This window comes from Arthrobacter sp. G119Y2, assembly GCF_038069765.1.
In the GTDB taxonomy this organism is placed as follows: domain Bacteria; phylum Actinomycetota; class Actinomycetes; order Actinomycetales; family Micrococcaceae; genus Arthrobacter_B.
Window position 1 is genome coordinate 568,276 of the sequence record NZ_JBBPFS010000001.1, and the last position, 211,897, is coordinate 780,172.

Here is a 211,897-nt window from a genome sequence, read left to right on the forward strand (position 1 = left end):
GGCAACGCTCTCCCTAGTGGCATTGGCACTGCTGATCGCGGTGGTGATCGGAGTCGCTCTCGCTGTCGCCGCTGCTGCCCGGCCGCACGGTCTGCTCGACCGGTTCGTCAGCGCAGCTTCAGCGCTGGCGATCGCGATGCCAACCTTCTGGCTTGGCCTGCTTCTCGTCTCGCTCCTGGCCATCCAGATCCCGCTCTTTCCGAGTTTTGGCTATGTTCCGCCGGGGGAGGGTATCGGCCCCTGGTTGGCACACCTTTTCCTGCCGGCGCTGGCTCTCAGCGTGCTCCCCGCCGCCGAACTGGTCATGCAGCTTCGGTCGTCACTACTGAACGCCATGACAACCGACTATGTCCTGAATGCCCGCGCCAAAGGGCTGTCATCGTTGAGTGTGATGTTCAAGCACGGCATGAAAAACGCACTCGTGCCCGTGGTCACCGTGTTCGGATTCCGGGTTGCTGAGATCTTGGGCGGCACTGTGGCAATCGAGTTCATTTTCAACATATCGGGGCTTGGCCGCCTGGCACTCGACGCCGTACAGGCCCGGGACATCCCTGTCGTGCTTGGCTTCGTGCTCTTCACGACCCTCGTTGTCGTCGTAGTGAACTTCCTCGTCGACCTTTCCTATGGATTCCTGAGCCCAAAGGTGCGCGCATGACAAATCCCGTCAAGTTGATGCCAGCTTCCTCTACCGATCCGGAGCCGGAGGCAGCGACTCCCCGGGTCCGGTCGGGAGGTGTGGGATGGCTGTGGAAGAAACCCGCGACATTGCTGAGCACCTTGTTTATCCTGCTGCTGATCACTGTGGCCGTCCTGGCACCCGTTATCAGTCCGTTTGCTCCCGATGCCCAGAACCTCATGGAACGGCTGGCTCCGCCGTCTTCGAAGCACTGGCTCGGCACAGACGAATACGGGCGCGACGCGCTCAGCAGACTTATTTTCGGTGCGCGGGTCTCGCTCCTTGCTGCCGTACAGGCTGTATCGATCACGCTCGTCCTCGGACTGCCGCTGGGGATCATCGCAGGGTATGTCGGCGGGTGGTTCGACACGGTAATGAACCGGGTCATGGATGTGCTCATGAGCGTCCCCTCACTCGTGCTTGCCCTCACCATTGTGGCCGTGCTCGGTCCGGGTATCACCGAGGCAATGCTGGCAATCGGCATTGTGCTGACTCCACGCACCTTCCGGGTCGCCCGGGCAAGCACACTTGAAGTCCGGAATGACACCTACATTGAAGCGGCGCGGGCCGTCGGCGCATCAACAGGGCGAATCATCGTGCGCAATATTCTTCCGAACGTGACGCCTCCGATCATCCTGGTCTCAGCGGTCTCCCTCGGAACGGCAGTTGCAGCGGAAGCCAGTTTGAGCTTCCTCGGGCTGGGAGTGCGGCCGCCCACCGCGAGCTGGGGGTCGATGCTCGACAACGCTGCCTCCACCATGGGCATTGCACCTCTCCACGTGTGGCCTCCCGGCATCGCCATCTTCCTCACGGTGCTGGCCTTTACCTACCTCGGTGAGGGGATGCGCGCTGCGCTCATCCGAACCCGTTCGAACGGAGCCAAATCATGACCGAACCGCACCGCCAGGACTTCGGCGCCAACGCCAGGGCCGCCGCCGGCAATCTACTCGAAGTTGAAGGCCTCTCCATAGACGTCGCCGGTACGCAAAGCGGGCATATGCGAATTGTCGAGGATGTCAGCTTTTCAGTGGCTCGAGGGTCCAGTGTGGCTCTGGTTGGTGAATCCGGCTCCGGCAAGACCGTCACTTCCCTATCGATTATGGGGCTCAATGCGGCGACGGGCACCACCGTGGCAGCTGGATCGATCCAGTTCGATGGAACGGACGTGGTGACGGCATCGGAACGATCCATGCGCTCCATCCGGGGTGCCCGGATCGGCATGATCTTCCAGCAGCCAACCCGCAGCCTAAACCCGGCATATTCCGTAGGCGACCAGATCGCCGAATCAGCGCGGCGCCACCTCGGCCTTACCCGAAGGGAAGCGTGGAAGCGGGCAGTCCAGATGCTTGACCACGTGGGGATCCCGAACGCAGCCGCTCGGGCCAGGGAGTATCCGCATGCCTTCAGCGGAGGAATGTGTCAGCGGGTCATGATTGCAATGGCCATGGTCTGCGAACCTGAGCTGCTCATCGCAGACGAGCCCACGACTGCACTGGACGTAACCGTTCAGCGGAAGATTTTGGACCTCATCGCCGATATTCAGCAGGAGACCGGGGTCTCGGTGCTGTTTGTTTCCCACGACCTCGCCGTCGTGGCCGAGTTTTGCCAGCGGGTGGTGGTGATGTACGCGGGAAACGTCGTGGAGCACGGCCCGGTCGACGATGTCTTTTTCCGGCCGGCGCATCCCTACACCTCCGGACTGCTGGGAGCGATCCCGCGGCCGGCGGTGGATACGGGCGGGCGCATGCTGGCTATACCAGGTCAGCTGCCTGCAGTCGGGACACACTTTCCCGGATGCCGGTTCGCACCGCGCTGCGATTTCGCCCTTGACGAGGTATGCAACCGCGCGGTGCCGTCGATGCTGCAGGTCAGTGCGGCTCAGGAGGCTGAGCACGCGGCAAGGTGCGCCAGGACCGCCGAGTTGGCTCTCGCGGGGGTTGTCGCATGAGTCTGCTTGAGGTTGAACACCTGTCCAAAACCTTTACCCGGCGCAGGAAGCTGTTCGGGCGCCAGGGTCCGGCCGCTCCTGCTGTCGATGACGTCAGCTTTACGGTTGAGGAAGGCGAATGCCTGGCCGTTGTCGGGGAGTCCGGCGCCGGCAAGTCCACGCTCGGCCGTCTTGTCATCCGACTCATTGAGCCGGATGAAGGCGCAGTCCGCCTGGCCGGAATGGACATTCGTTCCTTGAATCCGCGGGAACTCCGTACCGCGCGCGAGCACATGCAGATGGTTTTCCAGGATCCGTACAGCTCCCTGGACCCCCGGATGACAATTCGAGCCTGCGTGGCCGAGCCGTTGCTGGCGCACACCCCTATGTCTCGGACGGAACGGGACCGGCGGGCAGCAGAGCTCATCGATACCGTCGGCCTCAGCTCCCGGTACCTGGACCGGTATCCGGTTGAACTCTCGGGCGGGCAGCTCCAGCGGGTTTCCATTGCCCGGGCAATCGCCCTAAAGCCGAAACTCATCGTCTGTGACGAGCCCGTTACCGCCCTGGACGTGTCGGTCCGTGCCCAGATCATCAACCTGCTCCAGGACCTTCGGTCGGAGTTCAATCTGACCTACCTCTTTGTGAGCCACGATCTTGCTCTGGTTGAAATCATCGCCGACCGGGTACTCGTCATGCGCGGCGGACGGGTGGTCGAGACCGCGCCTGCCGCCTCTATATTCAGGGACCCCCAGGACGCCTACACGCGCGAACTGATAAGTGCCACCCCCAATCCGATCCCTCCCCGCCGGGGACAGAACTAACCCTCGACACCGTGCGGAGGACATTGCCTCCGCCGCAACCTCGGCCCTTCCTGAGCCGTTATGACGAAAGGAATCAGATGTCACCTCAGCGCAGACGCGGCATTCACATGATCGCCCCCATTGCAGTCATCGGCCTGGCACTGGCAGGCTGTGCCGGCAACGGAGGATCAGCTGCACCCGCCGGAGACGGCGCTGTGGCGGAAGCCGACCCCTCGGCCGTACTCCGGGTCGTCACGCCGATGCCCTCGCGGTCGCTCGACCCCATCATGCAGACGAGCGCGGGCGAGCAGTCTTTTACGAGTCTGCTGTACGACCGTCTCCTGGTGGTTGATTCCAACGACGTGATCCTGCCAGGCCTTGCAACGGCGTGGTCATTTGCTGATGACGGCAGCTATCTCGAACTCCAACTTCGCGACGATGTTATGTTCCACGACGGCACGAAGCTGGACGCGCAGGCAGTCAAAATCAACCTTGACCGCGGCAGGGACACTCCTGACAGTTCGGTTCGGCAGTACCTCACGGACATTACCTCGGTGGACGCCGTGGACGCTGACACCGTCCGCATCAATCTCGTGGAGGGGCGCGGTGCCGGGCTTCCCGGTGTATTGACCACGAACGTCGGCATGATTGTGAGCCCCGCCGCGATAGCCGGATCGGTCGGTGACATTGCGACGGGCAAGGTCGACGCCGGCTCGGGCCCATACGTTGTTGACAGCTTCGTGGCGAACGAAAAGTCGGTCTTCACAGCGTCGGAGGGCTACTGGGATGATTCCGTCGGCCAGCTTGCGGGCATACAGATCGAGAACGTGCCCGATGCGATTACCCGCCTTAACGCTGTGAGGACAGGTGCCGCGGATTTCGCCTCGATCAGTTCGCCCACCGATATTCTCCAGGCGGAGCAGCTTGCCAAGACCGGGGAGGTCCGAACAACCGATGTCCGGTTCCGTGCTTCGCTCGGACTGATGATCAATTCCTCCAAAGGCGACATGGCCCAGCCGGAGGCGCGTCAGGCTGTTGCCCACGCCATTGATCCGGCCGGGATCAACGGGCTTTTCAGTGACCGCTGCACGCCGCGGAGCCAGTTCTACCCGGACTCGGAGTGGCCGGCAATCCAGGACTGGAACGGCGCGTACCCTTACGACCCGGAGAAGGCCAAGGAGCTCGTTTCGAAGCTGGGATCGGTGTCAATTGAGATCACAACCCCCGCCGGCTCCAATGCGGACCAGGCCGGAAATGCCATCCAGGCACAGCTGACTGAAGCCGGGATCAACGCAGAGCTCAGCCCGGTCCCGGTCAGCGAGGGCACCTCGCGCTACATCGCGGGTGACCTGCAATCATTCGTCCATGCAGCCGTTGCTCCTCATGCGGACCCCGCCGGGACAGTGAACTCATACATCACGTCCTCATACAAGCTGGCGGCCCTGCCGGAACAGCTTGCAGAAGTCTCACCGCTTGCGGACCAGGCCGCCAATCCGCTGCTTAGTCAGGAAGAGCGGGCCGGACTTTACCAGCAGATCTGGAAGGCCGCCCTCGACGGCGCGTGGTACGTGCCCATCTGTTCGATCGAGGCCATGTATGTCCACTCGGACAAACTCATGAACCCCGAAAACATTCCATGGGGCAACGCGGGCATTCAGGACTTCCGGTTCCTCGAGCTGGCCAAGTAGGCACTTTGCCGCACCCGGCTTCACCAGCGAATCTGGTGCGAATTCTCCCGTGAGCCGTGCATAACATCTCAGCCCACGGGTAACAAACCTAGCGTTTGCTTGGTACAGTGTGAACCATTCGCGCCGTCGCGAAGAAAGGACAGGGAACCGATGTCGATAACTATCGATCTCACAGACTGGGTTGTACTCGTCACGGGAGGCGCACGCGGTGTGGGTGCCGGCATTGTCGAGGCGTTCGTTGACGCCGGCGCCGTCGTCGAAATCTGCGGCCGGACAGAACCGGAACCGGCAGCCGGAACCGCAGTGCAGGGGGTGAACTTCAGCGCCGTGGACGTGCGCGATGATGCGCAGGTGCGCGCCTGGGTGGCCGACGTCGTGCAGCGCCGCGGACGGATCGACGTGGTGGTCAACAATGCCGGAGGTTCACCGTTCGGGCGCTTTGAAGCCGGTTCGGCCCGCTACCAGCGCGCGATAACGGAGCTGAATTTCCTTTCTGCGGCACAGCTGGCCAACGCAGTGCACCCGGTCATGATGGCGCAGGAGCAGGGCGGATCCATCATCAACATCACGTCGATCAGCGCCCGCCGCCCGAGTCCGGGCACCGCGGTCTACGGGGCAGCCAAGGCCGCCCTCGAAAGCCTGACCGGCAGCCTGGCTGTTGAGTGGGCGCCGCGGATCCGGATCAATGCCGTGAGCTGCGGCCTGGTGGCCACCGAGGGCGCGGCAGATCATTACGGGGACGCCGACAGCTACGCCCGCGTGGCAGCCACCATTCCCCGCGGACAGCTGGCCCTGCCCGGCGAGATCGGTGCGGCCTGCGTCATGCTGGCCTCGCCGCTGGCCAGCCACATTACCGGGGCAGTGCTCGACGTCGACGGCGGCGGCGAATGGCCCGCCTTCCTGGCGCACACCCCGCACGCCGACATTCTCAAACCTCATGAAGTAGAAGGAGCACACTGATGACCGAAGCGGTAATTGTTTCTGCGGTACGTTCACCCATTGGCCGGGCGAATAAGGGTTCACTGCGCGGGATGCGCGGCGACGACCTCGCGGCGCAGATGGTGCGGGCTGCCCTTGACGCCGTGCCCGGCCTCGACCCTTCCACCATCGATGACCTGATGATGGGCTGTGCCCAGCCGGCGGGGGAACAGGGCTACAACATTGCCCGCATGGTGGCCATGCAGCTCGCCCTGGATTCCGTTCCGGGGACCACGGTGCACCGCTACTGTTCCTCGTCCCTGCAGACCAGCAGGATGGCACTGCACGCGATCAAGGCGGGCGAAGGCGACGTGTTCATTTCAGCCGGCGTAGAGACCGTTTCACGCTTCGGCTTCGGCAAGTCCGACGGCATGCCCGATACGAAGAACCCCGCATACTTCGAGGGCATGGAGCGCACCAAGGCCATGGCCAAGGACCCCGAGGCCCGCTGGAGTGATCCGCGGGAACGCGGAGAACACCCCGACATCTACATTGCCATGGGCGACACCGCCGAGAACGTGGCACAGCTGCGCGGTGTCTCCCGTGCGGCGCAGGATGAGTGGGCGGTGCGAAGCCAGAACCTCGCCGAGGCCGCCGCGGTCCGCGGTTTCTGGAAAACCGACATCACCCCGGTCACCCTGTCCGACGGAACCGTTGTCTCCACTGATGACGGCCCGCGCGCAGGCGTCACGCTCGAGAAACTCTCGACACTGCAGCCGGTGTTCCGCGAACACGGCACCGTCACGGCGGCCAACTGCTGCCCGCTGAACGACGGCGCCGCCGCCCTGGTCATCATGAGTGACCGCCGCGCGGCCGAACTGGGCCTGACGCCGCTGGCCCGGATCGTTTCGACCGGCGTCGCAGCCATGACGCCGGAGCTGATGGGGCTGGGCCCCGTCGACGCCGTGGGCAAGGCACTGGCCAACGCCCGGATGTCCATCGGCGACATGGACATTATGGAGCTCAATGAAGCCTTCGCCGCCCAGGTGCTGCCCTCCATTGACGACATCGGCATCGACCCGGACAAGGTCAACGTCAACGGCGGGGCCATTGCCCTGGGTCACCCCTTCGGCATGACAGGGGCACGCATGACCACGACGGCGATCCACGCGCTGCAGGAGCGCGACGAGCAGTTCGCCGTCGAAACCATGTGCGTCGCAGGCGGCCAGGGCATGGCCATGATCCTGGAGCGGCTGAGCTAGCTGCTGCCTCGACCGGCTGCAGTGACGCGAAAGGGCGGTTGCGGGAACTCCCCGCAACCGCCCTTTAGCGTGTGCTGACGATCAGTGCCGGGTTATCGGCTCACAGCTTTGACTTCAGAACCTTGCCGGTGCTGTTGCGCGGAAAATCGTTGACGATGACGAAGCTGCGGGGCACTTTGTAATTGGCCAGCCTGGTCTTGCAGAAGGCCGCCAGGTCATCAGCCGACGGCATCGGATCGGCGTCGTGCAGCAGGGCAACGTAAGCCCTGCCCACCGACCCCATCAGTTCGTCGTCAACGCCAACCACGGCGGATTCGTTGACGGCGGGGTGCTGCCGCAGGACGTTCTCAATTTCCGCCGGGTAGACGTTGAAGCCGCCCACAATGAACATGTCCTTCAAACGGTCCGTGATCTTCAGGCACCCGTGCTCGTCCAGCCGGCCGATGTCGCCGGTGTGGAACCAGCCCCCGGCGTCCACGGCATTAGCAGTGGCCTCCGGGTCATCGAAGTATCCCAGCATCACGTTGTCGCCGCGCAGCAGGATCTCGCCGTCTTCACCGACGGGGAGATCGTTTCCGGCTGCATCGACAACGCGGATCTCGACGCCTTCAACTGCGGGGCCCGTGGTCTGCTTGGCGTGCTCCAGGGATTCACCGGGCCGGGACAGCGTGGCCACCACACATTCGGTCATGCCGTACGCCTGTGCCACGGTTCGGAAGCCGAGCACCTCCGACATGTCCCGGAACAGTGTTTCCGGGGCAGTTGCGGCGCCGGCAATGGCGAAGCGCAGGGACGAGGTGTCATAGCTCTTCAGATCCGGGTGGTTCAGCAGCGAGGTGAAGATGGTGGGCACGCCGGGCAGGACGCTGATGCGTTCTTTCTGGACCAGGTCCAGCAGTGCGGAAGCATCAAAGATTTCCACCGGATAGATGGTGGCCCCGGCCAGGAGCGCTGCAATTACTCCGGCTTTGTAGCCGAAACCGTGGAAGAACGGATTGACCACGGCGTAGCGGTCCCCGGCGGACAGCTCAGCGCCCGCAGCCCAGGCCCGGGCCACGCCCAGTGTCTGCCGGTGCGCACTCATGACGCCTTTGGGAAGGCCTGTGGTTCCGGAGGTGTACAGGATGTCGACGACGTCGTCGGGCTGTACCGCGGCGGCCGCCGCAGCGAAAGGCGCCTCCTGGCCTGCGCCGTCCGCGAGGAAGGACTTCCAGCTGCTCTCCCCGTGTTCGTCCGCCGGACCGTCCAGCCGGACAACAAGCCGCACCTTCGGCAGACCCGGCACCGGAACTGCATCACCCGGCTCCACAGCGCCGTCACCGAGGGCCTCCGCAGCCGCTGCACGCAGCGTTTCCAGCGGCCGGCGGCCGAGGAAATCGTCGGCAACCACCAGGACAGACGCACCGGAGCGCCGCAGGATCATGGCGGCTTCGTGGCCGGTGTACCGGGTGTTCAGGGGCACCACCGCCGCACCGACTGACTGTGCACCCAGCATGGCCAGGATGAAGTCCAGCCGGTTCGGGGCCCACAGGCCCACCCGGTCACCCGGCCTCACCCCCTGGGCCAGGTAGGCGCGCCCGGCCTCCGCGATGCGTTCACCGAGTTCGCGGTAAGAGACGGCAGCGCCCGCGGCGACGACGGCGGGGTGGTCACCGAGCCGCGCCATGCCGGCAAGCAGCTGGGGAATGGTCCGTGCGTCGGAGAGATGCATCGAGGAATCCTTTCATTCCGTGTGACAAAAAACGCAATGGCGCGGCTAATACAGTAACGTGCCTAAAATACGGGAGAATTGAGCAAATGCTTGGGTGAATTTATATACGAGGAGAAATGATGGCAACGCGCAAAAAGACGGAACCAGCGGCCGGCGAGCAGGGGTCCGACCGCCGGGAACAGCTGCTGGCGATTTCCGCCCGCCTGATCGCCACCCGCGGATACTCCGCGACGACGGTGCGCGACATTGCCGACGAAGCGGGTATTCTCTCCGGCAGCCTCTACCATCACTTCTCCTCCAAGGAAGCGATCCTTGAGGAAATCCTGCGGTCCTTCCAGGGCGGACTGCGGCAGCGGTCGGAGGAGATTGCCGCCGCCGGAGGCGGGCCGCGGCATGTCTTTGACGAACTCGTCCGGACCGCCTTTGTCACCATCGAGAAGCAACCGGACGCCGTTGGCATTTACCAGAATGAGGCAGCGTTTCTGGCCAATCTCCCCGGCTTTGAATTCGTGGCCGAAGAAGGTGCCCGCATTGAATCCATCTGGCAGGAAGTGATTCAGGAAGGCCAGCGCGAGGGAGTCTTCCGCGCGGACCTGGATTCCGCCATGACGTACCGGTTCATCCGTGACGCCGTCTGGTCCACGGTGCGCTGGTTCCGCCCGGGCGGCCGGCACTCCGCCGAGAGCGCCGGCCGCCACTTCCTGGAGTTGATCCACTCAGGCCTCCTGCAGGACTAATCCGCGTCAGGAGCCGGTCTAGTTCGGGACTTCCCGGGACCGGCTCCCGCGCGGATCCAGCACCTCGCGGATCAGGTGCAGCTCCTCGTCGGTGGGAACACGGGTCAGCGGAGCACCCTCCGCCTCGAGGGCAAAGCCGGTGTTGTCGATGACCTCCTGAGGATCGACCCCGGGGTGGACGGAGAGAACCGTGACCCGGCCGCCGTCGTCGTAACCCAGGACGGCCAGATTGGTGACAATCACGCCCAGATGGTGGAACCGCATCGAGGTGCCGGCCGCACGCGCACGGTCGTTTCCGACACCCGAAACCATGTCCACCGATTCGACGAACAGACGCGCGCTGTGCCGGGACACCCAGTAATCCACCCGGTGGTTGGCAGTGTTGCCCGGAGCTCCCCGCACGCCAATGAGCTGGCGCTTGGGCTTGTTCCAGTCGCCGATCAGGGAAATGTTCTGGTTTCCGAAGCGGTCAATCTGGCTGGCACCCATCATGCTCTGCCGCCGTCCGCTGGCCACAATGTCAAAGATGCGGCGGAACGGGGCCCACCCCTCGATGACTCCTCCGCCGGCCGCCGTTTTGCCCAGCGGCGGCGGTTCGCTCATCATGAAGGCCTCCCCGTCGCTGAGGACCAGGTCGGGGGAGTGGGTGACCTTGGCGAGCCTGGCTCCGATGGTCGGAATGGTGCCGACGGCATGCGCAAGGATCTCGCCGGATTCACGGTAGGTGTCGGAACACGCCGCAATGCAGATTTCGGCGATGGTGGCGTCTGCGGTCATTACTTCTTCTCCTGTACTGCGTGGAAGCGGGCAACCGCCTCGTGGTAGGCGGCTTCGTCGCCGCCGAGGAACTCGGCAACGAAGGCGCGCCAGCTTTCAGGGTCTTTGGCGGAGGCGGCATAGTGCTTCTGGAACGCCTCGTCGCGGCCGTAGTCCGGCTCGCAGGTGGTGAAGTGCGCCCCGCGGGGCGTCTCGATGACGCCGGTGACGTACATGCGGCTGAGCATCAGGGTGTGGAAGGAGCCCTCATCCAGCAGGTCCTCCGTTTCCACGATTCGCTCGGTGGTGACGAAGGTGCGTGCTGCCGCCATGGCAAACAGGTCATCGAAATACGGATCCGGGCCCAGGAACTGGGCGTTGCCGCCGCTGTCGGAGCGGTTCACGTGGATCAGGGCCACGTCCAGCGGCGTCGCCGGCACAGCAACATACTCGTCGTCGGAGTAGGGGGATCCCACGGTCCTCAGATGCGGATTAGCCGCCATGACATCGGAGCCGATGCCGGCCAGCGTCGGCAGGAAGGACAGCCGCGAGGCTGCGGCGCGCAGCCCGGTGACGAACATGCCTTCGTCATATTCATTGATCTCCAGCTCGCCGCGTTCACGGGCTGCGGTAAACAGCGGGTCCAGGGCGATGCTGTCCAGCGACACGAAGCCGTAGATGAGCTTGCGGACCTTGCCGGCGGCAACCAGCAGGCCGACGTCGGGACCGCCAAAGGCGACGACGGTCAGGTCCGTCACGTCACTGCGCAGCAGCTCGCGGACCGCAGCCATGGGCTTGCGCCGGGAACCCCACCCCCCGATGCCAACGGTCATTCCTGACTCAATGGACGAAACCGCCTCACTCAGGCCAATCCTCTTATCGGGCATCCGGTCCTCATTTCCCGCATCATTGCGAAACCTAGCGCTTGTTTGGTAGTCAGACTAGCACGGCGCCCAGGCGTCGCCCCGGAGCCGTGCGGGGGTCACAGCACAGCGGAAACCCGTTCCCTCTGTTCCGGCGCTGCACCGGCGGGCTGCGGCATGATGCCCAGCAGCACACCCAGACGGCGGCGGTGCTCGCGCGCCTGTCCGAACAGTTGGCCGGTGGCATGGGCCCGCTTGAAGACAAGCTGCGCGTCATGCTCCCAGGTGATCGCGATACCGCCGTGAAGCTGCACGGTTTCCGACGCCACGTGATCGAGCGCGTCCGAGCACCAGGCAGCTGCGGCGGCGGCCCGCTCCGGCAGGTCGGCAGCTTCCGTTCCCGCCGACCAGGCCGCGGCCCATGCAGTGGTTCGCGCCGTTTCCACCTGCAGGAGCATGTCCGCCATCCGGTGCTTCAGTGCCTGGAAGGAACCGATGGGCCGGCCGAACTGTACGCGCTGCTTGGAGTACTCCACGCTCATGTCCAGGCCGCGCTGGGCGGTACCGACCTGCAGGCAGCTCACGGCAACCACGGCGATGTCGCGGATCTTTTCCAGCGCTGCTGCGGCGTCCGGCAAAAGCGCACGCGCCGGAACTCCGGAGAACGTCATAGTGGTGAAGTTCAGCGTGGTGTCCACCGCCGGTGTGTTGACCCGCTGGACCGAACCGGCGTCGAGCACCTCGAACAGTCCGACGCCGTCCGGCGTCACCGCCACCGCGATGAGGGTGTCGGCGCTGCCGCCGTCGAGTACGAGGGTTGCCGTTCCGGTGAGGGTCCACTGTTCTGCGGCGGCGTCACCGCCGGGGTTTCCGGCGGCGTCTGCGGCCGAGGCTGTGATGCCCGAACCGGAGGTGCTCCAGGTACCGCGGCCGTCCGCCCAGGCCAGCGCGGCGATCCTGCTGCCTTCGGCGATTCCGGGCAGGAGCCGCTGCTTGGCCTCCTCGTTGCCGGACTCAAGGATCGCGGAGGCGGCCAGCACGGCGGAGGCCAGCAGCGGGCTGGGCGCCAAATAGTACCCGAGGGCCTCCAGGGCGAGGCCGGTTTCAAACCAGCTCACTCCGGCTCCGCCGTACTCTTCGGGAATTGCCAGTGAAGCGACCCCCACCTCTTCAGTCAGGACCCGCCAGAGCCCGGGGTCGAATCCGGGTTCAGAGTCCGCAGCGCCGCGGACAGCAGCGGAGGTCGCATGGCGGCTGAGCACCGCACGCAGTGTCTTTACGAGGTCGTTCTGTTCGTCAGTCAGCGAGAAATCCATGGTGTCCTCAGTGGTTCTGTGAGCCGGCGGGGGAGAGCAGCAGTGACGCGATCCGGGTGTAGTGGTGGCGCGGGGTTCCCCATACGCCCAAGAGGGCACGGACGCGCGTGATCCACAGGCCCAGGTCGTGCTCTTCGGTGTACCCGATGGCCCCGTGGACCTGCAGGGCGACCCGGGCGGCGAGGTCTGCTGCTTCACCGCTGGAAACCTTGGCCGCCGAGACGCTGCGGGCGCCGTTGGGGCCGCCGAGGTCAAGCGCCGCCCCATAAATGAGCGGGCGCGCGAAGGTGAGCGCTATCCGCACGTCGGCGAGCTGATGTTTGAGCGCCTGGTATTCGCCGATCGCGCGGCCAAACTGTTCGCGGATCTTGGCATAGGAAACTGCCTCCGCCAGTAACCGCTCACCTGCACCCAGGAGCATCGCCGAGCAGGCGAGCGTTGCCCGGTCGACAGCCAGGGACACTGCAGCGGGATCCAGGGCGGTAGCCTCGCCGACGGCGGTCAGCTCGCTGAGCGTGCGCGTCCTGTCGATCGAGGCAGTGCCGGGTCCGGCCGACGCCGCGGAGAGGGACGCCGTGTCGACGACAAAATGGTGGCTGCTTGCAGCGGCGTCGAGGGCGTAGGGGACCATCCCGGGGACCGAGGCGGTGGCGATGATCGAACCCGCAACGATGCCGCTGCGCACGTCTCCATCCACCAGGTCGGGCAGCAGCGCCGCGGACTCGATGAACGGCCCCGGGACCGCGTGGTAGCCCAGCCGTTCGAAGGCAACGGCGAGGTCGACGGCGGTGCCGCCCATTCCGCCGTTCTCCTCGGACACGCACAGCCCCAGCAGGCCGAGCTCGGCCAGCTGCGCCCAGAGGGCCCGGCCGGATGCGGTGTCACCGGCCGCCCAGGTACGTGCGGGCTTTGTTCCGCCGGCGCTTTCGATAACCTCATCCACGGCTTCCGCCAGCGCCTGCTGTTCTTCGGTCAAGGCAAACTTCATGACACTCTCCTGCCGTCGCCGCCGCGGGGGAGGCCAAGTAGACGTTCTGCAATGATGTTGCGCTGGATCTCGTTCGTGCCGGCGTAAATGGGTCCGGCAATCGAGAAGAGATAGTCATCCGCCCAGCGTCCGCCGGCAATCCCGGCGGCGCCGCGCAGTTCGGCCTCAGGCCCCAGGAGCGACAGCGCCGTCTCATGGAGGGAAATGTCGAGCTCGGACCAAAAGACCTTGTTCACGCTGCCCTCGGCGCCGATGTCTCCGCCCTCCTGCAGCGTGCTGACGGTACCCCAGGTGTAGAGCCGGTAGGCCTCGGACTTGATCCAGGCGTCGACGACGGCGTCCTGCGCGAAGGGGTCCTCGTGCTGCCGCGTGTTCCACAGGTCGATGAGGCGGTCGGAGGCTGCGCAGAAACGGCCGGGGGCGCGCAGCGAGAGTCCGCGCTCATTGCCGGCGGTGCTCATGGCCACCCGCCATCCGTCCCCCGGAGCCCCGAGGACGTCTTCATCCGGAACAAACACGTCTTCAAAGAACAGTTCAGCGAAGCCCGTTGACCCGTCAAGCTGTGCGATGGGACGCACAGTGAGTCCCGGGGCATCCATCGGGAAGAGGAAGTAGGTCAGGCCCCGGTGCCGGTCCGCAGCGGGGTCGCTGCGGAAAAGCCCGAAGCCCCGGTCGGCCCACACTGCGCGCGAGCTCCAGGTCTTCTGGCCGCTGAGCAGCCAGCCGCCCCGTGCCTCGTCGCGGCGGGCGGTGCTGCGGATGGCCGCCAGATCGCTGCCCGCGCCGGGCTCGGACCAGGCCTGGGCCCAGATCAGCGAACCGTCTGTCATGGGGCGGAGGTAGCGCGAGCGCTGGTCATCGGTGCCGTGTTCAAACAGGATCGGGGCCAGCAGTGAGATGCCGTTCTGGGCTACCCGCGTGGGGGCACCGGAGCGGTAGTACTCCTCCTCGAAGATGACCCACTCCACGAGTCCTGCGCTGCGGCCACCGAACTCCTCCGGCCAAGCCACTGCCGACCAGCGTCCTTCGGCCAGGGTTGCCTCCCACTTCCGGTGCGCGGCAAAGCCCTCGGCCGTATCCATGGACGGCAGGGGCTGCGCCGGTACGTGTTCCTTGAGCCAGGCGCGTGCCTCGGCGGCAAAGGCCTGCTGCTCGTCGCTGAGATCGAGGTTCACTTAGTCACCGCCGCGTCCCGCATGCTCCTGGCTCCCATTCCGGCCAGCGAGTCGGCGCCAACCTCCGCATTGTGTGCATGTGCCGCATGGTGCAGCCCGAAGACGGAGTCCATGCCGGCGCGGAGCCCCTGCAGGTCTTCGGACTGGTTAACTGCCTTCTTGGCCAGGGCGAGCCCCAGCCGAGGCATGGCGCTGATGCGTTCGGCCATGGCCATGACCGTGTCCTCCAGGTCCTCCCGCGGAACTACATGGTTCACCATTCCCAGCTCGCGGGCACGCTGGGCCGTGAAGCGGTCGCCGGTAAAGAGGAACTCCTTGGCGGCCCGGGGGTTCATGACCCAGGGGTGGGCGAAGTACTCCACCCCCGGGATCCCCATCCGGACGACGGGATCGGAGAAGAAGGCGTCCTCGCTGGCCACGATGAAGTCGCACGACCAGGCCAGCATCAGTCCGCCGGCGATGCAGGCGCCCTGCACCATGGCGATCATGGGCTTGGGGATCTCCCGCCAGCGCCGGCACATGCCGAGGTAGACCTCGGACTCCCTCGCAAAACGGGAGTCGACACCCGCGGTGCCCACGTGGTCCCACCACATCACTGCCTTGCGCTCGAAGCTCTGGTCCACGTCACGGCCCGGGGTGCCGATGTCATGCCCGGCGGAGAAATGCTTCCCGTTGCCCGCGAGCACAATGACCTTCACGGCATCGTCCTCAACGGCGGCAGTGAAGGCTGCGTCCAGCGCATACGTAACCTTCGAGTTTTGCGCATTGCGGTATTCGGGCCGGTTCAGCCGGACGACGGCCACGGATCCGCGCACCTCGTACGTTACAACCTCGCCGGAATCGTCATTCTTCATGGTGGCTCCTCTCTGAGACACTCACCGCTGTGATGTGGTTCACCAAACAAGTGCTTGGTTTGCTAGCATAGGCGAAGCTCGACTTTATGACCAATGGCGGTGGGCGATGAAAGGTGTTTCGTGGACCTGAACTATTCAGCGGAAGACGACGAGTTTCGTCGGGAAATCCGGGACTGGCTGGAATCCAATCTTGTGGGCAGGTTTGCGAACCTTAAAGGCCTGGGCGGCTCCGGCCGGGAACATGAGGCCTTTGAGGAACGCCTCGAGTGGAACCGCCACCTCGCGGAGCACGGCTGGAGCTGTGTCAGCTGGCCCAAGGAACACGGCGGGCGGGGCCTGAGCCTGCTCCAGCAGGTGATTTTTCACGAGGAGTACGCCAGGGCTGATGCTCCGGCGCGGGTGAACCACTTCGGTGAAGAGCTGCTCGGCCCCACACTGATCGCCTTTGGCACCCCGGAGCAGCAGGCGCGCTTCCTTCCCCGCATCGTGGCGGTCGAGGAACTGTGGTGCCAGGGCTACTCGGAACCCGGAGCCGGCTCGGACCTGGCCGCCGTATCCACCAAGGCCGGGTTGGACAACGGCCAGTGGGTCATCGACGGACAGAAGGTCTGGACCTCGCTGGCACACCACGCCGACTGGTGTTTTGTCATTGCACGCACCGGTTCCGGGCCGCGCAAGCATGACGGCCTGTCTTACCTGCTGGTGCCGATGAATCAGCCGGGCGTCGAGATCCGGCCCATCCTGCAGCTGACGGGCACCTCTGAATTTAATGAAGTGTTCTTCGACGGTGCCGTCACGGCCGAGGACCTGGTGGTTGGTGCGCCGGGAGCCGGCTGGTCGGTGGCGATGGGGACCCTCGGCTTTGAGCGGGGCGTCTCCACCCTGGCCCAGCAGATCGCGTTCCAGCGCGAGCTCGGCGCCGTCGTCGACCTGGCCCGCAGCAACGGCACCATCAACGATCCGATCATCCAGGACAAGCTGGTGTCGGCCCACATGGGGCTGGAGATGCTCCGGCTCCACGGCCTGCGCACCCTCAGCGGCGAGCAGGGCATCGAAGCCTCCATCACCAAGCTGCTCTGGGCTCCCTGGCACCGCTCGCTGGGTGAACTGGCCATGGCCGTGGCCGGAGCGGCCGGGCTCACCGCAGCCGAGGCCCCGTACGAGCTTGACGCCCTGCAGACCCTCTTCCTGTTCAGCCGCGCGGACACGCTCTACGGCGGCTCGGACGAAATCCAACGCAATGTCATCGCCGAGCGTGTGCTCGGCCTGCCCAAGGAGGCACGCGCATGATCGAAGCACGCACTGTACAGCCCGTTCCCGCCTACGTTCCCGCCCACGGACTGCTCACGGGACGGCGCGTCGTTGTGACCGCGGCCGCCGGTGCCGGCATCGGTGCTGCGGCAGCACGGCGCTGCCTGGAGGAAGGCGCGGCCCTGGTGGTCCTTGGTGACACCCACGCCGGACGGCTGGAAACTTCCGCCGCGGAACTCGGCGCGGAATTTGGGGCCGAGCGGGTCCGCTGGGCGGTCTGCGACGTCACCGTCGAGGAGCAGATCGAAGCGCTTCTCGACGTTGCCGAGGAAGCGGGCGGCGTCGACGTCATGATCAACAATGCCGGCTTGGGCGGAACCGTCTCCATCCTGGAGATGACCGATGAGCAGTGGTCCAAAGTCCTTGACGTGACGCTCACCGGAACCTTCCGCAGCGTGCGCGGCGCGGCGCGGCGCATGGTCCGCAACGAGACAAAAGGCGTCATCATCAACAACGCCTCGGTCATTGGCTGGCGTGCCCAGGAGGGGCAGGCACACTATGCCGCCGCCAAGGCAGGAGTCATGGCGCTGACGCGTTCAACGGCGCTCGACGTCGCTCCGTACGGAATCAGGGTCAACGCCGTGTCACCGAGCCTGGCCATGCACCCGTTCCTGGCCAAGGTCACCTCGGACGAACTGCTTGAGCAGCTCACCTCGCGGGAGGCTTTCGGCCGCGCCGCCGAGCCCTGGGAAATCGCCAACGTCATGGTGTTTCTCGCCAGCGGCTACTCGTCCTATATGACCGGCGAAGTCGTGTCGGTAAGCAGCCAGCAGGCCTGAGAGGACATCCCCATGACTACTGCATACATTGTCGACGCCGTACGGACTCCCGGAGGGCGCCGCGGAGGCTCGCTTGCCGGCATCCACTCGGCAGATCTCGGCGCCCATGTGATTTCCGCGCTCGTCGAACGCACCGGGATTGACCCCGGAGCGGTGGACGACGTCATCTTCGGATGCACCGACACGCTCGGTTCCCAGGCAGGGGACATTGCCCGGACCGCCTGGCTGGTTGCCGGGATGCCGGACCATGTTCCGGGCGTGACGATAGACCGGCAGTGCGGATCGAGCCAGCAGGCCGTGCACTTTGCCGCCCAGGGCGTGATGTCCGGAACGGCCGACCTCATTGTGGCCGGCGGCGTCCAGAACATGTCGGCGATTCCGATTTCGGCAGCCATGACGCTCGGGGAACAGTACGGATTTACCACCCCCTTTGCCCAGTCGCCTGGCTGGCTGGCCCGATACGGGGACCAGGAAGTTTCACAGTTCCGCTCGGCCGAAATGATTGCGGAAAAGTGGAACATTTCGCGCGGAGACATGGAGGAGTTTGCTCTGGAGAGCCACCGCAGGGCGATTCTGGCCACCGATGAAGGACGATTTGCGGGGGAGATCGTGCCGATCGCCGGATTGAGCCGGGATGAAGGGCCCCGGCGGGGTACGTCACTGGAAAAGATGTCTTCACTTCAGCCGCTCACGGAGGGCGGCCGCATAACTGCAGCTATGGCCTCACAGATCACCGACGCTTCCAGCGCGCTCCTGATTGCCTCGGAAAGTGCCCTGGCCACGCACTCCCTGACACCGCGTGCGCGCATCCACCACATTTCCGTCCGTGCCGATGATCCGGTCTGGATGCTCACCGGACCGATCCGCGCCACCGGATATGCACTCGAACGCGCAGGAATGACCGTGGACGACATCGACCTCTTCGAGTGCAACGAGGCCTTCGCCTCCGTAGTGCTCGCCTGGGCGCAGGAATTGGGTGTTGATCGGGAGAAAATCAACGTCAACGGAGGAGGAATTGCCCTGGGCCATCCGATCGGTGCGACCGGAACCCGCATCATGGCAACCCTGCTGAACGAACTCGAACGCAGCGGCGGACGGTACGGGCTGCAGGTGATGTGCGAGGGCGGCGGCCAGGCCAACGTCACCATCATCGAGCGCCTCTGACGCACCCGGCCCCGGGTACGGGAACGTGCCGGCCCCGGGAGCCCAAAAGGCGGGACGCGTCTCCGGACGCGTGCCGCCTTTTGGGTGTTGAGGCTAGCGGGCTGGTTGGGCCGTACTGCCGCACGCCGCCCCGGAAGCCTTCAGCCGCAGGACCGCCTCGTCGATGATGCGGTCAACCAGCACTTCGCAGGACGGTAGCTCATTGATCACGCCAACCACCTGGCCGGCAGCCAGCATGCCCGCAGAGGTGTCGCCGTCAACGAGGCCTGCCTTCAGGAGCATGGGCGTGTTGGCGGCCAGCATCATCTGGCTCCAGCTCCTGCCCGTGCTGCGCTTCATCGACAGGCCGTCCCGTGCCATCTCCAGCCAGGACTGCCCGGAGAGTTCCTTGAACTGCAGGGACCGGCGCAGGGTCGGCAGCAGCTGCCGCAGCCGCCCCGCTTCCTCGAGGGAATTCACAAATTCGGTGCGGAGCAGCCGATGCGGCATGCCGTCCGCTTTGGTGGTCACCACGGTGCCGTCCAAACCGAAGGAAAGGTAACGCTGCTTGATGTCTTCGGGCACCGAGCTGTCGGAGGTGAGCAGGAACCTGGTGCCCATGCCGATGCCTACGGCGCCGTAGGCCAGCGCAGCAGCCAGGCCGCGGCCGTCAAAAAAGCCTCCTGCCGCTATGACGGGAGTGTCGACGGCATCGACGACGGTCGGCAGCAGCAGCGTCGTGGGGATGGCACCCGTGTGCCCGCCGCCTTCCCCGCCCTGGATCATGACCGCGTCCGCACCCCAGGCTGCCACCTTTTCAGCGTGCCGGGCGGCGCCAACCGAAGGAATCACGACGACGCCGTGTTCCTTGAGCTTGTCGATCAGCTCACGCTTCGGCGCCAGCGCAAAGGAGGCAACCTTGACCCCGTGTTTGATCAGCAGCTTGGCCCGCGCAGGCGCATCGGCGGCATCGGCGCGGAGATTGACGCCGAAGGGCTTTTCTGTGCGGCTCTTGACCTCGACGATGGCGTTTTCGAGCTGGGGGAGCGTCATCGTCGCTGACGCCAGGATTCCCAGCGCTCCTGCCTCCGCCGTGGCGCTCACGAGCCTGGGTCCGGCCACCCACCCCATGCCCGTCTGAACAATGGGATGGTCGACGCCGGTAAGCGTGGTCAGAGGGGTGGAGATGCGGTTGGCGGTACTCATGCTGGGACCTCGTGTTCTCTGAGCGTACGGGGGTCGAGCACCTCCCGGATGAGCTGCAGTTCGCGCTCGTCCGGCAGGCGGGTGGTGCGGATGGGAGCGGTCAGATGAAGCGGGAAGCCGGTCGCGTCCCGGACTTCGTCGAGCGCAACTCCGGGGTGCAGCGATACCAGCGCCATGCTGGAATCCGGACCGCTGAAATCGAAGACTCCCAGGTTGGTCACCACCCGGTGCAGGCGGTGGAAGGGGAAGGCTCCGGGTCCGGCGGCGCGGACCCGGTCCCGGCCGACGCCGCTCACGAAGTCCACCTTGGCGACAAAGGTGCGCCGGGTGTGGCGCGGGATCCAGTAACTCGTCATGTGGTTGACGGTATTGGTGGCGGCGGCTCGGGTGCCCAGCAGCTGCCGGGCGGGCCGGGTATGGTCGCCAATGGCTGAGAGGTTCTGGTTGCCGAAGCGGTCGATCTGGGCTCCGCCCATGACGACGTGGCGGCGTCCGGAGGCAATCAGTTCGAACAGCTCTCGGTACGGGAGGTACCCGGCGGAGACGGTGCTTGGTCGGTCCACCGCCGGCACGTCGCCGAGAATCGTTGACTCGCCGTCGCTGATCATCAGATCCGGGGCATGGGTCAGCAGTGCCAGGCGAACTCCGATGGCGGGCACCAGCCCCGCGGGGCTGGCCAGTATCTCGCGCTGGCCGCGGAACAGGTCGCTGCACGCAGTGACAGCGACTTCTGCGCGCGTAATTCCGTTCACTGCACCCACCGCACCCATTGCACTCACTGCACACCTGCCGGGGTCGCCCGGTAGGCGCCGTCGTCCACGTCCAGATAGCGCGCACGGAAGCTTCTCCACGCATCGGGCGAAGCTGCCGCCTGCGCATATTCGCGCTGGAATTCCTCGTCCCGGCCGTAGTCCGGCAGGCAGGACGTGAAGCGGGCACCCAGCGGAGACTCCACCACATGATCGACCATGGTTCGGTTCAACAGCAGGGTGGAGGGGTGGGCATTGCGGGTGAGCTCGGCCGTGGGAACGATGTGCTCGGCACTGAGAATGGTCTTGGCCGCAGCTCGGGCAAACAGATCGTCGAAATACGGATCGGGGCCCAGGCACTGGGCATTGCCCAGCTCGTCCGCACGGTTCAGGTGCACCAGGGCCAGATCGAGGGGGATCGCCGGCATCGCGACGAGCACTTCGCCGTCGTCGTAGGGTGAGGTGATAGTGCGGATGGCGGGATTTGCCGCAAGCGTGTCCGCGCCCAGGCCGGAGCGGGTCGCTTCGAAAGGCAGCCGCCGTCCAGCCGCACGGAGGCCGGAGACCAGCATGGATTCGTCGAGCTCCGTGACGTCGACCGCCCCGGATTGGCGGGCCGCGGCAAAGTGCGGTTCGACCGAGATCGAATCCAGGGTCACGAACCCGTACACCACCCGCTTCACCTGCCCGGTGGCACAGAGGACGCCGACATCGGGACCGCCGAAACTCACCACTGTCAGGTCACGAACGCCCGAGCGCACGAGCGCCCGCACCAGGGCCATGGGCTTGCGCCGGGATCCCCAGCCGCCAATACCGATGGTCATTCCATCGGTGAACTGATCGATGACCGCATGGGCATCGAGGACCTTGCCGGTCATTTGGCCGAGGAAGGTCCGGCGGCGACAAATTCGTCACGCAGGTCGTCGGCGACACCGCCCAGGTTGAGTTCAAAGGTGAAGCCCTGTTCGAAGCGGTAACTCTTCACGACGTCGACGGGGTCAATGCCGTTCAGGGCTTCCTTGGCAGCGCGGACGACGCGGGTGTCCTTGGCCGCGATCTCATCCGCAAGCGCGAAGGCCGCCTCGTCGAGCCGGTCGACGGGGACAACCTCGGCCACGCTTCCCAGCTCGGCCAGGCGCTGCGCGGTAATCGTCCGGCTGGTGTAGTACAGGGTGCGCAGCAGGTGTGCCGGCACCAGGCGGGAGAGGTGGGTTGCTGCACCCAGCGCTCCGCGGTCCACCTCCGGGACGCCAAAGTACGCGTCCTCGCTCGCCACAATGATGTCCGCGCTTCCCGCCAGCCCGACTCCGCCGCCCAGGCAGAAACCGTTCACGGCGGCAATGACAGGCACCGGGCATTCGTAGATCGATTTAAACGCGAGATAGCAGCCGCGGTTGGCGCCGAGAATGGCGCTGAAACCGTCGGTTGCCTGCATTTCCTTGATGTCGACGCCTGCATTGAAGCCGCGCCCCTCCGCCCGCAGGACGACAACGCGGGTGTCCGGGTCCTGTCCGGCCTCGTTCAGGGCGTCGCTGATGGCGAACCAGCCTGCAACCGGCAGTGCATTGACCGACGGATAGTCCATAGTTACCGCACGCACGCCGTCGTGGTGCATCTTCGATGTAATTGCCATAATGTGACCCTACCTAACGTTTGCTTGATACCCTAGCATTTGCTTGGTAGACGGTACACTGCAGAACATTGCAGTCAACTCAAAGGAGAGAAACGACATGACCGGCATCTGTGAAGGACGAGTCGCCATCGTGACCGGGGCAGGTCGCGGACTGGGGCGCGAACACGCGCTTGAGCTGGCGCGGCAGGGTGCAAAGGTGGTTGTCAATGATCTCGGAACCACACTCAACGGCGTGGCCGAGGCCTCGGGTCCCGCCCATGACGTCGTGGAGCTGATCCGTGCAGAGGGCGGAGAAGCAGTGGCCAACGGAGCGGACGTGGCCGACTTTGAACAGGCTGCCGGGCTTGTCCGGCAGGCCATCGACACCTTCGGCCGACTCGATGTCCTGGTGAATAATGCCGGTTTCGTCCGGGACCGCATGCTGGTGAACACCTCGGAAGAGGAGTGGGATGCAGTGATCCGGGTACATCTCAAGGGGCACTTCGCGCCGCTCCGTCATGCCAGCGAGTACTGGCGCTCCGAGGCCAAGGCCGGCCGCACACACGACGCCCGCGTCATCAACACCTCCTCGGGCGCCGGCCTGCAGGGCAGCGTCGGCCAGGCGACCTACTCGGCGGCCAAGGCAGGCATCGCCGCACTGACCCTGGTCGCAGCCCAGGAACTGGGCCGTTACGGCGTGACGGCTAATGCCATTGCTCCCTCTGCCCGCACCCGCATGACAGAGGGGGCATTTGCCGCCGCAATGGCTGTTCCCGAGAGCGGCTTCGATGCCATGGATCCGGCCAATGTTTCGCCCATCGTTGCCTGGCTCGCCAGCGGCTCCTCCGCTGCAGTGACCGGCCGCGTGATCGAGATTGAAGGCGGGCGCATCTGCATAGAGGAGGGCTGGAACCACGGTCCGGCCGAAGATGCCGGCAGGCGCTGGGAGGCTGCTGCAGCGGGAGAAGCAATTCAGCAGCTGCTCGCCAAGGCTGCTGCTCCTGAGCCGGTGTACGGCATATGAGCCGGACAGTGACGGGGGCCGCCGGGGGAACCGGAATGGAGGACACCGGTGCAGACCGAACCGGGATGGAGGGCGCAGGAGCCTGGGCCGGCCGGGCTCTGGGGGAGCGCACCGTCGGCTACAGCGAGACGGATGCCATCCTTTATGCCCTGGCCATCGGTGCTCCGGCAAACAACCTGGACCTCGTCTTCGAAGACCGGCTGCGCGTACTTCCTTCCTTTGGTCTGACACTGGCACAGTGGGCCCCCGACGTCCTTGCGGAACAGGGCGCCTTCGATAACCGGGCCGTGCACGGATCCCAGGAGCTGACGGTCCTGAAGCCGCTGCCGCGTGCCGGAGAGATCCGCCTGAGTGCCCGCGTTGGAGAGGTCTGGGACAAGGGCGCTGCCGCTGTGTTCAACGTCATTGTCGAGTGTGAGTATTTCATTGCGACGTGGAGCCTTTTCGCCCCCGGTTACGGCGGCTTCGGCGGCAGCCGCGGTCCGTCCCGGCCGGTGCCGGAGAGCGGGCAGCCTGACGGCACCGTCAGCGTCCAGACGCTGCAAAACCAGGCCGTCCTGTACCGCCTGCTTGGCGACCGGCACCACATACATGTGGACCCGGAGGCAGCCCGCCGTATCGGGCAGGACCGGCCCATTCTGCACGGACTGGCTTCGCTGACTTCCGCCACTCTGCCGCTGGCAGACCTGGCCGGCGCGCATCCTGCGGACCTGGTGCAGCTTGAGGGCCGCTTCGCCGGCGTCGTGTTTCCCGGAGACCTGATCTCCGTGCGGGCCTGGCAAGGCGGGCGCTTCGACGCCACCGTGGCGGGCCGGCCCGTGATCACCGAGGGGCTGGCGGTATTCCAATGACCGTCCGTACTTCAATGAACCCGGTATTTCACCGAACATCCGGTCAGGACGGAGCAGCGGCATTCCGGTTCCCGGAGCCCGATCGGCACGGGGGTTATGAGATGAATCACAACGAATCGGCCGGTCTGCGATACGATCGCGGCGAGGTCCGCCGAGCCGTGACCGAGGTCGTGAAGACCATCACCACAGAGTCTTTGACGACAACAAGAGAGGGCAGAAGATGAAAATCGTTGTATTGATGAAAGAGGTCCCGGATACCTGGGGCGACCGCACGCTGGATTTGGAAACCGGTCTGTTGAACCGGGCCGGAACTGATCTCGTGCTCGACGAGATTACCGAACGTGCCCTCGAGGTAGCGCTGACGCACCGTGACAGCCACTCGGATACCGAGGTTGTCCTGCTCGCCGTCGGCCCCTCCACCGTGCCGAACAGCCTGCGGAAGGGCCTGGCCATGGGTGCGGACCGCGCAGTACACGTCGAAGATGACGCACTGCTTGGCGCTGACATGACGCTGACGGCCGAAGTCCTCGCCGCGGCCCTTCGTTCCATCGGTTTTGACCTCGTCATAGCCGGCAATCTGTCCACAGACGGGGGAGGCGGAGTCCTTCCTTCCATGCTCGCCGAATTGCTGGGTGTTGCCGGAGCAAGTTCGCTGAGCACCGTCGAGATCACGGACTCCGCAGTCTCGGGACGCCGCAACACCGAGTCGGGAGCCTACGAGTTGAGCGCGGCCCTGCCTGCCGTCATCTCGATTACCGAAGCGCTTCCCGATGCGCGCTTCTCAAACTTCAAGGGCATCATGGCGGCCAAGAAAAAGCCGTTCGAAACCCTGTCCCTGGCGGACCTCGGAATTACCGTTGACGAGTCGACCGGCCGGTCCATTGTGATCGCAGTTGCACAGCGCCCCGCTCGCACCGCGGGCATCCGCATTGAGGACGACGGCGACGCCGGCCAGCAGATCGCCGACTTCCTCATCCAGAACCAACTCATTAAAGGACGTTCATAATGACCGCCTACCCTTCGAACCCCATTCTCGTGCTCGTCGATGTTTCACCGTCGGGCCAGCTTCGCTCCAGCGCTGCAGAAGTAATCGGCGCGGCTTCTGCGGTGGGTACGCCCGTGGCCCTCGCCGTTGCCGCTCCGGGTCACGCGGACCGGCTCAGTGCTGAGCTGGCAGCGCTCGGAGCAGGCTTTGTCATGGTCAGTGAATCGGACGAGCTGGCTGAGTTGTCGGTTTCACCGGTCGTGGACGCCCTCAGTGCAGCCGCCGCAGCGCTTTCGCCCGAAGCAGTGCTCGTCTCGAACTCCGTCCAGGGCAGGGACGCCGCAGGGCGTTTTGCGGCCCGCTCCGGCTCACCGATCGCTGCAGACGCCGTAGGTGTTTCCCGTGATGAAGAGGGCATTGTTGCCCATCACTCGGTGTACGGCGGTGCGTACAACGTCGATTCCGCCGCTTCCACCGGCACACTTGTCATCACGCTGCGCCAGGGCTCCTCGAGTATCCGGGCCGAGGCGCAGAACGGCGGCTTCGAGCTGCTGGCAGTTGCTTCGTCCGGTACGCCCGACGCGCAGATCACCCATTACGAGGAGACGGTCGCGGCCTCGCTGCGGCCTGAACTGCGCGGCGCCGAGGTAGTCGTTGCCGGCGGGCGCGGCGTGGGGTCGGGCGAAAACTTCGTCCTCGTGGAGAATCTCGCTGACGCGCTCGGCGGAGCAATCGGAGCATCCCGTGCAGCAGTGGACGCCGGATATGTGCCGCAGGCGATGCAGGTCGGCCAGACCGGCGTGACCGTCGCTCCGCAGCTCTACATTGCGCTCGGCATTTCCGGTGCCATCCAGCACCGCGCCGGCATGCAGACCGCCAAGACCATCATCGCGATCAACAAGGACGCCGATGCGCCCATCTTTGAAATTGCGGACTTCGGCGTCGTAGGCGACCTGTTCACCGTAGTGCCCCAGCTGGTCAGCGCGATCGAAGCGAAGCGGGGGTAGTTCCATGGTGAGAAAGGGGCTGCCCCGGGTTCCCGGCGGTGCCGGTGATGTCGGTACCCCGGACGCGGGTGCCGCAGACCTGACAAGGGAAGTAAGACAGGACGCCCAGGCAGCGACCGCATCGCCGGCTGCCGCTGAAGCTGCACCGCCGGCTGCCGCTCCTGCCGCTCCTGCCGCGCCTGCCGGCCGGCGTCAGGGGCTTCCCCGGCCAACCGCCGGCGGCGCCGTTCCGCCTGCTGCCCCAGCTGCACAGGCTCCTGCTCCGGGGTCCGGTGCTGCTTCAGCGCCGGTTGCTTCAGCGCAGGCTGCAGCAGCACCGGTTGCATCAGCTCCGGCTGCTTCAGCTCCGGCCGGCCGGCGTCGCGGTCTGCCGCGCCCGTCCGCAGACGGCAGTGCCGCGCCGGCTGCTGCTTCGGAGTCCGCTGCTGCACCTGCCGCGTCCGCAGGACGGCGCCAGGGGATGCCGCGGCCGGCGGCCGGCGGCGGGGCTCCGGCTGCTCCCGAAGCTGCCGCCTCCCCGCGAGCAGCTGCTTCCCCACAAGCGGCCGCCGTATCGGTTCCGGCGTCCGGCGTCCGGAGCCCGTCTCAGACCGGACGGACTGCACCGCTGAAAACTGCAGCAAAACCCGCAGGGAAGCCGGCTGGAACGGCGCCAGGTGCCGGTCCCGGCCGCAGCCGCCTGGCGCGGGCCGGAATGGTGGCCGCCGTGCTTCTGGCGCTCATGGCGGTTGTCGTGCTGGCGGCACGGTGGCTGGTCACGCTTGAATCAGTGCAGGGCTTTATCAGCGAGTATCCGGGCGAGAGCCATCTGCCGGAAGGCGCCCCCGTGGGTTTGCCCGGCTGGCTCGGCTGGCAGCACTTCTTCAACGCGTTCTTCATGGTGCTCATCATTCGCTCGGGCTGGCAGGTCCGCACGCAGCGTAAGCCTCCGGCGTCCTGGACGCCGCGCTGGGGCAAAAATCCCAAGAAGATCAGCATCACCCTGTGGCTGCATCAGTCGCTGGACCTGCTGTGGCTGGTCAACGGTGCGCTCTTTGTCGTCCTGCTCGCGTTCACGGGCCAGTGGATGCGGGTTGTCCCCACCAGCTGGGATGTTTTCCCGAATGCCCTGTCCGCTGCCCTGCAGTACGCGTCACTGGACTGGCCCACGGAGAACGGGTGGGTCAACTACAACAGCCTGCAGGTGCTCGCCTACTTCGTGACGATCTTCGTCGCGGCTCCGCTCGCGGCTGCAAGCGGGTTCCGGATGTCGGACCTGTGGCCCTCAAAGGCCAAACGGCTCAGTGCCGCCTATCCCATCGAAGTGGCGCGGGCGATCCACCTGCCCGTGATGTTCTATTTTGTCGGCTTCATCATCGTGCACGTCGCCCTGGTGTTGTCCACCGGTGCGCTGCGTAACCTGAACCACATGTACGGCGGACAGGATGCAGTGAACTGGTTTGGCTTCTGGGTCTTCTTCGTCTCACTGCTCGTGATGGCCGGTGCCTGGTTTGCGGCCCGCCCGCTGATCCTGGCTCCCATCGCCTCGCTGTTCGGCAAGGTGGGGCGCTAGCAGGATTAGCAGGAGCGCCCAGTGAAAAGCACTCCGGACAGCAGCCGCTGTCCGGAGTGCTTTTGCATGTGCGGGAAGGGCGTTTGAATCCCGGAGCCCGAGGTTTCTGGGCCCGAGTTCCTAGATCCGGGTCCTTAGGCCTGCTGGCTTTCCTTCACGGCCAGGACGTCGAGGATTTCTTCCTCGCGCCATTTCTTCAGCAGACGGTGGAACGCCACCGGTCCGGGTCCGTAGGAAAAGCTGACGGGCGGCGGGTTGCCTTCCCGGTTGTAGTAGCCGGGGGTGCATTCAGCCTGGAACTGCTTGTTGTCGTTTGACGTTTCCTGGATGGTCCGGCACCACTGGGCTTCGGCCTCCGCGGTCGGTTCAATGTAATCCGCCCCGGCCTGCCGCCCCTTGGCGATGACCGCCGCAATGTGGTTGGCCTGTTCAAGCAGGATGTGCACAAAGTTCACTGAGTTCGCATTCTGCAACGGACCCAGGTGGAAGAGGTTCGGGAAGCCGTTGGTGTAGAAGCCGTGAAGAGTCCTCGGTCCCCGGCTCCAGGCCTCGAGCAGCGTGCGTCCGCCGGCCCGTGACGGGCATCGCACCGGAGGTCACGCCGGAGACGCCCACCTCGAACCCGGTCGCGAAAATGACGCAGTCCACCTCGTATTCGACGTCGCCCACCACAATGGACGTCTCGGTCATGCGGGTGATGCCGCCGAAGTCCGCCGTGTCGACCAGCGTGACGTTCGGGCGGTTGAATGGTTCCAGATAGAAGTCGCTGAAGGTGGGCCGCTTGCACATGTAGCGGTACCAGGGCTGAAGGACTTCCGCCGTTGCCGGATCGGACACCACTGCAGCAATCCGGGCCCGGATCTCGTTCATCTTGGCAAAGTCGACCAGCTCGTCAATCCGCTCCCGCTCCTCCGGCGAAACAGTCGTATCGACGGCGCCGCTGATCATCTTGCGCTGGAGCTGCGCCGTGGAGGTCCAGCCGTCTCCGACCAGGTCTTCCTCCACAGGTTCCCCGGCGAGAACAGCGAGGAAGTTGTCCATGCGTTCCTGCTGCCAGCCCGGCTGCAGGGACGCGGCCCATTCCGGGTCGGTGGGACGGTTGTTCCGAACGTCCACCGAGGAAGGGGTGCGCTGGAAGACCAGGAGCTGCTCGGCGTCGCGCGCCACCATGGGGATAACCTGGATGCCCGTGGCTCCGGTGCCAACCACGGCCACCTTTTTGTCGGCCAGCTTTGAAAGCCCGCCAAACTGGTCCCCGCCCGTGTAGCCGTAGTCCCAGCGGCTGGTATGGAAGGTGTGTCCCTTGAAGGAATCAATGCCGGGAATGCCGGGAAGCTTGGGCTGCGTCAGGGTGCCCGAGGACGTGATGACCTGCCGGGCACGCATGCGGTCTCCGCGATCCGTCTCCACGACCCACTCCAGTGCCCCTTCATCCCAAACCATGCCGGTAACCCGGGTATGGAAGACGGCGTCGCGGTAGAGATCGAAGGTTTTCGCTATCGCGACCGCATGCTGACGGATTTCCTCGCCCGGTGCATAGCGTTCACTGGGCATGCCGCCAACCTCTTCGAGCAGCGGCAGGTAGAGGTAAGACTCAATGTCGCAGCGGATGCCGGGGTAGCGGTTCCAGTACCAGGTGCCGCCGAAATCGCCGGCTTCATCCATCATGCGGATATTCTCGATGCCGGCCTGCCGCAGCCGGGCGCCCGTGACGAGCCCGCCGAATCCGCCGCCGATGACCAGGACCTCAACGGAGTCCGTGAGCGGCTCACGCTCAGTCCGTTCGGTATAAGGGTCAGTGGCGTAATAGCCAAAGGTTCCGGTTGCCGGCTGGTACTGGGTGGCGCCGTCGGGCCGGATCCGCCGGTCCCGCTCCGCCTTGTACTTTGCCCTCAACGCTTCAACATCAATATCGGTGTCAAGACCACCGCCAAGACCACCGTCAAGGGTAGGTTCGCTGTGCCCGCCGGAGGTTGCGGATGCACGGTTATTGCTCATCTGTAGTTCCTTACTTCGCGCGAAAAGCGCCCCGGCGAGTCCCCCCACTTTCCGGTCACCGGGATGCCTGTGGATCCAACCATTCGAAAATAGTTAACCTCAGGCTAACTAACTCGTCTGTATGTTTCCTGATTGATGTGGGGCAACTACGGTGAGGACATGACCGATGGAGCCGATGAGCAGCAGGAACGCGACAAAATACTACGAAGCCTGGAATCACTGGCGGATTCCTATCAGGCCACCACACTCCCGGTTCTCCTTGATTCGCTCCTGACGACGGAACTGACCATCCAGCAGTTGAAGGTATTGGCAGTGCTGGCGACAACCGAGGACGGTGCAACCGGCCGCGGGCTGGCGGACTCCTTTGGGGTTTCACTGGCCTCGATGTCCGGGCTCATCGACAGGCTTGTGGCGCAGGGTGCAGCTACCCGGTCCCAGGATGAGAGGGACGGGCGGGTGCGGCGGGTCCGCGCTACTCCGCTGGGCAGGGCGCTGGTCCGGCGCCTCGTGGCGGACCGTCCGGAACTGAACGCCGAACTGCTGCGGCGGCTGCCGCTGGCAGACCTGCGGGCACTGAACCAGGGGCTTCGGGCAGTCCATGCCGAGGTCGCCCGCAAGCCGTGAAAGCCCGGATGCGGTAATAGCAGAAGAAAATGAGAAGATAAGAGAGTCCAAAGGTTTTGGACGACTCCGCCCGTGTGGGCTCATCACTGCTTTGCATCCAACGGCGATCAAAGCGGCGGCAGCCCTGCGGCCCAGGATGCGCGTATCTGCGCGCGGGCCCGGGGGAGTCGACCCCAGAGCGGACCACTGACCTCCTGGTGCCGCGGCGAAGCGCTGCAGCACCCCCGTAGTAACCCCGTACCCGACGAAAGAAACTTCATCCGTGAATAGAACAGCTGCCGCACTGAAAGCCCCCCGGGAACTCGCCAAAGGAACCATGCGCATTGTTGCGCTGGGCGGCATCGGCGAAATCGGCAGAAACATGACCGTATTCGAATTCGACGGCAAGCTGCTGATCGTTGACTGCGGTGTCCTTTTCCCCGAGGAAATCCACCCCGGCGTCAACCTGATCCTGCCTGACTTCTCCTACATCCGGGACCGCCTGCAGGACGTCGCCGGTGTTGTGCTGACCCACGGCCACGAGGACCACATTGGCGGCATCCCCTACCTGCTGCGCGAACGCGCGGACATTCCCCTGATTGGTTCCAAGCTGACGCTCGCGTTTGTTGAAGCCAAGCTCAAGGAACACCGCATCACCCCGAAGCTGATCCAGGTCAAGGAAGGCGACCGCCGGACCATGGGCGGTTTCGACCTCGAGTTCGTGGCCGTCAACCACTCCATCCCTGACAGCCTTGCCGTTGCCATCCGCACCGAGGCCGGAATGATCCTGCACACCGGTGACTTCAAGATGGACCAGTTCCCCCTGGACCGCCGCATCACCGACCTGGCCGGTTTCGCCCGCCTCGGCGCCGAAGGCGTGGACCTGTTCCTGACGGACTCCACCAACGCCGACGTTCCGGGCTTCATGGCGTCCGAAAAGGAACTTGCTCCCGCCATCGACACGGTGTTCCGCACCGCGCCGCGCCGGATCATTGTTTCCAGCTTCGCCAGCCACATCCACCGCATCCAGCAGGTCATCGACGCCGCCGACCGCTACAAGCGCAAGGTCGCCTTCGTGGGCCGGTCGATGATCCGGAACATGACCATCGCCGAGGAACTGGGCTACCTGAACATCCCCAAGGGCATCCTGGTGGACTTCAAGGCGCTCCAGCGCTCCGATGACCCCAAGGTGGTGCTGATCTGCACCGGTTCGCAGGGCGAGCCGCTGGCCGCGCTGTCCCGCATGGCCAACAAGGACCACCCGATCCGCATCCAGGAGAATGACACCGTTCTGCTGGCCAGCTCGCTGATCCCGGGCAATGAGAACGCCATCTACGGCGTCATCAACTCCCTGACCCAGCTCGGCGCCAACGTGGTCCACAAGGGCAACGCCAAGGTGCACGTCTCGGGTCACGCCAGTGCCGGCGAGCTCGCGTACTGCTACAACATCGTCAAGCCGCGCAACGTCATGCCGGTCCACGGCGAATGGCGCCACCTGAAGGCCAACGCAGCCATCGCCGTCGCCACCGGCATGGATCCCCGCGACGTCGTCATTGCAGAAGACGGCGTGACGGTTGACCTGCGCCGCGGCCGCGCCTCGATTTCGGGCAAGGTTCCCGTTGGCCTGGTGTTTGTGGACGGCGACAGCGTCGGACACACCACCGAGGACGACCTCAAGGAGCGCATGCAGCTCTCCGAGCAGGGCTCGGTGACCGTCCTGGCGCTTATCGATCCCGATACCGGCACCGTGGCTGAGCCGCCGGAGTTCTTCATCAAGGGCTTCGCCTGCACGCCGGGCGACGTCAAGAAGGCTGAAGCTGCCGTTGAGAAGGCCATCAACGATGCCGCCGGCCGCGGCCGCGGCGGACGCAACGAGGACCCGGAGGCCGTCATCGAACGCGCCACCGCCAACTGGATGCGCCGTTTCTACAACCGCACTCCGGCGATCACCGCCATTGTTGTGGATGCCTAAAGCACCCGTGCCTGCCTAAAGCAGCAGCTGGGGGCACAAGAGGAGGAGCCGGCGTCGGAAATACGACGCCGGCTCCTCCTCTTTTTGCCGGTACTACCGGGATTGTGGACGAGGTCTTCTCACCGGGTCGAGCCCGTGGTGGCCGACGTGACCGGCAAACTGCCCGGCGGCATGGACCTGCCGGCCAGAATCTGTTCCCGCAGAATATCCGCGTGTCCGCAGTGCTGGGCGAGCTCGCGGAGCATGTGAAGGTAGATCCAGCGCATCGGCACCGGACCCCGCCTGTTACCCGTCACGACGTCGTCAAGGTCCAGCAGAGCAGACGCGGCCCGTGATTCCTCACAGATCCGGCGATGGGCGTCCTGCACGGACTGGATGGTGTCCGCCGTGTAGAGCTGAAAGGACTCATCGGGACCCGGAGGACACCCGATGTCTTCCCGGGAGCGGCACGTGACGGCTTCGTTGAACCACACCTGCTCCACGAAGGAGGCGTGCTTGACCAGCCCCAGCAGCGTTGTTCCGGATGGAACGAGCCGTGTGCGGACCTCCGCTTCCGTGAGCCCCTCCAGACTGTCCCGAATGAATGCTCGATGCTCGTCGAGGAACAGCTGGAATTGCCTAGCCAGCGGTGCTGCGAAAGCGGAGGCATCCTGAGCTGATGAAGTGATCACGAACGAGACACTACCGTCAGTGGAGCATCACCGTGCGAGGGCAGCCGCACTGTGATGCTTCACCGCTTCAGCTAACGCTATGCCGGCTCTCCATCTGCTGGCCGGCCGTTCCGCCGTCCTCCGGAGCGGCCGGCCAGGAGGTCGGCTTCGCGGTCCCTGCTCCAGGTCCGGGCGAACAACCCGAGAGCGGCTTGATCCAAAAGGGTGATGCCCAGGCGATTGAGCAACTGACTGGTCTGGTACATGGTGAGATGGAGGGCGCTGCGGCTGACTTTTTCCTTGTCAGCGCGGTACAAGTAGGAGTCGATGGCTTTGGACCAGCGCCTGCGCCAGTTGGCTACTGCGGGCTCCGAGGCTGTTGCTGCCATGAGCCGGTGTGCAGGCGGTACCCGGGGTGCCAGCTGACCTGTCAGAAGGTCGCGCCGGCGTGCTGCTTCGCTGCCCAGGGACGCGGTGCAGCTGCGCAGATGCGCGTCCCAGTAAAAGTCCCAGGAGACGGCCCGACGGTCGGGCCAGGTGGAAGACCGTGGTCCGCGCATCATCGCATGGCAGGAATCATGCAGAAGTAAGGCTGCAAGGGGGGACCGGCTGTTTGCCCCGGGGAATCGGGCAACCGCCCACACGGCGAGGTCAGAGCCCAGTTCGGAGACCTCAGCCGCGAGGGCGATACCCTCCAGCCCGCCAAATTTAGCCAGGGCCGCTTCAACGTAGGCTGGAACCGGTTCCGTATTCCAGCGTGTGGGCACAGGACCGGACCCGCTGATGCTGATTTCCACTTCGCCCAGATGGGGGGCAGAGAGCTGTACCAGTGCCAGTGCAAAAGACTGCAGCCGTTCAAAAACGCCCGGCGACGCGAGGACCCGGACCTGAACGGAGGGATTGGTTGGGGCGAGGTGACGGCTGTACGTCCACCGTTCCGCCCCCCATATTCTGGCCTGCGCGGCAAAGGGTGTCACAATGTGACCAATAACCGCGTCAGTAAAGTCCTTCCTTGTAGGTTGAATTGTCAGTGTCCACCACACGACGTCGTTATTTAGCGGATTTGCTGCACCAGCCGTACTCACTTGGCTCATTCTTCCCCCAGAAACATGTCAGTGCACCGGCCGTGCGAATGGGGGCCGGGTTCCCAAAGCAGTTATGATTCCACCTAACCAACCGGCCCGGTTGATTCAGGACAGCAATTCCTCACAGATTGTGGATGAACTTGCTAAATATGCTTGCCTATGCCCATCGGGTGACGCCGTCGGGGAGTACAGCCGGCTATCCGGCAGGTGCCCCATGAGCGGCGCCATAGCCGGGAAAGTTGCCGAATGCCTCCGCCACGAACTCCGCAGCTACTTTGGCGGCGTTGCGTTCCAGGTAACCCCGGAAACGGGCTACGGCACTTCCATCATTGAGGTCGCCTGGGCAGACGGTCCGCCGCTGTATGCCGCCGACGTCGTCGTGCGGCAAACGATGCGCCGGCTTAGGGAGGAAATCGGCCACGGACAGGAACTCTCCTCCTGCCGGATCTCCAAGCGGAGAACCATGAGCCCCGACGCAGAGGAGAAGATCCTCGGCCTGCTCGGTTCCGCCCTGGGGATCGAAGAATTCGACATGGACGCAATCCTCCCCACTCCGCCGCTGCTTGCCCGGCCGGAAGGGCGTTTTACCGAGGGGACTATTCCCGAATTCCTGGACCTGTTATTCGAGAAGCTGTCATTTTGCCGTGAATGTCCGGCTCCGGCCTCGGGCGGGGACCTGCCCTGCCCGTGCATCATTGTGTGCCCCGACCGCTGAATTTCCGTTATGGTCCTGCCCGGGTCCGTTAGGAATCCGTAAGGAAACGTAAATACCCCCGGGGACGGGCATCTAATCGTTGAGGCGCCTTTACGCCTCCGCCGGCTGCTGTGTTGGTGGAAGAAAACGATCTGATCCCTGGGGGTCCCCTTGCTAGACGCAGTTATTGTGCTGGGCATTGCGGCGTTTTTTGCCGCCCTGTTCCTGAGCATCCGGGCGGTGGAGAAGCTGTGATCTTCTTTGACGTCCTGTCCCTGGTCCTGGCTGCTGCCGCAGCGGTTTATCTGCTGGCCGCACTGATCCGGCCGGAGCGGTTCTAATGGGTGTCTGGCCGGCTGTCGCCTCGTTCCTCCTGGTGGCACTGCTGCTCGCCGCACTCTACCGTCCACTGGGCGACTACATGGCCCGGTTCTACACCTCCACTAAGAATCTTGCGGTTGAACGCGGCTTTTACCGCCTGATCGGGGTCGACTCCGCTGCCCGGCAATCCTGGCAGTCATATCTGCGCAGTGTCCTGGCGTTTTCGGCCATTGGCATGCTGTTCCTCTACGTGCTGCAGCGCACCCAGCATCTGCTGCCGGGATCCCTCGGGCTGCCCCCTGTGCCGGAAGGCCTCGCCTTCAACACTGCGGCGTCCTTTGTAGCCAATACCAACTGGCAGTCCTATTCGCCGGAAGTGACCATGGGCTATGCGGTCCAGCTCACCGGACTTGCCGTGCAGAACTTCCTCTCCGCCGCCGTCGGCCTGGCAGTTGCCGTGGCCCTGGTCCGTGCCTTCGCTTCCCGTAAAGAAGACACCATCGGCAATTTCTGGACCGATATGACCCGCTCCGTCCTGCGCCTGCTGCTTCCCGGCGCCTTCCTCGGCGCGCTGGTGCTGCTGGCTGGAGGCGTGATCCAGAACTTCAACGGCTTCACCGACGCAGCGACACTCAGTGGCGGCACCCAGAGCATTCCGGGCGGCCCGGTGGCCTCGCAGGAGGCCATCAAGCTCCTGGGAACCAACGGCGGCGGTTTCTTCAACGCCAACTCATCCCATCCGTTCGAGAATCCCTCGGCCTGGACCAATCTGGTCCAGATTGTGCTGATGCTCGCCATTCCCTTCAGCCTTCCCCGCACTTTCGGCACCATACTGGGCGACCGGAAGCAGGGCTACGCGATCCTCGCGGCAATGGCGGGAATCTTCACCGTTTCAGCAGCTGCCATGACGGCACTCGAGTTCTCCGCGGCCTCGGGGGAGGCCGGTTCCATGGAAGGGAAGGAACAGCGCTTCGGCATTGCAGCGTCGACCCTGTTCGGCACCACCAGCACGGCCACTTCCACCGGCGCGGTGAACTCCATGCATGACAGCTTCAGCCCGCTGGGCGGCATGATGGCCATGCTGAACATGATGCTCGGCGAGGTGGCACCGGGCGGTGTCGGATCGGGCCTGTACGGGATGCTGATCCTGGCCCTGGTGACCTCCTTCATCGCCGGCCTGCTCGTGGGCCGCACCCCTGAATATCTCGGCAAGAAGATCGGCCCGCGCGAAATCAAGCTGGCCAGCCTCTACCTGCTGACCATGCCCACCGTCGTCCTGGCCGGCACGGCACTGAGCTTCGCCGTCCCGGGCATCCGCGAGGATGTGCAGGACACCTCGATCCTCAACCCCGGACTGCACGGCTTCAGCGAGGTTCTCTACGCCTTCACATCCGCCGCGAACAACAACGGTTCCGCATTTGCCGGGCTCACGGCCAACACTCCGTGGCTGAACACAGCCCTGGGCCTGGCTATGCTGCTGGGCCGGTTCCTGCCAATGCTCTTTGTCCTGGCACTGGCCGGTTCCCTCGCTGCACAGGACCGGGTGCCGGTATCCGCCGGAACCCTGCCCACCCACCGACCCCAGGCAGTGGTGATGCTGTGCGGCGTCACCGTCATCGTGACCGCACTGACCTTCTTTCCCGTACTCGCGCTGGGTCCCCTGGCGGAAGGGTTGCTCTGACCATGACCACCTTGACGAAAAACTCCAGTACCCATCAGCCCGGGTCAGATCCCGGCTCCGCTGCGGACAGCCCGGCAGCGGCCTCCGGAAGCAAAAGCGGCCAGGGAAGCGGTTTCTCCGTAGCCCAGCTTGCCGCTGCCTTTCCGGGGGCCCTGCGCAAGCTGGATCCGCGGATCATGTGGCATACGCCGGTGATGTTCATCGTGGAGGCGGGCGCCGCGCTGATTACCGTCATTGCAGTGGCGGAGTCCGTCACCGGCAGTGCCGGCGCCTCCGGGGGCAGCGCGGTTCCGGGCAGCTTCACCTGGCTGATTGCGGCCTGGCTCTGGCTAACCGTCATCTTCGCCAACCTCGCCGAATCCGTGGCCGAGGGCAGGGGCAAGGCCCAGGCGGCGTCGCTGCGCGCCACCCGCACCACCACTCCTGCACAGCGGGTCTCCGGCTACGATCCCTCCGGTGATCCGTCCGCGTCCCGCACTTCGGTGGAGGAGGTTGCCTCCGCCGATCTGGTGCTCGACGACGTCGTGGTGGTCACCGCGGGCGGAATCATCCCCGGTGACGGCGACATCGTTGACGGCATCGCGTCGGTGGACGAATCCGCGATTACGGGTGAATCCGCTCCCGTGGTCCGGGAGTCCGGCGGCGACCGTTCAGCGGTTACCGGCGGCACCCGGGTCCTCTCGGACCGGATCGTCGTGCGGATTACCAGCAAGCCGGGGGAGACCTTTGTGGACCGAATGATCCGCCTGGTGGAAGGGGCAGCCCGGCAGAAAACGCCGAACGAGATCGCCCTGGACATCCTGCTGGCCACCCTGTCCCTGATCTTCCTGGTGGTGGTGGTGACGCTGAACCCGCTCGCCGGGTATGCCGGTGCCGCCGTGAGTATTCCGGTGCTGGTGGCGCTGCTGGTCTGTTTGATCCCCACCACCATTGGTGCGCTGCTCTCCGCCATCGGCATCGCCGGCATGGACCGGCTGGTCCAGCACAATGTGCTGGCCATGTCCGGTCGCGCCGTTGAGGCCGCCGGTGACGTCACCACGCTGCTGCTGGATAAAACCGGCACCATTACCTACGGCAACCGGCAGGCCGCGGGCTTCATCCCGGTGGCCGGGGCTGACCGGGACGAACTTATTCGTGCCGCCGTCCTGTCCTCGGCGGAAGACCCGACGCCGGAAGGCAAATCGATCGTGGACCTGGCAGCAGGCATGGGCATGACATATGTCAAAGACGCCGACGCCGTCAGCGTTCCCTTCACCGCCCAGACCCGGATGAGCGGCCTGGACAGTGCCGACGGAACCCGGATCCGCAAGGGTGCAGGCTCGGCCGTCATGGACTGGGCGGCGGAGTCCGGCGGCATCGAGGTTGAGGTGCTCTCGGATCTGACGTACCAGGTGGACAAGATCTCCTCGGGCGGCGGCACGCCGCTGGTGGTGGCGGTCCGCGATGCCGACAGCAGCGCCAGGATTCTCGGCGTCGTGCACCTGAAGGACGTGGTCAAGGACGGCCTGCGGGAACGTTTCGCCCAGCTGCGCACCATGGGCATCCGCACGGTCATGATCACGGGCGACAATCCCCGCACCGCTAAGGCGATTGCCGCCGAGGCCGGGGTGGATGACTTCCTGGCCGAAGCCACCCCGGAGGACAAAATGGCACTGATCCGCAGGGAACAGGCCAAAGGCCAGCTGGTGGCCATGACCGGGGACGGCACCAATGATGCCCCGGCACTGGCCCAGGCCGACGTCGGTGTGGCCATGAATACCGGAACGTCGGCTGCGAAGGAGGCCGGCAACATGGTGGACCTGGACTCGGATCCGACCAAGCTGATCGATATTGTCCGGATCGGCAAGCAGCTGCTGATCACCCGCGGAGCCCTGACCACGTTCTCGATCGCCAATGACGTGGCCAAGTACTTTGCGATCATTCCCGCCATGTTCATGGGGGTGTTCCCGGGACTGGCCGTCCTGAACGTCATGAACCTGCACTCGCCCTCCTCAGCGATCCTCTCCGCCGTCATCTTCAATGCGGTGGTGATCATCGCCCTGATTCCGCTGGCACTGCGCGGCGTGAAATACCGTGCCGCCAACGCCTCGGGGATCCTGACCCGCAACCTGCTGGTCTTCGGCGTCGGCGGGGTGGTGGCACCCTTCATCGGGATCAAGCTCATCGATCTGGCCGTCAGCCTGATTCCGGGGTTCTGATGCGGCAGGTGCGGGCAGCACACCCGGACAGACAAAACACCACAACTTATCCCCAGGGAGCATCATGAGTACCGCACGCACGTCCGCCCGGCAGCTGGGAGTGGCCCTTCGGGCCGTCGCTGTCCTAACCCTCGCACTGGGCCTCGTCTATCCGCTGGTGGTCACCGGCCTAGGCCAGGCGGTGGCCGGCAACCGGGCCAACGGTTCCCCGGTTACCGTGGACGGCACAACAGTGGGTTCCGAGCTGATCGGCCAGTCCTTTACGGACGAAAACGGTGCAGCCCTGCCGCAGTGGTTCCAGTCCCGGCCGTCGGCTGCCGGAGACGGGTACGACGGCGGGGCCTCCGGCGGCTCGAACCTGGGCCCCACCAACCCGGATCTGGCAGCAGCAATCCGGGAACGGCGCACCGCCGTCGCCGAGCTGGAGGGAGTGGACCCGGATGACGTGCCGGCGGACGCCCTGACGGCGTCGTCGTCGGGCCTGGATCCCCACATCAGCCCCGAATACGCGCTGTTGCAGGCGGATAGGGTCGCTGCCGAACGCGGCCTGGGTACCGGCGAAGTGCGGGCGCTGGTCGAGGCTGCGGTGGAGGGCAGGCAGGCAGGAGTGCTGGGTCAGGGCCGGGTCAACGTGTTGAAGCTGAACATCGCGCTCTCGGAGCTGGACACTTAGAACATGACACGAGGACAACTCCGGGTATTCCTGGGCGCTGCGCCCGGAGTGGGCAAGACCTACACCATGCTTGAAGAGGGTCGGCGGCTGTCCGGCGAGGGCAGGGACGTGGCGGTGGCGGTGGTGGAAACCCACGGCCGCGCCGCCACGGCCGCCATGGCCGAAGGCCTCGAAACGGTCCCGCCCGTCATGGTTAACCACCGGGGACTGGTGCTCTCCGAGCTGGACCTGGGCGGGGTCCTGACCCGCCGGCCGGACTATGCGCTGGTGGACGAGCTCGCCCACACGAACGCCCCCGGCCTGGAGCACGCCAAGCGCTGGCAGGATGTCCAGGCCCTGCTCGACGCCGGGATCAACGTCCTGTCCACCGTGAACATCCAGCACATCGAGTCCCTGAACGACGTCATCGAGCAGATCACCGGTACCGTGCAGCGCGAGACGGTGCCGGATTCGGTGCTGCGGGCGGCGGACCAGGTGGAGCTGGTGGACATCGCTCCGCAACTGCTGCGCGGCCGGCTCTCCTCCGGCATCATTTACCCCTCCGGCCGGGTGGATGCGGCGCTGTCCAACTACTTCCGGCTCGGCAACCTCACCGCGCTTCGCGAGCTGGCGCTGCTGTGGCTGGCGGACGAAGTGGACAGCGCCCTGAAGCGCTACCGGGCGGAGAACGGCATCCGCAACAAATGGGAGGCACGGGAACGGGTGGTGGTGGCCCTGACCGGCGGCCCCGAGGGGCAGACACTGCTGCGCCGCGGAGCCCGGATTGCCGCCCGTTCCGCCGGCGGTGAGCTGCTGGCCGTGCACATCACCAGTCCCGACGGGCTGCGGGAAGCCCACCCGGGTGAACTCGCAGCCCAGCGGGGACTCGTGGAAAAACTGGGCGGCACCTTCCACCAGGTGATCGGCACCGAGGTTCCGCAGGCCCTGGTGGAATTTGCCCGCGGCGTGAACGCCACCCAGCTGGTGATCGGAGTGAGCCGCCGCCCGCGCATCTGGGCGCTGCTCACCGGCCCCGGCATCGGTGCGACCGTGGTGCGCGAGTCGGGGGACATCGACGTGCACATCGTGAACCACCCGGCAGCTGGCGGACGGCCGGTCCTGCCGCGGCTCGGCGGAGCACTGACGGTTCGACGGCGGTTGTCCGGCCTGGCCCTGGCGCTGGCCGGCGGGCCCCTGCTGACCTGGCTGCTGGTGGCCATGAGCACTCCCGCCTCGATCACCGGCGATGTCCTCAGCTACCAGCTGCTGGTCATCCTGGTGGCGCTGACCGGCGGCATCTGGCCGGCGATGTTTGCTGCACTGCTCTCCGGCATCACCCTGGACTATTTCTTTATCCAGCCCCTCTACACAGTCACCGTTGCCACCCCGGAACATGTCCTCGCCCTGGTCCTGTACGTCGTCAACGCCGTTTTGGTCAGCTATGTCGTAGACCGCGCCGCCCGGCGTTCGCGCACGGCACGCCGCGCCGCAGCCGAATCGGAGCTGCTGGCCTCAGTGGCCGGAAGCGTCCTGCGCGGTGAGGACGCCCTGGGTGCACTGGTCAACCGCACCCGGGAGGCCTTCAACCTCCGGTGCGTCCGGTTGCTGGCCGACGGCGCCGAGCTGGCCGCCGCCGGGCTGGCGTCCGGAAGTACGGCTGCCACGCAGCTCCCGGTGGGGGAGCGGGCGGTGCTGGAACTGTACGGGCGGGATCTGGAGGCGTCGGACCGCAGGCTGCTGGCCGTTATCACTGCCCAGCTGGAGGCCGCCCTGGACTTTGGCGACCTGGCCCAGACCGCTGAGGGACTGGGTTCACTGGCAGCGGCGGACAAGGTCCGTACTGCGCTGCTCGCCGCCGTCGGGCACGATCTCCGACGCCCGCTGACCGCAGCCACCGCCGCTGTCACCGGCCTGCGGGCACCGGATGTGCAGTGGAGCGAGTCGGACCGCGCGGAGCTGCTCGCCACGGCGGAGGAATCCCTGGCCACGCTCTCCGACCTGGTCACGAGCCTGCTGGACGTCAGCAGGCTGCAGGCCGGCGTCCTCGGTGTGAGCCTGGCACCGCTGGAGATTGCGGAAGCTGTGCTGCCGGCGCTGGAGGAGCTGGCTCTTGGTCCGGCCGAAGTCGAGCTGGAGCTTCCCGCGGACCTGCCGCCGGTGCTCGCCGATTCGGTGCTGCTCCAGCGCGTCCTGGTAAACCTGCTGGCCAACGCCGTGCGGTTTGCTCCGGCCGGCAGCAAAGTGGTGCTGGCGGGGAGCGCATTTGCCGGACGTGTGGAAGTGCGGGTCATAGACTGTGGGCCGGGAATCCCGGCGGAACGCCTCGAAGATGTGTTTGTGCCGTTCCAGCGGCTCGGGGATACCGATAATCTGACCGGTCTTGGTCTGGGACTTGCCCTGGCCAAGGGTTTCATGGAGGGCATGATGGGAACGCTGGAAACCGAGGACACACCCGGAGGCGGGCTGACCATGGTGTTGTCCCTGCCTGCCGCAGAAGTACCCGTTCCGGCTGAAGCACCGGGTGTCCGGTGAAGGTCCTCATTGCCGACGATGACGTCCAGATTCTCCGTGCCCTCCGGATCACCCTGTCCGCCTACGGCTACGAGGTGGCCACTGCCGCCGACGGCGCTGCCGCGGTCCGCAAGGCCGTGGAGGAACACCCCGACCTCATTGTCCTGGATTTGGGCATGCCCCGGCTCAGCGGTATGGAGGTCATCGAGGCGGTGCGGGGCTGGAGCCGTGCGCCGATCCTGGTCATCTCCGGCCGAACGGACTCGGCCGACAAGGTCCGCGCCCTCGACCTCGGGGCCGACGACTACGTCACCAAGCCCTTTTCCACCGAAGAACTAATGGCCCGGATCCGTGCCCTGACCCGCCGCACGCCGGCAGCTCCGGAACAGTCCGAAGTGGTGTTCGGGGACGTCCGGGTGGATTTGGCGGCGAAGGCTGTGGTCCGCATCCCGGACGGTTCCTCCATCCACCTGACCCCCACTGAGTGGCGGCTGCTGGAGGCTCTGGTCCAGCACCCGGGCAGGCTGATCAGCCAGCCCACCCTGCTCAACGACGTCTGGGGTCCAGGAACCACCGATACGGGCTATCTCCGCCTCTACATGGGACAGCTGCGCCGCAAGCTCGAAACCGATCCGGCGGTGCCGGTGCACTTCGTGACCGAACACGGCATGGGATACCGCTTTGTTCCTGCCGGTTCGGCACCCCCGCCCGGGAGCTAGGGGTTGCTGCCTTCCGCAGGTCCCGCACCGGCCGGTTCGCCGCGGCTGAACATTCCGTAGTACTCCTCCACAACCCGCCGGGTGGCGGTACCAATGGCGCGGTACTCATGATCCGTGAGGTTGGCCAGCGACACCCGTGCGGAGGGGACACTGACATCGAACCCGCTGCCCGGCAACAAAACCACGCCCGTTTCTGCAGCCAGCCGCAGCAGGAAGTGCAGGCCCAGATCCGTCCGGGAAGCAAGCCAGTTCCGGAACTGCGGGCCGTACAGCCTTCCGCCCAGTTCTTCCAGGTCAATCACGCTGTAGTACCCGACGTCGTCGGGCCCGCGGACCGATGGAACCCCCATGCTCCGGTACAGGGTGTCGTATCTGCCGCGGATCAGGTCTTTTGCCGCATCCTGGTACCGGTGCAGACGGTCCATGAGTCCGTGCAGGGCAAAGAGCACCATTTGCAGCTGCTGCGGACCCGAGAGACCCGCCGTGTGGTTCAAAGCCACCGTCCTGCTGTCAGCCACCAGCCGGTCCATGAACGCCAGATCCCCGGCATCGGTCGTCAGGGAGGCGTACCGCGCGTCCAGACGCTGCTTCTCATCCGGGGGCAGGTCCTGAAGCAGGGCATCAATCACGTTCTCCCGGTGCAGGGCGACGGTTCCAAGCCGCCAACCGGTGGCTCCGAAGTACTTCGAAAAGGAATACACGCACACGGTGTTGCGCGGGCAGGCGGCAAAGACCGAGACATAGTTGTCCGCGAACGTGCCGTAGACATCGTCGGTGATGATGATCAGATCCCGGCGTTCCTCCGCTACCAGGCGGGCGAGCCGGTCCAGCACCTCCCCGGGCTGCCGGGACGACGGCGGATTGCTGGGATTGACGAGGCAGAACACCTTAATCGCCGGATCGAGGAGCTTGTCCAGTTCGGAGTCCGGAAGCCGCCAGTCCTCCGCCTCGTCCATCCGCAGCAGCACTGTTTCCAGCCCGTACTCCGGCAGCACCGGGATCTCCAGGTACGGAGAGAAGATCGGTGCCGCGAGCGCGATTCGGTCTCCCGGAGCTATGAGTCCGTTGGCAGCCAGGCTGGAGAAGAGGTAGGTCATGGCGGCTGTGCCGCCCTCGGTGGGAAACACGTCAAAGGTTCCGGCAGAGGTCCGGGGTCCGAACAGCTCCTGGGTCAGATAGGCCCGCAGTACCTCCTCTGTGCGGGGAAGCACCCGAGGGGGTGTGGGATAGAAGCAGCCCAGGAAGGCGGTGACCATTTCCGCCAGGAACTGCTCCCGGTCCAGTCCGAGTTGGTCATGGACATAGCTGAGTGCCGACCGGAGGAAGGACAGACCACCACGCTGCGGATCCTGAACGACAAAGGCATTAAACCGTCCAAGCATTCCGTCCCGCTCCGGCAGGCCGCCGAAGCCGCTGTCCAGATAGGAGTACGAGCGCTCCGACTCGGAGACGGCAAAGTCTCCAAGGGCCAGGAACGCCCGCCGTGGAAGGGTTGCCAGAAAGTTCGGGTTTCCCCTGCCGGCATTCAGCATCAACCGGTCCCGCTCAGAGGAGGCAAGACTGATCAGCCGGTCCTTCAGCTCGAACGGGCTCAGTCCGGCCAGGGCAGCCGGATCCGGGGTGTTCGCGTTCCCTTCCACGGGGCTCCTATCCGGCTCCGGAGATGTGGGCTCAGTCTAAGAACGGCTGTAGGCCCTCGGCAGCTTCAAACCGCGCTCCTCCATGACTGAACGCAGCAGAGTTGGATAATCGGTGATGAGTCCGTCCACCCCCAGGTCCATCAGGGCGTTCATGGCCTCCGCGGTGTTGACCGTCCACGGGATGACTGGAAGGCCGGCGTCATGTGCCTCCCGGATCATCTGCGCTGTGACTGTGGTTGCGAGAGGGGAGAGGACGTCGTATCCCGCCGCAGCCGCAGCCAACGCCGGCGATCCGTTGTAGTCGTCGATATCTAGCCCGCCCAGCTGCGGTGCTGCGCCGGGCTGGCCCACCTGCAGGGCAACGGCGTCTTCGGCCAGGGCCACAAGCTTTAGGTCCGGAGCGATTGCGGCCACCAGGTTCAGGGCAGACCAGTCAAAGGACTGAATTGTGGTGCGGCGTTCCCGGCCCGAGGCTTCAACCTCCTCGACGACGGCACGTGCCAGGGCTTCCATTCCCGGACCGCCTTCCAGTCCCTCTTCAACCTTGGTCTCAACATTGAAGCGGATTTTCCGGGCATCGTAAGCGTCGGCCAGGGCGTAGACGTCGCGCAGTTCCGCAATGCGGTTGCCCTGCACCACCTCCTGCTCCGGGTAACCCGGCAGCTGCTGGAAGCCGCAGTCAAGGGTTTTGATCTGTGCCAGATCCAGGAGCGCGACGCGGTCACCCACATACGGGAATTCGGGATCCGCGGGCCGGGCCGGTGCGGTGTCGCGGCACTTCTCCGGCATGATGACGTCGTCATGCCAGACAATCACCTTGCCGTCTTCGGTCAGGTGGGTATCCAGTTCCAGGGTGCTGACTCCCAGTTCCAGCGAGTGCGCAAAGGCAGTGAGGGATTCCTCCGTGTATTCGCCCCGCCCGCCGCGGTGGGACTGCAGGTCGAAGCGGCCTTTGGGATGGTGCCAGCCCGGGGGAGGGGTGCCGCCGCCGTTGTCGCCGTCGCCCGCCCCGGCACGCATCACCTCGACCATGACGTCGAAGATGCGTGTGTTTTCATAGACTCCGGTCAGAAGCTCCGATCCCGGTCCCATTGCGGTCAGCGGAACGTCCAGGGCGGTGTGGCCGTCCGTGGTCCAGTCCACCATGAACTGCTGTTCGGAGTTGGCCACCGGCAGCGGGCCGTCTTCTGCTGAAAGGCCGTCTCCGGACTCGTCCGGTTCCTCTCCGGGCTCGGGCACATCGACGGCTTCAATGGTCATGCCGCCGGTCTGGTGGTCACCCACCACAATCAGCAGGGTGTCTCCGTCCTGCTCCGCGAAGTCCTTCGCCAGGGCGACGGAGCGGTCAAACTCAATTCCAGAGTCGATGGTAAGTTCGGCGTCATTGACATGGCTGAAGGAATCGATGCCTTCTTCCTCCACCATGAGGAAGAAGCCGGCGTCTTCGTTGCTGCCGCCGCCTCCGCCGCCTTTACCTCCACCGCCCTTGCCGCCGCCCCCTTTGCCCCCTTGGGCTTCGCTGCCGCCGGCTTGGGCTTTACCGGCGCCGCCGTTGCCGTAGCCGTCGCCGGTCCCGCCGGAGGTGAGCACCTCGAGCGCCTTCGCTGTCATCTCTGTCAGCGGCACCGTCGGCTCATACAGTTCCTCGACGTCTTCGCCATACTGGAACATTTCCTCATTTGCGAACAGACCCAGCAGCATGGAGGAATCCGCTTCCTGCAGGCCCTCCAGATCCCAGACATATTCGTAACCGAGGGACTGGGCCTCTTCCACCAGGTTCCCTTCGGTTCCGGCGCTCTCCTCTGACGGATCCTCGGGCGGGTTGTCCGGGAACCGTCCAGGATCGCCGGCCGGGTACCAGTGGTCTTCTCCGCCGCCGAGGATGACTTCAGGGCGGCTGCTCTCCAGGAACTGCCGGGCAATGGCACTTTGCTCGTCCCGGTCCAGCACATGGGAGCCGAATGCTGCCGGTGTGGCGTCAGTGACGTTGCTCGTGGTGACCAGTCCGGTGGACTTTCCCAGTTCCTCGGCCACTTCCAGTGCCGTGGTGACCGGCTGCTGGTTCAGGTCCACCCCGATGGCTCCGTTGTAGGTTTTCACCCCGGTGGCCATCGATGTGGCTGCCGCAGCTGAGTCGGTCACAAAAGTCTCCGGATCTGCGGAGTTGGTATGCACCCGTCCGACGGCGGGCATCGAGTCCATTTCCAGTTCACCCGTCAGCCCCACCAGCGCCAGACGGATCGCCTCGCGCTGCCCCGGACCCATGCCGTCCCCCACCATGAGGATCACGTTCTGCGCTGCGGGGGAGCCGTCGTCGCCGTTGCCTCCGCCGCGGCCGTTTCCCTGCATCCCCGGAGCGGGGACGGTTCCTGACAAAACGACGGCGGCAACAGCCGCCGTCGTTATCATCCGTTTTGCGTTTTTTCCTGCATGTGGATACTTCACAGCGGCATTCCTCCCAGAGTGCGGTGGAGGGGCCGGCAGTGTCCCGGCCCTTCTGGTATGCCCCGTGACGTGAGTAGCCTCGCGAGGCGTGTGTTTCCCCCGTGGCGTCCACAGTTCTCACCCACGGGCCGGCAGTCAAGGGAAACTGGTTCAACAGAGCTGATTGCAGAAATTGTGCAGCGGTTTTCCTTTCGACTCTTGCATTTCGAGCCGGAGAGGAGGCGGCACGCCCAGATATCCGAACCAGTGCGGCGGGCACTGGAACCACCCCTGATATGCACGGCTGACGCACCGGAACCGCCTTGAGTTTCACTCTTGCGGAGTTGGAAACTCTGAAATAGGCTTCGGGAACCGGCTTTCGAACTCTGTCAGCTGCTTCGAAAACGTCAGCTGTTTCGGAAAACCACCGGCGGGGGAGATGCCATGAATATCCATGGACCACAGGAGGCCCGGGACGCCCTTCGGAGGGCAAACGAGGCTGTCGAGCAGGGGGCACGCGCCGGCGCACGCCCCTGGTGGTATCCGGTTGGGCTCGGATTGTCTGCCGCGTTTGCCCTGGGCTCATTCGCAGTTCCGTGGCTGACCACTACCGGTGTGGTGCTGGGCGGTATCCTCTTTCCCCTGGCTCTGGAGGCGATGGCGCGCCGCCGTTCCGGTGCCTCTCCCGTAAAAACCTACTGTGCACCCGGATTCCGGGTTCCGTCGGCGGTCTTTGTGGTTCTCGGAGCCGGCCTGTGTGCGTCGGCTCTTATCCTGCTCAAGGCTTCAGGCAATGTGGTTTTCGTTCTCGTTGCTGCTGTTCTGCTGGGGATCGTGACCGCCGCCTGCACCTGGAGCGTCAGCCGCCGCCGTACCGGATACGACGCCGGTGCCGCGCGGTGACCGCGCCGCAGTTCAGCTCCCTGATTCATCCGGAGCAGCGCATGCGGATTTGTGCTTTTCTTCTGCCCAATGATGAGGTCGCCTTCACCGCCCTGCGTGATGCTCTCGCTCTGAGCGAATCCGCCCTAAGCCGCCAACTCAAGGTTCTGGCGGACGCCGGAATCGCCGCCGTCGCCCGAGAGAAGGGTGTGCCGCGCCCGCGTGCCTGGGTAGCCCTGACCCCGGAGGGCCGCGAAGCCGTCCGGGGCCATCTTGCCGCGCTCCGGGACATCGCCGCCCAAGCTGATCCGGGGGCGTCCGATACGGTGGAAGCTGCCGACCGAAAGGCTGCCTTGCGATGACAGACTACTTTGCCGGAGATCCCCGTTCGATGCGGGAGCGGATGGAGGCCGGTGACCTTTATATCGCTGACGATCCGGAACTGGCGCAGCTCAGCATCAGTGCCATCGAGCTGGCCGACCGCTATAACCGAACCTGGGCGCAGGACCGGGGCGGAGCGGCGGAGATCCTTCCCGAGCTGCTGGGCGGTTTGGGTGAGGGGTCGGAAATCCGGCCGCCGATCCATGTGGACTACGGCAGGTACCTGACAATAGGGTCCCGCACCTTCATCAATTACAATTTCACCGCCCTGGACGTTGCTGCGATAACGATCGGCGACGACGTCCAGATCGGTCCCAATGTGCAGCTGCTGACGCCCACGCATCCGGTGGAGCCGGCGCCCCGGAGGGACAAGCTGGAGGCAGCCCAGCCCATTACCATCGGTGACAATGTGTGGATTGGAGGCGGAGCGATTGTTCTTCCCGGAGTTACCGTAGGGGAGAACTCCGTCATTGGTGCCGGTGCCGTAGTCACGCGCGATGTGCCGCCGAATGTGGTTGTTGTCGGCAATCCGGCACGCGTGGTGAAGAGCCTCTAGGCCTTACCGCCCCTGGGGCAGGTCCTTGAGGACCAGAAGCTCTCCGATGGAACAATCCAGTGCCCGGCAGATTGCCGTCAGGGTGGAAAACCGAATGGCCTTGGCCCGGTCATTTTTGAGGACGGAGAGATTTACGATGCTGACGTCTACCCGCTTGCTGAGTTCAGTCAGTGTCAGGTTTCGTGCAGCGAGCAGTTCGTCCAGCCTGCAGTGCACCGAAGAATCAAGATCAACCGGAGGCACTACACAAGCCCTTCGCCGTCGCGCTGGAGCCTGCTGCCGATGTGGAAGGCTGCGGCCAAAAGCGCAAGGAAGATTCCCAGCGCCAAGGTGAGAGCATCACCTGCACCGAGGACGTAGCCTGCCGTGAACGGTGCGTCCGCAAGGGAAATACCTGCGTCAACCAAGATGCGTTCGTTGATGTTCGTCCAGGCCGAAGGCAGAGCCACTGTTCCGATGATCATCACAGCAGATGAAACCGCGAATCCGACCGTCATCAGGCGACCGAACGGCTTTCCCCGGTAGAGGCGGTGGCAGAGGTAATACACAAAGGCAAAGAAAAGGGCAATGGCGGCAAAGCCGACACCCATTAGCGCTGCATACTGCGCCAGCCCTTCGGACTCCACCCCTTCCAGAGTGAGAATGAAACTCTCCGGAGTTCCCGACGTAATCTTCGGGCTGAGTTCGGACCAAGTGCCGTCCGAGACCGGGGCTGCCGGCAGCAACAGCTCCACTTCCCCCTGCAGGGTAAACACGGTGTGGGCAATTCCCACCCCAACGCACAGCAGGATGATCAGTCCGGAAAGAACCATGCTCGTGATCAGTCCTGCTTTCCGGGCAGTTGCGGCGCCCCGGCGGGCTACCGCTGTTGATACATCTGATAGTGCTGCTGTCATGATTCCTCCACGGAGATGCGTCGCTGGTTAACGACTGTCGTTATATCGAATACCGTTAACATAACGGTATTCGATAAACATCGCAAGGCGTTTCCCTGGCGCTGCGAGGCGCCGCGGGTACGGAAGGCGCGGGAGGTACGGGAGGCGCCGCGGGTACGCGAGACGCCCCGGGTACGGGAGGCGCGGAGGAGCGGCAGAAATGGTGGGCCGCCGTGCAGCCCAGGGGCAGCCTGAGCCAGCGAGCAGCCTGAAACTACTTGTCCCCAGCCAGCAGCGCGTGCAGGGTGCGGGCGTTGCGAACGGCGTGCCCCTCGCCGTCGTTGTTGAAGTACATGTAGACATCCCTGTCCGACCGTTCCCATTCCCGTATCCGCTCCGCCCACCAGCGCAAATCAGCATCGCTGTAGGAGCCGGCGTAGAGGTGTTCATGGTCGGGTCCGTGCATGCGTACGTACACGAATGACGCCGTTGCACGCAGGTTACAGGGCAGGCGGGCTCCGCTCATGACGGTGTATGCGGCGTCGTGCCGTGAAAGCAGGCTGTACACGTCTTCGGTTTCCCAGCTGGGATGACGGAACTCAACAGCAGTTTTAATGTCCCCGGGAAGTGCGGACAGGAAGTAGTCCAGCCGGGCGTCGTCGCGCTCCAAGTTGGGCGGCAGCTGCACGATGAGGACACCGGCTTTATCTCCGAGTTCCTTCCAGCAGCGGCTAATGCGCCCGATCCACTCTTCAGGCTCCCGCAGCTTGCGCGCATGCGTCAGCCCGCGCGGTGCTTTGACGGAAAACCGGTAGCCGTCCGGCAGCCGCTCCCGGTAAGCAGCAAACGCGGGTTCGCGCGGCCACCTGTAGAAGCTTCCGTTGTACTCGACGGTGTCGAATTCGGCTGCGTAGGTTTCGAGCCAGCGGCGGTTCGGGAGACCGGGCGGGTACAGCACGTTCCGCCAATGGTTGTAGCTCCAGCCGGAGGTGCCGATGTGCAGTGCCATGTCCCCAGCCTGCCACGGAAGGATGGCTGTGTGCTTATTCGAAGTGCCGGTGCAAAGGAAGTGGCGGCGTGCTTATTCGAAGTGCCGGTGCAAAGGAAGTGGCGGCGTGCCTTACTCGAAACGGGAGGGATCTCCAGTGCCGTGCCGGACAACTTCCGGCTCTCCGCTGGAGAAGTCGACGACAGTGGTGAGGTCCGGCGGGCAGAACCCGGCATCCAGAACAGCGTCTACCTGGTGGTCCAGGCGTTCCTTGATCTCCCAGCCTTCGGTCAGGGGATCCTCTTCGCCGGGCAGCAGCAGGGTGCTGGATATCATCGGCTCTCCCAGTTCTTCCAGCAGTGCCTGCACAACTTTGTTATCCGGGATACGGACGCCTACGGTCTTCTTTTTGGGCTGAGACAACCAGCGCGGCACCTCCTTCACTGCGGGCAGGATGAAGGTGTAGCTGCCCGGGGTGACGGCCTTAATGCTGCGGAAGGTGTCGTTGTCCATCTTTACGAACTGACCGAGCTGCGCGAAGTCCCTGCACATAAGCGTGAAGTGGTGTTTGTCGTCCAGCTGGCGGATCGAGCGGATCCGGTCCAAAGCATCCTTGTTGCTGAGCTGCGCTCCGAGGGCGTAACAGGAGTCCGTCGGGTAGGCGATCAATCCGCCTGACCGCAGGATTGCAACAATCTGACCTATGCTGCGCTGCTGGGGGTTCTCCGGGTGGATGTCAAAGTATCGTGCCATGCCCTGAGCTTACCGCTGATGGTGGAGGCTCCTGCGGCTGAGAGGCTGAAGCCGTTCCTACGCTGATCAGGAGGGCCGGCTGTTCCCACCACTGTTCAGAAGGGCTGGCTGTTGAACTGAGAACTCATTCCGCAGCCCGCAATTCCGCAGCCCCCAGTTCCGCCGCTCTGCTCGTGTCGCAGCCAGCCAGCACGCATGCCAGTCTCAAAGCGCCGCCCGTCCGGCAGCCCCGCTAGAAGGGCGGCGGGTCATCCCCATAATCATCTGGGTCTAGTTCAACTCTTTCAACCTCACTGCCCTCCGCAGCAGTCGTGGCCGTGTCTCTGGCCGTAGACAAGGCCGTAGACAAGGCCGTAGACAAGGCCGTAGTCGCAGATACGGCCGAAGTCGCAGACGTGGGTGTGCTGTCGGACGTGGCTGTGGTCGAAGATGTATCCAGGGTGAGGTCTGGTTTGGTGCGGTACTTTCGTCCTCCCGGTGAGGTCCACTCAATAATCCCGGGACTGGGCTGGCAGGCTTTCCAGAATCCTTTGGTTTTGAACATGTGGTGCCGCCGGCATAAATGTTCCAGGTTGTCGTGATCGGTGGGACCGCCCTGCGCCCAGGGTTTGGTGTGGTCAATCTCGGAGATCACCGCATTGGTCCGGCAGCCCGGGAACCGGCACGTCCCGTCCCGGACCCGCAGCAACTGCTTCAACCCGTCCGGTACTTTCCGCCGCTTACCCACCCGCAGGATCTCCTCAGTCTCCGGGTCCCGCTCCGCCGGCGTCCACTTCGCCGCCTCGCGGGCCATCCGCCGGGCTCTTTCGGGGCTGATCGGCCCATACCCGACCAGTTCCGCAGGCTGGTCATCGGCTCCGAAGAGAGTTTCAGCAGTGATCACCACCAGAATCTCAGTCCGGGCCCTGGAACCATGACCTATACGGCACGACCCGGAACCGGCACCATCCTTTTCACCGGTTCCGGTTCCGGAACCGCTGCCCTTCCGGGCGCCGTTGCCCCCGCCGCCTTCGCCAGCGCCCTTCCCGGCGCCGGTGCCCTTGCTGCTGTCGCAGCCCCCGGAACTGCACCCATGCTCATGACCACCCAAAAGGTCCGCCACGATATCCGCCCGCAACTGATCCACGCTCCGCGTATCTCCGGCCGCCTGCTCACCCCGGGCCGCAACACTGAGCCGGTGATAAATCCCCTGCGCAGTCTCCGCCGGCAGCATCGCCGAAAACCACGACATACCGTCAGGCTCATGACGCACCCACACCGACCGCCGATCAAAAGCCGTCCGCTGCCGCTCAACAATCGTCTGCGGATACTGACTCTCCCTCAACCGCCGAGCCTTCACCCGGAACTGCGCCTTCGTCTGTCCCGCAGCCAAACCCAGCAGCTTCGCCTCAAACACGGGCACATCCGCCGGAGCAATCCCCACACACTGCTCCAGAACCGTCTCGGCATGCCCGTAACTGATCTCCCCGGCCTCCAGACTCCCCAACGTGGCAGTGTTGGCGGTGCACAGATCACCGGCCCGGCTCATCAACGCCGTTCCGGTACCGGTGGGAACCCCCAGAATCGTAGCCGCTTCCTCGGCTGCCAGACTGAAGGCCATCTCGGAATCCGGCCGGCCCGAAACGAACATGCTCTCGGACTCGTAAATGTTCTGCATCCGGGACAGGACCTTCGCCTGCTGCGCCTGAACCCACCGGCCCAGCACATTCAACCGCGACAACACGGCACCGGTTTCTTCCTCGTTCAGGCACTCCACGTTCCGGAAGGCCAGAGCCCCGGTAAACCCGTCCCGGGAGCCAGGCCCCGACGGTTCAAAAGCGCCACCGGGAGCAACAAAACCACTGGGGGAATGGGCTACTGCGGCAACAGCCGGATCAGTTTCACCGGCCCGATCAGAAACCTCCGGACCGGGCCCGGCAACAAAAACCGACAGGCTGCACACTGCTGCCTGTCCGCTGTTAGTGCCGGGTCCGGGGCCCGTCGAAGATCCGTTCTGATCCATGACCTCAGGATTTCACCCGCCACCGACATTTCCAGCTCCACAACAGACCAAAACAGGCCCAAACCGGCCCTATTGTTGACGGTCAAATACCCGTCTTTTGCCAGAGGCTACCTAGTCACCCAAGTCGCCGGTGGCCACTAGTGCAATGCCACTAGTCCAAGCCTGCACAGTCGTGGGCTCAACGACCTCGGGAACCGACACCCCGGCAGCCACTTGGCGTCGCCCGCGCCCCGGCTGTCACTGCCGCGCAACAGCAAGACGCGGACGACAACGGCAGCCGCATCCGCTGCGGCGTCGTAAGCAGCACCTCGGAGGTGCGCTGCCAAACCCGCCACAGCGCTTCCCCGGAGGTGTAACCGCTCTAGTACAGCTTGATGGTGCCGCCGTCGGCCATCAGTGTCTGGCCGGTCAGGTAGCGGGATTCATCGCTGGCAAGGAATGCCACGATCGGTGCGATGTCCGTCTCCGGATCGCCCAGGCGGCCCAGCGGGACGCCGTCGACCACTTCCTGGTACTGCTCCGGGTAAGCCTTGCTCCACTCCACAATTCCCGGAGTCAGCGCGACCGGACTGACGACGTTGGCGCGGATGCCGTCCGCTGCCCACTCGTTTGCCGCCGTACGGGTGATCGCACGGATGGCTTCCTTGGCTGCGGCGTAGGCCACCTGATTTGGCAGGCCCTTGATACCGGCGCCGGAACCGAAGTTGATGATGCTGCCGCGGGTCTTTTTCAGTTCCGGATGGGCCGCCTGCATCAGGTACAGAGTGGCCAGCGTTCCGGTGCCGAAGGACAGGTTCCAGATCTCCGGCGTCGTTTCCAGAATCGGTGCCTGCTTGGATGCGTGCGCGTTGTTGACGAGGATATCCAACTGGCCGAAGCGTGCCACCGTCTCGGCGACAATTTCGGCAGCGCTTTCAGGCAGGGAGATGTCCTTGCAGATGAAAATCAGTTCGCCCAGGCTGCCCAGGTCGGCCACGAGCTTCTCGCCCTGCTCCTGGCTAATGTCCACGACGGCAACCTTGGCGCCCTCGGACAGGAAGTGCCGGACAATACCCTGGCCAATACCGCCGGCGCCGCCGGTGACAATGGCTGTCTTGTTGCTCAGTTTCACTGTTGTTCCTTCTCTAAGCCGGAGTGCTTTTCCTGCCGCATCCGGATGCTTGATGTGATTCGTGCTTCCACGCCGAGGAGAAAACTGCCCACGGCGAAGTCCAGGGACTTCCGTGAGGCGTCGTAGGTAATCCCTCGTCCGCGGAACTTGGCGGTAAGGGAACCGTGAGGGGCGCCGTCACCGGATTCCAGGGGTACGACGGCGTTGGGCCGGGTGGGGCGGTGCCGTCCCGGTCCGGGATTCGCGGCCAGGGCCAGAACTGCAGTCCCGATCACAACACCCGATAGTCCTACGACACAGTCAAAGCAGTCGTCCTCCGGAAGCCCTGCCGCATTGAGCGCCTGAAGGAGCACTTCGAGTTCCTCGGTGGAGGCCATGTCCAGCAGCCGGCTCGGCCCCAGGACAATCTGCAGCAGCCAGGGGTGCTTGTGGAAGTCGTCCCAGAGTGCCGCGGCCATGTGCTGAAGCATCTCCTGCCACGAGGCCGGGGTGGGCGGCAGAAGGACAAACTCACGGCCGGCCTCGGCTGCCATAGCCAGCAGCAGGGCTTCACGGTTTTCCACGTGGCGGTACAACGCCATGGCAGAGACCCCGAGGATGTCGGCAACGTTGCGCATGGAGACCGCTTCGAGACCCTCGCGGTCCGCCAGTTCCAGTGCACATGCCGCGATGGCAGCAGCAGACAGGGGACCGCGGTCAGGATCGGGACGAGAATTCATGTTTACAGCGTATACGCGTCAGGGCTCCACCGAAACCCGGCACGCCGGTGTGATCTTCTTCTCATGGAACAGGGCGGCGGCAGACGGACCAGCCGCAGGAAACCGCCGCCGACGGCGGGATGCGGCTAAGGTTCTACTCGTTGTGACAGAGGCCGTCAAGTATGGCTCCACAGAAACGGGTTGTATCTTAGGCGGATGCGACAAAACAACTCCTCCTTGCTGGGCAGACTCGGCACCTCCGGCCGGCTTGTGTTGTTTTTGGCGGTGAGCGCCCTCTGCGGTGCCCTCGTCGCCGGCATCTTCATTCCCACCACGGCAGTGGCAGCTTCCGGCGCAAACCAGGTCCTCGATTCACTGGAGGACCTGCCGAACGAGCTCGAAACCGGCCCCCTGGACGAGGGTTCCAAGATCTACTCGGCCGACGGCCAGCTGATCGCTTCGTTCTACGCGGAGAACCGGATACCGGTGACGCTGGAGAACATTTCGCCGTCGATGCAGGACGCGATTATTGCCATTGAAGACAACCGCTTTTACGAGCACGGGGGAGTGGACGTCAAAGGCGTGGCCCGTGCAGTGGCATCAAACCTGACGAAGGACAGCACGCAGGGCGCCTCCACGCTGACCATGCAGTACGTGAACAACGTGCTGATCGACCAGGGTGTTGCCGAAGGCAAGAGCGCTGACGAGCTCACGGTCAGCGGAACCAAGAACATTACGGACAAGATCCGGGAGGCGAAGCTGTCCTTCGCCGTCGAAAAGGAATACTCCAAGGAAGAAATTCTTGAAGGTTACCTGAACATCGTCTTGTTCAGCGGCCGCACCTACGGAGTTGAGGCGGCGGCGCAGACCTTCTTCGGCGTCCCCGCAGCCCAGCTGAACGTCCCGCAGTCGGCAATGCTCGCCGGCATGGTGCAGTCCCCGAACAACTTCAATCCGCTGACAAACCCCGAGGGCACGCGCGACCGCCGGGATGCGGTGCTGTCCGCGATGCTTCGCTACGACAAGATTACGCAGCAGGAGTACGACGACGCCGTCGCCTCCGATCTGCAGCTGAACCCCCAGCCCGCGGCCCGCTCCGGCTGCGTGGGTGCCGAGATGGCGGAGTACTTCTGCAGCTACGTGGAGCAGGTAGTGCTGGCCTCCGAGGAGTTCGGCGCCGATGAAACGGCCCGTGCCAAGCTGCTGGCCCGCGGCGGCCTGACTATCACCACCACACTCGATTCCAGGCTCCAGGAGCAGGCCCAGGCCCAGATCGAGGCGCAGGTCCCCACCGGAGACGCCTCTGGAGCAGGTTCGGCAATGGTTTCAGTGGAGCCGGGTACCGGCAAGATCCTGGCCATGGCCCAGAACACGAATTACACGCCGGAAGAAGGCGCCGGCAACACGCAGCTGAACTTCAATGTGGACTCGGAAATGGGCGGAACCGCCTACGGCTTCCAGCCGGGCTCAACCATGAAGCCCTTCACCACCGTGGCGTGGCTCGAGGCCGGAGGAAGCATTGATGATGTCATTGACGCTTCCCGGACCACCTATCCCGCCGGATATGACTGGACTGCCAGCTGCCTGCCCGAAGACGCGTATTTCGACGAGTGGAAATTCAAAAACGCCCAGGAAGGGTACGAGCGCAGGATGACCGTGGGGGACGGGCTGACCTGGTCCGCCAATACGGCCACCGTGGCGCAGGCTTCCCAGCTGGACCTGTGCGACATTCGTGACGCGGCCACCCGCATGGGTGTCCACCGCGCCGTCGACGGCGAACCGCTGGAGGTCAACAACCCCTCCTTCGTGCTGGGCGGCCAGGAAGTGGCGCCCATGACGATGGCAGCAGCGTTCGCGACCTTTGCCAGCGGCGGAGAGTACTGCGAACCCATCGCGCTGACGCAGGTGTCCGATGCCAGGGGCCGGTCCTATTCCGTGCCCGAGGAGCAGTGCTCCCGCGCAATGTCCGAGGAAGTCGCGAAAGAGGTCTCGGAGCCGCTGCAGAAACTCGTGGAGAGCGGTCCCGGAGGCATCTCGCCGCTGGGTGTTCCCGCAGCAGCGAAAACCGGCACTACCGATGTCTCCGAGCAGACCTGGACCGTGGGCTACACGCAGGGCATTTCCACTGCGTCCTGGGTGGGTAACTGGACCTCGTACTCTTCGCTGAACGACCTTCCGATCAACGGCGTGACCCGCAGCTATGTGGACGGCTCCACCATCGCCGGCGCGCAGTGGACCGACTACATGCGCGCCGTCGCACCGCTGTACGCAACCGGTGGCCTGACGGACCCGAACCGGGTACCGTCCCCGTCACCGGTGCCCGAGCAGGACAATGAGCCGGAACCGGAAGCACCCCGGGAGGATCCGACGCCGGAACCCGAGCCTTCATCTGCCCCCGGCGCGGGCGAAGGTGCCGGCGAAGTTCCGGAACCCGCACCGCCGGCAGAGCCCGAGGTTCCCGGGGTCCCCGCGCCGACCGCTCCCGCTCCGGCCCCGGCTCCGACTGCAGTTCCGGTACCCACACAGCCGCCCGCAACAGCCATCCCCGGAGCCCCCGGCGAGTAGCTGTAAACTTGCGGATGTAAAAAATGCTCCCCGACCCCTGACCGGGCCGGGGAGCATTTTTGTCTGTGACGCTTGTGTGTTCGGCGGACTCCCTGCACTCTGGATAGCCGAAGCCGACAGCGGCGGCGGGGCGCACCGGCTTCGCTGCCTTGGCCGAGGTCCGTTATCCGTCCACCATCTGCCGGAGGCTCCCGTGTTCTTGAACAGCCTGATCCATGGTCATGGCCATCGGCATTCCCGGATGCTGGAGCCGCCCGCGCTCAGCGCCAGGACCCTGGCCGTTGGCGCCTTCTCCCTGGGCGCCCTCGCCATGGGTGCGGTGGCTGTTGGTGCACTGGCCATCGGGAGGGTCAGCATCGGCCGCGCCGACATCAAGGAGCTGTATGTGGGGCGCCTGCAGGTGGACGAACTCATCGTCACGGAATCTGCGGGTCCCGAGATTCAGTTATGACTGCGCGGACCCAATGGTAAGCGACCGTCACAGCGTCCGCAGCCGGTATACGAGCAGGGCCACGTGCAGCGATGTCCGGGATTCGGCATCGTCGAGGTTCAGACCCAAAAGGTCTTCGAGACGGCTGAGCCGGGCGTAGAGCGTGGGCCTGCTCAGGTAACTGGTGCGTGCCAGGGCGGTCTTGTTGCCGCCGGATTCCAAAAAATGTCCCAGCAGTTCGAGATGCCCTTCCTCGCCGCGGGCCTCGGCGTCGAGGATCCCGTGCAGCTCGGATTCAACGAACTGCTGCACGCGCGGGTCCTTGCGCAGCAGGGCCAGCAGGCCGCGCAGCCGGATATCGGTGGCCCGGTGGTATTCCCGGCCGTGACCGGGCAGGGTGGCGGCGGCTTCGGCGACGTGGTCGGCTTCGTCAATGCCCGCAGCGGCTTCCAGCAGGGAATCCTGAAGGCGCCCGACGCCGATGGTCCACCGGGCTGCTCCCGGGCCTTCCCGGCCCCCTGAACCATCCGGGCCCGAACCCACCCGACCCAAACCGTCCTTCCGGTCCTCCGCCAGGGCTCCGGCCAAGGCATGAAGCACCCGATCCTCAGCCTGCTTCGACGGGAGGGCCAGGATCATTCCCACCGAGCCGGATTGAATAACGGCGCTGAGGGCAGTGCACGGCAGCGGTTTCAGGGCGCGGGCCAGCTGCTCCAGCAGCATGCGTTCCTCCTGCTGCCCGGCGAGCGGATCGCCGTCGCTGGAGGACACTTCTGTCCGCGGAAAAACGGCCGGTGATCCGCTCCGGAAGACCACCGGAAGGTAGAAGGGCGAGCGTTGCAGGCCCAGGGCGGCCGCTCGGGTCTGCGCTTCGCCCTCACCCAGGCCGCGGGGCTGGCGCAGCGCGTTCAGCAGCCCGGCCTGGGCCTGCTGGTTCAGGTCACGCCGGTCCCGCTCGGCGAGCCGGTTGATGGCAAGTGTCTGGGCGGCCCGTTCCAGCACCATGGCTGCGGCGCCGTCGTCGTCCAGTACCGCAGGGACCACCAGCCGCCCCCACACCTGGCGCCGCACGCCCACCGGTGTCTGGAGCCAGTCTCCGCTGCCCCCGCGGGATGTACCTGTCGTCGAGTGGGTGATCCGGGATCTGCGTTCCCAGTCGTCCAGCAGTACCGCTGTGTCAACGTTGCGCGCAGCGTACGCGAGCACCAGATGGGAGAGGTCCTCCAGCACCACCGGAGCGCCGATCATGGCCGCGGCCTGCTCCACCACCTGCTGAGTTCCGGCACTTTCCAGGCTCAGCATCGTGAAGGCTTCGTGGACGGCCCGGGCGCGTTCCACCCGTTCCAACTGTTCGGCCACAATGAGCCGGTGCACTATTTCGGTGATCTGGACAAAACGCACGCGCCGGCGCACGACGACGACGGGCAGGGCAGCCGCCGATGCAGCCCGGGCCAGCGCCGCGAGGCTCTCCTCCCGGTTGCCGATGACTTCCACGATGAGGCCCGACGCTCCCGCCTCCTCAAGCGACTGGACAAACACGGCCGTCTGGCCGGGGTCCTTTTCCAGTTCCAGGCCGGTGGTCAGCACGAGTTCCCCGCCGGAAAGCAGTCCTGAAACATCGAGGACCTCGCTGACATGAACCCAGCGCACCTGGTGGTCCAGGCCCCCGGCGGAACCCAACAGCGACGGCTCGGCATCACGCAGGACGGGGAGGGCCAGGACGGACCGAACTGTGGGCAGCATTTACACAGGGTAAAGCACCGGCCCCGAGGCCTTACAGACTGTTACTTCTGCGGCAGGTGGAACAGCGGCACACTGGTCCCAGACACTTCGGCCGACTTGAGCCGGACAGGCCAGCCCCGCAAGGAGAAACCGTGGACAACATCAGGCACTGGATCAACGGCCGTTCCGTCCCGGCCGGAGCACGCACCGCTCCGGTGACAAACCCGGCCACGGGCAAGGTGACAGGCCAGGTGTCCCTGGCCACCGAGGATGAGGGCGCGGCGGCCGTCGCTGCGGCTGCTGCCGCCTTCCCTTCATGGCGGGATACGTCCCTTGCCCGGCGGACGCAGATACTCTTCGCTTTCCGCGAGCTGCTCAACGCCCGCAAGGGTGAACTGGCCGCCATCCTCACCGCCGAGCACGGCAAGGTGCTCGACGACGCGCTCGGCGAAGTCAGCCGCGGCCAGGAAGTGGTGGAATTCGCCTGCGGCATACCGCATCTGCTGAAGGGCAGCTTCACCGAAAACGCATCCACCGGCGTGGACGTGCATTCAGTCCGCCAGGCGCTGGGGCCCGTGGCGATCATCAGTCCCTTCAACTTCCCGGCCATGGTCCCGATGTGGTTCTTCCCGATAGCGCTGGCCGCCGGTAACACCGTGGTGCTGAAGCCGAGCGAGAAGGACCCGAGCGCGGCAAACTGGCTGGCGGAGCTGTGGAAGGAAGCCGGCCTGCCCGACGGCGTTTTCAACGTCCTGCACGGGGACAAGGTGGCGGTGGATACGCTCCTGACCCATCCGGATATCAAGGCCGTGTCTTTTGTGGGTTCGACTCCGATCGCCAGGTATGTCTATGAAACGGCAACCGCCCACGGCAAGCGCGTCCAGGCCCTGGGCGGCGCCAAGAACCACATGATCGTGCTGCCCGACGCCGACCTGGACCTGGCCGCCGACGCTGCGGTGAACGCCGGCTTCGGCTCCGCCGGGGAACGCTGCATGGCCATCTCCGCGCTGCTTGCGGTGGGGAACATTGCCGATGAACTGGTGGACAAAATCGCCGAGCGCACCGGAGCGCTGCGTACCGGTGACGGAAGCCGCAGCTGCGACATGGGCCCGCTCGTCACGGCAGCACACCTCACCAGGGTGGCGGGCTATATCGACGCCGGAGAAGCCTCAGGCGCCACAGTGGTCGTGGACGGCCGCACCGTCACACCGGACGCAGAAGGCGACGGATTCTTCGTGGGACCGACCCTGTTCGACAACGTCACAACCGACATGTCGATCTACCAGGACGAAATCTTCGGCCCGGTTCTCTCCGTGGTCCGCGTGGACAGCTACGAGCAGGCCCTGCACCTGATCAACACCAACCCGTACGGCAATGGAACGGCCATTTTCACAAATGACGGCGGCGCGGCGCGGCGCTTTGAAAATGAGGTGGAAGTTGGCATGGTGGGCATCAACGTCCCCGTGCCGGTGCCCATGGCTTACTATTCGTTCGGTGGGTGGAAGAACTCGCTTTTCGGTGACACCCACGCCCACGGAACGGAAGGCGTCGGGTTCTTCACCAGGGGCAAAGTGGTCACCACCCGCTGGCTGGATCCGAGCCACGGGGGAATCAATCTCGGCTTCCCGCAGAACGCCTGACCGGCGCCTCAACTGAAAGGCTATGGATATGACTTCCACAATTGACGGCGGAGCTCCGCCGCTGCTGGACGCCGAGGGTGCACAGCGCGCCTACGACCTGGACCGCAAGCACGTCTTCCACTCCTGGTCCGCGCAGGACCTGCTCGATCCCATGGTCATCAGTGCTGCCCGGGGCTCCTACGTGTGGGACGGGGAGGGCAACAAGTATCTGGACTTCTCCTCACAGCTGGTGAACACCAACATCGGCCACCAGCACCCCGCCGTCGTTGCCGCCATCGCCGAGCAGGCAGCGAAACTCTGCACCATCGCGCCGAGCTACGTCAACGACGCACGGTCCGAAGCGGCCCGGCTCATCAGTGAACGGACGCCGGGGGAGCTGAACAAGATCTTCTTCACCAACGGCGGTGCGGACGCCAACGAGCACGCGGTGCGGATGGCGCGCCTGCACACCGGCCGGCAGAAGGTCCTGTCGGCTTACCGTTCCTACCACGGCGGCACCCAGCTGGCCGTGAACCTCACCGGAGATCCCCGGCGCTGGGCCAACGACACCGCCAGCACCGGCACCGTCCATTTCTTCCCGCCCTACCTTTACCGCACGGCGTTCCACTCAACCACGGAGGAAGAGGAAAGCTCACGGGCGCTGGAACACCTGGAACAGCTGATCGCCTACGAAGGTCCCGGAACCATCGCAGCCATCATCCTCGAATCCATTCCCGGAACGGCCGGCATCTACCTCCCGCCGCCGGGATACCTCCAGGGCGTCCGCGAGCTCTGCAACCGCTACGGCATCGTCCTCATCGCGGACGAGGTGATGTCCGGGTTCGGACGCACCGGCAAGTGGTTCGCCGTCGAACACTTTGACGTAGTGCCGGACCTGCTGACTTTCGCCAAGGGGGTCAACTCCGGCTATGTCCCCATGGGCGGCGTGGCCATCAGCCCGGAGATCGCCGCGACCTTCGGCACCCGGGTCTACCCTGGCGGGTTGACCTATTCCGGCCATCCGCTGGCTGCTGCGGCCGCGGTCGCGACCATCAACGCCATGGAGGACGAAGGTATGGTGGCGCACGCAGCGGAGCTCGGGCGCACGGTCATCGGACCGGCACTGGCAGACTTCGCCGAACGTCATGAGTCGGTGGGCGAAGTCCGGGGCACCGGCGTGTTCTGGGCCATTGAACTGGTGAAGGACCGGGCGACCAGGGAACCGCTGGCACCGTACGGCAGCTCCAGCGGGGAAATGAACCAGCTGCTGGCCGCCTGCAAATCCCGCGGCCTGCTGCCGTTCGCGAACTTCAACCGCATCCACGTCGTCCCGCCGTGCAACACCAGCGCCGCCGACACCGAGGCCGGGCTCGGAATCCTGGATGAAGTGCTCGAGGTTGCCGACGGGCTGGTCCGGGAGCAGTAGCCGGCTTAGGCATGCTGAGCGATAGTTTTCCTCGGTGCCGGCTCCCAAGTTTGGAGCCGGCACCGTGTGCCGGGCAGCCTCCGGTGCCAGAATGGGTGGGGATGTCCGAGGCCGTCGCCTAGAATGATAAGGATGCTTACAACTGTGGACAGCGTCCGCAGCGGAAACCAGCCCCTTCCAGAAGGAGAACACCATGATCGGATTCATCGTTGCGGGACTCGTTATTGGCGCACTGGCCCGCCTGATCAAGCCCGGCAAGCAGAATCTGAGCCTGCTGGCCACGCTCCTGCTCGGACTGGCCGGGTCCGTCGTCGGCGGCGTCATTGCTTCCCTGGTCGGAAGCGGCGACATTTGGGAACTCAACATCTTCGGCTTCATTGTGGCTGTTGTGGCCGCAGTCCTGCTGATTGGCGTGGCTGAAAGCATGTCCGGCCGCGGCAAGGGCCAGGTCCGCCGTTAAGGCGGGGGCGCAGGCCAGAACGGGCTGCGTCGCTGGGATAAGTCGCTGGGATAAGTCGCTGGGATAAGTCGCCGGGACTAGTCCCGGCGACTAATCGTCGGCCAGTGACGCACCCGGGGGAACAGGACGCCCGGCTTTCGCCAGCTCAAGGTCAAAGACCTTCCGTTCAACGGAGTCCAGCCGCCGCTGCAGCGTTTTGTTCGCTTCGACCGCCTGCTGAAGCTCCCGGGAGGCGGCTACCCCCGGAGCCTGTTCACGGTTCACCACCATCCGGACGATCTCCGTGAGCCCGTAAACGGCCATTCCGGCAATAGCAACAAGTGCAAACCAAGGGATATCCATGGGCTGATCCTAGGTGCGAAATGCGGAAAAACACGGTGCGACGCTAAGAATCTTCCGCCGCGGGTGCACCCAGGAGCTGTATCTGCAGAAGATCTCCGGTCCCGCCGCCCGGCCGGGCAGTAATCCGGACCCTGTATGCCCCGTCTCCCGGACGTACAGCGGGAAGCTGGTACTCGTGCGTGGCGTCAGGGACGCTGTCACCCGGCAGGGCGTCGGGGGACGTGTGAACGCCGTTGATTTCCACCCGGGCTCCCTCCGCTGATCCGGGCTGGAAGGTGAGCCGCAGCGTTTGGGCACGGCCGTCCGGATCGGTGAGCAGGTAGGAGAACCAGCCCGAAGCCGACCGCCAGTGCCTTGTGCCGTCGCCGCCGGCGGTTGTTCCTTCGCCGGCAAAACCGTGATCTGCTTCGGGCTGCTGCTCGCCGGCCGCCACTGCGTCAATGACGTTGCATGCTGCAGCCTCTGCGCGGTCGGCGGAAAGAAGCGCGGACCTTATTGCCTGCGGATCAGTCCCGGCCGGAAAGTAGACGGTGTAGCGGTCCTCTGACAGGCCTGCAAAAGGCACCAGTTCCACGGCAACGGACGCGCCGTTGAGCCAGGCGGACAATTCTGCGGTCAGCGGGGAACGCGTCCGGACGACGGCGGCAGCAGCGGGACGGGCTGCGGTAACCACGGGCGTCGATGCCAGAGGCCGTTTCGGGCCGGAAGCTACATGGCCCATCCTCGTGTCCTCCGCATCAAAGGTCAGGGCTTCGGCGGTTCCTGTTTCAGCAGGTGAGTCCGGGACTCGGGCGGCAAGGACCGTGGCCCCGTAGACGAAGGATACCCACGGCGAGCCGTCCGGCAGGTACTCAGCGCGTATTTCGGCAGCGAACCGTACGGTGACAACTGAGGTGCCTGACCATCGGCGGCGAATCCGGACTCCGGGCGCGTCATTGCCGGATCCGGATGCGGGCCCGCAACCAGTCTCGTCCTTAAAAGCCAGGGGAACGCCGTCAATTTCCACCTGCATGTCCGTCGCCCAGCCCGGGCGGCGGAGCCGCAGCATACAGTCCAGGGGTTCGTCCGCATGGACCGTCAGCACAGCCGTGTCCGACTCCATCAAGTCAGCCTCAAGGTGCAGCCGCAGGCCCAGTTCCGTGCACTCCAGTTCCGCGGCGATATAAAGGTTCACCTCCAGCGCTTCCGCCGAACGGCTGAAAATCAGTTCGCCGTAGCGGGAGTGGTTTTCCAGCCCGGACCCCGCGCAGCACCACATCGATTCCTGCGGCTGGGAGTAGACCCGGTAATGGCCCGGCCGCATGGGCGTGAAGTACGCAAAGCCGCCGGTGCCGGGCCGCTGGGAGGACAGGATGTGGTTGTAGAGCGCCCGTTCGTAATAGTCGAGTGCTGCCGGATCTCCCGTCTGCTCGAACCGCAGCTGGGCGAGCTTAAGCATGTTGTAGGTGTTGCAGGTTTCCGGCCCCTGCACATCGGTGACCATAGGGGAGAAATCCCCGGACGGGTGGAAATGTTCCCGGACGCTGTTGCCGCCGATCGAAACCGTGCGCCGGGTGCGGACTGTGGTCCAGAATGTCTCCGCAGCGGCGGCATAGCTCCGGTTTCCCGTGAGTCCGGCGAGCCGCGCATAGCCAACAACCTTGGGAATCTGGGTGTTGGCGTGCAGCCCGTCCAGTTCATCACGGCCGGCCGCCAAGGGCTCCAAAATCCGGCGGTGCGAAAAGCGATGGGCTGCCGTCAGGAAACACGACCGACCGGTGGCCGTATAGAGCAGTGCGAAGGCATCATTCATTCCTCCGTACTCGGTAATCAGGACGGATTCGAAGGCAGCGTCCGGGAGTCCTGAAGTACTGTCCACCCACCACTGGCCCAGGGCGGAAGCCATGGACAAGGCCCGCTGCGAACCAACGTATGCAAAGGCATCGAGGAGCCCGGCCAGTGTCTTGTGCAGGCTGTACAGCGGAACCCAGCGGCCGTTCAGGATAAAAAGATCCGCCTCGATGCGGGCGGCGGCCAGTTCCCTCCCCAGCTGCTGCCCCCGGGGAATGCCGCCCAGGTACCCGTTGCCGGCTGCCCCCTGGCACCGCTCGAAAACGTCAAGGACATGCTCCAGACGGCTGCGGACCCGGCTGTCCCCGGTGGCGGCGAAAAACCTGGCAAGGGAGGACAGGTAGTGGCCGCCCATATGGCCGCCCATGCCGTCCGACTCCCAGCTGCCGTACGGTGCTGCGCCGGGGTCACCAACAGCTCCGGCAAGGCCTGCTTCTGCCAGATAAGGTGCGCAGAGCCGGTCCGCATCCAGAGCCAGCAGGTACTCGAGCGCAGTCTCCTGCGCGCGGGCGAACGGGCCAGACAGCAGGCGCACGTCGTTCAGCGGAAAGGCCGTTCGGCGCACCGGGGAACTTCGGGAACCGGACATCAGCGGGGGGCCGTTGATTCCCGTGCCACAACCCGATATTTCGTTTCCACTTGCTGCGCCCCCGGAGCAGCCGTTCCGTTAATCCGGTCCACGAGGAGCTTCAACGCCGTCCGTGCAATTTCGCCGCGGCCCGGATCCACCGTACTCAGGGTCGGCAGCGTGTAGCGGGTTTCGTCGAGGTCATCGAAGCCGATCACCGCAACGTCGTCGGGCACCCGGCGCCCCGCGTCCTGGAGTACGCGCATGGCGCCCTGGGCAAGGGTGTCGTTAAAGCCGAAGACGGCGTCGAACTCCACGCCCTTCTCCAACAGCTCATGCATAGCCGCTGCTCCGTTGGCCCGGTGCCACATCCACATGTAGGCCACCAAGTCGTCGTCGTACGGCACGCCGTGGCGCCGCAGGGCCTCCCGGTAACCGCGCAGACGCAGGCCTGCGGTTCCAATCTCCTCATTTTCATGGGCACCCACCACGGCAATGCGCCGTCGTCCCTGCGCAAGCAGATGCTCGGTGGCCGCCTGCGCACCCTCCACGTTCTGCATGACCACGTGGTCGCTGCCGGTGGAAAAGACCCGCTCTCCCAGCAGCACCAGCGGCACCGGTGACTTCACCAGCTCGGCATCTTCCTGGCCCATGCCGAGCGGACTGAAAATCAGCCCGTCGGACATCCTCAGCCGCGGACTGGCCAACAGCTCTAGCTCGCGTTCACGCAGGCCGCCGGTCTGCTCAATCAGGACCACCAGGCCCAGATCATCGGCGCAGCTGATGATGGAATCGGCCAGTTCCGCGAAATACGGCAGGCGCAGCTGCGGCACAGCGAGAGTGATCGCTCCCGTGTGTCCCGAACGGAGGCTTCGCGCGGTCAGGTTTGGCCGGTAGCCCAGTTCGCTGATGGCGGTTTCAACTTTTTCCCGGGTTGTCGGACGCACATTTGGATGGCTGTTGATTACGTTGGAGACCGTCTTGAAGGAAACCCCTGCAAGCCGGGCCACATCATGCAGGGTGACTGCCATGTTCTATCGTTCCTCTTTCTTCAAGGCCGGGCCCCGGGCACGGGCCCTAGCCCAGGACCTTCCGGGCCAGGAAGGCGTTGGCGAACTTTCGTTCCGGATCCAGCCGGCGGGCAAGGTCCTGGAAGTCCCCGAAGCGGGGGTACAGCCCCTGCAGCTCGGCCCGCTCCAATGTAAACAGCTTTCCCCAGTGCGGGCGGGGCTTCAGCGCAGCGAGTGCCGCTTCCATCTTCGCCAGCAGAGCCTCGACGTCGGCCTGCAGGGGTTTCCACGTGAAGTGGAACCCGACAGTTTCCTGCCCGTAGCTGCTGCTCAGCCACAGATCATCACGGGCCATCGTCCGGATTTCGCAGACCTGGAGCAGGGGAGCGATGTCCGCCGACATGCCTCGCAGAATTTCCAGCGCTTCAAGGGCCGAGCCGCGTTCCACGAGGTATTCGCTCTGAAGCTCATCGCCGTTGCTCGGCGTGAAGGCCAGCCGGAAGTGCGCGAGCCGGTCCGACCAGGACCCCGGAACACCCATTTGCTGCGAACAGTTCACGGCACTCATGCCCGGCAGCGGGTGCATCGGCTCCGCAGCGGCGGTTCCCCCGAAGAAGGCGCCCGCTCCGGCGTACGGCATCTCCGTGTCGGTCCGGCTCTTGAGCCACACTTGTGACGCCGCCGGGCCGGCCAGGGAGCTGAAGATACTGACACTGTAGGCCGCGGAGGTGATGGCGTCGAAGTTTTCCTCAACGGAAGTCCACGGGACGTCGGTAAACACGTCCTGGCGCACCTCGAAGGCCGGTTCAACCTCCAGGGTGATGCGGGTGAAGATCCCCAGCGCGCCCAGGGAAACCACCATTCCGTTGAAATCGGGGGAGGACCGGTCAACCCGCAGGACTTCGCCGTCTGACGTCATCAGCTCCAAGGCGGCCACGGTGGTGGCCAGGTTCCCGTTGCGGTTCCCTGAGCCGTGGGTGGCGGTGGCAACGGCTCCGGCCACCGAGATATGGGGCAGCGATGCCAGATTGTGCAGCGCGTAGCCGTGCTGCACCAGGAACGCTGCCAGATCACCGTAGCGGGTGCCCGCGGTAACCGTCACCGTCCGGGCGAGCCGGTCCAGGACCGGCTCGCCGTCCAGCTTCTCCAGATTCACCATCAGCCCGCCGGAATCGGCGATGTCGTTGAACGAGTGCCTCGTGCCGACGGCGCGAACGGACCCGGCCGACGTCACCAGGGATGACAGCTCGTCCAGGGTGGACGGCTGCGCCACGTCCGTGGCGGAGTAGCGCAGGTTGCCGGCCCAGTTGTATTCCTCGAGCACGTTGTAGCCCCTTCAGGTGAGGTGGTCGGATCGGGTTCAATCCGGAGAGTGCAGGGGCTAGAAGCCCTGTGCCAGCCGATAATACGCGGAGTTCAGCTTCAGCTCGTTAACGAACGACGCAGTGGTGGTGGCGCCGTCGATCAGTGCCAGTTCCACTCCGGCGATGCGGGCAAAGTCCTCCCAGACGTCACGTCCCAGCGCGGTGGACATCACCGTGTGGTGTGCGCCGCCGGCCGAAAGCCAGCACTCCGCCGAGGTTTCCAGGTCCGGAGCGGGCTTCCACACCGCACGGGCCACGGGCAGGTTGGGAAGATCCTGCTCGGGGACCACGTTTTCCACGATGTTGGCGGTGAGCCGGAAGCGTTCGCGCATGTCGGCCAGGGAAACGACGACGGCGGGCCCTGGATCTGCAGTGAAGACCAGGCGCACCGGGTCATCCTTGCCGCCGATGCCCAGCGGATGGATTTCCAGCGCCGGCTTTGACGTGGTCAGCGACGGGCAGACCTCGAGCATGTGCGCCCCGAGGATCACCTCGCTGCCCGGTACCAGGTTGTAGGTGTAGTCCTCCATCAGGGAGGCCCCGCCGGGCAGGCCCTCGCCCATGACCTTGGCGATGCGGACCAGGACGGCGGTCTTCCAGTCGCCCTCGGCGCCAAACCCGTAGCCGTCGGCCATGAGCCGCTGGACGGCCAGGCCGGGCAGCTGCTGCAGGCTGCCCAGGTCTTCGAAATTGGTGGTGAAGGCGCCGAAGTTTCCTGCTTCGAGGAAGGACCGCAGGCCCAGTTCCTGCCGCGCGCCGTAGCGCAGCGACTTGTGCCGGCCGCCGTCGCGCCGCAGCTCCGGAACGACGTCGTACAGCTCTTCGTACTCGGCGACCAGGGCATCCACTGCCTCTTCGGACACTGCGTCCACTGCCTCCGCGAGTTCGTTCACGGACCAGGTGTTCACGGAAACCCCGAACTTCACCTCCGCCTCGGTCTTGTCGCCCTCGGTGACGGCGACGTTGCGCATGTTGTCACCGAACCGTGCCAGCTTCAGGCTGCGGATTTCATGCCAGCCGGCCGCTGCCCGTGCCCAGGAATCGATCTTGGCCTGGACTCGGGGGCTCGAGACGTGCCCGACGACGGTTTTGCGGCTGATGCCGAGCCGGGAAGAAATGTAGGCAAACTCCCGGTCGCCGTGCGCGGCCTGGTTCAGGTTCATGAAGTCCATGTCAATCTCGGCCCACGGCAGCTCAACGTTGTGCTGCGTGTGCAGGTGCAGCAGCGGGCGCTGCAGCTTGGTGAGACCGCGGATCCACATCTTGGCGGGGGAGAAGGTATGCATCCAAGTGATCAGGCCAATGCAGGCCTCCGAGGAGTTGGCCGCCAGGATCACTTCCTGGATGGCATCGGAGTCCTTCAGGACAGGCTTGAAGACAATGCGGTACGGAATGGCGTCAGCCTCGTCGAGCTGGCGGGCAATGTCGCCTGCCTGCTCCCGGACCTGGGCCAGGGTGTCTTCGCCGTAGAGTCCCTGGCTTCCGGTGAGAAACCAGATTTCGCGGGCGGGGGCAGTGCTGATGGTCATGAAGAAATCCTTTTTCCGAGAGTGTTGGGGGAGCGGTGCTCCGAATTATTTTTGGCCGTACACGTTCTGGTAGCGCTCGTACAGGCTGTCGATGTGCGGCTGTGCGATGGGCAGCAGGTTCCCCAGCTGGCGGCTGATGTGCACGGTGCGCGCAACTTCCTCGCAGAGGACCGCTGATTTCACTGCCGACCGGGCGTCCTTGCCGATGGTGAACACGCCGTGGTTCTGCATCAGGACGGCGGTGGAGCGGTGCCCGGAGAGCACCTCGACGATGCCGCGTCCGATGGAGTCGTCGCCGATCAGGGCGAACGGACCCACCGGGATTTCCCCGCCGAACTCGTCCGCCATCATGGTCAGGACGCAGGGGATGGCTTCTCCGCGGGCCGCCCAGGCGGTGGCGTAGGTGGAGTGCGTGTGCACGACGCCGAACACGTCCGGCATATGCCGGTACACGTAGGCGTGAGCGTCGGTGTCCGACGACGGTGCGCCGCCGCCGTCGAGCGCAGTGCCGAACAGGTCGGTCAGGACCATGTTCTCCGGAGTGAGATCGTCATAGGAAACACCGGAGGGCTTGATGATCATCAGGTCCTGTTCCGGGACGCGCGCCGAGACGTTGCCGGCGGTCCAGGCCACCAGTTCGTTGCGGGTGAGTTCGGCGTGCAGGTCGCTGACCTGGCGGCGGAGCCTGTCCACGGTGCCGAGGACGTCGGAGGTAAGGGTCACAGTGCCGGTTCCTTTGCTGCAGTTTCTTCGGGTGAACGTGTTTCCGGCGCGGCCTCCGCTGCTCCGGCGAGCAGGCCTGCCGCTGCTGCGCGCTGGATCTTCTTCAGCCGGTGCATCACCTCGTTGGCGCCGCGGCCGAAGTAGTCATGGAGGGTGCGGTATTCCTCGTACAGGGCGTTGTAGGCGGCCACGTTTTCCGGAACGGGCTGATAAACCCCGCGCCGGACCCGGCCCATGGCGGCCGCGGCCGAACGCACATCCGGGTATGCTCCGGCCGCCACTGCTGCGTGGATCGCAGAACCCAGGGCCGGCCCCTGATCCGAGTCGATGACAGAGAGGGGCAGGTTGATGACATCGGAGTAGATCTGCATCAGCAGCGGGTTCTTCAGCAGGCCGCCGGCCACCACAAATTCGGTGACGGGAACGCCGCTGGCGTTGAAGGCCTCGATGATGGTCCGCGTGCCGAAGGCCGTGGCTTCCAGCAGTGCGCGGTACATGTCCTCGGGACGGGTGGCCAGGGTCTGGCCGACAAACACGCCCGAGAGTTCATGGTCCACCAGCACCGACCGGTTGCCGCTGTGCCAGTCCAGGGCCACCAGGCCGTGCTCGCCGATGGCCTGGGCGGAGGCCAGTTCCGTGAGGTATTCGTGGACGCCGGTGCCGGCCTCGGCCGCGGCGTCCACGTAGCGCGGCGGAACGCAGTTGTTCACGAACCAGCCGAAGATATCACCCACGCCGCTCTGTCCGGCCTCGTAGCCCCAGAGGCCTTCCACGATGCCGCCCTGCACGGCGCCGCACATGCCGGGAACCTCGTGCAGTTCACCGGAGTTCATGACGTGGCAGGTGGAGGTTCCCATGATGGCGACCATCTGGCCGGGCTCAACGGCATTGGCGGCCGGGGCTGTTACGTGGGCGTCCACGTTGCCGACGGCAACGGCAATGCCCTGGGGAAGCCCGGTCCATGCAGCCGCACGGGCCGAGAGCGTGCCGGCGGCCGAGCCGAGCTGGCCGATGGTGTGCTCCAGTTTGTCGGTGACAAAGCCAGCAAAATCGGGGTTCAGGGCGGCGAGATAGTCCGCTGAGGGGTAAGCCCCGTCCTGGTAGATGCCCTTGTAGCCGGCCGTGCAGGCATTGCGGACGTAGGAATCGGTCAGCTGCCACACAATCCAGTCCGCCGCTTCCACCCAGTGGTCCATGGCGGCGTAGATTTCCGGGTCTTCCTCCAGGATCTGAAGCGCCTTGGCGAACTCCCATTCCGAGGAAATGAGTCCGCCGTAGCGTCCCAGCCAGGATTCTCCCCGCTCGGCTGCGAGCGTGCTGATCCGGACGGCCTGCCCCTGGGCGGCGTGGTGGCGCCAAAGCTTGACATAGGCGTGGGGGCGTTCCGCGAACTCTGGCAGTTCATTCAGCGGGGTGCCGTCGCCGGTGACGGGGACCATGGTGCAGGCGGTGAAGTCGGTGGCCAGACCGATGACGGCTTCCGGGTCAATGCCGGCCTCTGCCAGGGCAGCGGGCACGGCCTTGCTGAGGACTTCCACGTAATCCTGCGGAACCTGCAGAGCCCAGTCCGGGGGCAGCCGGACGCCGGTGCCGGGAACGTTGTCCGTGATGACGGCATGCGGATACGGGTGGACGGCGGAGCCAAGCTCGGTGCCGTCGGAGACCCGCACCACCACGGCCCGTCCGGAGAGGGTGCCGTAGTCCACCCCGATGACGTATTGCTCTTCCGGATCGGTCCTGCTCATGGGTCCTCCTGTGGCGGCCGGAGGGACCGGCCGAACGAATCGTCGTTGATCTTGTTAGCGCTAACAATTAGATGTTTGCTGTGTCTCATTGTCAAGACGAGGATATTTCAGCGAAACGAAGCGCGCCCCCGCCGCGCCGGTGGTGCCTCCTATTGCCCCGGGGGAGCGGTGCTGCTGCGGACCATCAGCTCCGGTGCCGGCAGCTCTTCGGGCGTGCCGCCCGCAGTTCCCCCTGATTCCCCGCCCGCACCGGCGGCGGAGCCGGCAATCTGCAGCAGGAGCCGATCGATGCAGTACCTGCCCATGCTGCGGAAGTCCTGGCGGATGGTGGTCAGCGGCGGAAGGAAGTAGGCCGCTTCGGGCTGGTCATCAACACCCATGACACTGATGTCTCCGGGGACACTGATACCGCGCTCATGCAGAGCACGCATGAACCCCAGGGCCATCTGGTCATTGGCGACAAATACGGCGGTGTGCGCGTCGGCGTCGAACTCCAGCCCGTTGCGGTAGCCGGATTCCGCACCCCAGTCACCGGTCATCGGCGGCGCAGCCGCCAACCCGCGGGCCTCAAGCTCGGCTCGCCACCCGGATGCCCTTCGCTGCGCATCGATCCACTGCTCGGGTCCGGCAAGGTGTGCGATGCTCCGGTGCCCAAGGTCGGCCAAGTGCGCCACTGCTGTCCGTGCCGCCTGCTCCTGGCTTCCTTCCGGGGCCAGTCCGCCGGCCACGACTTCCAGGGGAATGGTCAGCTGCAGGTCGCGGAACAGGTCGACGCCGGCCTGTACGGGTGCCACCACCACGATTCCATCGGGCGCCTGGTTGAGGAGATGGTTGACAGACTCCAGCATGGCGTCCGGGGATAGCTCCCGCAGGCCGGCCACGCTGACAAAGTATCCCTCCCGAAAGGCTGCCTCCTGCAGGCCCAGCAGGGTGCTCGCCGGTCCGTACTGCTCAAGTTCGGTAATGATGACGCCGATCACCTTGGAAGAGCGCGTCACCAGGGACCGGGCCGCAGCATTTCGCCGGTAGCCGAGCTCCCCGATGGCTGCAGAAACCCTTTCCCTCGTGGCCTGGCTGACGTTGGGGTGTTCATTCAAGACCCGGGAAACCGTCTGGTGGGACACGCCGGCAACGCGGGCTACGTCCTCCATGGTGGGCGGCGCGCCGGAGAGCCTGCGCTGTAACGGTGCCATGGGCTGCTTTCTGTCGATCTTCACGTGTGTCTGTGCGGTGCCGGTAGGCCGGAAGGCTATCCGGCGCTGACAGTGTACGAAAATGCATGCTCGTCGCCGGGTTCCAGCACAATGAGGTCAGTGCCGGTATTGAAGGCATTCGGCGGGCAGGACATGGGTTCAACGGCCATGCCCAGGCGTCCGAGCTCTTCTCCGGAGTACACCTGCAGCCAGCCCGATCCCTCCGGCCCGGCCGGGGAGGAAAGTACCGACGCGTCGCCCGTCGCGGGGTCGCGCAGGCTCACCTCCCAGCCGCCGTCGGGCAGGCCGGTGAAGGCGTGGTCCAGGCTCATGGCGCCCAGGACGCGGGGCTGCGAGAAATCGTAGTCCGTGCCCGCCGTTTCCTTCAGCTCCAGGGGCAGCAGGCGGTCGTCGGTCATGAGCACCCGCGAGGCGGCAAAGCCCACTTCGCAGTCGTCCACCGACCGGCCGACGGTGAGGTACGGATGGGAGGAAACGCCGTAGGGCGCAGCCGTGCGGCCTGCATTGCGGGCACTGACCGTCACGGTTAGGCCTGCTTCCTCAGTGAGCGCAAACTCGGCCCGCAGCTGCAGCTGATGCGGGTAGCCCGGCTGCCCGTGCAGCGTGTGCTCCAGCACGACGGCGTGCTCCGAGCGGGACGCAACCTGCCAGTCCACCCAGACCGCCAGGCCGTGGAGCGCGGTTCCCGTGGACGCTTCATTAACGGGAACCTCATACGTTTTACCCCGGAAAACGTACGTGCCGGAGTCGATGCGGTTGGGCCAGGGAACAAGCGTTTTGCCCGCGTAGGCGTGCGGAACGAGATCCGGGTCGAACGGGAGCACCAGGTCGCGTCCACCGTGGCGCAGACTTTGGATTCCTGCTCCCACAGTGGCTATCCCTGCGCTGTAGGGACCTGCCTCCAAAGTGATGATCTGTCCGTTGGGGCTAACGGCCGGCCTGTTCATATTCGGGTCCTCTCGTCGGCTGTGCTGATGCAGTAGCTGTCCCGGGGTCAGCGGCCCTGCCTGCGGAGCACCCGCCGGCCCTGCCAAAGAGCTGTTTGCCCAGTTTACCTGTTAGCGCTAACACAACCACGCAATTTCCAATACCGGAAATGCCCGAGTGATGCCTTGACGGCGGAGCAATCGCGTGGAATATTGCTCTTGCAACGTTGTAAACGTGGTTTGGCTCACATTCTTCAGGCGGCAGCGGCCGCACCCCAGGCACCATTTACCGGAAGGACTACGTGATAATGAGGTCACGTTCACTGACTGCAGGCGCGGCAATGGTCGCAGCCGCAGCCCTTTTACTCAGCGGATGCTCCGAATCTTCGGGCGCTGATTCAGACGAGAAAAAACTGACGTTCATGTTCCGCGGGGGACCGGACGAGAAGACGGCGTACGACGCCGCCGTAGCCCGCTTCGAGGAAGCCAACGGCGTTGACGTCGAAATGATCGTCACTACGGCCGACGAGTACAACACGAAGCTGAAAGCTGCCATTGCAGGCAAGCAGATTCCTGACGTTTTTTACGTTGCCCCGGGCGACGTCCAGTCCTACGTCGGCAACGGCATCATCAAGGACATCACCGCCGATGTTGAAGGCGTGGAATCGATCGATCTGGACAATATCTGGGACTTCGGCATCGACAGCTACCGCTACGACGGCAAGCTCATGGGACAGGGCCCCATCTATGCACTGCCCAAGGACATCGGCCCGTTCTCCTTTGGCTACAACAAGACGATGTTCGAGGAAGCCGGCATTCCGCTTCCCGATGCGGACAAGCCGTACTCGCTGGCCGAATTCGTGGACGTAGCCAAGCAGCTGACCAAGGACACAGACGGCGACGGTGCGCTGGACCAGTGGGGGACCGGGCTAAACGTCTCCTGGAACGTCCAGGCGTTTGCCTGGTCCAACGGTGCGGACTTCCTTAACGAGGACCGCACCAAGGTCACGGTGGACACTCCGGAGTTCGCCGAAGCCCTGCAGTGGTTTGCGGATCTGCAGAACGTGCACGGAGTAACTCCCTCTGCCAGCGAGGCCCAGACCCTCGACACCTACCAGCGCTGGATGCAGGGTGAAATCGCCTTCTTCCCCGTGGCGCCCTGGGACCTGTCGACGTACGAGAAGCTGCCGTTCGATTACGACGTTATTCCCTATCCGGCAGGATCCACCGGGGAGGCCGCCTCGTGGATCGGCACCCTGGGAATTGCCGTCGCGGAAAGCAGCGACTTCCCGGAGGAGGCAGTCAAGCTGGCCCAGTACCTCTCCACCGATGTGGAAGCGCAGCAAACCCTCGTGGACGCAGGGGTGCAGATCCCCAATCTCAAGGACATGGCCGAAACCTGGGCTGCGGACTCAACCACCAAGCCGGCGAACAAGCAGGAATTCCTGGACATTGTGAACGACTACGGCCGTCCGCTGCCGGGCGGCTTCACCTACAACGGCGAGTGGTACGACGAATTCTTTACCAACATCCAGCCGGTCCTCGACGGCGATCAGACGGCAGCGGACTATCTGAAGGAAGCCCAGCCCAAGATGCAGCAGTTCCTGGATTCAGCCAATCAGCAGGCCGGTATCGGCTAGCACTTCCAGACCGCAGGTGCCGCGGCCCTTACCCGGCCGCGGCACCTGCCCCACCACGGCCAGGTGCCGTGGGATCGATCAGCACAATCAAAGAGGATTACTGATGTCCCAGACTATGCGCCGGTCAACGCTGCACCGGGGGGAGCACCGGGCCGCCCTGGCCTTTGTTGCCATTCCCGTCCTCGGCTTCCTGCTCTTCACGCTTTATCCGCTCGGATATTCGATATATGCATCTTTTACCGACTGGAACGGTTTGTCCGCACCGAAATTCAGCGGCCTGAAAAACTACGTCACGATGTTCAACGACCCGTACTTCCTCAAATCCCTGTGGAACACGGTCTTCATGATGATCGCCATTCCGATCGGGCTGGTGGTGTCGCTGGCCCTGGCACTGGCAATGAACCGGAAAATGCGGGGAACCACATTCTTCCGGACCGTGTACTATCTGCCGGTCATTTCCTCCATTGCAGCCGTTGCCATTCTGTGGCAGTGGGCCTTCAACGGCGACTTCGGACTTATCAACCAGGTTCTGGCGCTGGTGGGCATCGACGGCCCCAACTGGCTGCAAAACGCCGACACGGTCAAGCCCGCCCTGATGCTCATGGCTGTGTGGAAGGGCCTGGGCTACTCAATGCTCCTCTACCTGGCGGCGCTGCAGTCGGTTCCGCGCCACCTGTACGAAGCAGCTGCCCTGGACGGAGCCAACGCCTGGAAGCAGTTCCTGCACATCACGCTGCCCATGGTCAGCCCGGTGACGTTCTTCCTGCTCGTAACCAGCATTATCGGCGGCTCGCAGATCTTCGTCGAAGTGAACATCATGACTCCCACCGGCGGCCCGGAATTCTCCTCTGCAACCATCGTTTGGTACATCTGGCAGAAGGCCTTCGACAACCTGCAAATGGGATACGCCTCCGCCATGTCCGTGGTGCTGGGCCTGCTGGTCTTCGTCGTTACTTTCCTGCAGTTCCGCCTTAACCGCCGCAACCAGTTCTCCATCGATTGAGGGCGACCACTATGTCATCGTCACATCTGCTCACTCCACCGCTCAATCCCGCCGATCCCATCCCGGGAGCCCCGGATAAACCGGGCATCGGCCGCCGGGCGGCCCGCGAGCGCCGCGGCGGTCCCGGCCCCGGCCGCCGCTTCTCGCCCGGCAACCTCATTGTCGGAATCTTCCTCTCGCTGGGCGCCGTCATCATGGTCGCCCCGCTGGCCTGGACTTTCTCCACCTCCCTCAAAACCCGGGACAATGTGTTTGCCCTTCCGCCGCAGTGGATCCCCGATCCGGTGCAGTGGGAAAACTACATCCGCGTCTGGACAGCCGGTCCGCTGCTGAGCGGCATCCAGAACAGCCTGATCGTGGCGTGCTCGGTCACCATTGTCGGAACCGTGTTTTCGGGCCTGGCTGCCTTCGCCTTCGCGAAGATGCGCATGCCGTTCAAGAACGTCATCTTTCTGTTCCTCCTCGCAGCCCTCATGGTGCCGTTCCCCACCCTGATGATTCCGCAGTTCACGATGTTTGCCGGGCTCGGCTGGGTGGACACGCTCCTGCCGCTGATTGTGCCGTTTGTCTTCGGCAATATCGTGATGATCTTCTTCCTCCGGCAGTACCTGAACAACGTCCCGGACTCCATCGTCGAAGCCGCGCGGCTTGACGGCGCGTCCTTCCTCCAGATTTTCATCCGGCTCATTCTGCCCATCATCAAGCCGGCCGTGGCGGCACAGTTCATCCTGTGGTTCATGGCCGTCTGGAATGACTATCTGGCGCCCATCATTTACCTGAACTCTCCCGACATCCAGACGCTGCAGCTCGTCATTGCCAGCTTCAACGCCCAGTACGCCATCCAGACCGATTACCCGCTGATTATGGCCGCCTCATTTATCGCCCTGCTTCCGGTACTCGTGGTGTTCCTCATTTTCCAGCGGCAGATCATCGAGTCGATCGCGCTGACCGGGTCAAAGGGCTGACCGTGGTGACCGGCCACATACAGCCCGGCGGGGCCCTTGAAAGCCAGGGGCTCAGGCACGCCCACGACCCAACCGTGGTGCGCAGCGATGACGGCACATACTGGATGTTCTCCACCGACGCCCTGGCCAATTCCGCCGATGTTCCGGCAGGCGTCCACGTCCGCCGCTCGCAGGACCTCGTGACCTGGGAGTACGCCGGCACGGCGCTCGACGGCGTACCAGGCCCCGCAGCACAGTGGACGGGAGCCGCAGGACTCTGGGCCCCCGACGTCGTTCGCTGGACGGACGGCAGCTGGCGCATGTACTACTCCGCCTCCACTTTCGGCTCCCGGACCTCGGCGATTGGCCTGGCCGTGGCCGCCCACCCCGGCGGCCCCTGGACGGACCGGGGGCTGGTGCTGAAAACCACCCAGGGCGAATCGGGCCACAACGCCATCGACGCCGCCGTCAGCTTTGACCGCAGCGGGGATCCCTGGCTGGCCTACGGCTCCTTCTTTGACGGTATCTACACGCTGAAGCTTGATCCCCGGACAGGTTTGGCAGCCGAGGACGGTCCCGGCACACTCCTGGCCCGGCGCCCGCCCTCGGTGGACGGCGCGGTGGAAGGCGCCTTCATCCTGTACCGGCCGCAGGAGGACCGCTACGTGCTGTTCCTTTCCTACGACTCGCTGTTCGGCACCTACAACATCCGGACCGCCGTGGCAGCGGAGATCACCGGCCCCTACCGCGACTGGAACGGGCACCTCCTCACCGAAGCAGAGCCGGAGCCCGGGGCCGCGGGAACCAAGATCCTGGGCAGTTATGGATTCCCCGGCGGCACGCGGTGGCTGGCCCCCGGGCACAACTCCGTATTCATTGACACGGGGCTCACTGACACTCCATTCTCCGCGGCCGGGCAGGAGGAGGACGAATACTTCATGGTGCATCACGTGCGTTTCGCCGAAGATCCGTCCCGGCACACGGCCCACCTGCGGCGGCTGTACTTCACGGCAGGCGGGTGGCCGGTGGCCTCGCCGCAGCCCTTTGCCGGCCGGGAAACAGAGCGGCTGCCCGAACCGTCGGGCGTTGACGGCTCCTGGCTGGTGGCGCAAATGGATCCGCTGAGCACCGAACCGGTCTCCGCCCGCAGAATGACCCTGGCGTCACCGGAGCTGCCGGCCAGCGACGGAACACCTTCGACGGCACGGGTGCTGGTCAACGGAACGGAAATCGACGCTGTGGTGTTTGCAGGACAGGACTGGGCCGGCGGACGCATTTCCCTGTGCTTCAGCGGTATCGACGCGGGCGGAACCGCCTGGTTCGGTACCAGGGAAGGAGAGTTATGACCACGTCATTGGGCTGGGCCGAGCGTCTGATGCAATGGCTAGCCTTCGGCATGCGCCTGGTCCTGATCAATGTGCTGTTCCTCGCAGGGACGATTGCCGGGCTGGGAGTCCTTGGCCTGTTTCCGGCAGCTGCCGCGGCTTCCGCCCTGCTGGCCCGGCTGCGGGCCGGAACGGCAGAGGACCGGCTGGTCCGGGACTTTGTCGCCGTCTACCGCAGGCAGTTTGTGCACATGAACCGGGTGGGGAGCATCTTCTGGGCCGCTGCAGTACTGGCGGTGCTGAATATCCTGTCATTCAGTACCCCCGGAATCAGCCCGCTGTCCGGACCGTCCCCGGCCGGAGCGGTCCTGTTCTCACTGTTCGCCGCGGTGTGCCTGATCGCACTTGCAGCGGCTTTCACCGCCGTATCGATCTGTGTCCGCTACCGCGACACGGTGCTCCGCACATGGCGCCTGGCACTGGTCCTGCCCATTGCCTCGCCTGTTGCAGGCCTGGGAGTCCTTCTCACCCTGGCCGCCGCGGGGTCGGTATTCACCGCTGTTCCGGTGCTCATTCCGCTGGCGGGCGCATCCCTGCCCCTGCTGCTGACCGGATGGCTGCTGGACCGCCGTCTGGGCGAGCTGGCTGTAGTTCCCGCGCCGGCCCCGGCCCCCGCCCCGGATATGAAGGGCTCGCACGCCGCCTCCGCTGCCTGAGTCCAGACATACCTGATATCTCCACCGCACCCCTCAGACCCCATTGTTACTCAGACCCCATTGTTACAACGTTGTATAGAAAAGGAAGATCCATGACCGCCACCAGCACTGCTGCAAGTGAAACCGCAGCTGCGCCAACAACCATCCCCGCCACCGCCGTCATCTCGCGTGCGGCAGCGGTGGCACCCATTGACCGGCGGATCTTCGGTTCCTTTGTGGAACACCTGGGCCGCTGCGTCTATGACGGCATCTACGAACCCGGACATCCCACGGCGAACGAGGACGGCTTCCGGCTGGACGTCGTTGAACTCGTTAAGGAACTCGGCTCAACCACCATCAGGTACCCCGGAGGGAACTTCGTCTCCGGATACCGCTGGGAAGACGGTGTGGGCCCGCGGGAGCAGCGGCCCGTGCGCCGGGATCTCGCCTGGCACGCTATTGAAACCAACCAGGTGGGCCTGAACGAATTCGCCCGGTGGTGCAAACTGACCAACTCGGAACTGATGATGGCGGTCAATCTGGGCACCCGCGGAATCGAGGAAGCGCTGGACCTGCTGGAATATGCAAACCACCCGTCGGGAACAGCCCTGAGCGAGAAGCGGATCGCCGACGGAACGCCGGAACCGCACAACATCCGTATGTGGTGCCTCGGGAACGAGATGGACGGGCCCTGGCAGATCGGGCACATGTCCGCGGAGAATTATGGCCGGCTGGCCGCACGCACAGCGTCGGCCATGAAGACAGCCGACAGCAGCCTGGAGCTGGTGGCCTGCGGCTCATCGGGATCCGCCATGCCCACCTTCGGCGAGTGGGAACGGGTTGTGCTGGAGCACAGCTACGAGCACGTGGACTACATCTCGTGCCACGCCTACTACCAGGAGCGCAACGGCGACCTCGGTTCCTACCTTGCCTCCTCCCTGGACATGCAGTACTTCATCGAAACGGTGGTGGCCACCGCCGACCACGTCAAACACAAGCTCCGCAGCAGCAAGACGCTGAAACTCTCCTTTGACGAGTGGAATATCTGGTACCTGGACGAACACCGTGCATCGGATGAGGTCAATGACGAGTGGCGGGTGGCACCGCGGCAGCTGGAGGACGTCTATTCCGTGGCGGACGCCGTCGTGTTCGGCAACCTCCTGATGACGCTGCTGAAGAACCACGACCGCGTGGGGTCGGCATCGCTTGCACAGCTGGTAAACGTCATCGCTCCGATCATGACCGAACCCGGCGGGGACGCCTGGCGGCAGACCACCTTCTTCCCGTTTTCGGTGACCTCCCGGCTGGCCCGCGGCGAGGTGCTGCTGCCGCGGGTGTCCTGCGGCACCTACTCAACGGCCGTGTACGGCGAGGCTCCGCTGGTGGACGTTGTGGCCACCACCGACAGCGCAACCGGCGCCTCCGCCGTTTTTCTGGTGAACCGCAGTCAAACCGAGACGCTGGAGGTGTCAATCGACGTCAGCGACCTGGATGCAACCGTGGTGACCGAAGCCCATACGCTTCACGACGAGGACGTATATGCCAAAAACACCCGTACGGACCAGGGACGCGTGAGCCTGAAGGAGCTTCAGGAAGTATCGCTGCAGGACGGTGTGCTAACGGTCCGGCTGGCTCCGGTGTCATGGTCCGCGCTCGCCCTGGCCTGAGTGCGGCGCCGGGCACCGGCGGGATTTCCCCGCGGCGTCGCGCGGCACGGCTGCACCGCAGGGGAGGCAGCAGGCTGATGCCGGCTGCCTTCCTCGCGGCGTGCCTTGCCCTTGCCCTGGGCCTGGCCAGCTGTGCGGGTCCGGCAGGCCTGCGGGAGTCCGGCGGCGACTTCTTCACCCATGATCCGGCCCTGGTTGCGGGAACGGACGGCGAACCTTGGTTCGTCTATTCCACGGGCAACGGGCAGGTGGCTGACGGCAACATTCAGATCCGCCGGTCCGAGGACGGCGTGGAGTGGGAATATGCCGGCGAAGTGTGGCAGGAAAAACCGGAATGGATCACGGAGGCAGTGCCGAAGACGGACAACCTGTGGGCTCCGGAACTGTACGAGCACGAAGGCACGTGGTACCTCTACTACTCCGCGTCGTCGTTCGGCAGCAACCTCTCGGTAATCGGGCTGGCCACCAACACCACCCTGGACCCTGCGGATCCCGGCTACAAGTGGGTGGACCGCGGGCCCGTCATATCTTCCCTGGGCGAGGACTTCAACGCCATCGACCCGGGGATAGTGGAGGATGCCGAGGGAACCCCCTGGATGAGTTTCGGCTCCTTCTGGTCCGGTATCCGCATGGTCGAGCTGGACTGGGAGGACGGGAAACGCGCCGGCGACGCCGAACCGCTCACCCTGGCCGGCCGCGGGTCCCCGCCCAACGCCATCGAGGCCCCGTACATCCTGCCCCGCGACGGGTTCTACTATCTGTTCGTGTCCCGTGATTTCTGCTGTCAGGGCACCGACAGCACGTACAACATCGCAGTGGGCCGCTCGGAAAGCGTAACCGGTCCGTATCTGGATGCTGAAGGGGTTCCCATGACCGAGGACGGCGGCACCCCGGTCCTCTCCCGCGACGGCGACCGTGCGGGGCCGGGCGGACAGTCGGTGTTTGGGGATTACCTGGCGTTCCACTATTACGACGCGGGCCTCGACGGGGCCTTCCGGCTGGGCATCACACAGTTGCAGTGGAAGGATGGCTGGCCGGAAGCCTCGTGGTCCTGACGGCAGTCGACGGCTGTAAATCTTCCGGTTCGCTAGCGGGCAAAGTCCGCGAGCGAACCGGGGGTGAGGCGGCCGTCGCGCATGCCCGCGACGGCGTCGGTCAGCGGCACAAACTCGGTGTCGTGCGTGACCAGAACCGTTCCGAAACCGAATTCGCGGGTCAGCTGCACGAGCAGCTTGACGATGCTCTCGGACCGTTCATGGTCCAGGGCCGCGGTGGGTTCATCCACCAGCATGAGCGCCGGGCTGCCCATCAGTGCCCGGGCAATGTTCACGCGCTGCCGCTGCCCGCCGGAGAGCTGGTGCGGCCGTTTGTCCGCGGCCGGCGCCAGACCCACCAGATCCAGCAGCTCGCGTGCCCTCGCATCGGAGGAGGAGGACCGGATGCCGCGCAGCCGGTCGGTAATGACCAGCTGCTCCACGGCGGTGAGCGAGGGCAGCAGGTTGGGCTGCTGGAAGATCAGGCCCACCTTGCCGCGCCGCAGGGTGGTGCGCCCGGCGTCGTCAAGCGCGGCGGTGGCCGTGCCGGCCACGGAGACACTTCCCGCTGTTGGCTGGATGAGGGTCGCCGCCACGGCCAGCAGCGAGGACTTGCCGGAACCGGAGGGGCCAACCAGGGCCAGGACTTCTCCGGCCGGCACCTGCAGGCTGACATCGTCCAGGGCCTTGAGGGTCCCTTCACCGTCCGGGTACTCGAGCGTGACGCCGGCGAGCGCCAGGGCGGGAACCGGACCTGCGGGGGTCTGGGTAATGTCGAGGGGCAGGGGGGAGGAATGCATGGGAGAGTCCTTTCGGGAAGACGTACGGGAACGCATGGCGGAACGGGGAGGCAAGCCCACGGGTTGACCCCTCAGTTCCCGCCCAGCGCGGTGAGCGGATCCACCTTGGTGACACTGCGGACGGCGAGTGCGGCGCCGGCAAGTCCCAGCAGGACGATGCCGACGACGGGAAGCACCGTTGTGGTGAAGCTGAGCAGGAACGGAGCCACGCGGGCGGCCACCGCGCCAAGGCCCACTCCCGCCAGCCCGCCGGCAACAGCCCCGCCGGTCAGGACAATTGCGGCCTGGGCCAGGGCATCGCGGAGCAGGTAAGAAGTTGAGCCGCCCAGGGCCTTGAGCACCGCGATGTCACGGGTGCGCTGCACAGTCCAGACGGTCAGGAAGGCCACGATGACCAGTGCGGATATGCCGTAGAGGAAAACCTGCATCATCAGCAGTGAGCCGTTTTCGGAGGTGTAGGACCCCAGGGCGCTGAAGGAGCCCCTGACGTCGGTGGAGACGGTACCGGCCGCGGCATCAGCCTGCCCGGCGGCGTCTTTGGAGGCGTCCGCGACAATGACTGTGGCGATGGGTGCCTTCGGCAGGCCGGCGTCGTTGGTGTGTGCAACCTGCTGCCAGACATCCAGTGCTGCCCAGGCCACCGGCGTGTGGCTGTACCAGGAGTCCTCGGAAATCGACGTGACCGTCAGCTCCCGCCCGCCGAGCGCCACCGTGCCGCCGACGGTGACACCGAGGTCCTCCGCCGTGGAGGCACCCAGGATGACGCCGCCGTCGTCAACGGTTCCGGGAGCCAGGGAAGAACCCGGTTCGACGCCGAAGACGGCCACATTGGAGGTGGACCCGGCAACGGCACGGGTTTGGGTGATGCCCAACGGCTGCGCGTTCGCCACCCCGTCGGTGTCCCGCCACTGCTGCAGCTGCTGGTCGGTCACCACGGACTCGGTGTAGGAGGCCTTGGCTTCCCCGTTACCCGGGGCGCCGAAAGCCACGGACGTGATTCCGTTGTCGGCAAGGGAGGCGACGGCGGCGGTGTTTTGGTTGCCAAGGCCCGCGGTGAGCCCGGAGAGCAGCACCAACAGGAGGGAGATCAGCGCAACGACGCTGCCCATCAGGGCAAAGCGGCCCTTGGCGAAGCGAATGTCACGAAGTGCGAGATACACGGAAGGTCCTTTCATAACAGCCGGGGGTTCCGGCCGGTGATGTCCACGCTTTCCAGCCTTCCGCGGATGCGGACAGAAACCATCGGGAGCGCGGTTGATTGGCCGCGTCCATGGGGGTGAGGGCCGGGTCCACCGTTTGGTTGATGTGCCGCCGGCCCGGGCACCCTAGGCTGGAGGAATGAATGCCCGTGCCCTCCGCCGACCCTTGCCAGAGGTGGCGGAGCCTGACGGCGCGGAGATGTGGACTGACGGCAGGGGTGCAGCGGCCGCTTCAGGTCCGCCCGCAGGCGGATCATCGGGGGACGTGGTGCTGCGCGCACTGCGCACCGCCCTGCATGCGGCCTTTGCCGGTTTGCTGCTGCTGGCCGTGGTGCAAATGACCCTGGCGCCGCCCGCCCTGCCGGCACAGGTCTGCGCGTACGTCCTGAGTCTTGTGCTGGCAGGGGTCTACCTGGCCGGGACAGCCACTGAGAAACGGTTCGCCACCACGGGCAGGGGCCCGGACCCCACCCGCTACGGTCCCGTCTGGCTGGCTCTTGTGACTGCGCTGTGGCTGTGCCTGCTGATCATCAGTCCCGAGTTCTCCTGGGTGGCCTTCCCGCTGTTCTTTCTGGACCTGCATCTGCTGCGCACCGCTCCGGCGCTCGCTGCCGTTGCCCTGACTACGGCAGCCGTCATCGCCGCGCAGTTCTCACGTGCCGGCGAGCCGACGGCACCGGCCCTCCTGGGCCCGGCCATCGGTGCACTGTTTGCCGTGATCATGGGCAGTGCCTACTCTGCCCTGCACCGGGAGAGCGTGAACCAGCGCCGGGCGCTTGCCGAGCTGCAGCGCACCAGGGGTGAGCTTGCTGCGTCCCAGCACGACGCCGGCATGCTGGCCGAGCGCGAACGGCTGGCCCGGGAAATCCACGACACCCTTGCCCAGGGGCTGTCCAGCATCGTGCTGCTGGCCCGTGCCGCCGGCAGCGCCCTGGACAACGGAGACCCGGCACTGGCGCGCGAACGGATTACCCTGGTGCAGAGCACGGCAGCCGAGAACCTGGCCGAGGCCCGCAGGTTTGTCCGCGGCCTGGCCGCTGCGCCGCTGGAACGCGGTTCCCTCGATACCCGCCTTGCCGCGCTCTGCTCCGACACTTCCCGGCGTTCAGCGGCCGGAGGGAAGCGGCTCGAGTGCGTTTTCCGGGTGGACGGAACGCCGGTACCGCTCCACGCAGCCTACGAGGCAACACTGCTGCGCGCGGCACAGTCGCTGCTGGCCAACGTCCTCTCCCACGCTGATGCCTCCTCCGCCGTCGTCACGCTGGAATACTCGCGGGATTCGGTGGCGCTTGACGTGTTCGACGACGGCGCGGGCTTTGACCCTGCAGCTCTTCCCGCGGGACCGCGGACCGACGGCTCCGGCTTCGGACTGCTGTCGCTGCGCGAACGGGTTGCCGACCTGCACGGCAGCCTCAACGTCGAGTCAGCCCCGGGCGAGGGGACAGCAGTGGCCCTGCGGCTGCCGTTAGGCAACGGGCTGACTGGACCAGAGAAGATCGAAACAGAGAAGAACGCATGAATCCCCTCCGGATCCTTTTGGTTGATGACCATCCCGTGGTGCGGGCCGGACTGCGCGCCATGCTGGGGGACTTCGAGGGGGTGGAAGTGGCCGCCGAAGCCGCGGACGGCGCTGCCGCCCTCACGGAACTCGATCGGCTGCAGGCACTGGGAACCCCGGCGGACGTAGTCCTGATGGATCTGCAGATGGGCCAGGGCATGGACGGAGTCACGGCCACCAGGAAGATCCGCGCCGCCCAGGGCCCGCCGGTGCTGATCCTGACAACCTACGACAGCGACGCCGATATCCTCGCGGCCATCGATGCCGGAGCGGCCGGCTACATGCTCAAGGACGCAGCACCCGAAGAGATCCGCAGCGCCGTTGCCGCTGCTTCCGAAGGACGGACAGCACTGGCTCCGCAGGTCGCCGGGCGGCTGTTGGGCCAGCTGCGGAACCCTGAAACGACCCTGAGTCCGCGCGAGCTGGAACTGCTGGAGTTGCTTGCCGACGGCATGGCCAACCGCGCGATGGCCCGGGCTCTCTACATTTCCGAAGCCACCGTCAAAACCCATTTGGTGCACATTTACGAGAAACTCGGCGTGGACAACAGGACGGCGGCCGTCAACGAGGCACGCAAGCGCCGGATTATCCGCCGCTAGGGCTGCTGTTCCCGGACAACCGGTGGATCCGTGCTTCCCAGGGCCGGAGCATGTCAGGATCACCGGCCCTGGCGTAGTTGCCCAGCACCAGCCGGGCCGGGCGCGTATAGGCCGGCACGGCCAGCGGGTCATCGGACACGTTGCACATCACGCCCAGTTCCTCGTTCCCCAGCCGGCGGCGGAAAGCAAACAGCGCCGGGTCGCTGGGGTCCATCAGCTCGAAGTCGCCCAGCGCGACAACGGGGGAGGCATGGCGCAGGGCGATCAGCCGCTGGTAGTAACGGAACACCGACTGCGCCGCGCTCCGGTCCGCCTCGACATTGACGGTTTGATAATTGGGGTTGACGTCAATCCAGGGTGTGCCGGAGGTAAAACCGGCGTTGGGTCCGTCATTCCACTGCATGGGAGTGCGCGCGTTGTCCCGGCTCACCCGGTTCATGAGAGCAAGTACGTGCTCCGCGGCAATCCCGCGGCTGACGGCAAATTCATAGAAGGCCAGCGACTCAACATCCCGGTACTGGTCCAGCGAGGTAAAGTCGGCATTGGTCATGCCGATCTCCTCGCCCTGATAGATGAAGGGCGTGCCGCGCTGCAGGTGCAGGATCGTGGCCCACAGCGTGGCGGATTCGTAGCGGTACTCGGCGTCGTTTCCGAAACGCGAAACCAAACGCGGCTGGTCATGGTTGCCCAGGTAGAGGCTGTTCCAGCCGCGGTCCGACAGCGCACGCTGCCATCGGTTCGCGATGGTTTTGAAGTCCTGCAGCTTCAGAGGCAGATGGTTCCATTTGCCGCCTGGGCCCTGGTCCAGCCGCATGTGTTCGAAATGGAAGACCATGTCCAGTTCCCCGCGCAGCGGGTCGGTGAAGAGCACTGCCTCGTCGACCGTCACGCCGTCGGTTTCTCCCACCACCAGGTAATCGGTGTCCCGATAGCTGAAGACGGCCCGCATCATTTCCTGGAGGAACTCGTGGACCCGGGGGCCGGACACAAAGAAGGGGGAGCCGTCCGCATACATACCGCCCGTGGACACCGGGCTGTCCGGCAGGGAGGGCCGCTTGGAAATGAAGTTGATGGCGTCCATGCGGAAACCGTCGATGCCGCGGTCCAGCCACCAGTTCATCATTTCGTACACGCGGTGGCGGACCCGGGTGCTCTCCCAGTTCAGATCCGGCTGGTGCGGGCTGAAGAGGTGCAGGTAGTACTGCTCCGTTCCGGGGTGATAGGTCCAGACGCTGCCGCCGAAAACCGAACCCCAGTTATTGGGTTCGGCTCCCGGTTCATCCGGAGAAAAGCCGCGCCTGGGGTCCCGCCATAAGTAGGAGTCCCGCGACACGTTGCTGCGGGAGGACGATGACACGAGAAAAGCCGAGTGCTCATCCGAGGTGTGGTTTACCACGAGGTCCATGATGAGCTTCATGCCGCGCCCGTGAACCTCGGCCAGCAGCCGGTCGAATTCCTCCTCGGTGCCGAACAATGCGTCAATCCGCCAGTAGTTGCTGATGTCGTAGCCGTTGTCGTGCTGGGGGGACTGGTGGATGGGCGAGAGCCAGAGCACATCCACGCCGAGCTCGCTGAGATAGTCCAGGTTGTTGATGATGCCGGTCAGATCGCCGACGCCGTCGCCCGAGCTGTCGGCAAAGCTGCGGGTGTAGATCTGGTAGACAACGGCGTTGGTCCACCAGGCCGGCTTGTAAGGATTCCTCATCGAACAGCGGTCCTTTCGCAGGCCCGGACGGACGGCGCGGCACGGCCGGGAGTGGGACCGGGCGGCTTCCAGCTTATGTTCGGGTGCGGGTCAGTGACAGGTCGGCAGCCGTGCAGGAGCCCCAGGGATCACAAATGGGAACCCGCCGCCCGCGCGCCGGGCGACCGGGGCATTTTGTTCAACAACTTGAGGAGGCGTAACGTAGTGGCGCCGGTCCCCGCGGCCAGCGGGGCCGGAAACACGCACTGCACAAGTCCCGGGCCTGCTCAAGGTTCGGCCTGTGCAATTTTATTTGAGGAGCAATCGGTGACGCGCGGCGGTCAGAAACTGTGGACCAAGGGGTTTGTCCTCGCAATTATCACCAACTTTTTCCTGTCCCTGGTGTTCTACCTGCTGATGACCACCATGGCGCTGTATGCCGTGGAGCAGTTCGCGGCATCGGACAGCGCGGCAGGGTTTGCGTCGGGTTCCTTCGTCATCGGGGCGCTTGTGGCCCGCGTCTTCAGCGGCAAGTTCCTGGACTTCGTCGGGCGGCGCAGACTGCTGCTCTGCGGTCTCGCTGTCTTTGCGGCTGCTGCGCTGCTGTACCCCCTGGCTGACAGCCTCGCCGTGCTGCTCGCCATCCGGCTGCTTCACGGAGCGGCGTTCGGTGCTGCCAGCACCTCAATCTCGGCATCGGTCATGGGTCTCATCCCGGTCCGCAGGCGCGGCGAGGGCACCGGCTACTTTGGCATCTCGACGACGCTGGCCACCGCCGTCGGGCCCTTCCTCGCCGTGCTGATCGTGGACAGCATGACCTACGATTTCCTCTTCCTGGCCAGCGCCGGCTGTGCGGGCCTTGCCCTGGTGACCGCACTGATGCTGAAGCTGCCCGAGCGCACGCCGACGGCGGCGGAACAGGCGCGCAAGTGGCGGCTGCGGTTCAGCGACATCCTGGATCCGGCCGCGCTGCCCATCGCCTCCATCATGTTTGTTGCGGGAGCCTCCTACGCCGGCATCCTCACCTTCATCAACTCCTACGCACAGTCGGAAAACCTCGTGACGGCCGCCAGCGCCTTCTTCCTCGTGTATGCCGCCGTCGTCCTGGTCTCGCGGCTCTTCATGGGACGGCTGCAGGACACCTACGGCGACAACGCGGTCATCTATCCGACACTGGTGTCCTTTGCCGCAGGCCTGGCCCTGCTGGCGTGGGCGCCCAACGGTTTGGTCCTGGCGGCGGCCGGCGTGTTTGTCGGCATCGGCTTCGGCGCGCTGGTCCCCACCGCACAGGCTGTGGCTGTCACCATGGCTCCGCCGCACCGGATCGGGCTGGCCACCTCCACCTACTTCATCATGATGGACGCCGGAGTTGGCCTGGGTCCGCTGGTTCTTGGCGCCCTGGTTCCGGTGACCGGTTTCCACGGCATGTACTGGCTGCTGGCCGGATGCATCCTGGCCACCACTGTGCTCTACCACTTTGTGCACGGACACAAGAAGTACCGCCGGGGCGCGGAGGGTGAACCGGCCGCCGCTGACTGACACCGGGCCTCCCGTCACCGCACCGGCGACACCCGGTCCGCCGGCACCGACACACCGCACCGTGACCCTCCGCGGAATCCGGAGTAGGTTATCGCCATGGCCGGCAAAGCAACCACCCTGACAGTCCCCGGTCCGCACGGCGAGCGCGAGATGCGGATTTCCAGCCCCGACCGGGTCCTCTGGCCCGAGCTGGGCCTGACCAAGCTTGACCTGGCCCGCTACGTGGCCGAGGTTGGCAGCGCCTTCATTGCTGCCAACGGTGACCGCCCTGTCTCGCTGCAGCGGTTCCCGGAGGGAATCGACGGTGAACAGTTCTTCTCGAAAAACCCGCCCAGGGGCGCCCCGGACTTCATCCGCGCCGTCACCGTCACGTACCCCAGCGCCCGCGCCCACCCGCAGCTGGTCCTCGATGAACCGGCTGCAGCGGTCTGGGCCGTCCAGATGAACACGGTGGTGTTTCATCCCTGGCCGTCCCGGACCGAAGACACGGACAACCCCGACCAGCTGCGCATCGACCTGGACCCCCAGCCCGGCACGGATTTTGACGACGCCGTACCGGCGGCGATCGAGCTGCGCGGGGTGCTGGCTGAGGCGGGGCTGGAGGCGTTCATCAAGACCTCGGGCAACCGCGGGCTGCACGTGTACGCACCGATCATCCCGGACCACGAGTTCCTCGACGTCCGGCACGCCGTCATCGCCGCCGCACGCGAGTTGGAACGCCGGATGCCGGACCGCGTCACCACTGCGTGGTGGAAGGAGGAACGCGGGCAGAACATTTTTGTGGACTTTAACCAGGCGAACCGGGACCGCACCATTGCCGGTGCGTACAGCCCGCGGGCGCTGCCGCACGCACCGGTGTCGGCCCCGCTGACCTGGGACGAACTCGAAGCAGCCGACCCGCGGGACTTCACCATCCTCACCGTGCCGGAGCGGCTGCGCACCGTGGGGGATCCGTGGGCGGACATGGGCACCAACCCCGGCAGCATCGACGTGCTGCTGCAGTGGTGGCAGCGGGACCTGGACAACGGGCTGGGCGAAATGCCGTTTCCGCCGGACTATCCCAAGATGCCCGGCGAGCCGATGCGGGTCCAGCCCAGCCGGGCCCGGAAAAAGGACTGACCGCACCGGACCCGGCCGCCTCCTAGCTGTGCGAGTGGACCTGCCCGGCAGCCCCGGTCAGTTCATTGGGAGTCTGTTCCAGCTTGCCGCTTCCGGTGACGGTTCCGGACTCGATGTCCACGGCGATAACGGTGTTCGCGGACGGATCCGTGACGTAGGCCGTGTGGTCCACGACGGTGAGCGTGGGCCGCGGCTGCTGCCATTCCAGCGGCTCTTCCCAGGGCTCCACCACCGCCGTGCTGGAAACCAGTTCTCCGGTCTCGGGGTCGATGGTGTGCAGTGCACCGTCGGTCCCCAGGACCAGGGCTTCGCCGTGGGGTCCGCGGGCCAGCGAACGGAAGCTGTAGCTGGTTCCCAGATCCACGAGCTGCAGCTGCTTGGTTGCGGTGTTGATCAGGGAAATCCGTTCCGGCCGTTCCAGCTCCGCATCCGGATCCGACTTGTAGTCGCCCAGCGTCACCGGAGACTCTTCACTGCCGGCCTGGTTGCCGATCCGGCCGTAGGCGTCCGGGCTGTCAATCTTGGTGATCGCGCCGTCGTCGTACACCAGCACGCCGGTCTCGCAACCGATGACCACCGCTTCCCCCGCGGCCGTGGCTTCCCCGTGCACACCGGGGCAGTCCTCGTTGCGGACAATTTCCCCGCGGTTGGAATCCAGGACGGTAATGCCGGGGCGCTCCTCGTCATTACCCAGGGTCAGCACCAGCTCCCCGTTGGAGAGCTCAACCGCTACTCCGTGGTGGGCTTCGGCTGCGGTGTGGGTTTCAGTGTCGGGTTTCTCTCCGCGGGCCAGCCCGGCGAGGTCCGCCGTGTCGAACGATTCCACTGCTCCGGTGCCGTCGCTGAACAGGACGGTGCGTCCCGCGTGGTGCACCACGTGGCCGGGCTTGCTGGTGTCGAATTCAAGGCCGGTCAGCACCGGGTCGGAGGTGCGGTGCGTGCCGTCGTCGTCGGTCCAGGTGCCGGTGTCCAGAACCTTGAAAGCATCCGCCGTGGAAATGATGACGTGCCGGCCGTCGCCGGCGGGATTGATGCGGTTGAATCCGCTCATCTCGAAGTCGGCCAGGACCTGCAGGGTTTCGCCGTCGAGCACCTGCACCCCGCCGTCGTAGGTGGTGACAAGGCGCGGCGAAGCTTCCGGCGATTCGTGCCCGGAAGCATCCGGCGAGCCGGCGGAGGCGGCCGCGGGGGACGGGTCCGGAGCAGCCGGAGTTTGACCGGTGCCGCAGCCGGCCAGCAGGAGCGCGGCGACGGAGAGCGCTGCGGCGCGGCGGAGGGATGGGGCTGACAGGGTCATGAGGGTCCTTCTTTCGGTGGGGATATAACAGGGATGCCAAAGCGGCGGAAGCCGCCGGCGGGTGGACAAACTTTTGCGCGGGGCGTTCAGCGGCTGAGGGCGGCGGCGATGCGTTCAGTGTTGGTGCGCATCATCTCCAGATAGCTCTCGGCGCCCGAACCGCCAGTTCCCAGGGACTCGGTGAACAACCCGACGACGGCAACGTTCAGCCCGGCTTCCTCCGCGAGCACCCGGGCCAGGAGGTCCGGCTGGGAAGAGTCCGTAAAGATGGCCGGAACTGCCGCCGCCCGGATCTTTGCTGCCAGGTCATCGAGATCCGAAGAGCTGGGTGAGGCCAGCGTGGTGCCGCCGGGAATGACGGCTCCCGTCAGGGTGAATCCGAACCGGGACGCCAGGTAACCAAAAACGTGGTGGTTGGTGACCAGGCTGCGCCGGTCAGCGGGAATTGCCGCAAATTCGCTTTCCATCCAGGTCTCGAGTTCCTCGATTTGCGCACGGTAGGCAGCGGCCTGGCTGCGGACCGCTGCCGCATCCGCCGACGGCACGTTCTCGGTCACTGCCCCGGCTATCAGGTCGGCGGCGCCGGCCATCCGCTGCGGATCTGTCCAGAAGTGCGGGTCCGGAACGCCGTCGGCGGCGCCGTCGGCAGTGAACGGCAGCGGGTCCAGGGAATCGGCCACGGCCAGCACCGGTACGCCCTGGTCCGCGGCAGCATCAACATGGCGCAGTACTCCCTCCTCCAGTCCGAGCCCGTTGGCGATGATCAATTCCGCAGATTCCAGCTCCGCCGCCTGCCGGGCGGAGATGCCAAAGGAATGGGGGTCGCTTCCCGCTTCCATCAACACGACGACGTTGGCCTCATCCCGGACGATGTTCTCCACCACGTCGCCGAGGATGTTGGTGGTGACGACGATGGTGCCGCGGGATTCTGCGGACTCCGCCAGCGCGGTGCATCCGCTGAGCACCGTTCCGGCGGCCAGGGCAAGGGCGGCCGCTCGAACGCGTGCAGAAACCCGGGAGCGGCGGGAAGGGGGCAGCGATACGCCCTGCGCGGCCGTCATCGTCCGGTCTCCACCAGCAGCCGCGCGGACAGTCCGGTGCCGAGTTCCCGGGCCGTGCGCAGCCCGTCCGCATAGTCGATCTCGAGGACGGCGCCTGCTTCATTGAGGACATAGGCACGTTCCGGATCAATTTCCAGTGCCGGAGCGGAACCGGCGGCGGGCGGGCCGGCCAACGGTGCGCTGGCTTCAAGCGCACCGTCAGCAACTGTCAGGGACAGCAGCGATCCGCTGACCCCAAGCGCCAGGACGCGCGCGCCGTCGCCGGCTGCCGCAGCGGCCGCCAACGGTTCCTCCGTGGCCAGCAGCCGCCAGGTTCCCGCGGCAGTGTCCAAATGCCAGGCCCCGGCGGTACCGGCCACGGCGGCCAGCTCGTCGGATCCGGACCGCGCATCAAAGGCGCGCGCCCGGTCGGCGCCGGCAGGCAGTCCGGCTGCCGGGTAGGGAAGATGCGTGGCCGTGATCCTGCCGGCCTCGGCGGTTACGAGCAGTGCACCGTCAGCACACCCGAACACGACGCCCGTGCGGGTTACCGCGTGGCCTTCCAGCTCCGGGCACCCGGCCCCGGGCAGGGGCAGCTCCCTGCCGTCCGGCGAGTAAAGCCCCACGGCGGAGGCCAGCTCAGCGCCCGGTTCTGCCTGCGAGACCAGATAGCTGCCCTCAAACGGGACGGCTGCACCGCGGTGGGCGGTGACCTTGAAGCTCACCGGGTCCACCGTGCCCTCCGCCAGGTCATCGTGGTCCACGGCAGTCACCGTGCCGTCGCCAAAAAAGACGGCCGTCTGTCCGTTGTTGCCGGCAATGGCTCCCGGGCGGTCTCCGGTGAGGCTCCCGACGTCTCCGGGGTCTGCCGAGTAGTAGTGCTTGTGGTCTCCGTGCGGCACGGTCCAACCGCCGGAATCCACAATCCGGACCGTCCCTTCCTGCGGGTTGCTCAGGAAGACGAACCTGTCCGTACCGGTGGCAGCGGAAGTACCGGGAAAGGTGCCGACAGGGCTGACGGTTCCGCTGACCGGATCGGTGACCGTGACCTCGCCGCCGGGACCGACGGCAGTGAGCCGCACCTGGGGTTCGGCAGCTTCTTCGGCGCCGGGGACGTAGCCGTGCGGCTCCGTCCCCTCCGCGCTGCCGGCAGCGGCAGTGCGGCTGGAATCAGGTGCAGGGCTGACATCGGCGGGATCGCTGCCGCAGCCGGCGAGCAGCAAAACAGCGGCCGAGACGGTGCAGGCCAGCCTGACCGTGGCGGTGAAGGGGGCGGTGGGAGGGGACATGCGTATTAGCTCCTTGTGCTGGGGGAAAGGCGGGACGTATCGGCGGACAGGGCCGGACGGCGTGAACGGCGGCAGCGGGAACGGCGGCGCACCCGGTGTAGCAGCGGCTGCAGTGCGCAGGCGAGAAAGAACACCAGGACGGCGACGGCGGTGATGGTCGCCCCGGCGGCCGTGGCGGCATGCCAGGAGATCAGGAGGCCGGCGGCAACGCTGAAGGATCCGACGGCGGCAGCTCCGAGCATCATGGCCGGCACGGTGCTGCTCCACAGCCGGGACGCTGCCGCGGGCGCAATCAGCAGCCCGAAGACCAGCAGGGTTCCGACCACCTGGAACGACGCCGAGATGGCGATGATCATCATGGCCATCAGGACCCCGTGGGCAAGCTTGGGGTGCAGGCCGAGCGTCGCGGCTTTCCGGGTGTCAAAGGCAGCGGCGGTAAAGGCCCGGTGGAATGCCGCGGCCAGAACGCAGGTAACCAGCAGTGCGGCTGCCAGGACAGCCAGGTCGCGGGGGCGCACTGCCAGAATGTCGCCGAAGAGAATGCCCGTCAGGTCCACGGCGAAGGACCCGGACCGGGAAATGATGATGACTCCCAGCGCCAGCATTCCGGCAAACAGCAGGCCGATCGCCGTGTCCTGGGACAAACGCCGGCTGCGGCCCGCTGCACTGATTCCGGCAGCCATGACAGCAGCGCTGGCGGCGGCGCCGAGCAGGGGGTTGAAGCCCAGCAGAGCGGCGGCGGCCACGCCGGGGAGCATCCCGTGGGACATCGCATCGCCGAGGAACGCCATGCCGCGCAGGACGATCCAGGTGCCGGCCACGGCGCACAGCACAGCGGCCAGCAGCCCGGCAAGCAGGGCACGTTGGACAAATACGACCGCGAACGGTTCAAGCAACCAAGTCATCACGGATGAACCCTACAATAGATAATGAGAATCAGTTGCAATAAGGCAATCTGATGGACTTCGGAGGCAGAAATATGCAGGCGTACACCCTTGAATCAGTGGCCTTCCGCTATCCGGGACGTGAGGTGTTCCGGGATCTGTCCATCACGATCGAGCGCGCGGCGCTGACCGCACTCGTGGGGGATAACGGGTCAGGGAAGTCAACCCTGCTGTCCCTGCTGGCAGGAGTCGGCAAGCCGCACGCCGGCCGCGTGCAGGCGCACCTGCCGGGCCGCCCGGCCCTGGTGGTGCAGCAGTCGGCGGCCGCAGGCGCGTTTCCGGTCACCGTTCGCGGTGCCGTGGCCATGGGCCGCTGGGGAAGGGCAGGGCTGGCGGGCCGGATGACCCGCAGCGACCGGCAGGCGGTGGAACGGGCAATGGAGCGAATGGATATCCGTTCCCTGGCGGCTGAACCGCTGGGGGAACTCTCCGGGGGTCAGCGGCAGCGGGCGCTGGTGGCCCAGGGGCTGGCACAGGAAGCGCAGGTCCTCCTCCTTGATGAGCCGGACGCGGGCTTGGACGAGCACGCACGGGAGCTGATCGGCCAGGCACTGCAGGCCGAAGCGGCACGGGGAGTGACGGTAGTCGAAGCCACCCACGACCTCGCGAGGGCACGGGCTGCACAGCACTGTGTTCTGCTGGCCGGCGGCCGGGCAACAGCGCACGGGGTGCCGGGCAACCCACTGCCGGGCAGCGGTAACGGGTTCGAACAGAGGCTGAATTTCCCGTAAGGTGGAACGAAGGTGCGCCGGGAAGTCTGGTCGGCAATAACATTGTCGACCGCTTTTTCAGGAGTCCCCGTGCAGCACCCCAACAACTCTCCGGAACCCGCTTCCGCCCCCAGCGACCGCCCCCGCCTTTTCAGCCGCGGAAGTTACAGCGAGAAACTCCGGATTGGCGAAATCCTGCGCAAGGAGACCGTCGGAGGCCTGCTGCTGGTGGCAGCGGCAGTAATCGCCCTGGTCTGGGCCAACTCACCGCTTTCTGACAGCTACTTCGCCCTGCGGGACTTCGAGATCGGCTACGAGCCCTGGCATCTGCAGCTAAGCCTGGGCGCCTGGGCCGCAGACGGCCTGCTCGCCGTCTTCTTCTTCCTGGTGGGCCTGGAGCTCAAACGTGAGTTCGTGGCCGGTGACCTGCGGAACGTCAGCAAGGCCATTGTTCCGGTGGCCGCGGCTGTCGGCGGCGTCGTGGTCCCCGCAGCCATTTATGCGGTCATCAACCTGAGCAGCCCGGAAACCCTCAACGGGTGGGCCATCCCCACAGCCACCGACATCGCCTTTGCCGTGGCTGTCCTCGCGATCATCGGCTCCCACCTGCCGTCCGCCCTGCGGATCTTCCTGCTGACCCTTGCAGTGGTTGATGACCTGCTGGCGATCACGATCATTGCCGTCTTCTACACCGAGGACCTTCAGCTCACGCCGCTGCTGCTGGCCCTGGCCGGGCTTGCCGTCTACACCTTCCTCGCCCAGAAATACCGCCGCTTCTTCGGACTGAAGGCCTCCGCCGCCTGGTTCATCCTGCTGCCGATCGGCGTCGTCGTCTGGGCCCTGGTGCACGCCTCCGGAATCCACGCCACCGTTGCCGGAGTGCTGCTGGGCTTCGCGGTTCCCGTGATCCGCAGCAAAGCCAGCGGCGGGCCCGAGGCCGGCCCCGGCCTCTCCGAGATTTTCGAACACCGCTTCCGCCCCCTGTCCGCCGGTTTTGCGGTTCCCGTTTTTGCCTTCTTCTCGGCCGGCGTTGCGGTGGGCGGCTGGGACGGTTTTGTCTCCTCGCTGACCGATCCCATTTCCGTCGGCATCATCGCCGGCCTGGTGCTGGGCAAGCCGATCGGCATCCTCGCAACCACCTGGCTGCTGACCAAGGTGACCCGCGCCTCCCTGGATGCCTCGTTCAAGTGGATCGACCTCTTCGGCGTCGCGTTGCTGGCCGGAATCGGCTTTACCGTTTCTCTGCTGGTCGCGGACCTGAGCTTCGGCCTCGACACGCTGGCCAATGACCACGCCAAGGTGGGAATCCTGACGGCCTCGATCCTGGCCGCGCTGCTGGCAGCGGTGGTTCTGTCCCGCCGCAACCGCCATTACCGTGCGGTTGAGGAGGAGGAGAACATCGACGACGACGGCGACGGTGTTCCCGACGTGTATCAGCAGTCCAAGACGGTGCATTCTCCCCGCCACGACTAAGCCGGGCCGGGCTAACGCGGTCCGGCTTATCCGGTCCGGCAATTTACCGGGGAAACTGATTCCGCCGGGTAAATTGCCGGGCCCGTTCCGCACCGCAGCCGCTGGCATGGCCACGTCCGGCCGCGCGCCGCTACAGTCATGACACCATGCCAACAATCTCGGTGGTTATCCCGTCCCGGAACGATGCGCCGATGCTCGCTGCCTGCCTGGCGGCGCTCGGGCGCCAGACCCGGCCCCCGGATGAAGTAGTGGTGGTGGACAACGGCAGCACCGACGACACCGCCGCGGTGTGTTCAGCGGCGGGGGTGTGCCGCATCTCCCTGGACGTTCCGGGAATCACCGGGGCAACCGCCGCCGGGTTCGATGCCGCCACCGGCCGGATCCTGGCCCGGCTTGATGCGGACTCGGTTCCGCCGCCGGACTGGCTTGAGCGGGTGGAACGGCTGCTGGCGGCAGCGGGCCCGCTGACGGCGGTGACCGGCCCGGGTGACTTCTACGGAGCCAACCGCCTTATTTGCTGGATCGCCCGGAACATCTATATCGGTGGCTACATCAGGGTGGTCGGACTGCTGCTGGGCCATCCGCCGCTGTTCGGGTCCAATTTCGCTATGCCTGCGGACATGTGGGCCGCCCTTCGGGGCCGTGTCCACCGGGACCGGCCCGAACTGCACGATGACCTGGAGCTGAGTTATCAGATCCGCGCCGACATGTCTGTGGTTTACGACCCGCGGCTGCGCGTAGGCGTATCGGCCCGCCCGTTCTACAGCTGGCAGGGACTAGGCAGCCGGGTGGTGCGCGCGTATCAGACGTTCGACGTCGATTTTCGGGCTGAGCCTCCCGGACCCCGGCTCCGCGAGCGGTACCGCATGCGGGCCGGGCGCAGGCTCAGCCCGCCGCCGCATACAGCGCCAAAAGATCCCGGCTGAGCTGGTGCGGGGCATCCTCGCACGGCCCGTGTCCCGCTCCGTAGACAGCGAAACGTGCGCCGATCGAATCGGCAAAGGCCTGGTGCAGGTGCAGCGGCCACACATCAGCGCGCCCTACAGCCACCAGCTTGGGCTGCGGCGCCGCTGCAAGGACGCCGCGCAGGTCAGGGGACTGCTTCATGAGGGCAACAATGTCCTGCAGCGACTGCTTCCTCGTGTACTCGAACCGGTGGCGGATGAACCGCATGCGCGACTCGGGTGTGTGGACAAAGTTGCGGCGGATGCCCCACACGATTAGCCCGGCGTGCATCTTGTCATTGACCAGGGGACTGAACCGGCCCACCCGGCTGACAGTCCTGAAGCTCTGTCCCGGAACCGGCGGGCAGCTGAGCAGACACAGTGACCGGAACAGCTCGGGGCGTTCCGCAAAGGCAATCTGGGCGACGATTCCCGCAAAGGAGTAGCCCAGCACGTGCGCGGCACCGCCCAGGGATTCCAGGACTGCCAGCAGGTCATTGACGAACAGCTCGTATCCGTAGCGGGTCTGCGGGGGTGTCAGCTGCTCCGGTCCCGCCGCCGCTGACTCGTACTGCCCTGCCATGTCGAAGCTGAGGACGTAATAGCCCGCAGCAGCCAGGACGGGCATCATCAGCGAAAAGTCCTCCTTGGAGCCCATCACTCCCGGGACAAGAACAACCGGCGGATCCGTTTCCACGCCCATGGTGCGCAGCGCCAGCGCTCCGCTGGGTGCGGGAAACCACCCGGGGCGGGAACCTTCCGGAGGCCTCTCCCAGTCTGTTTCGCCCAAGCCCGCATCAAGGGCTTCCGCCTCATCCGCAGCCCCGGGCACGGCCGGCACGGCCGGTGACGGACCGCCGCCGTTGCGGGCCCGGGCCAGGATTCGCCATGCCATATCCCACCCTAACCGCGTGGGGTGCCAGCGGGGCCAGAGCACGGCCCAAAAGGGGCCGCCGGCGTGCATACCCGGTTCCACTGACGGCCCGGCTACCGGATAGAATCGAGTTCCGCCGGATACGAATACAGGAGATGACGTTGAAGTTTCGCCCCAACAAGTACGTCTACCGCAGCATCGTCCTGACGGGTGCGCTGTCGATCAAGCTGTTCCGGGTCCCCGTCCTTCCATCCGGCCTGGAGAATCTTCCGGGCAACGAAGAGATCTCCGGCCTGGACCGCAAAGTGGTGCCGGGCAAGGGAGCCGTCGTGGCGATCACCCACTTCGGCTATCTCGACTTCGTGTTTGCCGAGTACCTGGTCTGGCGGAAGCTCAAGGCCCACATGCGGTTCCTGGTCACCAAGAAGGCCGCCCGGAAACCGTTCGTGAAGGCCGTCTGCGAGATGTGCGAGCACATCATCGTGGACCGGTCCGACGGCGCCGCGGCCTACGCCGAATCGGTGGAGGCCCTGCGGCGCGGAGAATACCTTGCGGTTCTGCCCGAGGCCGGTGTGAGCCGCAGCTTCAGCGTCCGCAAGCTCAAGACCGGAGCCGTCCGCATGGCTGCCGAAGCCGGCGTGCCGATTATTCCGGTTTCCGTCTGGGGCGCACACCGTATGCTCACCCGCGGCGGTCACGGCCTGAGCGTGAAGTCCCTCTGGAAGACACCGGTCCGCATCCATGTCAGCCCCATGATCCGGGTTGAACCGGGTGCGTCGGTGGTGGAAGAGACGGAACGGCTGCAGAAAACCCTGCAGGCGGGCATGGATCACTGCATGGACACCTACCAGGAGACCCCCGAGCCGGGCGCGTGGTGGATGCCGGTCAGCCGCGGCGGCAGCGCCATGACGGTGGAGGAACAGCTAATCCTGGACGAGAAGGACCGCGAAAAGTACAAGATCACCGGCTAGCACAAGACCTTGTGCCCGGCTGCGGCGGCCGGAGCGCAGCCGCGGGCGGGCATCCCGGCTCAGGAGCTCTGGAGGAAGTCCAGCAGTGCCGCATTAACCTCGTCCGCGTGCGTCCACAGCAGACCGTGCGGCGCGCCTTCGACCTCGAGGTACCGGGCGTCCGGCAGTGCCGCGGCAAATGGCCTTCCGGTGGAGTCGATGGGCAGGATGTTGTCGGCGGTTCCGTGCAGGATCAGCACCGGAACCCCCGACTCCCGCACCTTCGCGACATCGGCGCGGAAGTCCGTGAGCCAGGACGGCACTACGGAATAGGCAGCGATCGGGGCGCTGCGGGCGGCGATCGGGGCGCTGCGGGCGGCGACGTTCCAGCTTCCGCGCACCGCCTCCTCGCTGATCCGCTTTCCCAGGTTTTCCGGAAGGTTGTAGAAATCGGAAAAGAAGCTGGTGAACCAGGCGTAGCGGTCGGCCTGCGCTGCGGCGGCAATCCCCTCGAAGACCTCTGCGGGAACCCCCGCCGGATTGTCGCCGGTCTGCAGCAGGAACGGTTCCAGCGAGGCAAGGAACGCCAACCGGCTGATGCGCTCCGTTCCGTGCCGGCCCACGTAGCGGGCAAGCTCCCCGGTGCCCATGGAGAAGCCAACCAGTACGACGTCGCGCAGGTCCAGTTCGGTAAGGATGACATTCAGGTCATCGGCAAACGTGTCGTAGTCGTACCCCGAGGCAGGATGGCCTGAAGATCCAAACCCGCGCCGGTCATAAGTAATCACCCGGTAGCCGCCGCCGAGCAGGGCCCGGGTTTGCCGTTCCCAGGAATCCCCGTCCAGGGGATAGCCGTGGATCAGCAGGACCGGCTGGCCGGCCCCGTGGTCCTCATAGTGAAGCTCAACAGTTCCGGAATTTTCGGTGCCTACAGTGATGCGGGGCATGGCTTTTCCTCTCAGCAGGTACGGTTGGTGCACTTCACACCAGAAGTCTGGTGAGATTCTTGCGGCGGGGCAGGCTGAGCACAAGGGCGGCGCCCTGTGCCGGCAGGCGGGGGACGGGGACGGGGAACCTATTGGGCGGCAGCGAAAGTACGGGCGGCAGCGGAGGATCGGCCGAAGGGACGGAGGCCGAAACACCGGCAGAGGTGCTTTTCATCGGCGGCCGCTCCGGGGTGGGCAAAACCAGTGCGGCACTGGAGCTGCACGCTCTGCTCACGGCCCTGGACGTGCGGCACGCCGTCATCGAGGGTGACAACCTCGATTTGGCCCACCCGGCACCCTGGCAGCACCCCTCGCCATGGAAGCACGGCCTGGCGGCACAGAATCTGGCCGCCCTGTGGCAGAACTACCGCGCTTTGGGCTATCGCCGCCTGGTCTACACAAACACCGTGTCGGTCCGCGAAACGGCCGAGCTGGCGGCGGCCATGGGCGATAGCCCCCGCGTTCATGCCGTGCTGCTGCAAGGTTCGGAGCGCTCGGTCCGGTCCCGGCTCTCCCGGCGCGAATCCGGACCATCCCTGGCACAGCATGTGTCGCGGAGCCGGGCAGCTGCAGCAGCACTTGACCTGCACACCCCGGACTGGGTCCACCGGCTTCCCACTGACGGCCGCACAGCCGCGGACGTCGCCGCCCGGCTCCTGGCGCTGACCCGCTGGGCAGTTCGCCAGGACCCGAGCCTCTAGCCGCCGATCCCGACCACGGCGATCATGACCGGGACGATGGTGATGATCAGGGCGGCACCGAGGATATCGAAGAACAGGCCGGTGCGGATCATCCGAGTGATGGGCACGGCGCCGGTTCCGTAGACAATGGCGTTCTGCGGGGTGGAGACGGGAAGCATGAATCCGAAGGACGCCGCGAAGGTGGCGGCCAGTGCGGGCACGAAGGGATCGACGCCGATGGCCTGGCAGAGGGGGATCACGATCGGAACAATCACCGCAGCGGACGCCGTGTTGGAGGTGGTTTCCGAGATCAGGATGGCAAGGATGGCCGAGAAGACGGTGATGGCCACGATGTTGGTGATGTTCAGGTTCTCCGAAGCACCTTGGCCAATGGTCTCCGCAAGCCCGGTCTCCGCCAGCAGCGCACCGAAGATAATGCCGGTTCCAAAGAGCAGGATGGTGCCCCAGTCGATCTTCGCTGCGTCGGACCACGTCAGGGTGGCCTGCCGCTGCTTCCAATTGACCGGAAGGATGAACAGCAGGGACGCACCCAGCACGGCCACGATTCCCTCGTCGAGGCGGTCGTCGAGGAAGATGTAGGCCTCGGACTCCGTTCCCCCGATGAGGCTGGCCACGGCGGGGGCCAGCCACAGCGTCACCGTCACCCCAAACGCAATGAGCGTGTTGATCTCGGCCCGGGACATCCGGCCCTGTTCAGCCCGGCGTTCCCGCACGTACTCTTCCACGCCTTCGATGCGGCGGATCTCCGGCTTGTTCAGCAGCAGCATGACCAGGGCCAGGACCAGGAACATGGCGAGGCAGACGGGAGCGGCAATGGCCATCCACTGGGCAAAGGAAATGCGCACGCCGGTGGCTTCCTCGATCAGGCCGCGGCCGATCAGGTTGGGCGGTGACCCGACCGGGGTGAGGAGGCCGCCCACACTCGCCCCGTAGGCCAGCATCAGCAGCAGCGCCGCGCCGATCCTCATCCGCAGCGGGTCAAAGTCCGCTTTGACGACCCCGCGGTCCTGCATCAGCTGGGCAATAACCACCAGTACGCCCAGGGCCGTGGGCATCAGCATGGCAACGGTGGCGGTGTTGGATACAAACGCCGACAGCAGGCAGGTGATGACGCCGAAAGCTATCACCACCCGGTACGTGGATTTTCCCACGCCCGGCAGGGACAGGACCGCAAAGGCGAGCCGCTGCGCTATGCCGTGCTTCAGCATGGCCTGGGCAAGGATGAAGGCACCGATGAAGGTGAAGATGGTGGTGGACCCGAACGGCGCCAGGACTGCGCTGGCGGGGGCGACGCCGAGAATGACGATGGCGGCGACGCCGATCAGCCCGCCGATGGGGATGGGGACCGGTTCGCAGATCCACAGGATAATCACGCCCAGCAGGATGGCGGCCAGCATATGCTGCTGCGGGTCAAGGTTCAGGGGGAGAAGGGCGAAGACGACGGCGACGGCGGGGGCCAGGAACAGGCCGATCGTTTGCCGCGCCCGTTCGAATTTCTCCTCCCGGGGGGAGAGTGTCTGCTCACTCAGGCTGCGGAAGGTGGTCCCGCCCAGGAGTGCCGCGCGGACGTCGGTGCGTTGAGGTGAGCCCGAGTCTTCGGTTGGAGCCGGCTGCTGCGTGTACACAATCCTGGTCCTTCCTCGTTGAATGCGTTCACTATGCAGCAGCGCCTTGTGCCGCGTCCACAACCTGTTGTCTACTCACCCATAGGAAATACCAATACGCGGCGGCCGCGCCCCGTATGCCCGAATGCAAGGGAGCCTTCGTGGACGTCAGGCACCTGAAGTACTTCCTGGCCGTGGTGGACCATCAGGGATTCACCCGTGCTGCGGAACGGCTGCTGATCGCCCAGCCCTCGCTGTCGCAGACGATCAAGGCCCTGGAACGGGATCTTGGGGTGCCGCTTTTCCACCGGGTGGGACGCAACGTGGTCCTCAGCGAGGCCGGACGGGAGCTGGTGGGCCCGGCCCGCGTCGTCGTCCGCGACCTGGATGCCGCACGTGCAGCCATCGACGAGCTCAAGGGCCTGCGCCGGGGCCGGCTGGACGTCATTGCCATGCCCTCACCCGCCATTGAGCCGCTGACCTCCGTCATCGGCTCCTACGCCCGGACCAACCCCACGGTCACGGTCAGCATTTCCGCGGCCTTCACCCGCGACGAGGTCGTGGCCGCCGTCCGCGACGGCAGTTCCGAAATCGGGCTGCTGGGCTCCGACCGGCCGTTCCGCGCTGCCGACATTGACGTGGTGCACCTTGGCCGGCAGCCGCTCATGCTGGTCCTCAACCCGGCGGCGGAGCTCCGGGGAACCGGCGAGGAAGCCGATGCGGTTATCCGGTGGGAAGAGCTGTCCGGGCACCGCGTCATTGCTTCCCAGCGGGGATCGCTGATGCGTTGGGCGGTGGACGAAGCCCTGGCCGGCGGCGTGGACATGGAAATTGCCGTGGAAGTGGCTCACCGGACCTCGATCCTGCCCCTGGTCCTGGCCGGTATCGGCCACGCCGTCCTGCCGTCGGCATGGGTTCCGCTCGCGCGGCAGGCAGGGCTGCGGACAGCGCGGCTGGAACCCGAAACCAGTCTGCATATCTCGGCCCTGAGCCGCGCGGCCGAACTGACCCCGGCCGCCCGCGCATTTCTCGCCACTGCTGCCGGACTGAGCCGGGTTCCCGCCGCTGCCCACGGATAGAGAACTCCTATGCGTTGCATGTTTTTTGCGTCTTGGACGCCACCGGCCTTCAGCCTGTGTAGTGAGCAGGGCGCACACCGCATTCACCGCACGCCGTCGGGGAGCTGCGTGCCGCCGGAAAAGGGGAACAGGCATGCCTGAGCGGAGGATCTACCGGATCGCGTCCATACCGGCCGACGGGGTAGGGAAAGAAGTCATTGCGGCAGGCCGGCAGGTGCTGGATGCACTGGCGGAGTTATCGCCGGTGGCCGACGGCGGAAACGGCCCCTTCGGCTTTGACTGGACGGACTTTCCGTGGGGATCGGAATACTATGCCGAACACGGAGTCATGATGGACCCGGACGGGCTGGAGCAGCTGCGCAGCTATGACGCCATCTACTTCGGAGCGGTGGGCTGGAAAAACGTCCCGGATCACGTGAGCCTGTGGGGGCTGCGGCTGAATATCACGCAGCATTTTGACCAGTGGGCCAATGTACGGCCCGTCCGTTTCCTGCCCGGCATCGAATCCCCGCTGCGCAAGGCCGACCGGACTGCTCTGGACTGGGTGGTGGTGCGGGAGAACAGCGAGGGTGAATATGCCGGGCTCGGCGGCCGCAACCTTTCAGGCCGCGGCCCGGGCAATGAAGTGGCGGTCCAGACAGCACTGTTCACTGAAAAGGGCTGCGAGCGCATCATCCGGTTTGCCTTCGATCTGGCCCGCACGCGCGCTGTCCGGAAGGTCTCCAGCGTCACCAAGTCCAACGCGCAGCAGTACGGGTCGGTGCTGTGGGACGACGTGTTCAAGCGCGTCTCCGCCGACTACCCGGATGTAGAGACCGAAAGCGTGCTGGTGGACGCCATGAGCGCCAAATTCGTGCTGCACCCGGAAGACCTCTCGGTAGTAGTTGCCTCCAACCTGTTCGCCGACATCCTCTCCGATTTGGGCTCCGCGCTCGCCGGCAGCCTGGGCCTGGCCGCCAGCGCGAACCTCAACCCCGAACGCAGGTTTCCGTCCATGTTTGAACCCGTCCACGGCTCCGCGCCGGACATCGCCGGAGCAGGAATCAGCAACCCGGTCGGTGCCATTGCCAGCGCCGCCCTGATGCTGGATTACCTGGGTCTGCCGGCCGCCGCCCACCGCCTGGAAAGCGCCGTCGAATCCGTCACTGCAGCCGGCTGCCGGACCCGCGACGTCGGCGGGACAGCCGGCACCCGGGAGGTGGCTGATGCCGTGGTCGAAGCGCTGAAACTGTCCTCCGTGCCTCTTCAGGGCCCGTAGGTCAGGCCCCGCCGGAACCGATCCGCGACAGGATCTCCCGGGTGAATCCCTCGGTGCCGGCCGTTCCGCCCAGATCCCGGGTCCGGACGGGAGAGTGGGCCAGGACACCGAACACAGCTTCGAGGACCTCGGCGCCTGCCTCCGGGTGGCCCAGGTGGTCCAGCATCATGGAGGCGGACCAGATCGCGCCCAGCGGGTTGGCGACGCCCTGGCCGAAGATGTCCGGGGCGGATCCGTGCACCGGCTCGAACATCGACGGGTACTCCCGCTCCGGGTTGAGGTTGGCCGACGGCGCGATGCCGATGCTGCCGGCAATCGCTGCCGCAAGGTCGCTGAGGATATCGCCAAAGAGGTTGGAGCCCACGATGACGTCAAAGCGGGACGGGTTCAGGACCACTTTCGCGGCCAACGCGTCAATGTGCTCCGAGTCCCACGCCACGCCCGGGTAGTCCGCGGCGCGTTCGCGCACCAGTTCGTCCCAGAACGGCATGGTGTGGATGATGCCGTTGGACTTGGTTGCCGAGGTCAGGACGCCCCGGCGCTGTCCCGCCAGATCAAAGGCATAGTCCAGGATTCGGGTAACGCCCTCCCTGGTAAACACCGATTCCTGGATGGCCATCTCGGACGGCAGTCCGCGGTTGAGGCGGCCGCCGATCTCCGAATACTCGCCCTCGTTGTTTTCGCGGACCACCACAAAATCGACCCCGGGATCGGTCAGTTCCTGCCGCAGCGGGCTGGGCACACCCTGCAGGACCTTGATGGGGCGAAGATTAACGTACTGGCGGAACTCGCGCCGGATGGGAATCAGCAATCCCCACAGGCTGACGTGGTCCGGTACCCCGGGCCAGCCTACGGCTCCCAGCAGGATGGAATCGTGCCCCCGGATGGAGTCCAGACCGTCCTCCGGCATCATCGCGCCCGTCTCGAGGTAACGGCGGCAGGACCAGTCAAATTCGTCATAGGTCAGGCTGATCCCGTGGCGCGGTGCCACGGCATCGAGCACGGCCCGGGCGGGCGGGAGGACTTCGTGGCCGATTCCGTCACCGGGGATCAGGGCAATGCGGTAGCTCTTCGTCATGCTGCCATCCCACGGTAACGCGCCCGCAAAGTCAAAGGGCGGGCAGCGGCGGTGCGGCCGGCCCCGGCGGAAGCTCCTGCGGTAGATTCTCAGTCCATGAGCACTATGGGGGCAGCGGCTAACAGGGGAAGGCCCGGGCCGGGGGCTGTACCCGTGTCCGGCGCCGTCCTGGAAATGGCGGAGCTGAGCGTCGGCTACGGCGGCAGCGCCGTCTGCGGAAACGTCACGGCATCGCTTTTCCCGGGTTCCGTTCTGGGAGTGGTCGGGCTCAACGGGGCGGGCAAGTCAACGGTTGCCCGAACGGCCGGGGGCCAGCTGCTGCCGTTGTCCGGGGAGATCCGTGCCTTTGGGCTGCCGGTGAATGAGGACAGTCTTCCCTTCCGGCGGCGGACCGCTGCGGTTTTTGACGAAGACGTGTTCTTTCCGGCCCTGAGTGCCCGCGAGCACCTGCTGCTGGTCGCGCGCGGCCACGGTGTTTCCGCGCCTGAGGACGCCGTTAACCATGAACTGGACTTCTTTGCCCTGCAGGAACGCGCCGACGCCGTCCCGGACGTGCTGTCTTCGGGCCAGCGGCGCCGGCTGCTGATGGCTGCGGCCTTCATCCGGCCTTCCTCGCTGCTGCTGCTGGATGAGCCTGAGCAACGTCTGGACCCGGTCATGCGGGACCGGCTCGGCTCCCGGATCCGGGAGTTCGCCGGCGCCGGCGGTGCCGTGTTCCTCGTGACGCACGATCCGGGGCTGCTGCGCCGCACGGCGGATCACTGCCTGCTGATTGCCGAGCAGGTGCAGGAGCTGACGCCTGAACGCGCGGCTTCGGATATTTCCGGGCGGTAGGAAGCTGTGACAGCAGAAAAGCACATCATGCCCGATGGGGACTATGGCCCTGCGGGGCACTTCGACCCGGTGCGCTTTACCCGGTCAGCATCCCGGTCCCACCGGCGCCGGCACGTTCGGGTGCGGGATGTCCTGGTGGATCTGTATACGGCGGCGCTGGCTGCCGCCCTTGCAGCTGTCCTCGCAGGGTCGCTGATGGTCTATTTCCGGGAGCAGCTGCTCCTTGCCGCCGCCGCCCCGGGGCGCACCCTGGCCGACCAGCGGTGGTTAGTCCTTCCCCAGGACCTGGTGCTCTACGGTGCATCGACCGCGGCCCTTGCCGCCGTCGCCGTACTGGCGCGCCGGCTGGGGCCGGTCAGCATTGCGCGTGCGGAGGGACACTGGTGGCTGCCCCTGCCCTTGAAACGCCGGCCCATGGTGGTGCGGGGAATACTGGGCCGAACCCTACTCACGGCGGGAGGAGGAGCACTCCTGCAGCTGGCGGTATCCTTCACTGCCCGCCCCGGACCGGGATACCCCTGGACCGCGGACAGGCTAGCCGGTGCCGCGGCGTTCGGACTGGCCGCAGCCGTGATGCTGCTCCTGGCAGCACTGCGCCAGACAAGCAGGTCCGGCCGGTCCCGCCCTGCGTCAGGACTCATGCTGCCGGCCGCCGCGGTGCTGGCGTTGCTTCCGGAAGCGGCAGCGGCCGGTTACCGGTGGTCGCCCGCGCTCGCCGCAGCCGCTGCGGCGTCCTTGTGGCTGCTGCTCCGGAACCGGCTTGAGCATATTCCCGGCGCCGAGCTGGTGCGCGGCGGTGCCGTGTCCGGGCATGCCGGTGCCGCCGTGTACTTCATGGACGTCAACGAGCTCAGCCGGGCCCTGGCCGCCCCCGGAAAACCATCAGCAGCGGTCCGCGGCCGGAAGTTCTTCCACCGTCCCGGGGCGGGGCCTTTCGCGGCACTGCTCCGCGCAGACCTGGTTGCCTTCCTGCGGCTGCCGGGCGTCTGGGTCCTGCCCGCGGCATCGCTGCTGGTGTGCGCCGTTGTCATCCTGCTGGAGGGTGGGCTGCCGGTATACGCACAGCTCGCCGTGATCGCCGCGGCCGGATGCGCCTCGAGTTCCGCCGTGGGTGCTGTGGCACGGCAGACCGCACTCCTTGCCGGAGTGGACCGGCTGCTGCCGCTGCCGCCCGCTGCGGTCCGCGGCAGCAGGATGCTCGCGCCCGCCCTTGCCATGGCCGCCTGGCTGGCGCTGCTCGGGGCGGGGTTGTCTGCGGTGGGAGCCGCGGACCCCGCAATCGCCGGTTTGGGAGCAGCAGCGGGGGCAGGCCTCGGCGCCGCAGCAGTGCGAGGGGGCTACCGGCAGGCACCCGATTGGTCCGTCCTGCCCGTCGACACACCCTTTGGACCGGTTCCGTCTGCCCAGCTGGGGGATTTGGGTCGCGGGCTCGACACGGCGTTTCTGGCTCTGTTTCCTTTCCTGCTGGCGGTGTTCCTGGGGCCGTCTCCGGCGCTGATGGTCGCGCAGGCCGCGGCTACAGCCTGCGCCGTCCTGGTGACCCTCTTATCCCGGCGGTAGGAAGTTATCCCGGGGGTAGGGGGAGAGAGAAGGGGAAGCGGGGGAAGCCTCGCTACACGGCGCCCCGTGCGCGGCACCAGTCGTACACGATCCGGGCAGTATGCCGCCCGTGGGCGCGCAGGCGGGGGCTGGAGGGAACCTCGGGCTGGCTGCCCCAGTGGATCATGTAGTTGAGTAAACCGGCCAGGAAAGCGTCGATATGCCAGGCAGGCACAGCCCGGGTAAGCGCCGACCGGTGCAGCCAGGCGTCGGCGTCGAGTCCGCCGGCGCGGGCATAGGGGAGTACTGACACCCAGTCGGTCCATTCCGGTCCGCTGCCGAGGTAGTTCCAGTCGCAGATCAGCGCCCGTCCGGAGAGCATCAGGATGTTATCCGGACGCAGGTCGCCGTGCAGGACGGCGTCACCGGTCAGTGCCTCCGGGCAGAGATCGAGCAGAGCCTGGAAGTTCCCGGCCTCTTGGGCGCTCAAGCCGGGCAGGAACCACGGGGCGGGCTTTCCCTCCGCCACCGCCGGGAAGGATGAGGGTACGGCGGCGATGTCATCCGCCAGCGGATCGCCGGCGAGCTCCCGCGGGAAGTCCTTCAGGCTGCGGACGGCTTCGGCGCAGGACTGTTCCACTGCACTCAGATCCCTGTCCGTCCAGGGGTATCCCGGCATGGTGCCGTCCACAGCCTCGTAAACCAGCAGCTGCCAGCCGGCGCCGTCCACTGCCAGGTGCTCGGCGGCGCGCAGCGCGGGAAGAGGCATACCCGGGGGCATGAACGGCAGCACCCGGGCCTCCCGCAGGTAGGACGGATAGATGAAGGCGTCCGACTCCGGTGCTGCCTTGGCGAAAATCCGGTCTCCGCCGGCATTCTCCAGCACAGCAGCGAAACCCGGCGTAAAACCGCCGCCGGCCGGCCGTACCCCGGTGACGCGGCCTCCGAGGTGCGCAGCGGCCCGTTCCTGCAGAGGGGTCGGCAACTCGGCCCAGGTTCGGCGGGCTGCCGTGCGCCGGTAGTCGGGAACATCCGGAACGGCGGCAGCACGCAGCGGAATGGCGGGGACTGAAGCGGAGTTGTGCGGCATCCGCACAGCCTAAGCCCAAGAGCCGGGATCGAGGGGAAGGACAACCCCCGGCCCGGTTCCTACCGGGGGCGTTCCGGGGTTGCGCGATTTCCTGTCCTGCGTCTCAGCGTCCCGGGTGACCCCGGGAGGGTCAGGACCAGGAGCCCGGCCAGGACAAGAGCTGCACCCGCCCAGCCGGCCGGCAGCAGGCGCTCGCCGACAATCACGACTGCGAGCGCCGCCGCAACCACGGGCTCCACCAGGGAAAGCGTGGTTGCCGTGCTGGGCAGGATTCGGGCCAGTCCCCGGCCGAAGAGCACATAGCCGGCGAACATCGGAACCAGCGCCATGTACAGTCCCACCGCCGCAGCGGGCCACGAGGCCAGCAGCGGGGCGCCGGCGGCCGCGAGTACCGGCATCAGCAGGAGACCGCCCAGGCCAAAGGTCGCACCCATCGCGGCGCGTGCCGGAATTCCGTGGTTCATCAGCCGGTGCGCCGTCCAGGAGTAAAGCGCATAGGTGGTTCCGGCAGCCAGTCCCAGCAGGACACCGGCGACGACGGCGCCGGGCTGGCGTGCGCCGTCGCCGCCCGTTGCCGCGGCCGCTTCCGCCGCACACAGCAGCACCGTCCCGGCGATTGCCGTGCCCGCTCCCGCGGCCCAGCGCAGGCTGAACCGGCGGCCGTCGGCGAATCGCTCAAGAACCGCCGAGGCCAGCGGAGCCGAGCCGATGCTGACCACTGTGCCCACCGTGACGCCGGCAAGGTGCATGGAGGAATAGAAGGCCAGCGGGTACACCGCTACGGCCGCCCCGCCGAGCAGCACCGCGGACCGGTGGCGGATGAGGGGCAGGCGGGCCGTCCGCAGCAGCGGCAAAGCCGTCAGGGCCTGGAGCAGTCCGCCGATTCCCATCGCCGCGGCTCCAATGGCGAGCGGGCCGACGTGCGGTGCGAAGGTGGCGGCGGTGCCGGTGGTGCCCCACAGCACGGAGGCCACAAGAACACACAGCGCTCCGGCGGCTGCGCCCGGGACGCCGGGACGTGCACCGGGACTGCGGGAGGGCCGCTGCCTGATGCGGCTGGTTTTCGGTGTCACGGCGCGAGGATATGCCGCAGGTAGCGGCGGGGCTCATTCAGGTAGGATCTCCAGTTCGTTACCAGGTCCAGGTCCTCCCACTCACGGCGGGCTATCCCGTGGGCGCCCGTTTCATAGATGGTGGCCCCGGGAAGAGAGGCCAGCACGGGGGAGTGGGTGGCACACAGGATCTGTGATCCGTTGGCCGCGAGGTCATTGAGCACACCGATCAGGGCCAGGGTGGAGCTGAAGGACAGGGCGGCCTCGGGCTCGTCCAGGCAGTAGAACCCCCGGGTGTTGAGGTAGGTTTCCGCGAGGGCGAGGAAGGACTCGCCGTGGCTCATGGCGTGGAAGTCCCGGCCGCCGCCGAGCTGATCCTGGAAGGTGTAGTACCCGTGCATCGTTTCCGCCCGCAGGAAGAAACCCCATTTCGGAGCCCCGGGCTGCCGGGCAAGGGTGATCCAGTTACTCAGCGGAGACTCGGTGCGATGCGTGCTGTGCGCCGAATGCACCGTGCCGCCCTCTGGTCCGAGGCCGTAAGCCGCCGCGACCGCCTCGACCAGAGTGGATTTGCCGCTGCCGTTTTCGCCGACCAGGAATGTCACGCCGGCAGGAAGTTGAAGACCGGACTCCAGAATCGAGGCCACGGCAGGAACCGTCGCGGGCCAGCGGTCCGGCGGAACGTCGGCGTCCGGCCGCCGCCGGATTTCACGGACAAGCCGCGGATCGTCAAAACCCTGAGAACGTGGCATCTCCCCATTCTGGCAGGCGGAGGACCGCAGCTCGGAATTCGAATGGCAACAAGTGTTGACAGTGAAGATGGCGTCAACCTAGGCTGACGCCATGGATACAGAAAAGGACCTCATTGGCGACGGTATGAGCAATGACCCTGCCGTTGGCCTGCGGGCCGTGGCTGCACTGCGGCGGCTGGTGGATCAGCTGGAGTTTTTGCAGGTGCAGAACGCCCGGAGGCTCGGATGGTCCTGGGCGGAGATCGCCGCTGCGGTGGGAGTGTCCAAGCAGGCGGTGCACAAAAAGCATGCGGGGCGGGTAACAGCTTCCGCGGACAAAGGAGACAGAAATGTTTGAGCGCTTTTCCGGAACAGCCCGCGCAGTGGTCACCGAAGCGCAGGAGCAGGCCCGATTACTGGGAGACAGCGAAATAACGGCGGACCACCTCCTGCTCGGGGTCCTGCGCGGCGGCGACAACCCCGCTGTGCGGGTGCTCAACCGGCTGGGGATCGACCGCGACGCGGTAGCCCGGCGAACGCAGGCACTGGGCGGGGCGGATGCGCAGGCACTGGAGGCGATCGGCGTCGATCTGGAGGCTGTCCGGGAACGCGCTGAAGCGAGCTTCGGCCCCGGCGCGCTGGATCAGCCGCTCCGGCGCGGGAGCCTGCTCAAGAGCCGGAGCGGCGGCCACATTCCGTTTACCGCCTCGGCCAAGGGAGTGCTCACGCAGTCGCTGCGTGAAGCCCTCGCACTGGGCGACAAGACCATTGGCCCCGAGCATCTGCTGCTGGGCCTGCTGGCCGGGGACAACGGTACCGCGGGGCACACTCTCAGGGGGCTGGGAAGCGACCCCGCCCGGGTGCGGGCGGAGCTGCTCCGGGAGCTGGGGCCGGCTGCCTGAGTCCGGTTGCCTGAGCGCGGTCCGGAGGGCGCTCAGCGCCGGGCCGCGCGCAGCAGCCTGCGGAGAACGGCGAAGGCAACGCCCCCGGCCAGAATCCAGGGACCCGCCACGAAGACAGGCACCAGGGCCTGCTCCTTAAGGTCGGCCCGCTTCTTGCCGAACCGCGAGGAAATGCCGTGCCGGGTGAACTCACTCATCGCCCCTGTTTCGGTGACCGGATTGTCGGGCTGCAGGGTCAGGAAGGAGCGCAGGTGGCTGCCGCCGGCGTCGACCCTGTCCGCGGCGATCAGGATGAGCCAGTGCGCAGCCCGGGCCTCGCCGTATCTGTAGGCGTAGCGGCGCATCGCACCCGAAACCCCCTTCAGGGGAACCGAGGTGCCGAAAACCGGCGTCACGAACTGATGCTCAATGGAATGTTCCCGCGGCTGCCGTTCCTGCTGGCGCTCCGGGAAATCCCAATGCGCACCCGTGTTCACATCCGTCTGCATCTTCGGGACGGAGGGTCGGTTGGCGGGGTCCAGGTCCGCCCCCCATCCCGGAATACGGGCTCTCAGCTCCTCATTGGTGAACCTGCGTTTAGGTGCTCCTGCCACATACGGCGTGCTTGGTGTTTCTGCCATGGTTTCCTCGCTTTCAGGAGGCACTGGGGATGATCAGGGGTTTGATGCAGTTATCGAGCTTGGCCGAGAACATGTGATATCCCTCGGCAATGTGTTCCAGGGGGATGCGGTGCGTGACAATGTCGCTGGGCTTGAGATAGCCGTTGCGGATGTGTTCAAAGAGCCGGGGCCACTGCCGCTTGACCGGGCACTGGTTCATCTGCAGTGTGAGGCCCTTGTTCAGGGCGTCGCCGAATTTAACGGCACTGAAGATGGGGCCGTAGGCGCCCATGACGGATATGGTTCCTGCCTTGCGGACCGAGTCGATGGCCCAGTTCAGTGCCACCGGAGATCCGCCCTGCAGCTTGAGCTGGGCGGCGCTGACATTCTGGATGAAGCTTCCGTCCGCTTCCGCCCCCGCGGCATCAATGGCCACGTCAGCTCCGAGGTAGTCAGTGGTTTTCTTCATTTCCACCACGATGTCCTCGTGCTCGGCGAAGTTCCAGGTTTCGGCATGCGCAAAGGACCGGGCTTGCTCCAGCCGGTATTCGAGGTGGTCCACCACGATGACCCGGCCCGCTCCCATGAGCCAGGAGGATTTGGCCGCATACAGCCCCACCGGCCCTGCCCCGAACACGATAACGGTGTCGCCTTCGCGGATATCGCCCAGCTGTGCACCGAAGTAGCCGGTGGCGACGGCGTCAGTGAGGAGGACGGCATCTTCTTCATCCATCCACTCCGGAATGATGGAGGGACCCACATCGGCAAAGGGAACACGGACAAATTCCGCCTGCCCGCCGTCGTAGCCTCCGCAGGTGTGGGAGTAACCGTAAATGCCCCCCACCGCCGTGGCGTTGGCGTTCACATTGTGGCAGTTCGAGTAGAGGCCGCGGCTGCAGTACCAGCAGGACCCGCAGTAAATGTTGAACGGAACCATGACCCGGTCGCCCACGGCCAGATTCTGCACCGAGGAACCCACCTCATGCACCACGCCCACGAACTCGTGCCCGAAGGTGGTTCCCACCCGGGTATCGGGCATCATTCCGTGATAAAGGTGCAGGTCGGAGCCGCAGATGGCTGCCGCCGTCACGCGAACGATGGCATCGTTCGGGTGTTCAATCCGTGGAATGTCCTTCTCTTCGACACGGACCTTGTACGGTCCGCGGTACACCATTGACCGCATCTGTCTCCCCTTTTAGAAAGCATACTGATGATCTCCAACCCTGCCTTTCCGGACAAGGGTCGTCAAGGGTGGCCCGAGCGACGTTGCCGGCGCAAGATCTGCCTGGGCTCCGCGCCTACCCAGACCTGAGGTGGCAGATAAGCCCTGAGTGGCGTCAGGTTGGGGGGAGGGCAAAGGACCTGGGGCTGCACGCTTCCCGTTTATAGAACACATGTTCGAAGGCTGCACAGTTCGACGCTTTGCCGATGGAATGCTCCGTTGGGCCCAGCATCATGATGGTGAACTTCCGGAAGGAGCCGAGCGCCGGGACTACATGCCCGAAACTGCCCCGCCTCAGCAGGGAACCTCGGGTGCACAAGACCTTTGGTGACGCTGTCTGTGGGGGGAAGCAGTGGGGGAACGCGGTGAGAGTATCGGTGGTCGGTGGGCGGGACCGTCGCGGGGGGGAGTGCCACGGGGGACCTACAACGGGGAACTTACGGCGGGGCTCCGCGCGAAGGGGGGCGCTTCTGTGCCCCGTTAGGCCATAACGGACCAACCTGCACCGGAAGTATCAGGGGAAGGCGCCGGCCACAGGGCAGCCGCAACGGAAACCACGGAACGGAAACCACAAGACATCGGGTTCCTCGAACACCCCGGCGCTCGCCGAACACCAGGCGCTTGCTGAACACCCGGCGCTCACCGAACACTCCGATGCTTGCCCGGCAGCAGCCGCAGGCCGGCACCGGCTCAGCGACACAACGTGGGCACCGGATTGCCCGGCGCTCGCCGGTGCCCACGCCCGCTCGGGGTTTCCTAGTTCTTGCTGACCTCAACTTCCACGACGGCCCAGGAGAGTGCGGGAAGGGTGAGCCGCAGCTCGCTGCCCACGGCCTTCACGTCCGACAGGGGAGTCAGCCCAACCTGCTCGCCGTCGGCCTGCGAGTTGATCGCAAAACGGTCCCTGCCCTCGGGAACCTGCAGGACCTCTGCGCGGATGATCCGGCCGGTGTCGAATCCGCCCAGGGAAACTTCCACATCCGCCGCTTCCTCCAGGCCGCGGTTGGCGAAGAAGAGTGCGAGCTTACCGGTTTCCTCGTCCCACGTGACGCTGACGTCCACGAGGTCGGCATCGCCGAAGCGGCTGGTGGCATATTTGTCCGACTCCACCGCCGTACGCATGATCTGCCCCTTGGCCAGGGCAGCCATGCGGGCAAAGGGATGGAAGATGGTCTGCCGCCAGGCGGGACCGTTCTCTTCTGCCATGATCGGGGCGATCACGTTTACCAGTTGGGCCTGGTTGGCAATAGTTACGCGGTCACCGTGGCGCAGCAGGGAATTCAGCAGGGTCCCGACGACGACGGCGTCGGTCACGTTGTATTTGTCCTCGATCACGCGGGGGTGCTCACGCCAGCCCGCGCGCGCCACGGCGGCCGGCTGATCCTCGGTGTTGAGTCCGCGCTGATACCAGACGTTCCATTCATCAAAGGACAGGTTGATGTGCTTTTTATGCTTCCCCCGGGCCCTGACGGCGTCGGCTGTGGCAACAACGGACTCAATGAAATAGTCCATGTCTACTGCGCTGGCCAGGAAGCTCTCGGCGTCGCCCTCTTCCTCCTGGTAGTAGGCATGCAGCGAAACGTAGTCCACCTCGTCGTAAGTATGGCCGAGCACGGTCTGCTCCCAGGCTCCGAAGGTGGGCATGGAGGAGCTGGAGCTGCCGCAGGCGACGAGTTCCAGGTCCGGATCCACATAACGCATGGCGCGGGCGGCTTCCTGGGCGAGGCGGCCATACTCGTCGGCCGTCTTGTGCCCGGTTTGCCACGGGCCGTCCAGTTCGTTGCCCAGGCACCACAGCTTGATGTCGAACGGCTCCTTGTGCCCGTTTTTGGCCCTGAGGTCCGAGAGATAGGTGCCCCCGGGGTGGTTGGCGTACTCCACCAGTTCCCGGGCAGCGTCAACGCCGCGCGTTCCCAGGTTGATTGCTTCCATGATTTCGACCCCGGCCTTGCGGGACCAGTCCACGAATTCATGCAGGCCAAAGGCGTTGGTTTCCACGGTGTGCCAGGCGCCGTCGAGCCGGGTGGGACGCTGTTCAACCGGCCCGACACCGTCCTCCCAGTTGTAGCCGGAGACAAAGTTTCCGCCGGGATAGCGCACAACCGTGGCGCCGAGTTCCCGGACCAGGCCCAAGACGTCCAGGCGGTAGCCCTGCTCATCGGCTTCCGGGTGGCCCGGTTCGTAGATTCCGGTGTAGACACAGCGGCCCATATGCTCCACGAAGGAGCCAAACAGACGGCGGGGAACCTCTCCGATGGTGAAGTTGCGGTCAATGCTGATCTTGGCGCGGGACATATGTAATTGCTCCTTGACGTGGTGGTGCGGGTAAAAGGGTCGTGCGGGTGCGGGTGGTGCGGCTCGAAAGGGACGGAATAATCAGGTGCCGGCCAGGCCGGTGGTGGAAATACCCTTGATGATCTGCCGCTGGAAGAAAAGGAAAACGATGATCAGCGGCAGGGCAGCCAGCAGGGCTGAGGCCATGTTTTGCGCGTACTGGATGCCGTAGGCGCTCTTGATGGTTTGCAGCCCCACCGGAAGCGTGAGCAGCGAAGGGTCGTTGGTCGCAATGAACGGCCACAGGAAGTTGTTCCACGCACCGATGAAGACAAAGATCGCCACGGCGGACAGGATCGGGCGGGAGAGCGGAAGGACAATCTGCAGGAACACCCGCATCCTCCCGGCGCCGTCCATGATGGCGGCTTCTTCGAGTTCACGCGGAATCTGGTCGAAGAACTTCTTGAGGATAAATACCATGGCCGGAGCAATCACCTGCGGAAGGATGATCGCCCAGTAGGTGTCAATCAGGTGCATGGAAAGCAGCTGGTAGAACAGCGGGATGATCAGCACGGGCGGCGGAATGATGATGGAGGCGATGATCACGGACATGAGGATCCGCTTGCCCTTGAAGTCAATCCGGGACAGGGCGTAGGCGCACAGCGCCGAGATCACCAGGGTGATGACGGTGATGGCTGCCGAGGTGATCAGCGAATTCCAGGTCCAGAGCGGAATGTTTCCTTCGCCCAGCACCTTGGTGAAGGCGTCCAGCGTGAAACCTGATTCAGGGAACCAGGTGAGCGGAGTTGCTGCCGCCTCGGTCTCGGGCTTGAATGCCGTGACCGCCGCCCAGGCATAGGGCAGCAGCCAGATAACGGCCAGGACGGAGACAACCGCGGTTCCCGCGATGCGTGCAGGGGTTGCAGCGCGCTTGCGGTTCTGCCGCGGGGCCGAAGGTACCGGTGCCGGAGGTCGGATAAGTGCCGGTGCTGCCATGTCAGAGGCTCCTTCGCCGGTTGATGAAGAACTGCCCGCACGAGACCACGATGATCAGGGCGAAGAACACGTAGGAGATTGCGGCGGAGTATCCGAACCGGTACCCGGTGAACCCGGTTTCAAAGATGTACTGCACGATGGTCCGGGTGGTACCCGCGGGTCCGCCTTGGGTCATCTGGTACACCTGGTCGAAGATTTTCAGGGACGCCAGCACCTGGAGGATGACAATGAGGACGGTGGTCGGTCCCAGCTGGGGGAGCGTAATCGAGAAGAACTGCCGCCAGCCGCCTGCTCCGTCCAGTGACGCCGCCTCGTAGTGCTGCTGTGGAATGTTCTGCATGGCTGCCAGATAGAGCAGGAAGTTGAAGCCCACGGTCCACCAGACGGTGGCAATGACAATGGCCCACATGGCAACCTTGGGGTCGTTGAGCCAGGCGACCGGCGGAATCCCCACCTTCGAGAGGATGTCGTTGATCAGGCCGAGCTGCGGGTTGTACATCCAGGTGAAGAACAGGGACACCACGGTGGAGGCAAGCAGATAAGGGGAGAAGAAAGCCAGCCGCCACAGCCACTGTGCCGGCAGCCCCATGTTCACCAGGGCTGCCATGGCCAGGGCAATGACCACCAGCGGAACGGTGCTGATGACGGTGAAGTACAGGGTGTTTCCGAGCGACTGCCAAAGGTCCGGGTCCTGGAACGCCTCGGTGTAGTTCGCGAAACCGATCAGTTCGTTGTTGGCACCGGTGAGGGACTTGCCGGTCAGGCTCATGTAGAAGCCGTAGACAATTGGCCAGACCAGGAACAGGGCGAAGAAGGCCAGGAACGGGGCACTGAATCCCCAGCCCTGCAGGTTGTCCCGGCGAGACTTGCGCAGGGTGTTGGGCGCGGCAGCTGATTGCCCGGCGGTGCTGCCGGCACCCCGTGAAGCGGTTGCGGTACTCATGAAGGACTCCTTTGTCACTTTCAGCAGAAGACGTTGCAGGTCCGGCCTTATACGGGGTTGGGCTTGGCCAGGAGGATATTGAGCCGTTCGACGAAGGAGTCCCAGCCGGTTTTCGGTTGGTCCCGGCCGAGAAAGACATTCTGGACGCTGTTCGCGAAGAAGGTCTGGAAGTCCGACCCCGAGCCGGAGAAATAGGCCCGGGGATCGTAGTTGATGATGTCCGCTGCAGCTGCGTAGTTGGCCTGCGGAGAAAGGGCTGCGTAGTCGGCTGACGTGATGATGGGCTGGTAGGAGGGAATGTGCCCCGCCTCAGCCCAGGCAGAGGATCCCTTCAGCACATCAGCCACAAACTTGTAGGAGTCCCGCCGCAGGCCGTCGTCGAGGTTCAGCTGGTGCGGCAGCACAAAGGCGTGGGAGTCGGCGTAGGCTGCCGGCGTGCCGAACAACGTGGGTATGGGGGAGGCCCCGAGGGGAATGTTGGCGTTCTTCATGGTGGGCAGTTCCCACACCCCGCTGAACAGCATGCCGGAATCACCGCCGGCAAATTCTGCAATGGCCGTGTTGATGTCCCCGCTGCGGGTGGTGATCGAATCATCGAGCAGCGATCGGATGAATTCCAGGCAGGAGATGGCGACGTCGCGGTCCACCACGGCGCTCTCGCCCTGGTTCAGGACCATTTCAGCGCCGTGCTGCCGGTAGAAGGTGTAGAAGAGTCTCCACATCTGCGCACCGTCGCCCAGGTAGCCGTAGGACAGCCCGTGCCTGCCCGTGACTTTCTGCATTTCCAGGGCCACATCGCGAAACTGTTCAGGGGAGCTGACAGCGATCAGCTGCTGGTCGCTGCCCAGCACCCCGGCCTCCGCGGCAATCTCCGTGTTGTACATCATGATGAAGGGGTGTGAGTCCAGAGCGATGCTGAAGACCTTGCCGTCAATTTTGCTGTTCTCCCAGATGCGCGGGGCAAAGTCTGCCTCCGTCACACCGTTTTCCGCCAGCAGGTCCAGGTCCCATTCATCCAGCAGGCCGCCGGGGGCGTAGCCCACAACGCGGCTGGCGTGCATGATGGCAAGTTCCGGCGGCCGCCCTCCGGCCGATGCCATGGAGAGTTTGGTGTAGTAGGGGGCGCCCCAGGCCAGGACGGTCGGGGTGACGGTGAAGCCCTCGTTCTGTGCATTGGCGGCGTCGATCATTCCCTGCATCTTGATGCCGTCGCCGCCGGAGAGGAGATGCCAGAAGCGCAGGTCCTGCGCGGCACCGGCCGCAGGAGCCTGGCATCCGGAGAGCGAAGCCGCCGTGAGCGCACCTCCAAACAGCGCACCGGTACCCATCAACAGTTGCCGGCGGTTAAGCGCCGGCCCGGCGCCTGACAGTGGTATTTTCACGCGTCACTCCTTTGTGCACGTCGGATGCAATTTTCCGGTCCACTCCGGAAGGAGTATTCCGCTGGCCCGAGCCTAGACCCCGCACAACACCGCGGCAAGGAAAATTGTTAGCGCTAACCATTTGTTACTTCGCTGTCACCACGTTCACATCCGCGGAGAAATTCACACCGGCGCAGGAAAGGTTTCCTCGGAGTGGATATCGCCGAACCCGGACAGCGAAGTAACACTTCCGGAAGACCTGGGTCCGGCGTCCCCGAATCCCGGGACCAGGCGGGAAAGTCAGGAGGCGGAAGCCGGGGGAGCGGTGGAATCGCGCACGACGAGTGCGGTGGCGAACTCAACGTGAAGGGATTCCAGCTGTTCGCCGTTGGCCAGGCGCAGGACGCTGCGCAGCGCCGAACGCCCCATTTCCTGCAGCGGCTGGCTGACCGACGTCAGCCGTGGCACCGACTGCTCGGCAAGGTCCGTTCCGTCAAACCCCACCAGGCTCAAATCATCCGGAACGCGAAGGCCCCGGCGGCGCGCCTCGTCCAGCACACCGAGCGCCGTCAGGTCACTGGCCGCAAAAATGGCCGTGGGCGGCTCAGCCAGAGACAGCAGCGCGGACGCACCCCGGACTCCGGACGGGAGGTTGAAGTTGCCGCTGCGGATGTACTCATTGCGGATGTCGATGCCGTTGGCCCGCAGCGCGGCCAGATAGCCGTGGAGCCGGGCCATGCTGCACTCGGCGGCATCAGGGCCGCCGATAAAACCGATCCGCCGGTGGCCGAGTTCGATCAGGTGCTCCACGGCGGCCTTGCCGCCGGCCCAGTTGGTGGCGCCGATGCTGACGAACCCCGACGGCGGCGGGTTCAGCGGATCAATAACGACTACGGGGATGTTGCGCCGGGCAAATGCTTCGAGCTGATCGGTGGTCACTTCCGAGGTTACGAGAATCAGCCCCCGCCTTCCCGAGTCGGCAAGCCGGGAGGACCATTCCAGGTGGTTGGTGCTCTTGAGTTTTCCCGGGGTGACAGTACTGAGCACCACCTCGACGTTTTCAGTGGAGGCACAGTTGGTGATGCCCATGAGGATCGCCAGCGAGTACGAGGTGTTCAAACCGTCAAAGACCAGGTCAACCAGGGCCGGTGCGCTGGTGCGGAGCCTGCGCTGGACGGGGGACTCATATCCCAGCCGGGCGAGGGCAAGCTGTACCCGCCCGCGGGTTGACTCGGCGACGTCGTCGCGCCCGTTGATGACTTTGGAAACCGTCGGAACGGAGACCCCGGCAAGCTCGGCGACGCTGGCTAGCGTGGGTTTGACCTTTTGGCCCGGATTCACTGCCACGCTCCTTTGCGAAAATATTTCGATTTCTGAAGTGTGCCGGATACCTGCGCCGCTGGTCAAGGGTGCGGCAATAGAGTAAGAAAAACACTTGACGAGTGATGCAACTCACAGTACTTTTCATTGCAGCACCGAAGTTATTTCGAAAACTTTCGAAACTTTCCCTGCCCCGGATGGGCGAGCGAATCCCTCGCCGCAGCAATGCGGCTCTTTTCAATGGAGATAAGAATGGAAAAGAAGTCTACTTCCCGTCGGTCGTTCCTCTCATTGGCGGTGCTTGCACCCGTTGCCGCCTACACCCTGACTGCCTGCGGCTCGTCGGGTCCGGGGGACACATCGGCCGGGGGAGCCAGCATCTGGGCCCTGAGCGGCCAGCCGGACGAGGGTATCCGGCAGGACACCATAGACGCCTTCAACGAGGCCAACTCGGACATGCAGATCAAGCCGACCTTCTTCCAGAACGACGCGTACAAGACGAAGATCAAGACGGCCATCGGCGCCGGCCAGGCGCCGACCATCATCTACGGCTGGGGCGGCGGAACGCTGCGCACCTATGCCGAGGCCGGGCAGGTTGATGACCTGACCTCGTGGTTCGAGGAAAACTCCGATGTGAAGGACCGCCTGCTGGAGTCGACGTTCGGCGCGGCAACCGTTGACGGCAAGATCTACGCGATCCCCACGCAGACCGTGACGCCGATTATCTTCTACTACAACAAGGAGCTCTTCGACCAGGCCGGTGCCGAACCGCCCGCAACCTGGGACGACCTGATGGCCCTGACAAAAACCTTCAACGACATGGGCGTAGCTCCGCTGTCCCTGGGCGGACAGTCCCGCTGGACCTCCATGATGTGGCTCGAATACCTCTACGACCGGGTGGGCGGCCCCGAGGTCTTTACAGCCATCTACAACGGCGAGCCCGATTCCTGGTCGCAGCCTGCTGCACTCCAGGCCAACACCATGATCCAGGACCTCGTCAAGGCCGACGGCTTCATCAAGGGGTTCACCTCCATCACCGCCGACAGCAATGCGGACCAGGCCCTGCTGTACACCAACAAGGCTGCCATGATGCTTCACGGCGGCTGGACCTACGCCGGTATGAAGAACGACGGCGCCGGCTTTGTCGAGGACGGCAAGCTCGGCTGGATCAACTTTCCCACCGTCGACGGGGGAGCCGGCGATCCGGCCAACACCGTGGGAAACCCCGCCGGCTACCAGTCCATCTCTTCGAAGGCATCCGACTCCGAAAAGGAAGCGGCCAAGAAATTCTTCAAGGACGGCCTGCTCACCGACGAGGAAATTGACGCCTACATCAAGTCCGGATCGGTTCCGATCGTCACGGGCATCGAAGACAAGCTGGCGCAGTCCGCAGACAAGGACTTCCTGAGCTTCCAGTACGAGATGACCAAGAACGCACCGAACTTCCAGCAGTCGTGGGACCAGGCCCTGAGCCCCACCGCGGCCGAAGCGCTCCTGAGCAACATCGACCAGTTGTTCCTGCTGTCCATTACGCCTGAGCAGTTCGCGTCCAATATGAATGCGACGCTGGGCAAATGATCGCAGCCGTCCCGCCGGCCGCGCTCCCCGCCGCGGCCGGCGGTACCAAATCCCCGGGGCAGAGTTCCAGCCGCGGCAAGACCGGAAGCCTCTGGTGGCTGGTCATTCCCGCACTGTTCTTCTTTGTGGTCTTCGCCGTTGTTCCCCTGGTCGGCGTGTTTGTCCTGAGTTTTGCGAACTGGGACGGCATCGGCGCCATCTCGCTGGCCGGCGTCGGCAACTGGCTCTCGGTGCTGGGCGATCCCGTGATGCACAACGCCCTGAGGCTGACGTTCCTCATCATGATCGTCTCGTGGCTGGTTCAGACGCCGCTCAGTATCCTGCTGGGCGTCTTTACCGCCGGAAGCCAGCGGTACCGGGCCCTCCTCGCTGTCCTGTACTTCCTGCCGCTGCTGCTGTCTTCGGCCGCCATCGCCATTGCCTTTAAGGCACTGCTGGATCCGAACTTCGGACTGGCCGAGGGCCTGAACCTGCCCGCCCTTGCCCAGGACTGGCTGGGACACCCCCAGCTGGTGCTCTTTGTGGTGATCTTCGTCATCGCCTGGCAGTTCGTGCCTTTCCACACATTGATCTACCAAGGCGGCGTGCGGCAGATACCGAAGTCCCTCTACGAGGCAGCGGAGATCGACGGCGCCGGCAAGGTCAAGCAGTTTTTCCACATCACCCTTCCCCAGCTGAAGTACACGATCATCACCTCCTCCACCCTGATGGTGGTCGGATCCCTGACCTACTTCGACCTCATCTTCGTACTGACCGCCGGCGGCCCGGGCAACTCAACCCGCATCCTGGCCCTGGACATGTACCTCACCGGCTTCCGTGCCAACCTCATGGGTCCGGCCAGCGTCCTCGCCGTGATCCTGGTCCTGATCGGACTGGCCCTGGCACTGGCCCTGCAGCGTCTGGGCGGCAAGGGCTCCAGCAGCAGCCAACTGGAAGGCATGTGACATGACTGCAACAGCAACCAAGAGGACGGATCCTCCCGCCGCATCTGCCGCAGGGACACGCTCACGCCGGGGACAGCGGTGGAAGAAGCTGAACTACGCCGGCGGACTCGCAGGGTGGATCTGGCTCGCCATTATCATCATCCCGGTCTACTACGTGGTGATCACCAGCCTGAAAACCTCGGCCGGTTACTTCTCCCAGAACCCCCTCGCCATTCCCGCTTCTCCCACCCTGGAGAACTACCGGATGGTGCTCGAGGCGGACTTCGCCAAGTACTTCATGAACAGCGCGATCATCACCCTCGGCACCGTCATTCCCGCCGTGGCGATATCTTTCATGGCTTCCTTTGCCATCGTGCGCGGCAACAGCCGTTTTTTGAGGTTCTCCAACGGGTTGTTCCTGCTGGGCCTGGCCATCCCGCTGCAGGCCACGATCATCCCGATTTACCTGATGATCATCCGCCTGAACCTCTACGACAGCCTCCTGGCACTGGTCCTTCCCTCCATTGCCTTCTCCATCCCTCTCACCGTCCTGATCCTGTCGAACTTCATCCGCGACGTGCCGAATGAATTGTTCGAGTCGATGCGCCTGGACGGCTGCAGCGAGTGGCAGACTATGTGGCGGCTGGCACTTCCGCTGACCAAACCCGCCATCGTCACGGTCGGCATCTACAACGCACTTGGCGTCTGGAACGGCTTCCTGCTGCCGCTGATCCTCACGCAGAGCCCGGACCTGCGCGTCCTGCCCCTGGCGCTGTGGACCTTCCAGGGCCAGTACAGCGTCAACATTCCGGCGGTCCTGGCCTCGGTGGTCCTGACCACCCTGCCGATCCTCGTGCTGTACATCATCGGCCGCCGGCAGCTGCTCAGCGGACTTACCGCCGGATTCAGCAAATAGCACCAGGCTTTACCAATGAAAGGAATTTCAATGCCGCAGGCAGAAACCACCCCGCTTCGGATCGGGATGGTCGGGTACGCCTTTATGGGCGCCGCCCATTCACACGCATGGCGCAGCGCCCACAGGTTTTTCGACCTTCCGCTGACCCCCGAGCTGACGGCTCTTGCCGGCCGCAACGCCGCGGCAGTGGGGGAGGCGGCCCGGAAGATGGGATGGTCCTCCACCGAGACGGACTGGCGGGCACTGATCGAACGCGACGACATAGATCTCATTGACATCTGCTCGCCCGGCAATACCCACGCCGAAATTGCCATCGCCGCGCTGCGCGCTGGAAAACACGTCCTCTGCGAAAAACCGCTGGCCAACACTGTTGCCGAAGCCGAAGAAATGGCGGAGGCAGCCCACGAGGCGGCACGGAACGGAGTGTTTGCCATGTGCGGGTACTCCTACCGCCGCACGCCCGCGCTGGCGCTGGCCAAACGGATGGTCGACGACGGCCGGCTGGGCAAGATCCGCCAGGTGCGTGCCCAGTACCTGCAGGACTGGCTCTCGGACGAGAACGCGCCGATGACCTGGCGTCTTGACCGCAGCATCTCCGGATCCGGCGCCCTGGGAGATATTGGCGCCCACATCATTGATGCAGCTCAATTCGTCACCGGACAGCAGATCACCGGCGTCTCCGCCCTGCTCGAAACCTTCACCCGACGCCGTCCGGTCGGCGGGGATTTTGTCGGCCTCGGCGGCCATGGGGACACCGGAACGGACCAGGAAATGGGCGATGTGACCGTGGACGACGCTGCCATCTTCAGTGCCCGGTTCGACGGCGGACCAATCGGCGTCTTCGAAGCCACCCGTGCCGCACTGGGCCGCAAAAACGCGATGCGGCTGGAAGTGAACGGAACCCGTGGCTCCCTCGCCTTCGACTTCGAAGACATGAACTTCCTGCAGTTCTACGACGCCGCCGACCGCAGCGGCGAGCAGGGATTCCACCGGATTATGGTCACCGAACCCGAGCACCCCTACACGGGCAATTGGTGGCCCACCGGGCACGGGCTGGGTTATGAGCACGGATTTACGCACCAGGTCGTGGACCTTGTCACGGCACTGGCGGCCGGAAGCCAGCCCACGCCGTCGTTCGCCGACGCCCTTCAGGTGCAGCGTGTCCTCGGTGCCGTCGAGGAGAGCGCAGCAGACGAGAGCCGCTGGACGCCCGTCGACACGGGCCCGGCCCCGGCAGCAAGAGCATTCACAACCGCAGCAGAGGAGATTCGATGACCCGCCCAATTACGTTGTTCACCGGCCAGTGGGCCGACCTTCCCTTCGAAGAAGTCGCCCGGCTCGCCGGAGAGTGGGGCTACGACGGCCTGGAAATCGCCTGCTGGGGCGACCACTTGGATGTGTGGCGGGCGGTGGAGGACGACGAGTATCTGCAGGACCGGCTGGACATCCTCAAGCGCAACAACCTTTCGGTCTATGCGATTTCCAACCACCTTAACGGGCAGGCCGTCTGCGACGACCCCATTGATGAACGGCACCAGGGGATAGTCTCCACCCGGGTCTGGGGCGACGGCGATCCCGAGGGCGTCCGCACCCGTGCGGCCGAGGAGCTGAAAATGACCGCCCGCGCAGCGGCCCGGCTTGGCGTAAAAACCGTCACCGGTTTCACCGGCTCGGCTATCTGGAAGACGGTGGCCATGTTCCCGCCCGTTCCGGAGGGCATGATCGAACGCGGCTACCAGGATTTCGCCGACCGGTGGAACCCCATCATCGACGTCTTCGACGAAGTGGGGGTGCGTTTTGCACTTGAAGTCCACCCGTCCGAGATCGCCTACGACTACTGGACGGCGAAGCGCACCCTGGAAGCAATCGGTCACCGCGAAGGGTTCGGGCTGAACTTTGACCCCTCGCACTTCATCTGGCAGGACCTCGATCCGGCCGCTTTCCTGTACGACTTCCAGGACCGGATCTACCACGTCCATGTCAAGGAATCGGTCAAGCAGCTGGACGGCCGCAACGGCCGCCTCGGGTCGCACCTGCCGTGGGGCGATCCGCGCCGCGGCTGGGACTTTGTCACCGCCGGTCACGGCGATGTCCCGTGGGAGCGGATCTTCCGGATGCTGAACGCCATCGGCTACGACGGCCCCACCAGCGTCGAATGGGAAGACGCCGGCATGGACCGGCTGGTCGGCGGTCCCGGTGCCCTGGCACTGGTGAGATCGCTGGCACAAATTACTCCGCCGGACGCCGCCTTCGACTCAGCTTTTGCAACCAAGTAAAGGAACCCCATGAGCACCACACGCCAGGCACTCGTTGTCCGGGGCGGCTGGGACGGGCACCAGCCCGTCGAAGCCACCGATCTCTTCCTGCCTCATCTGCGGGCCAGCGGGTTTGACGTCCGGATCGAGGAATCACCCAAGGTCTACGCCGACGCAGATTACATGGCCGGCGTCGACCTGATCGTCCAGTGCAACACCATGAACACCATTGAGCGGGAGGAGTTCGAGGGCCTGCGGGCCGCCATCGAAGCCGGCACCGGAATGGCCGGCTGGCACGGCGGCATTGCGGATTCCTACCGCAACAATTCTGATTACCTGCACCTGATCGGCGGACAGTTCGCCTGCCACCCGGGCAAGCACCCCCAGGAGCGGATCGGTGATGCCTCGGATAACTTCATCGACTACACCGTAAATATGCTTCCGGCCGCTGCCGACCATCCCATTACCGCCGGAATCACCGACTTCAACCTGCGCACGGAACAGTACTGGGTGCTGGCTGACGACTACATAGACGTCCTGGCTACCACCACCCTTCCCGCGCGGGAATGGGACGCCTGGCAGCGCCCCGTCACCTGCCCTGCCGTGTGGACCCGTCAATGGGGGGAAGGGCGAATCTTCGTTGCCACGCCCGGGCACTCCGTGGACATCCTGCAGGATCCGAATGTCACCACCATCATCGAAAGGGGCATGCTGTGGGCGAGCCGCTGAAAACCGCACCTTCCGAAGTACTGCGCATCGGGATGGTGGGCTGCGGAAACATCAGCGCAGCCTACCTGGAGACGTTCCCCGGACTGGACGCGGTGACGCTTGCCGCCGTCGCGGATCTGGACATGGACCGGGCGCGTGCCGTGGCCGCCGCGTATCCCGGGGTTCGTGCCCTCACGGTGGACGAGCTCCTGGCCGACGACGGGGTTGACCTGGTCCTGAACCTCACCATCCCTGCCGCGCACGCCGAAATCGCGCTCAAGGCCCTCGCGGCCGGTAAGCATGTGTACGGCGAAAAGCCGCTGGCGGCCAGCACCGCGGAGGGGCAGACCATGCTGGCCGCGGCGGAAGCCGCGGGACTGGTTCTGGGGTCGGCACCGGATACCGTGCTGGGCACCGGCATCCAGACCGCCCGCAAAGCCATCGATGACGGGCTCATCGGCACACCCGTCTCCGCCACGGCCACCATGGTCACGCCGGGCCACGAGCGGTGGCATCCGAACCCCGACTTCTACTATGTCCCGGGCGGCGGACCGCTGCTGGACATGGGACCGTACTACGTCTCCGCCCTGGTCACGCTGCTCGGACCCGTTACGTCGGTGATCGGGGCGGCCAGCAGCACGCGCAGTACTCGGACCATCGGTTCCGGATCCCGTGCCGGCGAAGTAATCCCGGTCAGTACCCCCACCCATGTCACCGGCGTCCTGACCCACAAATCCGGCGCACTGTCGACGCTAGTGATGAGTTTTGATGCCGTTGCCACCCGCTCCGCGAACATCGAAATCCATGGTGAAACGGGCTCGCTGACGGTTCCCGACCCCAACCGGTTCGACGGCGACGTCCAACTCCGCGCGCTCGACGGCGAGGACTGGGAGACCCTGCCGGTATCCGCCGGCTACACCGGCGCCTCACGGGGGATCGGGCTGCAGGACCTTGCCCGGACCCCGGCAGGCGAGTTGCCGCGGGCCAGCGGAGAACTGGGGTTCCACGTACTGGAGGTCATGGAAGCGGTCCTAACGTCCGCTGAAGCCGGCCGCTCGGTGCAGGTTTCGAGCACCTGTGACCGTCCGCCCGCCGTCGGCCTTTCCCATACCGCAGAAGAGGAGGCCACCAGCCTGCAGTAGCCGCCCCTCCTCAGGCCTGGTGATGCTGCCCTACCGGGCTGGGGCACAGGCATGGCACTGCGTGATGGCTGCCCGGATCCCGTAGTTCCCCGGACCCGTCCGAGGGTATCTGCGCGGGCGAGGGCAGCCCCGCCGCGGACCGGAAGCGCACCGCCAGGTTGTGTCACGGCGTCAGGTTGTGTCACGGCGTCAGGTTGTGTCACGGCGTCAGGTTGTGTCACGGCACTGCTCCGAGACCCGGCACCGCAGCCGCTACGGGTTGTCCGCCCGGAACCCGCCTTCGGCATCGCGCCATCCCTCTTCTTTTTGGATGTATTCGTTGTCCACAAAATCGGCGAAGTCGCCGGCGTCCGTCACTCGGCGCACCTCCAGCTTCGACCCCGGTCCCAGCGGGCAGCGGACCGCCCACCCTGCAGCTTCCTCCTGCGAGGCCGCCTGGATGATCCAGAACCCGTTGAACAGCTCGTGGGTTTCTCCGTACGGGCCGTCGGTAATCAGGGGCGGCTCCTCCGCAAAATCGACCACGAAGCCGCTGTCGCGGGTGACGTCGGCCAGCCCCTCACCTGCCAGCAGCACCCCGGCGTTGATCATTGATTCGTTGTAGGCGCCCATTTGGTTGATCACCTCTTCCATGGGCATACCCTTGAAAGCTTCCTTGGCCTCATCGGTGGAACGCATGATGAACATGTACTGCATGGCCTGCTCCTTTGGTGGATGTGAGGACGCCCGGTGCGTCTTCTACTATCCCGCCGATCGGGGCGGCTGGATATCGACACCGGGATAAAAACTGGCGGAGCAGCCGCGGAAACAGTTCAGGGACAGGGAAGGATAGTCGGGGCAGCGGGAGGGCAGATGGCTACAGTGGAGCCATGACCCACGCCACAGCGGAGAGTTATCAGCGGTTTGCCCGCCTTGAAGCGCAGCCCACCTCACCGATCTACGCCGACTGGGCGGCGTCTGTCGCCGAAGACCACGAGGTGCTGGAACTCATCGCTTCGCTCCCGCGGGCCAAACGCCAGCCCAACCTGATATTCGCCGCAGCCCGCTCTGCCGGTGCACCCTTGGGTTCCTCCGCTGATTTTCTCCGCTGGCTTGCGGATAACTGGGGCAGGGTCGAAGCGATCGCCAGGTCGCGGATGACCCAGACGAATGAAGCCGGCAGGTGCGCGGTCCTCCTGCCGCTCCTCAGCCGGATCGAGGGGCCGGTGGCGCTGATAGAAGCGGGAGCATCAGCGGGGCTCTGCCTGTATCCGGACCGTTACAGCTACCGGTACCGGAGCGCGGCAGGGGAGTTCGTACTCCACCCAAAGGACGGTCCCGGCGCCGTCGAGCTGCCGTGCTTCCTGGAAAGCATGCCGCTGCCCTCACGGCTGCCGGAAGTTGTCTCGCGTGCCGGCATCGACCTGAATCCTCTGGACCTGCAGGACCGCGCAGATGCCCGGTGGCTCGAAACCCTCGTCTGGCCGGAACACGATGCCCGGCGGGAGCGCCTGCGCGCGGCTGCCGGCGTCGTTGCGGCAGATCCGCCCCGGCTGGTCCGCGGCGACATCGTGGACGAATTGCCGCGGCTGGTTGCCGAAGCCCCTGCGGACGCCGCCGTTGTCGTCTTTCACAGCGCCGTGCTGGTCTACCTCGAGCCGGAGCGCCGGCGGCAGTTCATCGATCTGGTGCGGTCCCTGGACGTCATCTGGATCAGCAATGAGGGGGAGCAGGTGCTTCCGGAAATCAGCACACTGCTTCCCTGCAGCGCCGGCGGCAGAACAGTGCTGGCGCAGAACGGCATTCCGTACGCCTTCACGGGTCCGCATGGTCAAAGCTGCGAAGGATTTCAGGCGTCCGCCGAATGAGATCAGCCCCATAAGACCGCCGGAAACAGGTTCACCGGGCGTGGGTTCACCTAAGTACACTGTGTACACAAGAGTTCACAGGAGGACGTAGTGGCACCTGATCCGGCAAGGAATCCGTTTCGCCCCACAGCGGGAGCTGAACCGCCGCAGCTTATCGGCCGCGCGGGGCTTTTGGATGAGTTTGCCTACGGGCTGCGCATCCGCTCCGGCGCGCCGGGGCTCCTGACCATCTTCACCGGCGCCCGGGGGATCGGCAAGACGGTCATGCTGGGCGAAGCGGAGGATGCGGCGCGCGGCCAGGGCTGGGTTGTCGTCTCGGAGACGGCCACACGCGGCTTCCTCGGCCGGATCGGAGAGTCCATGCGCGCGCATGCCGAGGAACTGGGCGGCGGGCCGCCCGGGCGCAGGATCACCGGGATCAGCGCGGCAGGCTTCTCCCTGACCACCGAACTCCCGCCCGAGCAGCAGTCGGGATGGCGCCAGGTGGGTGAGCATCTCCTGGACCTGCTGGAAGAGCGGGGAACCGGCCTGGCAATCACCCTGGATGAGATCCACGGCGCCGACCGGGATGAACTGGCGCAGCTGGCTGCTTCCGTGCAGCACTTCATCCGGGAAGGCTTGCCCATCGCGCTGGTTTTCGCCGGCCTGCCGGCCGCCGTCTCCGACCTGCTCAATGAAGGAGTAGCCACCTTCCTCCGTCGCGCGGACCGGATCGACCTGCATGCAGCGGCCGTCGATGAAGTGGAGGCATCCTATCGGGAGACCTTCACCGGACTCACGCATTCGCTGGAACCCGGACTGGTTCGCGCCGCCGCGGTGTCCACCGGGGGATACCCCTTCCTCATCCAGCTCATCGGCTACCACCTGTGGCAGCTGGCCGAGGTCACGGACGGCCCCCTGACCGAAGAGACCGTTGAGCTGGCTCTCGCCGCAGCCCACCGGAGGAATACCCGGGTTGTCATAGGTGCCGCACTTTCCACTGCCTCACCCAAGGACCTCGACTTTCTGCGGGCCATGGCCGAGGACGACGGCCCGTCGACAACCGCCGACATCGGACAGCGGCTCGGGAACCAGAAGAACACCATCGGCAACTATCGCGCCCGCCTCATAGATGCCGGGCTGGTCCAGCCGGCCGGCCGGGGGCTGCTGGACTTTGCCATTCCCGGCCTTCGGGAGCACCTTCGCCGGACCTAGCGTTCAAAGTTGGGCTTGAGCCTTTGACTGACATTGCAGGATACTAAGCCGCTCCATTTCCAGGCAGCGGGCAGCTCCTGCAGGGACCGGCGCAGGGGAGCCCCTTCTCAGCATTACTTGACATAATGTAGATTATCGGCGATATAGGCAGGGCTGCCGAAAGGGGTCTTCATGGCCTCGTCACGTGTTCTGACATTTGCACCAATCCCCTGCATTTTCGGTACTTTTATTCTCCGCCGTCCAGCTCTTCGGCGGGCAGCTCTCCAGCCGCCTTCGCCGGGCCCGGGAAACGGCATGCGCGCCGGCGGCCCGACAGGCACACACAGGTTGCACGCGCGGCAGCCCGAACCCCTTCCGTGCCATCGAGCGAAACAGTTGACATAACGTCCCCCGGGAGCCGAACAGCTCTATGTGCGGCACACTTCCCCTTGTTGACATAACCATTGATGCAGTGCCGAAGGCCTCCTGGCGTCGACTGGACCCTCCGCCGCTGCTTGTCATAACGTAGCCGGCGGCTGGAATCCGACGATTCCGCCAGCTGACATAATCCGCTGCCGGACGCGCACACTCCACTGCCGCATTCACCCCGCCGCACACTCACCCTGCCGGACAGCACCCCTTACACCTGTGCCCCCCACCCCCCTCCGGGTGCTGCAGATCCATGACCTGGAGCACAAATTGCTGAAAATATAGGACGCTGATCACTTCCCCGGGAGCCAAACAGGCCCTAAGATTTGCCATCACGGTTCCAGTTGGTGAAATTGGCCCATCTGCCTATATGATCTACGCTCAACCCCCCAAAATTCAGGAGATAAGCACTTCACATGGCTACTGATTACGATGCTCCGCGCGTCAAGGAAGAAGACCGCCCCAGCGACTCCCTTGAAGGACTGAAAGCCCAGCAGCGCGGCGGCGCAATGACGGCTGTTCGGGACGTCGCTGACGAAACGGATGCCATCGACGGTTTCGAACTTCCCGGTGCTGACCTGTCCGGTGAAGAACTGCTGATCAAGGTTGTCCCGGCTCAGGCTGACGAGTTCACCTGCATGTCCTGCTTCCTGGTTCGGCACCGCTCGCAGATCGCCAAGGAAAAGAACGGCGACAAATACTGCGTGGACTGCGAAGGCTAAGCACCCCGACGCCCTCCCGGTTTGGATGTCACGGCTGACCCGTGGCATCCAAGCCGGTATTTTTTTGCCTGCAGCTTTTTGCCTGCAGCTGCCGGCACCGCTGACGTTGCCGCCGTTTAGCCAGCCCGCTGTTTGTTTAACCCGCTGTTTATTTAGTCCACTGTTTGGACTACTTCATTCCGGCGGAGAAACCACGGCTTATAGGGCGGATCGAAGAGTGCAAACCGCGGCCGGCCCCGGGGGGTGAGGCCGGCCGCGGCCACCGCCTCCCCCAGCGCCCAGGCATGATCCAGATAATTGTGGGGTGTCCAGCGGCCGGTAAAACCTGCAGCAGCACCCCGGGCCTCCGGTACCGGCACCAGTGATACGGCCGGATCGTCAGGTTCGGGCGCGGTTGCCGCCGATATCGACCCGGGCAGCACAAACGCCACGGTGTAGGCATCGGCTAAGGATTCCGGCTGCAGGAGCACCGGGGCGGTCATCGGAATGCGCCGGGCGGAAACAGCCGGGAGCCCGCCGGGCCCCGGCAAACCGTCTCCTGAGGCGTCCTCCCGCAGCGTGTTCTGTCCGCTGATGTACCCGAACAGGTAGCCGAACGCGGTGCTGCCCGCGTCCTCCAGCGTCGAATGGACAGTGACCTGCACAATGAGATGCGCGGGGTAAAGTCGCAGCTCGAACCCCCGAAAAACTTCCAGCACCGTATACGGCTGTTGTTCTGTCATGGTGGGCTGAGCGTACCGCCCCGCCGGCCGCCTGAAAACAGCCGGAGACAACCGGGCCGCCGAAGGCAATTAGGATGGGGCGGTGCCCACAGAAACTTCCCGCATCCGTGATCTCGTCCTGCCCCTCCTGGAGACGGAACTGCCGCCGATCGTCCAGCTCGGACATCCGGCGCTCCGCCAGCCGGCACTCCCCTATGACGGGCAGCTCAGCCCCGAGGAACTCAGCGCCTTCATCGTGCTGATGCGCCGGGTGATGCACGCCGCGCCGGGGGTTGGGCTGGCAGCGCCGCAGCTCGGAATTCCCCTGCAGATCGCGGTGCTGGAAGACCGGTTCGACGCCGACCCCGAGATCAGCGATGTCCGCGAACGCCATCCCCTGCCGTTCTTCACGGCCGTCAATCCCGTTTACACTCCGATCGGCACTGAAACCGCGGAGTTCTTCGAAGGCTGCCTGTCATTTAACGGCTACCAGGGTGTTGTGCCCCGGTACCGCTTTGTATCCCTGCAGTACACCGACGCGGGCGGCGAATCGGTGGAACGGAGCTTTCAGGGCTGGCAGGCCCGGATTGTGCAGCATGAAACGGATCACCTGCACGGCACCGTATACGTGGACAAGGTCCTCACCCGGTCACTGTGCAGCAACGGTGAATACCTGCACCGCTGGGCCTCGCCGTCGGTGGACGAGGCCCGGCGCGCGCTCGGCTTCTAGGGTTTTGTTTCCGGGTTGGCCGGCGTCGGCAGCCACTGCGCCCACCAGCGCAGGATGTGCTCAAAGCGCTGCCGGCGGTGCCACGGGGTTCCTGCCCGCGACAGCTCGTGATTCTCGCCCGGGAACAGCAGCAGTTCAGCCGGAACACCGTTCTGCTTCAGCGAAGTGTAGTAGCGCTGCGCCTGCTCCACGGGGCACCTCAGGTCCTCTTCCGAGTGGATCACCAGAGTGGGTGTCCGCACATCGCCCACGCGGGCCATCGGGCTCTGGGCGAGGACCCTGTCCTGATCGGTTCCGGTGTATCCGGCGCTGAAGAACCAGCCGATGTCCGCGGACCCGATAAAGGACAGCGGATCCAGGAACCCGCGCTCCACGATCGCTGCAGTGAACCGGTGATCATTCGCCGTCGTCCAGGCACTGAGGTAACCGCCGTAGGAGCCGCCCATGACGCCCAGGCGGCCGCCGTCGAGCTCGGGATGGGACTGGAGCACCCCGTCCAGGAAGGACAGGACATCGTCCAGGTCCCTGGTTCCCATTGCTTCCTTGATAATCCGGCCGTGCTCCTGCCCGTAACCGGCTGAGCCGCGCGGATTGCACTGCACCACGGCGTAGCCGGCCGCGGCGTAGGCCTGTGCCTCGTCGAAGTAAGCGCAGTCGAACTGGGCGAACGGGCCGCCGTGGATGTTCAGCAGCACCGGGTGCGGGCCGGGCCCCTCGGGCAGGACCACCCAGCCGTGCACGGGATAGCCGTCCCGGGAAGGGTGCGTTTCCTCGAGCGCCGGGGCCACACGGGTTTCAGCGCGCAGCGGCGCCGAGAAATCCGTCAGCTGCCGCAGCCCGCCGGCCTCCGCCAGGGCAGCCTCGCCCATGGTGGTGCCGTCGGCATAGCTGACGACGACGGCGCCGCCGGCCGCCGCTGCGCCCTGAACCACGCGCGGTCCCGGGACGAGCACCTGCCGCTCGCCGGAGGGATCCACCTGCAGCAGTTCCACCGAACCCCGGGTGCGGTTGAAGACCAGCACCGACGAATCCCCCGCGGGCACAATGCCGCCTTCCGCCAGGTCGAAGAGTTCGGGATCGGTCAGCCGCCGGACGGGGCCGGCGGCATCGGCGGGAAGGACGTAGAGCGCTGCGTTGCGGGCTACAAAATCCGTTCCGGAAGCGGACAGTTCCTGCCCCAGGAAATACAGCCAGTTGCCGTCGATGCTCGGTGTCGGCAGCGATGCGCCCACAAGCGTACCCCCGCCGTCCGTATTCGTCAGGCGCTCCGGCGCCGAGCCTGCTGTGAGGTCAAGCGAATACACATCGGACACGAGGTCCTCGTCGGCGCCCGCGTGCAGGGCAGCCGTGAACAGGATCTGTTTGCCGTTGGCGGAAAAGACGGGAGCCGAGGCGTCGGCATCGGCGTGGGTCAGCTGACGGGCCTCGGGGAACTGTCCCCGGGCACCCTCTGCCATCCCGCCCGCCGGCGTGCCGTTTCCGCCGCCGGTTTCGGCAGCCTTCTCCTGCACAGCTTTGGCCCGGCCTACGGGAGCGATCCATGGCTCTGCGTCCAGCGCCGGCAGGTCCAGCAGGAATACCTGTGAACGTTTGTCCGCGGTGTACCCGGCACCGTTCGCCCGGTATTTATAGGTGCTGATCAGTCTCGGGTCCTCGGCAGCGGCACCCACGCCGTCAACCGTTCCGTACCGCCCGTGCTGCGGCACTCGGGAGGAAAACACCAGCTGCGAGGAATCCGGGGAAAAGTTGAACCAGCTCACTCCCATTGCGGAGCCGGTCAGCTGCACCGGCTCACCGCCGGCAGCAGGCACCGCGTACAGCTGCGGCTTGCCGCCGGGCAGGGACCTCAGAAACCCCAGGACCGTTCCGTCCGGGGAGAACCGCGGCCGGGTGTCCGCAAAGCCCAGGGTCAGGCGGCGCGGAGCGGCTGTGCCGGCAAGCGGGACGGTCCAGAGCTGGCCGACATAGGCGTCGGCGGCAAAGTCGGGACGGGTCACGGACACCACGGCGTGCGTGCCGTCCGGATGGATAGTAGGAGCTGAGACGGACTGCAGGAGATTCAGATCACATGGTTTCACCCGACCGAGCCTACTACCGGAGCGATTCCCGGACGCAGATACGGCACGCCTAAGATGGATAGATGCCCCCCGCTCCCCTGACCCTGCTGCTGTGCCCTGTCTGCCGCGACCCCCTGGCCCCCTCCGAAACGGGCACCCCCTCTCTCGCCTGCGGCCGGGGCCACCGGTACGACGCCGCCCGGCAGGGATACTTCAACCTTCTGACCGGCAGCGGCACCAAGTTCCAGGCCGATACCGCGGACATGGTGCAGGCACGGGTCGACTTCCTCGCCGCCGGCCATTACCTGCCCATGGCGCAGGAGCTGGCGCGGCTGGTCGCAGCGGCGGCACCCGCTGCCCGGACGGTGCTCGACGCCGGTGCCGGCACCGGCTACTACCTGCAGGCCCTCGCCGGGGAACTGCCGGACACCGCTGCCGTGGCGCTGGACATTTCCAAGTTCGCGCTGCGGCGCGCAGCCCGGGCACTCCCCGGAGCCGCCTGCCTGGTATGGGACGTCTGGCGTCCGCTGCCGCTGGCAGACGCGTCGGTGGACGCGGTGCTGAATGTGTTTGCTCCCCGTAATGCCGCCGAGTTCCGGCGCGTACTGCACCGCGACGGCCTCCTCGCCGTCGTCACGCCGCAGCCGGAGCACCTGAAGGAGATCCGTGCCCTGACCGGGATGCTGGACATCGGCGGGGAAAAAGAATCCCGGGTCACCGATGCCCTCGCGGCACATTTCCGCCCGGAGCACACCCGGCACTGTGAATATCCCATGCAGCTCTCGGCCGCGGACATCCGCAACGCTGCACTCATGGGACCGTCTGCCCGGCACGTGAATCCGGAAACGCTCGACCGTGCCCTGGCGGCAATCACCGGCACCGTTCCGGTCACGGCCGCGTTCTCGCTGCAGCTGTTCCGCGCTGCCTGACTTCCGGGGACGGCACGGGGTATGATGCCGGACACTAAAAGCGGCGCCCAAACGTTATAGTCAGCAACGGTGTCAAAGGGACAAAACCGGCTCATTTTCAGGCAGAATGGGCAACACCGCCCGCACAACCGACCGCCGTCCTTGCGGCGGAGCCGAAGGGGACAATATGCAGGACGTATACCAATGGCTGCTCGACTACGGCTGGGCCGTTTGGCTCGTGCTGTTCCTGGGACTGGCCGCCGTCGAAACGCTGACGCTGGATCTATTCTTCGCAATGCTGTCCGTGGGGGCCCTCGGGGCCATGCTCGCGGCCCTTTTTGGTGCGCCGCTGTTTTTGCAGGTGGTGGTCTTCTGCATCGTGTCACTGCTCATGATCGTGCTTGTACGCCCGCTTGCCCTGAAGCACCTGGAACGGGGTCCACGGGACCAACGCTCCAACATCGAGCGGCTGATCGGTTCACCGGCGCTGACCCTGGAAGCGGTGTCCGGCACCACGGGAACCGTGAAGATCAACGGCGACATCTGGACGGCGCGGACGCCGGACGGCTCCAGCCTCACCGCCGGCGCACCGGTTCTGGTGACGCGCATCGAGGGCGCCACCGCCGTCGTCGTTCCCGCACCTAACGGTGCGCATTCCCCGGACCAGCACCCTTCTGACGGGCGGACGGACGGGCAGGGCGGCGGCCAGCGCTGAGCACAACCGCCGCCGGACCGGTGCGCCGCTCAACAGAACCACCGCCGGCGACGGCGAAACACCATCCGGGGGCAGACTGCCGCCGGAAGAGAACACGGCGGAGTCCGGACGGACCCGCCAAAACCTGAAGGGGGAATATGAGTTCCGGAGCTACCGGCCTCATCATCATTCTGGCTGTCCTGATAATTTTTGTCCTGGTCATCCTGGTGAAATCGGTCAAGATCATTCCACAGGCACGCGCGGGCGTCGTCGAACGGCTGGGTAAGTACCAGCGCACGCTCAACCCGGGCCTGACCATCCTCATTCCATTTGTGGACCGGCTGCTGCCGTTGCTGGACCTTCGCGAACAGGTGGTCTCCTTCCCTCCGCAGCAGGTGATTACCGAAGACAGCCTCGTGGTTTCCATCGACACTGTGGTCTACTTCCAGGTCACCGACCCCCGTGCCGCCACCTACGAAATTGCGAACTACATCCACGCCGTGGAGCAGCTGACCACCACCACTCTGCGAAACGTGGTGGGCGGGTTGAACCTCGAGGAAGCACTGACTTCCCGTGACCGCATCAACGGCCAGCTGCGCGGAGTCCTGGACGAGGCCACCGGCCGCTGGGGCATCCGCGTCTCCCGCGTGGAGCTCAAGGCTATTGAGCCGCCCCTGTCGATCCAGGATTCTATGGAGAAGCAGATGCGTGCCGAGCGTGAACGCCGTGCAACCATCCTGACGGCTGAAGGAACAAAGCAGGCCCAGATCCTGAACGCCGAAGGCCGCCGCCAGGCAGCCATCCTCGCCGCCGAGGGTGACGCCAAGGCTGACATCCTCCGCGCCGACGGTGAGTCCCAGGCGATTGCCAAGGTGTTTGAGGCGATCCACAAGGGCAACCCGGACCAGAAACTGCTGGCGTACCAGTACCTCCAGACGCTTCCGAAGCTGGCCGAAGGCACGTCGAACAAGCTGTGGATCATTCCCAGCGAACTCGGTGAAGCCCTCAAGGGTGTCGGAAGTGCCCTGGGGAATTTCGCGCCCGATATGCCGTCGGCCAACGGCAGCTCTTCCGGGACGCCAACCGGCAACGGATCGGTACCGGCCAAGGGTTCCGCCCCCGCAGCCGCGGCTGCACCGGCGGCCCCCACTCTGGCTGACTCCCCCGAGGCCCAGATCTAGGAAGCACTGGTCAGCGCAGGCGTCCGTGCCCGGTATAATTGGTTGTTTGCCGGAGTCTGTCCCCCGGCCCGGCCCCTGAAACCGGCCGCGGACCCTGCGTTGGAACATTTGGCGCGGAATCGGCGTTTACATCAGTGGACCGCCGGCGGGACGGAACGCACGGCCCGGATGCAGCTGATGCATCCGAACCGGCCGGCAGCAAAACGTGACGGTGCCGGAGCGGAACGGCACCACCAGCACTACAGATGGGTCCCCCAGGGATCCTTCGGACTGAAGAGGGAGAAAAGATGAGCGATCGCAGCCTGCGGGGTATGCGCCTCGGCGCGCAGAGCATGGAGACTGAATCCGGTGTCGAACCGGCTCCCCGCCAGCGGGTGGAATACCGCTGCGAGGACGGCGAACGGGTCTTCGTGACATTCGCCGCCGAGGCCGACGTTCCTCCGGTTTGGGTATCCAAGACCGGCAAGGAAGCCCTCCTGGTTGACGGCGAAAAGCCGGACACCAGCAACGACAAGCCGGTGCGCACGCACTGGGACATGCTGCTGGAACGCCGCAGCATCGAAGAGCTCGAGACAATCCTGCAGGACCGTTTGACCATCCTGCGTGAACGACGCGGAGAGCGCACTTCGGCCTCCAAGTAATTTCGGCCTCCAAGCAATACCGCTCAACGCTTCGGCGCTCCCCCGTCCGGGGAGCGCGGCAAGCGGGCGGGCACGACAAAGGAGGGCGGCTGCCGTACGGCAGCCGCCCTCCTTTGTGCTTGGCGCGGGTAGTGCTTGGCGCAGTAGTGATCTGCAGCCGTGGTTAGCCCCGGCGCGTCAGCTTCTTCCAGCGGGCGTTCAGTCCCCACTTGGTGACGTTGGCCATCGCTTCGAACACGATGTTGCCGCTCATCTTCGAGGCGCCGAATTCCCGCTCGACGAAGGTAATGGGCACTTCACGGATAGTGAGGCCGAGGCGGGCCACGCGGAAGGTCATGTCGACCTGGAATCCGTAGCCCACGGATTCAACGGCGCTGAGGTCCAGCTTCTCGAGCGTGGCGCGCTGGAATGCACGGTAACCGGCCGTGATGTCGCGGACGCCGATGCCCAGCATCAGGCGGGAGTACAGGCTGCCGCCCCTGGACAGGATCTTTCGGTGCAGCGGCCAGTTGACGACGGATCCGCCGGCCACCCACCGGGACCCAATGACCAGATCCGCTCCTGCTTCGGCTGCTTCCAGGAGCAGGGGCAGCTGCTCGGGCTTGTGGGAGCCGTCCGCGTCCATCTCCACCAGGACGTCGTAGTCCCGCTCCAGACCCCAGCGGAATCCGGCAATATAGGCTGCTCCCAGCCCTTCCTTGCCTTTGCGGTGCAGCACATGAACGCGGGGATCGGCGGCGGCAATCTCGTCAGCGTACGCACCGGTGCCGTCCGGGCTGTTATCGTCCGCGATCAGTACATCCGAGTCGGGCACCGCCGCCCGCAGCCGCTGAAGCGTCTTGGGGAGGGATTCGATCTCGTTGTAGGTCGGGATGATGGTCAGGACGCGCACGCATTCGCCTTTCATTGGGGATGGCTGCTCAGGCGCAGCCCGTGGGGTGGGTACCCCGGCAAGACTTCCCAGTATATGGGAGCGGCTCTTGCACGGCGTCCAGCTTCGATGCCGTGCCCGTCACATCTTCCCCCCGTACACTGCGTACACCGTGTACACCGCCGTACACAGACGCTGTGCACAGCAGTCACGGAAACCAGCACTCGTCACGCCCACAAGAGCTGCGCACACACAAGAGCAGGCCCTTCCGCCTTCGGGCCAGAACCGGCCGAAGCCGGAACTGTTTTCTACTGACGGTCAAGCCTGCCCCTGGTGCGCACTGCAAACCTGATACCGCGTTCGTACCTGGCGTTTGCCGCCGAGTACTCACTCGGCTCAGCGTGCGATGTGCTGATTCTTTCCGGCGCAGCGGATTCGGTGTCCCGAAGACCGCCTGCGATTCCCCTAGCCTACGTGCTGTCGGGAATGTGTCAACAAGCCTCTGACTAGGGCCTTTACTCGTCTTTGCAGGTCAGGCGGGCAAAACGTCCAGCGCTTTTGTGCCGGCCCCGCTCAGAAACCTACCGCCCGGTACAGTTCGGTGCCGTCGTGAACGGTGAGCAGGCAGCGGGGTTCGTGACCGGTGTCCAGCGCGGGAAGCAGCGGGGTCCCGGCCCGGGGGTCGGTGCTCCACGCGGCGCCCTTGGCATCGGGCGTCTGCACCATCAGTTCCTCGACTTCCCAGACCGCGTAGGAGGCGGGAGCGCCGGGAGCGAGCTGGCCCAGCATGAAGTTTCCGGCGCCGGCAGCGCGCCAGCCGGCACGCGTGTGGCCGATGAAAGCTGCACGGGCGGAAATCCGCTCCGCAGGATTGGAATGAGAGACAGCGGCACGGACGGCGGACCACGGCGTCATGGGGATTACCGGCGAATCGGAGCCCAGGGCCACCATCACGCCCGCTGAGAGCAGGGACGCATACCGGTTCATGGAACCGGCCCGCTCCCCCAGCCGCTGCTCGTAGAGACCGCCGCTGCCGCCCCACGCGCTGTCAAAACCCGGCTGCATGCTGGCTACGGCCCCGAAGCGCACCAGTTCGGCGACGGCGTCGTCGTCGGCCAGCTCCAAGTGTTCCATGCGGTGATGAGCGGCCCGGATGTGCTCCTCGCCCACGGCCTCGGCTGCTATCCGCAACCCGGCCAGGACCGTGTCCAGGCCGGCGTCGCCAATCACATGGAAACCGCCCTGCAGACGTGCGCGGGTGGCAAGCTCCAGGTGCCGGCCGGCCTGCTCCGCGCTCAGGTACAGGGTGCCGCAGGATTCAGGGGCATCCGTGTACGGTGCGCGCAGGGCTGCCGTACGGGCGCCCAGGGAACCGTCCATGTTCAAGTCGCCCGCCAACCCGATCAGGCGGCCCTCAAAGGGAGCCGTGACCTCGGCAAGTTCCGCCTCGGTCTGAACCAGCTGCCCCCAGTAAGGAAGAATCTGCGGGAGCGGGGACTCACCCAGCGAACCCTCCAGACCCATCAGCTGGCGCAGGTCCTCAACCGGAGAAATGTGCGGTGCTGCCATTTCCGTTACCGCGATGATGCCCTGCCCGGCGGCGTGCTTCAGGGCAGCCTGCTGGTAGCGGGAGCGCTGGGCCAGATCCAGGGACCGGGAAGCGGTGCGGGCCAGCGTGTGGGCTGCGCGCACCACAAACCCGTTGTCCCAGCCGTCGTACTCCGCCAGTTTCAGGTTGGCGGCCAAAGTTCCGGAAACCACGGCGCAGTGCACGTCGGTGCGGGCCAGATAGACCGGCCGGTGGCCCGAGGCGGCGTCGAGTTCCGCCGCCGTAGGTACCCGGCGTTCGGGCCATGCCGACTCGTCCCATCCATACCCCGTAATGAGCCCCTCCGTACCTTCGGCGGCCTGGGCCACCAGGTCCAGGAGTTCGGCCAGCGAAGCGGCGCGCGTGAGGTCGAGCGAGGAAAGCGCAGCTCCGGTCTCGGTGACATGGGCGTGGGCGTCCACGAACCCGGGAGTGATAAGGGCACCCTGCAGATCCACCACGGTCATGCGTGAATCCTGGAGGGAGGTGGCAGCGTGTTCGGAACCGACCCACGCCACTGTGTCCGCCTCCACCAGCATTGCTGTGGCGAAGGGATCTGCCGCACTGTAAACGGACCCGTTGCGGTAAAGCGTCAGCTGCGGGGCGGCGGTAGGAGGCTGGGGGTTCAAGGACTCACCTGTTTTCTGTAGTGCTGTTTGGTTTCGGTGCTGCCGGTTCCGCTGTCCGGTCTGGGACACGGTTCATGGCAGACTCTCTCCCGCCGCCCTGCCGGGCGGCGGGAGGACGACGGGAGCGGGTTACTCGCTGACGGCGGAGTAGGCGACGACGCCGCGGCGGATCAGGCCGATGGCATCTATGCAGCGCCGGCGCAGGTCGCCGGGCAGATCCTGCACTTTGGCCAGCTGATCCAGCAGGTCGATCACCTGCTTGGCCCAGCGGACAAAATCACCGGCGGCGAGTTCGGTGCCGTTCAGCGCGAGCTGAAGGTGCTTGCCCTTGGCCCACTTGTACATGGGCCACACCAGGCCCAGCTCCGGTTCACCGGTCTGGGGCAGGCGTTCGGCTTCCTCGATGTCGGTGAGCCTGGACCACTGCTGGACGATGATATCCATAGCGACCTCAAGGGAAACGCTGGGCAGCCGCGGACGGATGCCCCGTTCCTCGCGCTTGGCCTGGTACACCAGTGCGGTGGCCAGCGCTGCGAGCTCGGCAGGATCGACGTCGCTGAAGGCGCCCTGCTGCAGGGACAGCGCGATCAGCAGGTCCTTCTCCCCGTAAATGCGCCGCAGCTTCTGTCCCGCCGGCGTCACGGCCGAGCGGCCGGTTTCGTCCGGAGCTACGTAGCCGTAGTGCTCCAGCACGTCGCAGACGCGGTCGAACGTCTTGGCGATGGTGTTGGTGCGGCCGCGGATCTGCGCCGTGAGGTTGTCCGTTTCCCGGCGCAGCTTCCACCACCGTTCAGCCCAGCGGGCATGGTCTTCCCGCTCGCTGCAGCCGTGGCACGGGTGTGCCCGCAGTTTCCGGCGGAGTTCGGTGATGGCCTTCTCGCGCCTGTCGGCGCCCTGGGGGTGCAGGGCTCCGCGCTGGGCGGCGGCACGGGGCGGCCGGTGGTCATGCAGGGCATTGCGCATGGACGAGGCAAGGTCACGGCGGTCCTTGGCGGTCCGCGAATTGAACGATTTGGGAATCCGGATGTGCGAGACGGCTTCCACCGCTCCGTCCAGTTCCGAAGCGGTGATCCGGCGGATTTGCTTGTCCTCCGTCAGCACCGTGGTCCGGGCCTCCCGGCTGGGCTGCGCATCCGCCGGCAGGACGACGGCGTACCCGGAGTTGCGTCCGCCCGGAATCAGGATGACGTCGCCCGGAGCCAGGGCATCCAGCGACGCAGCCACGGCGGACCTGCGGTCCCTGGCACGCGACTTCGAGGCCTGCGTTTCCACGTCGGAGAGCTCCCGGCGCAGCGCCGCGTATTCCGTGAAATCCCCCAGATGGCAGGTCATGGCCTTCTCGTAGCCCGCGAGCGATTCTTCCCGGGACCGGACCTGCTTCGCCAGGCCGACAACCGAGCGGTCGGCCTGGAACTGAGCGAATGAAGACTCGAGGATTTCCCGGGAACGTTCCCGGCCGAACTGGGCCATGAGGTTGATGCTCATGTTGTAGGTGGGGCGGAAACTGGAGTTGAGCGGGTAGGTCCGGCGCGACGCCAGGCCGGCGACGGCGGCGGGGTCGGTTCCCGGCTGCCACAGGACCACGGCGTGGCCTTCGACGTCGATGCCCCGCCGGCCGGCCCGGCCGGTGAGCTGGGTGTACTCCCCCGCCGTGATGTCCACGTGCGCCTCGCCGTTGAATTTGTCCAGCTTTTCCAGGACCACGGTGCGCGCGGGCATGTTGATCCCCAGCGCCAGCGTTTCGGTGGCGAACACGGCGCGGACCAGCCCGGCGGTGAACAGCCGTTCCACCACTTCCTTGAAGGTGGGCAGCATGCCGGCATGGTGAGCGGCAAACCCGCGGACCAGGCCCTCCCGCCAGGTCCAGAAGCCCAGGACTTCCAGGTCATCGTCGGGGATGTCCTGGCAGGCCTCATCCACAATCCGCGCAATTTCCGCCCGCTCGGGCTCGCTGGTGAGCCACAAACCGGAGTCCACGCACTGCCGCACGGCGCCGTCGCACCCGTTGCGGGAAAAGATGAAGGTGATGGCGGGGAGCAGCCCGCGCTTGTCCAGCTGGGCGATGACGGCAGGCCGGGATGCCTTCGGGATCCGGCTCATGGGCGGTCCGCCCTGCCCGCGCCGCGGTGCGTCCCGGCGTCCTCCGCGGCTTGATCCGCGGGAGCCGCCCCAGTGGCCGCCGCCGCGCTGGTTGATCCGGGACTCCGCCCGGGCGAGCTCCAGCAGCTCGGGGTTCACCCGGTAGCGCTCCTGGATCCCGGCAGGCTGCGCCGGTGCGGCTGCTTCGTCGAAGGATACGTCCGACTCGAAGAGGTCCATGATCTCCCGTCCCACCATGACGTGCTGCCACAGCGGCACGGGACGGTGTTCGGAAACCACGACGTCGGTGTCCCCCCGGACGGTGTCCAGCCATGCCCCGAATTCCTCGGCGTTGGACACGGTGGCGCTCAGGGAAACGAGCTGGACGTCGGAGCGGAGATGGATAATGACCTCCTCCCAGACAGCGCCCCGGAAGCGGTCCGCGAGGTAATGCACTTCGTCCATGACGACGTACCCCAGGTCGTCGAGCGTGGAGGAGTCGGAGTAGAGCATGTTCCGCAGCACTTCAGTGGTCATGACGACGACGTCGGCGTCCGGGTTGATGCTGGTGTCACCCGTCAGCAGACCGACCCGCTCAGCGCCGTACGACGCCGACAGTTCCAGGTACTTCTGGTTGCTCAGCGCCTTGATCGGCGTGGTGTAGAACGCCTTAAGCCCGCGTTCCAGTGCCAGGTAGACGGCGAACTCCCCCACCACTGTCTTCCCGGCACCGGTGGGGGCGGCAACCAGGACACCGCGGCCGGCTTCAACGGACCGGCAGGCGTCGGTTTGGAAGGGATCCAGCTCAAACCCCAGCTGCTGCTCGAAGACAGCCAGTTGGGTCTTGGAATGTTCGGCGAGTTGTTTCGCGGCCAGGTACCGCTCCGACGGGGAAGTCATGTTCTTAGCCTAGACTCTGACCGGCCCCGCCTGCGCGTTCAGCCGCACTGGTCCGCGGTGGGCTGAAACTTCAGAGGGAGGGCCGGCCGGCCGGAGGCTAGAGATTCTCCAGCGGTGTGGCTGTGTCGGCGGATTCGCCCACCGCGGCCTCACGGGCTGCATTCCTGCGCGCCCGGCGCTTGTCGTTCAGCAGGCAGATACCCACTGCGACGGCGAAGAGCAGCAGCAGCGGAGCCGCCATGTAGAACATGGTGAGGGCGTCGCCGCCGGGAGCCGCCATGGCAGCGAACACGCAAATCACAAAGATGGTGATCCGCCAGTACTTGATGATGACCTTGCCGGGGAGAATGCCCGTCATGTTCAGGCCCACGAGCACCACGGGAATCAGGAAGGCAATGCCGAAGGCCAGCAGGAGCCGAAGCACAAAGGCGAGGTAGACGGTAGCCGTAATGACGTTGGCGCTGCCCTCGGGTGTAAAGCCCGTCAGGACCTCGATGGCGCTGGGCAGAAGGATCCATGCCAGCGCCACGCCGCCGAGGAACAGCGGCACCGAGGCAGCCATGAACCCCAGGGCTATGCGCCGTTCCTTGCTCTTGAGCCCGGGCGTAATGAAGGCCCACAGCTGGTAGAGCCAGATCGGACACGAGATCAGCACGCCGATGAATACCGAAACCTGGACCATCTGGTCGAAGGGTGTTACCACGCCCTCGAAGTTGATCGTGGCAAAACGCCCCTCCTGGTTGCCCACGTCAAGGACGGGGCGCGTCAGGGCGTTGAACACCGGCATGTACAGGAAAAATCCCGCCACCGTTCCCAGTGCTACGGCAATTGCAGCTTTGAAGATGCGGTTGCGGGCTTCCCGCAGGTGTTCCTTAAGTGCCATCCGCCCTTCAGGGTTGGATTTGCGCCCTTGGGTCAGCGCCACGGCCGTTACAGGCTGGTGGGCGGGTTACCAGCGGGGCGCTGATCCGTGCCGCTGGTACCCGGAGTGTGCGGTGCAGCCGGAGGCGTCTGTGCCCCGGGAGTACCGGCGGCCGGAGGGTTGTTGACGATCCGCCCCTCGACCGGGTCGCCGGCGGCGGTGTCGGACGGATTTTCGTCCTTCATCTGCCGGACCTCGGACTTGAAAATACGCAGGGACTGTCCCAGGCTTCGGGCCAGGCCGGGAAGTTTAGGCGCCCCGAACAGCAGAAGAGCCAAAACGACCAGAATAAGAATTTGCCAGCCTTGAATGTTACCCATGCCGGTGTCCTTTCGTTGAGAAAATCAGTTTACGTCAGAGTTCTGGAAAGTCGCGCAGAGCCCGCGGCTGGCCCTGCGCAAGCCGCCGGTTGACCCGCCGCTCCCGCCGAACTTCCTTGCGCGCCTCTTTGCCTTCTTCGTAGCTGGCCCGCGCCAGGACGGGATCCGTAAAAATTCCGAGCTCCCGTTCCGGAGCTTCTGCCACAGCCGCGGCTGCCGGACCCGGCGCTGACACTGCCAGTGCCGATGCGGCAGCCTGGGCCTCTTTCAGCACCGACATGAGCTTACGGAAAATCCGCCACCCCACAAGGGCGTAGAAGGCTGCTGCGGCGACAACAAGCGCCGACCATATCAAAATCCAGGACCACCAAGGCATGACTCCAGCATAGTGCGGCCGGACGCAGGGGCCGGCATCGCCGCGACCGGCTGCCCGCGCCGGCTGCCCGCGCCGTCTGCCGTGCGGGTTTAGCCCGGACGGGCTAGTCCGTACGGGCTAGTCCGTACGGGTTTCGGCGTCCGTCGGCGGTGCCGAATCGTGCCCCGTGTAATTCGCCAGGGCGCTGCGGAGCCATTCCCCGGTGTCCCGGCGCAGGCTTTCGGGGGCAGCCACCACCACGCTGCCGCCCTGCCGCGCGACGAAGCCGGGGATCCAGCGCGTGTTGCCGGCCCTCAGTTCCACAGCGGTGCGCCCTCGGGGCAGATCCGCCCGGCGGCCGGCGTCGTACGCGCTCTCCACCCAGCTGGCCGAAGGCTCCAGCAGCAGGGTTACCAGCTCGTCCCCGGGGCCGGGCCGGAACAGGCCGGAGGGAAAACTGTCGGGGTCCGGCCCCTGCCAGGACGCCGGGCCCGAATCCGCAACGCGGTGGATGCGGTCCACCCGGAAGTTGCGCACGGCCTCGGAGCGGTGGCACCAGGCCTCGAGATACCAGCGGTCGTTGACCGAGAACAGCCGCCGCGGATCAACGGTCCGGTCGGTCACCTCATCCCTGCTGGGAACCAGGTACCGCAGCTGGAGCTGGCGGCGGCCAGTGATCGCCCGCTGGAGCTCGTCCAGGACGCCGGCGGTGACCTCCGGCTCGGCGAGCCGGGCAGCGACGGCTGTGCCGGCCCGGCCGGATTCCCCGGCGGCCTCGCTGAGCTTTTCCAGGGCGCCGGCAAGGGCCGGAGTGTCTCCGACGCCGGGCAGGGTGGACAGCGTTTCCAGACCGACGATCAGCGCCGCGGCTTCATCCATGCCCAGGCGGACCGGTTCGGACAGGTCCTCGGCATTGTCGATGTAGATCTGGCCGTTCTCGAAGTTCACGTCCATCAGCCCGTTGGGATAGTGTCGCGGGCCGCTGACGAAAAGCAGGTTCAGGTCACTGGCCAGCTGCGCCGGGCTGACCCCGAAGCGGCGGGCAGTTTGTTCCAGGTCCGCCCCCTGGTTGCCCAGCACGTAGGGAACCAGATCCAGTAGGCGGGCCAGATGGCTCTGCGCGGCCGTTGAGCTGGACGCCGGTGCGGGAGTCCGGCGGGACAGGGCAAAGGACGGCAGAGGCCTGAGCTGGGCGGCCAGGGCAAGCTGCAGAAGGTCGGAAGCGGTTTGGCGGAATTCGGGCGGGTCGACGGCGACGGCGTGGGCTCCCAGCCCGGCGGTGTCCGCAGCCAGGGCGTCCAGGTCGGAGACGGTCAGTGTCAGCAGCTCCCAGCCGGCGCGGCCGGCAGGAACGGGAGGCGCATCGGCGCGCAGCCGGAGCTCCGCAGCGCTCCCTTTCCGGACTTCCACCGTGGCCGTGACCGGCGCAAAAACACGGTCCAGCGATGCCAGTGACTCCTCGATGCTGAAGTCCGGCGGAACCTCATAGCCGCTGCCTGTTTCCAGCGCCACCGGTGTCGTGATCCGGGACAGCCGGAAGAACCGTTCGGCCCTGCGGTCCAGGTCCCATCCCACCACGTACCAGTGTCCAAACCTGCTGCCCATCCCCCACGGCTGAAGGTGCCGTTGGGTGCTCCGCCTGCGCGCCGGTTTGCCCGCCCCGCCGGAGGAACGGACCCGTGCCGCCGGCCGGTAGCCGAAGGAAATGGGGGTCCGGGTGGTGGTTGCCTTCCATACCGTGTCGAAATTGGGGTCATTCGTGCGGATGCGGGGCTGCAGGGGGCTGGCTGCGGAGGCGTCGGCCACCACGCCGCGGGCCTGCAGCTTCCGCAGCGCCCGCGCCGCCGCAGACCCAAGCGATGCCTGCTCCCACATGCTGGCAGCCAGTGCCAGGACAGCGGATTCTTCGGGCGTGAAGCGCACCCCGGGAAGCCGGTAGGCGTCGGCCCGGATGCGGTACCGGCGCACGGAGTTGTCCTGGTCGTACAGGGTTTCCTCGCTGTAGGACTCCACGGGGATCCCCTGCTCGCGCAGGAAGGCCTTGTCCCGGTCGAAGAGTTTTTCCCGCGCGGCCGTGGACGGCGCTTCCCCGTAAAGCTCGATTTCTTCGAAAAGCTCCTGTTTGGTGAAGCCCCGGCCGGTGGACAGCAGGACAATGACGAGGGTCAGGAGGCGTTCGGTTCTGTTGGCGGACACGGAAGCCAATCTACCGCCCCCGGCGGCCCGGAGCGCAGTGCCGTACCCAGGGCGGCTCGGGCGACGGCCTGGCCCGGCCCAGGGACAGCGAAGGGAACGGGGCAGGGAAGGGAGCGGGACAGCGAAGGGGCCGGGAACACAAAAAGGCGGGTCCGCGGCTGCAGTGCAGCTGCGGACCCGCCTGTGGCTGCGGCGGAGCTAGCGGACGCCCAGCAGGTCAACCACGAAGATCAGTGACTCGCCCGGAGCAACGGCGGAACCGGCACCGCGGTCGCCGTACGCCATGGAGGCAGGGATCTCGAGCCGGCGGCGGCCGCCGACCTTCATGCCCAGCAGGCCCTGGTCCCAGCCTTCGATGACCTGGCCGACACCGACGCGGAAGTCCAGCGGGGTGCCGCGGTTCCACGATGCGTCAAACTCTTCGCCCGTGGAGAAGGCAACGCCGACGTAGTGGGTGGATACGGTGTCCCCGGCCTTGGCCTCGGGTCCGTCGCCCACAACAATGTCTTCGATGCGAAGCTCCGTGGGGGCTTCGTGGTCCGGGAAGTCGATTTCCGGCTTCTGGCGGTCGTATTCACGCTTTCCAAATGACATGGTGCTCCTCGCTGCGGCGGTGCCGCATTAACGCTGTTTTCAGTTCTAACGCTACTTGACTTCTTCGAGCTCCACGACAAACGCGAGGGGACCGGAGGGGGCGCTGCCGCCCGCGGGGTCTCCGTAGGCCAGTTCTGCCGGCAGGACCAGCAGGAGCTTGGATCCCGCCTTCTGGCCGGCCAGGCCGTAGGTCCAGCCCGAGATGACTCCGTCGAGGCCAAATTCGAGCGCTTCGCCGCCCTCGTAGCTGGAATCGAAAGTGGTGCCGTCACGCAGCGAGACGCCGAGGTAGTTCGCCTTCACGGTGCTGGTTTCGCCCGCAACGGCGCCGTCGCCCTCTTCGAGGACCTTGACGACCAGCTTGTCGGGATCTTCAGCGTTCTCCGGGACGGTGATCGAGGGGACGCCGTCGTCGCCGAAGGTGACCTCGGGCAGCTTGCCGTCGGATTCAAGCTTGGCCACGTCGTCGGAGCTCATCAGCAGGTTTCCCTCGGCGTTGCGTGCCGCGGCTTCATCCTGCGGGAGCATCTCCACCGTGTCCTGGGCGCTCTGGACGCTCAGCACCATGACCTGGGTTGACTGCTCCTCTTCGCCTTCAGCTGCGGCGGCCTGCGCTTCGGGGAAGGCATAGGCAATGTGCGAGCCTACCTTGGCGCCGAGCAGGACCTCATACAGGACGGGGTCCTGTTCCTTCAGCTGATCGTTCACGGGCAGCGTTGCAGCGGCCTGTGAATAGGTGTCGCCCGAAACGCTTGCGTCGTCGGCGTTGAGCGCCACGAACTGGAACGTGATGCTCTGGCCCTCGGCGACCGTGTCACCGTCGCCCGTATAGACGACCTTGGCAGCGGTTTCGGTGATGTCCAGCGGAGCATCGAACTCGACCTCGGGGACTGTCTCCTGGTCCTCGACTTTGACCTTCACGGAATCAAAGACCCCGGGCTGGCCTGCGGATTTGCCCGCAGCGCCCGTATCTCCGCCGGAGCAGGCGGAGATTAAGAGCAGGGAGGACAAGCTTACGGCTAGTACTTTTCGCACAGTACTTCTTTCAGTGGTGGACAGATGGGCCCGCAGCAGCCCCGGTCTTGCCCGGGGAACCGTCACGGACGGTCGCATCCAGCCTAGCGTTTCTGCCTGAGTGCTGCCTTAGCGCGGCGGTCAACAGGAACTCCGTCCGCGGTCCCGGACGGGTCATGTCGGAACCCGCTGCCCTTACAGTGTGGCCAGCAGCGCCTCGACGCGCTCGTCCACGGCGGCAAACGGATCCTTGCACAGCACTGTCTGCTGGGCCCGGTCGTTGAGCTTCAGATGAACCCAGTCCACCGTAAAGTCGCGGTTGGCGGCCTTGGCCCGGCGCACGAAGTCTCCGCGCAGCTTGGCGCGGGTGCTCTGCGGCGGAACGTCCACGGCCTCCTTGACCTGGCTGTCTTCGACAACGCGGGCTGTTTCTCCGCGGGACTGCAGCAGATAGAACAGGCCGCGGCGGCGTGAAATGTCGTGGTAGGTCAGATCGATCTGGGCCAGCCGGGGCGAGGTCAGTTCCAGGGAATGGCGCTCGGCGTACCGGTCCACGAGCTTCTTCTTGATCGCCCAGTCCACTTCGGTGTCGATGCCTGAGGTATCCGAAGTGTCAATGGCGTCCAGGGTCCGTTCCCAGAGGTCAAGAACCCGGGCGACGTGGCGGTTGTGTGCTCCGTTCACTGCCACGAACTCCTGGACCCGGTCGAGATAGATGCGCTGCAGTTCCAGGGCGGAGATGGTGGAGCCGTTGGCCAGTTTCAGCGGCATCTTTCCGGTCGGGTCATGGGATATTTCACGGATGCTCCGGATCGGGTTTTCCAGCCGCAGGTCCCGCATGACGGCGCCGGACTCAATGAGCCGGAGCATCAGGTCAACGGTGCCGACCTTGAGCAGCGTAGTGGTCTCCGACATATTGGAGTCCCCCGCGATGACGTGCAGCCGGCGGTAGTGCTCGGCGTCGGCATGGGGCTCGTCGCGGGTATTGATGATCGGACGCGACCGCGTGGTGGCGGAGGAAACGCCTTCCCAGATGTGGTCCGCCCGCTGGGAGAACGCGTACAGCGAACCGGACTGGGTCTTGAGGACCTTCCCCGCGCCCACCAGCAGCTGGCGCGTCACCAGGAACGGGATGAGGATGTCGGCCAGGCGGGAGAACTCCAGCCGTCGGGGAATGAGGTAGTTCTCATGGCTGCCGTAGGAGTTCCCGGCCGAATCGGTGTTGTTCTTGAACAGGTAGACGCTGCCGTTGAAGCCCTCGGCGCGCAGCCGGTCCTCCGCCTCCTCTACGAGGTCATCCAGGATCAGCTCGCCGGCCCGGTCATGCGCTACGAGTTGTGCCAGGTCATCACACTCGGCCGTCGCGTATTCCGGATGCGATCCGACGTCCAGATAGAGCCGGGATCCGTTGGTCAGGAACACGTTGGAGGACCTGCCCCAGCTGACGACCTTCCGGAACAGGTAGCGTGCCACCTCTTCCGGGGAGAGCGGCCGGGAGTCGGGGCCGGAGTAGGCAATGCCGAATTCGGTTTCGATTCCAAAGATCCTGCGGTCCATCAGTCTCCCTCCGGGGCGGACAGCAAGCGGTCCAGCTCCACAGTGTTGATCCTTCGGAACGCCCGGACCGTCCCCCGGGAGGACAGCGGAGCCCGGTCCAGGACTGCCACCTCCAGCAGGCCTGCTCCGAGGCGCTCGGGTTCCGCCGGCGCACCATCGCCGCCGCCGTAGCCCGTTCCGTTGCCGTTGGAGCCGGACTCGGTGCTGCGGGTTGCGGAGAGGGCGGAAACTGCAGTCCGCACCGCTTCCGGAAAGCCCGTGTCCTGGTTCCAGGTCCTGGCGAGGGCTTCGCGGACCACCTCGGCCTGCCCGCCCATCACCACAAAATTGCTTTCGTCTGCAATTGATCCGTCAAAGGTCAGGCGGTACAGGTGGTCGGCGTAGGGTTCGGCTCCCACCTCGGCGACGGCGAGTTCCACTTCGAAGGGCTTCCCCTCGGTGGTGAACACCGATCCAAGGCTTTGGGCATAGACGCTGGCCAGCCCGCGGGCCGAGACGTCTTCCCGGGAATAGGAGTAACCCCGCACGTCGGCGTACCGCACGCCGGCCTGGCGTAGGCTCTCGAATTCGTTGTACTTGCCGACAGCGGCAAATCCGATCCGGTCGTAAATCTCGCCGAGCTTGTGCAGGGACGGCGACGGGTTCTCGGCCACGAGGGCGATGCCGTCACGGCAGGTGAGCACCACCACCGAGCGGCCTCTGGCAATGCCTTTCCGGGCGAAATCCGCCCGGTCCTTCATCAGCTGCTCAGGCGAAACGTAGAACTGCTGCGTCATGGTCAGCTCTCCCGCCCGGCAACGGAGCGGCGGTCAACCAGTTCCCGTGCCATCATCTGCAATTCCCGTTCGGGGATTTCCCGGTTTCCGGCACTGTTGACCACGTAGACGACGGGCCACAGCTGCCGGACAAGGTCAGGGCCGCCGGTGGCGGAGTCGTCGTCGGCCGCGTCATAGAGCGACTCGACAGCTACGGCCACGGCCTGCTCTTCGTCCAGGCCCGGACGCCAGAGCTTCTTTAGCGCTCCGCGGGCAAACACGGACCCCGATCCCACGCTGTGGTGCTCATATTCCTCATAGCGGCCTCCGGTCACGTCGTAGGAGAAGAGCCTGCCCACATGGCGTTCAGTGTCGTAGCCGGCGAACAGCGGAACCACCGCCAGTCCCTGCAGCGCCAGGGGCAGGTTGGAGCGCACCATGGCCGCCAGGCGGTTGGACTTCCCGTCCAGGCTCATGGGCGTGCCCTCGATCTTGTCGTAGTGCTCCAGCTCCACCTGGAAGAGCCGGATCATGTCCAGGGCAAGCCCTGCGGTGCCCGCGATCCCCACCACCGAATAGGTGTCGGCCGGAAAGACCTTCTTGATGTGCCGGCTCGCAATCATGTTGCCCATGGTGGCCCGCCGGTCGCCGGCCATCAGCACCCCGCCGGCGTAGGTCAGGGAGACGATGGTGGTCGCCTGCGGCGCTGCCGCTGACGCTGAACCGGGTGCCGCAGTCCCCAGCCGCCGGGCCGAGGGCAGCAGATCGGGGTGGTGCCGGGCCAAATGGTCGCTGAAGGAGGGCGGCGGCGCCCCGTTTACCGCTGCTGCAGGGTCCCCGTGGGTCATCCGCTACTGTCCGCCCTTCTGGATGAATCCCCGGACAAATTCCTCGGCGTTGTTCTCCAGCACGCCGTCGATCTCGTCCAGGAGGTCATCCACGCCCTCGGTCTGGGGAGATGCTGCCGCTTCTGGGTCGGCCGCGGGAGGGGGTGTCTCCTCCAGTTCCTCTTCCTCGGTGCGTGCTGCGGTGCTTTTACGGTCGTGGGTTGCCATGATCATTGCCTCTCCTGGCCGGAATCCGGCCGTTTGACTGGTCCTGACGGGTGCTGCCCAGGTCCTGACGCTGACTGCTAGTCCTATGGTGCCACGCTATGTTCGGGACCGGTCAGGAGTCTGGCGACAAAATCCTCCGCATCGGACGAAGCTGCAAACAATTCCTCCGTCAGCGCCCGGGTGCCCCGGAGCGGTTCACGCGTCGGAATGCGCTGCAGGCGCCGGTGCGAGGGCAGCTCGAAAATGATCGAATCCCAGCTTGCCCCCACCACTTCATGGGGAAAGCGGCTGACGCATTTGCCGCGGAAGTACGCACGCGTGTCGTCCGGGGGCTCGGTGACCGCCCGGGCGATCTCTTCGTCGGTGAGGATCCGTTCCATCTGTCCGCGGGCCGCCAGCCGGTAGTAGAGCCCCTTCTCGGGGCGCATGTCCGAGTACTGCAGGTCCACCAGGTGCAGCCGCGGATTGGACCACGCCAGTCCGTCGCGGTCCCGGTAGGCCTGCAGCAGCCGCAGCTTGGCCACCCAGTCCACCTGGGCGGCAGCTTCCATCGGATCGTGCTTGAGCGTGCCCACAAGGGAGGTCCAGCGGGTGAGGATGTCCTCGGTTTCGGCGTCGGCCCCCCGGCTGCGGCAGTGCCGTGCGGCGGCCTCCAGATACATCTCCTGCAGGTTCAGCCCGCTGACCATCCGGCCGTCCTTGAGCTCCACGAGTTGTTCCAGGGTCGGGTCGTGGCTGATGGCCTGCAGGGACCCCACCGGATCCCGCAGCTCGACATCGGGCCCGGTGCCCGCCTCGATCATGGACAGCACAATGGATGTGGTGCCCACCTTCAAGAGCGCCGACACCTCGCTGAGGTTGGCGTCGCCGATGATCACATGCAGCCGCCGGTACTTTTCGGCCACGGCATGGGGCTCGTCGCGGGTATTCACGATGGGCCGCCGAATGGTGGTTTCCAGCCCCACCTCGGCTTCGAAGAAATCGGCCCGCTGGCTCAGCTGATATCCCTGGCGCTGGTTGTTGGTGCCCATTCCCACCCGGCCGGACCCGACAATGACCTGCCGGCTGACGAAGAAGGGCACCAGACCCCGGACCAGCTGGGCAAACGGAACGCTCCGCGGCACCAGATAGTTCTCGTGGGATCCGTAGGAGGCGCCTTTGCTGTCGGTGTTGTTCTTATACAGGTTTACGGGCGAGAAACCCGGCGCTGCGGCAATGTGCCGCATGGCGGCCAGTACGACGGCGTCGCCGGCTTTGTCCCACAGCACCGCGTCCCGGGGTGTCGTCACCTCGGGCGAGGAGTACTCCGGGTGGGCGTGGTCCACGTACAGCCGGGCGCCGTTGGAGAGCACCATGTTCATCAGGACCGGGTTGTCGGTGGACTGCTCCCCGTAAAGCGCCGCCGGTCCGCCTCCTTCCATGGCGATCTGCTCCGCATCCAGCACCGGGGGCGCATCCGTCAGCTGGGTCGGATCGGCTGCGGTCCGGGGCACGGTGAAACCCCGGGCATCGTTCAGCGGCGCCTCGTCCGTATAGTCCCAGCGCGTCCCGGAAAAGTTGCCCATGCCGCTGCGCCTGCTAGCCGCGTAGGCGTTGATGATCTGGCTGGACAGGACCGTGGCGTTGGCTGCCGGCAGGGCGGGCGCCAGCACGCCGTACTCGGTTTCCGTGCCCAGGACACGGCGCACGCTCATAGATACTGTCCGGGGTTGGCAGTGGTTTCGATGGTGCGCCCGGGTTCCTGCCCGGCCTTCCCCTGGATGATGGTGCGGATGTAGGTGATGCGCTCGCCCTTCTTGCCGGAAATGCGCGCCCAGTCGTCCGGATTGGTGGTGTTGGGCATGTCCTCATGCTCGCGGAATTCGTCCACCACCGCCCGCATCAGGTGGTCAATCCGCAGGCCGCGCTGGTGCAGGGTCAGCAGGTCCTTGATGGCGTACTTCTTGGCCCGGTCCACCACGTTCTGGATGACCGCGCCGGAGTTGAAGTCCTTGAAGTACAGCATTTCCGTGTCGCCGTTGGCGTACGTGACCTCCAGGTACTCGTTGGACTTGTCCTCGGCGTACATTTTCTCCACCGTCCGCCGGATCATCTCGCGGACGGTCATTTGCGGGTCGTAGCCGTTCTCGGCTAGGTCCTCCCGGTGCAGGGGCAGGTCAGGGGTGAGGTACTTCGCGAAGATCTCCGCGGCACCTTCGGCGTCGGGCCGCAGGATCTTGATCTTCACGTCCAGGCGGCCCGGCCGCAGGATGGCCGGGTCGATCATGTCCTCACGGTTGGAGGCACCGATGACAATGACGTTCTCCAGCTTCTCCACGCCGTCGATCTCCGACAGGAGCTGCGGAACAATGGTGGTTTCGACGTCGGACGAGATTCCGGTTCCGCGGGTGCGGAACAGGGAGTCCATTTCATCGAAGAACACCACCACCGGGCTTCCGCCCGATGCCTTTTCCCGGGCACGGGCAAAGATCAGCCGGATGTGCCGCTCGGTCTCGCCCACATACTTGTCCAGCAGCTCCGGCCCCTTGATGTTCAGGAAATAGCTCCGGGTGCCCAGCGTTCCGGTCTGTTCCATCACGCGGGCGGCCAGCGAGTGTGCCACGGCCTTTGCGATCAGGGTCTTGCCGCAGCCGGGAGGGCCGTACAGCAGGATGCCCTTGGGCGCCTTCAGGCCGTGTTCCCGGTACAGGTCCGGATGCAGGAAAGGCAGTTCCACGGCGTCGCGGATCTGCTCGATCTGCGGGCCCAGTCCCCCGATGTCGGAATAGGAGATGTCCGGGACTTCCTCCAGGACAAGGTTCTCCACTTCGCTGCGCGGTATTTTCTCCAGCGCATAGCCGATCCGGGTATCGACCGTCAGGGCGTCCCCGACGCGCACCCGTTCAGCCTCCAGGGGGCCGTTGAGCCGGACCACGCGTTCGTCGTCGGCCCGCCCGATAACCAGGCAGCGGTCGCGGCCCAGGAGCTCCTTCACCGTGAACAGCTCTCCGCTGCGTTCGAAGCCCAGTGAGGCCACGGCCACCAGGGATTCGTTCAGCAGCACTTCCTGTCCCGCCACAATCTGGTTCATGTCCAGCAGCGGACTGACCGAGACACGGAGCTTCCTCCCGGACTGGATGATGTCCAGGCTGTCCTGCACGGCAGCGGTGGTTGTCCTGCCGCTGCTGGGCGGAACCCGGTGGTTCACCGAAATAACGGTGGCGAAGCTGAAGGGCGTGGCGCCCTCCTTTTCGAGGGCATCCTTCAGGCGGATAATCTCCGCCTTGGCCGTCTCCAGCATCGCCACCAGCCGGGCGTTGTTGTGCGTCAGCGCCGACAGTTGCCGGTCCACGTTCCGCAGCTTGTCCCGCAGTACGCTCAGCTGCTGGGCATCAGCGCCGGGAACCGGCGATCCGCGAAAGTACCCGCGGGGATCTTCGGCCCCGGAATCGACGGTGTTCTCTGCTTCAGACATGGTCTCGACCACCTTCACGTTGCGCAGGGTCTATCGGTTCGACGATAGCCCAGCAACGCAGGCAACACACGGGTTGGGACCTCTTGTCTTTCCCGTCCCCCGGTAATCAGGCAATCCGATTGCGGCTAGGGGGTTTCCGGCGTACCTTCCTGATCCGCGCTGAACTTTTCAGCCTTCTCCAGGGCACCGCGCTGGACCTTCGAGGCAGCATCCTTGGCGGCCCGGCGCAGCTTGTGGGCAGAGACTTCCCGCTCCCCCACGGCTGCCGGAGTCCAGGCGTTCAGATCCTCCTGGCTGAAGTTGGTTTTCGACGCGCGGCGCTTGGCCACGAGTCCGGTGGCGCCCTCGGCGAGCCGGCGGGCGGTCAGCAGGAAACCGGTGTGGGCCACCATGCGGTGGTCCGGCCGGACCGCGAGGCCCTCCAGATGCCAGCCCCGGACCATGGATTCCCAGCCGTCGGGCTCGGTGAACCTGCCGTCGGCACGGATGGCCTCCGCTGTGCGGGAAAGCTGGGTAACGGTGGCGACGTAGGAAATCCAGACCCCGCCCGGGGCCAGGACGGTGGCGACGGCGTCGGTGCACTCCCAGGGGGCCAGCATGTCCAGGACTACCCGGTCCACGCTCCCGGGCTCTTCGGTGCGGACAACTTCCTCCTGGAAGTCCCCCAGCGTGATGTTCCAGGCCGGATGCGGTCCGCCGAAGAACGTTTCCACGTTGCCGCGGGCAATGTCGGCAAATTCTTCCCGCCGTTCAAAGGAATGCAGTGAGCCGGAGTCGCCGACGGCGCGCAGCAGGGAGATGCTCAGGGCACCTGAGCCGACCCCCGCCTCGACAACGCGCGCACCTGGGTAGATATCGGCCATGGTGACGATCTGGCCGGCATCCTTGGGATAGACAACGGCGGCACCGCGCGGCATGGACAGCACGAAGTCCGAGAGCAGCGGCCTCAGCACCTGGTACTGCTGCCCGGTGGTGTTGGTGACGATGGTGCCTTCGGGCAGGCCGATGATCAGGTCATGGGACAGGTAGCCGCGGTGGGTGTGGAAGGCGCCTCCCTCGGTCAGGGTGATGGTGCTGTGCCGGCCCTTCTCGTCGGTGAGCTGCACGCGCTCCCCCGGACGCAGCGGTCCCCTGCGGTGGTCGGCGCCGTGGGGGGCTGTGGCGGCGGCAGTCTGGCCCGGGGTCTCCGAGTTCATGGGTAACGTTCCTTTGGATCTAGGTGATGCTGGCTGGGGTGAAGTTTGGGGCGGGGGGTGAAGTTTTGGAGCTGGGGTGAAGTTGGGGCGGCGATGGAGTTTTGGAGCGGGCCGCCTGATCGGGGACACAGCCCGCGCAGCGCCCGGAGGCCGTACCTGCAGCGGCAGCCGGGGACCGGCCGGAACAATCGGGACCTGGTTCCGGGCCGCGGGAGCCCGGGAAAGCGGGAACCCCGGGAAGGCCGGAATCCGGCTTTTAGTTCCGTGTCAGGATGTGCGCCGTTTAGCCGGTTTGGCGCTCATGGCCTCCAGGACAGCTGCTTGAGTCAGCAGTCCCACCACGCCGCCGTCGCGGTTAATGACGGCATACTCGCTGCCCTGAAGTTTAGCGAGGTACTCCACGAGTTCAGAACCCGCAGCGGCTTCCGGAACATAGGCGCCGGGAGCCAGCGGGCGGGCAGCTGCGTCAACCGGTGTGGAAGCGGCCAGGTGCGCGGGCACCTGAGCCAGCGCACCGGTGTCCGCCACGGCCCACGGCTGCCCCGTCGGCGCGGTAATGACGAGTGCGGCGCCGGGGTGGGCGGCCAGCACATCCCGGGCCGCGGACACCGGGGTGGACGCGGGGACCGACACTGCCGGCGTCATCTGGGACCCGGCGCTGATGGAGGGCAGCCGCAGCCGCAGGCGGGCGTTGCTGATGCTGGCGCCGGCCCCCATCCAGAGGAAGCCCGAGACAAGCGCCGTGAGCAGAACCACCTGCAGATCCAGGTCCTCCTGCCGCAGGTACGGCGGAAGGATGACGGCTGCGGCGAGAGCGGCGGCGATGATCCGGCCGGCGTACCCGGCGGCCACCGTGCCCCTGTCTTGGGATCCGGTGGCTTTCCACACGGCCGATTCAACAATTCGTCCCCCGTCCAGCGGCAGCCCGGGCAGGACATTGAAGATGGCCACCAGGAGGTTGGCCCAGATGAGGATTTCCGTCAGCAGAGCCGCCACCGGGTGGAGCGGAACGGCCACGAGGATCAGCCACCCGACGCCGGCCAGCACGAAGTTTGCGGCCGGACCGGCCAGGGCCACCAGCAGTGAGGGCCCGGGAGTGGAACGGACGTGCCCGAACTGGGTGTGCCCGCCCCACAGCGTGAGGACGATTTTCGCCGTCGGCCAGCGGTACGCCTTGGCTGTGAGGGCATGGGCCAGTTCGTGGACGAGGACGGAGACCAGGAGCAGCAGGGCGTAGCCAAGGGCGACGGCGTAGGCCCCCGCACCCAGGAACGGAAAGTTCCGTCCGACAAGCGGTCCGAAAAAGACAACGATCAGGGCAGCGATGACAAACCAGGAATACGCCAGATACACGGGAACGCCGGCAATGCGCCCGAGCGGGATTCCGTCCTTCCGGACGGGGGCGGTGGCTTCGGGACCGCGGCCCGCGCTCAACGGGCAGCCTCGGGAGCTGCAGTGCGCACCAGGGAGGCCAGGTCGGCTGCCGTTTTTCCGGCCAGGGTGTCCCACTCATGCCGGCCCTCATCCGGCGGCAGCGGCAGGAAGTGCGGAACGCCCAGGGTAACGAGCCCCGCGGCGCGGGCCGAAGTGACGCCCGGGAAGGAATCCTCGATGGCGACGACGCGGTCCTTGGCCAGACCCGGAACCTGCGCGGCCAGCCGGTCAAAGGCCAGCTGGTACGGCTCGGGATGGGGTTTTCCCTGCCGGACCATGTCGCCGGTGACCAGGAAGGAGAACGTTCCGGCCGGAAGCCTGCTGCAGACTTCCTCGGCCAGGACGGCCTCGGACATGGTCACCAGGACACACGGAGTGCCTGCTTCGGCGAGTTCAGCGAGCAGCTCCCGCGCGCCGGGGCGCCAGGGGACCTCGCGGCGCACCTGCTCAACAACGGCGCCAATCAGGGTGTCAATGATCTCGCGGATACTCAGGGGGACGCCGGCGTTCTGCAGGAGGCCGGCGCTGTAGGTCAGCGCCTGGCCGATCATTGCTTCGGCATCGGAATTGGTCCAGGAACCGCCGTACGAGTGCACGAGGTCCTTCTCGGCCTGAATCCAATATGGTTCCGTGTCCACGATGGTTCCGTCCATGTCCCACAACACCGCCTGGAGCGGGCCGTTTTCGGGTTCTGTTTGCAGGGGTGCCGGGACAGTGGAAGACATGCCTACCAGTCTACTGGGCGTGCCGGGCCCCGGGTTTACTTTGCTCCCCGCGAAGCCTTCCCCCGGTCCTGACAGCGCGGCGCCCTGGGCTTATGGTGAGTCTGTGAGCAATACCGACAAAACCCCGCCCCTTGGACTCCAGGATTTTTTCGGCGGTTCCCAGGAACGCACCACGGTGATGCTGGCCGCCTTCGAAGGATGGAACGACGCCGGAGAGGCCGCCAGCGACGCCGTGAAGTTCCTCAGCATGTTCTGGGAAAGCGAAAAGATCGCCAGCCTGAACGCCGATGAATATTACGACTTCCAGTTCACCCGGCCGGTCATTGAACGGCTCGCGTCCGGAGAGCGAAGGATCAAATGGCCCACCACCCGCATTTCCCGGGCGGAAGTGCCGGGCAGCAACCTGGACATCATCTTCGTTTCGGGAGTTGAACCCTCCTATAAGTGGCGTGCCTACACGGCGGAGCTGATTGCGCTTGCCAAGGAGCTGGGCGTGGACTGCATTGTCCTGGCCGGCGCACTGCTCGCGGACGTGCCGCACACCCGCCCCATTCCGGTGACGGTCACCTGCGAGGACAGCGACCTGCGGGATGACCTGAAGGTGGAGTCCTCACACTACGAGGGGCCGATCGGAATTGTGGGGGTGCTTGCCGAAATGGCGGGGCTCGCCGACATCCCCGCCGTATCCCTGTGGGCGGCGGTCCCCCACTATGTGGGCCATTCACCCTCACCCAAGGCCCAGCTGTCGCTGCTGCACCGCATCGAGGAGCTTCTGCAGGCTCCGCTGGACACCAGGCTGCTGACGGATGAAGCGGATGCCTGGGAACGCGGCGTCGACGAACTCGCCACTGAGGATCCCGAAATTGCTGCATATGTGCGGCAGCTCGAAGAAGCCAAAGACACCGCGGAGCTGCCCGAGGCCAGCGGGGAGTCGATCGCCCGCGAGTTTGAGCGCTACCTCAAACGCCGCAGGCGCGACTAGGGCTGCTGCTAGAGGCGGATTCCGAGCAAGGCGTCGACGGTCGATCCGGCGAGATCAGCCGCGGCGCTGTCCCGGTCTGCGGCAGGAGCCTCAAGGGCTGAAGCGGCCCAGGCATCGACCGCAGCCAGAGCTGCCGGTGCGTCCAGGTCGCGGGCCAGGGCTGTCCGCACGTCGGTCAGCATCTGCTCAGCCTGCGCGTGACCGGTGACGGGAAGTGCCTTCCGCCAGAGGGACAGACGCTCCTCGGCCGCGGTCAGCTGTTCGCCCGTCCAGAACCAGTCGGTGCGGTAGTGGTGGCTCAGCAGGACAGCGCGGATCGCGGCCGGATCGGTGCCGCGGGCCCGCAGGTTGGACACCAGCACGAGGTTGCCCAGGGACTTGCTCATCTTTTCGCCGTCCAGGCCCACCATTCCGGCGTGGGCGTAGTGGCGGGCCAGCGGGGTTCCGGTGCAGGCATAGGCATGCCCCGCGCTCATCTCATGGTGCGGGAAGACCAGGTCCGAGCCGCCGGCCTGCACGGTGAAGGGTGCCGGCAGGAACCGCTGGGCGATAACGGAACACTCAATGTGCCACCCGGGACGGCCGGATCCCAGCGAGGCGCCGTCCCAGAACGGCTCCCCGGCGCGTTCGACGCGCCACAGCAGCGGATCCAGGGCGTTACGTTTGCCGGGACGCAGCGGGTCCCCGCCGCGTTCGGCGAAGAGCGGCAGCATCTGTTCCGGGCTGAGCCCGGACACTGCACCGAGCTGCCAGGCGTCATCACCGGCAGCCAGGCCCGAAGCCGCGTCGACGGAGAAGTAGACGTCGCCGTCGGGTTCGCTGCCCTCGCCGGGCACGCGGTAGGCAATGCCGCGGCGCAGGAGGTCCTCCACTACCGGCACAATCCACTCGATGGACTCCACGGCGCCCACGTAGTGGTCCGGCGCGATGACGTTCAGGGCTTCCATGTCATCACGGAACAGCTGTGTCTGCTCCTGCGCCAGAGCCCGCCAGTCCAGGCCCCGGTCATTGGCCCGCTCCAGGAGCGGATCGTCGATGTCCGTAACGTTCTGCACATAGCGGACCTCGTTGCCCGAATCCCGCCACTGCCGGTTCAGGAGGTCAAAGGCCACATAGGTGGAGGCGTGCCCCATATGCGTGGCGTCATAGGGAGTGATGCCGCAGACATACAGGCTGGCAGCACCATCCGTTCGCACGGGAACAGTCCGGCGCAGGGCCGAATCGTAGAGGGCCAGTTCCGGGGATTTACCGGGCAGGACGGGCAGGGGGGAGCTTTTCCACGCAATCACAGGTTCAACTCTACTTTCCGTTGCTAGGCATTCAGCACGCCAAAGCCCAGAAGCAGGTAAATCACGACTCCGAGGAGGATGCGGTACCAGACAAAGAGGCCGTAACCGCGGGTCGAGACATATTTCAGGAACCAGCCGATGATGATGAAGCCCACAACAAACGCAACCAGGGTGGCGCCGGCGGTTTCCCAGCCGCCGTACACCATGGGCTCATCCAGTGACTTCACCAGCTGGAAGAGCCCGCTGCCGAAGACGGCGGGGATGGCCAGGAGGAAGGCGTAGCGGGCGGCGGCCTCCCTGGTGTAGCCCATAAACAGCCCGGCGGTGATGGTTCCGCCGGAACGGCTGACACCGGGAATCAGTGCCAGCGCCTGCGCGAAGCCGTACAGGATGCCGTGCTTGTAGGTGAGCTTGTCCAGCGTGCGCTGCTGCTTGCCCACGGCGTCGGCCACCGCAAGGATGATGCCGAAGACGATCAGCATGGTTGCCACGATCCAGAGGCTGCGGAAGGTGCTTTCGATCTGGTCCTGGAACAGCAGGCCCAGCACCACGATCGGCAGCGTGCCGATAATGATCAGCCAGCCCATGCGGGCGTCGGGATCGCTGCGCGGAACACGTCCGGCCAGCGACCCGATCCAGGCCTTCACGATCCGGACGATGTCCTTCCAGAAGTAGACCGCCACCGCGGTTTCCGTGCCGAGCTGGGTGATCGCGGTGAACGCGGCACCCGGATCCTGGGCACCGGGCAGCAGCTCACCGACTATCCGCAGATGGGCGCTGGAAGAGATGGGGAGAAATTCAGTCAAGCCCTGAATAAGGCCAAGGAAGAGCGCTTCAAACCAATTCACAAGATAGAACTCTAGGCCACGACCGGCGGCCCGCCGTGCCGGGCCGCCCCGGGCAGCTTCACGATGCGTCGCAGGTCACAGCCGCAGGAGGAGTGCTGCACGGCCCTTTGGACCGGACTCTTCCCGCGTGGACCGCCGTTCCGGCGGGGTGTTCTACGTCCCGGGTTGAACGCCCGAGGACTGTTCTTCGTCGTCGGCGAACTCGCCGTCGAACTCCTCGTCGTCGTCTTCGTAGATTTCCAGCGGCGTGACCTCGCCGTACGCGTCGTAGAGGACTTCTTCGTAGACCTCAAAGGCATCCGCCACCGCCAGATAGGCTGTCTCAACCAGCGGGTCCTTATCCCCGCGGCGCTGGGAAGCGGCCGTCAGGTGCTCTTCGAGGGCAGCCATGAGTGATTGGAGCGCGACGTGCGGATCTATGCTCATGCCCTAGACGTTAGCGGTAAAGCAGGCAAAATTGGAGGGATATGCGCGAACAAATTCTTCGGCCCGGCCTGCGCCGGCCAGACGAGAACTTCCGGGACTACGAGTATCTCGTGGTCTCCGTTAACCCCGGCGATTCAGTCTCCGAGGCCCGGCGGCTCATCAGGGAGCACGCCGAGTACGGCAAATGGGAGCTGCACCGCAGCTGCATTTACCGCGGCGGCGGCAGGCGCTTCTGGCTGCGCCGGCGCGTCATGCGGGTCCAGCGCACGGCCTGACGCAGCACAGAAGCCTGAGGCTCGAGTCTTTGTCCGGAACTCAGTCCTTGTCCGGAACCGGGCCCAGCCAGGCGTTGGCCACCGAAGCGTGGACCGAGTCCTCGCTGGATGGATGGAACATGCCGGCCAGGACGTCCCGGTACAGGCGTTCCAGCTCCGCCCCGCGGAAGTAGCTTTTGCCTCCGGATACCCGGACGGCCGTTTCAACAACGGACCGGGCAGTTTCGGTGGCCCGGTACTTCAGTGAGGAGAGCCGGGGGAACCAGAGGTTGCCGTGGTCGGTGCCGGCCTCCAGGTCACGTGCGATCGCCTCGAGCTGCGGGTGGATGCCGTCCATCCGGATGGCGGCATCGGCGACCTTCCACCGGGTGTGGGGATCGTGGGCCGCAGGGCTGCCTCCCGCCGTCGTCCGTCCCTGCGCCGCTTCCACCGCCAGTTCGACGGCGCGGTCCCCCACCCCGGTGTAGACGGCCGAGAGCAGCGTTTCGAAAAGGCTGAAGATGCCGAAAACGAAGGCATCCCGGTGCGGACCCACCGGTGTGGTGCGCACCAGCCGGTCGGCCGCTACCACCGCGTTGTCCAGGACGGTGGTGCAGGACTGGCTCGCGCGCATGCCCATGGTGTTCCAGTCATCCTTGACCGTGATGCCTTCGGTTCCCCGCGGGGCAAAACCGAAGACCAGCCGGGGCTCCTCCGGATCGGAGTCGTCGCGGCCGAAGATGCCCAGCCTGGTCCACGCCGGAGACAGGCTGGTGAAGATTTTCGTTCCCGTGAAGGCATACGAGCCGTCGCCCTGCGGCCGGGCGTCCGTGAAGGAATCGAAGAGGACGGCCGCGTTGCCCGGCTCCGAGATCCCGAACGCATACAGCTCACCCCGGGCGGCGTCGTCGAGCACGAATGCCAGGGAGTCGTCGCCGCGAAGGGACAACAGGTGCGCAACCCCGCACCAGACCTGGTGCATGTTCACGGCCAGCGCCGTGGCGGGAGCCGCCGTCGCCAGCAGCCGCTGGGCCTGGACCACCTGGGGAATGCCGAAGCCGGCGCCTCCCGCAGCAGTGGGTGCAAAGAGGGCGAGGTAGCCGGCGGCGCGAAGGTCTTCGAGGTCCTCCGTAAAGAAGGTGTTGTCGCGGTCGTACCCGGCGGCGCGGCTGCGCAGGCGGTCCAGGAGCTCGGGCGTGAGGATGTCGGCGGGATTCACGGCTGCGTCCTCCTAGTATCCGGTCAGCAGGCGGGAGAGCACCCGGGTGCCGAACTTCAGGGAATCGACCGGGACCCGCTCGTCCACGCCGTGGAACATGCCGGTGAAGTCCAGCTCCTCGGGCAGGCGCAGCGGGGCGAACCCGTATCCGGTGATGCCCAGGCGGCTCAGGGACTTGTTGTCGGTGCCGCCGGAGAGCGTGTAGGGCAGGACGGGCGCGCCCGGGTCCTCCGCCTGCAGGGCGCCGACCATGGAATCCACCAGGTTGCCCTTGAAGGGCACCTCCAGCGAGACGTCCTTGTGCTCATAGCTGACGTCGACGCCGGGCCCGGCCAGATCCTTGATGACGGCGAGGACCTGCTCTTCCTGTCCGGGAAGGGTGCGGACGTCAATGAGGGCTTCGGCGGTGCCCGGAATGACATTGTGCTTGTAGCCGGCCTTGAGGACCGTCGGGTTGGCGGTGTTCTGCAGCGTCGCCCCCACGAAACGGGCTACGGTGCCCAGCTCGGCCAGGAGCCGCTCCGGGTTATCAGGATCGAACTCGACGCCGGTCAGTTCCGTGACGCCGTCCAGGAAGGCGCGTGTCGTGTCGGTGAGTTCGATCGGCCAGGGGTATTCCCCGATGGTGGCGACGGCGCGGGCGAGGCGGCTCACCGCGTTGTCGGTGTTGATCTGTGAACCGTGGCCGGCGCGGCCGTGGGCAACGAGACGCAGCCAGGAGATGCCTTTTTCAGCGGTCTGCAGCAGGTAGGTGCGCTTGCCGCCGATCGTGGCGGAAAAGCCGCCCACTTCGGAAATGGCTTCAGTGGCGCCGTCGAAAAGCTCGCGGCGGTTTTCCACCGCCCAGGTTGCTCCGTACTTGCCGCCTGCCTCCTCGTCGGCGAAGAACGCGAAGATGAGGTCCCGCTTGGGCTTGGTCCCCGTGCGCGCCATGCTGCGCATGACCGAGAGGATCATCGCGTCCATGTCCTTCATGTCGACGGCGCCGCGTCCCCAGATCAGCCCGTCCCGCTCTTCTCCGCTGAAGGGGTCCACCGACCAGTCCTGCTTTTGGGCGGGAACGACGTCGAGGTGGCCGTGCACCACGAGCGCCGGGAGGCTCGGGTCGGAGCCCTCCATGCGGGTGACGACCGATGCCCGGCCGGGCGCGGATTCGAAGAGGTCGGCGTGCAGTCCGGCTTCTTCGATCAGGCCCGCAGTGTATTCGGCGGCGGCCCGTTCACCCGGACCCGATCCGTCCCCGAAGTTGGAGGTGTCAAAGCGGATCAGTTCCCGGCAGATCCGGGCCACTTCGTTTTCTGCGGTTTGCTCGGACGCAGCAGTCTCAGACATGGTTTCTCCTTCGGATGGCTTGCTGCCAGCCTAGCCACCGGACGGCTGACCAGCACCGATTTACGGTCCGGGCCAAAACCGTGTTAGAGTTTTTCCCGTTGCTTCCGCAGCTTTTGAACGACTGAAGGCCTTGCGGAAAACACCCAGGCGCGGGTGGCGGAATGGCAGACGCGCTAGCTTGAGGTGCTAGTCCTCTAACGAGGGTGGGGGTTCAAGTCCCCCTCCGCGCACAATATCTACCCCTCGGGATCTTCGGATTCCGGGGGGTATTTTTGCGTCCCGGCGGGCTGCCGCAAGCCGCCCATGTGATGTTCCACACCTCCCCGGTACTCTCTGTCTATGGACGGCACCACACTCCTTAATTTGCTGCTCGTGGTTTTTTTCGTCCTGCTCGGGGGAATCTTCGCCGGAACCGAAATGGCGCTGGTCTCACTTCGCGAGAGTCAGATCAGGAAGATCGAGGACTCCGGAGCGGGCGGCCGGAAGATCGCGGAGCTGGCCCGGAACCCCAACCTCTTTCTCTCGTCCATCCAGATAGGCGTCACCCTCTGCGGATTCTTCTCCGCTGCCTACGGCGCGTCCGCGCTGGCGCCGGCGGTCACCCCCGCGCTGCGCGCCCTCGGTATTCCGCCGCCCGCCGCGGATGCGGCCGCCTTCATCCTGATGACCCTCGCCGTCGCCTACTTGTCCCTGGTCCTCGGCGAGCTGGTGCCCAAACGGCTCGCCATGCAGAACGCCGAGGGCTTTACGCGGCTCCTGGCCCCGCCCCTGAACGTGTTCGCCGTCGTCATGCGGCCGGTGATTCGGCTGCTTTCGGTCTCCACGGATGCTGTGGTCCGGCTCCTCGGCGGTGATCCCAAGGTAAAGACACCGCCGGTGACATCCCAGGAGCTGTGGGACATGGTGGCGGCCAGCCCGGTGCTGGCCGAGGACAGCCGCCGGATCCTCTCGGACGTGTTCGGGGCGGGGAACCGGCTGCTTCAGGAGGTGATGCGCCCGCGACCCCAGGTGCAGTTCCTTTCCGCGGACCTCACCGTAGCCGAGGCCCGCGCTGCGGTGCACACGCTGCCGTATTCGCGGTATCCGGTCATCGGGGACTCCCCCGACGATGTCCTGGGCTTCATCCACGTCCGGGATCTCCTGCGCGGTGGCGACGACGGCGGAACCGGGCCCGAACGGCGGCTCGGTGACATTGTCCGTCCCATCCTGTTCCTTCCCGGCACTGCAGCGGTGGTGCCTTCCCTGTCCAGGATGCGCCGCGACGGCAGCCACATTGCCGTCGTGGCCGATGAGTACGGCGGGACGGACGGCATTGTGACCCTGGAGGATCTCGTGGAGGAACTGGTCGGGGAGATCTACGACGAATACGACACGTCGCGGGATCCCGAGGATCTGCACCGGCGCGTCCGGGGCGATCTGGTGGTTGACGGAGCACTGATTCTGCAGGAATTCGAACGGCTGACCGGCATAAACCTGCCGGAAGGCTTATATGAAACGGTCGGCGGATACATTATGGAGCGGTTGGGACGCATTGCCCGTCCGGGAGACATTGTCGCCGCTCCGGGGTGCGAACTGGAGGTGCTCAGCGTTCAGCGCCGCCGCATCGGCGCCGTGCGCGTCATTCGTTCCGCTGATCCCGAGCACTGATTCCTTTCGTCGTGTTCTGCCTCCGGGAGGAGGACGGGGTTCTGTGCGCAGACAGGCGTCAAGTCCCGTAACATTGCTTTGCCCCTTAATGGCGCAGAGAATACCGGGCAGCGGGCCGTGACCGGTTTTCCCCGGTACACGTCCCGGGCCGCAGTGCAGATATACAGAAAGCAGGAAACCAGCCATGGGCGATACAAAAATCAGCTCCGGGGAACCCGAACTCAAGCGGGTGATGGGGACCAAGCTTTTGCTGCTCTTCATCGTCGGCGACATTCTCGGCACCGGAGTCTATGCCCTGACCGGCCAGGTAGCCGGCGAAATCGGCGGTGCCGCCTGGGCGCCCATCCTGATCGCGTTCGGCGTTGCCACCATTACCGCTTTGTCCTATCTGGAACTGGTGACCAAGTTTCCGCAGGCTGCTGGTGCCGCCCTTTACGCACACAAGGCTTTCGGCATTCACTTCGTGACGTTCCTGGTGACTTTTGCGGTGCTGAGTTCGGGAATCACGTCCGCTTCGACTGCCGCCAAGTTCCTGGCCGAGAACTTCATTGTCGGGTTCAACCTGGAGTGGGGACAGACCGGCGTCACCTGGGTGGCCGTCATCTTCATGCTGGTCCTCGCGGTGATTAACCTCCGCGGAGTTGGCGAGAGCATCAAGTTCAACGTGGTCCTGACGATTATCGAACTGACCGGCCTCCTGATTGTCATCCTCATCGGCTTCTGGGCCATGAGCCAGGGCAATGTAGATTTCTCCCGCGTCATGGTGTTCGAAACCGAAGAGAACAAGAGCGTTTTCCTGGCCCTGACAGCCGCCACCTCGCTGGCGTTCTTCTCCATGGTGGGCTTTGAGGACTCGGTTAACATGGCCGAAGAAACCCGGGATCCCGCCAAGATCTTCCCGAAGGTCATGCTGACCGGGCTGAGCATCACGCTGATTGTCTACCTGCTGGTGTCCATTGCCGCCGTGGCCATTGTGCCCGTCGGCCAGCTCTCCGCAAGTGCAACCCCCCTGCTCGAGGTTGTCCGGGCCGGAGCACCCAACCTGCCGGTTGATGTTATTTACCCGTTCCTGTCCATTTTTGCCGTGGCCAATACCGCCCTGATCAACATGCTCATGGCCAGCCGCCTGCTCTACGGCATGGCCAAGCAGGATGTCCTGCCCCGTTCGCTCTCCAAGGTTCTTCCCGGGCGCCGCACGCCCTGGGCCTCGATCATCTTCACTACCGCCATCGCGCTGGGACTGATTATCATCGTCACCAACTTCATGGGCAAGGACACCGTCGCGGCCCTGGGCGGGACCACGGCACTGCTGCTGCTGGCAGTGTTTACCGTGGTGAACGTTGCCTGCCTGGTGCTGCGCCGCACCCCGCACGAGGGCAAGCATTTCCGCTCCCCCGGGTTCCTCCCGTACGTCGGTGTCTTCACCTGCGCCTTCCTGCTGGGCCCGTGGGCGCAGGACCCGATCGAATACCGCATTGCCGGCCTGCTGCTGCTGCTGGGCCTGGTGCTGTGGGTGCTGACCTGGTTCTGGAACCGGGCAGTGCGCGCCAAGAAGACGCGCTTCACAGATGCCGAAGAACTCCGGGGCTAGGCCCTTTTCCGCCCCGCTTTTCCATCCCTAGGTCAGGAGCACCATGAGTATTGTCGTCGGATTTCTTCCCACCCCCGAGGGGATGGCGGCGCTGGACGCCGCCCGCCGGGAGGCCAGTGCCCGTTCAGCGCAGCTGGTCATCGTGAACGTGGCGTTCCCCCGCCACGGCCTGCACCACCAGGAGCAGGAAGAAGCCAACAACGCCGCGCTTGAAAAGCTTGAAGCAGAGCTGCGCTCAGCAGGGACTTCCTACAAGCTGGTTCATCCGGTGGGCGATTACGATCCCGCTGAAGAGATCCTCAAGGCTGCCGAAGGTTCCGGCGTCGAGCTGATTGTCCTGGGGCTGCGGCGCCGCACCCCGGTAGGCAAGATGCTGCTGGGCAGCACCGCGCAGCGGGTTCTGCTCCAGTCCGACTGCCCGGTCCTGGCCGTCAAGGCCAACGACTAGCCTCAGGCAGCACCTGCGCAGAACGCCAAAGTGGCCGGCACCCGATGACGGGTGCCGGCCACTTTGGCGTTTCCGAAGGGTTCCTGCTCTGCAGGTTCCCGCTTACAGCCGTCCGCTACGTAATGGAGGCGGCTCCGCGGCGCTTGTTGAACACGTCGAAGGCCACGGCTGCCAGGAGCACCAGCCCCTTGATCAGCTGCTGGTATTCGGTGCCCACGCCCATGATGGACATGCCGTTGTTCAGGATGCCGATGATCAGCCCGCCGATGATGGCTCCGGTGACCCGGCCGATGCCCCCGGTTACTGCGGCTCCGCCGATAAAGACGGCGGCAATCGCATCGAGTTCAAAGCCCTCGCCGGCCTTGGGGCTGGCCAGGTTCAGCTGCGCAGTAAAGACCAGGCCGGCCAGCGCGGCCAGGACACCCATGTTGATGAAAACGGTGAACGTGGTCCGCTTGGTGTTGATGCCGGAGAGGTCCGCGGCGTGCAGGTTCCCGCCCATGGCGTAGATGTGGCGTCCCCAGACGCTGCGGTTCATGACGGCGGAGTAACCGACCGTCAGCAGCCCCAGGATGACCAGGACAATGGGAGTGCCGCGGTAGCTGGCGAGCAGGTACGTGATGAACAGGAGCAGGCCGGCAGTGAAGACGAGCTTGGCGGCGAACCAGAGGATCGGCTCGTCGACCAGCTGGTGGCGGCGGCGGATCATCCGCTGGCGGATGCCCGAGCCGACCAGGGCTGCGGCCGAAAGGACGCCGATGATGACTGTCAGCGGCTCCAGGAAACTGGTTCCTCCGCCGAGGTCAGGCAGGAATCCGCTGCCCAGGTCGCGGAACTTGTCCGGGAAGGGCGAGATCTGCTGGTTCTGCAGGACAATCTGGGTTAGTCCGCGGAAGGTCAGCATGCCCGCCAGCGTGACGATGAACGCCGGGATCCCGAAGTAGGCGATCCAGAAACCCTGCCAGGCTCCGACGGCGGCGCCGAGGACCAGGCACAGGACGGCGGCGAGCCACCAGGGCAACCCCCACTGCGTGATCATGACGCCGGCGGCTGCACCGGTGAAGGCGACGACGGAGCCGACCGAAAGGTCGATGTGTCCGGCGATGATCACCAGGACCATGCCGACGGCGAGGATCAGGATGTAGCTGTTCTGGATGATCAGGTTCGAGACGTTGATCGGTGCCAGGGTGATCCCGTTGGTGGCGATCTGAAAGAAGATGATGATGGCGATCAGGGCGATGAACAGCCCCACCTGGCGCAGCTGCCCGGTCAGGTAGTTCAGGGCGGTGCCGACAATCCCTGCCGGACGTTCCTTCGGTGCGGGGGCGCCGGTGGACGGCCCCTTATCGGTGAGAGTGCTCATTGGCGTTCCTTGTCTGTCGCGTCGGCAGGAGTCCTGGCGTCGCGGGTCATGTACTGCATGAGGTATTCGGCGCTGGCTTTTTCCCGCGGGACGTCTGCGGTGATGCGGCCTTCGGCCAGGGTGTAGATGCGGTCGCAGATTCCCAGCAGCTCCGGCAGCTCGGAGGAGATCACGATGACCGCCTTACCCTGGTCCGCCAGTTCATTGATGATGGTGTAGATCTCGTACTTGGCGCCGATGTCGATCCCGCGGGTGGGCTCGTCGAGAATCAGCACGTCGGGATTGGTGTGGATCCATTTGGACAGCACCACCTTCTGCTGGTTTCCGCCGGAGAGCTTTCCGGTCAGGGCCAGCACCGAGGGTGCCTTGATGTTCATGCTGGTCCGGTACTTTTCCGCCGTCAGGTGTTCCCGGTACGGGTCCACCCAGCCGCGGACGGAGAGCCTGTTCAGGCTGGAAACGGAGATGTTGCGGCGAATGTCCTCAATGAGGTTCAGCCCGTACCGCTTGCGGTCCTCCGTGGCATAGGCCAGTCCGTGCGCGATGGCCTGGCCGACGTTCTTCATGGTGATCTCGCGGCCGTTCTTGTACACGCGGCCGCTGATGTTGTGGCCGTAGCTGCGGCCGAAGACGCTCATGGCCAGTTCGGTGCGCCCGGCTCCCATCAGCCCGGCGATCCCTACGATTTCGCCCGCCCGCACGTTCAGGTTGGCGTTGGTGACAACCTTGCGGGAGCGGTCCAGCGGGTGATGCACCGTCCAGTCCTCGATGCGCAGCACTTCCTCGCCGATGACCGGGGTGTGCTCCGGGTAACGGCTGTCGAGGTCGCGGCCCACCATGCCGCGGATGATGCGCTCCTCGGAAATTTCGTCCGCCTGCATGTCCAGCGTCTCGATGGTGCGTCCGTCGCGGATGATGGTGACGGCGTCGGCGATCGACTTAATCTCGTTGAGTTTGTGGCTGATGATGATGCAGGTGATGCCGTCCCGGCGCAGGTCCTTGATCAGCCCGAGCAGGTGCTCGGAGTCTTCATCGTTCAGGGCGGCCGTGGGCTCGTCGAGGATCAGGAGTTTGACCCGCTTGGACAGGGCCTTGGCGATTTCCACCAGCTGCTGCTTGCCCACGCCGATGTCCTGGATTCTGGTGGCGGGATTCTCGGCCAGGCCCACCCGTTCCAGGAGCTTCCCGGCTTCGAGGTTGGTGCGGTGCCAGTCGATGAAACCGCCCCTGGCCTGTTCGTTGCCCAGATAGATGTTCTCCGCAATGGAGAGGAACGGGCTCAGTGCCAGTTCCTGGTGGATGATCACCACACCGGCGGCTTCGGAATCCTTGATGTCCTTGTACTCCTGGAGCTCGCCCTCCAGGTAGATCCCGCCCTCATAGGTGCCGGCCGGGTAGACCCCGGAGAGGACCTTCATCAGGGTGGATTTCCCGGCGCCGTTTTCTCCGCAGATGGCGTGCACGGTGCCCTGGCGGACCTCCAGGGAGACGTCCTGGAGTGCCTTGACCCCGGGGAAAGACTTGGTGATTCCCCGCATGGAAAGAATATTCGCGTTCACGTTCATGTCCTTGCCGGCGGCGCCCCGCCGGCAGCCGCGTACGGCTGCCGGCGGGGAACACCGCGGTGGTAGGGAGTTACTTGAGGTCGGAGGCCTCGTAGTAACCGCTGTCGACGAGGACTTCCTCGTAGTTGTCCTTGGTGACCACCATCGGGTCCAGCAGGTAGGTCGGGACGATCTTGACGTTGTTGTCGTACGTCTCCGTGTCGTTCACCTCGGGGTCTTCGCCCTTGAGCACGGCGTCAACCATCGCCACGGTCTGCTCGCCCAGTGCCCGGGTGTCCTTGAAGATGGTGGAGTACTGCTGGTTGTCCATGATGGACTTCACCGAGGCGGCCTCGGCGTCCTGGCCCGTGATGACCGGCAGGGCATCGGCGGAGTAGCCGGATCCGGTGAGGGCGGAGATGATGCCCAGCGAGATGCCGTCGTACGGGGACAGCACGCCGTCGACCTTTTCGCCGCCCGAGTAGGTGCTGGCGATCAGGTTCTGCATGCGCTTCTGGGCGGTGGCCGGGTCCCAGCGCAGAGTCGCGATCTGCGTGAAGCCGGTCTGTCCGCTCTGGACCACGAGGGTGCCCTTGTCGATGTAGGGCTGCAGGGTGTCCATGGCGCCGTCGTAGAAGAAGTTGGCGTTGTTGTCGTCCGGGCTGCCGGCGAAGAGTTCAATGTTCTTCGGTTCGGTGGCACCGGTGTCCTTGCCCTCGGCGTCGAGGATGCCCAGGCCGGTCAGCAGCGAGGTGGCCTGCTGGACCCCCACGGTGTAGTTGTCGAAGGTCGTGTAGTAGTCCACGTTTTCGTTGCCCGTGATCAGTCGGTCGTAAGCGATGACCTTGATGCCGGCAGCTGCTGCGTTGTCCAGCTGGTCACTCAGCGCGGTGCCGTCGATGGCGGCGATAACCAGGACCTTGGCGCCCTTGGTGATCATGTTGGAGACCTGCTGGACCTGGGTGGGAATGTCGTCGTCGGCGTATTCCAGCGTGGTGTCGTACCCGAGGTCTTCGAGCTCGGCCTTGATGGAGTCGCCGTCCTTGATCCAGCGCTCGGAAGTCTTGGTGGGCATTGCGATGCCCACCAGCGCACCTGCGTTGTCGCCGGACTCGGCGGAATCGGAATCAGCGCCGCCGCGGCCCGAGCCGGAGCCGCAGCCTGCAACGGAGACGGCCAGGATACCGGCAGTCACGCTGAGAAGGAGTTTACGGATTTTCACGAAGGAGCCCTTTCGGTGGACATCTTTGTCTAGCGGAGAAACTGCCGGTCCGCGCGCGCTGTGCCGCCCCGCCGCGCACCGGCAAGATCGAGGGTGAGAAGTGCATCACATAGCCATGTGAGCGCTAACATTATGGCTCCTGCCGCATGCCGGTTGTCAATTCCGCGACCTTCCGAGACCGGGAGGCCGCGTTCCGGGCCCGAGCTAGCGCAGCAGTTCCGCGCGAATCGCGGCCACCCCGGTCAGCGTTTCTTCGAAAGAGGTGGACAGCGGCGACAGGCCCAGCCTGATTCCCGACGGGTTCCGGTAGTCGGGGATGACCCCCTGTTTCCAGAGTTCGGCGGTGACGGCCTTGAACGCCGGATGGTCAACGGTGATGTGGCTGCCGCGTCTCTGCGGCTGGCGCGGGGACGCCACGACGACGCCGTGCGGCACCAGCAGGGCGTCCACCGCGGCCAGGGCGAACTCGGTGAGCGCCTCCGACTTTGCCCGGACGGCTCCGATCCCGGCCTCGGCGATCAGGGAGACCATGTCCTGCACGGGGAGCATTCCGAGCACCGGGGGCGTGCCGGAGACCAGCCGGCGGATCCCGGGGGCCGGCGTGTAGCCCTGGGCCATGCCGAAGGGGTCCGAGCTCCCCAGCCAGCCCTGGATCGGCTGGGAGAAATCCTCCTGGTGGCGGCGGGCCACGTAGGCCCAGGCGGGCGCGCCGGGGCCGCCGTTGAGGTATTTGTAGCTGCAGCCTGCGGCGTAGTCCACGCCCCAGGCATCAAGCTCCGCCGGAACCGCGCCGGCGGAGTGGCACAGGTCCCACAGCACCAGTCCCCCGGCGTCGTGCACCGCCTTGGTAACGGCGGGAACATCGGCAAGAAAGCCCGAGCGGTAGGCCACATGGCTGAAGACGGCCAGGGCAGTCTGCGGTCCCGCGGCGGCGGCCACGGCCTCGGGGGTGATGCCGCCGTCGTAGTCGGCCGGAACCCAGCGCAGCGTCAGCCCGCACTCCTGCGCAATGCCCTCCATGACGTACCGGTCGGTGGGGAAGTTATCCGCATCCAGGAGGATTTCCGTCCGCCCGGGCCGGGCCGCAGCGGCAGCCCGGCCCAGCTTGTACAGCAGGACAGTCGTCGAGTCCGCCACGATGCACTGCCCGGCGGCGGCTCCCAGCGCCACCGCGCCCAGCTCGTCGCCGAGCAGCTGCGGCAGCTCGAGCCACTGCTCGTCCCAGCCGCGGATGAGCCTGCCGCCCCACTGCTGCCGGACAAAGTCCTGCAGGTGCTCAGCGGTGGCGCGCAGGGGACGGCCCAGCGAGTTGCCGTCCAGGTACGCACTCACCCCCTCGGCTTCCAGGAAGCGGTCCCGGAAGCGCGCCAGCGGGTCCGCTGCGTCCAGGTTCCGGGCGGTGACCAGCAAGGGGTCCAGCAACGTGTCCAGTTCAGTCATGTGGGCACCCTAACAGCCGCTGAGGGCCTACTCCGGCAGCGCCCGCACGGCGCCGGCGAAGTGGCGGCGAAGGGAACGCTGGTTCCAGCCCACAAACGTGGAGCCCGAATACCCGTCCTCCCCCTCCGTGTCCGAAATTGACAGCGACACGGCAGCCGGCAGGAACACCGGGGAGTCGAAGTCGATGGACCACTCGTAGGGCTCCTGCCGGTTCTGTACGATGTCGGCAACCACCCGCGAGGCCAGATACATGCCGTGTGCCAGTGACCGTTTCTGGCCCAGCGCCTTGGCCGATAGCCGGCTGAGGTGGATGGGGTTGAAATCGCCGGACACCATGGCATAGTTGCGGCCGGCGTCGGCCCCCAGGCGCCACAGCGCGGTGGGCTGGGGAGGCACGAAGTCGGGACGGGGCGCGCGGGCATCGGGCCGGTCAAAACGCGGCAGGAAGACACCCTTGGCCAGGTAGGTGGACCGTCCGCGCCACACGACGGAGCCTCCCGCGCTGACCTCCGCGACCAGCTCCACTGAAGTGCCGGCGCGGTGCCCCGCCAGGTTCTCCGCCCAGGCGGTGACGGTGAGCGGTTCGGTGTAGTGGATCGGCCTCAGATGCTCCGTGTTGTTCCGCAGATGCACCATCCCCAGCAGCGGCAGCGGAAAGTCGTCCCTGGACATCAGGCTCATGGCCACCGGAAAGGCAAACGTGTGCACAAAACCGGAGGGCAGGTAGTCGGAGGCACTGTGCTGCACCAGCCGCTGGAAGTCCGCCAGCCGTTCCAGGTCGACCCGGGCATCGAGCACCGTGTGGCGGGCGGCAGGAAGCGTTTGCGGTGCCTGCGCGGAGGAAAGGCGTGCCTTGGCCGCCGAGCCGAGGGCGCCGACGTAGAGCTTTCCCAGTGTGGGGATCTCGGTGAGCTGGGTGTCGGTCATGCCCCCACCATGTTCTGTCCGCAGACCCGGACAACCTGTCCGTTGACCCCGGCGGCCGCATCCGAAGCCAGGAAGGAAATGGTCTCGGCGACGTCGACAGGCAGTCCGCCCTGCTGCAGGCTGCTCAGGCGGCGGGCCACCTGGCGGGTCAGGGCCGGAATTGCCGCGGTCATGTCGGTTTCAATAAAACCGGGCGCGACGGCGTTGATGGACCCGCCGCGCGGTGCCATCAGCGGCGCCGTTGCCCGGACCATGCCGATGACTCCGCCCTTGGATGCTGCGTAGTTGGTCTGGCCGCGGTTGCCGGCGATGCCGCTGGTGGAAGCCAGCGAAACGATCCGCCCCTCGGCGCTGAAGGTGTCCGAGGCGAGCAGGGTCCGGTTCATCTTCAGCTGGGAGGCGATATTGACGGCAATGACGGACTGCCACCGGGATTCATCCATGTTCGCCAGCAGCTTGTCGCGGGTGATGCCGGCGTTGTGGATGACGATGTCCAGGTGCCCGTAGCGTTCCCTGGCGTGGGCCAGGATGCGGTCGGCGGCGTCGTCGCGGGTGATGTCCACCTGCAGGGCGGTGCCGGAAATCTCGTTGGCGACCCGGGCGAGCTGCTCGCCCGCTGCAGGTACGTCGACCACAATCACGGTGGCGCCGTCGCGGTGCAGGATCCTGGCGATCGCGGCGCCGATCCCCCGTGCCGCACCGGTCACTACGGCCACCTTGCCGGCCAGCGGCGCGTTCCAATCCGCCGGCAGCGAGCCGGCGTCGGAGCCGACGGTGATGAACTGTCCGCTGACGTAGGCGCTCTTGCCCGACAGCAGGAACCGCAGCGCCGCCGCCGCGCCCGGAGCCGTGGCCTGCACTCCGTTGGCCAGGACAATGCCGTTAGCCGTGGCACCGCCGCGCAGTTCGTGGGCGATGGAACGGAGCAGACCGTCCACTCCCTGCCGTGCCGCAGCAGCCTCGGGCTCCTGCGCTTCGGCTGCGGGACGGGACACCGTGACGACGCGTCCGCCCGGGGCGAGGTCGCGCAGGGCCGCACCCGCGGCCAGGGTTGCGTCCCCCAGGTCCTCCGGGGCCGCTGCGGCATCAAGGACCAGCAGGATCGCTCCGAGCTTCTCCTTGGGGGTGGCGTGCCTGCGGACGTCCTGGTCCCAGCCCAGCAGCAGCTGGGAGAGCGCGTCCGCTGCTTCGCCCTTGCCCAGGACCAGGACGGGTCCGGGGACCAGGGGCTTGGCCGGGTCGAAGCGCCGCAGGATCGACGGGCGCGGCAGTCCCAGCTTCTTGGCAATTTCCTTGGTGATGCCGGTGTTCACGAGGTTCAGGTACGCGTCATTCATGATTAGCGCGCCTCGAGGATCGCAACGAGGCCCTGGCCGCCGGCAGCGCAGATGGAGATCAGGCCGCGGCCCGACCCCTTCTCGTGCAGCATCTTCGCCAGCGAAGCGACGATGCGCCCGCCTGTGGCGGCAAAGGGGTGGCCGGCGGCAAGCGAGGAGCCGTTGACGTTGAGCTTGGAGCGGTCGACGGTTCCGAGCGGACCTTCCAGCCCCAGCCGGGTGCGGCAGAACTCGTCGTCCTCCCAGGCGGCCAGCGTGCTGAGCACGGTGCCGGCGAAGGCTTCGTGGATTTCGAAGAAATCAAAGTCATCCAGGGTGAGGCCGTTGCGGGCCAGCAGGCGCGGAACAGCGAAGGCCGGAGCCATGAGCAGCCCGTCCTTCCCATGGACGAAGTCGACGGCGCCGGCTTCAGCGTCCACGATGTTCGCCAGCATCGGCAGGTCGTGTTCCCGGGCATAGTCTTCGGAGCCCAGCAGCACCACGGAAGCGCCGTCAGTGAGCGGCGTGGAGTTGCCTGCGGTCATGGTGGCTTCATCGCCGAGGCTGCGCCCGAACGCGGGCTTCAGCTTGCCCAGCTTCTCCATGGTGGTGTCCGGGCGCAGGTTGGCGTCGCGGGAGAGGCCGCGGTAGGGGGTGACCAAATCATCGAAAAAGCCGCGGTCGTAGGCTGCGGCCATGTTGCGGTGGCTGGCCAGGGCCAGTTCGTCCTGCGCTTCACGGGTGATTTTCCACTGGGCCGTGGTGAGGGCCTGGTGTTCGCCCATGGACAGCCCGGTCCGCGGCTCCCCGGTGGACGGTGCGTTCGGGGACAGATCCTTGGGGCGGATCTTGGCGACGGCGGCCAGCTTCTGCTTGGACGTCTTGGCCCGGGACAGGTCCAGCAGTGCCCGGCGGAGGCCTTCGCTGACGGCAATGGGGGCGTCGGAGGCGGAATCGACACCGCCGGCGACGGCCGACTCGAGCTGTCCGAGCTTGATCTTGTTCGCCAGGCTGATGACGGTCTCCAGGCCGGTGGCGCAGGCCTGCTGCACGTCGTAGGCGGGGGTCTCCGGCGACAGTGCCGATCCCAGCACCGCCTCGCGGGTGAGGTTGAAGTCCCGGGAGTGCTTCAGGACCGCGCCGCCGGCTACTTCGCCGATGCGCTCGCCCTGCAGCCCGAACCTGGCAACGAGCCCGTCAAGCGCTGCGGTCAGCATGTCCTGGTTGGAGCTGTAGGTGTACTTTCCGCCGGAGCGGGCAAAGGGGATCCGGTTTCCGCCGATAACAACGGCCTTGCGGACGGCGGGAGCAGGGGTGGTTCCGCCGGTTGCCGCGCGTTCGGCCTGGGGCTGTTCAGCCATGGTTCTGTTCTCCTTGGAAGAAATGCAAAATGTGAGGGGAGTTACTGCAACCCAGCGTACCTGATACGCTGAGTATCGTGAACACTGCTCTGCAAGACCCCTCCTCCTCAACACCGGCGTCTTCCCCGGATCGCTCCCCCGCACCCTCGGACGGCCGGTCCCTGCGCTGGGAGGCCCACCGCACGGAACGCCGCGTCGACCTGATCAAAGCCGCACGCCGCGCCGTCCATACCCTCGGCGCGGGTGCCTCCATGGAGGAGATTGCCGCAGCATCCGGAACCTCGAAGTCCGTGTACTACCGCTACTTCGGGGACAAAGCCGGGCTGCAGCAGGCCATGGGAGACATTGTGCTGTCACAGATGCAGGACAAGATCCTGGCCGCGGGCCGCACCGCCGAGTCACCCCGCGCCGGACTGCAGGCAATGGTCTCCGCCTATCTCCAAATGGCGCAGACGTCGCCCAACGTCTATGCCTTCGTCACCGCGGGAGAGGCAACGGGCACCACCGAACCCCGGTTTGCGGAGAGCTTGTCCTCCTTCTTCGAGGCCATCACGGGCATGATGGACCGCGCCATGCGGGCCTATCTGGACAGCGGTTCCACTGCCCCGAAGCTGGGCGTCGCCGCCGACTTCTGGCCGACGGCGGCCCTGGGCATGGTCCGCGCCGCCGGTGAGAGGTGGCTGGCCGCGGAACCGGGGCCGGACAAACCCAGCGAGGCCGAGATGACCCGGCAGCTCACCGTCTGGCTTTTTGACGGCATCGGCTACGAGCCGGGCCCCGCATGAGCCCCCGGCCCGCTCCCCTGCTGCTATTCGCCGGCGCCCGCAAAGCCCGGCCAACCCGTTCCATCCGCCCGACCAGAAGCATCCACCGCTCTCACAGCCACAACGAGAAGGACACGCAATGACGCAAGTAGCCTCCAAACCGGAACGCCAGATCCCCGCCGGCACCTCCGTGCGCGACGACGACACCGCCGTCGTCAACGTGGAAGCCCTCAGCCGGGCGCTGCTGGGCAAATGGGCGGACGTCCGCCTCCAGGCCCGTGCGCTCGCCGCCGAGGAAGCCCTGCACACGCCTGCCGGCCTGCCGTACACCGAGCACCGTGAACGGGTCATGACCCAGATGAAGATCCTTGCGGACAGCAAGGCGGTGCACCGGGCCTTCCCCGCCTACGTGGGCGGGGAAGACAACCACGGCGGCAACGTTGCCGGATTCGACGAGCTGGTGGTGGCGGACCCGTCCCTGCAGATCAAGGCCGGCGTGCAGTGGGGCCTGTTCGGGGGCGCCGTGATGCACCTGGGCACGCGGGAACACCATGAAAAGTGGCTCCCCGGCATCATGAGCCTGGAGATCCCCGGCTGCTTCGCCATGACCGAAACCGGACACGGATCCGACGTCGCCAGCATTGCCACCACCGCCGAATATGACGCCGGTACCGAAGAATTCATCATCAACACCCCCTTCCGCGCCGCCTGGAAGGACTACATCGGCAACGCCGCCGTGCACGGCAGGGCCGCCGTCGTCTTCGCCCACCTGATCACCGCCGGCGTGGACCACGGCGTCCATGCCTTCTACGTTGACCTGCGCGACGACAACGGCTTCCTGCCCGGCATCGGCGGCGAGGACGACGGCGTCAAGGGCGGCCTGAACGGCATCGACAACGGCCGGCTGCACTTTTCCAACGTCCGTATTCCGCGCACCAACCTGCTCAACCGCTACGGCGATGTGGCGGCGGACGGCACCTACACCTCGCCGATCGAAAGCCCGGGCCGGCGTTTCTTCACCATGATCGGCACGTTGGTCCAGGGCCGGGTGTCCCTGGATGGCGCGGCTGTGGCGGCCAGCAAGCTCGCCCTGAAGACGGCTATCCAGTACGGCACCGAGCGCCGGCAGTTCAACGGTGCCTCGGACATCACCGAGGAAGTCCTGATGGACTACCAGCAGCACCAGCGCCGGCTGCTGCCGCGGCTGGCCACGACGTACGCTGCGTCCTTTGCGCACGAGGAACTGCTGCAGAAGTTTGACGATGTGTTCTCCGGCGCGCATGACACCGACGAGGACCGCCAGGACCTGGAAACCCTCGCCGCTGGCCTGAAGTCGCTTTCCACCTGGCATGCCCTGGACACGCTGCAGGAAGCCCGCGAGGCCACCGGCGGCGCCGGTTTCCTGGCGGAGAACAGGCTGACCGCTCTGCGCGCGGACCTGGACATCTACGTCACCTTCGAAGGCGACAACACCGTCCTGCTGCAGCTGGTGGCCAAGCGGCTGCTGGCCGACTACGCCAAGGAGTTCGCGGGGGCGGACTTTGGCGTCCTGGCCCGCTACGCCGTGGGACAGGCCACCGACCGGACCATGCACCGCACCGGTCTGCGGCAGATTGTCCAGGCCTTTGCCGACACCGGCTCGGAAAAGAAGTCCGCCATTGCGCTGCGTGATCCCAGGACCCAGCGTGACCTGCTGACGGACCGCGTGGGTACGATGGTGGCCGAAGTGGCCGGCGCCCTGCGCGAAGCGCGCAAGCTGCCCAAGGACAAGGCTGCGGCCGTCTTCAACAACAATCAGCATGACCTGATCGAGGCGGCGCGCGCCCACTCCGAACTGCTGCAGTGGGAGGCCTTCACCCGGGCCCTGGACGGCATCGAAGACGCCGGAACCCGGCAGGTCATGACATGGATGCGGGACCTTTTTGGCCTGTGCCTGATCGAGAAGAACCTGTCCTGGTACCTGATGCACGGCCGGTTGTCCTCGCAGCGGGCGCGCACCCTGGGCCCTTACATCAACCGGCTGCTGGCCAAGATCCGGCCGCACGCGCTGGATCTGGTGGATGCCTTCGGTTACGGCGCGGAGCACCTGCGGGCCTCCGTCGCCTCGGGCGCGGAAAAAACGCGGCAGGACGAAGCCGCGGAGTACCAGCGCCTGATGCGTGCCAGCGGCGCAGCTCCGGTGGATGAGAAGATCCTGATCCAGCGGAAGAAGCAGGCAGCCAAAGCCAGGCGCTAGGGACAGACACGCCTGAAACGCGGGAGGCCCCGGCCGGGTAACCGGCCGGGGCCTCCCGCGCAGTTAAGCGCAGCGGGGCTGCGGTCAGCCTGCCTGCGGAAGCACGGAGCGGTAAACCTCCAGCGTGGCGGCCGCAATCGATGCCCAGGAGAATTCCTCGGTGGCACGCACCCGGCCGGCACGGCCCATTTCTGCGGCGCGTTCCGGATCGGTCACCACTTCGGTCAGCGCCGCGGCAAAGTCCCGGACAAACGCTTCCGGGTCCAGCGGGGTTCCGGTGCCGTCCGAGAGCTGCTCCAGCGGCACCAGCAGCCCGGTGACGCCGGAGTCCACCACCTCGGGAATGCCGCCCGTGGCTGAGGCGACGACGGCGGTGCCGCAGGCCATGGCTTCCAGGTTGACGATTCCCAGCGGCTCGTAGATGGACGGGCAGGCGAAGACGGTTGCGGAGCTGAGCACCTTGATGAGCTCGGCGCGGGGCAGCATCCGTTCAATCACCACGACGCCGCTGCGCTTTTGGCGGAGCTCGTCGATCAGGATGCCGGTTTCGGCGGCGAGCTCCGGCGTATCCGCAGCGCCGAGGCAGAGGACAAGCTGCACCTCGGCAGGCAGCAGTGCCGCGGCCCTCAGCAGGTAGGGCACGCCCTTCTGCCGGGTGTTGCGGCCGACAAAAACGACGCTGGGGCGTTCGGGGTCGATCCCCAGCGCACGGATCCCCTCCGGGTCGTTGTCCGGATGCCACAGGTCCACATCAATGCCGTTGTGCACCACGCGGACCTTCGCCGGGTCCACTTCGGGATAGCTGCGCAGGATGTCCTGCCGCATGCCTTCGGACACCGCGATGATGGCGGCCGCGGCGTCGTACGCTGTTTTTTCCACCCAGGAGGACAGGGCGTAGCCGCCGCCGAGCTGTTCAGCCTTCCACGGACGCAGCGGCTCCAGGCTGTGCGCGCTGAGCACGTGCGGAATGCCGTACAGCAGCGAGCCGAGGTGGCCGGCCATGTTCGCGTACCAGGTGTGTGAATGCACGAGATCTGCACCCGCCAGACCCTTCAGGATTTCCAGGTCCGTGCCCAGCGTTTGGACGGCCGGGTTCGCGTCGTCCAGTTCCGCGGGCACCGCGTAGGTGCTGACCGCGGCTCCGTGGTAATCGGCCGGCCGGGGGGCACCGAAACAATGGACCCGAAGGTCCACTTCCGCAGCCAGCACCCGGCTTAGTTCGGCTACGTGGACGCCTGCTCCGCCGTAGATTTCGGGCGGGAACTCCTTGGACACAATATCTACTCGCACTAAACCAACGTAGTGCACCGGCGCTCGGGTGATCTAGTGTGAAGGACAGCAGACTTATTACTGTGCGGTTGGCGCCGCGGCAGAAATGAGCGCAAAGCAAGCAACGTTAGACAAGAAGCGGAAACAGGGGAAACACAAAATGGCGCCAAAGAAGGTCCTGGCCGTTGTCCTTGCAGGCGGAGAAGGCAAGCGCCTCATGCCTCTGACAGCGGACCGTGCAAAACCTGCCGTTCCATTTGCCGGGCGATACCGGCTTATCGACTTTGCACTATCCAATCTGGTGAATTCGGGATACCTGCAGATTGTTGTCCTGACCCAGTACAAGTCCCACAGCTTGGACCGCCACATCTCGGAGACGTGGCGGCTCTCGACCCAGCTGCAGAACTATGTCGCGTCCGTTCCCGCACAGCAGCGGGTGGGCAAGAGCTGGTTCCTGGGCAGCGCAAACGCCATCTACCAGTCGATGAATCTGATCGACGACGCCCGCCCGGACATCGTGGTGGTCATCGGTGCCGACCACGTGTACCGGATGGACTTCTCGCAGATGGTTGAGGCCCACATTGCCTCCGGCGCCTCGGTGTCGGTGGCCGCGGTCCGCCAGCCGCTGCATCTTGCGGACCAGTTCGGGGTCATCGAAACGGATCCCGAGAGTCCGGGCCGGATCGGGGCCTTCGTGGAAAAGCCAGCCACCACGCCGGGGCTGCCCGATGACCCGGACATGTTCCTGGCCTCCATGGGCAATTACGTGTTCAACACCGATGCGCTGGTGGAGGCATTGAAGGTTGATGCCGAACGGCTGATTACCAAGCACGACATGGGCGGTGACATCATTCCCTATTTTGTGGACCGGGGAGATGCCGCCGTGTACGACTTCTCGCACAACGTCATTCCCGGGGCCACGGGCAGCGACCACCAGTACTGGCGCGACGTCGGTACTTTGGACTCCTACTATGACGCCAACATGGACCTCATTTCTCCGCTGCCGGCGTTCAATCTCTACAACCTGCAGTGGCCCATTTACACGCGCCAGAGCATCTCGCCCCCCGCGAAGTTTGTCCGCAGCGCCGCCGACCAGGCCGGGACCGCGTTCGACTCCATTGTTTCCAACGGTGTGGTGATCTCCGGCGGGACCGTCACCGGTTCGGTGCTGGCACCGGATGTCTATGTGGACAACGGTGCGGTGGTCTCCGATTCGGTGCTGATGGACGGGATCCATGTCGGCGCCGGGGCCGTGGTCCGGAGGGCCATTATCGACAAGTTCGTGCAGATCCCGCCCGGTGCCACCATTGGCGTGGACCGGGAGCTTGACCTGGCCCGGGGGTTCACCGTCACGGCCTCCGGACTGACGGTGCTCAGCAAGGGGCAAAAGGTCTCCCTGCCGGAGCCGGAGGCAGAGGCCGCGCCGGTGTAGCGCAGCCTTCATTGTGAAACCCCGGCTGTGATCTTCCTCCGCCGCGGTGCCCGGGATACCGGGCACCGCGGCGTTTCGTTGTAAGGTCGGAAGGCATCAAACTTGCCTTCGCCGTGTTTTTCACCGGCGGGAAACACAGCAGAAACGACTTTCATGAGCACCCCCGACCTGAGCCCCGAAGACCTGCAGGCCTGCCTGCGGGTCCTGTCCTCCATCCACGTCCTGGACGAGGAACACCCGGATTACATTGCCGTCCGCCGTGCGACCGCCAAAATGTTCAAATCGGTGAAAAAACACCGGAAGAACGAAAAGCGGGACGCCGCAGCGGATGCCGACCGCGCCGTCGTCGCCCGCACCGCCACCGGCGCCTCGGACCGCATTGACGACGAGACCCGCGGCGCCCAGCTGAAGTCCTCGGCCCACGGCCCGTCCGCCGGGACGCTGCTCAAGCCGCGCAACTGCTACATCTGCAAGCAGCCCTATACCCTGGTGGATGCGTTCTACCACCAGCTCTGCCCCGAATGTGCCGCCTTCAGCCATGCCAAGCGCGACGCCCGCACCGACCTCACCGGAAAGCGCGCCCTGCTCACCGGCGGCCGCGCCAAGATCGGCATGTACATTGCCCTGCGGCTGCTGCGCGACGGCGCGCACACCACCATCACCACCCGCTTCCCGAAGGACGCCGCCCGGCGCTTCGCCGCGATGGAGGATTCGGCGGACTGGCTGCACCGGCTGCGGATTGTCGGCATTGACCTGCGCGACCCCGCCCAGGTCATTTCCCTGGCTGACTCGGTGGCCGACGCCGGGCCGCTGGACATCCTGATCAACAACGCTGCGCAGACGGTGCGGCGGAGCTCCAATGCCTACCAGCCGCTGGTCGACGCCGAACTCGAGACGCTGCCGGCCGGCCCGATGCCGGAACTGGTGACCTTTGGCCACACCCACAACGCGCATCCCACCGCGCTGGCCGGATCCATTGCCGAGCACCCGGTGCTGGCCGGGGACGCCGTCACCTCCCTGGCGCTGACCGCCGGTTCCTCCTCGCTCGAGAAGCTGGGCGCCGGAACGGCCATTGACGCCGGCGGTCTGGTACCGGACACGGCGCCGATCAACAGCTGGACCCAGGTGGTGGACCAGGTGGAGCCCCTCGAAATGCTTGAGGTCCAGCTCTGCAACGTCACCGCACCGTTCCTGCTGGTCAACCGGCTGCGCCCGGCCATGGCTGCCTCCGCAGCCCGCCGCAAGTACATCGTGAACGTTTCCGCCATGGAAGGGCAGTTCTCCCGCCGGTACAAGGGACCCGGGCACCCGCACACGAACATGGCCAAGGCTTCCCTGAACATGCTCACCCGCACCAGCGCCGGGGAAATGCTGGAAACCGACGGGATCCTGATGACCGCCGTGGACACCGGCTGGATCACCGACGAGCGGCCGCACCCGACCAAGGTCCGCCTGGCCGAGGAGGGCTTCCATGCTCCCCTGGACCTGGTGGACGGCGCAGCCCGCGTCTACGACCCCATCGTCACGGGCGAAGCCGGCGAGGACCAGTACGGCGTCTTCCTCAAGGACTACAAGCCCTCGCCCTGGTAAGCCGGCGCCGCCTTCCGCAGCCGGTAGCGGGAGGCCGCCTTGCGGATCTCGGAGATCCACAGCACCGTTGATCCCACGCCAAGGGCCAGGAACCACTGGCCCGAGGTCAGGCCGGTGGTGTCGAAGAGCCCCTGCAGCACGCCCAGCTGCACCACCAGTACCTGCAGGACGACGACGGCGGCCAGCGACACCCAGATGGCACGGTTGGTGAAGGTCTGCAGCGAGAAGACGCTTCCGGTTGCCGAGCGGACGTTGAGCAGGTTGAACGCCTGGTAGAACACGAAGGTGGTGAACGCCAGGGTGGTGGCGAACAGCGGATCGCCTGCGCTTTCCGGATACATCTCCGGCGCCAGGTAGAGCACGGCACAGGTGCCCGCAGCCATCACGACGCCCATCGACAGGATCCGCAGGATGCGGTTACCGGTCAGCAGGGGTTCCCGCGCCGGACGCGGCCGCTGTTTCATCAGGTCCGGATCGGCGGGATCAACACCCAGCGCCAGGGCGGGCGGACCGTCCATGATGATGTTCACCCACAGGATCTGCAGTGCGGTGAAGGGTGCTCCCCCGGCAAGGCCAAACGCCGCGGCGGCCAGAAAGATCAGCACGAAGCCCCAGGCCGTGGTGAGCTGGAAACTCACGAACTTCAGGATGTTCGCGTAGATCCCGCGTCCTTCCTGGACCGCGGTGACGATGGTGGCAAAGTTGTCGTCCGTCAGGATCATCTTCGCAGCGCCCTTGGACACGTCGGTGCCGGTGATGCCCATGGCGATGCCGATGTTGGCCCGTTTCAGTGCCGGGGCGTCGTTCACGCCGTCGCCGGTCATGGCCACCACGGCGCCGTCGGCCTGCAGCGCCTCAACCATCCGGATCTTGTGTTCCGGAGACACCCGGGCAAGCACGCCGTAGCCCGGGGCACGCCGGCGCAGTTCCTCGTCGCTCAGGTCGTCCAGTACGGCGCCGGAGACTGCCTCGCCGCCGATGCCGAGGTCCTTTGCGATGGCGGAAGCCGTGATCAGGTGATCCCCGGTGATCATATGGACGCTGATCCCCGCCTGCCGGGCCCGGGCAATGGCTTCGGCGGCTTCAGCGCGGGGCGGGTCCATGATGCCGACGACGGCGTACAGGATGAGCCCGGACACGCTCTGCCTCAGCTCATCCGGATCGGCCGGCAGTGCGGTCTCGACCGGCCGTCCGGCAACCGCCATGGTGCGCAGGCCCTGACTGGCCAGGGCTTCCACCTCGTCCCGGATCCGCTGCCGGTCTTCGGTGCCCAGCGGGCGGTGGCCCTCGGCCGTGGCGAGGAACTCGGAACGCTCCAGCAGCACGCCCGGGGCGCCCTTGGCGTAGCAGAACACCTGTTCCCCGGCAGTCTGCCCACGGGATTCCTCATCGTCGGCAGGCTCACGGTTGAACGTGGCCATGAACTTGTAGTCCGAATCGAACGGAACTTCGGCCACGCGGGGATGGGAGGCGCGGGCGCCGTCGGCATCAATGCCGCCCTTCTCGGCCAGGACCACCAGGGCACCCTCGGTCGGATCCCCGGTGAGCACGCCGTCACGCACCGAGGCATCATTGCAGAGGGCAAAACCCAGAAAGGCCTGTGTCAGGGCCGGCGCCGGGCGGCCGTCAGCACTGAGCAGCGTTCCCTCGGTCGAATACCCGGAGCCCGAAACCCGGAAAACCCGGCCGGACGCCGTGTACACGCGGCGCACCGTCATTTCGTTCAGGGTGAGCGTTCCGGTCTTGTCCGTACAGATCTGCGAGGTGCTGCCCAGGGTTTCCACTGCTGCCAGCTGCTTGATGATCGCGCCGCGCGCAGCGAGCCGGGAGGCCCCCATGGCCAGGGTGAACGCAACCACCGCGGTCAACCCTTCCGGGATGGTCGCCACGGCGAGGGAAACGGCAGTCAGGAACAGGTCCTCCCAGCTGTCGCCGCGCAGCAGGCCCAGGACGAAGACCACGGCAACCACCACAAGGGCCACATAGGTCAGCAGGCGGGCCAGCTGGTCGATGCTGCGCTGGAGGGTGGTTTTTTCCTCGAACGTGGAGCCCAGCAGGTGTGCAATCCGGCCGATCTGCGTCTGCATGCCGGTGCCGGTGACGAGCAGCACGGCGCGGCCGCGGCTCACGTCGGTGTCCATGTAGAGCATGTTGGTGCGGTCGGCGACCGGAAGGTCGGGGTCAGCCAGGGGTGCGGTGTTCTTGTTCACCGGCTGGGATTCTCCGGTAAGTGCCGCCTCCGCCACCTGCAGCCGGACTGCTTCGATCAGCCGGCCGTCAGCGGGAATGGTGTCTCCCGCTTCCAGGAGGACTATGTCCCCGGGCACCAGCTCGGTTCGGGGCACGTCCACCGTGCGGCCACCGCGGCGCACTGTGGCAACGGAAACCGAGCTGCTGCGCAACGCCTCCAAGCTGTTTTCTGCCCGTTGTTCCTGGACGTAGTTCAGGACGGTGTTCAGGGTAATGACGGCCAGGATCACCACGGGGGTCTCCCACTCGCGGGAGACAACCGCACTGATCACGGCGGCAGCGATCAGCACCAGGATCAGCCGGTCCGCCAGCAGCCCCAGGATCTTCCGCCAGGCGGGCACCTTACGGCCAGCAGCCAGCTCGTTGGGCCCGTAGCCCTGCAGCCGCTCCCGCACCTGATCGGACGAGAGGCCGGTGTCCGGGGTAACCCCCAGCTCTGCCGCAACCTGGGAAGGAGCATCATTCCATGGGTGTTCGGGCATCCGGATCTGATCCACGTGCATGGGCTGCCTCAGGGAGATAGGGGGTGTGCCTCACTCTAACAAAGGCACCGGGCACCGAGCTCCCCCCGGTGCCCGAACGCAGGGCCGCAGCACCCAAACGGCGCAGCGGGGGGCTGCCTGTTTTGCTGTACTCCCATCGTGGTGCAGGGTGGAACCGTGAACAGCACTCCCCTGCGCCGCAAGAGCACTGCCGTGCTCCCCGGCCTGCTTACCTCCGCCGCTGCCGTCCTTCCTGCGTATCTGCTTCACTGGTTGTTTCCCTGGCTGCCGGTCCTGACGGCTGCAGTGGTTCTCGGCCTGCTCGCGGCCAACCTTCCGGGGATCTCGGCGGCCGTCACCGGACCGCTGAAGCCGGGACTGTCCGTAGCGGCCAAAACACTTATGCGGGCGGGAATCGTACTGCTGGGGCTGAAAGTGTCGCTGGTCGACATTGCCGGCCTCGGCGGGCCGGCCCTGCTCCTGATCGTGGTACTCGTGGCAGCGGCATTTGCCGGAACGTACCTGATCTGCCGGGCTTTCCGCCTCCCGGGAGAGGAACCGCTGCTGATTGCCTCCGGCTTCTCCATCTGCGGAGTTTCCGCCGTGGGTGCAATGGCCGCAGCGCGCAGGGTGCGGCACGAAGACACGGTGGTGCCGATCGCGCTGGTCACGCTGTGCGGAACACTGGCCATCGGGGTGCTGCCGCTGCTGGCTTCGCTCCTGGACCTGCCGGCCGAAACCTTCGGGATCTGGGCCGGGGCCTCCGTCCACGACGTCGGCCAGGTGGTGGCCACGGCACAGACCGCAGGTACTGCGGCGCTCGCCGCCGCCGTCGTCGTCAAGCTGGCACGGGTGGTCCTGCTTGCTCCCCTGGCCGCCGGCGCCGGGCTCCTGGGGCGGAGGGCGGCCCGGGGGGAGGAAACTCCGGGGAAGCTCCCTCCGCTGGTTCCCCTGTTTGTCCTGGGGTTTCTGGTGCTGATTGTTGTCCGCACCACGGGCGTGCTCCCCGGAAGCGTCCTCGCGGTGGCCGCCGAGGTACAGGAAGTCCTTTTCGCCGCCTCCCTGTTTGCGCTCGGTGCGGGAGTGCGGTTCCGGATGCTGTTTGTCTCCGGCGCCCGCGCCCTGGCCGCCGCACTGGTTTCCTGGTTCCTTATCGGCGCCCTGGGGCTGGCACTCGCGCTGCTGCTCTCCCGGTAACACGCAGTCCTCCGCAAGTCCCCCGCAGACAGGCACTCCTGGACAGGTTCCTGCCGGCCCTGCACTCCGGGCCCGGCCGGCGGCGGAAGGTGATTGAATGAGGGAGTGTCGAACCAGAATCTGCGCCGTGTTGAAGCCGCCGCCCGCTCAGCCCTCATCTCCGTTGACGCCTACGACGTCGAGCTCGATCTGAGAACCGCCGAAGACCCGGACGCTGCGGGATTCCGGTCCCGCAGCACCATCGGGTTTAGCTGCACCGAGGCCGGAGCCGAGACCTTCCTGGACTTCATCCACGGCGGCGTGTCGTCAGTGGTCCTGAACGGCAGGGAACTGCCGCTGGACAGTGCCGTGGACGGTTCCCGCATCCACCTTCCGGACCTGGACCTCGTCAACGTCGTCACGGTGGACGGCACCGCCCTGTACAGCCGCAGCGGCGAGGGAATGCACCGTTTCACGGATCCGGCGGATTCACGCACCTATCTGTACACGCAGTACGAGCCCGCCGACGCGCGGCGGGTCTTCGCGAACTTTGAGCAGCCGGACCTCAAAGCCGCCTTCACGTTCCACGTCACCGCGCCGTCGGGCTGGGAAGTCGCCTCCAACGCAGTGGAAACCAACCGCACGGAACTTGCGGACGGACTGAGCCGCTGGGACTTCGCCCCCACGCAGCGCATCTCCACCTACATCACCACTGTGCTGGCCGGACCCTACTACAAAGCGGCCGACGCCTGGTCCGGAACGATGGATGACGGCTCAGTCCTGGAGATCCCGCTCGGCGCCTACTGCCGTGCCTCGATGGCCCGGTACTTCGATCCGCAGAACATCTTCGACATCACCAAACGGGGGCTGGACTACTTCCACGGACTGTTTGCGTACCCGTACCCCTTCGGCAAGTACGATTCCGCCTTTGTCCCTGAGTACAACCTCGGTGCGATGGAGAATCCCGGTCTGGTCACCTTTACCGAGGCCTACGTGTTCCGGTCCAAGGCCACCGAGGCACAGTACGAAGCCCGGGCCAATACCATCCTGCACGAAATGGCGCACATGTGGTTCGGCGACCTGGTCACCATGGCATGGTGGGATGACCTGTGGCTGAAGGAATCCTTTGCCGACTACATGGGCGCCCTGGCCGTGGACAACGCCACGGACTTCACCAACTCCTGGGTCTCCTTCGCGAACCGCCGCAAGGCCTGGGCGTATGTCCAGGACCAGCTCCCCACCACGCATCCGATCGTCGCTGACATCACCGATCTGGAAGCCGCCAAGCAGAACTTCGACGGCATCACCTATGCCAAGGGCGCCTCGGTGCTCAAACAATTGGTCGCCTATGTGGGCTTCGATGCCTTTATTGAAGCGGCGCGCGGGTACTTCCGCGACCATGCCTACGGCAACACCACCCTCGCGGACCTCCTCAACGCCCTGACTTCGGCGTCGGGGCGGGACATGGGTGTGTGGTCCCGGCTGTGGCTGGAGACCGCCGGCGTCCCCACCCTGACCCCGCTGGTCGAAACGGACGACGACGGCGTCTACACCTCGGTCACGGTTGTCCAGGACGCCCCGGACCCGGTCAGCGGAGCACAGGTGCCGCGTCCGCACCGGCTGCGGATCGGGCTGTACAACCCCGACAGCTCCGGAGCGCTCGTGCGGACCGGAAGCGTGGAGGTCGACGTCGCCGGGCCCCGTACCCCGATCCCCGAGCTGACGGGAATGCAGCGCCCCGCACTGCTGCTCCTGAACGACGAGGACCTGACCTACGCCAAGATCCGCTTCGACAACGATTCCTTGCAGACCCTGCTCCACCACGTGGGCCGGATTCCCGACCCGCTGGCCCGGGCAGTGTGCTTCTCCGCGCTGTGGAACCTCGTCCGCGACGGCGCGCTCAGCGCGCAGGACTACATCCGGCTCATTGTGCATGCCGCCCCCTCCGAAACCGGCGCCGGCGTGCTGCAGCTCCTGCTCGACAACGCCCGCTTCGCCGTGGAACGCTTTGCTCCGGCTGAACGCCGCGGCGCCCTGCGCGAGGCCCTGTACTCGCTGGTGGTCGAGCAGCTGTACGCTGCCGAGCCCGGAAGTGACCGGCAGCTGATTTGGGCGCGCAGCGCCGCAGCCCTGGGCCGCCGCAGCACGTCCCAGACCCCGCTGCTGCGCGGCCTGCTGGACGGGACCGCGGAGGTTCCCGGGCTCGCTGTCGACTCGGACCTGCGCTGGCTGCTCTGGCAGGCACTGGCAGCTACGTCAAACGCCTCACGGGCGGAACTGGAAGCAGAGCTGGAGCTGGACCCCACCGCATCCGGGCGCGTGGGTTTCACCACCGCAGCAGCAGCCTTCCCGGATGCGGCCGTCAAGGCGGCGGCCTGGCAGGATGCCGTCCATTCGGATGAGCTGTCCAACCAGCTCCTGTCAGCAACCATCGAGGGGTTCTCGATCGGCAGCCACGAGCTGCTGTCCGTGTTCTCCGCCGACTACTTCGCGTCCCTGACCCTGGTGTGGAGGTCGCGCAGCATAGAGCTGGCCAGCCGCGTTGTTGCGGGCCTGTTCCCCGGCGCCCAGGACCTGCCCGAGCACATGGTGCCGGCGGACCATCCCGTGCTGGTTGCCAGCATGGACTGGCTGGAGGCGAACCCGGAGGCTCCGGCAGCCCTGCGCAGGATTATCCTCGAGCAGCAGGACCAGCTGCTGCGGGCACTGCGGGCCCAGGCAGCCGGCAGGTAACCGCAGCCGGAGCGGGTGTCCGTGCCGCGGTTACCCGGGAGCAGGGTCCGGGAGCGGGGCCGGGGCTAGGGCCAGTGGTCCCGCTTGGCCACTGTCAGCAGCACGGCGGAGTCCTCCAGGGCCTCCAGGGAGTGCCTGGCCTGGGGCACAATAAGCAGATCTCCCGCCGAGCCCTCCCAGGAGTCGCCCTCCGAGAGCAGCGCAACCCGGCCCTTCAGCACGAAGACAGTCGCCTCGCCGGGATTCTCGTGCTCGTCCAGGATGAAGCCGGCATTCAACGCGATCAGGGTCTGCCGGAGCACGTGCTCGTGGCCCCCGTAAACGGTTTGGGCACTGCGGCCGCTGGAAGCGCCGCCGGCAATTTGCATCTGGGTCCGCACCAGGGCGGTCAGGGACTTTTTTTCCATGCTGGGCAGTCTACTAGGACGACGGAAGCGGCAGCGGCAGCAACACCGCCGCCGCTGCCGCCGCCGTCGTCGTACCCGCAGGTGCTACGGAACGCGGTTGAGCCATTCCGCGGTGCCGAATTTCTCCGCCACCTTGGCTTCGGCGCGGGCCAGCTCCTCGTCGCTGAGCCCTGCCGGAACAGCACCGTACCGCGCACTGAAGGTGTCCATCATCGTGGAAATGATCTCTTCGCGGGTCAGGCCGGTCTGGCGGCGCAGCGGATCCACGCGCTTCTTGGCACTCGTGGTGCCCTTGTCGGACAGCTTTTCCTTGCCGATCCGCAGGACCTCCAGCATCTTGTCCGCATCAATGTTGTAGGACATGGTGACGTGGTGCAGCATGCCGCCGTTGCTGAAGCGTTTCTGGGCGGCACCGCCGATCTTCCCCTGGTCCGTGGCGATGTCGTTCAGCGGCTGGTACCAGGCCTTGATGCCCAGCTTCTCCAGCGACTCCATCACCCAGGCGTCAAGAAACGGGTAGGACTCGGCAAAACTGAGTCCGTCCACCAGGGACTGCGGGACGTAAATGGAGTACGTAATGGCGTTGCCGTGCTCCATGAACATGGCACCGCCGCCGCTGATGCGCCGTACCACCGTCACCCCGTGCTTCTGCGCCCCCTGTGCATCTACCTCGTTGCGCAGCGACTGGAAGCTGCCAATGACCACGGAGGGGGTTTCCCATTCCCAGAAACGCAGGGTGGGGTTTCTCCGGCCCGCCCCGACCTCTTCCGCGAGGACTTCGTCCATTGCCACGTGCATGGGCGTGGAGAGAGGCGTGGGACCAATGATTTCCCACTGGTGGTCGTTCCATCCCGTGGCCTTTGCCAGCGCGCGGCGCACGGCCGTGGCGATGGCCTCCGGCGAGAAGCCGAACAGTACGGCGTCGGCGGGCAGGTTCTGCCGCACTGCGGCCGCGATGTCCGCCCCTGCCGCATCTTCCGGCAGCCCTTCCAGCGCCTGGTTGATGTTCAGCAGGGCGTCGTCGGGTTCGAGGAAGAAGTCGCCGCTCAGGGAAACGTTGGCCAGCTTCCCGTCCCGGACGTCCAGGTCCACCACCACCAGCTTCCCGCCGGCCACCTTGAACTCGCCGTGGCGGCGGCCGTTGTCCTGTTCAGTGCTGCTGCTCATTCGGTTTCCTTTTCCGCAAGTAAAAAGGCCCGCCCGGATGTCCGGGCGGGCCTTCCTAGTCTAGAAGCTCTGCTGTTCTTTGCGAACGAATTACTTCTTGGCGCCGAAGCCCTTGAAGCGTGCGTTGAAGCGCTCGACACGGCCGGCGGAGTCCATGATGCGCTGCTTGCCCGTGTAGAACGGGTGCGATGCGGAGGAGATTTCCACCTCGATGAGGGGGTAGGTGTTACCGTCTTCCCACTCGATCGTCTTGGACGACGTAGCCGTGGAGTTGGTCAGGAACGCGGTGTCGGACGCGAGATCGCGGAAGACAACCGGGCCGTATTTGGGGTGGGTATCAGACTTCAATGTATTACCTTCTTTTGGTGCCTGGATTTTGCCAGGCACTGGTGGTTGAAAGCTTGGAATGTCCCCGTGGTTCGCGGTTGAGCACTTTCCTCGGGGATCAGCAATTCAGCATACCGCATTCCGGGGTGCGGGTTAAAGCCGGGAGCTGCCCTAGGGCCGGGGTCCCCATCCGCTGTTGACTGCGGTGATGCTGGAGGTGATCCCCCGGGCCCGTCCGGTGAGCTCAAGCCGGATAGGGCGGTAGTAGTCGTCCAGCCACAGGGTCACCCCGGTGGGCATCATGTCATCGGTATCGGCGCCGTCGGGCCTGATGCCGCTGATTTTGGTCCGGACGGCGCCGTTGAGGACGGCGGCGTAGTCGACCTCCAGGGCAGCCGACCCTCCGAGCAGCGCTGCCACCCGTTCCGGGTTCACGGTCAGCTCTGCGGCCGAGGCCAGCACAGCCGCATAGGCCTGTTCCGGGGTGCCGTCGGGAAGGGCGGTGATCCGTCCTCCCCCGGTGTCAACGCTGCCTCCGCCGGCGCCCGCGGTGATCAGCAGGTTCAGGTCCTCATTGGCCAGTGTCAGGGAGAACTCCGGCCCGGTGGTGAACTCCACCGTGTGCGTGCCCTGCGGCAGCCAGCTGGATGCTGTCTCCAGGGTCTGGGTCGCTCCGCCGCCCGCCGTCATGGCAGCCCGGACGCAAACTGCCGCGTCGTCGGCCGGAAGGGGTGCAGGATCCCGCCGCAGCAGGAACTGGCAGGCGTCCTGCACCGGCTGCGGCATGCCCGCCTGGCTGCCGCTGACGCCTACCTTCATCGGTTCCGGGGCAGGTGCGGGTTCGGTGGTTGGCATCGCCGGGACTGTGGGTGCCGGCGGAGCAGGCCGCGGCGCCGGCGCTGCCGGGGCGGAGGCGGGTCCGGGGGCGGTTTGGCGTGCGCTGACCTGCTCGGCTGTCGGACCGCATGCCGCCAGCGGCAGTATCAGTGCTGCGGCCAGCATCGCCGCCGGAACGAGCGGGAGCCGCCGGCCACCGGCCGAAGAGCCGGCGGCACGATATCTCCCGAGCGGTGAAATCCGGCAGTGGCGTGTACGCATGGCGACCCCAGAACGAAATGCGAAGGATTATCAGTGACGCCGCAAGTGTTGCACTAAAGCCGCCCGAGGGTAAGGGAAACGGAACTATTCGCTGCTGTGCGGCCGCGGCCGGCATTCCCAAAAGGCCACGGCACTTGCCGCAGCCACGTTCAGCGAGTCGACTCCGGCGCTCATGGGGATCCGGACGGAGACATCGACGGCGGCAAGGGTGCCGGCCGCCAAGCCGTCACCTTCGGTTCCCAGCACCAGGGCCAGACGCTCGTCCCGGCGGCCGCTGAGCTCGTCCAGCGTAAGCGAGTCCTCAGCCAAAGCCAGCGCGGCGGTGACAAATCCGGCGCTCCGCAGGGCTCCAAGCTGCCCCGGCCAATCAGTCAGGCGCACCCAGGGCACCTGGAAGACGGCTCCCATGCTGACCCGGATCGCCCTGCGGTACAGGGGGTCGGCGCAGCGGGGACTGACCAGGACGGCGTCGACCTGCAACGCTGCAGCGGAGCGGAAGATGGCGCCGATGTTGGTGTGGTCAACGATGTCTTCGAGCACGGCCACCCGCCGCGCCGAGGCGAGCAGCGGCGCCAGTTCCAGCGGTGCCGGCCGCTCCATCGCGGCCAGGGCTCCGCGGTGCAGGTGGAATCCGGTGATCTCTTCCAGCAGATCCGCCGTTCCCACGTAGGCGGGTACGTCGGGATACCTCTCCAGCAGGTCCTGGAGGTCGGGAAGCCACTTCTCGGCCAGGAAAAAGGACCGCGGCCGGTGTCCTGCGTCCAGGGCCCGGCGCAGGACCTTGGAGGACTCGGCGATGTACAGGCCTTCGGCAGGTTCCCGGCGGCGGCGAAGCGCGGTGTCGGTCAGGTTGGTGTAGTCGGCGACGCGCGGGTCCGCCGCGGTGCTCAGGTGGTAAACGGTCACTTAGAACACCATATTCCACAGGGCCAGCAGGCCCAGCAGCACGATCACTGCGCGAAGGACCGCCGGAGAGAGCCTGCGGCCGAGGGCGGCCCCGGCAAAACCGCCGATCAGCGAGCCCACCGCGATGAGCGCCACCACGGGCCACACAATCCGGTCGTAGGCGAAAATCAGGTAGGACACGGCGGCAACGATGTTTACGCCCAGCACCAGGATGTTCTTCATCGCATTGGCGTGCTGGATGGTGCCGTGAAGGAAGATGCCGAGGATCCCCACCAGCAGGATTCCCTGCGCCGCCACGAAGTAGCCCCCGTAGACGCCGGCCAGGTAGATCAGGATGACCAGGATCACGCTCTGGCGCCGCGGTGCTTTTACCGGAGCCGCGGGAAGACCCGGACCGCCCGCCGCCGGCGCCGGTGCTGATGCTTCGGCCCGACGGCGGACCCAGGCCTGCAGCGCGGGCTGGAAGACAACAAAGAGCAGCGCCGCCACAATCAGGTACGGGGCCACCGTGCCGAAGACGGACTCCGGCAGGTGCAGCAGCAGCGCCGCACCGGTGATGCCGCCCAGAATTGAAGCTGGCAGCAGTTTCAGCAGCGTGGACTTCAGCCCCGCCAGCTCTCTGCGGTAGCCCCAGGATCCGGCCAGGTTACCGGCGATCAGGCCCATGGCGTTGGAAATGGTGGCGGCCACCGGGGCATACCCCAGTGCCACGAGAACCGGGAAGGTTACCAGCGTGCCGGAGCCGACGACGGCGTTGATGGTTCCCGCCCACAGTCCGGCGACCAACACCAGGGCGTCATGAAAAAGGTCCACCGGGCCGCTGCGTCAGGCAGGAATCAGCGGCGCGCGGTGGCGGACCAGCGTCCGCCGTCGTGCTGCACGTCCAGCGGCAGATCGAAAGCGGCGCTGAGGTTCTCCTCGGTGAAAACACCTTCGATAGGTCCGGAAGCCACCACTCCGCCGTCGCGCAGCAGCAGGGCATGCGTGAAGCCCGGAGGAACTTCCTCCAGGTGGTGGGTCACCAGGACCATCGCGGGAGCTTCCTCGTCGCGGGCCAGGTCTGCGAGGCGGGCCACCAGGTCCTCGCGGCCGGCCAGGTCCAGGCCTGCCGCCGGCTCGTCCAGCAGCAGCAGTTCCGGATCCGTCATCAGCGCACGGGCAATCTGCACCCGCTTGCGTTCGCCCTCGCTGAGGGAGGCAAAACTGCGGTTCATGAAGGTGGACATGCCCCAGTCGTGGAGCAGGTGGAAGGCGCGGCGCTCATCGAGCTTCTCGTACTTTTCCCGCCAGCGGCCCGTCATCCCGTAGGACGCGGTGAGGACCACGTTGAGCACGGTTTCGTGCTCCGGAATCTGGTTGGCGAGGGCGGCGGAGGCCAGGCCGATCCGCGGGCGCAGTTCAAAAACATCAACGGTTCCGAGGACTTCCTCCAGGATTCCGGCCACGCCGCGCGTAGGGTGCATGCGTCCGCCGGCGATCTGCAGCAGAGTGGTCTTGCCGGCGCCGTTGGGTCCCATGATGACCCAGCGCTCCCCCTCCTTGACCTGCCAGTCAACGGCATCCAACAGGGTCTTGCCGCCGCGAACGACACTTACGGCAGCAAATTCAAGAACATCACTCATAGCACTAGACATTAGGCTAAAGAAAGGGCCGATGGCTAAACGCGGTGCCGCGGCCCTTCCGGCCCCTACCTGTCCGGACCGCCGCCGGTGCACGTACCGGCACCCCAGCAGTTCCAGCTCGTCCAGCAGTTTCAGCAGTTCCAACCCGCCTTGAGAAACGGATAGCGATGCCCGCCCAGAACACCCCGGAACCCAGTACCCCGTCAGAGCCCGCCGGCGCCGTTCCGGAATACGGCGTGGTGAGCTACGGCCGCGAGCTGCCCGACGCCTACCTTTCGACCATCCAGCAGGCGGTGGGCACGGTGGGCGGACGAATCCTGGAACTGGAGAACGCCACCGGTGACGGGTACGCAGTGACCAAACTGGCGGTGGGATACGACGGCGATATTCAGACCCTGCGGATGGCGGTCACCGCGGCCGCAGCGGCGCTGGGGGATGCAGCGGGCGGTGCGCAGACCGCCGTCGTTCCCCCGTCCCTTCTCGAGCCGGGCCGGAAGCTGCTGGTCATGGATGTGGATTCGACCCTGATCAAGCAGGAGGTCATTGAGCTGCTCGCGGCCCACGCGGGGCGGGAAGCCGAGGTGGCAGCGGTAACCGAGGCAGCAATGCGCGGCGAACTCGACTTCACCCAGAGCCTGCATCAGCGCGTCAAGGCGCTGGCGGGGCTGCCGGAAACCGTGATTGGCGAAGTCGGTGCCCGTATCGAGCTGTCCGACGGAGCGGAGGCGCTGGTGAAGGAGTTTCTGAGCGCGGGCCATGCGGTGGCGGTTGTCTCCGGCGGCTTCAGCCAGGTCCTCGATCCGCTGGCCGCTCGGCTGCAGCTGACCCATGCCAGGGCCAACCTGCTGGGCATCGACGGCGGGGTGCTGACCGGCACCGTGGAAGGTCCGGTGGTGGACCGCGCGGCGAAGGCACGGGCGCTGCGCGAGTGGGCGGCGGGCCTGGGCATTGAGGAACGGCACACCCTTGCCGTGGGCGACGGCGCCAATGATCTGGACATGCTGGCGGCGGCCGCCCTGGGCGTGGCGTTCAACGCCAAACCGGCAGTGCAGGCCGCCGCTGATGCTGTGCTGAACCTGCCCGCTCTGGACGTGGTGCAGCACTTCGTCCAGCTCTAGGCCGGTTCACCGTTCGGTGCTAGCGGGCAACTCCGAGGTAGTCCGAGCCGCCCACGTATTCGGTGTGGCCGGACGGGACGTCGGCGGTGGCCATGCGGGCCACCTCGGCGCCGAACTCCTGTACGGAGTAGAGCCGGCCCGCTTCAACGCGCCGCGCCTCGATCGCGCCGGGGTTCGCCCGGTCCAGCAGCGTGGCCGTGACGGTGCCTTCGATCATGTCTCCGGAGACCACCACCAGGGTGATGCCCTTCTCCTCGAGCTGCGGCAGCATGTCCCGCAGTGCGTCCTCGCCGGCCCGCTTGCTGCGCGCCACCGGCTCGTATTCGGGCATGGTGGGCACCGTGTTGATGAAGTGTGCCTGATGGCTGGTGACAAACACCACGCGTGAACCGGCAGGCATCACCTCGAGGGCGGCGGCAAGCATGTTGACCTGCGCGTCACGGTTGAGCTTCAGTGCGTAGTCCTCCTCGACGCCGGTCTCCATACCGCCGGAGGCATTCAGCACCAGGATGTCCAGACCGCCGAAATTCTCCGTGGCAGCAGCCACCAGTGCCGCCGGCCCTTCGGCGGAGGTCAGGTCCGCGCCCACGGCAACGGCACGGCCGCCGTCGTTTTCAATGCCGGTGACCACCTTGTTGGCCCGCGGGGCCTTCTGCCGGTAGTTGACCACCACGCCGGCGCCCTCGGCGGCCAGGTATTTGGCGACCTCGGCTCCGATGCCGCGTGAGGATCCGGTGACAATGGCGGCTTTGCCGTCCAGCAGGCCCATGAGTGCTCCTTCGTGAAGTTCTTGTCGGAAGTGTCCAACGTTTGACGCAACTCATCCCATCCTGCCAGCCCCCGGGGCTCCGCACAGTGGTGGAAACCTCCAAGGATTCCCCGGGGGACGTTGGCTTCAGGGGGGTTCGGGGCTAGTGCCCCATGCCCAGTCCGCCGTCCACGGGGATGACCGCTCCGGAGATGTACGCAGCTTCGGGGCCGGCGATCCAGCGCACGACGTTGGCCACCTCCTCCGGCTCGGCGAACCGCTTGGCGGGGATGGACGCGAGATAGCTCTGCTGCGTTTCCTCCGGCAGGGAAAGGGTCATGTCCGTGTTGATGAACCCCGGCGCGACAACATTGGCGGTGATGTTCCGCGAGCCCAGTTCCCGGGTCAGGGACCGCGCAATGCCAATCAGGCCCGCCTTGGACGCTGCGTAGTTGATCTGGCCCGGAGAGCCGTACAGGCCCACCACGGACGAGATCAGGACAACGCGCCCCCGGCGCAGCTTGATCATGCCCTTGGACGCGCGCTTGATGACGCGGAAGGCGCCGGTGAGGTTGGTGTCCACCACATCGGTGAAGTCGCCTTCGCTCATCCGCAGCAGCAGGGTGTCGCGGGTAATGCCGGCGTTGGCCACCAGAACCTCCACGGGTCCGTGGGCTGCCTCCACCTCGGTGAATGCGGCGTCAACCGATGCCATGTCGGTCACGTCGGCCTTGACCCCGAGGACGCCCTCGGGCACGTCCCCGCTGCGGTACGTAATTGCTACCTGGTCGCCGTTGGCAAGGAAGGCACGGGCGATGGCCAGGCCGATGCCGCGGTTGCCGCCGGTAACCAGGACACTGCGGCCGGTGGACGGAGCGGTGGTGTTGTTCTGCACAGATTTCCTTTGCTGGAAGTGGGGTGGTTGAACTTGATCCTAGCCAAGGCCGGATCAAACTTCTCCATCACGGGATCCAGTGAGAGAATGGGGAAATCTGTTTGGGAGAGTGATGAACAAGGAATCCAGCCGCGGCGCTCCAATCCCCAGGATTACCGACGCCCGCACGGCGCACACCGATGAGATGCGCGCACGCATGATCAAGTACTCGGTGTCCATGGGCATCCGCATCGTCTGCCTGGGACTCCTGTTTGTGGTCCACGGGTGGATGCTCTGGGTCGTCATTGCCGGCGCCGTCGTGCTCCCCTACTTCGCAGTGATTATTGCCAACGCCGGTTCCGATACCCGCAACATGACGGCCTCGGAATCCATGATCGACACGCTTCCGGCGCCGGTCCTGGAGGCACCCCGGCCGCAGGAACACCGCGAATCGCCGGAGACCACGCTGCTGCACGGGGAGATCATTGAGGATGAACCCGCTGCCGGTGACCGGCCGGCACCCGACTATCCCTCCGACAGCCACCACCAAGATAAGGCACCACCCACAGCATGAATCTTCTTGATCAGCTGGCCCGGACCACCGGCGCCGGCCTGCCCCTCCCCGGAACCGGGCCGTCAGGCCCGGATTCCGGAGCCCCCGCCGTGTGCTCCCGGAAGGGATGCCGGCAGCCCGCTGCCTGGCGGCTGCTGTGGAACAACCCGCGGATCCACACCCCGGAACGCCGCAAGACGTGGCTGGCATGCGGTGACCACCGCGGCTGGCTGGAAGAGTACCTGCAGACACGGGATCTCTGGAAGGAGACGCTTCCGCTGGACGGAGCGCCCGCCTCCCCGGACGCCGCAGGGAGCGCGTAATGTACCGCTTCCTTTTGTCCAGCCGCTGGCTGGGCTGGTTCGCCCTGGTCTGCGTTCTCTCGGCTGCCTGCACCGCTTTGGGGATGTGGCAGATGGACCGGCGGGATGCCATCCGCGAAGACATCGGCAATGTGGTCAACAACTACGACGCCGACCCGGTCCCGTTCGAAGACGCCGCAGATTTGTTCGAGAGCTACGACCCGGCCCGGGAATGGCTGCCGGTGGAGATGACCGGCGTTTACGACACTGAGAACCAGCGCATTGTCCGCAACCGCCCGCTGAGCGGACGGGCCGGTTATGAAGTGGTGGTGCCGCTGAAGCTCTCCGACGGAACCGCCGTCGTCATTAACCGCGGATGGCTGCCCATCGGCAATGACGAGGCCGGGCGCCCGGACAACGTTCCTGCCGCGCCCGGCGGCGAGGTCACCGTCGTCGCGCGCATCAAACCCCCGGAGCCCACCCTGCAGCGGGGCGCACCGGAGGGCCAGCTAGCCTCCATCGATCTGGCGGCGTACCAGGACGACGTCGGCTACCAACTGGAACAGGGCGCCTACGGGCTGATGGCCAGCGAAAATCCCCAGCCCGACGTGGTCCCGGAGGCCGCACCCAAACCGTCGGTGGATGAGGGTCCGCACCTTTCCTACGCCATGCAGTGGTTTGCCTTTGGCGTCATGCTGTTTATCGGACTCGGCTATGCGGCGTGGCAGGAAGCGCAGACCCGGCGCTTCGCAGCCGAAGACGGGTACGACGACGATGAGTACGAAGATGACGACGACGAAACGTACGCAGCGCATCCGGATCCGTCGTCACGGCGGCGCCCGCGAAAGAAGCGCGGGAGTACCCAGGAGGACGAAGAAGACGCACTGCTGGACGCCCAGGGTTTCTAGCCCGGTTCTGTTGCCCCGGCTTGGTTGCCCGGGCGGCAAGGACGTGGCCTTCCGCCCGGCGGCAGGGAACGAACCTACTGGTAGGAGATGAACCAGGGTTTGGGGCTGACCTGGGTAAACGTCTGCTCGGGTGTCAGCATGGGGGTGTCCTCATCATGGAAGTTCTTCCATCCCGGCCAGATTTCCGGCTGCAGTCCGGCTCGCATGACGTTCCAGGTGTCCAGTTTCTCGCCCGGAGTTCCGTGGCCGTCGGCGTGCAGGCTCACGGCCAGTTCCGGATGGCTGACGTCCAGCTGGTCCCGGTTGCGGATCATGGACAGGTTGAACTGGTGGAGCATGAACACCTTCTGCGGAAGGACGTGCTCGCGGGTCAGGGCTGCCAGCCAGGCCGAGACCTCGTTCACCTCGGCCGCGTCCACTGAACCAATCTGCTCCAGGTGCCGCTGTCCGGGCTCAATGCGCCATTCCGAGTCCAGGGCCAACCCGACATTCGGGAGCCTCAGCAGCTCCTCGTAGCGGACCGCCTGGTCCAGGAAGGTACTCAGGCCCGGCTGCAGGTCCAGCACCACGTAAATGCCGGCCTCCTGAGCAGCTTCCACCCACGGCCGCAGCTCCTCCACAGGCGTTTCGGCGGAGAAGTTGCCGTCCTCGCCTGCTTCCGAACTGGCCACGGTGGTGATGATCTCCAGGGCCGGGATCACCGGTTCTTCGCTGTAGGGCTGGTACTGCGCCGCGGTTTCCCGGGCCAGGCGGATGGACTCCTCCAGCCCCTGTTCCCCCAGCACTCCCAGGCTTCCGCCGCTGGGATGTCCGTAGAGGGCCACCATCCGCCGGCCGGGAAATACCGTTTGCCCGCCGCCGGGCAGCTCGGCGCCGTCCAGCGCGACGGCGGTTTGGGCACGGAAGTTCTCCGTCCCGCCAAAGGCGGCGCCGACGGCGTAAATTCCGTCGTCACGGTGGCCGCGCAGGAATTCAATCGTTTCCGCGTCTGCTCGGGGATCAGCGGTTTCGACCAGGTGCACTTCGGCCCCGGCCGCCCGGGAGGTGGCAACGGCTGCAGCCGACGCCGGATCCGCGGTGGTCAGGACAACCGCATCGACCGGGGTCGGGGAAGCGTCGAAGTCGGGCAGCTCGCCGGTATTTTCGGACGGAGACGCGCTGCCTGAGGGAGACGCACTGCCGGACGGTGCAGGACTGCCGGACGGTGACGGACTGCCGGACGGTGCAGCCGCGGGAGCCTCCAGGCCGGGAACGGACAGCCGCTCCCCGCGCTCCATGGCGGCTATTGCGGCCACCAGCCCGTCGACAGCGGCGGCTTCCGCGTCAAGGCCGAGAGCGGACGCGAAGCCTGAGGCGTCTGCGGGACCCGGAACCTGCGTCCGATTGCCCACCGCCTGCTGCCATCCTCCCGCCGGTGCGGCGCCGAACAGGACTACGGATTCGGAGCCCAGACGGTCAAGCTCGGCCGCCACCGGTTCTTCACTGCCGGGCTCCGCCACCAAGAGCGGTATGCCCAGTCCGGCAGCAGCCGCGGCAGCCTGCCCGGTGAGCGCCGTGACGGCAGGGTCCTGGGCAGAAGGAACACCCAGCACCACCGCAGAGGGGCTGGATTCGAAGAACGCAGCACTGGCGGCAAGGGAAGCCTGCTCCGCTCCCCCGTCAAAAACCGTTCTCGATGCGGGGGTATCCGCAGCCAGGCTCACGGCCGGAATGTCCGGCGAGTCCGTTCCTCCGGTGCCCGCCGGCGGCCCTGTGCATCCGCCGAGCACCAGACCCAGTGACAGGACGCCGACGGTCAGGCTGCGGCGAAAAGGAGTGGAAGATAAGGGAGAAATAGCGGTGCCGTCCTTGGTGCCGGAAACTGAACCTCAATCAGGCTCAAAACCTTTAGCCTACCGAGACTCCCGGAGGCGTTCAAAAGCGGGTGCGCCTGGCAGCGGGCAGGTTCAGCCTTCCGCGGACCCGGTCTCCGGGCCGCGCACCGTGCGCGGCATGCCGAAGATGGTGCGCACACCCGGTGAAAAGAGGACCGACTCGGGCGGGCCGCTGACCGGAAACCCGGCGGAAGGCAGCAGCTCGTCGTCGAAGGACGTAAGGCGTGCGGGATGCAGCGGCCAGGGGCGGTGGGAGTTGGGCATGAAGAGGGTCCGGCCGGCAATTCCGGCATGGGCGCCGAAGCGGGCGGTCAGCTCCAGGGACAGCGGGTCCGCAGCTTGGCGGCCAAAGTCCGGCTGCACCTCAAAAGTTGACTGTCCCTGACCGCGGAAGCGCTTGACGTCGTAGCCGAAGGTGTCCCCCCGGCGCCGCGGCCGGCAGCGTGAGAACACGTAGGGGACGCCGGCCGTTCGGGCCGCCATGACGGCCGGGAGGCGTGACGCGTCAAGGGAGACGAAGAGCACGCCCCGTGAACCGTCCGCTCCCCGTGTCTAGAGGCGCACATTGACCTCGGTAAAGTCGCCTATCCACGGAACTGGAACTGCACCGCCAAGCCTGGTTCCATGCAGCCGGAATCCGATCAGCCCCACCCAGGTGGACCCGAGGAAGACATCCGGTTCAACCAGCGGCGGCAGGTACCGCTGCGCCGTCGACACCGGGATCCGCCAGTGCAGAAACACTGCATCCGACCACGACTGCGCCACGAGGGCAGGAGGTGAGACGGGCGGGCCGGCAGGCCACGGATCGGCATGGTCCCGAACCTGCGGCACGGTCACGGCCGGACGTCCGTCGGGCCGGCCGGCGTGAGGAGCAGCCCGCTGCGGGGAATCGACGGCAGCTTGGACAGGGATATCGTCAGATCCTGGGCCGGTACTTTCCAGGAGGAGCGCGCCAGCAGCAGAACGGCGGATTTAACCAGTTCGAGGGTTATCCCCTCCCCCGGGCACCGGTGTCCGTTTGCTGCTTGACCTCCCCCCTGCGGAATCAGTGTGTTGGGATCCCCGTTCCAGGTCCGGAAACGTTCGGGCTGGAACGCTTCAGGGTCCGGCCAGAGTGCGGCGTCGTGATTGGTGCCGTAGATGTCCAGCAGGACCCAGTTGCCGGGGGTGAAGGTGTGGTTGTTCCAGGTGAATTCCTTTCGGACCACGCCGCCGACCGCCGGAAAAAAGGGATAGTAGCGGCCCACCTCCTGCGCGAAGGGTCCAAGGTCCGTGGAAGCGGCTGCATCAGCGGCCGCAAAGCGGGCACGCCACTCAGGGTGTTCCACGAGTGCCGTGCCGGCGAAGGCAATAAAACGGTCCACCGCCACCACGGGGCGGATCACGTTGAGGAGTTCCACGGCGGCGACATCCTCGGGCAACAGCTCTCCGTTGGCTTCGCGGTGCCCGGCGATGACTGCGGCGGGCGCACCTGACGGCACGCCGGCTGCTCCGCTCCGGATCCGTATAATAACCTTCCGGGCCCACCGCTCCGTCCGACGGCGCCGCAGCTGTGCCCACCAGTTGGCCGGTCCAAAAGACCCGGCCTGGTCGACCATCAGCCCAAATTCCGCAGCCCTTGCCTCGACCTCCGCTTCCTGCAGCGGAAGGCCGACCGCCCATTCGCAGGCTGCCGCCGTGAGGATGATGCGGACTTCGCGGTGCAGGACCACGGTCCGTCCCTGCCAGCCGGCTGACCGCTGACGCCAGTACTTCTCAAAAAGGCGTACGAGCTCAGCAACGGAGGCCTCGTTCATGATGTCCAGGAACATTGCCTTGCGGCGCCGGTGCCCGGCGCCGTCGAGGGTCTGCACACTTCCCCGGTCCTGCAGCAGGTGCACCACAGTGGGCGGCAGCGCACCCCTGCGGGTGAATCTGTCACCTTCGTAGAAAACCCTGGCGGCATCCGCTCCCCGCATACACACAACGGGGCGGCCCGCGATCCGGGTGCGGAACAAATCGGCACCGAGCCTGTCGCAGCGCGAGGAGATAAACGTATATCCCTCGCGGAGAAAGGCCGGCGCGCTGTCCGGAGCCCGCAGCCGAGGTGTCGCCTGCGGTGCCGGAGGTGAGGTCGGTTTTGGTTTCATTGACGTCCTTACTGTTGGTCGGGCACCAATCAGGGGATGGTTGTCAGTCTGCTTAGTATCGATGATACCAACCTGCCGGACGCGGCCGAATCAGCCCGCACCGGAACACCGGAACGCCGGGAACCCTCTCCCCGGCCGCTAGCCGGTCACGCGGCGCACGTACTCCGCCATGCCGGGCACAGTGAAGGCCACCTGGCCCAGGGACGGCGCGTAGATGATGCCCTTGCGGATCAGGGATCCGCGCGTCATTGTCATGGAGGTCATCTTCTTGCCGGCGCGGGCGGCCAGCGTGGCCGTGCCGGACCCGGCGGCACCGTCCATGGCCATGAGCCGCAGGAATTCCCGCTCGGCCTTGGTGGCCCGGCGCCAGCGCATGGGAAAGAAGCCCTGGTCCAGCTGTGCGCGGCCTATTTCCACGGCCACTCGCGCGTCCTCCGCAGTAATCCGTTTACGGGGAGCGGATTCCCACGCCGCCGATGCGTATTCCTGCAGGAAGTACGGGTATCCCCCGGCCGCATTCAGCAGCAGGTCCAGAGCCTCCGGAACATAACTGACCCCCTGCTCCCGCGCCGGAGCAGTCAGGGCCGTACCCGCATCCTCGCGGTCCAGCGCTCCCACGCTCCGGTAGGTAAAAAGGCCTTCGGCATACCGCTGCGACTGGTTGAGGACCGCCGGGAGGTTCGGCAGTCCGGCCGCCACCAGATAAAAAGGCCAGTCCCGCTGTCCTGCCTGATGCTGGGCGCCCAGAAGCGCCGAAAGCAGCGCCGGGTCAAGATTCTGCATCTCGTCCACCACTATCACGAGGGCGGAATTCCGTCTGCCGAGGGCAACGGCGGTGTCCTCCACCGTTTCCTCCAGATCGACGGCGAAGGCACCCGAATCTCCGCGTCCCGCCCGCGAACCGACCCCCACGTCGATGCCGCCGACCTGCAGTCCGTCGGCAAACGAGGAAATGGTCCCCAGCGCGGCCGTGAGCGCAGCAGTACCGCCGCGGGACGCCGCCTTGCGCCCTGCCTGCAGCAGCCCGCGGGCCAGCTTTGCCCGGACAGCCCTGGGGCCGCCGTCGGCGTCCCTGCCTTCCAGCGAGACAACCAGGAAACCGGCTTCCTCCGCCCGGCGGCGGAAGTCGTTGAGCAGCACTGTTTTACCCACTCCGTGCAGGCCGTGCAGCACGATCCCCCGGTCCGTGCGGCCGGCGGAGGCACGCGAAATCAGAAGGTCGAAATCATTCGTCAAAGCTGTTCGGCCGGCCAGCGCGAAAGGTGTACGGCCGGCGCCGGGTGAGTACGGGTTGGTGGCACTATGCATGCCACCCATCCTAGCGGTCACATCCGGGAAACTTTATATTGATGGATAAAAATGGATATGAATGAGGTAAACGAGGGGAGTGTGGTCCCGGCCGAACTCAGTTAGACGACGACAGCCGCTGAGATACTGCCGCGGACGGGCCTGCAGTGTCCACCGTCCGCTTGAGCACCGTCCGCTTGGGTGCGGCGACAGCCTCAGCTGCCCCTCCCCCCCATTTCCGGCTGACTCGCCGCCCCGGAAACCGCAAACACTCCCCCGCCGGGCTGCGTCATGTCCGCGCACAAGCCCCCGTTACCTTTTTCGTAGCCCGTTCCTGATGCAGGATATGGGTGTGTTGGCCGGTCGGTTCCGGCATGGTTTTTGCCCCCAGTCGCCCATGATCCGGGGGGTGTTGCCACCGGAACCGACTTGGCGGCCGGGGAATCGCTAATAGAGGCACGACCAACGAAGCCATTCGTAACGTGGATGCGACTCCTGCCGCCCTGACCAGCCAACGCGTCAGTCTCAGCA

General features: G+C 65.7%; 186 protein-coding genes, 1 tRNA gene and 2 pseudogenes (1 of these 189 cut by a window edge). 86 read left to right on the forward strand and 103 right to left on the reverse strand.

The genetic code is table 11. The annotated features are described in order from the left end of the window. From WKB88_RS02720 to WKB88_RS02750, 7 genes are all read left to right on the forward strand, one after another. Positions 1-655, forward strand: partial view of an ABC transporter permease gene (locus WKB88_RS02720; RefSeq protein ID WP_341393002.1) — the 3' portion only. Its footprint begins 287 nt before the window's first position; 655 of the gene's 942 nt are visible here — the last part of the coding sequence; its start codon lies off the left edge, out of view; its stop codon occupies positions 653-655. Further along, positions 652-1,566, forward strand: a complete 915-nt coding sequence (locus tag WKB88_RS02725) for an ABC transporter permease (RefSeq protein WP_341393003.1) — start codon at positions 652-654, stop codon at positions 1,564-1,566. Before WKB88_RS02720 ends, WKB88_RS02725 begins: the two co-directional genes overlap by 4 nt. Further along, positions 1,563-2,624 (forward strand): ABC transporter ATP-binding protein, encoded by a 1,062-nt coding sequence (locus WKB88_RS02730; protein WP_341393004.1) that lies wholly within the window; start codon positions 1,563-1,565, stop codon positions 2,622-2,624. Before WKB88_RS02725 ends, WKB88_RS02730 begins: the two co-directional genes overlap by 4 nt. After that, a complete protein-coding gene (locus WKB88_RS02735) occupies positions 2,621-3,427 on the forward strand; it encodes an ATP-binding cassette domain-containing protein (RefSeq protein ID WP_341393005.1) in 807 nt (268 codons plus the stop codon). The genes WKB88_RS02730 and WKB88_RS02735 overlap by 4 nt, the downstream gene beginning before the upstream one ends. 77 nt (positions 3,428-3,504) lie before the next feature. Then, complete coding sequence (locus tag WKB88_RS02740) at positions 3,505-5,094, forward strand: ABC transporter substrate-binding protein (protein ID WP_341393006.1); 1,590 nt, start codon at positions 3,505-3,507, stop codon at positions 5,092-5,094. A gap of 150 nt (positions 5,095-5,244) precedes the next feature. Beyond that, positions 5,245-6,054: an SDR family oxidoreductase gene (locus WKB88_RS02745; RefSeq protein ID WP_341393007.1), complete on the forward strand. Its 810-nt coding sequence runs from the start codon at positions 5,245-5,247 to the stop codon at positions 6,052-6,054. Beyond that, positions 6,054-7,274: an acetyl-CoA C-acetyltransferase gene (locus WKB88_RS02750; protein WP_341393008.1), complete on the forward strand. Its 1,221-nt coding sequence runs from the start codon at positions 6,054-6,056 to the stop codon at positions 7,272-7,274. The genes WKB88_RS02745 and WKB88_RS02750 overlap by 1 nt, the downstream gene beginning before the upstream one ends. 100 nt (positions 7,275-7,374) lie before the next feature. Here WKB88_RS02750 and WKB88_RS02755 read toward each other — a convergent pair whose 3' ends face one another. Continuing rightward, positions 7,375-8,985 carry an AMP-binding protein gene (locus WKB88_RS02755; RefSeq protein WP_341393009.1) on the reverse strand — a complete coding sequence of 537 codons (1,611 nt, stop codon included), beginning with the start codon at positions 8,983-8,985 and terminating at the stop codon, positions 7,375-7,377. A gap of 119 nt (positions 8,986-9,104) precedes the next feature. Here WKB88_RS02755 and WKB88_RS02760 point away from each other — a divergent pair, with 119 nt between their 5' ends. After that, a complete protein-coding gene (locus WKB88_RS02760; protein ID WP_341393010.1) occupies positions 9,105-9,722 on the forward strand; it encodes a TetR/AcrR family transcriptional regulator in 618 nt (205 codons plus the stop codon). An 18-nt stretch (positions 9,723-9,740) separates the two neighbouring features. Here the strand turns inward: WKB88_RS02760 and WKB88_RS02765 are convergent, their stop codons facing one another. The 6 genes from WKB88_RS02765 to WKB88_RS02790 form a co-directional block, all read right to left on the reverse strand. After that, positions 9,741-10,499 carry a CoA-transferase subunit beta gene (locus WKB88_RS02765; protein WP_341393011.1) on the reverse strand — a complete coding sequence of 253 codons (759 nt, stop codon included), beginning with the start codon at positions 10,497-10,499 and terminating at the stop codon, positions 9,741-9,743. Beyond that, positions 10,499-11,365, reverse strand: a complete 867-nt coding sequence (locus WKB88_RS02770; RefSeq protein WP_341393012.1) for a CoA transferase subunit A — start codon at positions 11,363-11,365, stop codon at positions 10,499-10,501. Before WKB88_RS02770 ends, WKB88_RS02765 begins: the two co-directional genes overlap by 1 nt. Positions 11,366-11,460: 95 nt before the next feature. Further along, on the reverse strand, positions 11,461-12,657 hold the full coding sequence (locus tag WKB88_RS02775; protein WP_341393013.1) for an acyl-CoA dehydrogenase family protein: 1,197 nt from the start codon (positions 12,655-12,657) through the stop codon (positions 11,461-11,463). Positions 12,658-12,664: 7 nt separating this feature from the next. Then, positions 12,665-13,645 carry an acyl-CoA dehydrogenase family protein gene (locus WKB88_RS02780; RefSeq protein WP_341393014.1) on the reverse strand — a complete coding sequence of 327 codons (981 nt, stop codon included), beginning with the start codon at positions 13,643-13,645 and terminating at the stop codon, positions 12,665-12,667. Next, positions 13,642-14,820, reverse strand: a complete 1,179-nt coding sequence (locus WKB88_RS02785; protein ID WP_341393015.1) for an acyl-CoA dehydrogenase family protein — start codon at positions 14,818-14,820, stop codon at positions 13,642-13,644. Before WKB88_RS02785 ends, WKB88_RS02780 begins: the two co-directional genes overlap by 4 nt. Beyond that, positions 14,817-15,674 carry an enoyl-CoA hydratase gene (locus WKB88_RS02790; RefSeq protein WP_341393016.1) on the reverse strand — a complete coding sequence of 286 codons (858 nt, stop codon included), beginning with the start codon at positions 15,672-15,674 and terminating at the stop codon, positions 14,817-14,819. The genes WKB88_RS02785 and WKB88_RS02790 overlap by 4 nt, the downstream gene beginning before the upstream one ends. Before the next feature lie 120 nt (positions 15,675-15,794). Between WKB88_RS02790 and WKB88_RS02795 the strand changes: the two genes are divergently transcribed. The 3 genes from WKB88_RS02795 to WKB88_RS02805 are packed head-to-tail and all read left to right on the forward strand — an operon-like array spanning position 15,795 to position 18,928. Then, positions 15,795-16,964 (forward strand): acyl-CoA dehydrogenase family protein, encoded by a 1,170-nt coding sequence (locus WKB88_RS02795; RefSeq protein ID WP_341393017.1) that lies wholly within the window; start codon positions 15,795-15,797, stop codon positions 16,962-16,964. Next, positions 16,961-17,764, forward strand: a complete 804-nt coding sequence (locus WKB88_RS02800; protein ID WP_341393018.1) for an SDR family oxidoreductase — start codon at positions 16,961-16,963, stop codon at positions 17,762-17,764. The genes WKB88_RS02795 and WKB88_RS02800 overlap by 4 nt, the downstream gene beginning before the upstream one ends. Positions 17,765-17,776: 12 nt before the next feature. Next, on the forward strand, positions 17,777-18,928 hold the full coding sequence (locus WKB88_RS02805) for an acetyl-CoA C-acetyltransferase (RefSeq protein WP_341393019.1): 1,152 nt from the start codon (positions 17,777-17,779) through the stop codon (positions 18,926-18,928). A 93-nt stretch (positions 18,929-19,021) separates the two neighbouring features. On the opposite strand, the gene WKB88_RS02810 is transcribed toward WKB88_RS02805, so the two are convergent. From WKB88_RS02810 to WKB88_RS02825, 4 genes are read right to left on the reverse strand one after another with little or no spacing between them, the layout of a single operon-like run. Continuing rightward, positions 19,022-20,113, reverse strand: coding sequence for an NAD(P)H-dependent flavin oxidoreductase (locus WKB88_RS02810; protein WP_341393020.1), 1,092 nt, complete (start codon positions 20,111-20,113; stop codon positions 19,022-19,024). Beyond that, complete coding sequence (locus WKB88_RS02815; protein ID WP_341393206.1) at positions 20,110-20,883, reverse strand: CoA-transferase subunit beta; 774 nt, start codon at positions 20,881-20,883, stop codon at positions 20,110-20,112. Before WKB88_RS02815 ends, WKB88_RS02810 begins: the two co-directional genes overlap by 4 nt. Positions 20,884-20,888: 5 nt before the next feature. Beyond that, positions 20,889-21,740, reverse strand: coding sequence for a CoA transferase subunit A (locus WKB88_RS02820; protein WP_341393021.1), 852 nt, complete (start codon positions 21,738-21,740; stop codon positions 20,889-20,891). Next, positions 21,737-22,495, reverse strand: a complete 759-nt coding sequence (locus tag WKB88_RS02825) for an enoyl-CoA hydratase family protein (protein WP_341393022.1) — start codon at positions 22,493-22,495, stop codon at positions 21,737-21,739. Before WKB88_RS02825 ends, WKB88_RS02820 begins: the two co-directional genes overlap by 4 nt. Positions 22,496-22,592: 97 nt before the next feature. Here WKB88_RS02825 and WKB88_RS02830 point away from each other — a divergent pair, with 97 nt between their 5' ends. From WKB88_RS02830 to WKB88_RS02850, 5 genes are all read left to right on the forward strand, one after another. Further along, complete coding sequence (locus tag WKB88_RS02830) at positions 22,593-23,498, forward strand: SDR family oxidoreductase (protein WP_341393023.1); 906 nt, start codon at positions 22,593-22,595, stop codon at positions 23,496-23,498. Positions 23,499-23,533: 35 nt separating this feature from the next. Beyond that, complete coding sequence (locus WKB88_RS02835; protein WP_341393024.1) at positions 23,534-24,349, forward strand: MaoC/PaaZ C-terminal domain-containing protein; 816 nt, start codon at positions 23,534-23,536, stop codon at positions 24,347-24,349. 220 nt (positions 24,350-24,569) lie between these two features. Next, positions 24,570-25,355: an electron transfer flavoprotein subunit beta/FixA family protein gene (locus tag WKB88_RS02840; RefSeq protein WP_341393025.1), complete on the forward strand. Its 786-nt coding sequence runs from the start codon at positions 24,570-24,572 to the stop codon at positions 25,353-25,355. Then, positions 25,355-26,341: an electron transfer flavoprotein subunit alpha/FixB family protein gene (locus WKB88_RS02845; protein WP_341393026.1), complete on the forward strand. Its 987-nt coding sequence runs from the start codon at positions 25,355-25,357 to the stop codon at positions 26,339-26,341. Before WKB88_RS02840 ends, WKB88_RS02845 begins: the two co-directional genes overlap by 1 nt. Positions 26,342-27,047: 706 nt before the next feature. Beyond that, a complete protein-coding gene (locus WKB88_RS02850) occupies positions 27,048-27,893 on the forward strand; it encodes a cytochrome b/b6 domain-containing protein (RefSeq protein ID WP_341393027.1) in 846 nt (281 codons plus the stop codon). 134 nt (positions 27,894-28,027) lie between these two features. Here the strand turns inward: WKB88_RS02850 and WKB88_RS02855 are convergent, their stop codons facing one another. Then, the gene (locus WKB88_RS02855) at positions 28,028-28,348 is read right to left on the reverse strand and encodes a hypothetical protein (RefSeq protein WP_341393028.1); all 321 of its coding nucleotides are present in this window, start codon (positions 28,346-28,348) and stop codon (positions 28,028-28,030) included. Continuing rightward, entirely contained in the window at positions 28,323-29,891 is a 1,569-nt protein-coding gene (locus tag WKB88_RS02860) for a flavin-containing monooxygenase (protein WP_341393029.1), read from the reverse strand. Before WKB88_RS02860 ends, WKB88_RS02855 begins: the two co-directional genes overlap by 26 nt. A 159-nt stretch (positions 29,892-30,050) precedes the next feature. Between WKB88_RS02860 and WKB88_RS02865 the strand changes: the two genes are divergently transcribed. Next, positions 30,051-30,515, forward strand: a complete 465-nt coding sequence (locus tag WKB88_RS02865; RefSeq protein WP_341393030.1) for a MarR family winged helix-turn-helix transcriptional regulator — start codon at positions 30,051-30,053, stop codon at positions 30,513-30,515. Between the two features lie 316 nt (positions 30,516-30,831). Then, complete coding sequence (locus tag WKB88_RS02870; RefSeq protein WP_341393207.1) at positions 30,832-32,466, forward strand: ribonuclease J; 1,635 nt, start codon at positions 30,832-30,834, stop codon at positions 32,464-32,466. 119 nt (positions 32,467-32,585) lie between these two features. Here the strand turns inward: WKB88_RS02870 and WKB88_RS02875 are convergent, their stop codons facing one another. Together WKB88_RS02875 and WKB88_RS02880 are read right to left on the reverse strand one after the other, a co-directional pair. Then, positions 32,586-33,134, reverse strand: a complete 549-nt coding sequence (locus WKB88_RS02875) for a DinB family protein (protein ID WP_445818861.1) — start codon at positions 33,132-33,134, stop codon at positions 32,586-32,588. 80 nt (positions 33,135-33,214) lie between these two features. After that, positions 33,215-34,210 carry a lantibiotic dehydratase C-terminal domain-containing protein gene (locus WKB88_RS02880; protein WP_341393032.1) on the reverse strand — a complete coding sequence of 332 codons (996 nt, stop codon included), beginning with the start codon at positions 34,208-34,210 and terminating at the stop codon, positions 33,215-33,217. Between the two features lie 205 nt (positions 34,211-34,415). Here WKB88_RS02880 and WKB88_RS02885 point away from each other — a divergent pair, with 205 nt between their 5' ends. The 7 genes from WKB88_RS02885 to WKB88_RS02915 all read left to right on the forward strand — a co-directional run bounded on the left by WKB88_RS02885 (position 34,416) and on the right by WKB88_RS02915 (position 42,977). Further along, the gene (locus WKB88_RS02885) at positions 34,416-34,916 is read left to right on the forward strand and encodes a hypothetical protein (RefSeq protein ID WP_341393033.1); all 501 of its coding nucleotides are present in this window, start codon (positions 34,416-34,418) and stop codon (positions 34,914-34,916) included. Positions 34,917-35,146: 230 nt separating this feature from the next. Next, complete coding sequence (gene kdpF / locus WKB88_RS02890) at positions 35,147-35,236, forward strand: K(+)-transporting ATPase subunit F (protein WP_341393034.1); 90 nt, start codon at positions 35,147-35,149, stop codon at positions 35,234-35,236. Further along, positions 35,236-36,897, forward strand: coding sequence for a potassium-transporting ATPase subunit KdpA (kdpA, locus tag WKB88_RS02895; protein WP_341393035.1), 1,662 nt, complete (start codon positions 35,236-35,238; stop codon positions 36,895-36,897). Before kdpF ends, kdpA begins: the two co-directional genes overlap by 1 nt. A gap of 2 nt (positions 36,898-36,899) precedes the next feature. After that, positions 36,900-39,095: a potassium-transporting ATPase subunit KdpB gene (gene kdpB, locus WKB88_RS02900; protein WP_341393036.1), complete on the forward strand. Its 2,196-nt coding sequence runs from the start codon at positions 36,900-36,902 to the stop codon at positions 39,093-39,095. A 64-nt stretch (positions 39,096-39,159) separates the two neighbouring features. Continuing rightward, positions 39,160-39,768 (forward strand): potassium-transporting ATPase subunit KdpC, encoded by a 609-nt coding sequence (kdpC, locus tag WKB88_RS02905; RefSeq protein ID WP_341393037.1) that lies wholly within the window; start codon positions 39,160-39,162, stop codon positions 39,766-39,768. 3 nt (positions 39,769-39,771) lie between these two features. Continuing rightward, on the forward strand, positions 39,772-42,279 hold the full coding sequence (locus WKB88_RS02910) for a DUF4118 domain-containing protein (protein WP_341393038.1): 2,508 nt from the start codon (positions 39,772-39,774) through the stop codon (positions 42,277-42,279). Further along, positions 42,276-42,977, forward strand: a complete 702-nt coding sequence (locus tag WKB88_RS02915) for a response regulator (protein WP_341393039.1) — start codon at positions 42,276-42,278, stop codon at positions 42,975-42,977. Before WKB88_RS02910 ends, WKB88_RS02915 begins: the two co-directional genes overlap by 4 nt. Here WKB88_RS02915 and WKB88_RS02920 read toward each other — a convergent pair. Both WKB88_RS02920 and WKB88_RS02925 read right to left on the reverse strand, forming a co-directional pair. Continuing rightward, on the reverse strand, positions 42,974-44,617 hold the full coding sequence (locus WKB88_RS02920; protein ID WP_341393040.1) for a bifunctional aspartate transaminase/aspartate 4-decarboxylase: 1,644 nt from the start codon (positions 44,615-44,617) through the stop codon (positions 42,974-42,976). The genes WKB88_RS02915 and WKB88_RS02920 overlap by 4 nt on opposite strands. Positions 44,618-44,653: 36 nt before the next feature. Next, complete coding sequence (locus WKB88_RS02925; RefSeq protein WP_341393041.1) at positions 44,654-47,026, reverse strand: alkaline phosphatase; 2,373 nt, start codon at positions 47,024-47,026, stop codon at positions 44,654-44,656. Positions 47,027-47,485: 459 nt separating this feature from the next. On the opposite strand from WKB88_RS02925, the gene WKB88_RS02930 reads away from it, so the two are divergent. From WKB88_RS02930 to WKB88_RS02940, 3 genes are read left to right on the forward strand one after another with little or no spacing between them, the layout of a single operon-like run. Further along, positions 47,486-47,944, forward strand: coding sequence for a hypothetical protein (locus WKB88_RS02930; RefSeq protein ID WP_341393042.1), 459 nt, complete (start codon positions 47,486-47,488; stop codon positions 47,942-47,944). Next, a complete protein-coding gene (locus tag WKB88_RS02935) occupies positions 47,941-48,285 on the forward strand; it encodes a transcriptional regulator (RefSeq protein ID WP_341393043.1) in 345 nt (114 codons plus the stop codon). The genes WKB88_RS02930 and WKB88_RS02935 overlap by 4 nt, the downstream gene beginning before the upstream one ends. After that, on the forward strand, positions 48,282-48,860 hold the full coding sequence (locus WKB88_RS02940) for a sugar O-acetyltransferase (protein WP_341393044.1): 579 nt from the start codon (positions 48,282-48,284) through the stop codon (positions 48,858-48,860). The genes WKB88_RS02935 and WKB88_RS02940 overlap by 4 nt, the downstream gene beginning before the upstream one ends. A 3-nt stretch (positions 48,861-48,863) precedes the next feature. Here the strand turns inward: WKB88_RS02940 and WKB88_RS02945 are convergent, their stop codons facing one another. The 7 genes from WKB88_RS02945 to WKB88_RS02975 form a co-directional block, all read right to left on the reverse strand. Then, positions 48,864-49,103: a helix-turn-helix domain-containing protein gene (locus WKB88_RS02945; protein WP_341393045.1), complete on the reverse strand. Its 240-nt coding sequence runs from the start codon at positions 49,101-49,103 to the stop codon at positions 48,864-48,866. Continuing rightward, entirely contained in the window at positions 49,103-49,756 is a 654-nt protein-coding gene (locus WKB88_RS02950) for a hypothetical protein (protein ID WP_341393046.1), read from the reverse strand. The genes WKB88_RS02945 and WKB88_RS02950 overlap by 1 nt, the downstream gene beginning before the upstream one ends. 253 nt (positions 49,757-50,009) lie before the next feature. Next, positions 50,010-50,744: a DUF72 domain-containing protein gene (locus WKB88_RS02955; protein WP_341393047.1), complete on the reverse strand. Its 735-nt coding sequence runs from the start codon at positions 50,742-50,744 to the stop codon at positions 50,010-50,012. A 111-nt stretch (positions 50,745-50,855) separates the two neighbouring features. Then, entirely contained in the window at positions 50,856-51,476 is a 621-nt protein-coding gene (locus tag WKB88_RS02960) for an L-threonylcarbamoyladenylate synthase (protein ID WP_341393048.1), read from the reverse strand. A 232-nt stretch (positions 51,477-51,708) separates the two neighbouring features. Beyond that, on the reverse strand, positions 51,709-53,232 hold the full coding sequence (locus WKB88_RS02965) for an HNH endonuclease signature motif containing protein (RefSeq protein WP_341393049.1): 1,524 nt from the start codon (positions 53,230-53,232) through the stop codon (positions 51,709-51,711). Between the two features lie 607 nt (positions 53,233-53,839). Then, positions 53,840-54,589: an SDR family NAD(P)-dependent oxidoreductase gene (locus tag WKB88_RS02970; RefSeq protein ID WP_341393050.1), complete on the reverse strand. Its 750-nt coding sequence runs from the start codon at positions 54,587-54,589 to the stop codon at positions 53,840-53,842. Further along, complete coding sequence (locus WKB88_RS02975) at positions 54,586-55,308, reverse strand: TetR/AcrR family transcriptional regulator (protein ID WP_341393051.1); 723 nt, start codon at positions 55,306-55,308, stop codon at positions 54,586-54,588. Before WKB88_RS02975 ends, WKB88_RS02970 begins: the two co-directional genes overlap by 4 nt. A gap of 195 nt (positions 55,309-55,503) precedes the next feature. Here WKB88_RS02975 and WKB88_RS02980 point away from each other — a divergent pair, with 195 nt between their 5' ends. Further along, on the forward strand, positions 55,504-57,852 hold the full coding sequence (locus WKB88_RS02980) for a transglycosylase domain-containing protein (RefSeq protein ID WP_341393052.1): 2,349 nt from the start codon (positions 55,504-55,506) through the stop codon (positions 57,850-57,852). Between the two features lie 241 nt (positions 57,853-58,093). Then, positions 58,094-58,303 (forward strand): hypothetical protein, encoded by a 210-nt coding sequence (locus tag WKB88_RS02985; protein ID WP_341393053.1) that lies wholly within the window; start codon positions 58,094-58,096, stop codon positions 58,301-58,303. Between the two features lie 27 nt (positions 58,304-58,330). On the opposite strand, the gene WKB88_RS02990 is transcribed toward WKB88_RS02985, so the two are convergent. Then, a complete protein-coding gene (locus WKB88_RS02990) occupies positions 58,331-60,025 on the reverse strand; it encodes a PucR family transcriptional regulator (RefSeq protein ID WP_341393054.1) in 1,695 nt (564 codons plus the stop codon). 131 nt (positions 60,026-60,156) lie between these two features. On the opposite strand from WKB88_RS02990, the gene WKB88_RS02995 reads away from it, so the two are divergent. The 3 genes from WKB88_RS02995 (at position 60,157) to WKB88_RS03005 (ending at position 63,509) form a co-directional block, all read left to right on the forward strand. Continuing rightward, complete coding sequence (locus WKB88_RS02995) at positions 60,157-61,644, forward strand: CoA-acylating methylmalonate-semialdehyde dehydrogenase (protein WP_341393055.1); 1,488 nt, start codon at positions 60,157-60,159, stop codon at positions 61,642-61,644. A gap of 28 nt (positions 61,645-61,672) precedes the next feature. Beyond that, a complete protein-coding gene (locus WKB88_RS03000; RefSeq protein ID WP_341393056.1) occupies positions 61,673-63,049 on the forward strand; it encodes an aspartate aminotransferase family protein in 1,377 nt (458 codons plus the stop codon). 193 nt (positions 63,050-63,242) lie between these two features. Beyond that, a complete protein-coding gene (locus WKB88_RS03005) occupies positions 63,243-63,509 on the forward strand; it encodes a GlsB/YeaQ/YmgE family stress response membrane protein (RefSeq protein WP_341393057.1) in 267 nt (88 codons plus the stop codon). Positions 63,510-63,599: 90 nt separating this feature from the next. Here the strand turns inward: WKB88_RS03005 and WKB88_RS03010 are convergent, their stop codons facing one another. From WKB88_RS03010 to WKB88_RS03050, 9 genes are all read right to left on the reverse strand, one after another. Beyond that, positions 63,600-63,851 (reverse strand): hypothetical protein, encoded by a 252-nt coding sequence (locus WKB88_RS03010; protein ID WP_341393058.1) that lies wholly within the window; start codon positions 63,849-63,851, stop codon positions 63,600-63,602. A gap of 43 nt (positions 63,852-63,894) precedes the next feature. After that, positions 63,895-66,216: a beta-L-arabinofuranosidase domain-containing protein gene (locus WKB88_RS03015; protein ID WP_341393059.1), complete on the reverse strand. Its 2,322-nt coding sequence runs from the start codon at positions 66,214-66,216 to the stop codon at positions 63,895-63,897. 53 nt (positions 66,217-66,269) lie between these two features. After that, positions 66,270-67,280, reverse strand: coding sequence for a LacI family DNA-binding transcriptional regulator (locus WKB88_RS03020; protein WP_341393060.1), 1,011 nt, complete (start codon positions 67,278-67,280; stop codon positions 66,270-66,272). Between the two features lie 46 nt (positions 67,281-67,326). Beyond that, on the reverse strand, positions 67,327-68,583 hold the full coding sequence (locus tag WKB88_RS03025; protein WP_341393061.1) for an FAD-binding protein: 1,257 nt from the start codon (positions 68,581-68,583) through the stop codon (positions 67,327-67,329). Between the two features lie 57 nt (positions 68,584-68,640). Beyond that, on the reverse strand, positions 68,641-70,152 hold the full coding sequence (gene araA, locus WKB88_RS03030) for an L-arabinose isomerase (RefSeq protein WP_341393062.1): 1,512 nt from the start codon (positions 70,150-70,152) through the stop codon (positions 68,641-68,643). A 45-nt stretch (positions 70,153-70,197) separates the two neighbouring features. Continuing rightward, the gene (locus WKB88_RS03035) at positions 70,198-70,875 is read right to left on the reverse strand and encodes an L-ribulose-5-phosphate 4-epimerase (protein ID WP_341393063.1); all 678 of its coding nucleotides are present in this window, start codon (positions 70,873-70,875) and stop codon (positions 70,198-70,200) included. Then, positions 70,872-72,620, reverse strand: a complete 1,749-nt coding sequence (araB, locus tag WKB88_RS03040; RefSeq protein WP_341393064.1) for a ribulokinase — start codon at positions 72,618-72,620, stop codon at positions 70,872-70,874. Before araB ends, WKB88_RS03035 begins: the two co-directional genes overlap by 4 nt. Positions 72,621-72,769: 149 nt before the next feature. Then, complete coding sequence (locus tag WKB88_RS03045; protein ID WP_341393065.1) at positions 72,770-73,813, reverse strand: LacI family DNA-binding transcriptional regulator; 1,044 nt, start codon at positions 73,811-73,813, stop codon at positions 72,770-72,772. Positions 73,814-73,869: 56 nt separating this feature from the next. Then, positions 73,870-74,781 carry an aldose-1-epimerase gene (locus WKB88_RS03050; RefSeq protein ID WP_341393066.1) on the reverse strand — a complete coding sequence of 304 codons (912 nt, stop codon included), beginning with the start codon at positions 74,779-74,781 and terminating at the stop codon, positions 73,870-73,872. Between the two features lie 287 nt (positions 74,782-75,068). Here WKB88_RS03050 and WKB88_RS03055 point away from each other — a divergent pair, with 287 nt between their 5' ends. The 7 genes from WKB88_RS03055 to WKB88_RS03085 all read left to right on the forward strand — a co-directional run bounded on the left by WKB88_RS03055 (position 75,069) and on the right by WKB88_RS03085 (position 83,089). After that, positions 75,069-76,400, forward strand: a complete 1,332-nt coding sequence (locus WKB88_RS03055) for an ABC transporter substrate-binding protein (RefSeq protein ID WP_341393067.1) — start codon at positions 75,069-75,071, stop codon at positions 76,398-76,400. A gap of 103 nt (positions 76,401-76,503) precedes the next feature. Continuing rightward, positions 76,504-77,403 (forward strand): carbohydrate ABC transporter permease, encoded by a 900-nt coding sequence (locus tag WKB88_RS03060; protein ID WP_341393068.1) that lies wholly within the window; start codon positions 76,504-76,506, stop codon positions 77,401-77,403. An 11-nt stretch (positions 77,404-77,414) separates the two neighbouring features. Further along, positions 77,415-78,368, forward strand: coding sequence for a carbohydrate ABC transporter permease (locus WKB88_RS03065; RefSeq protein ID WP_341393069.1), 954 nt, complete (start codon positions 77,415-77,417; stop codon positions 78,366-78,368). Positions 78,369-78,373: 5 nt separating this feature from the next. Next, positions 78,374-79,693 carry an arabinan endo-1,5-alpha-L-arabinosidase gene (locus tag WKB88_RS03070; RefSeq protein WP_341393070.1) on the forward strand — a complete coding sequence of 440 codons (1,320 nt, stop codon included), beginning with the start codon at positions 78,374-78,376 and terminating at the stop codon, positions 79,691-79,693. Then, a complete protein-coding gene (locus WKB88_RS03075; RefSeq protein ID WP_341393071.1) occupies positions 79,690-80,388 on the forward strand; it encodes a YesL family protein in 699 nt (232 codons plus the stop codon). Before WKB88_RS03070 ends, WKB88_RS03075 begins: the two co-directional genes overlap by 4 nt. Positions 80,389-80,480: 92 nt before the next feature. After that, on the forward strand, positions 80,481-82,034 hold the full coding sequence (gene arfA / locus WKB88_RS03080) for an arabinosylfuranosidase ArfA (protein ID WP_341393072.1): 1,554 nt from the start codon (positions 80,481-80,483) through the stop codon (positions 82,032-82,034). A gap of 77 nt (positions 82,035-82,111) precedes the next feature. Continuing rightward, on the forward strand, positions 82,112-83,089 hold the full coding sequence (locus WKB88_RS03085; protein ID WP_341393074.1) for an arabinan endo-1,5-alpha-L-arabinosidase: 978 nt from the start codon (positions 82,112-82,114) through the stop codon (positions 83,087-83,089). A 32-nt stretch (positions 83,090-83,121) separates the two neighbouring features. Here the strand turns inward: WKB88_RS03085 and WKB88_RS03090 are convergent, their stop codons facing one another. After that, the gene (locus tag WKB88_RS03090) at positions 83,122-83,868 is read right to left on the reverse strand and encodes an ABC transporter ATP-binding protein (RefSeq protein ID WP_341393075.1); all 747 of its coding nucleotides are present in this window, start codon (positions 83,866-83,868) and stop codon (positions 83,122-83,124) included. Positions 83,869-83,939: 71 nt separating this feature from the next. Continuing rightward, on the reverse strand, positions 83,940-85,028 hold the full coding sequence (locus WKB88_RS03095; RefSeq protein WP_341393076.1) for an ABC transporter permease: 1,089 nt from the start codon (positions 85,026-85,028) through the stop codon (positions 83,940-83,942). Between the two features lie 178 nt (positions 85,029-85,206). Between WKB88_RS03095 and WKB88_RS03100 the strand changes: the two genes are divergently transcribed. Together WKB88_RS03100 and WKB88_RS03105 are read left to right on the forward strand one after the other, a co-directional pair. After that, positions 85,207-86,586: a sensor histidine kinase gene (locus WKB88_RS03100; RefSeq protein WP_341393077.1), complete on the forward strand. Its 1,380-nt coding sequence runs from the start codon at positions 85,207-85,209 to the stop codon at positions 86,584-86,586. Continuing rightward, positions 86,583-87,224, forward strand: a complete 642-nt coding sequence (locus WKB88_RS03105) for a response regulator transcription factor (RefSeq protein ID WP_341393078.1) — start codon at positions 86,583-86,585, stop codon at positions 87,222-87,224. Before WKB88_RS03100 ends, WKB88_RS03105 begins: the two co-directional genes overlap by 4 nt. Here WKB88_RS03105 and WKB88_RS03110 read toward each other — a convergent pair. After that, positions 87,211-88,929: an alpha-glucosidase gene (locus WKB88_RS03110; protein ID WP_341393079.1), complete on the reverse strand. Its 1,719-nt coding sequence runs from the start codon at positions 88,927-88,929 to the stop codon at positions 87,211-87,213. The two genes, WKB88_RS03105 and WKB88_RS03110, sit on opposite strands and share 14 nt — an antisense overlap. Before the next feature lie 306 nt (positions 88,930-89,235). On the opposite strand from WKB88_RS03110, the gene WKB88_RS03115 reads away from it, so the two are divergent. Beyond that, positions 89,236-90,447, forward strand: coding sequence for an MFS transporter (locus WKB88_RS03115; protein WP_341393080.1), 1,212 nt, complete (start codon positions 89,236-89,238; stop codon positions 90,445-90,447). A gap of 96 nt (positions 90,448-90,543) precedes the next feature. Then, a complete protein-coding gene (gene ligD, locus WKB88_RS03120; protein WP_341393081.1) occupies positions 90,544-91,566 on the forward strand; it encodes a non-homologous end-joining DNA ligase in 1,023 nt (340 codons plus the stop codon). A 22-nt stretch (positions 91,567-91,588) separates the two neighbouring features. Here the strand turns inward: ligD and aztD are convergent, their stop codons facing one another. From aztD to aztB, 4 genes are all read right to left on the reverse strand, one after another. After that, positions 91,589-92,863, reverse strand: a complete 1,275-nt coding sequence (gene aztD / locus WKB88_RS03125; protein WP_341393082.1) for a zinc metallochaperone AztD — start codon at positions 92,861-92,863, stop codon at positions 91,589-91,591. A gap of 86 nt (positions 92,864-92,949) precedes the next feature. Continuing rightward, positions 92,950-93,924 carry a zinc ABC transporter substrate-binding protein AztC gene (aztC, locus tag WKB88_RS03130; RefSeq protein ID WP_341393083.1) on the reverse strand — a complete coding sequence of 325 codons (975 nt, stop codon included), beginning with the start codon at positions 93,922-93,924 and terminating at the stop codon, positions 92,950-92,952. Then, positions 93,921-95,192 (reverse strand): hypothetical protein, encoded by a 1,272-nt coding sequence (locus tag WKB88_RS03135; RefSeq protein WP_341393084.1) that lies wholly within the window; start codon positions 95,190-95,192, stop codon positions 93,921-93,923. Before WKB88_RS03135 ends, aztC begins: the two co-directional genes overlap by 4 nt. A 5-nt stretch (positions 95,193-95,197) precedes the next feature. After that, positions 95,198-96,097 (reverse strand): zinc ABC transporter permease AztB, encoded by a 900-nt coding sequence (aztB, locus tag WKB88_RS03140; protein ID WP_341393208.1) that lies wholly within the window; start codon positions 96,095-96,097, stop codon positions 95,198-95,200. 74 nt (positions 96,098-96,171) lie between these two features. Between aztB and aztA the strand changes: the two genes are divergently transcribed. The 3 genes from aztA to WKB88_RS03155 all read left to right on the forward strand — a co-directional run bounded on the left by aztA (position 96,172) and on the right by WKB88_RS03155 (position 99,245). Further along, positions 96,172-96,867, forward strand: a complete 696-nt coding sequence (gene aztA / locus WKB88_RS03145) for a zinc ABC transporter ATP-binding protein AztA (RefSeq protein WP_341393085.1) — start codon at positions 96,172-96,174, stop codon at positions 96,865-96,867. 69 nt (positions 96,868-96,936) lie between these two features. Continuing rightward, on the forward strand, positions 96,937-98,319 hold the full coding sequence (gene nhaA / locus WKB88_RS03150; RefSeq protein WP_341393086.1) for a Na+/H+ antiporter NhaA: 1,383 nt from the start codon (positions 96,937-96,939) through the stop codon (positions 98,317-98,319). A gap of 146 nt (positions 98,320-98,465) precedes the next feature. Then, a complete protein-coding gene (locus WKB88_RS03155) occupies positions 98,466-99,245 on the forward strand; it encodes a glycosyltransferase family A protein (protein ID WP_341393087.1) in 780 nt (259 codons plus the stop codon). On the opposite strand, the gene WKB88_RS03160 is transcribed toward WKB88_RS03155, so the two are convergent. Beyond that, complete coding sequence (locus tag WKB88_RS03160) at positions 99,205-100,158, reverse strand: alpha/beta fold hydrolase (protein WP_341393088.1); 954 nt, start codon at positions 100,156-100,158, stop codon at positions 99,205-99,207. The two genes, WKB88_RS03155 and WKB88_RS03160, sit on opposite strands and share 41 nt — an antisense overlap. Before the next feature lie 134 nt (positions 100,159-100,292). Here WKB88_RS03160 and WKB88_RS03165 point away from each other — a divergent pair, with 134 nt between their 5' ends. Next, positions 100,293-101,108: a lysophospholipid acyltransferase family protein gene (locus WKB88_RS03165; protein ID WP_341393089.1), complete on the forward strand. Its 816-nt coding sequence runs from the start codon at positions 100,293-100,295 to the stop codon at positions 101,106-101,108. Positions 101,109-101,167: 59 nt separating this feature from the next. Here WKB88_RS03165 and WKB88_RS03170 read toward each other — a convergent pair whose 3' ends face one another. Next, on the reverse strand, positions 101,168-102,034 hold the full coding sequence (locus tag WKB88_RS03170; RefSeq protein ID WP_341393090.1) for an alpha/beta fold hydrolase: 867 nt from the start codon (positions 102,032-102,034) through the stop codon (positions 101,168-101,170). Positions 102,035-102,165: 131 nt separating this feature from the next. Here WKB88_RS03170 and WKB88_RS03175 point away from each other — a divergent pair, with 131 nt between their 5' ends. Next, the gene (locus tag WKB88_RS03175; RefSeq protein ID WP_341393091.1) at positions 102,166-102,774 is read left to right on the forward strand and encodes an ATPase; all 609 of its coding nucleotides are present in this window, start codon (positions 102,166-102,168) and stop codon (positions 102,772-102,774) included. Here the strand turns inward: WKB88_RS03175 and WKB88_RS03180 are convergent. Beyond that, entirely contained in the window at positions 102,771-104,399 is a 1,629-nt protein-coding gene (locus WKB88_RS03180) for an SLC13 family permease (protein WP_341393092.1), read from the reverse strand. The two genes, WKB88_RS03175 and WKB88_RS03180, sit on opposite strands and share 4 nt — an antisense overlap. 140 nt (positions 104,400-104,539) lie before the next feature. Here WKB88_RS03180 and WKB88_RS03185 point away from each other — a divergent pair, with 140 nt between their 5' ends. Next, a complete protein-coding gene (locus tag WKB88_RS03185; protein WP_341393093.1) occupies positions 104,540-105,457 on the forward strand; it encodes a LysR family transcriptional regulator in 918 nt (305 codons plus the stop codon). A 133-nt stretch (positions 105,458-105,590) separates the two neighbouring features. Further along, positions 105,591-106,715, forward strand: a complete 1,125-nt coding sequence (locus WKB88_RS03190; RefSeq protein ID WP_341393094.1) for a tartrate dehydrogenase — start codon at positions 105,591-105,593, stop codon at positions 106,713-106,715. Between the two features lies 1 nt (position 106,716). On the opposite strand, the gene WKB88_RS03195 is transcribed toward WKB88_RS03190, so the two are convergent. Continuing rightward, positions 106,717-107,793, reverse strand: a complete 1,077-nt coding sequence (locus WKB88_RS03195; RefSeq protein ID WP_341393095.1) for a tartrate dehydrogenase — start codon at positions 107,791-107,793, stop codon at positions 106,717-106,719. Positions 107,794-107,889: 96 nt separating this feature from the next. Between WKB88_RS03195 and WKB88_RS03200 the strand changes: the two genes are divergently transcribed. Both WKB88_RS03200 and WKB88_RS03205 read left to right on the forward strand, forming a co-directional pair. After that, positions 107,890-108,627, forward strand: coding sequence for an ABC transporter ATP-binding protein (locus tag WKB88_RS03200; RefSeq protein WP_341393097.1), 738 nt, complete (start codon positions 107,890-107,892; stop codon positions 108,625-108,627). Positions 108,628-108,633: 6 nt separating this feature from the next. After that, positions 108,634-110,187 (forward strand): DUF6297 family protein, encoded by a 1,554-nt coding sequence (locus WKB88_RS03205; RefSeq protein ID WP_341393098.1) that lies wholly within the window; start codon positions 108,634-108,636, stop codon positions 110,185-110,187. 52 nt (positions 110,188-110,239) lie between these two features. On the opposite strand, the gene WKB88_RS03210 is transcribed toward WKB88_RS03205, so the two are convergent. The 3 genes from WKB88_RS03210 to WKB88_RS03220 are packed head-to-tail and all read right to left on the reverse strand — an operon-like array spanning position 110,240 to position 113,060. Further along, entirely contained in the window at positions 110,240-111,256 is a 1,017-nt protein-coding gene (locus WKB88_RS03210; protein WP_341393099.1) for a phosphotransferase, read from the reverse strand. 59 nt (positions 111,257-111,315) lie between these two features. Further along, on the reverse strand, positions 111,316-112,308 hold the full coding sequence (locus tag WKB88_RS03215) for a DMT family transporter (RefSeq protein ID WP_445818862.1): 993 nt from the start codon (positions 112,306-112,308) through the stop codon (positions 111,316-111,318). A 17-nt stretch (positions 112,309-112,325) separates the two neighbouring features. Then, a complete protein-coding gene (locus WKB88_RS03220) occupies positions 112,326-113,060 on the reverse strand; it encodes an AAA family ATPase (protein WP_341393101.1) in 735 nt (244 codons plus the stop codon). A gap of 91 nt (positions 113,061-113,151) precedes the next feature. Between WKB88_RS03220 and WKB88_RS03225 the strand changes: the two genes are divergently transcribed. Further along, the gene (locus WKB88_RS03225) at positions 113,152-113,397 is read left to right on the forward strand and encodes a helix-turn-helix domain-containing protein (protein ID WP_341393102.1); all 246 of its coding nucleotides are present in this window, start codon (positions 113,152-113,154) and stop codon (positions 113,395-113,397) included. Next, positions 113,390-113,941 (forward strand): Clp protease N-terminal domain-containing protein, encoded by a 552-nt coding sequence (locus tag WKB88_RS03230; RefSeq protein WP_341393103.1) that lies wholly within the window; start codon positions 113,390-113,392, stop codon positions 113,939-113,941. The genes WKB88_RS03225 and WKB88_RS03230 overlap by 8 nt, the downstream gene beginning before the upstream one ends. Positions 113,942-113,973: 32 nt before the next feature. On the opposite strand, the gene WKB88_RS03235 is transcribed toward WKB88_RS03230, so the two are convergent. The 7 genes from WKB88_RS03235 to WKB88_RS03265 form a co-directional block, all read right to left on the reverse strand. Then, positions 113,974-114,561, reverse strand: a complete 588-nt coding sequence (locus WKB88_RS03235; RefSeq protein WP_341393104.1) for a hypothetical protein — start codon at positions 114,559-114,561, stop codon at positions 113,974-113,976. Positions 114,562-114,574: 13 nt separating this feature from the next. After that, positions 114,575-115,723 carry a zinc-dependent alcohol dehydrogenase gene (locus WKB88_RS03240; protein ID WP_341393105.1) on the reverse strand — a complete coding sequence of 383 codons (1,149 nt, stop codon included), beginning with the start codon at positions 115,721-115,723 and terminating at the stop codon, positions 114,575-114,577. Positions 115,724-116,518: 795 nt separating this feature from the next. Continuing rightward, positions 116,519-118,057 (reverse strand): arabinosylfuranosidase ArfA, encoded by a 1,539-nt coding sequence (arfA, locus tag WKB88_RS03245; RefSeq protein ID WP_341393106.1) that lies wholly within the window; start codon positions 118,055-118,057, stop codon positions 116,519-116,521. A gap of 81 nt (positions 118,058-118,138) precedes the next feature. Next, a complete protein-coding gene (locus WKB88_RS03250) occupies positions 118,139-119,032 on the reverse strand; it encodes a carbohydrate ABC transporter permease (protein ID WP_341393107.1) in 894 nt (297 codons plus the stop codon). A 1-nt stretch (position 119,033) separates the two neighbouring features. Next, on the reverse strand, positions 119,034-119,975 hold the full coding sequence (locus WKB88_RS03255; protein WP_341393108.1) for a carbohydrate ABC transporter permease: 942 nt from the start codon (positions 119,973-119,975) through the stop codon (positions 119,034-119,036). A gap of 47 nt (positions 119,976-120,022) precedes the next feature. Further along, a complete protein-coding gene (locus WKB88_RS03260) occupies positions 120,023-121,303 on the reverse strand; it encodes an extracellular solute-binding protein (protein ID WP_341393210.1) in 1,281 nt (426 codons plus the stop codon). A gap of 333 nt (positions 121,304-121,636) precedes the next feature. Then, complete coding sequence (locus WKB88_RS03265; RefSeq protein ID WP_341393109.1) at positions 121,637-122,683, reverse strand: LacI family DNA-binding transcriptional regulator; 1,047 nt, start codon at positions 122,681-122,683, stop codon at positions 121,637-121,639. Between the two features lie 225 nt (positions 122,684-122,908). Here WKB88_RS03265 and WKB88_RS03270 point away from each other — a divergent pair, with 225 nt between their 5' ends. Genes WKB88_RS03270 through WKB88_RS03300 form a run of 7 tightly spaced genes read left to right on the forward strand, consistent with a single transcriptional unit; the run spans position 122,909 to position 130,178 of the window. Next, positions 122,909-124,234 carry an ABC transporter substrate-binding protein gene (locus WKB88_RS03270; protein WP_341393110.1) on the forward strand — a complete coding sequence of 442 codons (1,326 nt, stop codon included), beginning with the start codon at positions 122,909-122,911 and terminating at the stop codon, positions 124,232-124,234. Beyond that, positions 124,231-125,178, forward strand: a complete 948-nt coding sequence (locus tag WKB88_RS03275) for a carbohydrate ABC transporter permease (RefSeq protein WP_341393111.1) — start codon at positions 124,231-124,233, stop codon at positions 125,176-125,178. Before WKB88_RS03270 ends, WKB88_RS03275 begins: the two co-directional genes overlap by 4 nt. A 1-nt stretch (position 125,179) precedes the next feature. Beyond that, the gene (locus WKB88_RS03280) at positions 125,180-126,073 is read left to right on the forward strand and encodes a carbohydrate ABC transporter permease (protein ID WP_341393112.1); all 894 of its coding nucleotides are present in this window, start codon (positions 125,180-125,182) and stop codon (positions 126,071-126,073) included. Positions 126,074-126,103: 30 nt separating this feature from the next. Then, on the forward strand, positions 126,104-127,348 hold the full coding sequence (locus WKB88_RS03285) for a Gfo/Idh/MocA family protein (protein WP_341393113.1): 1,245 nt from the start codon (positions 126,104-126,106) through the stop codon (positions 127,346-127,348). After that, positions 127,345-128,349: a sugar phosphate isomerase/epimerase family protein gene (locus WKB88_RS03290; RefSeq protein WP_341393114.1), complete on the forward strand. Its 1,005-nt coding sequence runs from the start codon at positions 127,345-127,347 to the stop codon at positions 128,347-128,349. Before WKB88_RS03285 ends, WKB88_RS03290 begins: the two co-directional genes overlap by 4 nt. A 9-nt stretch (positions 128,350-128,358) precedes the next feature. Further along, positions 128,359-129,057 carry a ThuA domain-containing protein gene (locus tag WKB88_RS03295; RefSeq protein ID WP_341393115.1) on the forward strand — a complete coding sequence of 233 codons (699 nt, stop codon included), beginning with the start codon at positions 128,359-128,361 and terminating at the stop codon, positions 129,055-129,057. Between the two features lie 32 nt (positions 129,058-129,089). Continuing rightward, on the forward strand, positions 129,090-130,178 hold the full coding sequence (locus tag WKB88_RS03300; protein ID WP_341393211.1) for a Gfo/Idh/MocA family protein: 1,089 nt from the start codon (positions 129,090-129,092) through the stop codon (positions 130,176-130,178). 252 nt (positions 130,179-130,430) lie between these two features. Here WKB88_RS03300 and WKB88_RS03305 read toward each other — a convergent pair whose 3' ends face one another. Beyond that, entirely contained in the window at positions 130,431-130,874 is a 444-nt protein-coding gene (locus WKB88_RS03305; protein ID WP_341393116.1) for a YciI family protein, read from the reverse strand. Between the two features lie 173 nt (positions 130,875-131,047). Between WKB88_RS03305 and WKB88_RS03310 the strand changes: the two genes are divergently transcribed. From WKB88_RS03310 to WKB88_RS03320, 3 genes are all read left to right on the forward strand, one after another. After that, complete coding sequence (locus WKB88_RS03310; protein ID WP_341393117.1) at positions 131,048-132,025, forward strand: DUF2332 domain-containing protein; 978 nt, start codon at positions 131,048-131,050, stop codon at positions 132,023-132,025. A 90-nt stretch (positions 132,026-132,115) separates the two neighbouring features. Further along, the gene (locus WKB88_RS03315; RefSeq protein WP_341393118.1) at positions 132,116-133,219 is read left to right on the forward strand and encodes an AAA family ATPase; all 1,104 of its coding nucleotides are present in this window, start codon (positions 132,116-132,118) and stop codon (positions 133,217-133,219) included. An 824-nt stretch (positions 133,220-134,043) separates the two neighbouring features. Further along, the gene (locus tag WKB88_RS03320; protein WP_104054271.1) at positions 134,044-134,349 is read left to right on the forward strand and encodes a DUF4193 domain-containing protein; all 306 of its coding nucleotides are present in this window, start codon (positions 134,044-134,046) and stop codon (positions 134,347-134,349) included. 152 nt (positions 134,350-134,501) lie between these two features. Here the strand turns inward: WKB88_RS03320 and WKB88_RS03325 are convergent, their stop codons facing one another. Next, positions 134,502-135,071, reverse strand: a complete 570-nt coding sequence (locus WKB88_RS03325) for an SOUL family heme-binding protein (RefSeq protein WP_341393120.1) — start codon at positions 135,069-135,071, stop codon at positions 134,502-134,504. A gap of 82 nt (positions 135,072-135,153) precedes the next feature. On the opposite strand from WKB88_RS03325, the gene WKB88_RS03330 reads away from it, so the two are divergent. Beyond that, positions 135,154-135,780, forward strand: a complete 627-nt coding sequence (locus WKB88_RS03330; RefSeq protein ID WP_341393121.1) for a peptide deformylase — start codon at positions 135,154-135,156, stop codon at positions 135,778-135,780. Here the strand turns inward: WKB88_RS03330 and WKB88_RS03335 are convergent. Next, positions 135,777-137,858, reverse strand: coding sequence for a S9 family peptidase (locus WKB88_RS03335; protein WP_341393122.1), 2,082 nt, complete (start codon positions 137,856-137,858; stop codon positions 135,777-135,779). The genes WKB88_RS03330 and WKB88_RS03335 overlap by 4 nt on opposite strands. Positions 137,859-137,920: 62 nt before the next feature. Here WKB88_RS03335 and WKB88_RS03340 point away from each other — a divergent pair, with 62 nt between their 5' ends. The 4 genes from WKB88_RS03340 (at position 137,921) to WKB88_RS03355 (ending at position 141,261) form a co-directional block, all read left to right on the forward strand. Next, the gene (locus WKB88_RS03340; protein WP_341393123.1) at positions 137,921-138,766 is read left to right on the forward strand and encodes a methyltransferase domain-containing protein; all 846 of its coding nucleotides are present in this window, start codon (positions 137,921-137,923) and stop codon (positions 138,764-138,766) included. 166 nt (positions 138,767-138,932) lie between these two features. Then, positions 138,933-139,460, forward strand: a complete 528-nt coding sequence (locus WKB88_RS03345) for an NfeD family protein (protein ID WP_341393124.1) — start codon at positions 138,933-138,935, stop codon at positions 139,458-139,460. A 137-nt stretch (positions 139,461-139,597) separates the two neighbouring features. Further along, positions 139,598-140,620, forward strand: coding sequence for an SPFH domain-containing protein (locus WKB88_RS03350; protein ID WP_341393125.1), 1,023 nt, complete (start codon positions 139,598-139,600; stop codon positions 140,618-140,620). 287 nt (positions 140,621-140,907) lie between these two features. Continuing rightward, positions 140,908-141,261 carry an RNA polymerase-binding protein RbpA gene (locus tag WKB88_RS03355; protein WP_104054264.1) on the forward strand — a complete coding sequence of 118 codons (354 nt, stop codon included), beginning with the start codon at positions 140,908-140,910 and terminating at the stop codon, positions 141,259-141,261. A 163-nt stretch (positions 141,262-141,424) separates the two neighbouring features. Here WKB88_RS03355 and WKB88_RS03360 read toward each other — a convergent pair whose 3' ends face one another. The 18 genes from WKB88_RS03360 to WKB88_RS03445 form a co-directional block, all read right to left on the reverse strand. After that, positions 141,425-142,153 (reverse strand): polyprenol monophosphomannose synthase, encoded by a 729-nt coding sequence (locus WKB88_RS03360; RefSeq protein WP_341393126.1) that lies wholly within the window; start codon positions 142,151-142,153, stop codon positions 141,425-141,427. A gap of 552 nt (positions 142,154-142,705) precedes the next feature. Beyond that, on the reverse strand, positions 142,706-144,349 hold the full coding sequence (locus WKB88_RS03365; RefSeq protein WP_341393127.1) for an amidohydrolase: 1,644 nt from the start codon (positions 144,347-144,349) through the stop codon (positions 142,706-142,708). Between the two features lie 129 nt (positions 144,350-144,478). After that, the gene (locus WKB88_RS03370) at positions 144,479-147,328 is read right to left on the reverse strand and encodes a DEAD/DEAH box helicase (RefSeq protein WP_341393128.1); all 2,850 of its coding nucleotides are present in this window, start codon (positions 147,326-147,328) and stop codon (positions 144,479-144,481) included. A 97-nt stretch (positions 147,329-147,425) separates the two neighbouring features. Continuing rightward, positions 147,426-148,211 carry a twin-arginine translocase subunit TatC gene (gene tatC / locus WKB88_RS03375; protein ID WP_341393129.1) on the reverse strand — a complete coding sequence of 262 codons (786 nt, stop codon included), beginning with the start codon at positions 148,209-148,211 and terminating at the stop codon, positions 147,426-147,428. A 47-nt stretch (positions 148,212-148,258) separates the two neighbouring features. Next, positions 148,259-148,570: a Sec-independent protein translocase subunit TatA gene (gene tatA / locus WKB88_RS03380; protein ID WP_341393130.1), complete on the reverse strand. Its 312-nt coding sequence runs from the start codon at positions 148,568-148,570 to the stop codon at positions 148,259-148,261. Positions 148,571-148,604: 34 nt separating this feature from the next. Further along, positions 148,605-148,946: a hypothetical protein gene (locus WKB88_RS03385; RefSeq protein ID WP_341393131.1), complete on the reverse strand. Its 342-nt coding sequence runs from the start codon at positions 148,944-148,946 to the stop codon at positions 148,605-148,607. Between the two features lie 117 nt (positions 148,947-149,063). After that, a complete protein-coding gene (locus tag WKB88_RS03390) occupies positions 149,064-151,121 on the reverse strand; it encodes a helix-turn-helix transcriptional regulator (protein ID WP_341393132.1) in 2,058 nt (685 codons plus the stop codon). A 198-nt stretch (positions 151,122-151,319) separates the two neighbouring features. After that, positions 151,320-151,715, reverse strand: coding sequence for an FKBP-type peptidyl-prolyl cis-trans isomerase (locus WKB88_RS03395; RefSeq protein ID WP_341393133.1), 396 nt, complete (start codon positions 151,713-151,715; stop codon positions 151,320-151,322). A gap of 51 nt (positions 151,716-151,766) precedes the next feature. Further along, positions 151,767-152,750: an FKBP-type peptidyl-prolyl cis-trans isomerase gene (locus WKB88_RS03400; RefSeq protein ID WP_341393134.1), complete on the reverse strand. Its 984-nt coding sequence runs from the start codon at positions 152,748-152,750 to the stop codon at positions 151,767-151,769. A 174-nt stretch (positions 152,751-152,924) separates the two neighbouring features. Next, positions 152,925-154,286 (reverse strand): Pup--protein ligase, encoded by a 1,362-nt coding sequence (gene pafA, locus WKB88_RS03405; RefSeq protein ID WP_341393135.1) that lies wholly within the window; start codon positions 154,284-154,286, stop codon positions 152,925-152,927. Further along, on the reverse strand, positions 154,286-155,062 hold the full coding sequence (gene prcA / locus WKB88_RS03410) for a proteasome subunit alpha (protein ID WP_341393136.1): 777 nt from the start codon (positions 155,060-155,062) through the stop codon (positions 154,286-154,288). Before prcA ends, pafA begins: the two co-directional genes overlap by 1 nt. Before the next feature lie 2 nt (positions 155,063-155,064). Next, on the reverse strand, positions 155,065-155,889 hold the full coding sequence (gene prcB, locus WKB88_RS03415; RefSeq protein WP_341393137.1) for a proteasome subunit beta: 825 nt from the start codon (positions 155,887-155,889) through the stop codon (positions 155,065-155,067). 3 nt (positions 155,890-155,892) lie between these two features. After that, positions 155,893-156,096 (reverse strand): ubiquitin-like protein Pup, encoded by a 204-nt coding sequence (locus WKB88_RS03420; RefSeq protein WP_341393138.1) that lies wholly within the window; start codon positions 156,094-156,096, stop codon positions 155,893-155,895. Positions 156,097-156,179: 83 nt separating this feature from the next. Further along, positions 156,180-157,790 (reverse strand): depupylase/deamidase Dop, encoded by a 1,611-nt coding sequence (dop, locus tag WKB88_RS03425; protein ID WP_341393139.1) that lies wholly within the window; start codon positions 157,788-157,790, stop codon positions 156,180-156,182. Next, positions 157,787-159,550: a proteasome ATPase gene (gene arc / locus WKB88_RS03430; protein ID WP_341393140.1), complete on the reverse strand. Its 1,764-nt coding sequence runs from the start codon at positions 159,548-159,550 to the stop codon at positions 157,787-157,789. The genes dop and arc overlap by 4 nt, the downstream gene beginning before the upstream one ends. A 125-nt stretch (positions 159,551-159,675) precedes the next feature. Next, positions 159,676-160,746, reverse strand: coding sequence for a tRNA (adenine-N1)-methyltransferase (locus WKB88_RS03435; protein WP_341393141.1), 1,071 nt, complete (start codon positions 160,744-160,746; stop codon positions 159,676-159,678). Positions 160,747-161,013: 267 nt separating this feature from the next. After that, positions 161,014-162,180, reverse strand: a complete 1,167-nt coding sequence (locus tag WKB88_RS03440; RefSeq protein WP_341393142.1) for a site-2 protease family protein — start codon at positions 162,178-162,180, stop codon at positions 161,014-161,016. Beyond that, positions 162,177-162,905 (reverse strand): HAD family hydrolase, encoded by a 729-nt coding sequence (locus tag WKB88_RS03445; protein ID WP_341393143.1) that lies wholly within the window; start codon positions 162,903-162,905, stop codon positions 162,177-162,179. Before WKB88_RS03445 ends, WKB88_RS03440 begins: the two co-directional genes overlap by 4 nt. A gap of 103 nt (positions 162,906-163,008) precedes the next feature. Between WKB88_RS03445 and WKB88_RS03450 the strand changes: the two genes are divergently transcribed. Beyond that, positions 163,009-163,887, forward strand: coding sequence for a PAC2 family protein (locus WKB88_RS03450; protein WP_341393144.1), 879 nt, complete (start codon positions 163,009-163,011; stop codon positions 163,885-163,887). A gap of 8 nt (positions 163,888-163,895) precedes the next feature. Here the strand turns inward: WKB88_RS03450 and mshC are convergent, their stop codons facing one another. From mshC to WKB88_RS03465, 3 genes are all read right to left on the reverse strand, one after another. Beyond that, on the reverse strand, positions 163,896-165,176 hold the full coding sequence (gene mshC, locus WKB88_RS03455; RefSeq protein WP_341393145.1) for a cysteine--1-D-myo-inosityl 2-amino-2-deoxy-alpha-D-glucopyranoside ligase: 1,281 nt from the start codon (positions 165,174-165,176) through the stop codon (positions 163,896-163,898). Positions 165,177-165,199: 23 nt separating this feature from the next. Then, complete coding sequence (locus WKB88_RS03460; RefSeq protein WP_341393146.1) at positions 165,200-166,024, reverse strand: undecaprenyl-diphosphate phosphatase; 825 nt, start codon at positions 166,022-166,024, stop codon at positions 165,200-165,202. A gap of 153 nt (positions 166,025-166,177) precedes the next feature. Beyond that, a complete protein-coding gene (locus tag WKB88_RS03465; protein WP_341393147.1) occupies positions 166,178-166,450 on the reverse strand; it encodes a hypothetical protein in 273 nt (90 codons plus the stop codon). Positions 166,451-166,491: 41 nt separating this feature from the next. Between WKB88_RS03465 and WKB88_RS03470 the strand changes: the two genes are divergently transcribed. Beyond that, entirely contained in the window at positions 166,492-166,725 is a 234-nt protein-coding gene (locus tag WKB88_RS03470) for a DUF5703 family protein (RefSeq protein ID WP_341393148.1), read from the forward strand. Positions 166,726-166,765: 40 nt separating this feature from the next. On the opposite strand, the gene WKB88_RS03475 is transcribed toward WKB88_RS03470, so the two are convergent. Beyond that, positions 166,766-167,923, reverse strand: coding sequence for an acyl-CoA dehydrogenase family protein (locus tag WKB88_RS03475; protein ID WP_341393149.1), 1,158 nt, complete (start codon positions 167,921-167,923; stop codon positions 166,766-166,768). A gap of 12 nt (positions 167,924-167,935) precedes the next feature. Continuing rightward, entirely contained in the window at positions 167,936-169,255 is a 1,320-nt protein-coding gene (locus WKB88_RS03480; RefSeq protein ID WP_341393150.1) for a M20/M25/M40 family metallo-hydrolase, read from the reverse strand. Positions 169,256-169,402: 147 nt separating this feature from the next. On the opposite strand from WKB88_RS03480, the gene WKB88_RS03485 reads away from it, so the two are divergent. From WKB88_RS03485 to WKB88_RS03500, 4 genes are all read left to right on the forward strand, one after another. Further along, positions 169,403-169,485, forward strand: a tRNA-Leu gene (locus WKB88_RS03485). Positions 169,486-169,594: 109 nt separating this feature from the next. Further along, positions 169,595-170,902 (forward strand): hemolysin family protein, encoded by a 1,308-nt coding sequence (locus tag WKB88_RS03490; RefSeq protein ID WP_341393151.1) that lies wholly within the window; start codon positions 169,595-169,597, stop codon positions 170,900-170,902. Positions 170,903-171,086: 184 nt separating this feature from the next. Then, the gene (locus WKB88_RS03495; protein WP_341393152.1) at positions 171,087-172,493 is read left to right on the forward strand and encodes an APC family permease; all 1,407 of its coding nucleotides are present in this window, start codon (positions 171,087-171,089) and stop codon (positions 172,491-172,493) included. 43 nt (positions 172,494-172,536) lie between these two features. Beyond that, positions 172,537-172,941 (forward strand): universal stress protein, encoded by a 405-nt coding sequence (locus tag WKB88_RS03500; RefSeq protein ID WP_341393153.1) that lies wholly within the window; start codon positions 172,537-172,539, stop codon positions 172,939-172,941. Positions 172,942-173,056: 115 nt separating this feature from the next. Here the strand turns inward: WKB88_RS03500 and mmsB are convergent, their stop codons facing one another. The 7 genes from mmsB to WKB88_RS03535 all read right to left on the reverse strand — a co-directional run bounded on the left by mmsB (position 173,057) and on the right by WKB88_RS03535 (position 182,114). Next, positions 173,057-174,304: a multiple monosaccharide ABC transporter permease gene (gene mmsB, locus WKB88_RS03505; protein WP_341393154.1), complete on the reverse strand. Its 1,248-nt coding sequence runs from the start codon at positions 174,302-174,304 to the stop codon at positions 173,057-173,059. Next, positions 174,301-175,842 carry a multiple monosaccharide ABC transporter ATP-binding protein gene (gene mmsA, locus WKB88_RS03510; RefSeq protein WP_445818863.1) on the reverse strand — a complete coding sequence of 514 codons (1,542 nt, stop codon included), beginning with the start codon at positions 175,840-175,842 and terminating at the stop codon, positions 174,301-174,303. Before mmsA ends, mmsB begins: the two co-directional genes overlap by 4 nt. A gap of 97 nt (positions 175,843-175,939) precedes the next feature. After that, the gene (chvE, locus tag WKB88_RS03515) at positions 175,940-177,070 is read right to left on the reverse strand and encodes a multiple monosaccharide ABC transporter substrate-binding protein (RefSeq protein WP_341393156.1); all 1,131 of its coding nucleotides are present in this window, start codon (positions 177,068-177,070) and stop codon (positions 175,940-175,942) included. A gap of 204 nt (positions 177,071-177,274) precedes the next feature. After that, entirely contained in the window at positions 177,275-178,510 is a 1,236-nt protein-coding gene (locus WKB88_RS03520) for a kynureninase (RefSeq protein ID WP_341393157.1), read from the reverse strand. 27 nt (positions 178,511-178,537) lie between these two features. Further along, positions 178,538-179,437: a MaoC/PaaZ C-terminal domain-containing protein gene (locus tag WKB88_RS03525; RefSeq protein ID WP_341393158.1), complete on the reverse strand. Its 900-nt coding sequence runs from the start codon at positions 179,435-179,437 to the stop codon at positions 178,538-178,540. Next, positions 179,434-180,774, reverse strand: coding sequence for a 3-oxoacyl-ACP reductase (locus WKB88_RS03530; protein ID WP_341393159.1), 1,341 nt, complete (start codon positions 180,772-180,774; stop codon positions 179,434-179,436). The genes WKB88_RS03525 and WKB88_RS03530 overlap by 4 nt, the downstream gene beginning before the upstream one ends. 2 nt (positions 180,775-180,776) lie before the next feature. Beyond that, positions 180,777-182,114 (reverse strand): acetyl-CoA C-acetyltransferase, encoded by a 1,338-nt coding sequence (locus WKB88_RS03535; RefSeq protein ID WP_341393160.1) that lies wholly within the window; start codon positions 182,112-182,114, stop codon positions 180,777-180,779. 77 nt (positions 182,115-182,191) lie between these two features. Here WKB88_RS03535 and WKB88_RS03540 point away from each other — a divergent pair, with 77 nt between their 5' ends. Then, the gene (locus tag WKB88_RS03540) at positions 182,192-182,899 is read left to right on the forward strand and encodes a TetR/AcrR family transcriptional regulator (protein ID WP_341393161.1); all 708 of its coding nucleotides are present in this window, start codon (positions 182,192-182,194) and stop codon (positions 182,897-182,899) included. A gap of 118 nt (positions 182,900-183,017) precedes the next feature. Further along, positions 183,018-185,114, forward strand: a complete 2,097-nt coding sequence (locus tag WKB88_RS03545) for an acyl-CoA dehydrogenase family protein (protein WP_341393162.1) — start codon at positions 183,018-183,020, stop codon at positions 185,112-185,114. Between the two features lie 84 nt (positions 185,115-185,198). On the opposite strand, the gene glgA is transcribed toward WKB88_RS03545, so the two are convergent. Beyond that, positions 185,199-186,404 (reverse strand): glycogen synthase, encoded by a 1,206-nt coding sequence (gene glgA, locus WKB88_RS03550; protein ID WP_341393163.1) that lies wholly within the window; start codon positions 186,402-186,404, stop codon positions 185,199-185,201. Between the two features lie 85 nt (positions 186,405-186,489). Between glgA and glgC the strand changes: the two are divergent. Both glgC and WKB88_RS03560 read left to right on the forward strand, forming a co-directional pair. Then, positions 186,490-187,806: pseudogene (gene glgC / locus WKB88_RS03555) on the forward strand (glucose-1-phosphate adenylyltransferase); the annotation flags it as partial. A gap of 162 nt (positions 187,807-187,968) precedes the next feature. Beyond that, positions 187,969-189,405 (forward strand): SDR family NAD(P)-dependent oxidoreductase, encoded by a 1,437-nt coding sequence (locus WKB88_RS03560; protein ID WP_341393164.1) that lies wholly within the window; start codon positions 187,969-187,971, stop codon positions 189,403-189,405. Here the strand turns inward: WKB88_RS03560 and WKB88_RS03565 are convergent. Then, the gene (locus tag WKB88_RS03565) at positions 189,384-192,158 is read right to left on the reverse strand and encodes a cation-translocating P-type ATPase (protein ID WP_341393165.1); all 2,775 of its coding nucleotides are present in this window, start codon (positions 192,156-192,158) and stop codon (positions 189,384-189,386) included. The genes WKB88_RS03560 and WKB88_RS03565 overlap by 22 nt on opposite strands. A gap of 156 nt (positions 192,159-192,314) precedes the next feature. Between WKB88_RS03565 and WKB88_RS03570 the strand changes: the two genes are divergently transcribed. Next, positions 192,315-193,334 carry a YeiH family protein gene (locus tag WKB88_RS03570; RefSeq protein WP_341393166.1) on the forward strand — a complete coding sequence of 340 codons (1,020 nt, stop codon included), beginning with the start codon at positions 192,315-192,317 and terminating at the stop codon, positions 193,332-193,334. 105 nt (positions 193,335-193,439) lie between these two features. Then, positions 193,440-196,046 (forward strand): aminopeptidase N, encoded by a 2,607-nt coding sequence (pepN, locus tag WKB88_RS03575; RefSeq protein WP_341393167.1) that lies wholly within the window; start codon positions 193,440-193,442, stop codon positions 196,044-196,046. 65 nt (positions 196,047-196,111) lie between these two features. On the opposite strand, the gene WKB88_RS03580 is transcribed toward pepN, so the two are convergent. The 7 genes from WKB88_RS03580 to WKB88_RS03610 all read right to left on the reverse strand — a co-directional run bounded on the left by WKB88_RS03580 (position 196,112) and on the right by WKB88_RS03610 (position 201,573). Then, the gene (locus tag WKB88_RS03580; protein ID WP_341393168.1) at positions 196,112-196,453 is read right to left on the reverse strand and encodes a cupin domain-containing protein; all 342 of its coding nucleotides are present in this window, start codon (positions 196,451-196,453) and stop codon (positions 196,112-196,114) included. An 84-nt stretch (positions 196,454-196,537) separates the two neighbouring features. Next, positions 196,538-197,620 carry a lipoate--protein ligase family protein gene (locus WKB88_RS03585; protein ID WP_341393169.1) on the reverse strand — a complete coding sequence of 361 codons (1,083 nt, stop codon included), beginning with the start codon at positions 197,618-197,620 and terminating at the stop codon, positions 196,538-196,540. Positions 197,621-197,710: 90 nt separating this feature from the next. Further along, positions 197,711-197,968, reverse strand: a complete 258-nt coding sequence (locus tag WKB88_RS03590) for a type B 50S ribosomal protein L31 (protein ID WP_341393170.1) — start codon at positions 197,966-197,968, stop codon at positions 197,711-197,713. 150 nt (positions 197,969-198,118) lie between these two features. Continuing rightward, a complete protein-coding gene (locus WKB88_RS03595) occupies positions 198,119-198,802 on the reverse strand; it encodes a hypothetical protein (protein ID WP_341393171.1) in 684 nt (227 codons plus the stop codon). A 327-nt stretch (positions 198,803-199,129) separates the two neighbouring features. Further along, on the reverse strand, positions 199,130-199,951 hold the full coding sequence (locus WKB88_RS03600) for a TrmH family RNA methyltransferase (RefSeq protein WP_341393172.1): 822 nt from the start codon (positions 199,949-199,951) through the stop codon (positions 199,130-199,132). Beyond that, positions 199,952-200,764 carry a sulfite exporter TauE/SafE family protein gene (locus tag WKB88_RS03605; RefSeq protein ID WP_341393173.1) on the reverse strand — a complete coding sequence of 271 codons (813 nt, stop codon included), beginning with the start codon at positions 200,762-200,764 and terminating at the stop codon, positions 199,952-199,954. A 23-nt stretch (positions 200,765-200,787) separates the two neighbouring features. Beyond that, on the reverse strand, positions 200,788-201,573 hold the full coding sequence (locus WKB88_RS03610) for an ABC transporter ATP-binding protein (RefSeq protein WP_341393174.1): 786 nt from the start codon (positions 201,571-201,573) through the stop codon (positions 200,788-200,790). A 167-nt stretch (positions 201,574-201,740) separates the two neighbouring features. On the opposite strand from WKB88_RS03610, the gene serB reads away from it, so the two are divergent. Further along, complete coding sequence (gene serB / locus WKB88_RS03615; protein WP_341393175.1) at positions 201,741-202,691, forward strand: phosphoserine phosphatase SerB; 951 nt, start codon at positions 201,741-201,743, stop codon at positions 202,689-202,691. Between the two features lie 19 nt (positions 202,692-202,710). On the opposite strand, the gene WKB88_RS03620 is transcribed toward serB, so the two are convergent. Together WKB88_RS03620 and fabG are read right to left on the reverse strand one after the other, a co-directional pair. Beyond that, the gene (locus WKB88_RS03620) at positions 202,711-203,460 is read right to left on the reverse strand and encodes an SDR family oxidoreductase (protein WP_341393176.1); all 750 of its coding nucleotides are present in this window, start codon (positions 203,458-203,460) and stop codon (positions 202,711-202,713) included. Between the two features lie 142 nt (positions 203,461-203,602). After that, positions 203,603-204,334 carry a 3-oxoacyl-ACP reductase FabG gene (gene fabG, locus WKB88_RS03625; protein WP_341393177.1) on the reverse strand — a complete coding sequence of 244 codons (732 nt, stop codon included), beginning with the start codon at positions 204,332-204,334 and terminating at the stop codon, positions 203,603-203,605. 112 nt (positions 204,335-204,446) lie between these two features. On the opposite strand from fabG, the gene WKB88_RS03630 reads away from it, so the two are divergent. From WKB88_RS03630 to WKB88_RS03640, 3 genes are read left to right on the forward strand one after another with little or no spacing between them, the layout of a single operon-like run. Further along, positions 204,447-204,887, forward strand: coding sequence for a DUF3099 domain-containing protein (locus WKB88_RS03630; protein ID WP_341393178.1), 441 nt, complete (start codon positions 204,447-204,449; stop codon positions 204,885-204,887). Then, positions 204,884-205,189 (forward strand): hypothetical protein, encoded by a 306-nt coding sequence (locus WKB88_RS03635; protein WP_341393179.1) that lies wholly within the window; start codon positions 204,884-204,886, stop codon positions 205,187-205,189. The genes WKB88_RS03630 and WKB88_RS03635 overlap by 4 nt, the downstream gene beginning before the upstream one ends. Then, positions 205,189-206,076 (forward strand): SURF1 family cytochrome oxidase biogenesis protein, encoded by an 888-nt coding sequence (locus WKB88_RS03640; protein ID WP_341393180.1) that lies wholly within the window; start codon positions 205,189-205,191, stop codon positions 206,074-206,076. Before WKB88_RS03635 ends, WKB88_RS03640 begins: the two co-directional genes overlap by 1 nt. A gap of 74 nt (positions 206,077-206,150) precedes the next feature. Here WKB88_RS03640 and WKB88_RS03645 read toward each other — a convergent pair whose 3' ends face one another. The 4 genes and pseudogenes from WKB88_RS03645 to WKB88_RS03660 form a co-directional block, all read right to left on the reverse strand. After that, positions 206,151-207,779 carry a hypothetical protein gene (locus WKB88_RS03645; RefSeq protein ID WP_341393181.1) on the reverse strand — a complete coding sequence of 543 codons (1,629 nt, stop codon included), beginning with the start codon at positions 207,777-207,779 and terminating at the stop codon, positions 206,151-206,153. Positions 207,780-208,022: 243 nt separating this feature from the next. Continuing rightward, positions 208,023-208,787: pseudogene (locus WKB88_RS03650) on the reverse strand (YqjF family protein). Then, complete coding sequence (locus tag WKB88_RS03655) at positions 208,784-210,079, reverse strand: cytochrome P450 (protein ID WP_341393182.1); 1,296 nt, start codon at positions 210,077-210,079, stop codon at positions 208,784-208,786. Before WKB88_RS03655 ends, WKB88_RS03650 begins: the two are co-directional and overlap by 4 nt. A gap of 138 nt (positions 210,080-210,217) precedes the next feature. Next, positions 210,218-211,387, reverse strand: coding sequence for an ATP-binding protein (locus tag WKB88_RS03660; RefSeq protein WP_341393183.1), 1,170 nt, complete (start codon positions 211,385-211,387; stop codon positions 210,218-210,220). Between the last annotated feature and the right edge of the window lie 510 nt (positions 211,388-211,897).

Excerpts from the sequence above, each read along its gene's own strand:
- WKB88_RS03420 (WP_341393138.1), bottom strand. The coding sequence starts at position 156,096 with ATGGCAACCCACGACCGTAAAAGCACCGCAGCACGCACCGAGGAAGAG.
- kdpB (WP_341393036.1), top strand. The coding sequence starts at position 36,900 with ATGACCACCTTGACGAAAAACTCCAGTACCCATCAGCCCGGGTCAGAT.
- WKB88_RS03135 (WP_341393084.1), bottom strand. The coding sequence starts at position 95,192 with ATGTCCCCTCCCACCGCCCCCTTCACCGCCACGGTCAGGCTGGCCTGC.
- WKB88_RS03290 (WP_341393114.1), top strand. The coding sequence starts at position 127,345 with ATGACCCGCCCAATTACGTTGTTCACCGGCCAGTGGGCCGACCTTCCC.
- WKB88_RS03585 (WP_341393169.1), bottom strand. The coding sequence starts at position 197,620 with ATGAGCAGCAGCACTGAACAGGACAACGGCCGCCGCCACGGCGAGTTC.
- ligD (WP_341393081.1), top strand. The coding sequence starts at position 90,544 with ATGGCCGGCAAAGCAACCACCCTGACAGTCCCCGGTCCGCACGGCGAG.
- WKB88_RS02775 (WP_341393013.1), bottom strand. The coding sequence starts at position 12,657 with ATGGATTTCTCGCTGACTGACGAACAGAACGACCTCGTAAAGACACTG.
- WKB88_RS02730 (WP_341393004.1), top strand. The coding sequence starts at position 1,563 with ATGACCGAACCGCACCGCCAGGACTTCGGCGCCAACGCCAGGGCCGCC.
- WKB88_RS03190 (WP_341393094.1), top strand. The coding sequence starts at position 105,591 with ATGCCTGAGCGGAGGATCTACCGGATCGCGTCCATACCGGCCGACGGG.
- WKB88_RS03195 (WP_341393095.1), bottom strand. The coding sequence starts at position 107,793 with ATGACGAAGAGCTACCGCATTGCCCTGATCCCCGGTGACGGAATCGGC.
- WKB88_RS03250 (WP_341393107.1), bottom strand. The coding sequence starts at position 119,032 with ATGGCAGCACCGGCACTTATCCGACCTCCGGCACCGGTACCTTCGGCC.
- WKB88_RS02825 (WP_341393022.1), bottom strand. The coding sequence starts at position 22,495 with ATGGCAATTACATCGAAGATGCACCACGACGGCGTGCGTGCGGTAACT.
- WKB88_RS03165 (WP_341393089.1), top strand. The coding sequence starts at position 100,293 with ATGACGTTGAAGTTTCGCCCCAACAAGTACGTCTACCGCAGCATCGTC.
- WKB88_RS03495 (WP_341393152.1), top strand. The coding sequence starts at position 171,087 with ATGGGCGATACAAAAATCAGCTCCGGGGAACCCGAACTCAAGCGGGTG.
- WKB88_RS02955 (WP_341393047.1), bottom strand. The coding sequence starts at position 50,744 with ATGGCACTGCACATCGGCACCTCCGGCTGGAGCTACAACCATTGGCGG.
- WKB88_RS03480 (WP_341393150.1), bottom strand. The coding sequence starts at position 169,255 with ATGTCTGAGACTGCTGCGTCCGAGCAAACCGCAGAAAACGAAGTGGCC.
- pafA (WP_341393135.1), bottom strand. The coding sequence starts at position 154,286 with ATGGACCGCAGGATCTTTGGAATCGAAACCGAATTCGGCATTGCCTAC.
- WKB88_RS03090 (WP_341393075.1), bottom strand. The coding sequence starts at position 83,868 with ATGCATTCCTCCCCCCTGCCCCTCGACATTACCCAGACCCCCGCAGGT.
- WKB88_RS03225 (WP_341393102.1), top strand. The coding sequence starts at position 113,152 with ATGGATACAGAAAAGGACCTCATTGGCGACGGTATGAGCAATGACCCT.
- prcB (WP_341393137.1), bottom strand. The coding sequence starts at position 155,889 with ATGACCCACGGGGACCCTGCAGCAGCGGTAAACGGGGCGCCGCCGCCC.
- WKB88_RS02820 (WP_341393021.1), bottom strand. The coding sequence starts at position 21,740 with ATGACCGGCAAGGTCCTCGATGCCCATGCGGTCATCGATCAGTTCACC.
- WKB88_RS03325 (WP_341393120.1), bottom strand. The coding sequence starts at position 135,071 with ATGACAGAACAACAGCCGTATACGGTGCTGGAAGTTTTTCGGGGGTTC.
- mmsB (WP_341393154.1), bottom strand. The coding sequence starts at position 174,304 with ATGAGCACTCTCACCGATAAGGGGCCGTCCACCGGCGCCCCCGCACCG.
- WKB88_RS03465 (WP_341393147.1), bottom strand. The coding sequence starts at position 166,450 with ATGAGCATAGATCCGCACGTCGCGCTCCAATCACTCATGGCTGCCCTC.
- WKB88_RS03340 (WP_341393123.1), top strand. The coding sequence starts at position 137,921 with ATGCCCCCCGCTCCCCTGACCCTGCTGCTGTGCCCTGTCTGCCGCGAC.
- aztA (WP_341393085.1), top strand. The coding sequence starts at position 96,172 with ATGCAGGCGTACACCCTTGAATCAGTGGCCTTCCGCTATCCGGGACGT.
- WKB88_RS03240 (WP_341393105.1), bottom strand. The coding sequence starts at position 115,723 with ATGCGGTCAATGGTGTACCGCGGACCGTACAAGGTCCGTGTCGAAGAG.
- WKB88_RS02790 (WP_341393016.1), bottom strand. The coding sequence starts at position 15,674 with ATGAAGAATGACGATTCCGGCGAGGTTGTAACGTACGAGGTGCGCGGA.
- WKB88_RS03270 (WP_341393110.1), top strand. The coding sequence starts at position 122,909 with ATGGAAAAGAAGTCTACTTCCCGTCGGTCGTTCCTCTCATTGGCGGTG.
- WKB88_RS03640 (WP_341393180.1), top strand. The coding sequence starts at position 205,189 with ATGTACCGCTTCCTTTTGTCCAGCCGCTGGCTGGGCTGGTTCGCCCTG.
- WKB88_RS03490 (WP_341393151.1), top strand. The coding sequence starts at position 169,595 with ATGGACGGCACCACACTCCTTAATTTGCTGCTCGTGGTTTTTTTCGTC.
- WKB88_RS03305 (WP_341393116.1), bottom strand. The coding sequence starts at position 130,874 with ATGCAGTACATGTTCATCATGCGTTCCACCGATGAGGCCAAGGAAGCT.
- WKB88_RS03630 (WP_341393178.1), top strand. The coding sequence starts at position 204,447 with ATGAACAAGGAATCCAGCCGCGGCGCTCCAATCCCCAGGATTACCGAC.
- WKB88_RS03300 (WP_341393211.1), top strand. The coding sequence starts at position 129,090 with ATGGTGGGCTGCGGAAACATCAGCGCAGCCTACCTGGAGACGTTCCCC.
- WKB88_RS02755 (WP_341393009.1), bottom strand. The coding sequence starts at position 8,985 with ATGCATCTCTCCGACGCACGGACCATTCCCCAGCTGCTTGCCGGCATG.
- WKB88_RS02990 (WP_341393054.1), bottom strand. The coding sequence starts at position 60,025 with ATGCTGCCCACAGTTCGGTCCGTCCTGGCCCTCCCCGTCCTGCGTGAT.
- WKB88_RS02745 (WP_341393007.1), top strand. The coding sequence starts at position 5,245 with ATGTCGATAACTATCGATCTCACAGACTGGGTTGTACTCGTCACGGGA.
- WKB88_RS03235 (WP_341393104.1), bottom strand. The coding sequence starts at position 114,561 with ATGGCAGAAACACCAAGCACGCCGTATGTGGCAGGAGCACCTAAACGC.
- WKB88_RS02980 (WP_341393052.1), top strand. The coding sequence starts at position 55,504 with ATGCGACAAAACAACTCCTCCTTGCTGGGCAGACTCGGCACCTCCGGC.
- araB (WP_341393064.1), bottom strand. The coding sequence starts at position 72,620 with ATGAGCAGGACCGATCCGGAAGAGCAATACGTCATCGGGGTGGACTAC.
- WKB88_RS03445 (WP_341393143.1), bottom strand. The coding sequence starts at position 162,905 with ATGTCTTCCACTGTCCCGGCACCCCTGCAAACAGAACCCGAAAACGGC.
- WKB88_RS02725 (WP_341393003.1), top strand. The coding sequence starts at position 652 with ATGACAAATCCCGTCAAGTTGATGCCAGCTTCCTCTACCGATCCGGAG.
- tatA (WP_341393130.1), bottom strand. The coding sequence starts at position 148,570 with ATGGGTAACATTCAAGGCTGGCAAATTCTTATTCTGGTCGTTTTGGCT.
- WKB88_RS03285 (WP_341393113.1), top strand. The coding sequence starts at position 126,104 with ATGCCGCAGGCAGAAACCACCCCGCTTCGGATCGGGATGGTCGGGTAC.
- WKB88_RS02815 (WP_341393206.1), bottom strand. The coding sequence starts at position 20,883 with ATGGGTGCGGTGGGTGCAGTGAACGGAATTACGCGCGCAGAAGTCGCT.
- WKB88_RS03525 (WP_341393158.1), bottom strand. The coding sequence starts at position 179,437 with ATGACCGACACCCAGCTCACCGAGATCCCCACACTGGGAAAGCTCTAC.
- WKB88_RS02735 (WP_341393005.1), top strand. The coding sequence starts at position 2,621 with ATGAGTCTGCTTGAGGTTGAACACCTGTCCAAAACCTTTACCCGGCGC.
- aztB (WP_341393208.1), bottom strand. The coding sequence starts at position 96,097 with ATGACTTGGTTGCTTGAACCGTTCGCGGTCGTATTTGTCCAACGTGCC.
- WKB88_RS03160 (WP_341393088.1), bottom strand. The coding sequence starts at position 100,158 with ATGGCATGGCGAATCCTGGCCCGGGCCCGCAACGGCGGCGGTCCGTCA.
- WKB88_RS03620 (WP_341393176.1), bottom strand. The coding sequence starts at position 203,460 with ATGGGCCTGCTGGACGGCAAAGCCGCCATTGTCACCGGATCCTCACGC.
- WKB88_RS03005 (WP_341393057.1), top strand. The coding sequence starts at position 63,243 with ATGATCGGATTCATCGTTGCGGGACTCGTTATTGGCGCACTGGCCCGC.
- WKB88_RS03470 (WP_341393148.1), top strand. The coding sequence starts at position 166,492 with ATGCGCGAACAAATTCTTCGGCCCGGCCTGCGCCGGCCAGACGAGAAC.
- WKB88_RS02985 (WP_341393053.1), top strand. The coding sequence starts at position 58,094 with ATGCTGGAGCCGCCCGCGCTCAGCGCCAGGACCCTGGCCGTTGGCGCC.
- WKB88_RS03275 (WP_341393111.1), top strand. The coding sequence starts at position 124,231 with ATGATCGCAGCCGTCCCGCCGGCCGCGCTCCCCGCCGCGGCCGGCGGT.
- WKB88_RS02840 (WP_341393025.1), top strand. The coding sequence starts at position 24,570 with ATGAAAATCGTTGTATTGATGAAAGAGGTCCCGGATACCTGGGGCGAC.
- WKB88_RS02760 (WP_341393010.1), top strand. The coding sequence starts at position 9,105 with ATGGCAACGCGCAAAAAGACGGAACCAGCGGCCGGCGAGCAGGGGTCC.
- WKB88_RS02950 (WP_341393046.1), bottom strand. The coding sequence starts at position 49,756 with ATGACAGCAGCACTATCAGATGTATCAACAGCGGTAGCCCGCCGGGGC.
- WKB88_RS03100 (WP_341393077.1), top strand. The coding sequence starts at position 85,207 with ATGAATGCCCGTGCCCTCCGCCGACCCTTGCCAGAGGTGGCGGAGCCT.
- WKB88_RS02925 (WP_341393041.1), bottom strand. The coding sequence starts at position 47,026 with ATGATAACGACGGCGGCTGTTGCCGCCGTCGTTTTGTCAGGAACCGTC.
- WKB88_RS02860 (WP_341393029.1), bottom strand. The coding sequence starts at position 29,891 with ATGAGCAATAACCGTGCATCCGCAACCTCCGGCGGGCACAGCGAACCT.
- WKB88_RS03170 (WP_341393090.1), bottom strand. The coding sequence starts at position 102,034 with ATGCCCCGCATCACTGTAGGCACCGAAAATTCCGGAACTGTTGAGCTT.
- WKB88_RS03200 (WP_341393097.1), top strand. The coding sequence starts at position 107,890 with ATGAGCACTATGGGGGCAGCGGCTAACAGGGGAAGGCCCGGGCCGGGG.
- WKB88_RS03395 (WP_341393133.1), bottom strand. The coding sequence starts at position 151,715 with ATGTCATTTGGAAAGCGTGAATACGACCGCCAGAAGCCGGAAATCGAC.
- WKB88_RS03055 (WP_341393067.1), top strand. The coding sequence starts at position 75,069 with ATGAGGTCACGTTCACTGACTGCAGGCGCGGCAATGGTCGCAGCCGCA.
- WKB88_RS02740 (WP_341393006.1), top strand. The coding sequence starts at position 3,505 with ATGTCACCTCAGCGCAGACGCGGCATTCACATGATCGCCCCCATTGCA.
- WKB88_RS03320 (WP_104054271.1), top strand. The coding sequence starts at position 134,044 with ATGGCTACTGATTACGATGCTCCGCGCGTCAAGGAAGAAGACCGCCCC.
- WKB88_RS03350 (WP_341393125.1), top strand. The coding sequence starts at position 139,598 with ATGAGTTCCGGAGCTACCGGCCTCATCATCATTCTGGCTGTCCTGATA.
- WKB88_RS03530 (WP_341393159.1), bottom strand. The coding sequence starts at position 180,774 with ATGAATGACGCGTACCTGAACCTCGTGAACACCGGCATCACCAAGGAA.
- WKB88_RS03595 (WP_341393171.1), bottom strand. The coding sequence starts at position 198,802 with ATGCCAACCACCGAACCCGCACCTGCCCCGGAACCGATGAAGGTAGGC.
- tatC (WP_341393129.1), bottom strand. The coding sequence starts at position 148,211 with ATGGCACTTAAGGAACACCTGCGGGAAGCCCGCAACCGCATCTTCAAA.
- araA (WP_341393062.1), bottom strand. The coding sequence starts at position 70,152 with ATGACCATCAGCACTGCCCCCGCCCGCGAAATCTGGTTTCTCACCGGA.
- WKB88_RS02765 (WP_341393011.1), bottom strand. The coding sequence starts at position 10,499 with ATGACCGCAGACGCCACCATCGCCGAAATCTGCATTGCGGCGTGTTCC.
- WKB88_RS02930 (WP_341393042.1), top strand. The coding sequence starts at position 47,486 with ATGAATATCCATGGACCACAGGAGGCCCGGGACGCCCTTCGGAGGGCA.
- WKB88_RS03345 (WP_341393124.1), top strand. The coding sequence starts at position 138,933 with ATGCAGGACGTATACCAATGGCTGCTCGACTACGGCTGGGCCGTTTGG.
- kdpC (WP_341393037.1), top strand. The coding sequence starts at position 39,160 with ATGAGTACCGCACGCACGTCCGCCCGGCAGCTGGGAGTGGCCCTTCGG.
- WKB88_RS03000 (WP_341393056.1), top strand. The coding sequence starts at position 61,673 with ATGACTTCCACAATTGACGGCGGAGCTCCGCCGCTGCTGGACGCCGAG.
- WKB88_RS03635 (WP_341393179.1), top strand. The coding sequence starts at position 204,884 with ATGAATCTTCTTGATCAGCTGGCCCGGACCACCGGCGCCGGCCTGCCC.
- WKB88_RS03210 (WP_341393099.1), bottom strand. The coding sequence starts at position 111,256 with ATGCCGCACAACTCCGCTTCAGTCCCCGCCATTCCGCTGCGTGCTGCC.
- serB (WP_341393175.1), top strand. The coding sequence starts at position 201,741 with ATGCCCGCCCAGAACACCCCGGAACCCAGTACCCCGTCAGAGCCCGCC.
- WKB88_RS03220 (WP_341393101.1), bottom strand. The coding sequence starts at position 113,060 with ATGCCACGTTCTCAGGGTTTTGACGATCCGCGGCTTGTCCGTGAAATC.
- WKB88_RS03660 (WP_341393183.1), bottom strand. The coding sequence starts at position 211,387 with ATGCATAGTGCCACCAACCCGTACTCACCCGGCGCCGGCCGTACACCT.
- WKB88_RS02885 (WP_341393033.1), top strand. The coding sequence starts at position 34,416 with ATGAGCGGCGCCATAGCCGGGAAAGTTGCCGAATGCCTCCGCCACGAA.
- WKB88_RS02780 (WP_341393014.1), bottom strand. The coding sequence starts at position 13,645 with ATGAAGTTTGCCTTGACCGAAGAACAGCAGGCGCTGGCGGAAGCCGTG.
- kdpA (WP_341393035.1), top strand. The coding sequence starts at position 35,236 with ATGGGTGTCTGGCCGGCTGTCGCCTCGTTCCTCCTGGTGGCACTGCTG.
- WKB88_RS03105 (WP_341393078.1), top strand. The coding sequence starts at position 86,583 with ATGAATCCCCTCCGGATCCTTTTGGTTGATGACCATCCCGTGGTGCGG.
- WKB88_RS03230 (WP_341393103.1), top strand. The coding sequence starts at position 113,390 with ATGTTTGAGCGCTTTTCCGGAACAGCCCGCGCAGTGGTCACCGAAGCG.
- WKB88_RS03020 (WP_341393060.1), bottom strand. The coding sequence starts at position 67,280 with ATGGCAGTCACCCTGCATGATGTGGCCCGGCTTGCAGGGGTTTCCTTC.
- WKB88_RS03050 (WP_341393066.1), bottom strand. The coding sequence starts at position 74,781 with ATGAACAGGCCGGCCGTTAGCCCCAACGGACAGATCATCACTTTGGAG.
- WKB88_RS03545 (WP_341393162.1), top strand. The coding sequence starts at position 183,018 with ATGACGCAAGTAGCCTCCAAACCGGAACGCCAGATCCCCGCCGGCACC.
- aztC (WP_341393083.1), bottom strand. The coding sequence starts at position 93,924 with ATGACGGCCGCGCAGGGCGTATCGCTGCCCCCTTCCCGCCGCTCCCGG.
- WKB88_RS03370 (WP_341393128.1), bottom strand. The coding sequence starts at position 147,328 with ATGACTTCCCCGTCGGAGCGGTACCTGGCCGCGAAACAACTCGCCGAA.
- WKB88_RS03010 (WP_341393058.1), bottom strand. The coding sequence starts at position 63,851 with ATGGATATCCCTTGGTTTGCACTTGTTGCTATTGCCGGAATGGCCGTT.
- WKB88_RS03065 (WP_341393069.1), top strand. The coding sequence starts at position 77,415 with ATGTCATCGTCACATCTGCTCACTCCACCGCTCAATCCCGCCGATCCC.
- WKB88_RS02870 (WP_341393207.1), top strand. The coding sequence starts at position 30,832 with ATGCGCATTGTTGCGCTGGGCGGCATCGGCGAAATCGGCAGAAACATG.
- WKB88_RS03155 (WP_341393087.1), top strand. The coding sequence starts at position 98,466 with ATGCCAACAATCTCGGTGGTTATCCCGTCCCGGAACGATGCGCCGATG.
- WKB88_RS02750 (WP_341393008.1), top strand. The coding sequence starts at position 6,054 with ATGACCGAAGCGGTAATTGTTTCTGCGGTACGTTCACCCATTGGCCGG.
- arc (WP_341393140.1), bottom strand. The coding sequence starts at position 159,550 with ATGTCTGAAGCAGAGAACACCGTCGATTCCGGGGCCGAAGATCCCCGC.
- WKB88_RS03280 (WP_341393112.1), top strand. The coding sequence starts at position 125,180 with ATGACTGCAACAGCAACCAAGAGGACGGATCCTCCCGCCGCATCTGCC.
- WKB88_RS03580 (WP_341393168.1), bottom strand. The coding sequence starts at position 196,453 with ATGGAAAAAAAGTCCCTGACCGCCCTGGTGCGGACCCAGATGCAAATT.
- WKB88_RS03075 (WP_341393071.1), top strand. The coding sequence starts at position 79,690 with ATGACCACGTCATTGGGCTGGGCCGAGCGTCTGATGCAATGGCTAGCC.
- WKB88_RS02880 (WP_341393032.1), bottom strand. The coding sequence starts at position 34,210 with ATGAGCCAAGTGAGTACGGCTGGTGCAGCAAATCCGCTAAATAACGAC.
- WKB88_RS03610 (WP_341393174.1), bottom strand. The coding sequence starts at position 201,573 with ATGAGTGATGTTCTTGAATTTGCTGCCGTAAGTGTCGTTCGCGGCGGC.
- WKB88_RS03355 (WP_104054264.1), top strand. The coding sequence starts at position 140,908 with ATGAGCGATCGCAGCCTGCGGGGTATGCGCCTCGGCGCGCAGAGCATG.
- WKB88_RS02830 (WP_341393023.1), top strand. The coding sequence starts at position 22,593 with ATGACCGGCATCTGTGAAGGACGAGTCGCCATCGTGACCGGGGCAGGT.
- WKB88_RS03385 (WP_341393131.1), bottom strand. The coding sequence starts at position 148,946 with ATGCCTTGGTGGTCCTGGATTTTGATATGGTCGGCGCTTGTTGTCGCC.
- WKB88_RS02810 (WP_341393020.1), bottom strand. The coding sequence starts at position 20,113 with ATGAGTACCGCCAACCGCATCTCCACCCCTCTGACCACGCTTACCGGC.
- mmsA (WP_445818863.1), bottom strand. The coding sequence starts at position 175,842 with ATGCGGGGAATCACCAAGTCTTTCCCCGGGGTCAAGGCACTCCAGGAC.
- WKB88_RS03260 (WP_341393210.1), bottom strand. The coding sequence starts at position 121,303 with ATGGGTACCGGTGCGCTGTTTGGAGGTGCGCTCACGGCGGCTTCGCTC.
- WKB88_RS02865 (WP_341393030.1), top strand. The coding sequence starts at position 30,051 with ATGACCGATGGAGCCGATGAGCAGCAGGAACGCGACAAAATACTACGA.
- WKB88_RS03110 (WP_341393079.1), bottom strand. The coding sequence starts at position 88,929 with ATGAGGAATCCTTACAAGCCGGCCTGGTGGACCAACGCCGTTGTCTAC.
- arfA (WP_341393106.1), bottom strand. The coding sequence starts at position 118,057 with ATGTCCCGCGCCAAGATCAGCATTGACCGCAACTTCACCATCGGAGAG.
- prcA (WP_341393136.1), bottom strand. The coding sequence starts at position 155,062 with ATGACGCAGCAGTTCTACGTTTCGCCTGAGCAGCTGATGAAGGACCGG.
- WKB88_RS02770 (WP_341393012.1), bottom strand. The coding sequence starts at position 11,365 with ATGCCCGATAAGAGGATTGGCCTGAGTGAGGCGGTTTCGTCCATTGAG.
- WKB88_RS03045 (WP_341393065.1), bottom strand. The coding sequence starts at position 73,813 with ATGGCACCGTTACAGCGCAGGCTCTCCGGCGCGCCGCCCACCATGGAG.
- WKB88_RS03060 (WP_341393068.1), top strand. The coding sequence starts at position 76,504 with ATGTCCCAGACTATGCGCCGGTCAACGCTGCACCGGGGGGAGCACCGG.
- WKB88_RS03500 (WP_341393153.1), top strand. The coding sequence starts at position 172,537 with ATGAGTATTGTCGTCGGATTTCTTCCCACCCCCGAGGGGATGGCGGCG.
- arfA (WP_341393072.1), top strand. The coding sequence starts at position 80,481 with ATGACCGCCACCAGCACTGCTGCAAGTGAAACCGCAGCTGCGCCAACA.
- WKB88_RS03310 (WP_341393117.1), top strand. The coding sequence starts at position 131,048 with ATGACCCACGCCACAGCGGAGAGTTATCAGCGGTTTGCCCGCCTTGAA.
- WKB88_RS02805 (WP_341393019.1), top strand. The coding sequence starts at position 17,777 with ATGACTACTGCATACATTGTCGACGCCGTACGGACTCCCGGAGGGCGC.
- WKB88_RS02835 (WP_341393024.1), top strand. The coding sequence starts at position 23,534 with ATGGAGGACACCGGTGCAGACCGAACCGGGATGGAGGGCGCAGGAGCC.
- WKB88_RS03520 (WP_341393157.1), bottom strand. The coding sequence starts at position 178,510 with ATGACTGAACTGGACACGTTGCTGGACCCCTTGCTGGTCACCGCCCGG.
- WKB88_RS02960 (WP_341393048.1), bottom strand. The coding sequence starts at position 51,476 with ATGGCACGATACTTTGACATCCACCCGGAGAACCCCCAGCAGCGCAGC.
- aztD (WP_341393082.1), bottom strand. The coding sequence starts at position 92,863 with ATGACCCTGTCAGCCCCATCCCTCCGCCGCGCCGCAGCGCTCTCCGTC.
- WKB88_RS02940 (WP_341393044.1), top strand. The coding sequence starts at position 48,282 with ATGACAGACTACTTTGCCGGAGATCCCCGTTCGATGCGGGAGCGGATG.
- WKB88_RS02910 (WP_341393038.1), top strand. The coding sequence starts at position 39,772 with ATGACACGAGGACAACTCCGGGTATTCCTGGGCGCTGCGCCCGGAGTG.
- WKB88_RS03560 (WP_341393164.1), top strand. The coding sequence starts at position 187,969 with ATGAGCACCCCCGACCTGAGCCCCGAAGACCTGCAGGCCTGCCTGCGG.
- WKB88_RS03655 (WP_341393182.1), bottom strand. The coding sequence starts at position 210,079 with ATGAAACCAAAACCGACCTCACCTCCGGCACCGCAGGCGACACCTCGG.
- WKB88_RS03295 (WP_341393115.1), top strand. The coding sequence starts at position 128,359 with ATGAGCACCACACGCCAGGCACTCGTTGTCCGGGGCGGCTGGGACGGG.
- WKB88_RS03255 (WP_341393108.1), bottom strand. The coding sequence starts at position 119,975 with ATGAGTACCGCAACCGCTTCACGGGGTGCCGGCAGCACCGCCGGGCAA.
- dop (WP_341393139.1), bottom strand. The coding sequence starts at position 157,790 with ATGAGCGTGCGCCGTGTCCTGGGCACGGAAACCGAGTACGGCGTGCTG.
- WKB88_RS03535 (WP_341393160.1), bottom strand. The coding sequence starts at position 182,114 with ATGGCTGAACAGCCCCAGGCCGAACGCGCGGCAACCGGCGGAACCACC.
- WKB88_RS03435 (WP_341393141.1), bottom strand. The coding sequence starts at position 160,746 with ATGAACTCGGAGACCCCGGGCCAGACTGCCGCCGCCACAGCCCCCCAC.
- WKB88_RS02800 (WP_341393018.1), top strand. The coding sequence starts at position 16,961 with ATGATCGAAGCACGCACTGTACAGCCCGTTCCCGCCTACGTTCCCGCC.
- WKB88_RS02845 (WP_341393026.1), top strand. The coding sequence starts at position 25,355 with ATGACCGCCTACCCTTCGAACCCCATTCTCGTGCTCGTCGATGTTTCA.
- WKB88_RS02975 (WP_341393051.1), bottom strand. The coding sequence starts at position 55,308 with ATGAATTCTCGTCCCGATCCTGACCGCGGTCCCCTGTCTGCTGCTGCC.
- WKB88_RS03085 (WP_341393074.1), top strand. The coding sequence starts at position 82,112 with ATGCCGGCTGCCTTCCTCGCGGCGTGCCTTGCCCTTGCCCTGGGCCTG.
- WKB88_RS03565 (WP_341393165.1), bottom strand. The coding sequence starts at position 192,158 with ATGCACGTGGATCAGATCCGGATGCCCGAACACCCATGGAATGATGCT.